Here is a 230,686-nt window from a genome sequence, read left to right as displayed (position 1 = left end):
CTGCACTGGCCGCACGCGCGCGACGGCGAGGGCGCCGACGCGGTCGCCAACTATCGCTACATGGCCCGGAAGTACGACACGCCGATCACGCGACTGCTGGACATCGTCCCGACCATCAACTTCTTCGTCATCAACGATGTCATCCGGGGCCGGAAGCTGACCCACTGACCGGACCGCGGCTGGTACGTGGCCCCACGGACCACATACCAGCGCGGCGCGCCTCGCGCGCCGGCCGCCGTCGATACGACTCAGGCCGGCGCGCTGCGCGTGGTCAACGACTCCGCGCGGTCTGATCTCGCAGCGCTGCTGCGAATACCGCGCGTCGATGGTGTCGCCCTGACACCGAGCATCGTCTCCCCGCGCCACGCTCACCGACGAGCGGCTCGCCGGCCAGATCCCGGACGACCCACCGTCGTCGGGCGGCCGCCGCGGCGCCTCGTACCGCACGGCGCCTGCGCGCCGACGACCGCGGCCACTGGCACGGCGACCATGCCGCGACAGCCAATCACTGGATGCCCACTCGAAGACGGAGTCCTGTCGCCCAGACCCGTCTATCGATGGCTGACGCCTGTCTCGAGCAATGCCCGACCCGACCGAACGCAACCCGGGTGGGTCACATTGCACCGACGACTCTCGTTGAGCTCACCTCAGTAGTAAATCCCCGTTCTGATGAGCAGTTCCACAGAATGTATTGAGTAATCGAGAGAACGCTAGTGCGGTACCGCCACGGGAGTACGTTGCTGCTACGAATATAAAGGAACTGCGGAAGGACGGGATTGCATTCAACCTATCGGGAGAGCGGACACGAATTGTGCGCTCTCCCGTCGCTGGTTCCAACAAGTCGAGCAGCAGGCGCGTAAGAGATGGTCCGAGGCCCACCAGGGGCTGGCACCGGCAATCGGCCAACAGAAGGTCGACCCCTTGGCCGCAGGACTTTCCATAGGAAGGTCTGGCGCACCGAAAGGAGCTCGGGCGCAGCCGGCACGCGGCCCGGTCGCGGGTACGGGCCGGCGGACGGTAAGAAGTCTGGTCGAAATGAGGCGGTCATGGGACAAAAGTCGGTTACCTCCATGATATTGGACGATGCTCGGTCGCATCGGTCGTTCGAGAAGGACTACTCACCCACCTCTATAGAGGATGGGTCAACTGGGGAGACTCCTCGGGTGTCGTACGACTTGGCGGTGATTGGTCTTGGCTATGTTGGTCTACCTCTGCTGAAAGAGGCGGCCGCTGCCGGACTGCGTGTCATCGGCGTGGATATCGACGCCGGTCGCGTCGATATGCTGAACAGCGGAAAATCCTATGTCGACGACATTTCCAAAGATGATCTCGGCGAGATGCTTGCCGCCGGCTTCCGCGCCACGACCGACCCGGCGTCGCTTGCCGAAAGCGCGGTCATCACCGTCTGCGTGCCGACGCCCCTCAGCGACGATCACGGACCGGACCTGTCGGCCGTGCGAAGTGCGGCACGCATGATCGCCGCCTACCTGACGCCGGGCACACTGGTCGTCCTGGAGTCCACGACGTATCCCGGAACAACCGAGGAAGTCGTCCGGCCGATCCTGGAGGAATCGGGCCTCACGGCGGGACGCGACTTCAGCCTGGCGTACTCGCCTGAGCGCATCGATCCGGGGAACGGCCAGTTCGGACTGCGGAACACCCCGAAGGTCGTCGGTGGCTTGACCGAGAACTGTCGTGACCACGCAGCCACCTTCTACGGCAAGCTGGTGTCCCGGGTGGTGCCCACCTCGGGCCTACGGGAAGCCGAGATGGCGAAGCTGTTGGAGAACACGTATCGCAACGTGAACATCGCCCTGGTCAACGAAATGGCGATCTTCTGCGAAGAGCTGGGCATCGACCTGTGGGAGACCATCGAGGCCGCCGCCACCAAGCCTTTCGGCTTCCACAAGTTCCTCCCCGGCCCCGGAGTAGGCGGGCACTGCATCCCCATCGACCCCTCCTACCTGTCGCACACCGTCCGCAAGCTCGGTTACGCCTTCCGGCTGGCCGAGACAGCGGACGAGATCAACGGGCGGATGCCGAAGTACGTCGCCAGCCGCCTACAGCGGGCGCTCAACCGGGAGCGGAAGTCCGTCAACGGCGCGCGCGTGATGTTGCTGGGTGTGACGTACAAGCCGGATATCGCCGACGACCGCGAGACCCCGGCACTGCCACTGGCCCGCGAGCTGCTCAGCCTCGGCGCCGAGTTGTGCTTCGCCGATCCCTACATCCGGAATTGGGCCGTCGACGGGGTGAGCATCACCGCGGTGGAGGCACCCCTTTACGCGGTCCACGACTGCGACGCCGTCGTACTGCTCCAGGCGCACTCGGCGTTTGACCTCGGGGCCATCGCCCGGCGCTCCCGGCTGGTGCTCGACACAAGCGGCCTCATGGGGCGCCACGAGAACGTCGAGCGCCTCTGAGCCGCGCTTTCAGGAGACTTTCGGACGACTCACGGAAACGGACATCCACCATGACCTTCACCTGGGCGCAACAGCGCATTCTCATCCTCTCGCCGCACCCCGACGACGAGACCCTCGGCTGCGGCGGACTGATCCACAAAGCGAAGTCCGCCGGCGCCGAGGTCTTCGTCCAGTTCCTCACCGTCGGCAACACCACCGACCAGTCCTCGTCCGTCTTCTCCAGCCCCGAGGAGCGTAACGACGAAATCAAGCGCGTCGCCGACCACCAACAATGGGACGGCTGGCATATGGCTTTTCCGGGCGACGAGTACCACCTCCGGCTCGACCAGATTCCCCGGCTCGAACTCGCCAACATGGTGGAGCAGGAAAGCCCGCTGGCCATCGCCAGGCTGCGGCCCACGGTGTTGATCGCTCCGCACCGTTCCAGCTACAACCAGGACCACCAGGCCGTGGCTGAGGCGGCCCACACCGCGACGCGGCCATCCAACACCCGGCTCCGCCATCACCCCGATCTCGTTCTGGCCTTCGAAGAGGCAGCGGACCAGTGGCGCACCGATGCGGTCCCCATGCCCAACCTTCTGGTCGAGCTCGCCGAGGAAGACCTCGACAGCAAACTCGAAGCCATGCGGCAGTACGCCACCCAGATACACGAGCACCCACATACGCGCTCCGAACAAACCCTCCGCAGCCTCGCGGTACTGCGTGGCATGCAGGCCGGCGTACCGCTGGCCGAGGCGTACTACATCATGCGATGCCTGGCCTGACGGACCACGTTCGACCGTCCCGCCTGCACCCCACCTGCTGCCGAAAGGAAGCGAGCTATGCGAGTTCTTGTCACCGGGGGCGCCGGATTCATCGGCTCCCACCTCTGTGAATTCCTGGTTGAGCAACACCATGACGTCACCGTGCTCGACGAGCTGTCCACTGGTTCGGTGGCAAACCTCACCAGTTGCCTGGACGCCGGCACCGTACGCCTGGTGGAGGGGTCGATCCTGGACGGTGACCTGGTCAACGAGTGCGTCCGCGGCAAGGACGCGGTCTTTCATCTCGCCGCCGCCGTCGGCGTACGAACGATCGTCGACAATCCCCTCCACTCGCTGCGCGTCAACCTGTACGGAACGGAGAACGTCGTCGAGGCGGCGGTGACGCACGGCGTGCCGTTCGGCATCGCGTCGACCAGCGAGGTGTACGGCAAGAACGATGCCGACGGGCTCCGCGAGGACGCCGACCGCATTCTCGGTTCCCCGTTGCTCAGCCGATGGTCGTACGCGGCGGCCAAGGGTCTCGACGAGTTGGTGGCACACACCCGCGCCGCCGAGACCGGCACCCCCTGCGTGAGTTACCGACTGTTCAACGTCGTCGGGCCGCGGCAGACAGGTCGGTACGGCATGGTCCTGCCACGGTTTGTCGCGCAGGCGCTCAGTCAGGAGCCGATCACGGTGTATGGCGACGGCACGCAGCGCCGGTGCTTCGGGTCGGTCTACGACGTGGTACCCGCAATGGTCGAGCTGCTGCAGACCCCTGCGGCGCACGGTAGGGCGGTGAACCTCGGTGGGCGCGAGGAGATCTCCATCCGCGGGCTCGCCGAGAAGATCAAGGACCTCACCGGCTCGACCAGTGACATCCACACGGTGCCCTACGACGTCGCCTACGGGAGCGGCTTCGAAGACATGACGCGCCGTATGCCGGATCTGTCGCTGGCCCACGAACTCATCGGGTACACCGTCCGCTACGGCCTTGACGACATCGTGCGATCAGTCGTCGACGCCGCAGACCGCGCAGGCGAACGTCACCCGCTGCTGACCGCCCCATAATCAACGACGGGCGCAGCGTGGATCTCGGCGGTTCGGGCGGGTAGAGGCTCTTGTCGCGGAGGCGGGCCGCCGCGTCCCGGGCGCTCGCGGTCGCCGACTGACCGCCCGCGCGGCGGCCCGGTCAGTGTCCCCTCAGGGACGCTGCACGATCGGGTCGAAGCATGCGTTGGTGCAGGCGCGCCGCCTCCTCCTGGTCCGTGAGCTGACGTAGGGCGAGCCAGGCGGCCCCGATCGCCGGGTCCCGGGCGGTCGCGGCCGGGCCGGCGAGGGTGGCCAGGACTGCCGTTCGCACGGGCGTGGTGTTGGTCAGGAGGCTGCCGGCGAGCACGACGGGGCCGTCCGATGGGCCCAACTCGCCGAGGGTGGCGACCAGTCGAGTGGCGGCCTCGGCGGTCAGCCGCCTGGCGAGGGCGTCGCCGGCCGTGGCGTGCGCGCACACCAGGGGTGCCAGCGCGGCGAACACCGCCGGCTGTTGCCGGCCGGCCCACTGCACGAGTTCGTCGCAGCTGGTCACTGCGGCCCGCGCGGTGATGGCAGCGGCCAGCTCGCCGTCCGCGGTGGATCCGGACCAGGCCCGGGCGATCGAGCGGACCGCCTGCAGGCCCAACCACAGGCCCGAGCCCTCGTCGCCGAGCAGCCAGCCGAGGCCGTCGGCGGTGCGGCTGACCCGCCAGTCGTCGATGCGGGCGGCGACCGCGCCGGTGCCGGCGATGAGCACCGCCCCCGAGGGCGCCGAGGCACCAGCCGCGAAGGCCGCCACCGCGTCGCCGACCATGGTGACCGGGCAGGTCAGACCTTGCCGGGCCCACTCGTAGCTGAAGGCCGCCGTGATCTCCGGGTCCGCCATGATGCCCGCACCGGCGATGCCTGCGACGCCGCTGAGCACCGATGCCGGGTCGTGCTCGCCCAAGGCGTCGCGCACCGCCGCCCCGATGGACCGGGCGGCGGCCGGCCCCGCCGCCGTCGGGTTGCCGGGGCCTGCTGAGCCACGGCCCACCACGGTGCCGTCCCGGGTCGCCACGACCGCCCGAGACGCCGTGCCACCGGCGTCAACACCCAGTACCAGCATCATGCCGAAAATCGAAGCATAGAAAGTTGTTGTTGACTAGGCGGAGAGATGGTCGTAATTTTCATCACCATAGCTACCCGATGAAAAGGATGATCACTAGTGACGGGTGAGAGTGGCGGGCTGCTGGTGCGGCTCCGCATGGAGGGACCCACCATGCCGGAGGCCCTGGCGAAGATCGCCGAGGCCATCCTCGACGATCCAGAGACGGCGGCGCACGCCAGCATCGTCGACCTGGCCGAACGATCCGGGACCTCCACCGCAACAGTCACCCGCTTCAGCCGGGCACTCGGATTCAAGGGCTACGCCAACCTGCGCGTGGCCGTCGCGACCGAGACCGGGCGCGCCGAGCAGGCCCGCTGGGAGACCGACATCTCCGGGGACATCGCGCCCGAGGACCCGATCGGCAGCGTCCTCGACGTGATCACCGCCGCGGACACCCGGGCCATCCAGGCGACCGCGTCCGGCCTGGACACGGCCGCGGTCGAACGGGTGGCGGCCGCGATCGCCGTCGCCGGCCGAGTGGAGATCTTCGGGCTGGGAAGTAGCGGCACCGCCGGCAGTGAGATGGCGTTCCGGCTCGAACGCATCCGCGTCCCGGTGCGGTACCGCGCCGACACGCACACCGCCCTCACCAACGCCGCACTGCTCGGGCCGGGCGACGTCGCGATCAGCCTGTCGCACTCCGGTCGGACCCGAGAGGCGATCGAGATGCTGGCCGAGGCCGCCGATCATGGCGCGCTGACCGTGGCGGTCACCTCGTACGCCCGCTCACCACTGGCCGAGGTCGCCGACGTCGTCTTCACCACCTCGGTGCACGAGACCACGTTCCGGCTCGCAGCCCTCTCCGCGCTGCACTCGCAGTTGCTGATCCTCGACCTCATCTACGTCGCCGTCGCACAGCGCACCTACGAGCGCACCGCCGAAGCCCTCGAACTCACCGTGCGGGCCGTCGACGCACACCGGATGCCGGACACCAATGCGAACCGCAAGCGAGCACGGAAGGAAAGGCCGCTGTGACGATCACAAGCGCGGACTATGTCGAGGTCATCACCAGGACCATCGAACGTGTCGGCACCACCCAGGGCGACCGGGTGGCGCGGGCCGCCGATCTGCTGACCGCGACGCTTCAGGCCGGCGGGGTGATCCAGGCGTTCGGCTGCGGACACTCCGAGGCACTCGCCATGGAGATCGCCGGTCGGGCCGGCGGCCTCGTGCCCACCAACAAGATCGCCCTACGCGACATCGTCCTGTACGGCGGCGAGCCGACGAACGTACTCGGCGACCCGCAGCTCGAGCGCACGCCCGACGTCGCGCACCGCCTCTACGCACTCGCCCCGATCAAGCCGGACGACGCGTTCGTCATCGCCTCGAACTCCGGCGTCAACGGCGCGGTCGTGGAGATGGCACACCTGGTGAAACAGCGCGGACACGCGCTGATCGCGATCACCTCGGTCGAGCACTCCGCCCGGGTCGAGTCGCGGCACGACAGCGGGCTCAAGCTCGCCGATCTCGCCGACGTCGTGCTCGACAACGGCGCACCGTACGGCGACGCGTCCCTCGACTACGGCGATGGGGCGGTCGGGGCCGTCTCATCGATCACCGCGGCACTGCTGGCCCAGCAGATCGTCACCGAGGTGGTGGCACGGCTGCTGGCGCTCAACGTCACCCCGCCGGTCTATCTGTCCGACAACGTGCCGGGCGGGCGGGAGCACAACAAACTCATCGAAGCGCGGTACGCCGGGCGCATCCGGCGTACCGCATAGGGAAAAGGCCCAGCTGATGAACCGTTCACCCCTGTCCGGACCGTACCCCACGAGACGAACCGTGCTGCGCGCGGCGGTGACCGCCGGTGTCACGCTGCCCCTGCTCAGCGCCTGCGTGACCAGTGGCAACGAGAACCAGGATCGAGCCGCCGGAAACACCGGCGCCAAGAGCGCCGACAACCCGCTGGGCGTCAAGGCCGACGCGCCGCTCGAGGTCGTGATCTTCAAGGGTGGGTACGGCGACGAGTACGCCAAGCGCGCCGAGACGCTCTACAGCCAGAAGTACGCGGGCGCGAAGATCGACCATCAGGGCATCCAGAAGATCGGTGAGGCGTTGCAGCCTCGATTCGTCGCGAACACCCCGCCGGACGTCGTGGACAACACCGGTGCCAGCCGCCTCGACATCGCGACGCTGGTCTCCGCCGAGCAGGTCAGTGATCTCAGCGAGCTGCTCGACGCTCCCGCCTTCGACGACCCGGGCAGGACGGTGCGCGACACGTTGCTGCCCGGTGTGGTCGACGACGGCACGTTCGACACGGTGCCGCTGACGCTCAACTTCACCTACACCGTCTGGGGTCTCTGGTATTCCAAGCCGCTCTTCGCGGCGAAGGGCTGGACCTTCCCGACGACCTGGGACGACATGCTCACGCTCTGCGCGACCATCAAGGCGGCCGGCATCGCGCCCTGGACCTACCAGGGCAAGTACCCGGAGTACATCAACGACCCGCTGCTCAGCATGGCCGCCAAGACCGGCGGACCGGCGCTGGTCAAGGCCGTGGACAACCTGGAGCCGAACGCGTGGAAGGCGCCGGGGCTGATCGGCGCGGCCGAGGCCTTCGCCGAGTTGGCCGGCAAGGGCTACCTCATGTCCGGCTCCGAGGCGCTGTCCCACACCGAGGCGCAGGCGGCCTGGTCGCAGGGCAAGGCCGCGTTCATCCCCTGCGGTTCCTGGCTGGAGAGCGAGCAGAAGGGCATCACGCCGGCGAACTTCGACATGGTGATGGGCCCGGTGCCGTCGCGGACGACGGCGGACGCCCTGAAGCAGACGGCGGTGCAGGCGGCCAGCAGCGAATCGTTCCTGGTGCCGGCGAAAGCCAAGAATCCCGCCGGCGGTATGGAGTACCTACGGATCCTGTTCTCCAAGCAGTCGGCGAAGGCGTTCGCCGAGACCGCCGGGACCCTGCCCGCCGTGGCCGGAGCCACCGACGGTCTCACGCTGAGCAGCGGCCTCGGCTCGGTGCGCGACGTGGTCCGGGCGGCCGGCACCGAGACCTTCACCTACCGCTTCCGGACCTGGTACGCCCCGCTGGCCAAGGCTGTCGACGACGCCACCGGCGAGCTGGTGAACAGGCGGATCACCGCCACCCAGTGGTCGGACCGGATCCAGAAGGCGGCCGACGGGTTGGCCAAGGACTCCACGGTGAAGAAGTACACCCGCTGATGAGACACGGTCGGTGGCGGTTTCTGGCCGGCGCGCTGGTGCCCGCGCTGGTGCTGCACGCCGTGTTCGTGCTGTCGCCGTACGCGCAGGCCTTCTACCTGTCGCTGACCGACTGGACCGGCGTCGCCGGCGAGGCCCGTTTCGTCGGGGCGGGCAACTACGCCCGCCTCGGCGGCGACTCCCTCTTCCTGCACGCAGTGCGGAACAACGCGGTGATGCTGGTCGTGGTGCCACTGGTGACCATCGGCATCGGGTTGTTCCTGGCAAGCATGATGCAGCTCGGTGGTCGCGGTGGACGACGGGGGATCGCGGGCTCCGGCGCGTACCAGATCGTTTATTTCTTTCCGCAGTTGTTGTCTCTGGTGGTCATCGCGGTGTTGTGGGGGTTCGTCTACAACCCGAACAACGGGCTGCTGAACGGGGCGCTGCGGTCGGCCGGCCTGGACGGCTTGACCCGGAGTTGGCTCGCGTCGCCGTCCCTGGCGCTGATCGCGGTGATGGCGGTCCTGGTCTGGTCGTCGGTGGGCTTCTACGTGGTGCTGTTCAGCGCGGCGATCGACAGCATTCCGCGGGAACTGTTCGAAGCGGCGTTGCTCGACGGCGCGGGCGGCTGGGCGACCTTCCGCACGGTGACGTTTCCGCTGGTACGAGAGAACGTGCACGTCGCGTTCGTGTATCTCGGCATAGCGGCACTGGACGCCTTCGCCGTCGTCCAGGTGATGACCGTCGGGCCCGGCGGACCGGACGGCGCGACCGAGGTGATCGGGCTGTCGCTCTACCGCAACGCCTTCCAGTACGGGAAGTTCGGCTACGCCTCAGCCATGGGAGTCGCCCTGTTCTTCGCCACGCTGACCCTCGCCGTGCTGGCGCTGCGGTCGGGCCGCAGGGAGAGGCTGGAGCTGGCATGACCGTGACACGTGAGCGAGCGACGGCGGCCCCTGCCCGGCCCGAGCCGGTACGTCGCGTCCGGCGCCCCGGAGCCGCCTTCCCGGTGCACCTCGCCATGCTGGCCTGGGCCGTCGTCACCGCGCTTCCGCTGCTCTGGGCGGTGGTCAGTTCCTTCAAGACCGACGACGAGATCCTCAACGAACCGTGGTCGTTGCCCGCCGCACCACAGTTCGACAACTGGTCCCGGGCGTGGACCGAGGCCAGCATCGGCCGCTACTTCCTCAACAGCGTCCTCGTCGTGGGTGGCGCACTCATGCTGACCATGCTGTTGGGCTCACTGGTCGCCTATGCCCTGGCGCGCTACGAGTTCCGCGGCAACCGGTTCATCTACTACACCTTCGTCGCGGCGATGTTCTTCCCGGTGTTCCTGGCGCTGGTGCCGTTGTTCTTCGTCGTGCAGCAGTTGGGCCTGCTGGGCACGTACCGCGGTCTGATCCTGGTCTACGCGGCGTACGCCGTACCCTTCACGGTCTTCTTCCTGCACGCGTTCTTCCGCACGCTGCCGAGCGAGGTGGCGGAGGCGGCATTCATCGACGGTTGCTCGCACGGCGGGGTGTTCTTCCGCGTGATGCTGCCGATGGCCCGACCGGGCCTGGTGGCGGTCGGCATCTTCAATTTCCTCGGGCTCTGGAACCAGTACCTGCTGCCACTGGTTCTCAATCCCGACCCGGACCGGTACGTCCTGGCGCAGGGTCTGGCCGCCCTGTCGGTCAGCCAGGGGTATCGCAGCGACTGGAGCGGCCTGTTCGCCGGTTTGACCATCGCCATGCTGCCGGTGCTCGTCGCCTACGTCGCGTTCCAACGGCACATCCGCGCCGGTATGACCGCTGGCGCGGTCAAGTAGGTCCCCTTTCCACCCCCACCCATCGGAGGACCCGACTCATGTCCATCGACAAACGTAGATCGATAGGGTTCGCGGGAGTAGCGGCCCTGCTCGGCACGCTGGCAGTCTTCAGCAGCGCGCCGAGCGCCTCCGCCGCCGAATGCGGCTACCTGTTCGACGACTTCTCCTACACATCGTCGAGCGACAGCTCCCTGACCGCGCACGGCTGGACCCCGCGCAGCTACTCCGGCGGTCCAGGCGTGCCCGGGGCGACCTGGTCGCCGACCAGCATCACCTTCCCCACCGTCAGCGGCCAGAAGGTCATGCAGCTCACCGCCTCGACCGACGGCACCGGCGCCGGCACCAACCAGGCGGAGCTCTACAGCACCCAGAAGCGCTACCTCGAGGGCACCTACGCCAGCCGGGTGCGCTTCACCGACACCCCCACCAGTGGGAACGACGGCGACCACATCAACCAGACGTTCTTCACGATCAGCCCGTTGAACGGCGACCTCGACCCGACCTACAGCGAGCTGGACATCTCCGAGTACCTGCCCAACGGCGGGTGGGGCGAGACCGGCCCGATCAACTACCAGACCACCTGGTACACCTACCGCAACGACCCCTGGTACGCGGACAACATGCACTCGGAACAGCGCAGCAGTCTCAACGGCTGGCACGACCTGGTGGCGACGGTCGCGAACGGACACGTCATCTACTACATCGACGGCGTCCAGGTGGGCGACCACTCGGGCAAGTTCTACCCGCGGCAGACCATGACGATCAACTGGAACCTCTGGTTCATCGACACGGCCGCCCACACCGGTGGGCTGAGCACCTACATCCAGCAGGTCGACTGGGTGTTGTTCGCGAAGAACCAGGTCCTGACCCCGGCGCAGGTGACGTCGAAGACGGCGGCGTACCGGACGGCGGGCAGCACGTTCGCGGACACGGTCGCCACGACGGGCGCCTGCTCCAACCCGACGAACCCACCGACCACGCCGCCGACGACCCCGCCCACCACGCCGCCGCCAGCCGGCAACTGTTCGACCGCGCCGGAGTGGGCCTTCGGCACGGCCTACACCGGTGGCCAAACGGTGAAGCACGAGAAGAGCAGGCACGGCGACCCGAGCGGTCCGCCGTCGGGCGACGGCAAGCACCTGTGGCGGGCACGGTACTGGACGCAGGGCTCCGAGCCGGGCTGGACCCAACAGTGGGAAGATCTCGGCCGCTGCTGAGCGGCAACTGAAACGAAGGTACCGGCGGCCCCTCGCCAAGCACGGCGAGGGGCCGTCGGGCCGTTCGGCACACCCGGCTGACGGTGCCGACCTCTCACCCCTCACGCCCCGGGGGCGAAACCCCAACCAGCGTCCTCAGGTGAGATCGGGCATCAGCCGGCGGCGGCCTCCCGCTGGATCTGCTCGAACTGGGCGGCCATCGCGGCGGCCAGGGCCTGCGCGGCGGACAGCGGGCGAACCATGACCGTGAACTCATCGATCAGGCCGTTCTCGTCCAGGTGCAGGAAGTCGCAACCTTCGACGGCGACGTCACCCACCCGCGCCTCGAACACCAGCGCGTGATCGCGGCCGCCGTCACCGCTCAGCTCACGGACGTACCGGAAGTCCTCGAACACCCGCAGCACGCCGCGCAGGATCGCCGCGGTGATCGCCTTGCCCGGATACGGCTTGAACGCCACCGGGCTGCGAAAAACCACATCGTCGGCCAGGGCCGCCGTGATGGCATCGGGATCGCGTGCCTCCACCGCCGCGCGAAAGTCGATCACCAGGCCAGCGTACGGGGTTTTCCTGGTCGCCGGTCACCCCGTACTCGTCGGGCCGGCATCGCGCACCCGCGGCGGCTTCGGCACCCCTGAGACCAGTTGGGTACTCAGGCCGGCAGCGGGACGGCCCGGCGATCGATGACCCTCCGCGGAGGGTTGATCGCCGGGCCGCCCCGGTGCTGGGCCGCCCCGGGGCAGCCCGCAGATCAGCCGGTCAGAGGCCGGCGGCGTGCGCGGCGGCGGTGCCGCCGACCACGGGCAGGACGATGTTGCTGCTCTTCAACGCGACCCGCAGGTTCGCGGCGGTGGTGTCCGCCTGGCTGGAGTACTGCGGGTAGCTGGCCACGATGATCACGCCGATCCGGTGGCCGGGCTTGAAGACATAGTCCTCCGGCAGCAGCGGGAAGCTGAAGTTGTACGACTCCCCCGCCACCAGCGGCACGGCGACGCGGATCGACTGCCGGTTCTGGGCGTCCATGATGCCCTTGGTGACCAGCTCGTAGTCTGCCGTGGCGACCCGCTTCGTCGTCTGCTTGTAGCAGCCGTCGTCGGTCGGGCTGCTCTGGCCCCAGCAGTCCTCCGTGGTCAGGGTGATGATTCCCTCGCCGGAGGCCCGGTGCGCGACCCGCTCGTCGGTGCCGTAGTCGACCAGGATCGCCCCGAGATTGGTGTCGGTCTGGTCGGCCGAGGCCCGCAGTTGCACGGTGGGGGTGCCGGAGATGTGCAGCGGCGCGGAGAGTGGCGCGGAGAGGAAGGCCAGCCGGTTGGGCTGCACCACGTCCGGGTTGAGGATCATGGTGTTCTGACTCTGCGTACGGCTGTCCTGCAACGCCCCGGTCGCCGGCTTCGCGGTGGGCACCAGCCCGAGACCGCCCGCGCCGGTGGTGCCGGGCTGGAGGAACACCTCCGTGTCGGCCTTGCCGGGGATCGGCCAGTCGGCGTGGGTCTCCCACACGTCGGCGGACCGCTCCAGGTCCACCCGCGGCTCATCCATGATGCCGTTGGCGACGTCCTGCAACCAGAAGTCGAACCACCGGTGCAGCGTCGACACCCACACCGCGCGGCGCGAGTCGAACGGGTCGACGTGGCCCTCCTGCGACAGCCACAGCTTGCGCGGCACGTTGTTCTCCGCCAGGGCGTACCAGAACTTGCTGAAGTGGTCCGGCCGGACGTTGTCGTCGTTGAGGCCGTGGTAGAGCAGCACGCTGGCGGTGACGTTGGGGACCTTCTTGACGTAGCTGCGCTCGTTCCAGAAGGCCGTGTAGTCGCCGTGCTCGTCGCCGTCGGCGGCGCCTATCGCGTCGCGCACCGGCTTGCAGTACTCCCGGCGCTCGGGGTTGGTGACCGTGTTGGCCAGCGACGCCACGTAGCTGTTGCCGCGGGTGACCACGCCGTTGCTGCGCACGTAGTCGTAGTACTCGGTCGGTCCGCTGATGGGCACGACCGTGGTCAGGCCCTTCACGCCGGTCACCGCCGTGGCCATGGCCAGCGAGCCGTCGTACGACTTTCCGATCATCCCCGTCTTGCCGTTGTGCCAGTCGGCCGTGACGACCTCACCGGCGGCGTTACGGGCGGTGGCCCGGCCGTTGAGCCAGTTGATGGCCTGCTTGGCGCTCAGGTTGTCCTGGTTGGCGTTGGTGGTCGGGCAACCGGTGGAGTTGTTGGTGCCGACCATGTCCAGCAGGATGACCGCGTAGCCGCGCGGCACGAAGTAGTTGTCGTAGAACAGCGGCCACTTGTCCAGCAGCCCGTCGCCGTCGAGGTCCGCCTTGCACTCGGACTCGTTGCCCCGGCAGACCGTCGAGTAGTAGGGGCTGGCGTCCATCACCACGGGGGCCTTGAGCCCCTGCGCGGTGGCCGCCGGCCGCATCAGGTCGAACGCGATGATGTCGCGCAGACCGTCGTTGTCGCTGTCGAAGGTGGAGTCGATGAAGAGGCGCTCCCGGATGGCGTCGGCGTAGCCGAACACCGGCTGGGTGACGCCGTCCTGGACGACGATCGACGGCGGGCCGTCCGCCGCCTGCGCCTGCGGCGCCGCGCCGAGGGCGGCGAGCACAGTCGCGGACAGTACGGCCACCCCTGTGCGCCAGCGCGTTCCCACTGTAGGCATGCAGTCTCCTTGATGTGTCCGAGGCTGCGTACGCTACGAGCCGGTGGCCGCTGTCACCACCTGCACGTGTAGGAACTTCGCCGGGTGTGGTTCGACGGGGTGCGGGCGACGGGACTACGGCTGGCCGGCCAGCACCAGCTCCCGCAGCCGCTGGTCGAGTGTCGGGGCGTCCAGGCCACCCGGCCAGCCGCGGAGCAGGGCACCACCCTTGGCCACCAGCACGACGGTCGGCGGCTCCCGCACCGCGTACGAACGCCAGATCGTCTGCTGGTCGTCCAGGACGACCGGGTACTCCACACGGTGAGCGCGGAGGTAATCCTGGACCTCGTCGGCCTGGTCCGCGCCGGCCACGCCGACGAAGACCACCCGATCCCGGTAGGCGCGGGCGAGCTCACTGAGGGCGGCCTGCTGGCTGGCGCAGGTGGTGCACCAGGAGCTGAAGAAGGTGAACACGACGGGACGCTGCGCCCACACCTCGGCGGCGGCGAACGGGGTGCCGTCGGTCAGCGCGCCGGTGAACGCCGGGGCGGCCGGGGCGGTGCCGGGCGCCGGGCGCAACGCCAGGTCGGCGGGGACCGGCCCGGGCAGCGCCGCCGCACCTCCGGCGGGCGCCAGCGCGGGCTCGGGCTCGGGCGTGCTGCATCCGCCCAGCAGCGCCGCCGCCAGCAACAGCGGCAGGAGTGCCCGCCTCATGACGGGACCACCGCCACCAGCGCCGGGCCCTCGCTGCTGTCCGGCGTCAGGTCGAGCGCCGGCCGGCCGTCCACCTCCAACCGGTAGGAGGCCCGCTGCGGCACGTGCACTCCGACGGCGAACTCGCAGTAGGTGGGCAGGCGCTCGACGCCCAGATCCTCGGCGAAGGCGGCCACCGCGGTCCCCGCCGGCAGCTGCCCGCTGGCCAGCGCCGCCCCGTCCGGGTCGAGCACGCGGAACGGCGCCCGGTTGTGGAAGTGCTGGTAGGGGCCGGTGCCGGCGCAGTCCACGCCCGCGGCCCGGATGTTGATGTCGCGAACCAGGACCCGGACGGTCGTCGGGGAAACCGCCTCCTGGGCGGCGCCGACGGCGCCGCAGCCGGTCGCGCCGGCCAGCAGTAGGGGCAGCACAGTCATGATGCTTCGCCGCACGTCATCCTCCTTCCGCCCGCCTGCTCGGTCCGCGGCGGCCTGCCGCCGCGGACCGAGCAGGAACGGGGTCATCCTCGGGCGTCGGTCAGGACTTCTCGACCCGGCATTGCTTGGTCACCGTCTTCGTCGGGTCGCTCTCCGAGGTCGCGGTGAGCTTCACGAAACCGGTGTCCGCGGCCGCGGCGGTGGCACCCACCGACACCTTGACCGTGGTGGCCCTGCCGAACTGCGCGGTGGCGAGCTGGTTGGGCAGCCAGGTCCGCCAGCCCTTGCCGGCCACCTCCGCCGACAGGCGGTAGACGTCCGACTTCAGGTACGCGCTGACGTTCTCCGGGTGCTGCTGCCCGCCGGCCGAGTACGAACCGGTGTTGGTCAGCTCGAACGAGCAGGTCACGCCGCGGTTGGTCGGCTTGCCGCCGCCGGTCACCTCGCCCTTGCCCAGCAGCACGTCGTGGCTGCTCGGCCCGCCGGTGCCGTCGAGCGACCGCACCGCCACGGTGTAGGAGAGCGAACCGGCCGAGTCCCGCTTGAGGTCGATGATGTAGAAGTGCAGCCGGTTGGCCTCGTCGACGTACTCGTACTGGCTGCCGGTGTCCGCGCCGGCGTGGAACAGCGCGTCGGAGAGCTGCCGGTAGTCACCCATGGTGATCTTCTGCGGGGTGCCGTCGGGCCGGTAGAAGTCGATCATGTCGATGTCCTGCGGGTTGGCGTCCACCACCCACTGGAACGGCGCGCTGTCGGCGTTCTTCGTCTTGCTCAGCAGCACCCCGCTGTCCGGGGTGAAGGAGTCCGCGCCCATCCGGTCGACGACCTCGACGGTGTAGTTGTTGAAGCTGCCACCGTCGCACAACGGGTCGGTGCTGACACCACACGCCGGCGACAGGTCCTTGTTCAGTGCGATGTTCACGCCACTCAGACCCTTCGGGCCGGCGTCGACCGCCCGAGCCGTGACCTGCGCGACCACCAGGCCCGAGGAGGCCAGCGACTCCCGCGACAGCCGCAGCACGTGCTCCTCACCGAGCAGGCCGATCTTGAGCTTGTCCCGCACGGTGTGCAGCGAGCCCATCGAGCCGCCGTTGGTCGGCGGGATCTGCCAACGGGTGTGCGGACCGCCCGGGCCGTTGAACGACCCGCGCGACATCATGCTCCAGATTCCGGTGTACGCCCTGCGCAGCGGCTCGCCGTACGGGTTGTTGTAGTTGTCGCCGATGCCCAGCAGATGGGTCAACTCGTGGGCGTAGACGCCCATGCCGGAACTCTCCCCCTGCGTCGAGGAACCGCCGCCGGCGTTCGGCCACAGTGTCGCCGCGGCCTTCCACGAGGTCCAGTCCACGTAGCGGGTTTTCGCCCAGTTCGGCAGGTTGGGGTCCGGCGGGCCCCAGGCGTCCGGCACGTCCTCCTTGTTCTGGAAGATCATCTGCCCGAACTCCTGCCAGGTCGACGACTCGTCCTGGCCGGCACTGAGGATGAACACCAACTCGTACTGGTTGGCGACCTCCTCGCCGACGGCCGCCCGCCAGGCGCCCAGGCCGTCGGTACGGATGTTCTTGCCGCACACGTCCCCGCTCGGGCAGGCGCCCGGGTTGAACCCGTTGTCCAGCCCGTACTGGTAGGACTTGGCCGGCATCTGGTACGGCCCGAATCCGGTGAGGTCAACGCCGTAGCGGCCGTTGGAGTCCTGCATCCAGTACTCGTGCAGGGTGTGGCCCTTGTTGAGGGTGTTCGGGGTGTTCAGGAAATCCTGGTAGAACGTCGGCACGTCCGCCCGGGGGATGTTGGCCGCGACGGACTGGGGGTTGCCGAAGACCGTCGAGCGGGCCCGCTGGGAGACCGCGAACGTCTCGTCGGGATAGTCCAGCGCCACCAGGGCGATCTTGAAGTTGCGGACCGAGCCGGACACGCTCGGGTCCGCCCAGTTCTTGCCAGGCACGGCCTGGTAGTCGTTCCAGGTCATCGTGTCCGGGTTCTGCCAGGCCTGCGGGTCGAGGACCTGGAACGGCGCGGTGCCGCCGGCCGGGTTGGCCGGGGCCGCGGCGGCCTGCGCCGCCCCGGTCGCCACGAGCGTGGTCACCACGGCTGCGGCCAGCACGGCCCGCCTCAGCCGGGTTCGATGGGGGGTAGCACGGTGCACGGAACCACCTCTCGTCGGAGGAAACGCGGCGCCGGCGTCCCGGTGGGGGTGTCGCGGAACGTTTGTCAGCAGGCCGCGCAGCGAATCTAGGAGGGCGGGCCGGTGCCGGTCACCGTGCAGATGTCGGCCAGGTGGGCCGGCGACTTCCGACACCTGAAGGACCGGCGCCCACCGGCGGATCAGCCAGGGCCGGCCCCGGAAGCCGGTTCGGCCGTCGCGGTGAGGGCGCGCAGCACGTCCCGGCGCACCCGGTTGGCGGCAGTCCCGGACAGGGGTCCACGCGGTGGGCGGCACCGCCCGCCGAACCGCCCGGCGCACTCCATGGCGAGCTTGACAGCCTGCACGGCTTCCGGCCGCGAGGCCCAGCCGAGGATCGGGTGCAGCTCGGCGTAGAGCGGCAGCGCCCGGCCCAGGTCACGGTCGACGCACAACTCGTACAGGCGCACGGCCTGGCGGGGCAGCGCGTTGGCCACGGTGGCGACCCATCCCGTGGCGCCGCACATCACCAGTTCGAGCACCACGTCGTCGGCGCCGACCAGCACGTCGACGTGCGGGCAGAGGTCCCGCAGGCGATGCAACCTGCGTACGTCGCCGGTGACCTCCTTGACCGCGACGATCCCGTCGATCTCGGCGACGGTCGCCAGCAGGTCCGGCGTGAGGTCCAGCCGGGTGTCGTACGGGTCGTTGTGGGCGACCACCGGCAGGCCGACCGCCGCCACCTCCCGGTAGTGGGCGACCACGTCGGCGGCGCGGGCGGTGGGCCCGTCGGGTGGCCGCGCGAGCACGCCGTGGGCGCCGGCCTCGGCGGCCTGCTCCGCCCAGCGGCGGGCCTGCCTGCTGCCGTAGCCGCCGACGCCGGGCACCACCGCGCAGCCGGACGGCGCGGCCTGCACCGTCGCCCTCACCACGGCGGCCCGCTCGTCGTCGGAGAGGGCCCGGTACTCTCCCATCGACGCGCACGGAGCCACCCCGTGGCACCCCTCGGCGGCGAGCCACCGGACGTGTTCCTGGAGCTGATCGAAGTCGACCGACAGGTCGGCGCGAAACGGCGTGGTGATGGCGACCAGCACGCCCCGCCAGGGCCTACCAGTTCCCACTCGGCAATCCCCTCCCCGCCGGCACCGCCTGACATCCCCACCCGCGCCGTGCGCGGCGCCGCTGGTGCGGTCCGTACCGGAACCCTAGGAACGGCTGTCGGCCCCGGTCTTCGGACAGATGCCGGAACAGTCGCGCTGCCGCCCGTCTTTTTGTCGTGACTTCGACAGTGGACCTTGCGTGATGACCCACCCGCACCGGAGGGTAAGGACTGGCGGTCGCGCGATCCCTGTCACGCAGCGCAACCATGGGAGTTATATGCACGGTGAGCTCCAGCGAATCGTCGACGCCGTCGCCGCCCGGGTGGGGCGACCCGCCCTCATCGAGGACCGCCGACAGCGGGTGGTCGCCTACAGCGAGCACGACGGCCCGATGGACGACGTCCGCCGGACGTCGATCCTGCGCCGGCAGACGACGCCGGAGGTGATCGCCTGGTTCCGAGACAGGGGCGTGCTCACGGCGTACACGCCGGTCCGTACCCCCGCGTGCGCCGAGCTGGACCTGCTGGCGAGGGTTTGCGTGCCGATCCGGCACGACGATCTGCTGCTCGGGTTCGTCTGGTTCATCGACGCGGACGGTTCGATGACCGACGCCGACATCGCCACCGCGACCGGCCCCTTCACCGACCTGTCGCTGGCCCTGTACCGGGAGAACCTGCTCGGTGAGCTCGTCTCGCAGCGGGAGACCGAGGCCACCCGTACCCTGCTGGTGGAGAGCCGGCAGGCGCGCGAGCACGCGGCGCGGGCGCTGCTGGAGGAGGGTGTGGTGGCCGCCGACGGGTCGACCGTGGCGCTCGTCGCCCAGCTCGTGCCCGCCGGTGGGCGGCAGCCCGACGAGGTGGCCCGGATCGCGCTGGAGCAGGCCCTGGTCACCACCCGCCGGTGGATCGGGGTACGGGAGACGCTGCACCTCGTCTGGCACGACCACGGGGTGCTGCTGGTCTGCGGCGACCGGGTCGCCGGCCGCCCCTCGCCGGAAGTCTCCGCCGGGCACCTCGACGAGGCGTTGGGCACCGCGACGCGGGGTCTGGCCTCGGTGGCCCGGACCGTCACCGGGATCGGCCAGCCCCGCGCCGGATTGTCCAGCGCGGTCGAGTCCTACCAGGAGGCCGCGCAGGCGGCCCGGGTCGGTACGCAACTGCCCGCGCTGGGCCGGGTGGTCTCCTGGGCCGGCCTGGGCATCTACCGGGTGCTGTCGCAACTGGACAGTCAGCACCTCGACGTCGCCGGTGTCCATCCCGGGTTGGAGCGGCTGCTGCGCGACGATGCCCACCAGGTGCTGCTGGAGACCCTGGAGGCCTACCTCGACCTGGCGGGTAACGCGCACGCCACCGCCGAGAAGCTCCGGCTGCACCGGACCACCCTCTACTACCGGCTGCAACGGGTGGAACAGCTCGCCGGGACCGACCTCAAGGACGGCAACGAACGGCTGTGCCTGCACCTGGCCATGAAGCTCGGTCGGCTCACCGGCCACTACCGCGCGGCGTGACGTCGCCGGCCAGGCCGCTGGTCGGCCTCGCCGAGAACCCGGCGCTGGTGGCCGGGCTGGTCGACCAGCCCGCGTGGCGTTCTGAGCGGAATCTGGCCGACCAACGCCCGTCGAGATTCCCGGGATCTGTAAACAACCCTTGATATTAAACTTCACGAACGTCAATATGTGGAGGTCGCGGGTCGCCGAACCCTGGGGAGTGAGCCATGAGAAGCCGTCGGATTTTCGCGGTGCTGGCCGGGGCGGCCATGACCGTCACGGCCGCCGTCGCCTTCGTCCCCAGCAGCATGGCCGCGGTGTCCTCGGCCAACGCCGTCCCGATGGTCGCCTGCACCGCCCCGGCCTGGGCCGAGGGACCCACCTACCAGGCGGGCGCTCAGGTCACCTACGGCGGCCGGCTCTACCAGGCACTGGTCACCCACACCGCGCACCCCGGCGCCGGCTGGAACCCCGCCGCGACCCCGTCGCTCTGGCGTGACCTGGGCGCGTGCACGGGAACCACGCCGCCGCCCACCACGCCACCACCGACGACCCCGCCGCCGACCACGCCACCACCCACCACACCTCCCCCCACCACGCCGCCGCCGACCGGTGGGACCTGCGCGGTGAAGTCGCGGCCCACCGGCAAGGTGCTGCAGGGCTACTGGGAGAACTGGGACGGCGCCTCCAACGGCGTACACCCCGGCCTCGGCTGGATCCCGATCACCGACAGCCGGCTCAACCAGCACGGCTACAACGTGATCAACGCGGCGTTCCCGGTGATCCGCTCGGACGGCACGGTCCTCTGGGAGAACGGCATGGACGTCGGCGTGAAGGTGGCCACCCCGGCCGAGATGTGCCAGGCCAAGGCAGCCGGTGCCACCATCCTGATGTCGATCGGCGGGGCCGCCGCGGGCATCGACCTGAGCTCCGCCGCGGTCGCCGACCGGTTCATCGCGACGATCGTGCCGATCCTGACGGCCTACCACTTCGACGGCATCGACATCGACATCGAGACCGGCCTGACCGGCAGCGGCAACATCAACACCCTGTCCACGTCGCAGGCCAACCTGATCCGGATCATCGACGGCGTGCTGGCCCGGATGCCGTCGAACTTCGGCCTGACGATGGCACCGGAGACGGCCTACGTCACCGGCGGCAGCGTGGTCTACGGCTCGATCTGGGGCTCGTACCTGCCGATCATCAAGAAGTACGTGGACAACGGCCGACTCTGGTGGCTGAACATGCAGTACTACAACGGCAGCATGTACGGCTGCGCCGGCGACTCGTACCCGGCGGGCACCGTGCAGGGCTTCACGGTGCAGACGCAGTGCCTGAACAACGGCCTCACCATCCAGGGCACCACCATCCGGGTGCCGTACGACAAGCAGGTCCCGGGCCTGCCCGCGCAGATCGGGGCCGGCGGCGGCTACCTGTCGACGTCGCTGGTCACGCAGGCCTGGAACTCCGTACCCGGCCTCAAGGGCCTGATGACCTGGTCGGCGAACTGGGACGGGTCGAAGGGGTGGACCTTCGGCGACAACGTGAAGCGCCTGCAGGGCCGCTGACGGGTGACGGCGGTTATCAACTCACACGGGAGGTGCCGTCGTGGGCATGGCACCCTCGGCGAGCTTGAGTCGCGTCCAGATGTTCATGTTGATCACGACGGCCACAATCTCGAGGATCTCCTCCGCCGTGAAGTGCGTGGTCATCCGGTCGTGTGCCTCCTGGACCCGGTTGTTGACAGTCGCGTCGGCAGTTCGGGTCAACGCCTCGGCGTAGGCCAGCGCGGCTCGCTCCTCCTCGGTGAACAGGTGCGTCTCCCACCACGCGGTGAGGGTCTCGACCTTGGACGGCGGGATGTCGGCGGTACGGGCAGCGGCGTGGTGCACCAGAAGGCAGTAGCTGCAATTGTTGATCTGTGCGACGCGTAGCCGCAGAAGCTGGGCCAGGGCCTGGTCCACCTGGAGTCTGGCGGTATGGCCGAAAGCTGCGGCCCCGGCGTTTGCCAAAGCCATGAGTTGCTCGTTCGACGTGGCGTTCAGTCGGACGTTCTGGATCCTGGTATCCAAGAGATGACCTCCTCTAGGCCACAACGACAAGGCCACTGGGCGGGAAGCCGACGTCGGATTGGACAGCCATGAACCTGCTGGTCGTGTTGACGGTCAGTAGGTTCACCTGGCCAACGTCGGATGCCGGCGGGGGACGTCCGACGAGCAGGTGTCCGGTCTGACCCGGCGGGTCCACCTGCCTCAGGAAGCGTATAGCTCGGGCGAGATCATTCGTGGAATGCGCGCGGTTTGCCCCACTCGACCAACCCTCGCCTCCGCAGGAACCGCTCGTCCGAAGTGAAATCACCCGCTACGACGCGATAGGCGTGACGAAGCCATCCTGGTTGCCAGCGGCGCCTGCCGGGTTTAGTGCTGAACCCGCATCCGGCGGATGTTGGGCGAACAAGATTGGTCCATGAGGCACATATTCCGAGCCGGGCCGCCCGTGCAGACCGAGGAGACCCATCGGACCACGCCGTTCGAGGTGTTCTTCGACCTGGTGTTCGTGTTCGCCTTCATCCGGGTGGCGACGTTCACGGCACAGTCGCTGACGCCACTCGGGCTGGCCCATAGCCTTGTGCTCCTGCTACTGCTGTGGTGGCCGTTTACCAACTACGCTTGGCTGGCCAACCAGGTCCGTGCCGACGTGGGACTGATCCGCGCCGGAAACTCCGCTGTGATGGCCGCGATGTTCGTGGCCGCGCTGGTCCTTCCCGAGGCGTGGCGGCACGGCAACCAGTCACTGGCCGCGCCCATGACTTTGGCCGTCGTCTACATCGTCATCCGGGCGGTATATCTAGCCCTTGTCTGGCACATATCGGCCGGTAACGCGCGGCTACGCGCTTCGCTGCGCCTCCGGGTCATTCCGCTCTCGGTGGGCTTACCTGCGCTGCTGCTCGGCGCGGTGTTCGGCGGCGCCACGCAGACACTGTTGTGGGCCGCGGCGTTCCTCATCGACTGCGTCGGCGGCCTCTACATCGCGGTGTCTGCCGGACGCGCCCCGTTGCCCAGCCCCAGCCATTTCGCCGAGCGGCACGGCCTGATCGTAATCATTGCTCTGGGCGAGTCGCTGATCTCGGTGGGCGTCGGCGCCGGCTCGGCGGTCACTCGTTGGCCGGTACTGATCGCCGCCCTGCTCGCCCTGACCACGGCCCTGGCCCTGTGGTGGCTGTACTTCGAAAACGCCGCCGCACCTGCCGGACAAGCCCTGTCGCGGATTCCCAATCCGGACCGGACTCAGACCGGCAGCATCGCCTACAGCTTGGTGCACTTCGTGCTCATCGCCGGGATCATCTACCTGGCCCTCGGCATCGAGGTGGTCCTCGCCCACATGACCCGCGACCCACTCGAGCAGCCCGCTGGGACCCCGCTGGACTGGACTTCAACCACGGTTCTGCTCGGCGGCCCGGCCCTCTACCTCATTGGTCGGGCCCTGTTTCTTCAACTCACCGTGCGGCACACCCCACTCGCCCCGATCCTCGCGACAGGCACCATCCTCGCGCTGCTGCCCGTCGCCCGACACCTTCCCGCCCTCGCCGCCCTTGCTCTAGTCGCCATCATCTTGGTCACCCTGGTCGGCTACGAGCGGATCAGTTGGCAGCCAACCGTCTCGGCGAGATGACTACGTATCCAGGCCTGCGGACGATCTTCGGGCAGCCCGTTGACCAGAAGCCCTGCTACTCCGGCGAACACAAGCGGCACGGCATGAACGTGCGGGGACATGATCGCCGCCCTGACCGCCGGACAGCTTGTGTTCCGAGACGGTGCAACTCAATCATTCACTGCGGGTGGTCCAACGACGTACGTCGACAGGGGCACACCGTCAGCTCGTCCGCGTCAACGCCTGGGCAGTCGAGCCGCCGCGTCCGCGAGGACCGCATCGACCGGTTGGCCATCGACAACGTCCTCACCGGAAGAAACCGGATCCATCGAACTCTCCGGACATCGGGCAAGGCACTCGCCGCCGGCACCTCACAGTGGGGACGACACGTCGAACGCCATCGGAACACTCTCCCGCCGCACGTTCCGGACGCTATAGTCCATTAAACGCCCACCGCGGCGGCATGCACCAGACCAGATGCGCCATCGCAACCGTCACACGCTGCTGTTGCCCCGACCTGCCAATTGGCCAGCGGCTTGCAGACCGACGCCATGCCAGCCTAGTCTGGACGTAATGGTCCATTTAATTTATCCCGGACTGAGGACCACCACGTCCCCAGCGCGGAGAATCTCATCATCGGGGCACTCGCTGACGTTGACGTCGTGGTCGGGCACCACATCGACATCCACCGGACGAGTGCAAGCACGGATGGCAGCGGGATCGTGGCTGCTCGGCCACTTGGGGAGGGGCTCATGGCAGTGATCACACGCGGCTTCGGCGGCCGCAGACGCGACGACGCCGATCTCCCGCCCGGCCAGTACCGCACCGACGACTTCCCGGTACTTTCGGCAGGACCGACACCGCGCATCGGCCTCGACAAGTGGGAACTCGCCGTCATCACCGAGACCGGCGAGCGGAGCACGTGGTCATGGGCAGAGTTCACCGCCCTTCCTGCCGACGAGCCAACCGTGGACATCCACTGCGTCACGCGCTGGTCGAAGTTCGGCACGAGCTGGCGAGGTGTCTCTCTGGACACGTTGCTGGCCGATGTTGAGACTGCGGCCGAGTACGTCGTCGCCCACTCCTACGGCGGCTACACCACGAACATGCCGCTCGAGGACCTCCTCGACGGCCAGGCCTGGGTGGCGTACGAGTTTGACGGCGAGCCGTTGGTTCCGGTGCACGGCGGGCCAGCTCGCCTCCTCGTTCCTCACCTGTATTTCTGGAAGAGCGCGAAATGGCTGCGCGCTCTGGAACTGCGTCTCGATGACGAGCCCGGATTCTGGGAGACGGCCGGCTACCACAACGACGGTGACCCATGGCGCGAGCAGCGGTACCTGACAGACTGACCTGGCAGCCGGCGACCGTCACCGCCACCCGCGCGGAGACTGCGACGGCGCGCACCCTGGTCCTCGACGTTGACGACTGGACAGGTCACGTGCCGGGCCAGCACGTCGACGTCCGGTTGACGGCTCCTGACGGCTACATGGCGCACCGCAGCTACTCGATCTCGTCCGCCCCGGGGCCCGACCGACTGGAGGTGACCGTCCAGGCGGTGACCGACGGTGAGGTCTCGCCGTACCTCGTCGACCTTGCGGAGCCAGGTGACCAACTCGAGATCCGTGGGCCGCTCGGCGGCTGGTTCGTACGTCGGCCAGCCGATCCGCGCCCGGCGTTGCTGATCGGCGGCGGGTCCGGCGTGGCGCCCCTGATGTCGATGGCGCGTGCGGCGACGAATCCCACCAGGCTGCTCTACTCGACCCGATCCCCGTCCGATGCGTTGTTCTCTGCGGATCTTGCGACTGCGGAAGCCGCAGGCGGTGGTCGTGTCGCCGTCACAAAGGTCTACACCAGGGTCGTGCCTCCCGGCTGGCCGGCTCCACCCCGACGACTGGACGCGGATGTTCTTGGCCGCGTTGCCTGGCCACGTGAGACCGACGCTGTGGCGTTCGTCTGTGGGCCTACCGGGTTCGTCGAGACCGTGGCCGACCTCCTCGTTGGCATCGGCCACGACCCCACAAACATCCGCACCGAACGCTTCGGACCCACCGGAGGATGACCATGTTGACCACCAATGTCGAAGCAGACGACGCACCCTGGGTCGACGGCAACGCCCTCGCCGGACCACTCGGCGAGATCATGGGAACCGACCTCACCGTTGCCGACTTCACCTGCGCCGGCTGCCGGACGACTCGTCCGCTAGCCGCGATGCGCGTGTTCGACCGGGCGCCCGGCCTCGTCGCCCGATGTCCCGGCTGCGAGGACGTTGTCATGCGCGTGGTGCGCATGACCGGGGGCCGAGTCCTGGTCGACGTGCCTGGATCGCTCATCGTCAGGCTGCCGGTGCCGACGGCCTGAGCGCCCGAGAATCTGATCAATCGGAGCGAATCCGGATGAAGCGAAATTCAGGGGATAACATGGCGAGCAACGCCACGGAGATGATCACGTTGACCAGCGTCGAGCACGATGTGGGTGGCTCGAACCTGTCGGGAGCCATCGCGCCCGGCTCGGAAGACCTCGTCATCACCAACAACAGTGCGCTCGGCGTCTACGAGGCCACGATAGGAGGCCGGACAGCCGCTGGGCTCGTCTATAGCAAGGTCGGAAGCCGCCTCATCCTGTTGGCGACATCCGTGCTCCGCGAGTTCCGGGGGAAGGGGATAGCCGCCAGACTCATCGGCGGCGTCCTCGACGATCTGCGCATGCGAGGAGAGACCGCCACCGTCACGTGTCCGTTCGCGGCAGCATTCGTCAATGCTCATCCGGAATATGCCGACGTCCTCAAGGACGTCTCGTAACTGGGTGAGGGTATCGCCCCGTCCCCGCTGGTGGTTCAGCCGGTTGCTGGCCAGGACGTGTCCACCGGTGCTCGGATGACGTGGCGCCCTGGCCACGCGGTTGACGGTGGCCCCACCGCCAGGGCAGGACCATTCGTTGCCCCCGAGTCCTCACGGACGAACGCGAATGATCGTCTTCCCCGTGATCCGCTCGGTCGGGTTGAGGGCGGCGACGGCGTCGTCGAGGGTCGCGACGTTGCCGACGTTCGTCCGCAGTCGTCCGTCCCGCACCCGCCGAACAATCTCACCCAGTTGGGCGCGATCGGACACGACGACGAAATCGACCGTCAGGCCGTCCGCGGGCCGCACCTCGGGCGGCCCGACGACAGACACCAGCGTTCCCCCGGCTCGAATCAGGCCTGCGGACCGCTTCCCGATGTCACCGCCGATGACATCGAAGACCAGGTCGACTCCGCCGACGTCTTCCAGGGCCTCGTTGCCGAGGTCGACGAACTCCTGCGCGCCGAAGTCGAGCGCGTTCTGACGGTCGGCAGCGCGTCCGGTGCCGATGACGTAGGCGCCGAACTCACGTGCGAGCTGCGCCACCATCGAACCGACCGCGCCGGCCGCGCCGTGCACGAGGACGCTCTGCCCCGACTGAAGGCGGCCGTGCTCGAACAGTCCCTGCCAGGCGGTCAGGCCCGAGATCGGCAGGCTCGCGCCCACTGTGAAGTCGACGTCGGCGGGCAGCGGCGCGAGGTTGCGTGCCTCGACGGCCACATACTCGGCCAGGGTGCCGTCGCGAGTCCAGTCCGTGAGGCCGAACACCCGTTGTCCCACCGACAGTCCCGTCGTGCCATAGCCAAGAGCGGTGATCGCTCCGGCCACCTCGTGTCCAGGGATCGACGGCGTCCGGTCACGGCCGAGGCGATCGGTCCAGGTCGAGGGCCACGTCATCTCGGTGGGGACGAATCCCGAGGCATGAACCTGAACGACGACGTCATTCAGCGCCGGTTCTGGCTCGGGCCGCTCCACCAGCGTCATCCCGGCGGTTCCCGCAGCCTCGTCTGTTACCACAATCGCCTTCATCCGGTACCTCACTTCATCCAGTCCTCGTGCGCACGGTCACGAGGAGCAAACTTCGTCTACAGCCTTAGCGGCGCAAAGCCTCGGGGTCTCACCACGCTGATCGAGTGCGGCTGTGGCGCGAGGTGTTAGAACTCGGCGCCGGTGGGCAAGCCGGACCGTTCGTCACGAGCGGAGGCACGCAGCCGGACACCCTGAACCTAGCCGCAGCACAACTGGTCGGTCAAGTCCACTCTAGGAGTCTGGCCGGCACCGCGGTGACGTCTAGATATCCCAGTTCAGCTAGCATGTCATCGCAGTCAGACGGTCACCTCCGGGTCATATTTTTGGGACTGTACGGTCCAAGCAAGAGGGCGGTTTCGGGAATATAGCCGGCGCGCAAGGTGTCTGTATTCGCGGGTCCAGATGGGTTCACCTGGTTCCCCAGCCGCAAGCTGAAGGTCGGGAAGGAAGAGCTGTGTCCCAGCAGACCCAGTACCACAAGAACCCGGAGGCCGTTTCGCGGCTCGACCCGGAGCAGCACCGCGTGACCCAGCAGGACGGCACCGAGCGCCCGTTCGCCAACGCCTACTGGGACAACCACGAGCCCGGCATCTACGTCGACGTCGTGTCCGGCGAGCCGCTGTTCGCATCGGTCGACAAGTACGACAGCAACTCCGGCTGGCCGAGCTTCACGAAGCCGATCGCCGAGACGAACGTCGTCGATCGCGAAGACTCCAGCCACGGGATGATCCGGACTGAGGCCCGCTCGCTGCACGGGGACAGCCACCTCGGCCACATCTTCAACGACGGTCCCCCCGACAAGGGCGGACTGCGCTACTGCATCAACTCCGCGTCGTTGCGGTTCATCCACCTCGACGACCTGGAGCACGCAGGGTACGGCGAATACCGCACCGTGTTCACCGGTGACGCCAACACTGACACCGACGACAAGTAAGGAAACGACGTGACCACCGAAAAGACGATCCTCGCCGGCGGCTGCTTCTGGGGCATGGAGGAGCTGTTCTCCAACCAGCCGGGCGTCGTGTCCACGCGCGTCGGCTACAGCGGCGGCGACGTCCCGAACGCCACCTACCGCAACCACGGCACCCACGCGGAGTCCATCGAGGTCGTCTACGACCCCGAGAAAACCGACTTCCGCGCGCTGCTTGAGTTCTTCTTCCAGATTCACGACCCCTCGACGAAGAACCGCCAGGGCAACGACATCGGCACCAGCTACCGCTCGGCGATCTTCTACACGAGCGACGAGCAGAAGCGGGTCGCCGAGGACACGATCGCCGACGTCGACGCCTCGGGCCTGTGGCCCGGCAGGGTCGTCACCGAGGTAACCCCGGCAGGCGACTTCTGGGAGGCTGAGCCGGAGCACCAGAACTACCTGAAGACCTACCCCGACGGCTACACCTGCCACTTTCCCCGCCCTGGGTGGAAGCTTCCGAAGCGGGCGAAGGCCTGACACCTCCGGCGCGCGGACCTCGGGTCCGCGCGCCGGCTCACGCCGACGTGGTCGGCTTGGACGAGGAGTCCGCCGGATGGGTGCAGCCACTCACGGGCGCCGCGCGAGACGTGGCACTCAATCGGCCTCTGGCGCGGCCGCTGGCGACACATCGCCGAACAACCCGTTGTGAGGAGTCCACGAAAAGAGGACCAGATAGTCCAGATGCAGGCACGCCGCCTCGACGATCGCGTGATCATTTCATCATTCGGTCAAGCCGGAAGTGCAGGCAATCGCCCTTCACCATCACGAATGCGACATGACGTCGAATGGACTTAAAGGTCCCATTCGCCATGGCTTATCTGGCGCGCTGGATACACTTGACCGATGAGCGACGACCGGGTGGCTGCGCCGACGAACCAGCGGAGGATCAGTCAACGGGGCATCGCTACGCGAGAGCGAATCCTCGAGGCGGCCAACCGGCTGATGTTCGTGCGCGGAGTGAACGCGACAACCCTTGACGACGTCCGCGAGGCAAGCCAGACGAGCAAGTCCCAGCTTTACCACCACTTCGCCGACAAGCAGGAACTCGTACGGGCGTTGGTCAAATATCGAGGTGAGCTTGTGCTTCAGCGCGAGCGTGGAGGGCTCGAGCGACTGCGATCGTTCTCAGGGCTGGTCCGGTGGCGTAACGCGCTGGTCCAGGCCAACTCGCTGAACAACGGCAAGTACGGATGCGGCCTCGGGTCGATGGCTGTCGAGCTGTCCGACCAAGATGAGCAGGCTCGATCGATGCTGTCGGAGACGTTCGCGGCATGGGAAAAGCTGATCAGTAATGGTCTGCACCGGATGCGCGACAGCGGCGCACTGCGCCAGGACGCCGACCCGGAGAAGTTGGCCACGGGATTGATGGCAGCTCTGCAAGGCGGCTACCTGCTGGCGAACGCCGCACACAACGTCGCACCCATGGAAGTTGCTCTAGATATGGCGCTTGCACACATCAAGTCATTCCTCGTGCAGCCCTCCGGTGAGCCAACCCGTTAATTGAGCCCAGCTCTGAGCCTGGATGGCTGATCATCCCCTTCGCTCTTATCCTCCTGTGGCGGTTGGCTGGCACGATGGCCCGATGGCGACAGAGCCCGATGGAGCACCGACGGATAACGCCAGCTATGGCGCGGCGCGGCTCCTCCGAATCCCTACGGCGCCTACCAGGTTGCTGACGGGCTGGGCGGGATAGCGGCGCCGCTGCTGGCGGCGGCAGCGGTCACGCTGCTCGGCTTGGTGCTGCAGATCGAGAGTGCCCTGAGGTGGCCGAGCCTGTCCCTGCTGCTGTTCGGGGCGGCGATGATCCTGCTGTTGCGGGCGGTCCAGTCGCACGCGCTCGTGGCTATTCGGTGACACTGAGCGAAGCTCTCGCTGGTATCCGGACGCCGCGGACCTGCAGCGGCGTCGTGTCGTCCAGTGGGAGTTGCGACGTCACCAGGCCGCGTGGCGGTTCTGGATCGGCCGTGCCCGCCGCCACTACAACCTGGGGTCCTGTTTCTGCTGATCGGCGCGGCAGTCCTCCTGGTGCCTTATCGCCGAGCTTCATCCGGCCGATGCCGCCGTCATCCGCCGAGTGCTCGAGACGATTCGGTGGCGGGACAAGGTGCCGGGGTGCCCGCAGGAGGATCTGCTGCCCCTTACCGAAGCGGACTACCACGCTGCGGTGGACGCTGACGATCACGTACGGGCCGGTCTGCGGGCGGTGGAGCTCAGCGGCCTGCTACGCGTCCGCACGCAATTCACCGAGGCGCTGCCGTACGCCGAACAGGCCATCGCGCATCACCGACGGGCGGGATTCGGACTGTGGAGTCAGCGATTCGACCTCGGGCGGCGCTTGCAACTCCTCAACGACCTGTGCCGCTGGAAGGAGGTCCTCGGGGAGCTGACACCTCTGCGGAACCATTTGCGCGGCGAGCCGGACCTACCCAGCCGCACCGACCCGGTCAACCCGTCAGCGGTGCGAGACCAGTTGCTGGCCTTCGGCTTGCTGGCCGCAGTTGCCCTGCGGGACTGGGAGTTGGCCCTCGAATTCCACGACGACTTCGCGGCGAACATGCAGCTGCGCGGCGCGAGTCGCGTCGAGCTCGCCCTGCACAGGCTGGACCGGGTCACGCTGCTGATTCCCCTCCGACGCATCGCCGAGATCGCAGAGGTGTACGACGGGGTACGAGCGGTGCTCTCGGAGAACCTGGACGTGGAGACCCGGGCGCGGTTTGACGTGGCGTTGGACCGGGCCGCGAGAACGTTGGCGCCAGAGGCGCCCTGGCGTCGGCAGGCGCTGGCCGACGCGTACGAAGGGACGGACAGCGGGGAGGTCAGCCTTCCACTGATCGCGCTGGAGCACTACTACTTCGCGATCGGTGACGGACCGGCCAGGACGCCGACGGCCAAGGCGTCGCATCTGCTCGCCTCGGCGATCGTCTGCAGGCTGGACGGTCAGGACGCCTCGGCCGACTTGACGATCCGGTACGTGGCACCGCACCTGTACCAGCCGGACGGTGCCCGGGTCATTCCCACCCTGGACAGCATCGTCGCCGTGGTGGAGGAGGTGCCCGGCGTACGGTTCAGGGAACTTGTCACCCAGGTAATCGGCACCCCGCGCCGGGCGGTGGCGGCGGTCGCCGATGCGGTGCAAGCCGCATACCGCATCCCGGTAGTGGAGTTGTTCGGCCTGGACCAGGTGGTCGTGGACCATGAGACGGCGATCGCCGCGGTGGCGACCGCTCACACCGGCGGGCTGAGGGAGCGAACGGCCTGCGAACCGATCCTGGTCGAATTGGCGACGAAGCCGGACGGGGCGCCACTCGCCGCGGCATTACGTCGGGCGGCGGCTGGGAACCTGCTGTCGGTGGACGAGCAGGGGGCGATGCACCCGGTCCATGCGGCGATTATCGGCGCGCTGCGCAGCAGGATCGGAAGCATCGGCCGTCAGCGGTGACCCATCGGCCAGTCCGCACAAATGTCACCGACTGGGGGGTTGATACCTGACGCTTGTGGTGAAGCACGATCTTCCCGGCTCAATCGTCGATATCGTGTTGGAGTGCCGACCTCGCCTCCCGAGAAGGGGGTTATTTGGGAAGAGCTCTTCTTCGACCTGGCCTTCGTGTTCGCGCTCACCCAGTTCTCCCACATGCTGCACGGCGACCACAGTTGGGCGGGAATAGGCCGGGTACTGCTGCTGTTCGTGACCGTCTATTGGGCCTGGGCTGGCACCACGATCTATACCGACCAACGCGATGTCGGCAACGCGCTGGACCGGGCTGGGGTCTTTGCCCTCGGGCTCGGCAGTCTGCTGCTGGCCCTGACGGTCCCCGGCGCCTTTGATGATCGGGGCCTGCTGTTCGTCGGTGTCTACCTGACGATGCGGGTACTGCTGGCGGCGCTGGCCTTGCGCACCCCGGGTGGCTGGCGGTCCCCGGTCTTTCGCCCCTACGGGTCGGGCCTGGTGGCCGGTCCGCTGCAGCTGGCGGGTGGCCTGCTGCACGGTACGACGCGAATCGTGCTCTGGTCGATCGCGGTCCTCGTCGATCTGGTCGGCACTACGCTCACCCGACGGACGCTGGACAAGGTCCGAGTTCGGCCGCTGCACTACACACACCGCTACGGGCTGCTGATCATCCTCGTGCTCGGCGAGTCGGTCATTCAGGTCGGAATGGTAGCCGTGGACGAGCCGCTGACCCCCGCCCGGTTGGCCGCCATCTGCCTCTCCTACTCCCTGGTCTGCGCACTCTGGTGGGCGTACTTCATCTACGGCGTCCGGGCCTTCCGGCAAGCGGTGGCCCGGAGCGCGCAGCAGGCAGACATCCGGCGCTCCGTCATGGTCTACGGGCACCTGCTGTTCAGTTTCGCGATCATCACGGTCGCCGTCGGCCTGTCCGAGGTAGTGACAGAGCCCTTCAAGCCGCTTCGAGCCGGCGAGGAAACCGTGCTCTTCGGCGGCGCCGCGCTCTTCCTCGGCACCTTCGCCTACACCCACTGGCGGATCCATCGAGAGATCGCGCGGCGACGGATCAGCGCAAGCGTGCTCTGCCTGGTCCTGCTGCCACTAGCACCCCTAGTGCCGGCCCTGGCCGCCCTGGCGGCCCTGTTCGCGGTGGTTGCCGGAGTGAGCGTGCTGGAAGAGATCATCCTGCACCGCCAGCCGGTGAGCGGGGAACTCGCGACGGAGGGCGAAATACGTGGCGATCCGGGTCACGCGGACGAGGGCCCCGTGGTGCGCGAATGACGCCATCCGACTCGAGCAGCGCCGCAACCGAGACGTCAGGCAGGTGCCGAAGATGCCTGACGAGGAGCGTTCGCTGGACTGCCGATGGACCGTAAAGCCGCCAGTCGGTCATTGTCTGCCCGAATGCGCTGCGGGGCAGACCTGAGGCTCACGCGAATCCAGGCGCAGTAGAGGCGAAGGTCAACGGGGGGTTATCAGTGGTGCGAAATCGGTGCGAGTGAGGGGCTGCTCGGACAGTGAACCGTCTGCGCGAGGCACCCCGAGAGGTCGGCCATCACGGGAAAAGGTGACGGTGGTGACATCCTCACGGCTGGTAAGGGTGCACACGATCTGCCCGAAGGCGAGGACCTCGTCGCTGCGACCGGCGTCCTCGCCGGGTTTGTCGACCTCAACGCGGGCCTGGGTGCCGGTCACGGTGACACCAGCGGCGTTCACCGCTCCGGGCAGCGCGCTGGTCAAGTCGTTGGCGCGTTCAGCCACAGTGGGTCCGACCAGCAGATGCCGCAGTTGATCCTCGATCGTTGGTGGCCGGTCGACGCGCCGGACAACAGAGATGATGCGGTTGTCGCGGACAAAGCAAAGGGTTTCGACGGCAGGGCCGACCGGGGCGCTGGTGTCGGCGGGCGCGGCGCTATGGAACGGCCCTTGCGGTGCCTGCACTACCCGGGGCGCTTCATCGGTGGGGATGCTGCAGCCGGTCAGTAGCGCGGCAAGCGCCAGCACGACGAGATGACGGCGGCTCATGGCAGGCTCTCCGGCAGGGTGACACGGAAGCAGGCGCCTCCACCGGACCGGTCACCGACGATGACCTGTCCGGCGTGTGCTGTGGCGTGCTGCGCGACCAGCGCGAGTCCGAGCCCCGTGCCGTCGCCAGTGCCGCGGGTGTGCGCTGCTCTTCCCCGCACGAAACGGTCGAAGATCGCCTCGCGGTCCTCGACGGGCACACCGGGTCCGTCGTCCTCCACCTCGATGATGCCGGCGCTACCGTCGCGGCAAAGCCGGACGCCTGCAGGACCGCCCCCGTAGGTCACCGCGTTGTCGAGCAGGTTCGCCAGGACCTGCGCGACACGGCGCCGCTCGACCAGCCACGTCGCCGGCACGTCGGGGGCGAGATGGACGAGCGTCGTGGGCAGATTGAGGGCGCGGCAGGCGTCACGGGCCAGCGCCACCACGTCCACGGGGCCCCGGTGGGCGGGCTGGTCACTGCGGGCCAGGTCGATCAGGTCGTTGACGAGCCGCTGGAAACGGTCGATCTCGTCGGCGACGAGCCCGGCCGCGATAGCGGTTCGTTCGTCCTGGTGTTCCCGACGGCGGGCCAGAACGCTGGCCGCCGCGGCGAGGGTCTGCAACGGCGAGCGCAGCTCGTGGCTGACATCGGCGGCGAACCGGCGGTCCCGCTCGATACGGTGCGCGAGGCGGTCGACCATCTGGTTGAACGAGGAGGACAGCCGGGTCAGGTCAGGGTCGCTGGCTGTGTCGAGGCGGGCGGTGAAATCACCGGCGGCGATCTTCTCAGCCGCGTCGGCGACCGCCGTCAGCGGACGCAGCCCGTGCCGGGTGGCGTACCAGCCGAGGGCCGCGCCGGACCCGGCGACCATGATCGCGACAGTGGTCAGCGCGAGCGCCAACACCTGGAACGTTTGCTCCAGCTCGCGCAGCGAGTTGACCTCGAAGTACGTCGCGGACGCGGACAGCGGCACCCCGACCACCAGGACAGATTGGCCGTCGACGCGTACCCGCTGCACCGCGGGCTCGCCGGCCGCGACGACCCGACGCAGCTCAACGGGAATGGCTGCGGTGGTGGTGGGGTCGGCGGTACGGGCGTACCACTCGCCGTCCAGGTGCAGCACCGGCCGCCGACTCCCGCCCGTGTCCAGCGACCGAAGCACCTCCACCACATCGGGAGTGTCCGTGTCGAGCCCGGCACGAACGACGGTAGCGTCGAAGTAGGCGGCGCGCAGGGCGGTGCGTTCCCGCTCGTCGAGCAGGGATCGGCGGGTCAGCTCGTAGGAGATCAGGGCCATCGACGCTGAGAGCAGGAACGCGCCGACGGCGAACGCGGCGGTGACCCGGGTACGCAGTCCGAGGCGTCTCATCGTTGCAGCTTGTAGCCCAGGCCCCGCAAGGTGACCAGGTGCTGGGGGTGCGTCGGGTCTGACTCGATCTTCTGCCGCAGCCTGCCCACGTGCACGTCGACGAGCCGTTCGTCTCCGCTGTCGTACCCCCAGACCCGTTCGAGCAGTTGCTGGCGGGACAGCACCCGGCCGGCGTGTTCGGCCAGCTCGCACAGCAGCCGGAACTCGGTGCGGGTGACCGGTACGGGTTGTCCGGCTCGGCGAACCTCTCCCCCGTCGGGGCTGATCTCCAACTCGCCGATCACGAGCACCGGCACGGGCTCCGGCGTGTGCCCGGTGACACCGGTGCGGGCGCGGCGGCGCAGAGCGCGCAGCCGCGCGGTCAGTTCCTTGATCGCCACCGGCTTGACGACATAGTCGTCGGCGCCGGCTTCGAGAGCGGCGACGATGTCGTGCGTGTCGTCGCGGGCGCTGACCACCACGATCGGCACGTCGTCGTCACGGCGCAGCTGGCGAATGCACTCGAAACCGTCGAGGCCGGGCAGCATCAGGTCGACCAGCACGTAGTCGGCCGGGTCGCGGCGCTGCACGCGCAGGCCCTCCTCGGCCGTGGCCGCGCCGAGAGTCTCGTAGCCTTCGTCCTCGAGCGCGAGCAACAACGCCAGACGGATTCGGTCGTCGTCCTCGATCACCAGTACGGCCGTCATACCGGGCATCATCCCCAGACGACCGGCTCGGCGGCCAACCGTGGCGGCCGGTTGGCTTATTTGTCACGGAACTGTCACAGATCCGCGTAGTGACCGCCAAGCCGGCACGGCAGGGTCCTAGACGACCGCGTCCGTGAAGGAGAGGGGTGTGCCCGTGACAGGACCGCTGGCAACCACGACGTGCACGCTGCCGCTGGTCGAGGTGTGCATCACCGAGTTCGACCTGGGCTGCCTGCCGGCGACCGGAGCAGTGTTCGACCGACTGCTGGCCTTACATCCGGCACAGGTGGTGGTCGACCTGTCTGGCTGCCGGCACATCGACGCCGCTGCCATCGGCCTCCTGCTCGATGTGCACCGGCGGCTGGCCCGTGCCGACGGGGTCCTCACCGTGCGCAACCCGAACCCGCGCATCCGGCGCATCCTGCACACCGCCCGTCTGGACCAGATCCTGCCGGTCGTCGACACTGCCTCATCGTCGCCGCCCTGCACCCCGACGACGGGACAGAAAGCCACCTCCACGCCGCCGGCGTTGGTCGCTCATGGCCGCGCCTCGGTAAGAGCCGCTCACTGACGATCGCCGGTGGTCCCACCTCTCCCATCATCGGCCTCGACCGCCACCGGGCCGGACGCTCCGGCTCGGGAGTGAGTTCGCTTCGGCACTGCACGAATGCCGTGTCCACCGCACGGATGGACACGGCCCCAGGAAGGACCAGAAGATGACTGTTGTCCCGGATGACCACCTGATGACCCTGATCTGCGACACCTGCGGCGACACCGTCAAGGCCACCGCGTGCGTGCTCCCCGACGCGGAGGTCGTCTGGACCCTGGTGTCCGAGCAGGGCTGGAGCGGGTCCCCGTTCGCCACCGGCCCGCACCGCTGCCCGCACTGCAGTCTGCTGCCGCTCCCTGGTGGCGGTCACGCGTCATGCGGCGACCACGGTCCTGGCGGCATCCTCGGCATCGACCACCTCGACGACGTGACCGTCGTCGCCGCCGACGGTGACGTCGACCTCGACACCGGGGACACCCTGCGCACCGCCCTGCGCCACGCGGCCGACATGGGCGGACACGTCGTGGTCGACCTGAGCCAGGTACACCTCATCGACTCCACCGGTCTCGGGCACCTCGTCCGTGCCCACCGCGAAGCCCGAGATCGTGGGGCCACCCTCTGCCTGGCCGCGCCGTCGCGGTTCATCCGTACCGTCCTGCACACGATGCGCCTGGACGGAGCCTTCCCCATCTTCGACAGCCGCGAGGACGCCCTCGCCCAACTGTCCAAGGGATCGCTGTCGGAGCGGCCAATCGCCACCGCCGCCCCGCGTTACTGATCGCACTCCACTCGTACTCGAAGGAGATCCGAGGGAGCCCATGAGCATCGCTGGTCTCGTCACCGCGCTCCTCGTCGGCATCGCTATCGGCCTGCTCGGCAGGCTCGTCCTCCCAGGACGCCAGGAGGCCCCGATCTGGCTGACCGTGTCCGTCGGGGTAGGCGCCGCGCTGGCGGGCAGCATCGTCGCCCGTCTCGCGGGCGTCGACACCGGCACCCTCAGCCTCCTGACCCTGGTCATTCAGGTCGGTCTCGCTGGCATCGGTGTGGTGCTCGTCGTGGCCACCGCCAGGCCCGACCCATCCGGCTCCCCCTGAACCGGAGACGACGCAGCGGCGGCGGAAGGCCAGCCCGAACACCGTCAGGCCGACCGCCATCCCGCTCGGCCTCGTCACAATCAAGGAGCTGACCGCGTACATACCATGGCCACTACCCGATGAGAACTGGTTCGCGGACGCCTCGCACCAGCCCGAGCCGGACCACGAGGATCTGAGACTCGAGGCGTTGGTCGCGCAGCGGTTGAGCATCGACTGGACCACGCGGCGCCAGCAGATCACCGTCTCCGTGCAGAACCGGGTCGTCATCCTCGCCGGCGTGGTGAGTGACGCGAACGCCAGGCAGGTCGCGGCGGACCTCGCCTACGACGTGCCGGGCGTCTTCGACATCTGCAACACACTGCGGCTCAGCGGCCCGCGGCGTAGTCACTGGTGACCGACGATCATCGGTGACAGGCTGATGGTCGTCGTTTGGCTACCGTAGTAGCCGGTGTGCCGGGAAGACTGGTCGGCGACTTCGTCACCAACCGACCGGAGGACCACGATGGCCCGCCCACCGGCGAACCGCACGCCACTCCTGCTCAGCCGCAGAAGTTGGCCTGAGGTACGCCGGATCGGCGACATTCTCCGGACCGAGACGGTCGGTGGGGTGCTGCTGCTGGTCGCCGCTGTGCTTGCTCTGGGTTGGGCGAACTCGCCCTGGTCCGACGCGTACCGCTCGCTCGCCGACATCACCGTTGGCCCCGGGGCGTTGCATCTGGACCTCTCATTGGCGCAGTGGGCCGCCGATGGCCTGCTGGCGATCTTCTTCTTCGTCGCCGGGCTGGAGCTCAAGCGCGAGTTCGTCGCCGGTGACCTGCGCGAGCCCCGCCGGGCGATGCTTCCCGTCGCCGCCGCCCTCGGCGGCATGACGCTACCGGCGCTGATCTACGTGGCGTTCAACGTGGGGGCCGGCGAGGGAGCGTTGACCGGATGGGCGATCCCGACCGCCACGGACATCGCGTTCGCCCTCGCCGTGCTCGGGGTGATCAACACAAGTCTGCCCTCGGCGATGCGCACGTTTCTGCTCACCCTCGCGGTGGTCGACGACCTGCTGGCCATTGTGATCATCGCGGTCTTCTACACCAGTTCACTGCACTTCGGGCCGCTGCTGCTCGCGCTGTCCCCGATGGCGCTGTTCGGTCTGCTGGTTCAGCGCCGGGTGCGGTCCTGGTGGCTGCTGCTGCCGCTGGCCGTCACGACGTGGGCGCTGGTGCACGCCTCCGGAGTGCATGCCACCGTCGCCGGGGTCGCGCTGGCCTTCACCGTTCCGGTGCTACGCCGTAAGCCGGGACCTGGCCCTGGTCTGGCGGAGCACTTCGAACACCGCATCCGGCCCCTGTCAGCCGGGGTCGCGGTCCCGGTTTTCGCGTTCTTCGCCGCCGGAGTCTCGGTTGCCGGCGCGGGTGGCCTCGGGGCGACCCTGACCGACTCGGTCGCCCTGGGCGTGATGGTGGGGTTGGTGGTGGGCAAGGCGGCTGGCGTCCTCGGTGCCACCTGGCTCGTGCAGCGGTTCACCCGGGCCCGGCTCGCGGAAGGGCTCGCCTGGTGGGACATGGTGGGGTTGGCGCTGCTGGCCGGCGTCGGGTTCACGGTGTCGCTGTTGATCGGCGAGCTGGCGTTCGGCGCCGGCACCGAACGCGACGACCATTCCAAGATCGGTGTTCTGCTCGGATCGCTGTTGTCGGCGGTGCTGGCAACCGTCGTTCTACGCGCTCGTAATCGGCATTACCAGGGGGTCTGCGCGCTGGAGGAGCGCGACAGCGACGCCGACGGGGTGCCAGACGTTTACGAGGAACAGCCGACCACGACAAGGCCGTCCTGAGCTCGGCTACGGTGGCCAGCCGAGCAGCCGAGCGCCGAGTACGGCTGTTTGCAGGGTGAACCGTTGGGTGGCTTCGCCGGGGTGGTAGCCGGTCAGGTCGCGGATGCGGTCGAGGCGGTAGGTGACAGCGCGGACAGACAGGTGCATCTGCCGAGCGGTGGCCGTGTGGTTGCCCTGGTTGTCGAAGAGCACGGTCAGGGTTTCCAGGTACGGCGCGGCACCGCCGCGAGCCGTGGTCAGTGGCCCGAGGACCGTGGTCACCAGGTCGGTGATGGCGTCGCGGTCACGCAGGAGCACGGGAAAGACCAGCAGGTCGGCAGCATTGAGTACGGGCGTGGTGAAGCCAAGCCTGACGGCGTAGTCGAGGGTTTGGCGGGCCTCGTCGAGGGACGTGGCCAGGCCGTGCACACCAGGTTGGGTGCGGCCGACGGCGATCTGCCAGTTGCCCGCACCGAGTTCGGTCAGAAGCAGGTGGGCGAGTTCGGCCGCGATGCCGCGCAGACCGCCGGCACTGATGCAGACCAGATCGCCGTTGCGCAGGGTGGTGAGGGTGTTGCCTTCGCCGAATCTGGAGGCAAGTACGGCATCGATGCGGTGTGTGATGCCGGAAGTCAGGCCGGCCGCACGGGCGATCAGGACGGTGTGGGTGGCCGACAGGCGGATGCCGTATCGGTGTGCGCGCTCGGCCAGACCGCCCGGGTCGGCCCTACCGGTGAGTAGGTCGTTGACGAACACGGCACGTTCGTTGTCGTGGCGATCCAGCTCGGCGCGGTTTTGCCGGGTGTACCCGTCCACGGCGGCGGTGAGCAGGACACGGGCGGTGTTCAGCAGTGTCTCGGCGCGGGAATGCACGGCGACGGCGGTGTCGGTCGGCGCGACCGGGGTGGCGCTCCAGCGGGCGGTGGTGGCATTCAGCAGCCCGGTAACAAGCTCGCTCAGCGTCAGCCCTTCATCCGCTGCGCGGGCGCCCAGGTTGACCGCTGCCTGAGGCCGGGCACTGGCCGGGAGGCACAGCAGATCCTGGCAGTCGTCCGCCAGCCAATTGTCGTCGTTCATGGGCTGTTCCTTGTCGGCGTGCTGGTGGCCGCCGGTGAACGGCGGCCACCAGCCTCAGGTTTACACACCGATGTCGCGGCGGTCGAACACGAGGACTCCGGCGGTCGTGGTTGCCGCACCGAGGAGCACGAGGGTGAGCAGCTCGGCCGGGTGCCAGCCGGTGTGCAGCGGGTCGGTGCCGATGAAGTAGTGAAACGGTGAGAGCCAGCGCACCCAGCGCCACCCGTCGAGCATGCCGCCGATGGCGTTGGCCATGTAGGCGGCCACGGCAAGGCCGCCGGTGGTCGCGAGGACAGCAGCGCGTTTTCCGGTGGCGGCGCCGACGAGGAAGGCGATCCCGGCGAAGCACCACACCAGGGCGACCAGGCCGGCGGACGCGGCGGCGACGTTGGACAGGGGGATGTCCATGCCGATCCAGGGAACAATGATCATCAGCAGTATCCCGGGGATGGCGGCGATCCCGGTGAGCGCGCTGCCGGCGGCGGCCACCCGGTGCCAGGCGAAAGCGGCTCGCGAGACCGGGTTGGCCAGCATCAGCTCCATGCCACCGTCCTCCTCCGGCCGAGCGATCGTGCGGGCAGCCAGCGTGATGGCGCACATCAGGACCAGCAGTGGGCCGACCAGGCTGAAGATGGTCGCCTGCAGATAGCCGGCGGGCGACAGCATGTCGGCGATGCCGAGGAAGTCCAGCATGCCCTGGGGCAGCGCATCCTGCTTCAGCTCCGCGGCTCCCTGGAACTGGCTGTAGAACGAGGTGTAGATGGTGGTGAAAGCGGCGACGCCACCGGCCCAACCGATCAATGCCAGACGGTCGTCACGCCAGGTCTTACGCACCAGCGCGGGAAGCATCGCCGGCTCCTTCCCCGTGGTAGTAGAACGACAGGAACGTCTCTTCCAGGTCGGGTTCGGCCGACAACATGTCCACGACCTCATGACGTGCCGCTGCCTTGATCAGCGGGTCGATGCGGCCGTCGACCGTGCATTTCAGCACCGGCCCGGACACCACCACGTCGCTCACTCCGGGCAGGACAGCGAACTCTGCCGGATCCACCGGATCATCGAAATGAATCTCGACGGCGCGGACCGCTCGCTTCCCCAGTGACTCAACCCGCTCGACCGCGGCCAACTGGCCGTCGCGGACGATGGCGACCCGGTCAGCCACCTGCTGCACCTCGGCCAGGACATGAGAGGACATGAAGACGGTCTGCCCAGCACCACTGGCGTCGCGGACCATGGCCAGGAACTCCTGCTGCATGAGTGGATCCAGCCCACTGGTCGGCTCATCCAGGACCAGCACCGCCGGCCGGTGCATGAACGCCTGCACCAACCCGACCTTCTGCTTATTGCCCTTACTCATCGTCCGTACCGAGCGCGAGAGGTCCAGGTCGAGCCGCTCCGCGAACTCGGTCACCTGCGACCAGGCCACGCCGCCGCGTGCTGCGGCGAAGAAGCGCAGCAGATCTTCCGCCTTGTCCCGCCCGGGAAACACGAGCTCGCCGGGCAGATAGCCGATCTGACGGTGCAGTGCGGCCTTGTCCCTGCGCGGGTCGAGCCCGAGCACAGTCGCGTGTCCACGAGTGGGGCGCAGGAAGTCCAACAGCAGTCGGATGGTGGTGGTCTTCCCCGCTCCGTTCGGTCCCAGGAATCCCACCACCTCCCCGGCGCGAACCTCCAGGCTGAGACCCTCGATGCCGCGATGCTGACCATAGAACTTGGTCAGGTCCTCGGTGTGTAGGGCGATGTCGCTTGTCATGCCCACATCGTCGTCGGCTTTCCGGCCGGGCATCCAGGTCGGCATCCGGCCGACAACTCGCTGATGCCGTTGCCGGACATCGGAAACCACAACCTGAACGCCGCCAGTGCGGTCCCGGACCATCCTTGACGATGTTCCCTGCGGCGCGAAGGCCGTTTGTACCGTGCAGCCGGGCGATCCCCGAGCCTTGGCTGCCGGGAGTACTCTCACGTCAGGTGCGCCGGGAAGTCTGGTCGGCAGGTCATGTCGTGCTGCGGCTCCTGGAGGCTCCGATGGGCGTTTCTGCCCTGCGCACCGAGAATCTGTCCAAGCGGTACGGACGGTTACTCGCCCTCGATGACCTCTCCATCGACGTCGCGGCGGGCGAGGTGTTCGGGTTTCTCGGCCCCAACGGCGCCGGAAAATCAACCACGATCCGGCTGCTGCTCGGCCTTGCCCGACCCACCTCCGGACAGGCGTGGATCTTTGACACCGACGCCGCCGACGTCGCCGCCGCCCATCGCAGGCTCGCCTACGTGCCGGCGGATGTGGCGCTGTGGCCACGGATGACCGGCGCCGAGGTGCTGGACCTGCTCGCCCGCATCGGCCCTGGCACAGACACCGCCTACCGCGACGAGCTCGTTCAACGATTCGCACTCGATGTGTCCAGACCGGCCGGCACCTACTCGACCGGCAATCGGCAGAAGGTCGCTCTGATCGCGGCGTTCGCCACCCGGGCGCCCCTGCTGGTGCTGGACGAGCCGACCAGCGGCTTGGATCCGCTCATGGAATTGCAGTTCCGGCAGGCTGTCGGGCTTGCCCGCGACAACGGGCAGACGGTGTTCCTCAGCTCCCACCAGCTCGCCGAGGTCGAGGCCGTCTGCGACCGCGTCGGCATTCTGCGCGCTGGCGAACTGGTGGAGGTGGCGTCCGTCGCGCAGCTGCGTCGACTGCACCACACCGAGGTGGCCGCGACGTTCACCGGCGCGCCACCGGACCTCACCGGCGTCCTCGGCGTCGACGGCCTGCGCAGCGATGGCGCCGCGACCGTGCGGTTCACCCTGAACGGCTCCCCCGCCGCGGCGCTGCGCGCCCTGGCCGACGCTGATGTGGCGACGATCGTCGTCCGCGAGCAGAGCCTGGAGGAGATTTTCCTCGCCTACTACGGGCAGAACGCCCGATGATCGTGACCGCGACGACAGCAGCCCGCCCGGAGCCTGTACTGAGAGGGCTCGCAGTGCGCCAGGTACGCCGTGGCGCCCTGGCCGTGACCACCGTGTGTGCGGGCATGTCCGCCCTGGTGGTGGCTGGCTACCGCACGGACGCGCTGGATCCGGCCGCCTTGGCGGCGCTGGCCCGCAACCCCGCGATCCGCACCCTGTTCGGCGAGCCGGTCGCGCTCGACCAGGCAGGTGGGTTCACGGTGTGGCGCACGGGCACCGTCCTGGCCGTCCTGCTCGGGGTGTGGGCGATGCTCGCCGCCACCCGGATCACCCGTGGGGAGGAGGACGCTGGGCGGTGGAGTCTGCTGCTGTCCGGCCGCACCACCCTCGCCGAGGCTGTCCGCCAGCACCTCGGTGTCCTGGCCATCGTTCCGGTCCTCGTCGGAGCGGCGACCGCGGCGGCGTTGATCGCTGCGGGAGTGGACGCCCCGGGTTCCTTGTTGCACGGAACCGGGCTCGCTGCCGTCGGGGTCTTCTTCGTCGCCGTCGGGGGCGCCTCGGCGCAGATGTTCGCCAGCCGGTCGGCGGCCAACGGTGCCGCGGCCGCCGTCCTGGTCGTCGGGCTCCTCATGCGGATGGTCGGCGACGGTGTGCCCACGCTGGCCTGGCTGCGGTGGCTGTCCCCGATCGGGCTCTTGGCGCTCACCCGCCCGTTCGACACCAATCGAGGGCTACCGGTGTCGGTGCTGACGTGCGCCGCAGTGCTGCTGCTAGCCCTCGCCAGTCGGCTCGCGGCGCGGCGTGACGTCGGCGCGGGGATTCTTGCGACGGTCGGCAGCCGGCCGGCGCGTACCGCGTTTCTCGGTTCGGTGCCCGGCTTCTCCGTACGGCGCACCATGCGGCCACTGGCCGCCTGGTCGGCCGGTATCGGCGCGTACTTTTTGCTCCTGGGCCTGATCGCCCGGTCCATGACCGAATTCCTGACCGGCAATCCCCAGTTCGCGACCATGGCGGCCCAGGCCGGCTTTCCTGCGCTCGGCACGGTCGAGGGTTATGCGGCCACCATGTTCGCGCTGCTGGCTGTTCCGGTCGGGGTGTTCGTCGCCGTGCGGCTCGCCGCCGTCGCCGCTGACGAGAATGCCCGGCGTCTCACCCTGCTGCTGGCCGCACCGGTGACCCGGTCACGGCTGTTGGGCGCCGAGGCGGCCGTCGCCGGCTGCGCCGCGCTGGTCCTGATCACGGTCGCGGGCGTCGCCATGTGGGTCGGCACGGCCACTGTTCAGGCCGGCCTTGGGGCCGGCGACGCGCTCGCCGGTGCCTGGAACGTCGTGCCGGTTGTGCTGCTGTGTCTGGGAGCTGCCGTCCTGGCGCTCGGATGGACACCGCGCGTCATCGCGGCGATCGGCGCCCTGCCGGCCGCTGGCGGCTTCATCTGGCAGGTCATCGCCGACAGCATCAACGCGCCCTCCTGGATCGGCGTGCTGTCCCCGTTCGCGCACCTGGCCGCGGTACCGACCACCGAACCGGCCTGGCTCGCAGCGTTGGTGATGGCCGGCACCGCCGCAGCAGGAGCGGTCGCCGGCACGATCGGCTACCGCCGACGTGACCTGGATGTCTGACCAGCCCATCACCCGGCGGCGGCACAGCCGAGGGCGGTACGTACCCTCTCGGCTGCGGCATTCGATCCGACCCGTTCCGGAGCCAGCAGCGCGACGGCGACGCCTCTACGTCATGGGCGACCCAACCACCCAGTCGCCCAAGTCCAAGCCCGAATTCAGCCAACAGCAGCCAGGGCCGGGTCTGGAGCAGCAGATGGGGCCGCGGCCGGACGCCGGTGAGCACAGCTACCGGGGCACCGGCCGGCTGACCGGTCGTAAGGCCGTGGTCACTGGCGCCGACAGCGGCATCGGCCGGGCCGTGGCCATCGCCTTCGCCCGCGAGGGCGCGGACGTAGCGATCTTCACGATCGCGTCAGTGGGGTCCTGGATCTTCCGCTCGGGGACGTCGGAGAACCGGATGTCCCCGACACCGTGCCACGTGACGGCCTTCATCGGATCGTCCCTTCGTCGGTTACCGCGGTGACGTACCCAGTCCCGCCCGCCGAAACAGTGCGCACTCTATCCGGACGTCTTCTCCGGCGCGCCGCCGTCGACTGATCCCACCACGAACCGCATGACGTTGAGGTGATCCACGACCAGCAGGACGTGCGGACGGACCCCTCCGACAGCAATCAGCTCGACCTCGTAGAACCGGTATGCTCGTCTCCTAGCCAGGCCGCTGAAGGCGGCCGAGTCCGACGACGCAGAGCGTGACGGGAATGACGACAGACATCGTCGGCAGAAGCGACGCTCTTGCGGTAATCGATGACTTCTGCGAGCGCTCACGCACATCCGGGAGATCTTTGATCATTGTCGCCGATCCCGGTTTGGGTAAGACCACGCTGCTGCGATACGCCGCCCGCCGTTGGGCGGCAGAGGGCGGCCGCGTCCTGGAGGTAACGGCGGTCGAGTTCGAAGCGGATATCAGTTTCGCGGCACTGAAACAGATTGTGAGCCCGATCGTCGATTCGGTCGCCGGCGCCGAGGTTACGCACGCCGCCATCCTGGAAGCCCTGTTCCATCCGAACACTCCTACGACGCTGGACCGGATGGCGGTCACCGAGGCTCTCCGGAACCTGCTCCGGGCCGCAGCTCACGATTCGCCGATCCTCGTCCTCGTCGACGACGTCCAATGGCTCGACAGGTCAAGCGCCGCGGTGCTCACGCTCCTGGCCCGGCGACTGACCGGAACGCGCGTCGGCCTTCTCGGGTCGACGCGCCCGGCGGCCGAAGGTTTCTTCGAGCGAGCACGGCTCGACGAGTACGTGCTGGCCCCTCTCGACAAGCAGGCGGCGGCAGAGCTTCTGACGGCCCGTCATCCCGAGTTGCCGCCCACGATCCGACGAAGGGTGTTGGCCAGCGCGGCCGGCAACCCATTGGCCCTCGTTGAACTGCCGCTGGTCCTCGCCGGCCCGGGTCACGACAGTCCGAGGGCCGACCTCTCTGTCCTCCCGCTCAACCGCCGGCTCGAGGTGGCATTCTCGTCTCGAATCGCTGGTCTGCCCGATGCCACGCGACAGTCGCTGCTGCTCGCCGCTCTCGAGGCGACCGGAAGCCTCCGCGTCCTTGAGGTCGCGGCGGGTGAGCGGCTCCTGGAGACACTGGCACCCGCGGAACGGGCTCGACTCGTCCACATAACTCACCATGGCACGCGACTGGAGTTCTCCAATCCGCTGACGCGATCGGCCGTCGTCAACGCCTCCACGGCCGCGCAGCGGCGTTCGGCCCACCGCCGGTTGGCGGAGGGCACGCGTGACGACCCGGACCGGAGGGTGTGGCATCTCGCGCAGAGCAGCCACGGACCTGATGAGCAGGCAGCCTCCTCGCTGGAAGAAGCGGGATATCGGCTGGTCCGGCGCGGTGACATCGTCGGCGCGGTGACCGCGCTCACCCACGCCTCGATGCTCAGCCCCGCCGACACGCAGCGGGCTCGCCGCCTGGCTGTCGCGACCTACCTCGGTGCTCGGCTGGCGGGCGGGATCGCGGGAGCTGGTGACCCGCTGCGCGAGGTGCGTCAGCTCGACGCTGGGCATCAACCCTCCCTGGACATGGCGGTGGCCACGTCATTCGTCATCCTCAACGCCGACGGTGACGTCGACACGGCCCACCGCATCCTCGCTGGCGCGTTGGAAGCCGTGGGTGAGGAGTCGCATTCGACGTTCCAGGTCAGGGAAGCCCTACTCACCCTGCTGTACGTCTGTTTCTTCGGTGGGCGCAGCCATCTCTGGTCGGTCTTCGACGTGGTCTTGTCACACCTGAACCACACGGGCCTCGACACCGTCGTTCTGATGCGGCACACGCACTCGGATCCAGCGAACGCCGGCGACGCCGCGTACCGACAGCTCGACCGGCTCGTCGAGAGCCTGGATCAGGTCAACGACCCCGGCGAGATCGTCCTGGTCGGCCTCGCCGGGTCGTGGGTGGACCGGCTTGCTGGCTGCCGTGCCGCCCTGCACCGCGCGCTGGAGCGGGGACGTGCGGCGGACGACACGACTGTCATGACGCAGGCGTTGACCCTGCTGGCACTCGACTCCTACTTCCTGGGCCAGTGGCAGGACAGCGAGCGGTACCTGGCCGAGGCGCTGTCCCTGACCAAGGAACAGGGGCTGCGGCTCTTCCGCTGGGCCATCGATCACTGGATCGCCACACTCGCCGCTGTCCGCGGCGACGAGGAGACTGCGCGACGGATCACCGACGAACTCAGCTACTGGGCCGTACCTCGAGGTGTGGCCGTCGTGAGCCATCTCTGCCACTACACCCGGACCCTGCTCGCACTGGGCTCTCAGAACTATGAGGAGGCATACCGGGAGGCGACGTCGATCAGCCCTGCCGGCACGATCCCGCCTTTCCGCCCGGTGGCGATCTGGGTGGTGCTCGACGTGGTCGAGGCCGCCGTCCGGACCAACCGCCACGGGGAAGCCCGGGCGCACGTCGCCGCGGCTCGTACGGCGCGACTGGAGACGCTCTCCGGGCGGCTCGACATGCTGGTGACGGCCGCCGAGGCGCTCGTCTGCGCCGAGGATCAGGCGACAAGCCTGTTCGATCGGGCGCTCGCGACACCGGATGCCGAACGGTGGCCGTTCGACCAGGCCCGCGTCGAGCTCCTGTTCGGCCAGCACCTCAGACGGATCAGGTCGGGGCGTGCCGCGCGGGAACACCTCGGACGGGCCCGCAGGACGTTCGAACGCCTCGGAGCCAACGGGTGGGCGCGAAGCGCTCGCCGGGAGCTCAGAGCAGCAGGCCAACGAACGGGAACGACCCGCCAGCCAGGCGACGCGACCCTGACCGGCCGGGAACACCTCATCGCCCAGCTGGCCGCGACCGGCATGACCAACAAGGAGATCGGCGAAGAGCTGTTCCTCTCGGCGCGGACCGTCGGCGCGCACCTCTACCGCATCTTCCCCAAACTCGGCATCACCTCACGGGCGGGTCTGCGAGACGCCCTCACGATCATGGGCGAGACCAGCACAGACCAGCACGAGTAGGGCGGCTGATGACGCGGCACAGCACCTCGACAGACGGGGCGCCGCGTGCGGCGCGGGCGCCTACCGGCGCCCGCGCCGCCGCTTGGAGGACTCGTCACGCGGAGGCGAGTTCGTCCCTGATGAGCCGTGCGAGCGCCGCCGGCTGCGACAGGAACGGGGAGTGGGACGTGGTCATCCGGGCCACCCGGTCAGCCCGTGTGGCGAAATACTCCTGCGCGGCCGGCGGGAGGGCGCTGTCGGACTCGCAGATGACGTACGTGCTGGGAATGGTGTGCCACGCGGCCCGGGTCTGCTCCTGGGTCTTCGAGCTGTACGACTGGTATCCCAGCTGCGTCACGGCCTGTCGGGCGAGGTCGGGATCGACGTCGCCGTAGAACACGGTGATGGGATCCACCGGCTCGACATAGTCACCCGCGCCGGCACCGTCATGGATCTTCCACCACGGTGCCGGGGCGCCTCCGGCGCTGGACAGCAGCGATTCGCCGGTCTCGATCTGAAACGCGGCGAGGTAGATGATCCTCCGGACGTTGTCGGCGCCGACCAGGCCCTCGCTGGTGGGGATGCCGCCGTACGAGTGGGCCACGACGACGACGGGACCGCCGATCTCGGCAACGGCCTTCTCGATGAGTGCCGCGTCCTGGTGCATGTCACCCAGGTCCCCCGGGTCGTCACCGCTGCTGGACAGAGCGACGACGTGGACGTCGACATCCCGTAGTTCGTCCTTCAGGCGTGCCAGGTGCTCAGGCTTGTGCCAGGCGCCCGGAACCAGGACGAGTGATGGCAGGGACAACGGAACCTCCGAGTACGGGTGATGTGGCCAGCCGGCTCTGGACTGATCCGCCAGGGCGTGCCGCGATCGGTGCACGGCCGCGTCGAACCGGCGGGGCGACCTCGCCGTCACGCCGCCGATCGCCGGTACGCGGGTCGCAGAGCAGGAGCCAGCACAGCATTTCCTGGGCGCTTCCTGCGCCCGTCACCAGAGTCTTGCGCTGCCCGGTCCGGGCGGCATCAGTCATCTGACTGCACCTCCGGCGAAGGCCAGTGTCGTTGCTACCCCTGCTTGCGGCGAAGGATCGCGTCAAGGCACATCGTGGCGACGCCACCGGCGAGGCCGCCCGCCACGCCTGACCAGAAGAGGTAACGCTGACCGGTGTTCTCGGCGACCGGGTCGACGAAGATCCCGATCGCGTCGATCCTCTGCTGATCCTCCCAATAGATGTTCAGGCCGTCCCGGAACAGGCCGATGCGCAGAGAGGGCGTTCCGAACGCCGACTCGAGCCGCAATCCGGAAGCCTCGCGTGGTGTGACAGTGACGGTCTGTCGGTACCGGGCGTCGTCCTCCGGCAGTGCGAGCGTCGGATCGGCGGCCTGGCAGTCGTACCACCCCGGCACGATCAGGGCGGAGCGCTCCTCGTCCGTGGTCGGGTCTGTCCCGTCCAGGGCGGCACACGGAAAGGTCTGGGTCAGCGTGGGGCTGTCCACGACGACCTTGCCCATGGCCTCCACGGCCACCGGCTCGTAGAGCAGCAACGAGATCGACGACGTCCCGGTGTAATGGCCGTCCACGACCTCGTCGCGGACCTTGCTCGGGTCGATGGACACCAGTATCTCGTCGCCGTCATGGTCGAATTGGTTGAAGACGGCAAGGACCGCCAGTTCCGGGCTTTCCGCCACGTATTCTGTCGACCGGGCCTCCTCTTCGAAATGGAGGATGAGGTGGAACTTCTCCCGGGTCTTGGTCAGCCACTGGAGTTCGAGGGTGGCTCTCGGCGAATCACCGATGTCGGCGGCGGTGGGGGACGCGAGGTGGAGCGCCACGTTGGCGGTCGTCGGCGAGCTCGCTTTGATGTAGCCGTCGTTCGACAACAGCTCGGGATAACTCATGGCGCTCTGCTGGTAGGCCAGGTACGAGAGGGCGCCGAGGATCAGTGCCACGCCGGCGAGCATTCTCGCCGACCGTCGTCGACGAACTGCTGACACCTCCGCCGCGATCCGCTCGGACCGCGCTGACCGCAGCGCCATCCGTCGGGTGATCAGTCGTCGCGTGGCCGATGAGGGCTGGCGCGGTGAGGTCACCCTGCAAGAGCATCAGACTCATGCAACCAGCCTCGATTGGGCAGGAGGCAGGCCACACCGACCAGCGCGACGGCCGAAGCCGTACCCGGCGACCTCGGCGATCACCCCGCCGTCGGAGCGGTCATCCCTCAGCAGTGGGTCGGCTGTGCACCACCAGCTCGTCGATCTCCAACCGGCCGACGCGCAGCTCCCGCACGACCGCCCGGCGGATCGCCAGCCGCCCGATGACCAGCGCGCCGACGGCGACGGCCCCGACGGCCAGCGCTCCCACGGCGAGGGCGCCGAGCGAGGCCGCCCCCGCAGCCCGCGCGCCGGTGGCCGCCGCGCCCGTCGCCACCGCGCCGTTGGCGCGCGTCCCGGTCAACCGCATCAGGCGTACGTCTCGCTTCATCCCCCCATTGTCCGCGTACCGCCGCCCGCCCGCTCCCCCCATATCCCGGATGCCACCCCACCGTCATGCCCACCCCGGGGGTCCAACGCCGCTGTCCGCGCGCCGGGGCCCGCCGAGGTGGTGCGAGCCACAAGAGCACCTTCCACTGAATCCGCTACACCGATCGGGGTGGTCTTTTAGGCTGCGTGGGCGGGGCGCCCGGTTCGACGGAGCCTCCTCGGAAAGGATCGCCGGGGAGGCTCTGACCACGACTATCGAGATCACCGTCCATACAGCTCGAATTCGTGGAGCGAGAACCCGTACGGGGTGGCCCGCTGTACCCCGTACACCCGCACGTAGCGGGCGGTGACCGGGGCGAAGGTGGCGTTGTCGACGCCGCCGTTGCCGGTGGTGGTGGCGAACACCGGCGTCCAGGAGCTGCCGTCGCCGGAGACCTCGATCCGGTACGAGCTGCCGTACGCGGCTTCCCAGCGCAGCACGACCCGGCTGACGCTGCGGGCCGCGCCGAGGTCGACCCGCAGCCACTGGTTGTCGTTGTAACTGCTGGCCCACCGGCTGCCGAGGCTGCCGTCGACCGCCTTGGCCGGGGTGTGGCTGGTCAGGAACTGGGTGCTCGACGCGGTCGCCGGGCGGCCCTGTGCCAGGTTGGTGACGTCGTCGCCCCGACGCGCCGGGAACGAGACGACCTGCTGGTAGGTGGGGCGGTTCTGCCAGGCGATCAGCGGGTGGGTGATGCCGCCGAGCCCGGACTGGGCGATCGAGTCGGCGCACCACTGGTCGCCGGCCCCGCAGGACTTGTCGCCGGGGTAGACCGTGGTGGCCGGCACCGCGGCGGCCTGGCCGAGGGTGTCGAGCAGGGCCTGCCGGCACGCGCCGAGGTTGCCGTTGCCGCAGTACGCGCGGCCCAGCCCACCGGCCACCGGGTCGCCAAGCACGGTGCGCAGGTCCTTGTCGACGTAGCCCCACCAGCCGTACTGGAACGACGAGCCCTTGTGCGCCTGTCCCTGCAACGCCCAGCTCGTGGCGCCGTCGCGTCCCCCGTTCTGGCCGCCCGACGGTGCCTCGTTCACCTCGATGGCGTCGACCAGCGCGGCGTAGAGCTCCGGCCCGAGGCCGGGCCGGAACTGCGCCGAGGCCAGCAGCGGCCACCAGGCGTCGAAGGTCCGAATGGCGTCGGCGTGCTGGTAGACCTTGGAGCCGGGCGACGTCTCCACGCGGCGGGCCCCGGCCTGCTGCCAGGCCCGCAGCCTGCCCACCGCGTCGGCCAGCGCCGGGTCCGTGATCGGGGTGCTGTCCAACACCCGCAGCAGGTCGCCGAGAACCTGCTGGCCGCGCAGGTCGGTCACCGCCGCATCCGCCACGATCGTGACCACGTCGGCGCGGCCGAGCTTGCGCTGGGCGATCGCGGCGCGCACCGGGCCGTCGAGCAGCTGAGCCCGGTGTACGGAGCCGAAGCTGAAGTTGCCGTCCGCCGCCCCGAAGTCGCGCGCCTGCTTGTTGTTCCAGCTGACGTAGTAGTCCTGGTCGACCGACTGCGGATGCGCCGACGCCGGGGTGTAGGTGGCGTCGTTGGTGTCCGGGTTCCAACCGGCCCACTCGTACGCTGGTTCGGCCTTGGTGGGCAGGTTCGGGTCGACGGTGGCCGGACGGACGGGGTTCGAGCCGGAGTTGAAGTACGCCGCCTCGGTCGAGTTGACGTAGAACCAGTTGAACGCGTACCCGACGTTGGCCGCGGAGGCATGGAAGGCCGCCGCGCTGCCCATCGCCGACGGGTCGTTGTATGCCTGGAAGCCGATCGCCGAGTCGGCCTCGTGCCGGTAGGTCGAGCGCAGTTTGGTGAACGCGGTCGGCTGCCCGTTCACCAGGCCCCGGTGGGTCACCAGCCCGTACCTGGTGCGCAGGGCCCGCAGGGTGTACGAGCCGGCCGGGGTGGAGTCGGCCAGCGTCGGGGACCAGGAGTTGCGCTGCTCCAGCGCCTCCATGGCGAGGCACTGCCCGTGGTAGAGGTAGCGGTTGGTGCGCAGCGTCGGGGCGCTCCCGTCGGTGGTGCACAGCGGCACCGCGTACGTGTCGGTGAGGTCCTGTGCGGCGGAGGTCGCGCTCCACGCGTAGTCCTGACCCCGGCCGAGCAGCACGTAGAGGTTGAGTCCGGCGAACGCGGCGCCGCGAGCGCTGATGCCCGGGCCCTGTAGCTCCTGGAGCATCAGCAACTGCGGCGCGAAGTAGCCGGTCTGCGGCCCGAACACGGCGATCGGGTTGCCGGTGGTGGTGTGCCGTCCGGAGACCACGACCGCGTTGGACATGCCGTGCGCGCGCAGGTCGGCCAGGCCGCCGAGCAGCCCCGGGGTGGCGGTGCTGGCGCCGGTGCGGGCGGCGGCCCCGCCGGTGGCGTCGTAGGCGAGGGGCTCGGCGACCACCGAGCCGGCGTCGGGGAGCACCGCGCTGGTCGCGCCCGGCGGCGTCGCCCCGTACGGGAAGCTCTGCCCGTCGTGCAGGGTGAGCACGGTCTCCGGGTCGTTCTGCGAGCGGAACGCCGTCCACACCCGGTCGCCCTCGGTGGCGCCGTACTTGGCCCGGGCGGCCACCCGGACCAGCGCGGACTGGATCTCGCTGCCGCCGCCTCCGCCGAAGAGCCCGCCGACGACGCCGGCGGTGGCGATGAGGTCGGTCATGGTGAAGTGCGTCGGCTTGCCGGCGCCGGCGAGCACGTACTCGCCCGGGTAGTTGTCCTCGGCGATCGACCTGTCGATGTAGGCGTTGATGCCGGCGATGTAGTCGACGACGTCGGTGTAGAGCTGCTGGCCCCGGGCGCCCTTCTGTCGCAGCGCGTCCACCTGGGCCTGAAGGTCCGCCTCCGAGTAGGGCGAGTTGGCCCAGATGCTCTGCTCCAGCTCCCGGTTGCCCGGCGCGCCGCCGGCGAACGAGGTGAGCGTGCCGCGACCGGCGTGCCGCAGCAGATCCATCACCCAGAGCCGGTCCTGGGCCCCGGCGTAGCCGGCGCCGAACATGGTGCCGGCGCGGGTGGTGCCGGTGACGTGCGGGACGCCGGTGGCCTTGTCCCGCACGATGGTGACGTCCGCGCGCGGCGAGACGGTGCTCTCGACCTGCGCGGCCGGGACGCCGAACGAGGCGTCGTTGTAGAAGTGGGCGATCTGCTCGTCGGTCAGCCCGGCGTAGTTGTAGACCAGGTTCGCGTACTCGTCGAGCTGGTCGCTGGAGTGCGCCGGGCGGGTGCCGAGCGCCTGGTGCGCCAGGATGGCGACCAGCGTGGCGTTGCCGTTCTGCCCGGGGGGCAGGATGTCGGCGCATTGGCCGAGGCAGTAGTCGTTGGCGGCGAACGTGCTGGCGGCCAGCGCCGGTGACGGCGGGGTCACCGTCAGGACGCTCGCGGTCAGGACGGCGGCGGTGAACGCCGCGAGCCGATTACGGACAGCGGGACGAGGCATGGCGATCCTCCGGGGACGCGGAGTCGGGCCGTTCGGTCACGCCCGGCTTCCGGTGCCGATGTCTCGCCCTCCGCGCCCGGGCGTTCCACCAGGAGGTGAGAGTGACTCATATCTATCTCCGGGCAATGATCGACGCAGGATCCCCGTCCGGGATAGCCGTCGTTCACCACGCGCCAATGTCGACCTTTCGCCGCCTCAGGCGGACCGCTGCGCGGAGTCGCTGCTGCGAAGGCGGTCCAACTCGGCGACGTACATCGCCTGCATGCGGTCATAGTGCCCGACCAGCAGCGTGACCTCCTCGACGCTGTAGCCATCGATGAGCTGCTCCGCCCGCTCGGCGAACCGCTCGTACGGTCGCTTCAACTCGGCGATCCGCTCCGGCCGCAGGGTGACGATCACCCGCCGCCGGTCCGCCGGGTCGCGCTCGGCCGTCACGTAGCCGGCCTGCTGGAGCCGGCGGAGCATGCTGGTCACCGCCCCGGTGGTGAGGTTGGTCCGCTCGGCGACCTGCCCCGCGGCGGCGGATCCGACGTCCGCCAGGTAGTCCAGGCACTCCAGGTCGCTCACGGTCAGGCCCAGCCGCTCCGCGATGGCGTAGCGGAACACCATGGACAGCCGCGACGTCTCCCGCCCGGCGCGCATGAGGTCGGCGATCGCGGACACACGGGCCGGCTCGTCGGACATGCCCGCAATCATGCCTCCGGTACGGTGACCCGGTGCAGCCGAGGTAACACGCGGGTCAGCACCCAATGCGGTGCGGCCGCTCCCCCGGTGAGGCGGCGCATCAGCCCCGCGGCGGTGTCGACGGCGCGGAAGGCGTAGGACACCATCTCGTCCTGGTAGCCGGCGATCGCCTCCTCCACCGGAGCGCCGCTGGCCCGAGCCTCGACCAGCCTGCGGCCGAGCAGGGCGGCGTCGCGGAGCGCGGTGTTGCCGCCGTGAGCGCCGAACGGCGGCATGACGTGCACGGCGTCGCCCATCATCGTCGCCCGGGGCACCGCCCACCGACGCGGGCGCCGGCCGGCGGCGAAGAGGTTGAGCACCGTGGCGTCCAACTCGGCCGTGTCGACCAGCCGCCGGATGAGCGGGTGAAAGTCCGCACTCATTCCGGCGGCCAGTCTCCACAGCGCCCGCAGGTCCCCGCGGACGCCGATGGGCACCTCCTCCTGTCGGAGCAGCAGTCCCCACATGACGTAGTCGTCGCCGGTGGGCGCATAGCTGCCCGAGGCCAGGCGCGCGAACGCCTCGGGCGGGCTCTCGCCGAACCGCATGGAGGTGAAGAAGAAGGCGCGGCCCGGCCGGTCGGCGATGGCCAGGACCCCGCTGGTACGCAGCGCGTCCGGGATGACGCTCTCGCCGTTCCGGCGCAGGGGCGACCGCCCGTAGATGCCCGCCATCGGGGTGTTCGCCGGTTCCGCGTCCGGCATGAGCTGCGCGCGCAGCGCGGAGCCGACGCCGTCCGCGCCCACGACAACGGTTGCCGCGGCGGCCCCGCCGTCGGAGAACCGCAGCCGCAGCCTTGCCGGGCCGCCGCTGTCCACCGCGACGGCGTCCTTGCCGTAGTGGATGCGCCCGTCCAGCCCGGACTGCAGGATCGACCGCAGGGTCAGCCGGTCGACCTGGCGCGTCGCGTGCGGCTCGTCCTTGAAGGCGATGGTGAACGCGTCCCGCAGCCGGCGGTCGGTGAAGCGCAGGTGGCCTCCGGGCTCGTCGCCGGTGGTCAGCGCCAGGCTGTACAGCGCGCGGGGAAGGCTCTCGCGCAGCGCCTCCAGCCCGTACCGGTCGAGAATGATCCGGTAGCCCTGTCGCCGGACGAAGGGGCCCGGGTCGCGCTCGTAGACGTGCACGTCGATGCCGGCGCGCGTCAGGTACTGGGCGAGGCAGAGGCCGGAGAGGCCGGCGCCGGCGATTGCCACCGAGAAGTCCGTCGATATGCCCATGCGGTTATCTTAATGACTAAGATGATTTGGGCAAGGCCGCCGGCCGGGCGCTCGTCCGGGATCGGCGCCGGCTCGATCCTGGCGGCAGCGCGTCTGGACCATCCCGGCGCGCGATGCCGGCGATACTGTGGGCGTGGAGTACGTGTCCAGAGTGCCGCGACCGCCGCTGGACGGGCTGATCGACGATCTTTACTACCTGGAGGGTGCGCCGCCGTACGCCCGGTTGACGCTGCCGCCCGCGCCGTCGGCGCTGCTCATCGTCAACCTCGGGGCGCCGTTTCGCATTCGTGCCGGCACCGACGTCGAGACGGCCGAGTACGTCGACGGCTGCGTGGTCACCACGCCCACCCTCGCGTGGGAGTTCGGCTACCCACTCCGGACCCGGTCCGTCGGCGTGCACTTCACGCCGTGGGGGCTGGCGCCGTTCCTGCCGATGCCCGCGGCCGAGCTGTGTGACCGGCCGGTGACGGTAGAGCAGGTCTGGGGCCGACCGGCCACTGCTGAGCTGCGAGACCGGCTGGCTGCGGCCGATGGACCGCACGAGATGCTGACGCTGCTCGAAGAGGAGCTGATGCGGCGGCTAGGCGACCCGGCCGGCCTGGGACTGGTCCGCCGTACGAGCCGCATCATCGCGGCGACCAGCGGTGCGGTGGCTATCGACGACCTGAGGGTTTCAGCCGGTGTCAGCAGTACTCACCTGGCCCAGCGGTTCAAGAAGCTCATCGGTGTCACGCCGAAGCGGTTGGCCCGCACCTACCGCTTCACCGCCACCGTGTTCTCGATCAACCCCGCCGAACCGATCGACTGGGCCGACCTCGCCGGTAGCGCGGGCTACTTCGATCAGGCCCACTTCGGCCACGAGTTCCGGGCCTTCACCGGGCTCACACCGACACGATATGTCGAAGTCAGGCAGCGGTTCCTGCGCGAACATCCCGGCCACGCGATGGACGGCTGGCCACTGCCGACCGATTGATTCCTTACAAGAGCGACAGCCCACGAAACTCTAACCTGAGGGCATCCCCCAAGCAGAGGAGCGCCCATGAGCAAAGTAGTCATGTACAGCTCGGTGTCGGTAGACGGTTTCATCGCGGACGACAACGACCAGCCCGGACCGCTGTTCGACTGGTTGACCAGTGGTGACGTGCCGTTGGACGAGAGCGGCGTGTTGAAGGTGTCACAGACCTCCTACGACTACACCCGGCCGTACTGGGACCGGATCGGGGCGACAATCGCCGGCCGCCATGTCTTCGACATGACCGACGGCTGGGACGGGAAGCCTCCGAGCGGGATCGACCACGTCGTCGTCGTGACCCACCGGGGCAGGCCCGAGGGCTGGCATCCCGAGGCGCCGTTTCACTTCGTCGACGGCGTCAAGGCAGCCGTGGCCAAGGCGCAGGAGCTCGCGGGTGACCGCATAGTCGAGGTCGCCGCTGGAGACGTCGGTGGCCAGGTGCTTGCCGCGGGCCTGGTCGACGAGGTGCGCATGGACGTCGTACCCGTCGTGTTCGGGTCCGGCAAGCGCTACTTCGGGTCGGTCCACGCGCAGCACCTGTTGGAGGATCCTGACGTGGTGATTCAGGGCAACCGGGTGCTTCACCTGCGCTACCGGGTGCGCCGTTGACCGATCTGAGCGGGTACGCGATGAAGAACGGACGGGTCGCGCCTTCGCCCTGCTCCCAGCCCTCGCCTCACAGGCGGTGTGCACGTCTACTGGTCTGGGGTCCCTGAGATGGTCATGAGCGCGCGGGACGTTGTGGGCATGATCGAGTCAGACCCGGGAGCGATGAGAATCCTTCGGACTACGGCCGGCCTTGGATTACCGGACTGGTGGATCGGTGCCGGGTTCGTCCGCAACCGCGTCTGGGACGCGATCAGCGGCCTCCCGTTGTCGCCGGAGCGCGACGTGGACGTCGCCTACTTCGACCCGGAAAAGCTGGACCCACGCGAGGACGCACGCGCCGAAGCCCGGGCCATGGTGGCCCTGCCTGGGGTGCCGTGGGAGATTCGGAACCAAGCACGGATGCATCTGCGCAATGGTGACGAGCCCTACACGTCCGCCCTGGACGCGATATCACGCTGGCCCGAAACGGCGACGTGCGTCGCGGTGACCCTGCGAGGCGACTCAGTTCACCTGGTGTCCTGCCACGGTCTGACTGACCTGGTGGGAATGGTTGTCCGCCCGTCTCCAGCCATGAACAACACAGCGGGCCGCGCGAAGGTACAGCGCCGCGTGGAGGTCAAGGGATGGCTCGACCGATGGGCCGGACTGCGGCTGGAGATCTAGCGCTCACGCCAAGCGAAGGACGGGCAGCCCCGACAGTACGTCCTCATCGCGGGATGTGCGTGCGTCCCGTGCTGCCGAGGGCGGAGGCCACCAGATAGTGCGCCATGTCGGGCCGGCGGCCCGATATTCGGGCGTCTCGCCGGGGTGCGTCGGCTAGCGTCCCAGCTCATGGAGAACACCACCGTACGCACTGAACGCCTTGAGCTTCGTCCGGTGCGGGACGAGGACGTCGATCGGATCCTGGAGTACCGCAATCTGCCGCAGGTCACGCGTTGGCTGCTCCGCACGCAGGTCGATCCTGCATCCCTCCGCACGGCATGGCGACGCGCGGCCGCAGACCCCGATGACCACAGCATGGCGGCCACGCTGGACGGCGTGGTGATCGGAACCGTCTCGCTCGACGTCGCCGACGGCATGGGTCAACCGGGCATGCCACCGCGGACCGAGGCCGAGCTCGGCTACATCTTCGATCCGGCCTACGGTGGACATGGCTACGCGACCGAGGCGGTCACCGCAGTGGTGGCGCACGCATTCGACCGGCTGGGCATTCGGAGAATCACCGCCGGCTGCTTCGCGGACAACCTCGCCTCGGTGCGAATCCTCGAGAAGGTCGGCATGCGTCGTGAGCAGCACGGCGTCGGCGATTCCTGGCACGCCGAGCTGGGCTGGGTGGACGGCTACACCTACGCCCTCCTCGCCGAGAACTGGCATCGAGAGGCAGCACTGTAGGCGCAGCCGAAGGTTCTCAGACCGGCATGAAGCCCGGGCAAAAAGTTCTCAGTGATCTTGCACGTGTCGCACGGCGACAGGACCGGTCGGATTCGTCGATTAGGGTCGATGGCATGACGCCAGCCCTTGCCGCCAGTGCCTTCGACTCGCTGCGCCTCGACGCCGTGCCCGACCAGGAGGCGCTGCGCCGGGCCTACGAACTCCCCAGTGACGCGGCCGTACGGAAGCAGATGACCGAGCTCACCGAGCAGACCCAGCGGTTGATCGGCTGCTCGTCGCTGGTCCTGGTCGCCACCGTGGACGCCGAGGGCAACTGCGACGTCTCCCCGCGCGGCGGCCCCGCCGGCTTCGTCGCCGTCCTGGACGCACGGACCGTGGCAATACCGGACGCCACCGGCAACAAGCGCCTGGACACCCTCCAGAACGTCGTCGCCACCGGGCGGGCTGGGCTGCTGTTCATCATCCCGGGGCGCACCACGACACTCAGGGTGAACGGCCGGGCCTGCGTCTCCACTCGCCCCGAGTTGCTGTCGCAGCTGACCGCCGTGGGCAAGCCGCCGGCCAGTGCGCTGGTGCTGGGGATCGAGGAGGTCTACCCGCACTGCCCCAAGGCGTTGCTGCGCAGCGGGGCGTGGAAGCCTGAGCAGTGGCTGCCGGCGGACGCCCAGCCGACCTCGGCCGAGGTGACGCTGGCCCAGCTGCGAATGCCGGAGCTGACGATCGCGGACATCGAGAAGGCCGAAGCAGACTCGCTGAAGTATCGGTACGAGTAACGTAAGCGCGGCCGAGCGCTACGCGATGGCCGCGCAGCGTGTCAACGTGACCCACGTCGCTGACTGCGTCGTTGACCGCGCTCTGACCTTGCCGCTGCCGTTTCAGCACTAACCGGGTCGGCGTGCCATGACGAGGGGACGGAGCCTGGCCGTGAGCTCGTCGTCGAGCACCAGTTGGTAGTACGTCCCACTCGCCGCCCCGTAGACGACTGCTCGACAGGAGTTCACTCTGCCCGGCAACGAAAAGCGGCTGACTTGCTTACCGGTCTTGGCCTCGAACACCCGGTAGATGAAGCGTGCCGTTCGCAGCTCCGCGGTCTGCTTGCCGCCGGTGCTGGTGTTGTAGGTGCAGGTGTCGACTCTCTTGCTCGGATAATCGTCGTCGAAGTATTCGCAGACGGCAGACCTGCGTCCGGACCTCTGCGACCGCGTCGGCAAGGGCTTCCACTCCGTCGGTGATGGAGCGTTCGGTGAGGGTGGCGTAGCCGAAGATCAGCCCGCCGGGTCCGGCGGGGCTCAGTCGGTACCGGGAGACGCCCTGCACGACCAGTCCGCGCCGGGCGGCGGCAGCCACGACCGGGGCCTCGTCGAGGTCGTGCGGGAGCCAGGTCACGACGTGTTGGCCCGCCGCGACACCGACCGGTTCCAGTTCGGGCAGCCGTGCGCGCAGCGCGGCCAGGAGTGCGTCGCGGCGGCGGCGGTAGACCGGGCGCATGCGCCGTAGGTGCCGGTCGAATTCACCGCGGGTGAGGAAGTCGGCGAAGGTGAGTTGGTCGATGACGGGAGAGCCGCGGTCGGCCCGTACCTTGGCCGCCGTGATGTCGTCGACCAGATGTGACGGCGCAAGCAGCCACCCGAGGCGCAGCCCTGGCGCCAGGGTCTTGCTCGCTGTGCCGCAGTAGACGACGGTGTCGGGTGCCAGCCCCTGCATGGCGCCGACGGGCGAGCGGTCGTAGCGGTACTCCGCGTCGTAGTCGTCCTCGATCACCACGGCACCGCGACGCTGCGCCCAGCCGATGACCCGGGCCCGCGCGGTGGCCGACAGGACGCCGCCGGTGGGCCACTGGTGCGAGGGTGTCAGCACGACGGCGTCCGCGTCGGTCTGTTCGAGCTTCTCGACGAGAATGCCGTTCGGCCCGACCGGGACGCCGACCACGTCCAGGCCGAGGGCGGCCGCGACGAGGCGGGCGTCGTCGTCCGCGGATGGGTCCTCGACGGCCAGCCGGCGGGCGCCGCGCGCCGCGAGCACCTGGAGTATCAGCGCGACGCCTTGGCCGTAGCCACTGCAGATCACGACGTTCTCCGGGCGGGCCGATGTGCCGCGGACCCGGCTGAGGTAGTCGATCAGGGCTGCGTGCAGCTCGGGTACGCCACGCCCGTCGAGGTAGGCGAAGCGTTCGTTCGGCGTGGTGGTGAGGACCGTTCGCACCGAACGCAGCCAGGCGGCCCGTGGGAAGGACGACACGTCGGTGCGGCCGTACCCGAAGTCGATCCGGGTCGTCGGCCGATCCTCGCGGCGCGGACCCGCCGACGGCGGAGCCGGCTCGACCGCGACCTGGGTGTAGCCGCCCGCCCGACTGGTGAGGTAGCCCTCGGCGACGAGTTGCTGGTATGCCTCGACCACGACGCCGCGTGAGACTCCCAGATCGGCTGCGATGGTGCGGGTGGGCGGCAGGGACGTCCCGAGACGCAACCGGCCGGCCCGGATGCCGCCCCGGATCGAGGCGGCAATCTGCCGGTGCAGCGGTTCGGCCGCGGTCCGGTCGACATGGATGAGCAGGTCCTCCGCAGTGCTCGAATTGGTCCTGATTCGGCCCATGAAATCGGACCTTACCGGGTGTACCGATTTACGTCAGGCTCAGACGTATGACGACAACGACCAGTCCCCGCTTCGACGGCCGCCTGCTCACCCCGGGCAATCCGGGTTACGACGCGGCCCGCACCGTCTGGAACGCCATGGTCGACCGGAGCCCGCGGATGATCGTGCAGGCCGCGAGCGTCACCGACGTGGTGGCCGCGGTACGCCTGGCCCGCGAACGCGACCTGGAGATCGGGGTGCGCTGCGGCGGGCACAACGTGGCCGGCCTCGCCGTCCCCGCGGACGGCCTGATGATCGACCTGACCCCGTTGAACGGCGTTTGGGTCGACCCGATCCGCCGACGCGCCCGGGTCCAGGGTGGCGCGCTGCTCGGGGCACTCGACCGGGCCTCGCAGCCGTACGGCCTCGCCACGACCGCGGGTAACGTCTCGCACACCGGGGTCGGCGGCCTGACCCTGGGGGGCGGCATGGGATGGCTCGCCCGCCAACACGGGTTGGCCTGCGACAACGTCGTCTCCTACACGATGGTCACCGCGGACGGGGAGGTGGTGACCGCGAGCCGAACCGAGAACCCCGACCTCTACTGGGGCCTGCGCGGCGGGGGCGGCAACTTCGGCATCGTCACCGACTTCGATTTCCAACTGCACCACACCGGAACGCGGACCCTGGTCGCCGAGCTCGACGTCCGCGCCGAGGACGCCGTACCGGTGCTCGAAGGCTGGCGGGACCTGAACGCGGTCGCACCGCGGCAGGCGACCTTCACCGCCGATGTCCAAAGCACGGCCAGGGGCCCGATCGCCACCGTCGGCTTCGTTTGGGTCGGCGACCCGGCACAGGGTCACCGGTTGCTGCCGGCGATGCGCGCGCTCGGGCGCCCGGTCGCCGAGCGGGTCACCACCCCGTCATACCTGGAACTGCAGCAACGCGACGACACCGTCGGCGGCCACACCTACCGCCGGTACTCCAGTGCGCACTACCTGCGGCACTTCCCCACCGCAGCGATCGAGGCGTTCCTGCTGCGCGGCGCGTCGGACCTGCGCGCCGACACCCAACTGCCCAGCGTCGGCCTGCAGGCGCACGGCGGTGCCATCGCCGACGTCGCGGATGCCGACGCGGCGTTCAGCCACCGCGACACCATGTTCGAGTTCGGTGCCGGCTCCCGCTGGACCGACCCGTCCGAGGACGACAACCAGATGGCAGCGGCTCGCAGTGCCGGGGCCGCGCTCGACCCGTACGCCGACGGCGTCTACGTCAACTCGCTCGCCGCCGATGAGGGGCAACGCGGGGTACGCCGCGCGTACCCCGCCGCCAAGCTCGCCAGGCTCACCGCACTCAAGACGATCTGGGACCCGCACAACGTCTTCCACCTCAACCACAACATCCGGCCACACCGCCAGTAGCGCAGCCGGCTGCTGCTGCCCAGCCTGGTCAGAAGCGACCGCCGCCGGTGAACGCGTCAGACCGTCCGGCCACGAGCCGACCCCGGGCAATGCGGCTGCCGCCAGCGCGTCAGTCCTCGTCGCTCTTCTTCTTGTCGCGGTTCAAGGCCAGGTCGAGCGCGAGGACGCTGCCGATGATGAGCAGCGGGTCGACGCCGGCAGTGACCTGCACGGCGTAGGTGTCGCGGATCGTCAGCCACCGCTTGGAGACCGCGGCCACCTCGGTGCCGTCGCGTTCGATGACGTACTCGTGGTCGAGCAGGTCACCCTTCATCTCCAGGTCGTCGGGCCCCGGCACATCGATGGTGAACTTGTCGCGGAACGGCGTGAGCAGCTTCTTGCGGACCTCCGCGGCCTTCTCGCCGCCGATCCGGATCTCGTACGTGGGACGCAGCGCCACCAGGTGCCGGTGCAGCGTGGCGACCTCACGGCCGGCAGCGTCCTCGATGACGACCTTGTTGCGAACGCTGAGCACCTTGCCGTCGACGTGGAAGACCTTGGTGCCGTGCTCGTCGAGCACGTCGAAGTCGTCGCCGATCGAGAAGAACCGCTCCCTGATGACAAACATGGTTCGATTCTCCCCCACGGCGCACGGACGTGCCGGCCGAGCGCGGCCGACCCTTCCCGCCGTCCTCATCGGTCCGCTCCGCAGAAACGACACCGCTCCAGCGGTGCGCGCCGAACCACGAGACCCGACACCATGTCAACGTCGACCGGCGGGATCGACGAGGACGCCGGAATTGGAGATCCAGGACGGTTCGGGCGCGCTCGTGGCTGACCGTGGAGGCTTCCGACCAGCGTCGAATTGGGTCGTCATGCCGCTGCGAGTCCGCTCTGGCAAGCTGTCCCAGTGATGGTCGGTGATCTGTTGGACGACAGGTATCGGGTCGAGAGCCGTCTCGGTGCTGGTGGCATGTCAGCCGTCTGGCAGGCGTGGGACCGGGTCCTCGAACGCACGGTGGCCGTCAAGGTCCTGGCCGGCGCGCACGCTGCCGCCCGAGGCGCACGACAACGCATCCGGGCAGAGGCCAGGGCCGCAGCCGGCCTTTGGCACCCGCACGTGACGAGTGTGTACGACTATGGCGAACACACCGATGCTGCCGGCCGTCGGGTGTCGTACGTGGTGATGGAACTCCTGCCCGGCCAGACCCTGTATCAGCGACTTGCCGCCGGTCCGCTGCCGCCGGCCGCTGCCATTCGGACGTGCGCGCAGGTCGCCGAGGCGCTCGCCGCCGCGCATGAACGCAACGTGGTGCACCGGGACATCAAGCCGTCCAACGTGATGCTGACACCCGCCGGTGTGAAGGTGCTCGATTTCGGTATTGCCACCACTGTCGGTCGGCCGGAGCTGGAGGCGGACGGACGGCTGTTGGGCACGGCGGCCTACCTCGCGCCCGAGCGGCTCGCCGGCGGCACTGTCCTGCCTGCCTCCGACGTCTACGCGCTCGGACTGTTGCTGTACCGAACGCTGACCAATGAGCTGCCGTGGTCGGCGGAGACTCCGACGCAGATGTTGACTGCCCACGTATACGTCGATCCGGCACCGCTGCCTGATATCGAGGGAGTGTCACCCGAGGTTCACCGTCTCCTCGAAGGTTGCCTCGCCAGGGATCCCGCGGATCGGCCGGTCGCCGCGGAGGTGGCGACGGCCCTGCACGGTTTGGCCGATGATGCCGAGCGGCGGGTGGAACAGGCGGCGCTGCGGGTACCCGAGTCGGTGCCGACTACCGCCGGTTCCTCTGCCGGTCGGCGTCGGCGCATCCCACTCGCCGTGTTGATCTCCGTTCTCATGGCGACGGCAGGGACTATTTCGCTCTTGCTCTCCCAGTTCACACCTACCGATGGCAGGTCGGGCGGGGGCATCACACGTGACGGCACCGCCCCGCCCGACGCCGCCTTCGATGCGTCTGCCACCGAGCCACCTGCGCCCCGGCAGACTACTGGGGAGCCCGCACCATTCTCACGGCCAAGCCGCACGCTGGCCGCTCCGGCGGGGCCGGCTGAACCGACCGCCAGAACCGGTTCCTCGGCCGGCCCTGGCCCTGCAACGTCACCCAGTGCCGAGCAGCTGACAGGGCCGTCGAGTGCCGCGCCGGCGCCGACCTCGCCGGAGCCAGGTACACCCGTTCGAGCACTCGGTGGCGTGGTGACTGTGCGCTGCACCGGCGACCAGGCTCGCGTTGTCAACGTCGCCCCTGCCTCCGGGTACAGACTCACCGAATATTCCTCGGGGCCCGCCAAGGAGATCCGGGTGGTGCTGCTGTCCGCAGGCAACAAGAGCGAGATCAAGGCGCGGTGCGACGACGGTACGCCATTGCCGAAGATCAAGGAGAGCCGTCAGTGAGCGGACGACGCGCGGCCCGGCGCCGTCGTCGGCGGCCGGGCTCGCACGCCGACCTGGCCCCGGCGGAGTTCGGCGGCCACCCCGGGCCGCGCGTGCTCTGGTCCGGTGGACAGAGGCTGGGTGAGGCACCCTACGGCTTCAGCACGATTTTGCCTCGCGCATGGCGGGACTCACTCAACTCGTGGGCGGCGGCCGCCTCTTCCAGCGAGAACACGGCAGCGACCGGCACTGTGAAACGACTCCGCTCGGCGAGTTCGCCGACGGCGGCGATTCCTTCGAGAGCCGGTGTGTCCGCGCCGGGGCCAGAGCCGCGCGACAGGTGCACGCCGTAGGCCGAGGCGTTGATGTCGGCGATGCTCACCACCCTGTCCGGGCTCGCGACCAGGCCGACCAGGTCGGGTAGAGAACCAGAGCCGGCACAGTCGAGTACGACATCCACCCCGCCGGGCACCAGGGTGCGGACCCGCTCGGCCAGCCGGGGGCCGTAGGTGGTCGGGATCGCCCCGAGCGAGACGACGAACTCATGGTTGCGGTCGCTGGCCGTGCCGATGACGGCCGCGCCGCGAGCGACCGCGAGCTGGATCGCGGTCGTACCGACCCCGCCGGCCGCGCCCTCGATCAACAGCGTGGTGCCGTCCTTGACGCCCAGCCGGTCGAGCACTCGGGTGGCCGTCTCGATGTTGCCCGCCGCGCCGCCGGCCTGCTCCCAGGTCAGGGCGGCCGGCTTCGGTGCCCACGCGGCCAGGACGGCGTATTCGGCGTTCGCTCCGCCCATCTGGGCGTAGTCCGTGATCCCGAAAACCTCATCGCCTACCCGAGCCGTGGTCACCCCGTCGCCGACCTCATCCACCACGCCGGCAGCGTCGACACCGGGCACGTGCGGCAGGCGGAGCGGAATCCAGTCCTGGAATCGGCCGGCGCGAACGTACGTGTCGGCCGGATTGACACCCGAAGCCCGAACCGCCACCCGTATCTGGCCGGGTCCGGCGTGCGGTTCCGGGGCCTCCGAGACCTCAAGGACACTCGCGGGACCGTACTTCGAAAATTGCAAAGCCCTCATACAGACGGACGCTAACGCAGGCCGCTGTCCGCCTCGCTAAAGTGAGAGCCGTGACCGATCGTTTGCCTCACGCTCTTCGCTCCGACGCCCTGGACAACCGCGAGCGCATCCTCGAGGCCGCCCGCGCGGTCTTCGCCGTTGACGGTCTGGACGTGCCGATGCGGGAGGTTGCCCGGCGCGCCGGGGTTGCACCCGCCACCCTGTACCGCCGATTTCCGACCAAGGAGATACTGGTCACCGAGGCTTTCGAAGAACAGATGTACGCGTGTCGCGGCGTTGTCGACGAGGGCCTTGCCGATCTGGATCCATGGCACGGTTTCTGTTTCGTGATCGAGAAAATGTGTGAATTGCACGCACGCGACCGTGGCTTCACCGCAGCGCTCATTTCAACCTTTCCCAATGCAGTTGATTTCGACGCGCGCCGTGAGTACGCGCTGAGAGCGATCGACGAACTGGCCCACCGCGCCAAGGAAGCGGGCCGCCTGCGCCCCGACTTCGTCCTGGACGACGTCATCCTCGTGCTGATGGCCAACAGCGGTATCCGGACGACCTCGCCGACTACCCAGGTCACCGCCTCCCGGCGCTTCGCCGCGCTCGCCATCTCCGCATTCCAAGCCTCCCCGGATGTCTCGCCGCTCCCGCCCGTGGCGCGGTTGGCGCCCCCGGCAGCGGTATCCAGACGCAGGCACGTGAGCTAGTACGGGCTCGGTGGGTGCGGTCGGCCGAGTAGTGGCCGCGACGCGTTGGCGCACCAGGTCTGTTCGGGCAGGTAGAGACGCCGGTCCAGCAACGCCCGGTCGCCGGCACCGGTGCAGGCGAGGAACCCGGCGCCCGACTGACCTGAGTTGGCTCACGGTGCCGCGCTCGTGCGGCCCGCGCCCCGTTCACCTACGGTGATGCCTGCAGGTAAGGCTGTTTTCCCGCACTAACCGAATGAGTCAACTGGGTCTGACCCGCCAGCCGTCTGGCGGCCTCAGAGCCGCAGCAGCCCCGCGGCGAGCGACTCACGCAATCCGGCGGGCGGCTCCTGGTAGCCCTCGCCCCACAGCGCACCGGGAAAGCCGCCGGCCGCGAACGCAGTGTTGAGATCGTCGACGAACCAGATCGCGGGCCCCACCTTCCCGTCGATTCCGGGGCCGGGCAGGTCGATGCCGTAGGGCGCGTCGCCGCTGATGTTCGCCTTGTGGAGTTCGTCGGGCGCGTAGTCGAGCTGGAACGGGATGCCGACGTCCCGGCGAGCGGTGTCCCTGAGGTACGCGGCGTGTTCGGCCTCGTAGTAGGAGCGCGAGCCGCCTCGCTCGGCCCACTCGAGCTGCACCACCAAAGGGTCCGCGAGCACGCTGGCCGGCCAACCCGGCAATTCCCCGACGAGCCACACATCGCCCACCTGCCGGATCCACGCGCTGATCGTCATCGGGAACGGCGCGAACGTCACCTCCAGCCAGTCGGCCAGCGCGGGCGCGCCCGGCGACGGGGGAACGTGGGCGCGACACGGCGTCCCCTCGTCGTCGTTCTCCTCCGCACGGAAGCCCCGCGCCTGCAGCCGCTCAACGAGTGTCTCGACGTTCCTGCGGGCACGGTCGGCGAACTCGCGCGCCACCGCCTCGGCGTCCTCGCGGTACGGGGCGTCGAAGACCCGTAGGCCAAGACCGCGCAGGTCGCGCCATACGTCGTCGGGATCACCGGACACGTACCGCGCGTGGAAGCTCGCCACGGCCACCATCCTTGCAGAGAGCCACCAGCGTCGGCGGCGAGGTCCGCAACGTCATCAAGCAGCCGCGGCCGCTGGGCTCGGCGACCATCGTGATCAATGGCACGACACAGACCTTCGCCCCGCCATCCCCGCCGAGAAGCAGGCCATCTGAGCAGCTGGTTGTCGCCCCGCTGGCGACATTGGCCGCGGCTACGGCGTCAGTAGTCGAGCTGCAAGCGCTGCCAGGTCGTCCGCTCGCGGCAGCGACTTGGGGAGAGCGTAGGTGCCCCCCGGCGGCGGGTCGCTTACGGCTGGCGGTCACCGGCTTGGCTGGAGGGGCCGACCTCGGGTACGTCCAGCAGTTGTCGCAGGGCTTGGTCCAACGCCCGCCGGGTGCTCGGGGCAAGGTGCGCAAAGAGTTGTCGGCCCACGTCACTGGCGATCCGCTGCGCCTCTTCGATGCGCTGGCGGCCACGTTCGGTGAGATGGATGGTGTGGGCACGACGGTCGGTCGGCACCGCCCGGCGTTCGGCCAACCGCTGCCGCTCAAGATCGTCGACGATCCGGCCCAGTGCTGACTTGTCGAGATCAAGCAGGTCGGCAAGCTGGCGTTGGGTGAGCGGGCCACGGCCGTCGAGGACGGCCAGGACCGCGAAGTGGCGTTCCTCGAATCCCAGCGGCCGCAGCGCCTCATTGAAAATCTTCTGACTGCGCCGGTGAATGGTGCTGATCTGCATGGCCGTGATGACGTCGGCCGGAAGGAAGGTGAGCCGAGAGGCGTCGGCCAGGGATCGTGCAGCACTCATGCCTGGATCATAGGGCTGTCGCCAGATAGGCTCGATCGAGAATTTCTCGGTCGAGCCTATTGGAGGAGTCGTGGTACCAGATTCGACGAGTGGGGCTACTGCGATCGACCGGACAGCCGGTCCAGGCACGCGGTGTCCACCCGGGCGCGAGGGGCGATCGACCCGGTTACGGACGGCCATCGCGCTGATCTGGGTGCTGGTGGTCGAACACACGTACGCGCTGGTGACCCCGCCCTACGAGCTCGGGATTCCGCACGCGTTCCACCTCAGCTTCGGGATCGCGTACGCGTGGTTGGCGCTCCGGCTACGCGCTGGCCGACGTTGGCACCAGGTGTTGTTGACCGTGCTGCTCGGCGTCCAACTCGTCGGCAGGCTCTTCGTCTTCGCCGCGATCACCGATACCTGGGTCAGGGTCATCCTCGTACTGGGCGCGCTGCTCACCATCGCCCTTGTCGCCCTACTCTGGGCGGCCGGCGGCCACCGACTGCGCAGACGCTGACCAGCGGCAGGCCCGATGGCGTTACGACGCAGTCCGGTCAATAGCCCGGACTGCGTCGTCCGGCGCAGAGACCCCGGCGGACTCCGCCGACCGAGGGCCTGAAGGTGACCCACTGGCCCCAAGGGCTTCCGCTACCGGCAAGCCACTGAAGGTGGGCAGCAGGTCGCGGCCGGCGCACAGGATTTCGCCGTCGATGACGGTGGGCGGGCGCTGCCCGTAGCGGCCCCAGGTCTACAGGAAGCGCACATCCATCGATATAGGGTGGGCTGACAGTCACCTTTGTGGAGGGAGACCGATGACCACGCGACGAATGAGTGCTCGGCTGACAGGTATCGCGCTGCTCGCGGCGGCGGTGACCTACGTTGTGCCCGCGACACCGGCGTCGGCGGCTTGCGGGCAGGGCTGGTCGGACCGGAGCAGCCGTGCAGCCGTGGTGACGGCGGACGGTGTCCGCTACCGTACCGGGCCGCACACGTCCTGCACCGCCTATGGCCAGGTGAATCGCGGCGTGACGGCGTACTTGGACTGCGCCACGCGCGGCGACACGGTCAACGGCATCGCCGTCTGGTGGCACGTGCGCTTCAGCAACGGTAGGTCCGGCTTCATCAGCGGGGCGTACCTCAACCCGTGGGTTCAGTACACCACCGAGAACTGCTGATCGACCGATCGGCCGGGGCCAGGGCTCGCACTCGCGACGAACGACCTGGTCCCGGTCGATCGACGGTTCGACGTGGGTCCGATCTTCGCGGATCCGGGCCGGGGCGGCGTGACGTGACCTGGCCGGATTTCGGGTCACTCCTGCGGCGCGATCAGCCGGTCGTCGGTGGCGTCGTGGACCGTGATCGCCTCCACCGGGCACGAGTCGGCGGCGTCGAGGATGACCTCGGCCGGGGCGACGACGTCGGCCAGCGGCGCGGACAAGCCGCCGACCAGGTGGAAGTGCTCGGGCGCGGTACCGGCGCAGATGCTCGTGCCGATGCAGCGGCGCGAGTCCACCCCGATCCGCCACGCGGTACTCACCAGGCCACCGGCATGCCGAGCAGGCCCCGCACCAACATCCCCCGCTTCCACTCCAGCTCGGCTTCCGGTACGGCGAGCCGCAATCCGGGCAGGCGAGTCACGAGGGTGGCGACGGCGACCTGCAACTCCATGCGGGCCAGCTGCGCGCCGACGCAGTGGTGTACGCCGTGCCCGAAGCCCAGGTGCGGGTTCTGCTCGCGGTGGAAATCCAGCCGGTCCGGGTCGGCGAAGACGGTACCGTCCCGATTCGCCGACGACAGTGAGCCGAGAACCGGCTCACCTGCCCGGACCAGCACCCCGCCGACCTCGACGTCCTCCTTGGCGTACCGGGCGAAGGAGGAGCCGACGCCGAGCGGCACGTACCGCAACAGTTCCTCGACCGCAGCCGGCACCAGCGACGGGTCGGCCCGCAACCGAGCGAGCTGGTCCGGGTTGTGCAGCAGGACGTAGACGAAGTTGGGGATCTGGGTCACCGTGGTCTCGTGGCCGGCCGCGAGCAGCCCTCCGGCCAGCTCCACCAGCTCGGTCTCGCTGAGCCGATCCTGATTCTCGTCGCGGGCCCGCACCAACGCGCCCAGCAGGTCGTCGATCCCCGGCTCGCGGCGGCGCTCGGCGACCAGATCACCGATGTAGCCCAGGAGATTGTTCAGGTACTCCTGGATCGTTTCCATGGGCAGGGAGGTGGTCGAGACGATCGCCTCGGACCAGATGTGGAAGCGGTCGCGGTCGGCGTACGGGACCCCGAGCAGCTCGCAGATCACCTGGATCGGCAGCGGCGTGGCGAACTGCTCCACCAGGTCGGCCGGAGCGCCGTGCCGAACCATGTTGTCGACCAGTGCGTCGGCGATCTCCTGGGCTCGGGGTCGCAGCGCCTCTACCCGACGTGCCGTGAACGCCTTCGCCACCAGCCGGCGCAGCCGAGTGTGATCGGGCGGGTCCATGGTCAGCATGCCGCTGTACTGCTGGCGCGGGGTGAGCCTGGGCTCGTCGCGCTGGACGGCCGGGGCGCGGCCGAACCGCACGTCGCCGAGGACCGTCCGGACGTCCTCGTACCGGGTGGCGAGCCACGCCTCCTCGCCGTAGGGAAGCCTCACCCGGGTCATCGGCTCGTTCTCGCGCAGCTCGCCATAGGTCGGATCGACGACGAGGCGGTCGGGGACACTGAACGGGTACGGCCGCGCGGGCGGAACGGTTCGGCTCTCGGTGGTCTGCGCGCTCTCCGTCATCCGGATTCCCTTCGTCGAGACGGCGTGATCCTCAGGCCGGCACCACGTTCGTAGCGGCGCCGGATTGCCAGCGTCCAGGGCTTGCGGACAGCACACATCAACGCTCAGTAATCTTTCGAAATCGGATCGTAGCGGGAGACGTCGATGATCGCCATGGAGGCTGGTCCGCATCAGCGCGCGTCAGCGTTCTCGTGGCGAACCCCTGCGGGGCCTCGTCCTCGACGACCAGCCATTCCCCCGCGTCGGTCGTCGCGGCTTCGACCAGTCGGAGACCCCGCAAATCGCAACTTCTTCGACGCGCGAGTGACGAACATTGCTGAGCTTCGATGAATTTGCGTCTGTACCTGGCGGATTCCCGTGGGACTGCTCTACCGTCGACACATGGTCTCGCGTCGATCTGTTCTGCGGGCGGTACCGCTTGCGGCCGCCGCTCTCACCGCCGCCCCAGGTGATGCCCGTTGGCTCGGCCCGTCGTCCACCTCGACGGATGCGGACCGCATACCACCCTGCCCGACCACGATGCAGGCCGCCGCCACCGCCGTTCGCGGCTTCACGGCCGACCTCTACCGCACGCTGGCGTCGACCCGGGCAGGCGGCAACGTGGTGTGCGCGCCGTACTCGGTCGGGCTCGCGCTCGCGATGACCCGGGCGGGCGCCGGCTCGACCACGGCGGACGAGATGGACACGGTGCTCCACGCGCCGCATCCCCGCCCCCGCACGCTCGACAGCGGGCTCAACACCGTTGAGCAGACGCTCGCCGGCCGGTACGAGAACGGTGACGGGACCAAGCAGCCTCGGCTGACCACGGCCAACGCGCTGTGGACACGACTCGACCTGGTCCTGCGACCCGGGTTCCGGGACACCCTGGCCGGCTACTACGGTGCCGCGCCGCATCCGGTCGACTTCCGCGGCGCCCCGGAGGCGGCCCGCCAGGAAATCAACACCTGGGTGTCCGATCGGACCAACGCGAAAATCCCGGAGCTGTTGCAGTCCGACGCGGTGAGCCCCGACACCAGCCTGATCCTCACCAACACGATCTACCTCAGGGCGGCCTGGAAGTACCAGTTCACCGCGACGGCCACGGCGGTGGGACCGTTCACCAGGGACGACGGGACCGTCGTCGACGTCCCGGTCATGCGCGGGCCGTTCGACCGGATGGGCTACCTCGAGGGCGACGGGTGGCGCGCGGTCGACGTGCCGTACGCGGGCGACGGGCTAGCCATGGCCATCGTCATGCCGACCCGGGACAATCTCGCCGCGGTCGAGGCGAACCTCGATGCGACCTGGCTGGGCGCGTTGCTGACCGGGTTCCGGATCACCGACGTCGAACTGCGCCTGCCCCGGTGGACGTTCCGCCTGCCGGCCGAGCTGGGTGCCGCGCTGGGCAGCCTCGGCATGCCCACGGCATTCACGTCACAGGCCGATTTCACCGGCATGAGCACCGAACCGGCCCTGTGCATCGACGACGTGGTGCACGAGACGTTCATCGCGGTGGACGAGAAGGGTACCGAGGCCGCGGCCGCATCGGCCGTCATCGTCCGACCGCCGTCGATCCCGCAAGGACCGCAGTTCTTCGTCAACCGGCCATTCCTGTACGTCATCCACGACCGGCTCACCGGCGTACCGCTGTTTCTCGGTCGGGTCCACGACCCGCTGGTCAACGGCCCAGCCTGACCGGACCGGCACCAGGCAACGCTGAGCGTCCCATTTTCTGGCCGGCCCAACGTGTCGGCGGCCTCGGTCCTGGTTGCGAAGACCTGTTTCACAGGTCCATCGCGTAGACCCGGACCTGGCGGCCGGTGTCCGGCTGCACGGTCTCGCGTTCCAGCGACATGCCCAGCTTGACCATCACCCGCGCGGACGCCTCGTTGCCGACGACGTGGATGCTGACCAGCCGCCGCAGGCCGAGCTCGGCACGGGCGTGGGCGACAACGGCCTGGGCCGCCTCGGTGGCCAGGCCCCGACCCCAGTACGCGCGGCCGAGTCGCCAGCCGATCTCCACGGCCGGCATGATCTCGGGCAGAAAGGTCGGCACCGCCAGTCCGGTGAAACCGGCCAGCTCGCCGGTCTCCCCGATCTCCACCGCGTACAGGCCGAAGCCGTGCTCGTCCCAGTGCCGCTGATAGGTGGCCAGACGCTCCGCTGTCGCGGCCCGGTCCAGGGTGCGGCCGTCATGGATGTAGCGCATCACCTCGGGCTGCGCGTTGACCGCGGCGAACCCGTCCAGATCATCGCGTCGCCAGCGGCGCAACAGCAGCCGCGGAGTCTTGAGGGACGTGGAATCACGGAAGCTTGTCAGGTCGGGCACGTCCCCTTGTAGCATTTCGGCGCTCACGGGGCCACACGGCCGGGAAGCTGGTGCTTCGCCTCTCAGCCCGACCAGCCCGGTGACGCCGCCGCCGGGGTGCGGCAGCAAAGCCGCACCCCGGCAGGGACACCCATCGCGACTGACGTCACGACCGCATGTGTCGAGAGCCTCCGAGCCACCCGGGGCTTCAGATCAGCAGCCGAGCCGCTTACTCGAAAGGGCGATGTCGTCGATCCAGAGGTCAAACTCGCCCGGCGTCGTGCCGCCCTGGTACAGCTGCCAGCCGATCTTCACCGTGTCGACGGTCGGCAGGACGAAGGGAACATCGTTGCCACCGTGATCGCTCGTGGAGGCTGTCAGCTCCGGGTTCGCCACGCCATCGATCCACACCGCGACGCGGTTGTCCGCCGCGTCGATCTTCCACTCGAAGCACTGCCAGGTGTCCTCAGCGACCGGGGCGGACTCCCGCCAGTTGGTCCAGTCGCCGGTCGGACCGCCGTCGGCGCCGACCCCCCAGAAGGTTCCGGGGACCGTGGGCGCGTACTGGCCACCGACCGGACGGACGACCTCCGCGCTGCCGGTGCCGGTCGCCTCCACCAGCGTGAAGTGCGCCCAGTCCGGGGCCGTGGGGAAGGCATCGACGCGCAGACGCATCCGGCCGTAGAAACGGTTGCCCGGGGCGGCGAAGTCGTCGACGCGCAGGAAGGCGCGGCCGTTGTCCACCGTGTGGACGTGCAGCACCTGGTTGCCACGACGGGCACGTTCGACGGTGAGCGTGCCGTGGCGGGTGTCGACGCCCCAGTTCAACGTGCTGGGCCCTCCGAGAGGCAGTCGCTCGAAATCCTCACAGAAGAGCAGGCCACGGGGGCACGAGGGCGGGGAGGCCCCCGATGCGCCGGCCGGCGTGCTGCCGACTGCGGCGCCGAGGATCAGGGCGGCGCTGAACACCGCGAGAAATCTGCGCATCGTCATCCTCCAAGACAGCTGGTTCCCCACCAGGTCGACACGCTCCACGATGAGCCTTCCGGCATTGACTCAGAGCGAGGATAGCGCAAACCTGTGGAAGCGCTCCCATCGTCGGGCTTCTATTCGAAAGGAATACTCGTGCGTCCCACCACAGCTCTACTCCCGGTCGTGCTCGCCACGGCCCTCGGCGGTCTGGCCCTGCCGGAGCCCGCCCTGGCCGCGGCCGGCCCGGCGCTGGCCGTGGACACCACCGCCGCCCGGCACCAGATCAGCCCGTACGTCTACGGCATGAACTTCGCCGATCAGGCCCTCGCCCGCGACCTGCGGCTGCCGGTGCACCGCTACGGCGGCAACGCCACCACCCGCTACAACTTCCGTGCCGACACCACCAACCGCGCGGCGGACTGGTACTTCGAGAACATCCCCAACGACAACCCGAGTCCGGCCGATCTCCCGGAGGGCTCGGAGACCGACCGGTTCGTGCAGCAGAACAAGGCCACCGGCGCTGCCACGGTCATGACGATGCCGATGCTCGGCTGGATCGCCAAGGAACGCGCGCGTGCGTGTGGCTTCAGCGTCGCCAAGTACGGCCCGCAGCAGTCCACCGACCCCTGGGCACCGGACTGCGGCAACGGCACGAAGCCGGACGGGTCACCGGTCACCGGCAACGACCCGGAGGACACCAGCGCCGCCGTCGGTCCGGAGTACGCCACCGACTTCGTCAACCACCTCAAGGGGCAGTTTGGCGCCGCCGCCGACGGCGGGGTCCAGTTCTACAACCTGGACAACGAGCCGGACCTGTGGCACTCCACCCACCGCGACGTCCGCCCGACCGGGCTGGGCTACGACGAGCTACGCGATCGCACCTACGAGTACGCCGCCGCGATCAAGGCTGCCGACCCCGGCGCGAAGACGCTCGGTCCCGTCGGCTGGGGCCTGAACTCAATCTTCTATTCGGGCCTCGACCAGGACACCTGCTCGCGCACCGGCTGCTGGTCGAACCCGCCGGACAAGGCCGCGCACGGCGGCCAGGACCTCGGCCCGTGGTACCTGGACCGGATGCGCGAGTACGAGCAGCAGCACGGCACACGCATCCTCGACTACTTCGACGTCCACCTCTACCCGCAGCAGTCCGGCGTGCTCGGCGACGCAGCCGGCGACGCCGACACCCAGGCGCTGCGACTGCGCTCGACCCGCCAGCTCTGGGACCCGACCTACGTGGACGAGAGCTGGATCAACAGTCCGGTACGGTTCATTCCGCGCCTGCGCGAGCTGGTCGACCAGCACTACCCGGGCACGAAGATCGCGATGACCGAGTACAACTGGGGCGGCCACGGGTCGCTCAACGGGGCGCTCGCCCAGGCTGACGTACTCGGCATCTTCGGCCGCGAAGGGCTCGACCTGGCCACCCTCTGGACCGCACCGGAGGCCGACCAGCCGGTGGCCAACGCCTTCCGCGTCTACCGCAACTACGACGGCAAGGGCGGCGCGTTCGGCGAAACCTCCGTCCAGGCGACCAGCGCCGACCAGGGCAGGCTGGCCGTGTACGCCGCCGAGCGGAGCGCCGACAAGGCGCTCACCCTGGTCGTCATCAACAAGACCGGCAACGACCTGACCAGCTCGGTCGCCCTCACCGGCGCCTCCGCCAGCACCGCTCAGGTCTACCGTTACAGCGAGGCGGACCTCGCCGGCGTCGTCCGGGAGGCCGACCAGCCGGTGACCGCCGGCAGCCTCACGGCCACCTTCCCGGGCAACTCGATCACCCACCTGGTGCTGCCGCGCGGCACCACGCCCGGCGACACCCAGGCGCCGACCGCCCCGGGCAAGCCGACCGCCGGCACGATCACCGGCGACAGCGTCGCGCTGGCCTGGACGCCGTCCACCGACGACACCGCCGTCACCGGCTACGACGTGCACCGGGTCGACACCACCGGCACCGTGAAGGTGGGCAACGCCACCGGCACCACGTACACCGTGACCGGGCTGACGCCGGACACCCCGTACATCTTCGTGGTAACCGCCCGCGACGCGGCGGGCAACGTCTCGGCGGCCTCGCCCGGCCTGACCGTGCGGACCGCGCCCACCGCCCCGACCGTCGGCTGCACGGTCGGCTACACGGCGAACAGCTGGCCGGGCGGCTTCACCGCGACCGTGACGATCATGAACACCGGCACCACCGCGATCGACGGCTGGAAACTCGCCTTCGACTTTCCCACCACCGGTCAGAAGGTCGGCCAGGGCTGGTCGGCCACCTGGCAACAGAACGGAACGAGCGTCACCGCAGACAGCATGAGCTGGAACGGCAAACTCGCCCCCGGCGCGTCCACCAGCACTGGCTTCAACGGCACGTGGAGCGGCACCAATCCGGTGCCAACCGCCTTCAACCTCAACGGTCAACGCTGCGGGTGACCTGAATTAGTGACCTGGGTCCCGGCGGAGGAAGCACGACAGCAGTTGCCTGAACTCGTGCGGGTGCTCGATCGCCGGCACGTGCCCGCATCGGCCGAGCACGTGCAGACGGACATCGGCCAGGTGTCCGAGCAGGGGCTGGGCTGCCGTCGCGAGCGGGGTGACTCGGTCCTCGGCGCCGTGGACGAGCAGCACGGGCGCGCGCACCGCTGCCAGCGTTTGCGCCGAGAGGGTGAGCTCGTCGACCCATCGTGCCCTGGGTGGGGGGAACAGCGACGCGAATGCGGCCGCCCCCGCTCGCATCGCGGCGGCGCGGGCATCGACGGCCGAGTCGGTCACGAGCGCTTGGTCGAGGACGAGGCGACTCAGCATGTCTCGTGCCCCGAGCGGGCCGGCGGGGGCGGCCCAGACCGCGTCGAGCTCGGCGGACAGCGGCGCCCCGGGGGCGCCCATCGTCGAGACCGCCACGACACGGGTGACCTGCTGGGGGCGCGCGGCCGCCAACGCCAGCGCCACGGCACCGCCCATGGAGTGACCCACCACGGCGTAGTACTCGATACCGAGAGCATCCATCAGGCCCGCGGCCTGCTCCGTCCACAGCCGGAGCAGGCCACCCCTGGAGCCCGCCGGGACAGGTGTACGGCCGAATCCCGCCTGGTCAGGAGCCACCAGGTGCCAGGACGTACCCAGCGCCTGTGCCGTCGTCGCCCAGGCGCCGGCCCCGGTCGTGCCGGGTCCGGAGCCGTGCAGCATCAGCACCGCGGGCCCGGTGCCGCTCTCCATGACGTGGACGGGGGAACCGTCGACTGTGATCGTCCGAGGTGCCGTCACCGGAGCAGGCCAGCTGCGCTCACGCCGATGCGGGGTTGACGGACTTCGAGAAGACCTCCATCATCGCCCTGCCGAATTGCGGCATGTCGGGCCACCCGCGGCAGGAGACGAGGTTGCCGTCCACGACGTCGGGAGCGTCGATGACCGTCGCGCCCGCGTTCTCCATGTCACCGGTGATGGGCGGGAAGCACGCCGTCTTTCGACCCTTCAGTAGCCCGTACACCGCTGGTACCTGCGCGCCGTGGCACACCAGCGCGATGGGGAGGTTGCGCGCGAAGAAGTGCTCGGTGATGCGCCTGACATCGGCGTCGACCCGGATCCACTCGGGGGCACGTCCCCCGGGGATGATGAGGGCGTCATAGCGCTCGACGTCGACCTCGGCCCAGGGGACGTCGACCGGCAGCTTCCGACCGTTCTTCTCCACGTAGGCATCGGAGTTGGGGTCGAACTCGTGGATGACCAGTTGCACGTCGCGCATCGTCCGGGACGAGACGTCAACGTCCCAGCCGCCCTCCTGCACGCGGTAGTAGGGATACATGGTGTCGAGCTCCTCGGCGGCGTCGCCGGTCAGGAGCAGCGCTCTGGGCACCTGCTTCTCCTCGCATCTGGGGGCGGGTGAGGTGGATCCAATCCGATCCGATCAGGATTGAGTTAGCATTCCTGGGCCCAGCGCGCCCGTCAAGCCTCCACCGCCATTGCATCCGCGTCCTTGGCCTCGTCGAAAAACCGTCGGAAACGCTCGCCGGACCGCAGGATGTGCCGACGCATCGCGTAGGCGGCGGCGTCCGGGTCACGCGCGGCGATCGCGGCCACAATGTCCTCATGCTCGGCCATGGCCAGGTGAGTGACCTGGGTGTCGTGGTGAAGCCGGAAGAGGTGCACGTGGCTGTGCAGGCGAGCGAGCGTTTCACGGATGACCTGGTTCTCGGCGCTCAGAGCGACGAGATCGTGAAAAGCGGCGTCACGTAGCCCGAAGGCGCCATAGGCCATCGGCCCGTTGCCCCCCTCCAACTCCGCCATCTCCTCCAGCATGTGTCGCAGACCGGCCACCTGCTCCAAGGAGGCGCGTTCCGCGGATCTGCGCGCCGCCGCCGGCTCGAGGAGCAGGCGGACCTCGAGCATGTCCTCGAATCGGTCACGGGTGATCTGGGGAGGAATGCGGTAGCCGGCATGGGGCACACGCACGACCAGGCCCTCGGCCTCCATGCGGTTCAGAGCGTCGCGAATCGGCGTCTGCGAGACCCCCAGCTCTCGCGCCAGGACGTCGATCGTGACGCGGGAGCCAGGCTCGATCCGTAGCGACATCAGCTGTCCGAGCAGCGTGTCGTACACCTCGTCGGCAAGCCGGCCACCAGATCTTCCCGGCGGCGTTCCGCCCGTCACGGCCCTGCGGCCCCGCGCGATCATCGCTTCGTCGTCCATCGTGACGTGAGGTCCTTCCTTGCGCCTTCGGGAAGCTGTTGACATCGATCGCAACGCTGCGGGATGCTGACGCCCCCACTCGGATCGTATAGGAAAGGTGGAGGATGCCCGCCATCCTGCACCCATGGCGGAGCCGCCCGCCATCGCTCTACTTCGATCACCTGAAGCTCCCCTAAGCATGTTCGACGTCCTGCTCGGGCCGTCACCGGCCGTAGATGGGCCGAAGGACTTCTCGGCAGCACGAAGACCCAGTACATCGCGGCGCACTCGTGACGCCGGTCCGCGGGTCGGCCCCCGCGACAGCCCGGCGACACGCCTGAACAACCCAGCAACTGCTCGGCGAAGCACATAGCGAGGTTCTAGAAGTCCCCACCCAGAAAGCAGGCATAGAAATGCGCTATCCGAAGCAAATAGGAAGAATGTCCGCTCCCGGCCGAAAGGTGCAGCTGGCGACGGCGGCCATGCTGCTGGTGGCCACGACCATGACGGCTTGTGGCGAGGGCAAGGACGACGGCGAGAAGGCGAGCGCCCCCAAGGCGCCGGCGACCATCCCGGAGCTCACCAAGGACCCGCTGACCCTCAGCTTCATCTGGTTCGACTGGCCGCCCGCCAAGGCATTGGAAGCGTTCGCGAACGCCGAGTACAAGAAGGAGCGGCCGAACGCGACCATCAAGGTCAACACCGTGCCGAACGCGAACTGGCACGACGCGATGTTCACCCAGTTCGCGGCGCGCAAGACCGACTTCGACATCGCGATCCTGGACTCGCAACACATCGGCGAGGCCGTGACGAACGGCAACATCCTCGACCTCACCGACTTCGTCAAGGAGAACATCGACGTCACGGCCTACAACCCGTACCTCCTGGCGGCGTACGGCCAGTTCCCCCAGGCGGAGACCGGCAAGCGCGACGAGAACGCCAGCCTGTACGGACTGCCGCTGCTCGGCGACACCTGGACGATGATCTACCGCAAGGACCTGATCGGCGACAAGCCGCCGCAGACCTGGGACCAGATGATCGCAGCCGCCGAGAAGTGCCAGGCGGACAACCCGGGCGTCAGCGGGCTGGCTTTCCACCAGGCCAACGGCTCCGATGCCGCGGCCGTCACCTACAACACGGTCAACGGCGTCTACGGCGGCAACCTCTGGGATTCCAAGACGCGCAAGATCGATGGCGTCATCAACGACGCTGCGGGCCAGGAGGCGATGGACGTCCTGGTCAACAAGATGAAGCCGCTGACCGCCAAGGGCTCCGGCAACTGGTTCATCGACGAGGTGAACGCGGCCGTCGCCCAGGGCAAGGCATGCATCGCGTTCAACTGGATCGCCGCGAGCGGCGGCCTGCTCGATCCGAAGCAGTCGACGCTCGGCACCACCCGGGAGCAGATTCTCGACAAGTTGGGTTTTGCCACCCTGCCGAGCCAGAAGACGAACCTGGTTCCTCTCGGCGGTATGGGGATGCACGTGTCGGCCTACTCCGCCACGGCAAACCAGACCGAGGCCCTGAACTTCATGAAGTGGTTCGAGCGGGCTGACATCCAGAAGAAGTGGGCCGCGGCCGGTGGCGTGCCATCGCGTACGGACGCCCTGGAGTCCCCCGAGTTCCTCAACGCCGGGCCGTTCAACCAGGTGTACACCGACTCGGTTCCGCGGATGCGCGACATGTGGAACGTGCCCGAGTACGCGCGCCTCGTCGACATCGAGAACACCAACGTGAACGCGGCTCTCAACGGCGCGAAGAAGCCGAAGGATGCGCTCGACGACATCGCCAAGGAGCAGCAGAGCGTGCTCGACTCGAGCAGCCGCAAGGGCGGCGGCGGACTGTGAGTGAGCCCGTCCCTCTGACAACCGACGATCCCGGGCAGGTGGCCTCCGCGAGGCCACCTGCCCGGGGTCGGTCCCCTCGGCTGAGCGACCGCTGGCTCGCCGGGGCCTTCATCTCCCCCGCGATGCTGCTGTTGCTCGCCATGTCGGTGTTCCCGTTGCTGTGGGCGTTGTACCTGTCTTTCACCGACTACTCGGCCACCCGCGGGGGGCCCGCCAATTTCATCGGATTCGGGAACTACACCGCCATCCTGACGTCGGCGCAGGTCCACACGAGGGCCTTGACGACGTTGATCTACGTGGTCGGCGCGGTCGGCCTGCAGACCGTGCTCGGATTCGGCATCGCCTACCTGATCTCACGGCGCACGCATGGGCGAGGAGTGCTGACCACTCTGTTCCTGGTTCCGATGATGCTGTCGCCGGTCGTGGTCGGGCTGTTCTGGCGATTCATGCTCGACGCGCAATTCGGCGTGGTCAACAGCATGCTCGGCTCGCTCGGCCTGGGGCAGGTGGAGTGGCTCACCCGACAGCGAACGGCATTGCTTTCCCTGATCGTGGTCGACACCTGGCAATGGACGCCGTTCATCATGCTCATCGCACTCGCGGGTCTTACCGCGGTTCCCAAGTACCTCTACGAGGCCGCCTCGATCGACCGGGCGTCCGAGTGGTTCCGGTTCCGCACCATCACTCTTCCGCTGGTGTGGCCACTGCTTCTCATTGCCGTGATGTTCAGGGCCATCGAGGCGTTCCGGCTGTTCGACCTCGTCTACATCCTCACCAACGGAGGTCCGGGTGTCTCCACCGAGACGTTGTCGTTCCACATCTACAAGGTCGCGTTCCTGGGCTTCAACACCGGAACCGCTTCGGCGTACGGGATCCTCATGGTCCTCGTCGTCATCGTCCTCACGCAGTTCTACCTGCGCTACCTGAACAAGCTCAAGGAGGGCTGATGGCCGTCTCCGTCGACGAGGCCGTGTCCACAGGTCCTGCCCGGGATCACACGCCCCCCGCGCGCCGCCTTGGCGGCCGAGGCCGCTCCGTGCTGGAGGTCGCGCTGCTGACCGTGCTGGCCGTCGTGATGCTCTTCCCGGTGCTGTGGATGATCGAGACGTCCATCAAGGAGAACCGGGACGTCTACGCCATCCCAGCCAAGTTCTTCGACTTCAAGATTACGTTCGATCACTACAAGGACGTGTTCGTCGACCCCGACGGTGGTCGCTCGGCCTTGTCCGTCGCGTTCCTCAACTCCGTCGTGGTCGCCGGGGTCTCCACGGTGTTGGCCACCGTGCTGGGGGTCCCGGCGGCCTGGGCCTACTCACGCTTTGGCGTGAAGGCCAAGAAGGACCAACTGTTCTTCATCCTGTCCACGCGCTTCATGCCGCCCGTGGTGGTCGTGGTCCCGATCTTCCTCATGTACCGCCAAGTCGGCCTCATCGACAACAAGGTCGGCTTGATCCTCATCTACACCGCGTTCAACGTTCCGTTCACGATCTGGATGATGAAGGGGTTCGTCGACGAGGTGCCCGCGGAGTACGAGGATGCCGCCATGCTCGACGGGTACACCCGTTTGCAGGCGTTCCGGCGATTCACCCTTCCCCTGCTCGTGCCCGGCATCGCCGCGACGGCGGTCTTCGCACTCATCTTCTCGTGGAACGAGTTCGTGTTCGCCACCTTCCTCACCTCCAGCGACGACGTCCGGACGGCCCCACCCGCCATCGCCGGCCTCATCGGCGGCACCACCACAGACTGGGGCCTCGTGGCCGCCGCCTCCGTGGTGTTCGCCCTACCGGTGCTCGTCTTCGCGTACCTGGTGCGCAAGCACCTCATCGCCGGCGTGACGCTCGGGGCGGTGCGACGCTGATGGCGGGCATCGAGGTGACCGCCCTGCACAAGCGCTACCCGGACGGGACGGTCGCAGTTGAGCACGTGGACCTGTCCATCGGCCACGGCGAGCTGTTCGTGATGCTCGGCCCCTCGGGTTGCGGCAAGACGACCACGCTGCGGGCCATCGCCGGCCTGGAGAGGCAGACGACGGGCGACATCCGCATCGGCGACACGCTGGTCAACGACCTGCCGCCCGCCGAGCGCGACATCGCCATGGTGTTCCAGTTCTACGCCCTCTACCCGCATCTGAAGACCCGCGACAACCTGGCGTTCCCGCTGCGAGCCGAGGGACTGCCCAAGCCGGAGGTGCACGAGCGGGTCAACGAGGCCGCCCGGCTGATGCGGCTCGGTCCGCTCCTGGACCGGCGACCGCGCCAGCTCTCCGGCGGGGAGCAGCAGCGCGTCGCGCTCGCTCGCGCCCTGGTGCGACGACCGCGCGCCTTCCTCATGGACGAACCTCTCACCAATCTGGACGCGGAGCTGAGGGCGGACATGCGCACGGAGATCAAGCACCTGCAGGGGGAGCTGGGGGCGACGATGGTCTACGTCACCCACGACCAGGTCGAGGCGATGTCGCTCGGTCACCGAATCGCCATCCTCAACAAGGGCCGCGTCGAGCAGATCGGCACGCCGCTGGAGGTCTACGACCGTCCGGCGAGCCTTTTCTGCGCCGCATTCATCGGCTCCCCGCCGATGAACCTCATCGAGGTGGAGGTGACCGACGGGAAGCTACACGGGCAGGGCGGACTGGTCCTCACCCCACCGCCGGGCCTGCCGCGCGACCGCCGCCTGGTCGCAGGCGTCCGGCCGGAGGCGCTGGAAGTCACCGAACCGGGGGCGGAACGTTCGGTCCCGGCCCGCGTGGTCTCGGCGGAGTGGCTGGGCGACGAAATCATCTACGTGGTCGACCACGGCGGCCAGCGCGACGTACGGGTTCGGATGCCCCCGACTGTCCGTTTCGCCGCTGACGCAACGGTCGGGCTGCGGCACACCGGCGGAACCCCGGCGGTCTACGACGTGAGCACGGAAGAGCTGGTGGCCTGATGGGAACCGTGGCAGCGCACGGGCTGCGCAAGTCCTTCGGCAAAGTCCAGGCCCTGGACGGGGTGACGCTGGACGTGCCGGACGGCTCGTTCTTCGTCGTACTCGGGCCCTCCGGAGCAGGCAAGACGACGACCCTGCGAGCGATCGCGGGCCTTGAGAAGCTTGACGCCGGGTCGGTGCATCTGGACGGCAGGGACGCGACCGGTGACACCCCGGCCGCGCGCGACCTGGCCATGGTCTTCCAGAGCTACGCCCTCTACCCGCGACACACCGTGTACGAGAACATCGCGTCGCCGCTGCGGGCACGCCGCTGCTCTTCGGGCGAGATCGCCGCTGCCGTCGAGCAGATGTCGAGCCTGCTGCACATCGAACGTCTGCTGCAGCGTCGTCCCGCGCAGTTGTCGGGCGGTGAGATGCAGCGTGTCGCCCTGGCCCGGGCGCTGGTCCGTCGCCCGCGCGCGTTTCTCATGGACGAGCCGCTGACGAACCTCGACCTCAAGCTCCGCGTCGAGATGCGCACCGAGCTAACCCGCATCCACCGGAGCCTCGGAGCGACCTTCGTCTACGTGACCAACGACCAGGTCGAGGCCCTGTCCATGGCCGACCAGGTCGCGGTCCTCAAGGAGGGGAAGGTGCAACAGGTCGGAACGCCGACCGAGGTGTACGAACGGCCAGCCAACCAGTGGGTCGCCGGATTCGTCGGGAGCCCGCCGATCAGCCTGCTCGCCTGCCACGCCGAGGGAGATCGTCTGGTCGGTGCGGAAGGCTGGACGCTGCCGCGGCCCCGCTGGACCACGGCCGAGGACGGTCGTGCGCTGCTGCTGGGCCTGCGCGCGGAGGACCTGTCCGTCGAGCAGCGTGGGAATGCGTCGTTGTCGGGGGAGCTCTACGGGCTTGAGCCGCTCGGTGACCGAACGGTGGTCGACGTCCGAGTGGGGACGGAGATCGTCAAGGTCAAGGCACGACCCACTGTCACCGGCACGCCGGGCGAACGGCTGCGTGTCACGGTCGACCTGGACCGTGCGCACCTGTTCGATGCGGACACCGGGCTGTCGCTGTCCGAGGCCGGGCGATAACCGCGTCGGGCGGCGACGGCACATGCTCCCGCACCTGGCAATCGAGCCTCGGCGGACCGTCACCAGTGAGCACGGCCTGACGACGCGGAGACGGCCGTGGCCCGGGAAGGCGATCGGTGGCGCGGGACGTCGCCCCGCAGACCGGGCCACGGCCACCTTCGATCCGCTCGGCAACCTCGCCCCCGACGAGGGCGTGTGACCCGTCCGTCTCCGCGCACAGCGCGATCGCTGAGGTACGCCGGACATCACGAAGAAGATCACAGGAGGCGACGCGATGAGTGACCCGATGGACGTCCTGGCCCCCGAGCACCGGCGGCTCCGGATCGGCGACGCCTGGCGCGACGCCGCAAGCGGAGCCACCTTTGCCGTCGAGGACCCGGCCACCGGCAAGACCATCGCCGAGGTGGCGGACGCCGACGTCGTTGACGGGCTCGCCGCTCTGGACGTGGCGAGCAAGGCAATGGCGGAGTGGGCGGCGACCCCGCCACGGAAGCGGTCGGAGTTGTTGACAGCGACGTACCGGGCACTGACCGAGCGATCCGAGGAAATCGCCCGGCTGATAACGCTCGAGATGGGCAAGCCGCTCGCCGAGGCTCGGGGCGAGGTGGCCTACGGCGCCGAGTTCTTCCGTTGGTTCGCCGAGGAGGCGGTGCGCGTCGAGGGGCGCTACAGCACCGCTCCCGCAGGTGGCTATCGCGTCCTCACGGTACCGAAGCCCGTCGGGCCGTGCGTCTTCGTGACGCCCTGGAACTTTCCGTTGGCCATGGGTGCCCGCAAGATCGCTCCTGCGCTGGCCGCGGGCTGCACGACGATCACCAAGCCTGCGGCCCAGACGCCACTCACCTTGCTGCTCCTGGCCCGCATCATGGAGGAGGTCGGCGTTCCTCCGGGCGTTGTCAACGTGGTGACCACCAAGCGTTCCGGCGAGGTGATCTCCGCGCTGCTGGCCGACCGTCGGACCCGCAAGCTGTCGTTCACCGGGTCGACCGAGGTCGGGCGCGTGCTGCTCCGACAGGCCGCGGACAACGTGCTGCGTACCTCCATGGAACTAGGCGGCAACGCGGCCTTGATCGTGTGTGCGGACGCTGACCTGGACGTCGCGCTCGACGGCGCCATGGTGGCCAAGATGCGCAACATCGGGGAGTCCTGCATCGCGGCCAACCGGATCTACGTCGAGGAGCCGGTGCGCGAGGAGTTCACGGCGCGCTTCGCCGAGCGGATGGGTGCGCTTTCGGTGGGCCACGGTCTCGACGACGGCGTGGACGTCGGGGCGTTGATCGACGATGCCTCGGTCACCAAGATCGACGAGCTCGTCGCCGACGCGGTCGATCGCGGCGCCCGGGTCCTGGTGGGCGGCGAGCGGCCGGATGGGCCGGGCCACTTCTACCCGCCCACAGTCCTCGTCGACGTGCCCGAAGACGCGCGGATGCTCAAGGCGGAGATCTTCGGCCCGGTGGCGCCGATCATCTCGTTCACGTCCGACGACGAGGTGCTGGCGAAGGCCAACGACACCGAGCACGGCCTGGTCGGATACATCTTCACCCGTGACCTCCAGCGGGCGCTCCGGTTCACCGAGGGGCTGGATACGGGGATGGTCGGCATCAACCGTGGTCTGATCTCGGACCCGTCAGCTCCGTTCGGCGGCGTGAAGCAGTCCGGGATCGGCAAGGAGGGGTCGCACGAGGGCATCCTTGAATACCTCGACCTCACCTACGCGGCGATCGACCTACCGTGACCGGCCCGCTGCTCCGGGCACCCGCCGAGGATCACCGCGCCCTGTGCACACACGACCTGACCGGCCTCCACCCGGCGGACGGGACCCGGGCCATGGCCGGCACGAAGTCGCTGGCACCCGGGACGCCGGCCACTCCCCCGGTGTGCGCACCACCGCCGCGGCCGCGGCGGTGGTGCGGGCGATCAGCCCCTTCGGCGGTCCCAACGGCGAAGCCCTCGGGCTCATGACCGAGGCGCTGGTCGCGACCCGGACTCGTACCGCCCTTGACGACGAAGTCCGCGGGGCCCTCGACCCGACCCACCCGTCCAGCAAGGGCGACGTCTTCATCGCGATGGAGCCGACCTGGACGTCCGCCCAGCAAATCGCCGCCGACGTTCCGGAGAGGCACTGACATGCTTGAGACCGTCCGCGGACCACGCCAGCTGATAGTGGGCGAAGGGGTCGCGCAGAACATCCCACGAGTGGTGGCCGAGAGTGGCTCGCGAGTCCTCATCGTCACCGACCAGGTTCTTCTGGGGCAGCCGGGCGTGGCCGAGATCGTGGCCGCCGTGCGGGAGAAGGTCGAGGCCGTCGAGGTGTTTTCCGACGCGACTCCCGACGTGCCACTCGCCGATGTCGCCCTGGCCGTCTCGGTCGCCGCCGAGGTGGACGCCGACGTGATCCTCGCCATCGGGGGTGGCACGGTGATCGACCTCGCCAAAATCGTCGGCGTCATCCGGCGCCACGGTGGGACGCCGCGCGACTTCTACGGCGAGTCGAAGGTGCCGGGGCCGACGTTTCCTCTCGTCGCGGTCCCGACGACGTCAGGCACCGGCTCCGAGCTCACACCCGTCTCGGTGTTGACCGACCCGGACCGTGAGCTGAAGGTGGGGGTTTCCAGCGTCCACATCGTGCCCGACTTCGCCATCGTCGACCCCGAACTCACCTACACCTGCCCGGCGACCGTCACCGCCCACTCCGGCATCGACGCGTTGTGTCACGCGGTGGAGAGCTACACCGCGCGGCCCCGGGCCCACGGACCGCGCGACCCGGTGGAGCAGGTCTTCCTCGGCCGCAACCCGATCACCGACCACTACGCGCTCCTGGCCGCGGAGCGGATCGCCCGTAGCTTGCGCCGTGCTGTCAGGGACGGAGGCGACACGGACGCGCGCGCGGACATGTCCTATGGGTCCATGCTCGCCGGGCTCGCCTTCTCCCACGCGGGCAACGCGGCCCCGCACGCTCTCCAGTACCCCATCGGCGCAGCCACGCACACACCGCACGGCCTGGGCGTCGGGCTGCTGCTGCCCTACGCGCTGGACGCGGCCAGGGATGCCATCGGCGACCGGTTGGCCATCCTCGCCCGGGTGTGCGGGCTCGACGTGACCGACGCCTCGGATGCCGAGGCCGCAGACACGTTCCTCACCTGGCTCGACGGGCTCCTTGCCGACATCGGCATCCCTCCCACCCTGGCGGACATCGGCGTGGCACGCGCCGACCTCCCGCGCTTCGCGGAGATGGCCAGTGGCGTCACCCGCTTGATACAGAACCATCCAGGCCCGACCGACACCGCCAGCCTGACCGCGATCCTCGAAGCGGCCTGGACCGGGGACCGGACCCGACACGTCCTGACCTCGTGCAGGGACAGTGACCGGCCTTTCACATGACGACGGGTTCCCTGCCCCACCCTCGGTGTCGGAATGCTCCGCTAGGCCATCGCCCCCGACGTCGCAGCCCTCCTCGGGTCACTCACCCCGACCGGTCGGCCATCTGAAGCGGGCATTCCAGTGGTCCTCGACCGCCTCAGCACTACCCGCGTGAATTATCGGAGGCTTGCGCCCAGGCCATCACTGAACGGTCGTTGCCTCCGGTGACGATGCGGTGCCGTCCATCTAGGCCGGGTAGCACCGCCACCGCCCGCACCGCCCCGACGTGGCCGGTGAGTTCGTCGACTTGGGCACCGCTGTCCGCGTCCCACATCCGAACGGACCCGTCGTAGCTAGCGGAGACGATGCGGTGGCGGCCGTCCGGGCCAGGTAGCACCGCCAGCGCCGATACCAGGTCGGTGTGGCCGGTCAGCTTCACCACCTGCGTGTCGCGGTCCGGGTTCCACACCCGTACCCGCAACGATCCGTCGTCGCTGCCCGAGACGATGCGGTGCCGGCCACCCGGGTCGGGCAGCACGACCACCGCCCGCACCGCTCTCGGGTGGCCGGGCAGCTTCGCGACTTGGATGCCAGCGTCTGGGTCCCACACCCGCACCGACTTGTCGTCGCTACCCGTGACAATGCGACGCTGGCCATCCGGGTCGGATAGCACCGCCACCGCGCGTACCCCTCTGTGGTGGCCGGTAAGCATTGCGGTTTGCCGGCCAGTGTCAGGGTCCCATACCCGGACGGACCCGTCATGGCCGGCAGAGACAATTCGGTGTCGGCCGTTCGGGTATGGGAGCACCGTCACCGCCCATACCGCTCCGCTGTGTCCGGTCAGTTCGCCAGCCTGCGTGCCGGTGTCCGGGTTCCACACTCGCACGGCTCCGTCGTTGCCGGCTGAAACGATGAGATGGCGGCCGTCCGGGTCAGGCAGCACTGTCAGCGCCCACACCGCTCCGATATGCGCGGCCAGGTCAACAGCCTGCGTGCCGGTGTCCGGATCCCACACTCGCACCGACCCGTCGTTGCAACCGGAGACAATGCGGTGCCGGCCACGTTGACCGGGCAGCACCGCCACTGCCCGCAAAGCGCCTGTGTGGCCGGTCAGCGCGACAGCCCGCCTGCTGCTGTCCGGGTCCCACACTCGCACTGACCCGTCGTTGCAGCCGGAGACAATGCGGCGGCGGCTGTCTTGAGTGGGTAGCACCGCCACTGCCCTCACGGCTCCCGTGTGGCCACTCAGCTCGACGACCTGTGCGCCGCTGGCCGCGTCCCACGCTCGTACCGACCTGTCGCCGCCGGAGACGATGCGTTGCCGTCCGTCCGCGTCGGGCCACACCGCTAAGGCCCACGCCGCCCCGGCATGGCCGGTCAGCTTTGTGACCTGGGTTCCGCTGTCGGGGTCCCACACTCGCAGTGACCGATCGTCGCTGCCCGAGATGATGCGGTGCCGGCCATCCTGGGTGGGCAGCACCGTCACCGCCCGCACCCCCCTGGTATGGCCGGTAAGTTTTGTCACCTGGGCGCCGCTGTCCGGGTCCCACACCCGTACCGGCCCCCTGTTGTAACCGGCGACGATGCGGTGCTGCCCATCCCGAGTTGGCAGCACGGCCACCGCCCACACCTCCCCGACGCGCCGGGTCAGCTCGATTACCTGGGTAGCCGTATCCGGGTCCCACACCCGCACCGACCTGTCGCCGCCGGAAACAATGTGATGCCGGCCATCTGGGCGGGGCAGCACCGTCACCGCCCGCACCCCGCTGGTGTGGCCGGTAAGCATTGCGACCTGGCTGCCGCTGTCCGGATCCCACACCCGCACCGACCCGTCATCGCCGCCGGAAACAATGTGATGCCGGCCATCTGGGCGGGGCAGCACCGTCACCGCCCGCACCCCGCTGGTGTGGCCGGTAAGCATTGCGACCTGGCTGCCGCTGTCCGGATCCCACACCCGCACCGACCCGTCATCGCCGCCGGAGACGATGCGGTGGCCACCATCCGCACTGGGCAGTACCGCGACGGCCGAGACCTCCCTGGTGTGGCCAATGAAGGTCCGGTGGGTGATGCCGGACCAGAAGGCGGCTTGGGCGGTCCAAGGCCATGCGGGCTCCTGAGCCGCTAGGGCGTCGGCGAGAGCGACAGCCCGGGTCTTACGTGCCGAAACGTGGAGCCACCAAGACCGGTCAGTCTCGGGCCGGGCGGCCCATTCGTTAGCGGCCGCCTCTAGTGCCGCCGCGACCGCCAACCCTTCGCGTGTTACCAGGGCATGCCGGTGGCGCAGAATCTGTCCGGCTGGGCAGGTCAACAGAAAGTCCGGGTCGCTCATGAGCGGGTCGAGGGTGGCGCCGGCGGCGGCGTGGGCGGGGAGTTGCAATCGCGTGTAGTCGTCGATGCGGGTCCAGTCGCGCCGGCCGCTGGCCTCCGGTTGGGGGGTCAGCCAGCGGGTGATCGCCTGGTGGGCAGCCGTCCAGACGGTGTAGAGCTGATCGCTGAGGCCGGCTTCGACGGGGTCTTCGTCTTCGGGGTCGATGTGTGGGTGGGCGGTGAACAGGTCGCGCAGGCTTTGGTGCCGGACCCGGTAGGTACGCTGCCGGTCCACGCCGGTAATGACGTCGAGAAACGCGCGGGCGGGCCCGTCGAGCCAGGGTGCGAGCTGCTGGGCGCCAGTTGACCGACCGATGCCGAGGATGTCGGCAAGGTCGCCGCTGGTGGCTGGGCGTTGCAGCGCGGCCAGCACACCCAGGGCTGGTAGATGCAGGTGCGCCCAATCTGGGTGAATCGCCCACCGTCGGATCTGTAGTTCGTAGTAGCCGCGCAGACGGTCGGGCAGGCACGCGACGTCGTCCGGGGGACGCAGTCCTGCGCGGATCTCATCGAGCACATACCGCAGGTAGATCCAGACTCCGCGGCAGCGATCCATCAGTGTCTTGTTGAACGCCTCTGCTGGCACACCGTGGCCGGCTAGGACATCGACCAGGACTAGGTCGGGGGTGGGTCCCGTAGTAGCCGCGTTCAGGTAGGCGGCCATGTCGGCGAGATTGTCCTCACCTTCCACGGTGATCTGGGACCAGCCAACCCTCTGGGGATCGCGTAGCGCGGCCAGCGGTAGCCCGTATCGGCTGGTTGCCACGATGTACACCCCGACCGGCAACGCGTCCGGGGTAGGCAAGCCGAGCGGGATGCCGGTACCCATATCGGGTGCATCAGGCTCGGCCTCGTCTAAACCGTCAACGACCAGCACCAACGGCTGTCGCTGCGGATCGCGCCGGTCGCGCTCGGCCGCCGCCGCACGAATGACCTTGGCTAGCCAGTCCGGCCGGTCCGCGGCAGCCGGAAACATGTCGCCCGGTGCAAAGCGACCGCCCAGATCCCACCCGCCGATCAGCTGCGCAGCCAGACTCTTGCGGGCCTCTATCGGACTGCGCGCACCACCGTCGAGGCGGGTGAAGTGGTACGCACACGGACGAGTCCACGCCAGATGCGCGGCCAGGGCGCTCTTACCGACTCCGGCCTCACCGCGGATGACCACGTAGCCGCGGCCCTGGGCGACAATCCGCTCATCGATGCGGGCGATCAGATCGTTGCGGCCCTGAAACCGAGCCAGATCCAGCTGCTCAGCCAGCGGTGCCGGGTCGAAAATCGCGTCGTTGAGCCGGTCGAACCGACCCGCCGCCACCTGCACATACACGGGGCCCGTGATCACCGTGCCATTGATGTCCCGTCCGGCAGCTACCGCCTTGGGGGCCAATTGCCAGGAATGGCCCACCGCTATCGGCCAAGATCCGAGGTGGTGCCGCTGTCGCGGCCACCAGTGGTGTCGATGTCCGCAGTCTTGGTTATGTTCCCACCGGCGGCCACAGCGCCGCGCCCGATCCGCCACCAGGCCCCCGCCCGCGAGGCGGGGCGTGAGACTGGATCGTGTCGAGTACGTATCCGCCCAGCGATGTTTCGGCCCGCGTACACACCGCCGTCCTGCACCTCCACCGAGCCTTCACCATCCGCGGAGCCATGCGCCATCCGGGCCGCCAGCACCGTCCCAACCAGGGTCACCGTGCCTGCAGCAACCCACCACGGCCAACCACCGTGCAACTCATTGATCACCGCACTGTTCGCCGCGCCCAGCGCTACCGCGGTACCCGCACCCCAAGCAACCTGTCGGCTCGACAACCCCCACGCCCCTTGATCACATTCGGCATCGATGGAAATGCTGCGAGTGCAAGAGTAGTTGTAGAGCACAACAGCCATCCACAGGCGACGGACACGCACACACCCACGCCGGGTCAGCCGCCAGACGGTACGTCAAATCGAAGCGCGTACAAGCGTTCCCGGACATCAGACTGACTCGAATCTGTTGAGGCTGCGCCGCGATCGAAGTAGTGCGTGGCTCGCGGGCCTCACCGCGTGCTGCGCATCCCTTGGGACGCGCCCCGCCGCTACCGGCCACCTAGTCGTTGTAGGTAAGACGGCACAGTTCAACTGCGACCACCGGCCGTAGCCGGAGTGGCGTTCCACCGACCCGGCCCCGAAATCCGGCGACCACGGCGCGAACTCATCGCCGGTATCCTGCGTCGATGACGGGCAATCCGCTGCGCGAGTTCGACGACGGTGCCAGGTTTTGGAAAACTCGGTGTGGCTGGCCGGTGGACCTGCACGACGCTTTCCACCGTGAGCGATGGGCGATCACCGACGGCACGTTCACCGACGAGTGATGGACCACCACCCTGTCGTGGCCACACGGTCGGAAAGCCACCGGCAGCGCAACCTCCCTAGCCCTCATTCAACACTTTCGGCAGCGCCGCGACGAACTACGCGACATCTCGGCCACCCTTTGTCGTCCCGCGGCTCGATGAAGATGTCACCACCGTCCTGTGGACTGATGTTCGCGCGTTACCGGACCTTGCAGCGAAAGTCGAGCCGACCCGAAACGGGTCAGCGGTGTTTCCGTCGAAGCTTGCCCACTTCCTCAGCCCGTGCATATTCCCGGTCCTTGACCAGACCGCTCTAGCCAGGAGCAAGCACAACTACAGCAGCTACTTCCGCCTCGTCCAGCAGACGTGGGCCGACACCAACCCGGAAGATCAAATGCTGCTGAAGCAACGGTTGACCGAAATCATCATCTCGGCAGCGTGGTGGCAGCCCTTCGAACGGTTCCCGATTGTGAACAAAATCGTCGACCTACGCCTGGCCGGTCGACATCACTCCACCCACCGCTGAGCCCAGCGGACCATCGAGACCCACTGGAGAGTTGCTGCCGCCGCCGTCCGCGCGTCTATTCCCACGCCTGAGAGAGAGACTCAAAGGTCTCCGGATCGAGGTGACACGGAATGACGCAGAGGAGGTGGCCGCCCGGAGCCCGTAAGGTGATGCACTCCAGCCAGCGGCCGACCTCGACGGCGCCGAGGGCGATCAGCCGGCGGGCTTCCGCCTCAACGTCGTCGGTCTCGATGTCGACGTGGTATCGAGCTTGGTCATCCACGGCTTGTACCGCCAGAACCAGCCCGGGTAGCGCGCCGCGCAGGGAGGTGAACTGCTGTTCATCGGGAACTGCACGTGCAGGCACGCCGAGGGCTTTCGACCAGAAGGCGGCAGCCGCAGGCGCCTCACCACGTGGTACGTCAATCAGGATCGTCGAAAGTCTGCTGCGATGCGCCACGATCGACCATTATCCACATCCACTCGGAAGTTCGCCGGCCACTCCGGTCACACACTAAATGGGACAAAGGCGAGCGCTCACGGCCATCCCGGCCAGATCACCCAGCAAGCGAGCCACCTCGATCCCCCGGTGTGAGACAACTTTCACTGGCGACTATTCGTTGATCTTGCCTCTCGGGCTGAGATGGCCCTTGGTCTCGCCCTCTCGCTTGCCACCTGGCGCGAGCCACCTGGAAGGCGGCGCGGGCGCGGCGGTCGGGGGGATCCGATGCCCAAAGTGGACTGGACTCGCGCTGCGGATCCGGCGTAGCATCCTGCTCCAGAGAGATCGTCAAGCGATCGCCGCTGGTGAATGCAGACAGCGGAACGGGGGGACTAATGATCCATGCGCTGCCACCGCAATGCCATTTTTCCTGCACTGCTATAGCGCCGCATCGCTGGACTTCTGCCTTGGATCCCGAGGAATGCTGCGGAACAAGCTGCGGAACAGGACGACAAGGCTAGCGCCGATCTGCACGAGCCTATTTTCCTGATGTTGGCCAGTGTTTGGCAACCATGGACCGGATTGCAGACCGCGGTCGCCCGGATCGCACCCGAACTCCAGAATGGTCAGACGACGATGCCAGCAGAACGCCGGCATCGCACCCGGCGGCGTCTCCAAGGCCGGGAGCCGCGTCGGTGCCGCCGCTCGTCGGACGGTACGGCCGGGCCAGGCGCATCAAATAGCACCTCCGGCCGTCTTCCACGACCAAGCCGCCACCACTCTGCCCGGGACGAGGAACGCCCTCGCGCTGCGGCTCACCGTCGAGCCGCGGCGTCCTGTGCTGGCTCAGCCTACGAGCTGGCGGCACCAGCGATGGGAGAGACGACCGCCCACCTCCCACCGCACGACGGCTACGTGCTGGCCGATCTCGATCGCCGGCGCGCCACTGTCTAGAGCGATTTTGCCGACTACTGGAGCAGCAGGTCCGCTAAACGGCCCGATGCACACGGGGCACCAGATGAGAGGGGTTTCGCGAACCGTGGTGACAGTGGATATCTTCGGTCGCTGCCAGTCATACACCGAGAGCCAGGAAGCTCGCGCAGCCGGGCTTTACCCGTACTTCATTCCCTTCGAGGGGCAGGACGCGACCGTCGCGCAGACAATCGACGGCGACATCCTCATGTGCGGCTCGAACAACTACCTCGGGCTGACCTCTGACCCGCGCGTGAAAGCGGCGGCGCAGGCGGCGATCGAAGAGTACGGCACGTCGCGCACGGGCTCGCGGCTGCTCAACGGCAATACGCCACTGCACGATGAACTGGAGCAGGATCTGGCCGACTTCCTCGGCATGCCGGCGGCACTGGTGTTTCCGACCGGCTACCAGGCAAACGTCGGGGTGATCGCATCGCTGCTGTCGCGTCACGACGTGGTCATCCTCGACCGCGAAGCGCACGCCTCGGTCTACGACGGCTGCGGCATGAGCCGGGCCAAGACCCGACGGTTCGCCCACAACGACATGGACGACCTGGAGCGACAGTTGGCAGCCAGCCCCTCGGACGCCGGCCGGTTGGTCGTCGTGGACGGGGTGTACTCGATGGCCGGCGACCTGTGCCCGCTGACCGAGGTGGTACGGCTGTGCCGCCAGTACGGCGCCCGCCTGCTCGTCGATGACGCACACGGCATCGGCGTGCTGGCCGATGGCCGGGGCACCAGCGCGCACTTCGGCGTCACCGATGAGGTCGACCTCGTCACGGTCACCTTCAGCAAGTCGCTGGCGTCGATCGGCGGTGCTGTGCTCGGCCCGAAGAACGTCATCGAGTACCTGCGCCACCACGCACGCAGCCTCATCTTCAGCGCATCCGCCCCACCGGCCAGCCTAGCCGCCGCGTACGCCGCGTTGCGCATCCTGCGGGCGGAGCCGTGGCTGTGCCGGCAGGCGGTAGAGAACGCGTCGTACGTGCGTCGCGAGCTTACGGCCCTGGGCTACGACCCGATCCTGAGCGAAACGCCGATCGTGTCGGTACGGCTCGACGGCGTGCAGCAGACCCTGCTCGCGTGGCGCAACCTGCTGGACCGCGGCGTGTATGTCAACGCGGTCATCCCCCCGGCGGCTTCGCCCCGGTTGCGGGCGAGCTTCTCCACCACGCACACACCGGAGCAGCTCAAGCGCGTCGTCGCCGCGTTCGCCGAGGTCGGCGACCTGATGTCCCTGGAGGACCAATGACCGTCAACCAGCTCGAACCCGCAGTCAGGACCCGGGATCTGGTCGTTGCCTGGGCGCGGATGTGGCGCTTCCACTTCGTGCCCTTCTCACTGTCGGCAGGTCTGGTCGGCATGACAGCGCCGCAGGCCGGGGCCAGCGCCGCGAGTATCGTGATCGGGCTGCTGTTCTGCACGCTGGGATACGGCGTCGGCGTGGTCATCAACGACTGGTTCGACCGCGAGGCCGACGCGGTCAATGCTCCGGACCGCCCGTTCGTCACGGGGCTGATTAACCCCCACATCGGCTTGGCGTTGACGCTCACGCTGTCCGCAGCCCTGATGGTGGTGGCCGTCGTGGTCGCACCGACGCTGGCGCTCTGGAGTGTCATCGCGATCGGTGGGCACCTGGTCTACTCCTGGACCAAACGCATCCCCATGCTGGGCAATCTCGTCAATGGCGTCGACATGGCGCTGTTCACGGTGCTCGGCGCCGTGGCCGTCCGACCCGACGCAGGGTGGCTCGACATCCCGGCGGTGACCTGGTTCCAGACCGCGCTCGTCGCGGTCGTGTTCAGCGGGTTCTGCCTCGTCGGGTACTTCAAGGACATCGAGGGCGACCGGGTCGCGGGCTATCGCACGCTGCCGGTGGCCATCGGCACCAGGGCCTCCAGCCGGATTGCCGTCATATTCCCGGTTGTGGCGGTGATAGCGGCGGGCATATTCGCCGTGGCGGACGCCGATCGCGCGGGTGCCTACGCCGAGATCGCCTTCTGGGTGCTGCTCGTCGCGTCTGCGCTCGGGTTCACGCAGAGCCTCGTGACACTCAACCGGGCGCCAGAGACCCGGGCGTACGAGGCGCTGGTCTGGTTCATCCGGGCGACCACACTGTTCTTCCTGTCGCTCGGCGCGCTGCACCAACCGACGCTCTTCCTCGTCGCCACCGTTCCGATGATGGCCTTCCTGGAGCTGACGCTGCGTGCGACCCAGTCCTCCCGGCAGGCGTGACATGACCTCTACCGCCGGGGACCGGCTGTTCCTGAACGGGGCCGAGGGCAGCCTGATCAACGCGATGCGCGAGTGCATGACCCGGTCGCCTCGGCAACTCAACAACGCCTTCGAGGCCGATGCCGAACTACTCGATCTGGGTACCGCCGGGCTCCTGGCGGTCACGGTCGACACGTTGAACGACGGCGCCGAACTGGCTACCGCCGCCACGCCGTACGCGAAGGGATGGTTGACCACCACCGTCAGCGTCAGCGACCTCGCCGCGGTGGCCGCCGACCCGGTCGCCGTGCTGGTCTCCTGCTCGCTGCGCCCAGACAGTTGGACCCTCGAGGATGCCCGCGAGTTCGGGCGCGGCGCATCCGAGGCCGCCGAGCGGTACGGCTGCCACATCGTGGGCGGCGACACCAACTGGGCCAACGAGGAAAGCTTCACCTCGTGCGCCCTGGGAACCGTCCCACGCGGATCCGTCCTGAGCCGGATGGGTGCTCGACCCGGCGACGCGCTGTATGTGACCGGCCCGATCGGAGCCGGCAACGCGGTCGGATTCCGTGCCTTGGCACTGGACGGTACGGGGGCAGGTCAGCCGTGGCTGCCTGAGGCACGGGTGGCCGCGCGCGAGCCACTGCGCCGCTACGCCCGGGCGTGCATCGATACCAGCGACGGTCTGTTGAGCGCGGCGGTCAGCCTCGCCGACCTCAACGGCCTGGGTGCCGAGGTGGTGCTGCGCGACGAGGTGTACGCGCCGATCGTCTCCGCCGTCGCCGACTCGGCGCGCCTGCCTCGGTGGTGTTCGGCTGCCGCCGAGTGGGGCGAATTCGAGCTGCTGTACGCGGTCGATCCAGCCGACGCGGAGGCGTGCTCCCGGGCGCTGTCGCAACGCGGGCTGTATCCCCTCCGCGTTGGACACCTCGTCGCCGGTCCGGAACTGCTGCTCTTCGATGAGTCAGGCAGGCGCCAGGAACTGCGGAACCTGCTGATGCACATGCGGACACTCGACCCGGCCGGGTCGTTGCTCGCCGACCTGCGTGCCCTGCTGTCGGGGGGTTCGTGATGGGGTCTGGTCTCGCGCTGGTGACCGGTGTCACCGGCTGCGTCGGCCGCGCGGTCGCCGCCGCCCTGCGGGAAGAGGGCTGGTCGGTACGCGGGCTGGTGCGGGCACCTGCGCCGGACCACGCGACGTACACGGCGCACCGCGGTGACCTGACCGACCCGGAGTCGCTGCGCGGCTCCTGCGCGGACGTCGAACTCGTGGTGCACGCGGCCGCCGATCTGACCGACTGGCGACCTGGCCCTCGCATCTGGCAGGTGAACCGGGACGGCACCCGGGCGGTGCTGGACGAGGCGCGGCGCTGCGGCGTCTCCCGATTCGTCTATCTGAGCACCGTCGACGTCTTCGGTTTCAACGCCGCAAAAATCATCGACGAGGCGTCGACGCGGCGCGTGCCGCGATACCCCTACCCACTGTCGAAAGCTGCCGGCGAGGACCTGGCGTGGTCGTACCACGGCAACGGTCTTGAGGTAACTGTGGTGTACCCCGCCTGGGTCTTCGGCCCCGGCGACCGCAACTTCCTGCCCGAGCTCGTGCGCGGGCTGCGCGCCAACAAGCTCGTCCAGTTCGACCGCGGCGTACCCCCGATCGAGTTGACGTACAGCGCGAACCTGGCCGACGCGATCGTGCTCGCCGGCACCACTCCCCGCTGCGCCGGTGGCCGGTTCATCGTCGGTGACTCGTACGGCCTGACCCTGGGGCAGCTGTTCGCCTCGGTGGCCGAACGGATCGGGGCAAGGCCGCCGACCTCCTCGATCCCCTTCAGCGCGGCCCTGGCCGCGGGAGCCCTGTCCGAACTCGCCGGGATGGCCGGCATCGGCATCCGATCCGGCCGACCGCTACTCACCCGCTACGCGGTTCGGTCCGTCGCCGGGGGAATGCGGTACGACGTCGGCCGGATCCGGTCGGTCGGCTATTCACCCCGGTACGGCTTCGCGGAGGCGCTGAGCCACGCCATGGCGGACCTGGAGATGGAGCAGGCGCATGGCAGCCGATGAGATCGACCCGGTCGTCTGCATCATCAACCCCACGTCCGGGGTCCAGCGCAGGGGCACGATCGTGCAGCGGATCGCCGCGGAACTACCCGGGGCGGAGTGCTGGTCCACCCGCTATCCCGGGCACGGCATCGCCCTCGGGCGGCAGGCAGTCGAGGACGGGTACGGCACCGTGGTGGCGATCGGCGGCGACGGCACGCTGTCCGAGGTTGCCAACGGGGTGCTGGAGGGCGGCGGGGAGAAGGTACGGCTGGCGTACGTGCCGGCCGGTACCTGCAACGACTTCGCTCGCGGCCGGCAGCCGGTCACCGACCTCGGTGGCCTGCTCGACCGCACCCGCGACCGGGAGACCGACGTCGGTACGGTGACCTTCACCCGACCCGACGGCACGCGAGGCCACCGGTACTTTCTCGCCAGTTGCACGGTCGGGCTGATCAGCGTGATCGGACAGCGGTTCACCGAGAAAACACCGGTCAACCGGGTGCTCAAGCGGCTCAACCTCCAACTCGCCGAGACGGCGTCGAGCATCCGGACGCTGGCCCGCTGGCGGCCCGTCGCGGTGCGGTTGGAACTCGACGGCGAACCGTTCAACCAGAGCATCACCAATCTCGCCGTGCTCAAGGTGCCGTACTTCGCCGGTGGGCTGACCTTCGGCCGTACCCAGCCCCCGCCGGCGGGATACCTGGACGCGGTGCGGGTGGCGGGTGTCGGCCGCATCGGCGTGGCCGGGTTGATGTGGCAGGTGTTCCGCGGTGCCGCTGCGGGGCATCCGGCGATCCACCGGCAGGAGGTCCGCACCGTGAGCGTCGACGCGGACAGCCCGCTGCCGGTAGAGGTCGACGGCGAGATCGTCGGATACACCCCGGCCGAGTTTTCGATACATCCGTCGTGCCTGACGACGGTGGTATGAACCCAGCAAGGGAGCGACACGTGCCTGCCCCGACCATGCTCCACATCGGACTCGTGGTTCCCGACTACACCGGCCAGCTCAGTCCGATGGCCACGCTCGGCAGAGAACTACTTCGGCGGGGCCACCGGGTCACCCTGGTTTCCCTGCCGGACGCCGGAACGAAGTCGTTCACGGCCGGGTTCGACTTCGCACCGATCGGCGAGCGCGAGTTTCCGGTTGGCTCACTGGCGCGCTTCTCCGAGGAGCAGGGCCGGCTGACCGGCCTGGCCGCGATACGTTTCATCGTCCGCGGGTACGTGCGCGAGGTCGAGGTTCTCCTGCGGGATCTGCCGGTCCTGGTGAAGAGGCACGGCATGGACGCGCTGCTGGTGGACCAGGTCTACGGCGCTGGCAACTCCGTCGCGGAACACCTCGACATTCCGGTCGTGAACGTGTGCAACGCGTTGGCGCTGAACACCGAGCCCGGTGTGCCGCCGTTCATGACGGCGTGGCCGTACCATCCTTCGCTGCTCGCGCGGGTGCGCAACATCCTGGGTGACCAGGTGATCGCCTGGGTCATCCGGCCGGTGCTGCAACGGATCAACGAAAGTCGCGCCGCGTGGGGCCTGCCGCCCGTCAACGGTGTGAACGACGGCTCGGATCTTGCCCAGATCACTCAGCAGCCGCCGTTCTTCGACTTCCCACGCACCCGACTGCCGGACTCGTTCCACTACACCGGGCCGTTCCACGACGAGGACAGCACCGAGCCGGTCTCATTCCCGTGGGAGCAGCTCGACGACCGTCCGTTGATCTACGCGTCGATGGGTACCCTCCAGAACCGCCTGCCGCACATATTCCAGGCGATCGCCACGGCTTGCGCCGGACTCGACGCACAACTGGTCATCTCCCTCGGCAGCACGGACGTCGAGCCGCCGACAAACCTTGCCGGAAACCCGATCGTGGTCCGGTACGCGCCACAGCTCGACCTGCTGGCACGGGCGTCTCTCGTCATCACGCACGCCGGAATCAACACCGCACTGGAAGCGCTCGCCCATGGCGTGCCGATGGTCGCGCTGCCCGTGGGAAACGACCAGCCGGGCGTGGCCGCCCGGCTCAAGTACCTCGGCGCGGGCGAGTTCATCCCGGTGCACAAGGTGACTCCGGCGCGGCTGCGGGCGGCCATCGACAAGGTGACCGGCGACCCTGCCTACCGCGCGAAGGCGCAGCACTACAAACGCCAGATCGCGGAGTTGGACGGCGTACGGCGCGCGGCCGACATCGCGGAGGAGGCGTTCCGGACGCGCCGGCCGGTACGCAGACAGGAAGTGTCCGAAACGACGGAGGGTGGCCGCCGATGACACAGCAGGCGGGACGTATGGCCCGGCAGCTGCCGACGCTCAACGGTTTGCGGGGGATCGCCGCGGTCACGGTGTTCTTCTCCCACACGACGCTGTTCGGCTTCTTCGCCGACGAGCGGGTCGACGACTGGTGGTACACGGCTCTCAGCCGTACCGGATCCGCCGCGCTCGGCTTCTTCTTCATCCTCAGCGGTTTCGTCCTGACCTGGTCGGCTCCCGACCACGAGCCGAATCGCCGGTTCTGGCGCCGCCGGGCCGCCCGGATCCTGCCGAACCACCTGGTCGTCTGTGCCGTGTTCATCGTTCTTCTGATCCTGGTACGAGGGGGCGCGCCGCTGTGGCCGACGCTGGCGAACGTCACGTTGGTGCAGAGCTGGATTCCGAACGAGTTCATCTTCAACGGAGTCAATCCGCCGAGCTGGTCGCTGAGCTGTGAGATCTTCTTCTACGCATCGTTCCCATGGTTGCTCGCCGGCATCCGAAAGCTCTCCGCTACCTGGCTCTGGTCGATGGCGGGTGGCATCGTCGCCGCGATGCTTGTCGCACCCGCCTTCTCCACGGCGTTCCTTCCGGCCGAGCCGACGTACACCTACGCGGACGCGGCATTTCCGCAGTTCTGGTTCGTCCAACAGTTTCCGTTGATCCGGATGCTGGACTTCGTCCTCGGGATCGTCATCGCCCAGCTCGTCATGCGAGGGCTGTGGATCAGGCTGAGCCTGCCCGCCGTCGCACTTGTCACGCTGGCCTTCTACGGCATCTCCGAGGTCGTGCCGCTGCTCTACTCGGTGGTCGCGGCCATGGTCATCCCGCTCGCGCTGCTGGTGGCCGCCGCGGCGCGGGCGGACGTCGAGGGGCACCGCTCACCGCTGCGCGGACGGGTCGCCGGCTGGCTGGGCGACACGTCCTTCGCCTTCTACCTCATCCACATCCTGGTGTTGTATGGCGCCGGCAACATGTCTCCGAGCGGCTTCGGTGTCCCCGCTGCGCTGGCCGTGATGGTCGGCGCCTACCTGGTGACGCTCGGCCTCGCATCGTTGCTTCACATCGGCGTGGAACGGCCGATGATGCGCCGGTTCGCCAGATCCCGGAAACCTGCCGCCGAACCTCAGCCCGCCGTAGTGGCTGCCGCTTCGCCTGCCATTGAGCCGACGCCCGTCGCGACGGGTGACGGGACGCGAGTCACGTAGCGACCGCCGGACGCCCGAACCGAACCGGTGCCCTGGCTGATCCTGTCCGGATCAGCCAGGGCATCAGTTCACCGGACGGTCAGCGTGGCCCGGACCGCGCCAGCCGGACGCAGAGTGACCATGGGTACGACCTCCAGCCGCTCGTCGGGCGCCTCGACGCGGTAACGGGCGAGCAACGCGCTCAGCAGTACCGTCATCTCCAACAGCGCGAAGTGTTCCCCGATGCAACTGCGCGGCCCGCCACCGAAGGGAAAGTAGGCGTAGCGCGGCCGATCCTGCTGCCCGAGGAACCGGTCGGGCTCGAAGCGCTCGGGGTCGGGCCAGAATTCCGGATGCCGGTGCGTGACCCAGGGAGCAACTACCACCTTGGTATTGGCCGGAATGCGGTGTCCGGAGACGACGACGTCGGTCTCGGTCATCCGCTCCATGCTGTACACGGGCGGGTACAGCCGCATGCCTTCCATGGCCGCAGCTCGCACCAGTTCCTGGTCGCCCGCGCCGATCCCGGCCGCGACCCGTTCCTGCACCTCGGGATGCCGACCCAGCAGGTGCATGGTGAAGGCCAGCCCGGCCGAGGTCGTCTCATGCCCGGCCAGCAGGAACACCAGGATCTGATCCCGGATCTCCTCCATGGACAGCGTCTGCCCGGTCTCCGGATCCTTGGCCGTGAACAACCGGCCGAGCATGTCCTCGTTCTCCTCGCCGCCGGTTCGCTGTCGGGCGGCAATGATGCGGTCGACGATCTCGTACTGGGCCGCGCGTACCTGTGTGATCCGGCGGGACCGCGGAGTCGGCCAGCTCAGCGGCAGCTTGACAACCTGAAGGGCACGCGCCAGCGCGAGGTCGCCCAGAATGGGCATGAGCTCCTGCAGACGGGGGACGACCTCGTCGATGTCGTCGCCGAACAGCGCCCGGCCGACCACCCGCATCGTGTAGCGCTGCATGACTTGGTACAGGTCCACGACGGATCCCGTGGTGACCGCCATATCGTCGACGACACGGGCCGCCTCCTCGGCCATCAGCTCGGTATAGCGGGCCACCCGGCGCGGCGTGAACAGCGGTTGCAGCGTCCGCCGCTGATGCAGCCAACGGTCGCCGTCGCTGGTCAGCAGGCCCTCACCGATGAACTCCCGAAGGATTTCGTACGCGCTCGCGCGGCGGCTGAAGACCTGGGGCGTGGTGAGGATCTGATGGATGCCGTCGGGGTGGTGCACGTTCACCACGTCGACGCTGACGGCACGTGGCCCCCGAGGCAGCCCGACGTGGTAAGCCACCACGTCGCCGTAGGTGTGGAAGCCGTCCAGGATCGATCCCAGCAGGTCGTCGCGGAGCGCCGGCAACATGCCGAGGAGCGGATGCCCGGCCGGACCCGGTACTGCGGTGGCCTTGGACAACTGTGTCGTCACGGTGATCCCCCGTTCAGTTGATCGACGTACGTCGACTATATGTCCACGCGCCGCACCCCTTCTCAGTCCCTGGCCCCCCGCAGTACCAACGATGGTCATCATCATCGCTCTCGCCAGGGGCCAAGAGTTCAGCACCAGCTCGGTCTCACCGGTCGGCGTGGGCTGCACGACCGCACCGCGTCCGCGACCGGCGGGATCACGATCCGGCCGGCGCCGACCCCGACCGGACCCGCCGGTCAGGCCGCGACTCCGACGTCACCGGCACCCCGCCGATCGACCGAGAAACGGCAGCCGGGCGTGGCACCGCTGGACGGCGCGCACGCCCGGCTACGCGGGCAGACGCGGCTACTGCACGCGCCGGCGGCTGCTCACCAGTGGCGGTACGAGGCCCAGTCGAAGTCCGCGTATCCGCCCTCGGCGCCCAGGTCCTGAACCCACAGGCCCACGAACGCGCCGGTGAAGCCCCAGCCCTCAGGCTCACCATCCACGAGGGTCGCGGCGTACTCGTCGGACAAGATGGTGGCGTCGAGCTCCGCCGGCAGGTCGACCCAGCGCGCCGCGCCGGCCAGTTGATAGGCGAACGTGACACGCGGACCGTCGAAGGTGACCCGCAGCGTGATGTCGTCCGCGCCCGGCAGATCGACGCGGCAGGCGTCGTGCATGACACGCCGACCGTTCTCGGACGACATCACCTCAAGCACCCGCTGGCCGTCGTCGTCGGCGGTCACATAGGCGTAGTGCCAGTTGCGGGTGTTGTAGTAGGCGGTGACGCCGGCAAGCTGGCGGAAGTTGGCCGGCTCGAAGTGCATGTCGGCGGTCAGCTCGCACTGCTTCGAGGTCACGCGACGCGCGACCAGGCTCGGACTCCGCCGGCCGACCGGCGACTGGCCGCCGTGAATCCGCAGGAACGAGGGCCGCGAGGTCAGATCCACCCAGTCCGCACTGGCGGGACGGCGCAGCGTCGACCACTCGGGGCCGAGCACCGACTCGGTGAAGTCGTCCCGCTCCTCCGCCAGATCCTCTGCCGGCTCAGCTCCGCCCGGCACGGGTACGATCACCGCCGGTATCCCGTCCTCGACGCGCGGCCACTCCCCCTCCGGCCATTGCACCGCCTGGATGGCGGTCTCCCGGCCGAGCACGCACCGGCCGAGGGGCGTGTACGGCCGGGCCGTCAGATGCGCCAGGTACCAACGCCCGTCCGGCGTGGACACGAGGCTGCCGTGACCGGCCTTCTGCAGCTCCAGCTCGGGACGGCCGGACGAGGTGAGCATCGGGCCGGCCGGATGGGCCTCGTACGGCCCGAAGAGGCTACGGGAGCGGGCAATTGTCACCTGATGCGTCCAGGAGGTGCCGCCCTCCGCGGTCAGCAGGTAGTACCAGCCGTCCTTTTGGTACACATGCGGAGCCTCGGTGACGCCGGCAGTGGTTCCGTGGAAAATTGTCCGCTCGGTGCCGACGAGGCGACGGGCCTCGCGGTCGTACTGCTGGATCTCAATGCCCGCGAACCGATTACGGCCCGGCCGCCAGTCGGCAGCCATCGACAGCATCCAGGATGTGCCGTCCTCGTCGTGGAACAGCGCCGGGTCGAACCCGCGCCCATGCAGTACCACCGGGTCCGACCAGGGCCCGGCAAGGTCGCGCGCGGTCACCAGATAGTTCTGCGGATCCCAGTACCCGCTGGCGAAGCTTGCCACGTCCGCGTACAGGAGATGGAACTCACCGTCCACATAGGACAGATTGGGCGCCCACACGCCGTTCGAGTCACCTGCTCCGGTGAGGTCGAGGAGCCGCCGCTCGGTGAGGACGCCACCGAGCGGGCGCCAGTGCACCAGGTCGGTCGAGTGGTGCAGCCGGACGCCGGGGTACCACTCGAAGGTCGACGTCGCGATGTAGTAATCGGTGCCGACGCGCAAGATCGACGGGTCGGGGTTGAAGCCGGGAAGAACCGGGTTCCGGATCAGCCGGCCGGGCACTTCGCCGCCGTGGGGCCCGGCCGCTGACGGGCTCTTTGTTGCGGTCGTCATTTCGCTTCTCCGTAACGGTAGCCTCGTCGAAAGTTTCGGCGAAGTTCGATCGCCGGATCGGCCCAGACTAGCCGTTAGAACGCCCTAGTGACAATGTCGACGGCCTGTACAGCTGTGCCTTTTCAGCGCTCCTTGTCTCCGGAAGTTCTCCGATATTTCGCCCTCGCAACCCTCTTCGTGGCCCCGCAATGAGGGCCTGACCTCCGGGTCCGGTACGGCTGCTCCCGAGCGCCCGCGCGTGGTGCACGCGCGCCGGTCTCACGCTCGACGGCAGCGTCGACCGGTTGTTTGCTTTCGGCCGCGGGCCTGCCAGGCAGGAGTACCGCCCACCGATGTCATCGCGCTGACCAGCACCGGCAACGGGATGCACTGGGCTTGCACGTTGGTACGAGTCTGAACAACCAACATGACCGCATGGGATCACTGTGGACACGCCACATCTACTCGTTCGAGCCCCGTCGAAGAGGCCACCGAAAAGAGAGCCCTGGTCAACGCAACGCCGACGGGGTTGATATCCCATTTGTTAAGACAAGCGCCGCCGCCTGAACGGCAACGCGCAGATACAGCCCCTTCCAACACTGATCCGTTCCGACGGCCGGTGCCCCGTTCCGTCCGCCAGTGGCGGTACCCGCGGCCGGGATCATCGCCCAGCACCTCCGGAGCCAGGTGCCGGCCGTGTCCAGCCATGTCCAGTCGCGTCCAACATCCCACTCGCGGCCCCCTCCCGATTGCGAGGATTGCCGCCTGGTCCGGGCCGTCCGGCTCCTGACCTGGCCGACCAGTCCCCTCGTGATGGGAGCGGTGAATGTCAGAACGTGTTGTCAGCCACCCGCGTACGAAAAGACCAAGCCGCAGGTCCCTGCTCGCAATGGCACTCGCCGTCGTGGCGTCGGTGGCCTTCGTCCCGACGGCCGCAGCGGCTGGGCCGGTCGAGCGACCGGCCCAGCCCGGGGGCGCGGCGGATCCGGCCCGCACCGATGGCCGGGCAGCCCTGGCTTCCGCCGGCGGCGTCGCCGACGGGGCCCGGGCGGACCGGGCGGCGGACATGGCCGAGGCGATCGCCGAGCAGCGGGGCATCAGCCGGGATGCCGCCGAGAAGCTGCTCAGTGCCGAGAACGCCAATGTGCGACTCGCCAACCAGTTGACCACCCAGCTGGGTGCCAGCTCGGGCGGCGCGTACCTGTCCGACGGCGACCTCGTCGTCACGGTCACCGACGCCGCGGCTGCCGCGAAGGTGACCGCCGCTGGCGCGAAGGCGCGCCTCGTCGCTCGTGGCGAACGGCAACTCCAGACCATCCAGCGGACGCTGGAGGCCGCGGCGAGTGAACCGAACACGACCTGGGGGGTGGACCCGGAGACCAACCAGGTGGTGGTGAGCCTGCCGGCGTCGGGGGCGAAGAACGCCGCGCAACGCTCGGTGGCGCGCAAGTTCGGCGCGGCGGTCCGGTTCGAGACCAGCGCCGGCCAGATCCAGCCGAACGTCGGGATCTCCAGCGGGGACGCGTTGGGCGGCTGCTCGGTCGGCTTCACCGCCACCGACTTCACCTTCAATTACATCATCACGGCCGGCCACTGCACCCAGGGCTTCCCGCACTGGACACTGCCCAATGGGCAGGACGTCGGGCCGTCTCTGGAGAGCAACTATCCGGAGAACGACTACGGCCTCATCTGGATGAACGGTTCGTCGGTCTGGGCGACCGGCGTCATCAACCTGTGGAACAACACAAGCCGCAGCATCCACGGTTGGGCGACGGCCGTGAGCGGGCTGTCGGTCTGCAACTCGGGCAAGACCACCGGATTCCGGTGCGGCACCGTGCTGAGAACCAACGTGACGGTCAACGGCGCGGGCGGCACCGTACGCCAGATGGTCGAGACCAACATCTGCACCCTCGGCGGCGACAGCGGTGGGCCGCTCTTCGCCACCAACACCGCGTACGGGCTGAACTCGCACGCCAACCGGAACGGCAGCCAATGCAACTCCACGCCGCGAACCTGGCATCAGCCGGTGGGAGAGGCGATCAACACGTACCAGGTCGTCATCTACGGCGCGCCGTGACGAGCGGCGACGAGCGAAGGAGACAGGGATGAGAACCGCATTCACCAGAGCCGCACGCCTCACCGCCGCGGCCGTCATGGCGACGACGGTGGCCCTGAGCGTGGCCGTCGGCCCCGCCCAGGCGGACCTCTGGCAGCACACCGACGGGTTCGAGGGGGATCCGGCAGCGGTGTGGGAGTTCCACCGCTCCGGCGTCGGGAGCGGAGCCTTCGAGCTGGGTGCGGGAACAGCCCGGTCCGGTTCGAACAACGCCATCCTCACGACCTCGACCGGCGGCTGGTCCGGGGTGGGCAAGCTGCTCACCGTGCGGCCGCGTACCGCCGGGCACTCCACCACCTGCGGCGGCGGGTTCTTCGTCCGGGCGGTCAGCGGGCCGGCGGTGCTCAACGTCGAGGTGATCGATCCGGCGGGCTGGACCTACCTCGCGCTGCGCACCGTCCGGATCACCGACACCGTCTGGCGGCGGCATGACGTGGCCAGCTACGCGAACGGTCCGACCCAGGTCTTCATCCGGGTCTCCCTGCTCGGTGGCAGCGGTGCCGTCCGGGTGGACGACATGGCCTTCCAGTGCACCTTCTTCCGCGCCTGAGCAGGTCGACCACAGTGGGGCCGGCGCTCTTGGCGCCGGCCCCGCAAGGTCCGCCCGCCCTGTCCCGGCCCAAGCAGGTGGCGTTCTCCCGCGAAAACGGGCACCTACCGCGATGATTCACAATCCGTACCCGGGGTCAGGCCCGTACTGCGGACACGCATTCGCTGCCCGACGGCAACCCTGTCGGGGGAAGTGGATGTCAAGACCCTCCGGTACTCAACCGTTGTCAGATTATGGCTGGCTTATGGGAATTAAAGAGCCTTGCGAGCATTTGCGGCGTCACCGTAGCGTCACTGAAGGGCATCGATTTTCCAGCGTCCGGTGTCAGGTCCGTGGAACGAAGTCCCGGGCACGGCCGCCGCCGATGCCGACTTCGGAAGGACAAGCATGGCAACGAAACGTCCACGTACCCATCGCACTGCCATCGGCGCGGCGCTGACGGTGGCGCTGTCCGTCCTCCTCACCGCCCTCTCTGCTGGTCCAGCCGTGGCGGCCACCGTCTTCGCCGACGGTTTCGAGAGCCCCGCCATCACCAACGACTTCGTCGAGTTCGCCGCCGGCCAGCAGCTCGGCCCGTGGACCGTCACGACCGGCACCGTCGGCCTGACACGCGACTGGGAGGCCGCAGAAGGCAACCAGTCACTCGACCTCAACGGGTTCAGCGCCGGTGCGGTCGCCCGCACCTTGCCCACGAAGCTGCTCACCACCTATCGAGTGAGCTACGCCCTCGCCGGCAACCCCGACAACGGCCCGCTCGTCGTGACGGGCAAGGTCACGGCCAACGGCCATACCGTCGACAGCTTCTCCTTCGACACCGCCGGCCACACGCCATCCGACATGGGATACGTGTACCGGACGTTCTATTTCACCAACGTCCTCTCCACTTCCACGATTCTGCAGTTCGCCAGCACCACGGTGGACGCCTTCGGCCCCGTCATCGACGACGTACGGGTCGAGAGCTGCCTGCTCGTCATCTGCCCCGCCGGAACGCCCACGGCCGTGCGAGTCGCCTAGGTGCCGCCCTGGCCGGTTGGCCGAGGTTGTGTGACGAATAACCGGCTCCCGGGGGCGCATCCGGCCGTCGTAGGTGAATCCCCTGCGACCGGCCGACGAGGTCGAGGTCGTACGCATGTCACTCCGAGCAGATCCTGTCGCACGCCCAGCGCTTCAGCCGCGAACCCCTGGGCGATCTATTCGCCGCCTGGCTCGCCAGCCCGACGCTGCCCCCGCTGCCTCACTGACCGCCAGCGTGGAGAGTCGGGATCGCCGAGAAGGTGGCCGCACGTTGCGCGTGTATTCCCCTGTGGCTAGTTCGAATTCACCGCGTCGCTCTACCGTGCCATCGGATCTCGACCGAGAACGTCCTGCTCCTACGTGAAGAGATGAGGATTGATGGCAGTAAGCAAGCGGGTTGGCCTGGGTGCCGCGGTGGTCGCCCTGACCCTGACGCTGCCGGGCGCCGCGTCTGCGGCCGAGCGGAGCACGTGGGACCGGGCCGAGTTGGTGACGTTCGCCGCGCTGCCGGCAACGACCTTCGTGCCCGGCAGCGAACCGTCCGGCTCATCGCTCGGCATTGCTCCCATCAATGGGATCATTCCGCCGTTCGCCGACCAACCGATCCAGGGGTTCAGCGGCGTTCTCCGCAACACCGACGGTACCTTCGACGTGCTGTCCGACAACGGCTTCGGCAACAAGGCCAACAGTGCCGACTTCGTGTTGCGTGTTCAGCGGATCGCGCCCGATTTCGCCACCGGCGCCGTGGACGTGGTTGGTGGCATCAACCTGACCGACCCGTACGGCAAGGTGCCGTTCCCCCTCACTCGTGCCGACCGCGTTCTCACCGGCGCCGACTTCGACGTCGAGTCGATCACCCGGACGACGGACGGCACGTACTGGCTCGGGGATGAATTCGGCCCGTACCTGTTGCACTTCGACCGGGCGGGCCGCCTGCTACAGGCACCGGTGCCGCTGCCGGGCGTGTTCGCCCCCGAAAACCCGGACCGCGGCGCGACCTTGGCCAATCTCGCCAGCAGCAAGGGCTTCGAGGGTATGGCCCAATCCCCAGACGGTCGCACGCTCTACCCGTTGCTTGAGGGCACGGTCACGGGCGACCCTGTGGGCACTCTGCGGCTCAACGAGTTCGACACCAGGACCAACGCCTACACCGGCCGACGCTGGGCCTACGCGCTCGACTCTCCTGCTCACGCGATCGGTGATGCCATCATGGTTGACGGCGACCGTTTCCTGATCATCGAGCGAGACAACGGCCAGGGCGAGACGGCAAAGGTCAAGAAGATCTATATTGCCGACAAGCGCGATCGGAATCGCGACGGCCTGATCGACAAGAGGCTTGTCGCCGACCTGATGAACATCGCCAACCCCCGGCACGTCGGCGGGTTCGGTGACACGTTCACGTTCCCCTTCCAGACGATCGAGGACGTGGTGATCCTCGACGACCGCACGCTTGCCGTCCTCAACGACAACAACTTCCCGTCCTCGGCGGGCCGAACGGCGGGCCAAGCGGACAACAACGAGTTCATCGTGATCAAACTCGACCACCGCTTGGACGCGGACAAGCGCATCCTGCGTCGCTACTGACCCGATGCCAGGGGTGGGCAGCCCGACTCGCTGTCCACCCCTGAGCACTCAATCGATTCGAGCACAGCCCGGCACCCGTCGTGCTGGCGCACCTGCGGAGTGCGGGACGTACCGTGCCAGAGCTACTCAGTCGTGGCCGGTGCCGACGTGGCGCAGGCGGTGGGCGGGTACGCCCGCCGTCGCCAACTGATCCGCAATGGCACTCGAGGGGTGATCCAGGAAGACGGCCACACCTTGGTCGTCGCCGAGGTCGCACGCAGCGGCGCAGGTGCCGACGTTGATGGGATCGAGTCCCTGAACCTCGCGCAGGTCGAGGACCAGCCGCAGCGGCCGGTCATGCCGGATGGCCCGCACGACGGTGCGGCGCAGGTCGACCGCGTCGTCGGCGTCGAGCAGGCCGCGTGGTCGTATGACAAGGGTGCCGTCTGAGCTGGTGTCGACGGCGACCGTGGCGCCGGCCATCGCACTACCTTCCGTTACCTGATGTATTCCGAGTCGTCAGGTTAAGGGCTAACAGACAGACGGTCGATCCGTCGGTGCGAATGTTCACCACGTCACGGATACATCACGAGCACGGTCGTGATCAGCGCGACAACGTCCGACGGTGAACATTGCGCGAACGACTGAATGTCGAGTCGATGTTCGGGGCACTACTCAGCGAGACACACGACGACATGCGAGGTGTGCGATGACTGAACCCGCCGCCAGTGGCGGTCTCGTTGACCCGGAAATCGCCCTGCAACGCCAGGTCGAGACGCTCGGACAACGCTTCCCGGATGTGGACCGCGTCGAGCTGTCGACGCGTGTCCACGACACGTACGAGCGCCTCAAGGCCGAGGCGACCGTCGATGTGCACTTGGTCGCCATGACCGAGAAGCAGGTCACCGAGGATCTCCGCGGCGGCGGCGAGGCCGTCCACGTCCGCAGCGACGACACGGCCTGAACGGACACGGGGAGTAGGCGGACTGGCTCTGGCAGTTCGGCCTGACGCTCTGATTCGATCGCAGGGTCCCCGCCGGAATGTACGACGGAACGTGTCCGGACGAGGCTGCGGGGAAGCAGTCACCCACGATCGCGTGGTGCCGGCGCAAGCAGCCGCAAGGGCGCAACGTCGGCCAGGGGCTCAGCGTCAGGGCTGGGTACGGTGCGGGGCAGCAGCGCGGCGAGACCGGCGCGTGTGGCCAGCACGATCAGCCGGTCGGTGCGGACCAGTGGCCGACGTTCCGGCAATGACCAGATGGTCTGCCCCGCCCGGCCGGTCCGCACCGCGATCACCCACACCCCGGCGGGCTGGTTGACCTCGTGGCAGTACCGGCCCTCGAGTGCGGACCCGGCGCCAACGGGAAGGTCGGCCACCAGCAGTACCCGGCGGCCGACCGATATGGTGCCGATCACCTGCCGGCCCATCATGGCGGCCGCGAACGCCGGCGCCGCCAAGGATGAAACGCTACGCGACTCGTTGATGCCCAGGATGCGCTGGGTACGCTCCGCGAAGCCATCGTCGAACAGCCGTAACACCACCCGCAATGGGGGCCGGGTTCCTGCCGACCGTGCTCGGTCCGCCTCGTGCGAGGACCGCCCGGACAGGGCGGTCTCCAAGTTGGTGACATCGTCACCGGTCAACACCACCAGCGCCCGGCAGGTGTGTACGGAGGCAGCTCGCAGCGTCTCGGGACGGGTCGCATCACCGACGACCACCGGCAGGCCCAACTCTCGGGCGACACCGATGCCGCGCGCCGACTCGGTGCGGTCGACGGCGACCACGGAAATGCCGACGGAATGCAGTTCTTCCAGCACCCTGGTGCCGATGTTGCCAAGCCCCACCAGTACGACATGGTCGTTGATCGGCTCGATCATGCCGCCGGCGGCGACCGCCAGCCGGGCGCGCACCAGCGAGTCCACCACCAGGGCCGTCACGGTGGGAAGTAGCGCCACCCCGGTGGTCACCAGTACCACCGCGGTCACTTTCTCGGTGAGCGGTGCGGCTGAGTCGGCCTCGGCGCCTCCCATCGCAGTCAGCAGCGTCAGGTAGGCGGCCTCTCCGAGGTGCACGCCGCGGGTATACGCCAGCAGGACGCTGGCTGCGGCGAATAACGTGGCCGTGCCGGCCAACGCCAGTCGCAGATTGCGGCTGAACACCAATCCGAGGGCCCGAACCAGGCGTGGCCTTCGACGCGGCGGCTCCAGTCGGGGCCGCCGGTAAGCGCGGACAAGCACCAGGTCTGCCGAATCCTGATTCGCTGGAAGGACGACCGGCTCCGAGCCGGTCGTGTCGGCCAGACCGCAGACCACATCCACACCGGCCGAGTCAACGGTGCTACGCAGCGCGGTACGGAGAAGCTCGCCGTCGGGCAGCCGCAGGTACGTCGGCGTGGCGTCCCCAAGCGTGGCGGCGACGAACGCCGGTGCGGCAATCTCGGATCCGGAGAGCACGGCGCAGTCCCCGAGCATCGCCGCCACGCCCTCGCCGAGTACGGGGTTGAATAGCCGGACCACGAGCCGGACATCCGGGGCCAGCTCCCTGGTGATCATGGCGGCATCCACATTGGTCACGTCGTCGACACCGACCAACGCTACGGCTGCAGCCTCCCGGACCCCAGCCTGATCGAGCACCTCGGCGGTCAGGCGCCGCGCAGTGATGATCTCCGGCGGTCTCTCCGCCATCCTGGGTTCCGCAGTGAGATCGGCGATGTCGGGTACGTGGTGACCGCTCGACATCGGTAGGACCACGGTGACCGCGACACCGTAGCGGTCGGCCAGTTCAGTGATCAGACGGCGAGCCACCGCACCGTCTCCGCAGACCACAAACCGCTGCCGGGCCGGCTCCGCGGTAGAACCCTGTCTGGTGTCTTCGGACACAATCGAATGGTAGACAGGCCCTGCACGTCGGGCGACGGCCGCTGCATTCCGCGCTGCGCGCCCGCGAGGAGGCACTGCCCGCGCTGGTCGCCCCGCTGGCGTCGAGCAACGCGGCCAGCTGGCCGCACGCCAGGACTCAGGCATCGCCTCCAGTCTCTGGATGCCGTGCCACATTGACCACATCCCGATGACCGTCGGTGAAGGTTGCCTGCTGTCGGCTTTCCGAGCCGAGAAGGCTGACGAGGCCGCCGGGGGCCACGTGGATCTGCGCCGTTGAGGCTGCGTTTTCCGCTCGCTCGCGCCACCGCCGATCGTGGGTGACGGTGAGGACGGCGCCGGGGTAGATGAGCAGCGCCTGCTCGAGTTGCTCAAGCAGTTCGGGAGCCAGGTGGTTCGTGGGCTCGTCCAGCAGCAGAAGATCGCTGGGTCGAGTGACGGCGAGAGCGACTTCGAGGCGCCGACGCTGCCCGACCGACAGGTGCGCCACCGGCCGGCCCAGGTCGTCAGGGTGGAACAGCCCGAGGCGCAGCAGCGTGTCCGCAGCGTCCTCCTGGTAGGCGGCGGTAGCAGCGGCGAAGACCTCGAGCAGTGTCGCGGGCGAACCGGTCGTGATGTCCTGCCGCAACCGTGCAACACGAATACCGGGCCGGTGCCAGACGGTCCCGCGCTGGGGTGCGAGTTCGCCCGCCAAAACGCGCAGCAGCGTGGTCTTGCCCGACCCGTTGGGTCCCGAGATCAGCAGCCGGTCACCGACCGACACCTCGAGCGACTCCAGCGAAAGCCTCGGCGCCGACCCGTCTGCTCCGAGGCGGACACCGTCCGCGCGGATCAGGGAACCCCCATCGGTGGACGCGGGCCCGGTGAAGGCCGGCGTGAACCGCAGCGGATCGGCGGGCCGCGGGGCGGGGGCCGCGCGCAGCCGAGCTACTCGCTCCTTCGCCATCCGGATGCGTCCCATCGCACCGTGATCTCGGCCGCGTGCCCGGAAGGCGGCGTGGCCGAACAGCGATCTATCCAGCTTCCGCGGGATCGCGTCGAGCCGAAAGGCGTTGGCGGCGACGAGAGCCTCCTGGCGTGCAAGGTCGTGCCGCCACGCCTCGTACTCGGTCAGCAGCCGCCGCCGTTCACTCTCACGTGCGGTGAGGTACCCGGCGTAACCGTCGCCGTATCGGCGCAACGCGCCCCCCTCGACATGCACGATGTCGGTCGCGAAACGGTCCAGCAGCGCACGATCATGGGTGACCACAATCAGCGCCCCACGGTGCGCGGCCAGGCGCTCCTCCAGCCATGCGATACCGGCGCCATCGAGATCGTTGGTCGGCTCGTCGAGCAGCAGCAAGTCCGCCTCGGACGCCAGCGCCGCCGCGAGCGCCAGCCTCGCCTTCTCGCCGCCGGACAGCGTGCTCACCAGCCGGGATCGATCGAGACCGCCCAATCCCAGCCTTTCGAGCCCCACGTCCACCTTCTGATCAAGCTGATACCCGTCACGGGCTTCGAACCGGTCAATCGCCGTGCTTAAACCCGCGAGCAGCACAGCCTGCTCGTCGGAGCCGACGTGCCCCAGCCGCTCCGCGGTCCGCTGGATCTCGTCCTGCAGCCCGCGAATGTCGGCAAGCAGGTCGTCAAGCGCGGCCGCAACGGTGGCGCTGGGCGTGAATCGCGGTTGTTGTTCGGCGATCGCTATGCCACCGGGCAGTTCGACTTCACGGTCGCCGGCTGTCAGCCGTACCGTTCCCGCGAGCACTCGCAGAAGCGTGGACTTGCCGGCGCCGTTGTCGCCGACCACCGCGATCCGCTCGGTGGGGCCGACGATGAGGTCGACCCCGGCCAGCACGGTGCGTTCGGCGAACCTCACGGCTCCGCCACGAATGGCGCACACCCGATGCGGGCGCGACGCGGGCACCTGGGACGGGGGTGCGGGGTATGGGTCACGGGGGTTCCTCCCCACGGCGCACATAGGCGCCGCAGAATCCGCGCTCCTGTGAGCGCGTGAACGTACGGGAACCTCGCGCGGCCGGCGACATGCCTGCACAACGCGCATAGGACCCACCGCGGAGAACCCTCGACGCGGTGTCCCGTACTAAAGAATCAGCGTGCCCACGGAGGCAACGTTAGCAGAGGATCAACGCGGCGCGCCGCCTGATTCCGGCCCCGCGGCCAGACCGCGCCTGGTAGGCGAACAGGCAAGTGCCCGCTGGCGCCCGCCCTACTTGACCAGCGGCGACGCCGTCGCCGAGGTCAAGCGGCGAGGATGCCGATGGGCCGCCAAGGCGCAGAGCGCGCATCGGCGGCCCACCCGTATCAGCCGTTGTCGATCAGGCTGGCGATCTCGTTGTAGATCAGGTGCGCCTTCGCGCCCTGGTTCGACGGACAACCGCCGAGGTGGTGCAGGGCGACGACACGGTGGCTCGCGTTCAGCACGGGTGAACCCGAGTTGCCGCCGGAGGTGTCACAGCTGTAACTGATGTTCCAGGTGTTGTAGTTCGCGTTCCGGACGGCGCAGGTCGCGCCGTTCTGGCTGTCCTCGTAGATCGACAGCCGCTTCGCGCTGCCGTCGCCGTGCCCGGGGATATAGATCCGGGTGCCGTTGCTGGTGGCGGTAGTTGCCAGGTACAGCGTGCCGAATCCCTGGATGGCGGCGAAGTTGTTGACCGAGAACAGGGTGTAGTCCAGCTGGCTGGAGCCGCCGCTGCTCACCCTGTAGAGGGTGGCACCGCTGACCTTGGTGCCGGCGCCGGGATTCGCGCCGCCGCAGGTGGCGCACTGGTAGTTGAACTGCATCTCGCTGCCGCTCACGGCGGACTGCGTCGAGAAGCAGTGCTTGTTCGTCAGCATCCGGTTGGTGTTGCCGACCCGCCAGGTGGTGCACAGTCCACCGCCGCTGATCAGCAGCCGCGCCACCGCCCGGCCGCGGGCGTACTCGGTGGGGTGGCTGTTCTGGTAGCAGACCACGTCCCGGCGGGCGTCGGTGCTGCACACGGACTGGGTGGAGAAGTTGCGCGCGGCGATCTCCGTGCGGTCGTATCCGCGCCAGAACCGGTCAATGGTGGCGGCGCTGCCACGTGAGGGTCGGGTGCTGTGCAGTGTCACCACGGCGGTGTCGCCCTCCACCGACATCGCCCAGAAACCCGGCTGTCCGTCGGTGGTGTAGTCCGAACCGGTCGCCCGGTTCAGGTGGCGGTCGTACCGGTAGCTCTCCTTGCCGTCGCGGCTCGACACGGTGACGTAGTCGCCTTGGGCCAGTCGCAGAGAGCTGAAGTGCACCTTGACGTAGGTGGCACCGGGGTGCTGAATGATCTGCGTCCCGCCGTTGGGGGCGTAGGACAGGGAACTGTCGACGGTACGGAGTTCACCGACCGTGGTCACACCCTCTGCCGAGAACTGGTTCGATTCCGGTGCCCGCTCGGATTGTGGCGCGAGAGGGGCAACCGAGTACGCCTCGGCGGCGGGTACCGACAGGAGGCTCAGCCCAAGTGTGCAGGCAGCAAGCGCGACTGCCCCCGTTCGTAGGCGGCGCAGGCCATGTTTCATCTGTCGCTCCTTCTCAGGAATCAGCACCGAGACGTGCCTTCGGCCTTCATACCTGAGATCACGCGAGACATGTAATCCCATCTATGTCATAGCTGCCTGCCGCGCCGCTTCATCCGCCTCATTTCCGTGGATGCGCCCCGATATGCGGCACATGACCTGCCTGCTCGCCGGACGCGGTGAGCGGGTTGGTCTCGGCCGTGGGTGCAGGCGGGCCGGCGGTGGCGGGTCCGATGATCAGGTTGGAGCTGTCGGCGACCAGGCGGGTGGTGCTGGCTGATGCCGCCGGTTGGGGAGAATGCTTCGGGGACCGGCGTGGACCAGCGTGGTGACCGGCCGTCCGACTCCGCTGTGCTGGGCACCTGTGGCCCGCATGGCCACGTCATGCTCGGCAGAAGCGGCCGCCTGGTGTTGGGCTCAGCGCACCGGCGAACGATCGGAGCTTGGTGCTGAGTCTCGATGACGACTCTCCTGGAGTCACCGGGTGCGGTGACGGCCATGATGAGGCAATGACCGGTGTGCAGAGGACCGTGGTGTGGGCAGCGGTGCTGAGCGTCGGTGTCGTCCTGGTCGGGTTGGGCGTATTCGTCGGTGTGACCCGGCTCGATGACGCGGACAAGTGGGGCAGTGTTGTCGGCGCGTTGGTCGCTGTGCTCGGGCTGCCGCTGACCGTATACGGGGTCGTACTGGCCCGCCGGCCCAGCAGCACCACGAGAGGGCAATCTGTCACCAGCTCGGTGATCGGCGGCGGTGTCACCCAGGTGCGTGAGGTGCGCGGCAACGTGCGGATCGGCGGCACCGCCTGGCCCTTGCCCACCGCTGCTGGTCCGCCTGCTGCGGTGCCCGCGTCCGGCACGGCCGGCCCTAACGAACCCGCAAGCCAGGCGGTTACGGCGGCGTGGACAGCTGGCCCGGTCCAGCAAGTCAACGACGTCGGTGGCGACGCGGACATCGACCGGTGACCTGGCGATCGCCGGCCAACACCGGGCAGCACGTCACCGACAGCATCGTGTTCGGTCCGGTGATCCAAATTCGAGATATCGCCGGCACCGTCACCGTGGTAGCCGACCTGCCCCCGTACCAGGTTGAGGCTTTCGAGCCGGGTGCCGTGCCGCTCCCGGCGGGCGTCGCCCGCCGCCAGCCGAGCCGGCTGCTGCTGGCTCGTCACCAGATGGTGCCCTTCGTCGGCCGCGACACCGAACTGGACGTGCTCGACCGATGGATGGGCGGCGACGAGCCGGTGTCCGTGCGGTTGATCCACGCAGCCGGTGGGCAGGGTAAGACCCGTCTGGCCCGGCACGTCGCCGCCCAGGCCAACACCGCCGGCTGGGTGACATGGAGGGTCCTGCACGCGCTGGGCCAGCAACCCGCCGGCAGCCCTCAGGAGATGCCACCCAGCGCTGGGGCGCTAGTGGTGGTGGACTACGCCGACCGGTGGCCCGCCTCAGACCTGAACCGGCTGATCACCGATTTGAACGCGCTGTCGCTGCGCATCGGCCTGGTGCTTCGGGTGCTGCTTCTGGCCCGGTCGGCCGGGTTCTGGTGGTCCGCGCTGCGCGACCGGCTCGACAGTGATCACGGTATTCCCGCTGAGGCCCAAGCCCTGCCGCCGTTGGACGAGCACACTGACCGTCGTGTGCTGTTCGAGCAGGCCCGTGAACGTTTCCGCGCCGCACTGGATGTGCCCGACACCGCCGGCATCGCCGTGCCGGACCTGACCGACGCAGGATTCCGACAGATCCTCGCGGTACACATGGCCGCCCTGGTCGCCGTCGACTCTCACCACCACGGCCGCACGCCCCCAACGCAACCGCACGCCCTGTCGGCATACCTGCTCAACCGCGAACGCGCCCACTGGCACCACCTGCACGCCCGGACCGAGGACCGCCGGGCCACCAGCCCAGAGATGATGGGCCGCGCGGTGTACCTGGCCACCCTCACCGGTGGTGTCACCCGCGATGACGCCATCACCGTGCTGACCCGTACCCGGGTCACCGAACCTGGTGTGACCACGATCATCGACGACCACCAGTTCTGTTACCCCGCCAGCGACCCGCACATTGACACCGTCTTGCGGCCGTTGCGGCCGGACCGACTCGGCGAGGACCTCATCGCCCTGTCCACCCCCGGACACTCGCACGTGGGCGCAGACGACTGGCCACCCGACGATTGGGCAGCAACCGCTGCGCACACTCTGCTCACTGGTGACCTCGGCGCCTGGACACCGACGGCGATCACCGTCCTCGTCGAAACCGCACACCGCTGGCCCCACATCGCCACAACGGTGCTCTACCCACTGATCCGGCAACACCCCGACCTCGCACTGGCCGCTGGCGGCACCACCATCACTCGCCTGGCCGACCTTCGCCACGTCGACATCACCGTCCTGCAGGCCATCGAAGTGCTGCTGCCTGAGCGACACATCGACCTCGACACCGCCTCCGCCGCCATCAGTACCAGACTCACCCGCTACCGCCTCGGCCTCACCGCCGACCCCGCCGAGCAAGCCGAGATCCTCGCCACTCACGCGGCGCGTCTCAGCAGCGCCGGGCGCTACAACGATGCCCTGGCCTCCGCCGAGGAGGCCGCCGGCATTTACCGGCGGCTAGCCGAGACGAACCCCACCGTGTACCTGCCCGACCTCGCCACGTCACTGAACAACGTCGGCGCGTTCCTGTCCGGGGTGGGTCGCCGCGAGGAGGCGGTGGTCGCGACCGTGGAGGCCGTGACCGCTCGACGGCGGCTAGCCGAGACGAACCCCACTGCGCACCTGCCCGACCTCGCCATGTCGTTGAACAATCTCGGCGCGTTCCTGTCCACGGTGGGTCGCCGCGAGGAGGCGCTGGCCGCGACCGAGGAAGCCGCGACGATTCGGCAGCGGCTAGCCGAGACGAACCCCACCGTGCACCTGCCCGACCTCGCCAACTCGCTGAACAACCTCGGCATTGGTCTGTCTCGGACGGGTCGCCACGACGAGGCGCTGGCCCCGACCGAGGAAGCCGCAGGCATCTACCGGTGGCTAGCCGAGACGAACCCCACCGCGTACCTGCCCGACCTCGCCAAGTCACTGAACAACCTCGGTCTTCGCCTGGGCGCCGTAGGTCGCCGCGACGAGGCGCTGGCCGCGCTCGAGCAAGCTGTGACCATTCGACGGCGGCTGGCCGAGACAAACCCCACCGCGTACCTGCCCTACCTCGCCAAGTCACTGAACAACCTCGGCGTTCGCTTGGGCGCCGTAGGTCACCGGGACAAGGCGCTGACCGCGATTGAGGAAGCCGCCGACATCTACCGGCGGTTAGCCGAGACAAACCCCACCGCGCACCTGCCCGACCTGGCCATGTCGCTGCACAACGTCGGCGTTGGTCTGTCTGAGGTGGGTCGCCACGACGAGGCGCTGGCCCCGACTGAGCAGGCCGTGACCATTCGACGGCGGCTAGCCGAGACGAACCCCACCGCGTACCTGCCCGACCTGGCCAACTCGCTGAACAGCCTCGGTGGTGGTTTGTGTGAGGTGGGTCGCCACGACGAGGCGCTGGCCCCAACTGAGCAGGCCGTGACCATTCGACGGCGGCTAGCCGAGACGAACCCCACCGCGTACCTGCCCGACCTCGCCGACTCGTTGCAGGCTCACGCGTGGGTGTGCCTGAAGGTCAACGACAATCTCGCGGCAGCGTTTGACTCAGTCAATGAGGCGATCCGTCTCTACGAGTCGTTAACCGAGCGGCTGCCGCGCATGTCCTCGGACCGACTGTTCGCGGCGTACCAGACACTCGCCGCAGTGCGCGACATGCTGGGCCGCGTCGGCGAAGCAGCCGATCTGCGCCATCTCGATCAGGATGCGGACGAGCGACAGGACTGATTTGCCTGGTGACCCTGAGGAAGGGTTCCTGCTGTGAAGGCCGCTTGATTCTCAGTCGGGTCTGCCTGCGGTCGGGGCGTAGACGCGTCGCCCGACCCGTCCACCGTCACGAATGAACTGTCCCGCCATCATCCTCTAGTTAGTGGAACCAGGTGCCCAGCGATCGACGCGGCGAGCGGCGCGCTCGAGGCCGCCGAGCAGCTCGGGCGTAGCCCGGCGCTGGCCGGCATCGCGCAGGGCTCGCTCAGCATCTCGGTGATCCGGCTGAAGGAGCTGCGCGTGACCGGCCTCGAGAGCCGGATGACGCTCGAGCTCGAACGCGGCAACCACGGCGAGAGTCGGCACGCAGGAGGTCACCCACGGGGCGAGCATGCGACGCGCTACTCGACGACCACCCGTGGCCGAGCCATGGGCGTCGACCAGTGACCTGGAACGGAGAACCAGGGTACGACACGGGCTCGCCAGGCCCCTGCGGTCGGGAAGCCTGAGAGGACGTCAGTCCGCGGGAGATTCAGGAGAACGCAATGTCCGTGATTCACCTCATTGAGAAAACCACCGCGACGCCGGAGCAGGTTCTTGCCGCACTCACCGACTTCGGGCCGGGCCGCTCGGTGGTGTTTGGCAACAGCGCCGACGAGTATTTGACGGTGCATAGCCGGGGCCCTGGCTGGGCTGACGTCACGGAAGGCTCGGGCGGTATCTGGGAACGTCTGCGCTATGACTGGTCGAACCCCCGCCGTGTCACCATGACGACGACCGATTCCAACATCTGGGGCGGCCAGTCGGGTCACACCTATACGTTGCGGCCGGAGCGGGACGGGACGACGGTCCTGGACGTCATCGTGGTCCGCGAGGGCAAGAACCTCAAGGGCCGATTGACAGGCATTGTGCTGGGCTCGGTCGGCAAGGGCGTGCTGGGTAAGGCGTTGAAGAAAACGGTCGAAGCCATCGAAGCCCGCAGCATGGCCATCGGTGGTTGACCGGACGTCGCAAGGTGCGGGCGGGGCACGGCCGCACCCTCGGGCCAACCGACGGTGCACGCCTGATTGGTCGCACCACGAATGAGCTGCCCTTCCCCCTATCGATCAACTATCTCGGTCGCTTTCAAAGGTCGGTAGCCGATTCCGGATCCTTCGCAGATCACGCCCTGCAGACACAGTGCTCAACTACTCACCAACGCCTTGGTGGACCGGGTCGGGAAGCAGCCCAGCCCCGGAAACTCGGCCATCCCGCAGGCCGTCACAGAGCGCGGGAATGCCCGGGTCCTCGGCCAGGGTGCACACCAGTGCCTCACCCTGGGGTCAGGTCGTCCCGGTTAGGCGAGGGTTTGGGTATGAAGCGACGCTTGATGATTCTGATGGCCGCGGCAGTACCACTAGCGGCCTCCCTCACGCCCATGGCTGTCAACGCCGCTACCCGCGACGGCGGCACGACCGCCGCTACCACCTGCTCCGCCGTTCCCGTTTCCGCGCCGCTTGGCACGTCAGTGGTTTCGGTCAAGGCTGTCTCCAAGGCCGGCGGCGACTTCACGTTCCCCGCCACCCCCGGGCTCCCGCAGAATCCGCCGATCAACGCCGTGCCGGCCTGGTGCGACATCAATGTCGTCGTGACCCACCCGGGCGCGAACGACACCGTCACCATCAAGGTTTCACTCCCCCAGGATGCGAAGAACTGGAACGGACGTTTCCAGGCCACCGGCGGCAGCGCTTACTCCGCCGGCGACCTCAGCGATCTGAGCGTGCCGCTGATCAGCGCGGTCAAGGGCGGATACGTCGGCGCGGCCACCGACGCTGGCGTCAAGACCGGCCTCGACGCCAGTTGGGGGCTCACCGACGGAAAGGTCAACGCCGGCCTGCTCACCAACTTCGCCTCGCGCTCGGTGCACGACATGGCGGTCATCGGCAAGGACGTGGCCAACAAGTTCTACCAGCGCACGGTGAAGTACTCGTACTTCACCGGCTGCTCGACCGGTGGCCGCCAAGGTTACTCGGAGGCACAGAACTACCCGACGGACTTCCAGGGCATCCTCGCGAACGCGCCAGCGATCGAGTGGAACCGGTTCGAGATCGCCACGCTGTGGTCGCAGGCCGTCTACAACGAAGAGAAGGTCGCCCCGTCGCAGTGCGAACTGGCCGCCTTCAACACCGCTGCAGTCACGGCCTGCGACCCCCTGGACGGCGTCAAGGACGGCGTTATCCACAACCCGCAGGACTGCAAGTGGGACGCCCGTCGCCTGGTCGGCAAGAAGGTCGTCTGTGAAGGCGAGGAAATCACCATCACCAAGGCGGTCGCCGACGCGGTCAACAAGATCTGGGCCGGCCCAATCTCACCGTCGGGCAAAAAGCTCTGGTACGGCCAGAACAAGGGCTCCGCGTTCAACTTCATCGCCAACCCGGGCGCGCCCTTCCCGGTTCCCGACCAGTGGGCCAAGTACTTCGTCACGAAGAACCCCTCGTTCGACAGCACCAAGCTCACCTACACGACGTTCACGCAGCTCTTCACCTCGGCGACCAAGCAGTACGACGACATCATCGCCAACAACAACCCGAACCTGTCGACCTTCGCCAAGGTTGGCGGCAAGCTGCTCACCTGGCACGGCCAATCAGACCAGCTGATCCCGACCCAGGGCACGGTCGACTACCGCAAGCACGTCAACGCCGCCCTCGGCGGTAACAAGCGCGTCGACGACTTCTACCGGGTCTTCCTGCTGTCCGGCGTCGACCACTGCGGAACGCCGCTCTTCAGCACCGGTCCGCTGGTCAACCCGGGCGCCGACCTCGACGCCCTGGTCAACTGGGTGGAGAAGGGCCAAGCCCCGGAGACCCTCCCAGCCACGTCCGCAGACGGCAAGACCACCAGCAACATCCACCACTACCCGCGGTAACCCGCCATAACGGCCGCGACAACACCACGGCGGCGAAATGCCACCGCGTCGCGGCCTGAACTGAACCGAGTCAACACGGCGGGCCCGGATTGGCATCCGGGGCCGCCGCCACTCGAAAGCCTCTATTGAGGCGCGGGAGTCCCGGTTCAGCCGACGGCCATGGCCATCGACGCCATCGCGCTCATGCATGACCTCAACACCCCCGGTGACCGCCCGGGAGGTCGTGGTCGCCACGGGCCACGCCGCAGACCACGGGTCTCGGCCTGGAGACCGTGGGCGTACCCGAACGGCGCTGACCTGACGGTGAACGAGCGGATGCGGGTGCCCGCGCGATTCCCGCGTTCCCCACCCGGAGCGGAATCTGGCTGCACCTGTTCAACGCGCTGGGCCGCTGAGGCCAGGGCACCTGCCAGGGCACCTGCCAGGGGTTCTCCCTGGGGCGACACCCGAGTCCGGTGCGCGACGGTGAGGACCGGACGTCGAACGGCATCCTGCGCAGCGGAGGAGTGAAGATCGTGGATTTCAAGCTCGAGGTCATCGTCCTGCCGGTCTCGGACGTGGACCGGGCCAGGGACTTCTACCAGAAGGTCGGCTTCCGGCAGGACGTGGACTATGCCGCCCCGGACGGCTTCCGCGTTGTGCACTTCACCCCGCCCGGCTCGGCTTCCTCGTTGATCATCGGAGACGGAGTGTCCGACGCCGCGCCGGGATCGGTGCAGGGCGTACACCTCGTGGTGGATGATGTCGTCGCCGCCCGGGCGGAGCTGGTCGCCCGTGGTATCGAGGTGAGCGAGGTCTTCCACGACGCCGGTGGTGTGTTCCACCACGCCGGCACCCAGGACCGGGTGACCGGCCCTCAGCCTGATCGACGGTCGTACAGCTCGTTCGCGTCGTTCAGCGACCCGGACGGCAACGGCTTCTTACTCCAGGAGGTCACCGCGCGGCATCCGGGACGTGTCACCCACGTCGTCTACGGCTCGGTGCCCGAGGTGGAACAGGCTCTGCGCGACGCCGCTGTGGCGCACGGCCGGCACGAGGCGGAGCTCGGTCACGAGGACCCGAACTGGCCGAGCTGGTACGCCGACTACATGGCGCGGGCCGCGGGTCTCGACTCCTGACTCCGGCACGGTCCCTCGCGCTGTCGACGCGTGAGGGACCGCAGCCCTGAGCAGGCCGTACGCGGGGACGGGTGATCTCACTCGGTGTACCCTCCGCCCGGGGAGGGTGACGTGCCGAGTAACACCTACAGTGCCGTATTGCGGGGGCGGCGGCGCGAGCGGGAGACGCTCGACCGGCTGCTGCGCGACGTTCGTGCCGGACACAGCCGGGTGCTGGTGCTCCGCGGCGAGGCGGGTGCCGGTAAGAGCGCACTACTGGACTACCTGAGCCAGAACGCTTCGGCCGGTCGGGTGACCCGGGCCGCCGGGGTGGAGCCAGAGTCCGAGATCGCCTACTCGGCGCTGCAGCAACTCTGCGCACCGCTGCTCGGTCACCTCGACGCGTTGCCGGAGCCGCAACGAGTCGCCCTCGCCACCGCGTTCGGGCTGAGCCCCGGCGACCCGCCGGAAGGGCTGCTCATCGGCCTCGCTGTACTCGGTCTGCTCGCGGAGGCCGCGTCGGAACGCCCGCTGGTCTGCATCGTGGACGACGTGCAGTGGATGGACCGGATGTCGGAGGTCATCCTCACCTTCGTCGCCCGCCGGTTGGACGAGGAGTCGGTCGCGCTGGTTTTCGCCTCCCGCAGCCCGGGGGACGAACAGATCCTCGGCAGCCTGCCGGAATTGCGCGTCGACGGGTTGCCGGCCGCGGAGGCGCGGGCGCTGTTGGACTCGGTCCTGTCCGGGCCAGTCGACAATCGGGTCCGCGAGCGGATCGTCGCCGAGACGCGCGGCAACCCACTCGCACTGCTCGAACTGCCGCGCGGCCTGACACCGGCGCAGCTGGCGTTCGGCTTCGGCGGACAGGCCGCGACGCCCTTGGTGAACCGGATGGAAGAGAGCTTTCAACGGCGCATTGCCGCGCTTCCGGCGAACACGCGTCGGCTCCTGCTCGCCGCAGCGGTCGAGCCGGTGGGTGACGTGACCTTGCTGTGGCGCGCCCTCGATCGGTTGCGGGTCGGGCCCGACGCTGCCGCGCCGGCCGAGGCCGCCGGGCTCGTCGAGTTCGGGGCCCGGGTGCGGTTTCGTCACCCGCTGGTTCGTTCGGCCGCCTGGCGGTCGGCCGAGGCCGCGGAGTTGCGTGAGGTGCACCGTGCGCTCGCCGAGGCGACCGACCCGGAGCACGACCCCGACCGCCGCGCCTGGCACCGGGCCCATGCCGCCCTCGGGCCGGACGAGGAGGTCGCGGGGGAACTGGAGCGTTCGGCCGGACGGGCGCTCGCCCGAGGCGGCCGGTCCGCCGCTGCGTCCTTCCTGGAGCGCGCCGCCGAGCTGACCCCGGACCCGAGGTCCCGTGGCGCACGCGCGTTGGGCGCGGCGCGCGCTCGGCTGGAGGCCGGGGAGCTGAATCAGGTGCCGGATCTGCTGGCGGCGGCCGAGTCGGGTCCGCTCGAACCGTTACAGCAGGCCGGGGTGGAACGTCTGCGGGCGCAAGTCGCCTTCGCGTTCAACCCCGGCAGGGCAGCCGGCCCGCCACTGCTCGCGGCTGCTCGCCGCCTTGAAGAACTCGATCTCCGTACGGCCCGGATGACGTACCTGTCGGCGGTGGGTGCCGCCGTGCACGCCGGCCGCCTTGGTGGCGGTGACCTGCGCCGGGCGGCCGAAGCCGCCCGCGGCGTGCCGGCCGGCGACGAGCCCGCTGGCCTGTTCCTGACCGGCCTCACGGCGTGGACCCTGGACGGGTATGCGCCCGCCGTACCGCATCTCCGCCGTGCCCTCGACACGATGACGGCGGACGAGAATCTGCACCTGCTCTGGCTGGCCGGGCCGGTCGCGCACGAGGTGTGGGACGACGCGGCCTGGTATCGACTCACCGAACAGGCGGCCCGCTTCGCCCGTACCACCGGGGCGCTGTCGCTGCTCCCCACGGCCTTGACCTTCCGCGCGGGGGCCCTGGTGTTCGCCGGGCGCTTCGCCGACGCGTCCGACTTACTCGACGAGGCCGATGCCCTCGGCCAGGCCACCGGGATGGCGCCGCATCCGTCCGCGTCGCTCACCCTGGCCGCGCACCGGGGCCGGGAGTTGCCCGCGATGGACCTGATCGACGCGACCATCAGGGACGCCGAGGCGCGCGGTGAGGGTCGCCTGCTCGGTCTGGCCGGCTATGCCAGGGCGGTGCTGTGCAACGGACTCGGCCAGTATCCGGCCGCGCTGGACGCCGCGCGTCAGGCTATTGAGTACGAAGACCTCGCCGTCTTCAACTGGACGCTCGGCGAGTTGGTCGAGGCCGCCGTCCGAGCCGGGGACGTCGACGTAGCTGCCGAGGCCCGCGAGCGCCTTGCGCAGCGGGTCGGCGCAGCCGGCACGGACTGGGCTCTCGGCGTCGGGGCCCTCGCCGACGCCCTGGCAGGACCGTCCGGGCAGGCCGAGGTCCGGTACCGCGAGGCGATCGAGCGACTGACCCTGGGTCAGCTCGGTCTGCAACTGGCCCGGGCCCGACTGCTGTACGGCGAGTGGCTGCGCCGGGAGAACCGCCGCGCCGACGCCCGCACCCAGTTGCGCGCCGCTCACGAGGCGTTCGCCACGATGGGCGCGGAGGCATTCGCCGAGCGGGCGAGCCGAGAACTTCTCGCCACCGGCGAGACCGTCCGCAAGCGGACGATCGGCGTGTCTGTCGAGCTCACTCCACAGGAGGCGCAGATCGCGCGACTCGCCATGGTGGGGCAGACCAACCCGGAGATCGGCGCCGCGCTGTTCCTCAGCCCGCGTACGGTCGAGTGGCACCTGCGTAAGATCTTCACGAAGCTGGGCATCGGGTCACGCAGGGAGTTGGCGGCGGCCCTGCGCGACCGCTGACCGCGGGCCGGGCACCGCGGGACGCGCGCAACATTCGGCTGGCGAGGCACAGGGGGCGAGTGCGGCTTCACATGCGGTCTCGCCGCCGACGTCACTCTGCCGTTCGCCCCATGCGCGTCAGTCTTCGGTGGGCAACCACCGCGCCGTCGGCGCCCGTCGGCGAACTGCTCGCCCTCCACGGGACATCGGCAATTGACGGCCGACCGTCTCCCACCTGCCCGAGCGACATCTTGGATCTCCCAAGTGCCGTACCCGATTCATCGGATTCCATCGCCGGCACGCCGGTTGCCGCCGTGCGTGAGATAACCCCCTTGGTCGTGGTGAACGCCCGCCTCGAAGCTCCACCACGCTGACAAACACCGATGTCTGAAGGAATCGGACATCGCGTCCTGGTCACCAAAATAAACACGCCCGGTACCACCCGGACGGGTTGACGGCCTGGGTCAGATGGGCCAAGATTTCTTCTGTCGAAGGCAACGACGAAACGGTCCTGTAATCGCTCGCCATTCGGGAGTCGGTTTAATCACCCCTGGTGGATGCGACCCAAAGATTGTGTCGCATGCGGTGCCGCACGCACGGTCGACAACCTGCGCCGACCTGGCACCGAACCGACGACGGCGTCGGTCTGAAGACCTCCACCAGGCGCTTTCGCTCGATTCTGTTGCTCCTCATTGCCTTTGCGACGGCCGCAGATCTACTCGCTGCGGGCCTCGATTCCGCATACGCATAATCGAGTCCGCCGGGATGGCGTGCGCCGGGACCATTTACGGGGAAGGACCGTCCAGATTGGACATGTTCAGCGGGGAAGAAATACTGTTGATGCAGGAGCACGTGACCGAGCGAGCCCAAGGCTGGCATCGCTCCGCATTCGATGATCTTAGCTTTCGGCTCAACGATCCCGACTTTCCGTGCGTTTTCTCCCGGAACGCGTTCAGGAAGGGGATCATCAATTTCATCTTCGTCGAAAGCGCCGACGAAAAGGGCATCGGACGCCTTGCCGAAGGGCTCAAGCGCTATGTCGATCTCGCCAACCGCTGGGATGGCCGCCTCGACACCGCAAGCCCTCTGGTGGTGGCGTTCGCGGCGAATGCGGTGCGGGCGCGGACCGTCGAGGACTACCACGCCTTCGGCTGGCGGATCCTCAACGGCCTCCACGACCTCGACATCGCTCCCTGGCCTGACGAGGTGGCGACGGAACCCGACTCACCCGGGTGGTCGATGTGCTTCAACGGCATGCCCCTCTTCTGCAACATGAGCAGCCCGGCAAACCAGAAACGGCGCAGCCGCAATCTCGGCGCCCACTTCGCCATCGTCATCAATCCGCGTGCGCGCTTCGACGTCTTTGCCGGTGACACGCCCAGCGGCCGCAGGGTACGCGCCAACATCCGCGACCGCATCGACCGCTACGACGGCACTCCCCACTCCCCGCACCTGAGTTCCTACGGCAGCGGTGCCCTCGAGTGGCTTCAGTACGGCCTCGCCGAGGCTGACGACGAGCGGACAGATCGATGCCCGTTCGCGTCGGGCCAGCACGACACCGCCTCGTTCTCCGGCGGTCACGACCATGATCCATCCAGAAAGGATGCTTCTTGATGATAGACCTCATCGTCTCCCAGGGACGGGTGGCGGACCGAGCGGCGCGGATGATCGAGGGCGCTGCTCGTACCGCGCAGGCCCTGGCGGAGCGCTACGGGCTCTCCGCGCAGTACATTGGGACACCCGCCCCAGCGGTGAACGACGACTGGACTCAGAGCCTGCCCCAGGCCCGCCAGACGCTGGACTCTATGGCGAGAGCGGTCACCACGAGCCTCGACGGCGGGAACCTTCCGGTTCTGCTGAACAACACGTGCTCCGTCAGTCTCGCCACGCTGCCAGTCGTCGCCCGGCGGTTTCCTGACGCCGTCGTGCTCTACATCGACGCACACGGCGATTTCAACACTCCGGACACGACGGGAAGCGGCTATCTCGGCGGCATGGTGTTGTCCGGCGCATGTGGCCTGTGGGACAGCGGCCACGGTGCCGGGCTGAAGCCCGAGCAGGCGATCCTGGTCGGTACCCGCGACGTCGACCCAGGCGAGCGGAAGCTCATCGAAACCGCTGGAGTGCGCGTCATTCCCCCAAGCCAGACGACGGCGGAGAACGTCCTGGCCGCCATCGGTGACGCACGGGTATGGGTGCACATCGACTGGGACGTCATGGACCCGGGCGCGGTCCCTGCGGACTACACGGTGGACGACGGCCTGCTGCCCGCGCAGATCCGGGCGATCTTCGACGCCATTCCGGCTGAACGTCTGATCGGCGTCGAGCTGGCCGAGTTCAACGCCCCGGCGGACGAGGAGCAGATCGAGCAGGCTCTCGCCGTGATCCTTGACATGGTCTCCCCCGCGTTCGTCGCGGCCTGACGTCGAAGGACGGTTCGCACAATGCCCCTCTATGACAGCATCCTCGACACGATCGGCCGCACCCCGATCGTCCGGCTCCACCGGATGGCCCCGGCGCACACCGCGGTCTATGTGAAGGTCGAGTCGTTCAACCCCGGTGGTTCGGTCAAAGACCGCCTCGCCCTGGGCGTGATCCTGCACGCCGAGGCCAAGGGGTTGCTCAAACCCGGCGACACCATCGTGGAGTGCACCTCGGGCAACGTCGGCATCGCCTTCGCGATGGTGGCTGCCGCCCGCGGCTACCGGTTCGTGGCGATAATGGGCGACACCTACTCCAAAGAGCGGCGCAAGCTCATCCGCGCGTACGGCGGGAAGGTGATCCTCTTCCCCGGCGCCCTCGGCAGCAGCGGCGGCAATCAGATCGCCGACGACCTGGCCGAGAAACATGGCTGGTTCCGGGCCCGGCAGTTCGACAACCCGGCCAATCCGGCGTACCACCGGGAGACCACCGCTGCCGAGATCCTCGGCGATTTCGCGGGTAAACGCCTGGACTACTTCGTCACGGGCTTCGGCACCACTGGCACGCTGACCGGCGTCGGCCAGATGCTGAAGTTGGCGCGCCCCGACGTACGCGTCGTAGTTCTGGAGCCCGAGAATGCCGCCGTCCTGGCCGGCAAGGAATGGAACGTACACCAGATCCAGGGTCTCGCCCCCAACTTCGTGCCCAGCGTCCTCGATCAGACCGTCATCGACGAGCTCGTGACGGTGGACGAGGTCGTGGCGCGCGACACCGCACGCCGTCTCGCTGCCGAGGAGGGCATCTTCGTCGGCATATCGGCCGGCGCGGCCCTGGCCACGGCGCTGCGGACCGCCGAGACGGCGCCCGAGGGCTCGGTGCTGCTCGCGATGCTTCCCGACACCGGTGAGCGCTACCTGTCCACTTTCCTGTTCGACGGCATGAACGAGGAGTCGGATGACGAGTGGCTCGCCGCCCAGGACGCCGGCAGCGGCAGCGCCTGATCGGGACCGCGGATGAGGGAGTTCATTCCGGCGGCCACCCGTTTCGTCACACTGCCCGACGGCTTCGCGATGAAGCGCGGCGGGGTGCTCGACGGAGCGCGGGTCGCGTACGAAGCCGTCGGGCGGTTGAACGAGGCGCGCGACAACGTCGTGCTGGTCCTCACCGGCATGTCCCCTGACGCGCACGTCGCCGCGCACGACGAAGACCTCACTCCCGGCTGGTGGGAGCACATGGTGGGGCCGGGCCGGCCGATCGACACAGACAGGTGGTACGTGATCTGCGTGAACGCCCTGGGCAGCTGCAAGGGTTCCACCGGGCCGGCCTCGGTCGACCCCGCCACCGGCGAGCCCTACGGGATGACGTTCCCGCAATTGTCCATCGAGGACATCGCCGACGCAGCCGCGGTACTGGTCCGCGCTCTGGAGTTCGACACGCTCAGCTGCGTCGTTGGGGCGTCCATGGGCGGGATGAGCGCCCTCTCCCTCCTGGTTCGTCATCCCGGTCTGGCGCGCAACCTCATCAACATTTCCGGGGCGGTGCACTCACTGCCCTACGCTATCGCCGTCCGCTCACTGCAGCGCGAGGCGATTCGGTCCGACCCCCGGTGGTCGCACGGGCGCTATCGCGATGACGTCCTGCACTACCCGCGGTCCGGGATGCGCCTCGCGCGCAAGCTCGGCATGATGACCTACCGCTCGGCCCGGGAATGGGATCAGCGCTTCGGCCGTGCCCGGCTCACCGGGAAACGCCGGACGGAGAACCGTCCCTTCGACCCCGAATTCCGAGTCGAAGGCTATCTGCAGGCACACGCGGACCGCTTCGCACACCGCTTCGATCCCAACAGCTACCTCTACCTCAGCAGGTGCATCGACCTGTTCGATCTCGGCGAATCATGCGGTGGCACCTCGGACACGGCGCTGGCAGGGCTGAGCCTGGACGCGGCGCTGGTGATCGGGGTGGAGACCGACACGCTGTTCCCGCTGCACCAGCAACGCCAGATCGCGGACGGTCTCCGCAAGGGCGGAACGGAGGTGCAGTTCAAGGCGCTGGAGTCGGACGAGGGGCACGACGCTTTCCTGGTGGATGTCGCCCGCTTCGGCCCACCGATCGCCAAGTTCTTGTCACTGATCTGGTAGTGAGGAGTAAGCCTTGTCCCTGACCCCCTCGAAGTTGGCGCTCGTCACCGGCGCCAACCGCGGCATCGGCCGTGAGATCGCTCGGCAGCTCGCGGAGAACGGCGTTCACACCCTGGTCGCCGGTCGCCGCCGGGAGGCGGTGACGGAGGCCACGGCGAGCCTGCGAAGCATGGGCCTCGACGTCGCGCCGCTCGTCCTGGACGTCACCGCGCCGGACAGCATCGCCGAGGCCGCCGACAACGTCGGTGAGAAGTATGGCCGGCTGGACATCCTGGTCAACAACGCGGGCATCCGCGTCGAGGAGTACGGCAAGCGGCCCTCCGAGCAGCCCATGGATCAGTGGCGCCAGACCTTCGATACCAACCTGTTCGGCGTCGTCGAGGTGACGGCGGCCTTCCTGCCTCTCCTCCGTCGATCCACAGCTGGCCGCATCGTCAACGTTTCCAGCCTGTTGGGGTCGCTGACCAAACAGAGCGACCCGACCTCATACGTTTACAGCGATGCCTTCAAGTCGCTGCCCGCCTACAGCGCCTCCAAGAGCGCGGTGAACTCCTGGACGGTGCACCTGGCGTACGAGCTGCGAGACACGCCCATCAAGGTCAACTCGGTGCATCCGGGCTACACCAAGACGGACCTGAATGACGGCGCGGGCGACCTGGAGGTCGCCGTCGGCGCGAAGACGAGCGTCGACATGGCCCTGCTCGGCTCGGACGGGCCGACCGGCAGCTATCTCCACCTCGGCGAATCGCTCCCATGGTGAAGGGGTTCCGACAATGAGCAGACTCGCTCTGGTCACCGATGAGGTCAGCCTTCCGATCGATTACGACATGGCCCTGCTGCTTGACGCCTGCCGTGCCGCCGAGCTCGTTGCCGAGGTGTGTGACTGGGAGGATCCGACCGTCGACTGGTCCGGGTTCGACGCGGTGCTGCTCCGTTCCCCGTGGTCATACGTGGATCGTCTGCCGGCCTTCCTCGCCTGGTGCGAGCGTGTCGCCGCGGTGACGGATCTCCACAACCCGCTGCCGGTGGTGCGCTGGAGCCTCGACAAGCGGTACATGGCCGATCTCGCCGCTCGCGGCGTGCCGGTGGTACCGAGCACGTTCGTCCGGCCCGGTAGTGACCCGTCCGCGGCGGTACGGCAGTTCCTCGACGGCCATCCCGAGGCCGCGGAGTTCGTCGTCAAGCCCACGGTGGGTGCCTACTCGAAGGACGTCCAGCGTTTCTCCCGCTCCCACGCGCCCAACGCAACCGCCCACGTCGCACGGCTGCACTCTGAGGGCCTAGTCGCGCTGCTCCAGCCGTACCTGGAATCGGTCGACCATGACGGTGAGACGGACCTGATCTATTTCGGCGGCGTCTACAGCCACGCCATCCGCAAAAGCCCGATGCTCATGCCGGACGGCACGGTCAACGTGCCCACTTTCGAGAGCCGCACGCCCCGGATGGCAGAGGACGATGAACGCGCAGTGGCCTCGGCGGCGCTGGCGGCGGCCGGCGCGCGGCTCGGGTTGGACCGTCCGCTGGTCTACGCCCGGGTCGATGTGATCCGCGGATTCGACGGCGCGCCTATCGTACTGGAACTGGAGTTGTGCGAGCCGTCGCTGAACCTGCCGTTCACCGACCACGGTCCGACGCGTTTCGCGGAGGCCATCGCCGGGCGGCTGGGGATCAGTGCTCGATGAGCAGCGGCGCGAGCCGGCGGATGGCGTCGTCGACGTCGGAGGCCGACGGTGCCGCAACATAGCTGAGCCGGACATGCCGGAGGCTGTTGCCGGTGGCGGAGAAGTTTGTGCCGGGTGTGATGGCGACGCCCTTGGCGAGAGCGGCGGGGACCAGTTGATGCTCGTCGAGGTGCGCTGGAAGCGACACCCACAGGTGGTAACCGCCGCGGGGGCGACGGGCGAGAGAGTGGTCGCCGAAGGTCGCCAGAACGGCCTCGGTGGCCACCTCGCGCCGGTGCGCCAGGGCGACGCTGAGCGCTTTGAGGGCCCGCCTCCAGCCGGGGGCGGTCACCATCTCCAGTGCGGTCAGCTGCAGCGGAGCGGGCACGAACAGCATGTCGATGACGTGGGCGGATCGCAGTCGGGCCAGGACGGGGCCTCGGGCCGCGATCGCGGCGACGCGCAGGTTCGGCGAGCTCACCTTGGTCAGCGATCTGATGTGGACGATGGTGCCGTCCGGGTCGTCGGCGACCATCGGCGGCGGCGCGGTGAGGGCGTCGGCATGCGCCATGTGCCGGGCGAAGTCATCCTCGATGACGAAGGCGGCGTGCCGGCGGGCGATGGCCCGGATCTCCTCCTGCCGGACCGTCGAGACGCTCGCCCCGGTGGGGTTCTGGAACAGCGGCTGGACGATGATGACGCGCGCACGGGTACGAGCGAGGGCCCGGTCGAGATGATCCGAGTGCAGACCGTGGGCATCCATAGGGACCGGAACCGGCCGCAGGCCCGCAGCATGGGCGGCCGCAATGGCACCCGGGTAGGTCGGCGACTCCAGGAGGACCGGATCTCCCGGCTGGGCGAGCGCGCGCAGCGCGATGGCCAGCGCGCTCTGCCCCGCCGCGCAGACCAGGATGTCATGACGACCGAGGCCGCCGCCGATATCGGCGGCGAACCAGTCGCGCAGCTCGGGCAGCCCGCCGGCGGGCGGGCGATCCCACGCCTCGGTGCGTCTGGCCGCGCGCGACATCGCCGTGGCCAGGGTGCCCAGCGGTTGTAGCCCGGGATGAAGGTAGCCACCGTTGAGGTCGACGATGTCCGGACCGGACGTCGACAGTGTCTGCAGCAGCGCGGGTGCCTGGAAGTCACGCAGGGTACCGATCGAGGCTCCGTCGGCCCCCACCGGGTCGAGGGCCGCCTCCTGCCAGGACGTGTCCCCGGTGCGGGTTGCCGGCCGGGCCGCCGTGCGGTACGTCCCGGCGCCAGGGCGAGGTGCGATGAGGCCGCGCTGGGCGAGCAACGCCAGCGCCGCGGAGACGGTGGTGCCGCTCGCGGCGAAGCGCCGTACCAGCTCGCGATGGGTGGCGATGCGGGTGCCTTCCGGCAGTAGCGCTATTTCCTCTGCGATGGACTCCGCCAGAAGACGGGAACTGCTACTGTTTGACATGAGTACGGAGAATAGCGCTATCACTCTGGTCCGGATATCACCACTCGCGAGCGGGACGGTGTTCGCCGCGCTCGGTGTGCTGAGCTTCTCGTTCAGCTTCCCGGCGACCCACTGGGCGCTCGACGGGTTCGGGCCGTGGAGTGCCACCGGGGTTCGCGGTGTCCTCGCCGCGGTCATCGCGCTCACCGCTCTCCTCGCCACCCGCACGCCGTTGCCGGCCGCCGGCGACTGGCCGGCCCTCGCCGTGGTGGCAGCCGGCTGCGTGATCGGCTTTCCGCTGCTCACCACCTTCGCTCTGCAGACCTCGACCACGGCCCACTCGGCGGTCGTCATCGGTGCGCTACCCATGGCCACCGCAACGATCTCCGCGCTGCGCACCGGGCGTCGCCCGTCGAAACTGTTCTGGGCGGCCGCTTCGATAGGTGCGGCCACGGTCATCGCGTTCACCATCTCGCAGAACCACGGCCGGCCAACGATCGCCGACCTCTACCTGTTCGGCGCGCTGCTGGTCTGCGCCGCCGGCTATGCGGAAGGCGGACGGCTCTCCGCGCACATGCCCGGCTGGCAGGTCATCGCCTGGGGGGTCGTTCTCGCGGCACCGGTCAGCCTCGCCGTGTGCGCGGTCGCGCTCCCGCAGGAGCCGGTGCGCCTGACGGCCGAGGCAATCGGGGGCATGGCGTACATCGCGGCCATCTCGCAATTCGGCGGGTTCGTGGTCTGGTATCGCGGCATGGGCCTCATCGGGGTGACCCGGGCCAGCCAGCTACAACTCGCCCAGCCGCTGCTGACCCTGGTGTGGGCGGTCCTCCTGCTGGGTGAGCACCTCAGCGCCATGGTGCCGCTGACCGCGACCGTCGTCCTCTGCTGCATTGTCGTCACACAACGGGCCAGGACGGCATGAATTCGCTCAAGCAGACCGGGCCGGAGCTCGTCCACCACCTGGTGCCGGATGCACTGTGGGAGTTGTTCCGGCAGGTAGTGCCGGTCACGGTCGTACGCCGGCCGCAGGGTGGCGGCCGGCGCCGCGCCGACGACCGGCACGTGCTGGCGGCCATCGTCTACGTCGCCGGCACCGACCGCGCGTGGCGGCAGATCCCCGCGAGCTTCGGGGTTTCCTGGCCGACCGTCTATCGGAGGTTCGCGGAATGGCGTCAGGCCCAGGTGTGGACCCGCCTCCTGCAGTTGGTCGCGGAGCTCCACCACGAGAACGACGAGCTGAACTGGTCCCGGCGGGTGATCGGGGCGGTGTATTCGCGAGCGGCACGGGATGGCGGTTGTTGACACTTCGCGTCTTCGACAGTTGAAGACTTCATGCCCCGTCGCTTGAACAGAAGCTGGACCGTCAGGCAGAGCAGAGCACCGCCTGGCCGTCCTGCGTCGTGCCGAGGAATTCACGCGCCACTTCTACCTACACCAGTACCGCTTCGAAGAGGTCCTCCGCACCGCACCTGCCGTCCGGCGACCGGCGACCGGCGACCGGCGACCGGCGACCGGCGACCGGCGACCGGCGACCGGCGACCGGCGACCAGAGCGTGCGCAAACCAGTCTCAGTCGTTGCCCTGGCGGTTCGCTCCGGCCCCGATCGCGCGCAGGTGCGCCAGCCCCTGTGACCAGGACTGGATCAGAGTGGTTTCGTGGTAGGCGATGCCATGTTCGGTGCAGAACTGGCGGATCAGTGGCTGGGCGTGGCGCAGGTTCGGTCGGGGCATGCTGGGGAAGAGGTGGTGTTCGATCTGGTAGTTGAGCCCGCCGAGGAGTGCGTCGAGGAGCCAACCGCCGCGCACGTTGCGGGAGGTGAGGACCTGTCGGCGTAGGTAGTCGAGGTCGTCGGCCTCGGTCAGGATGGGCATCCCCTTGTGGTTCGGGGCGAAGGAGCTGCCGAGGTAGAGGCCGAAGAGTGCCTGGTTGACCAGGATGAACACGATCGCCTGCGGAACGCTCAGGACCAGCAATACGGCTGCGAGGTAGCCGGCGAAGTGCAGGACGAGCAGTCCGGCTTCCGCCGGTCGGTGCCTGAGGCCTCCGCGGCTGACGACCGCCCGGACGCTGGCGGCGTGCAGATGCAGACCCTCCAGCATCAGCAGGGGGAAGAACAGCGCCGCTTGGTGCCGGACGAACAGCGCCCGCAGGCCGCGCTGCGTCGCGGCCTGGCCCGGGGTGAAGGACAGTGGGGCCACGACGATGTCGGGGTCGCGGCCTTCGGTGTTCGGATGGGCGTGGTGGCGGTTGTGCTTGTCGACCCACCACCCGTAGCTGATTCCGGTCATCAGGTTTGCACAGATCATGCCGAGCACGTCGTTCGCCCGACGGGATCGGAAGATCTGTCGATGCCCGGCGTCGTGACCGAGAAACGCCAGCTGTGCGAGCAGCACCGCGACCCCGACCGCGGTGGCCGTCTGCCACCACGACGACCCGAGCCGAACGAACGCCACGCCCATCAGCACGAGAAAACCCAGCAGAACCGTCACCCGGGCCGCGTAGCGGCGCGGGTGACGGTCGAGGAGACCCGCGCTTCGGATCAGGCGACACAGCTCGGCGTACGCACTGCCACGGTCACTACGGGCACCAAGATCCGCATTACTCACGCTCGCCACTCCCTGTACGACCGCCCAGCTCAGGTTAGGGGTCCGCCAGCAGCCACTAGCGGGCAGGCACGCAACCCATCGAGTGCTGCAGACATCGAACAAGCGAAGCACCGCTTGATGGTTCCAGTCTTCCTCACAGCCGCCTCTCGCAGGAGGAAACGGCAGCTCACGGCAACCACGGCGCAAGCACCGTTCACCTTCATGCAAGTCCGCCGATTAAACGCCTAATCTCGCCGGTCGAGTCCGACAATCAGGACTATGAGGTCACGTCGGATTCAGGAGGTTGTCATGGCGCGAAAGAAGAAGTCCATCGCACGGCAAACGCTCATCGTTGCCTTCGCGGCCGGAGCGGTGACCGGAGCGGCGAGCATGCTCACGCTCCGAGGTCGCCGCCAGGATGGTGGTTTCCCGGCAGCTGACGTCGCGGGCCAGCTCGACGACGGCCTCGCGCCGATGACCGGCAGGCGTATCGATGCCCCGCCGCACGGGCCCGAAAGCTTGCCCGCCGCGCAGCACCACTGACCCCCGGGCAGCGCCTCGGACCACTCCGTGCCTGACAGAGATGAGAACACTGATGCCAGAACGATCTAGCGCCAACCCCGGCACCGCGTCTGCTGACACGCCGGTTGCCGAGTTGGTGCAGCGTGCCACCGATCAGATCACCAGGCTGGTGCGCGACGAGCTGACGATGGCGCGTGCGGAAATGACTGCCAAGGGCAAACGCGCGGGCGCCGGCGCCGGGCTGCTCGGCGGCGGCGCGATGCTCGGGATCTTCGCCGGCGCGACCGCCGTCGCCACGATCGTGCTGACCCTGGCCGCGATCATGCCCGACGCCGTGGCCGCCCTGATCGTCACGGTGATCCTTGCCGCCGCCGCCGCGATCGCGGCCCAACGCGGTAAGAAGCAGGTCAGCACGGCAATGCCCGTCACACCCACCGCAACCAGAGACAGCGTGCGAGCCGACGCCGAGACGATACGTGGCGCCGCGAACCGGAGACAGCCATGAGCACGCCACCCGGAAGCAGCAACCCGGACCAGACCCGACACGATATCCAGCAGACACGCGCCGAACTCGGCGAAACCATAGCCGCACTGACCGCGAAGACCGACGTCAAGACCCGCGCGCGCACCAAAACGACCTCCGCCGTCGGCGGACTCCGACAGCGGGTCACCCAGGCCGGTCAATCGGCGAAGACCAGAGCGACGCAGCTAGCCCACACAGTCAGCCAGAATGCCTCCCAGCGCACCACGTCGGTGAAGCAGAATTCACAGCACACGATCGGCACGGTACGAGGCTCGCTGAAGGCCGGCGCTCAGACCACCGGCAAGGCCGAGTCCACCCTGATCACCTCCGCACGCGCCGCCACCACCAAGATCGGCAGTTTGGTACGCGCGAACTCCGTGCCAGTCCTCGCAGCCACCGGCACTGCGGCAGCCCTCGCGATCGTTGCCTACCGGCGCCGGTTCCGGTAGGCAGTTCGGCTGACTGCCGCAACCCGCCTGGTCGGGCTCAACCTCCTCGGATTGGCTGGTGAGGGCGGCCAGCGCGGTGGCGACGGCGGGCTGGCCCGGCCACCCTGCCGCCGGAAAGAGCGCCGCCTCGTTGCCCTGCAAGAAGCCCAGTTCCTCAGCGACCAGCCTGCAGACCACGGCCGCGCCGAGCGGCGAACCGTCCGGTGGGACATCCGGGGACAACCACGGCCGCGCCTCGATGGCGTACCGCCGTTCGGCCCGCTCGTTACGCAGGGTGCTCAACTCGCTTCGACCCAGCCGCACGCGCCGACACGATCATCGCCGGCCCCGCCTTGCTGCGGTTCTCCATGTCCGACGCACAGTGCTGGCCGACGCCGACGTACGTCCGTCGCGATCCGGGACACCCGGTCGGCGGTGTGCGCCATGCCCGGCGGCCCGCGCTGACCTTCCCCGGCCGCGGCGTCCGCCGCGGGCGTGACCACGCTGTGCCGCAGGCAAAGGACGTCACGGCGCGCGAGCACGTCGGTGAGAGTGCCACCCTCCAGCACCGTGGTCGCGTTGGTGCGATTGATCCGCCGGATCAACGACTCCAGCTCACCGAGTACCTCACCCACCTCTGTCAGGAGAGCTGCTGCATCCTCAGCCGGCGCCTCGCCCTCCTGGTACCGAGCGCTGGCGGCGATTCAGGAACGAGTTGGTCGGCTCGGCGCAGGCGGCAGGTGGTCGAGGTTCACGGGGAGTTCGGCCGGCGTTGTCGGTCGCCATGATCAACGTTCGTGGTCGGGGGGCGTACTGGGCCTGGAGCATCACCCGATCTGAGGAGCAGTCCATGCAAGAAGGCCCGAGTCGGCGCCGATTCCTTCAGAGCGCCGGCCTGGTCGGTGCCGGTCTGGTCGCCGCTGGCACCGTCGGGGCCCAGGACCCCGCGTCGGCCAGTGCGCAGGGCGGTGGGCGGCCCGACCCCGATCTGTCTCGTTTCACGCTCGCCGTCATCCCGGACACGCAGTACCTCTTCGACACCGACCGCGGTGACCCGGCGCCGTTGGCGGCGAGTCTGCGTTGGATCATTGACAACCAGGCGGAGCGGAACATCGTGTTCACCGCCCACCTCGGCGACATCGTGGAGAACGCACGCGCCGACGAACTTGCCGCCGCCGGCAAGGTGTTCGAGGCGTTCGACCGTCGACGGGTGCCGTACAGCGTGCTCGCCGGCAATCACGACATCAACTCGTCCACGACCGACCAGCGGGGGCCGAGCCCGTACCTCGACGTGTTCGGGCCGCAGCGGTTCCGGAAGCTGCCGACGTACGGCGGTGCGACCAAGGACGGGTACAACACGTACCACGTCTTCACCGCCGCGGGGCGGCAGTGGCTGCTGCTGGCGCTCGACTGGCGTCCGTCGGACGCCGGTCTCGCCTGGGCGAAGTCGGTCCTGGCCGCGCATCCGCGCACTCCGGTCATCCTTACCACCCACGACATGGTGTACGCGGACGACAGCGGAGCGGCGACGCTCTCCGGGCACGGTCAGCGGCTCTGGGATGAACTCGTCGCGGAGAGCGACCAAATTTTCCTCACCCTCAACGGGCACTACTGGCCGCCCGGCCGGACCGTGCTGCGCAACGCCGCCGAGCACGACGTGCACCTGCACATCACCAACTACCAGGACCGCTACTACGGCGGCAGCGCGATGATCCGGCTCTACCAGTTCGATCTGGCGCGCAACACGATCGACGTGGAGACCCTTTCTCCGTGGATCCAGGGGCAACGGCCCGAGCAGCGCAACGTCCTTGAGCAGCGCGAGATGGAGCTGACCGACGCCACCAACCGATTCAGCATCGGGGTCGACTTCGCGGCGCGGTTCGCCGGCTTCGACCCGGTGCCGCCTCGTGCGCCCCGCAACCCCGCCACCATGCTGGTCCCCGGCACGATCGCCTACTGGCGGTTCGACAAGGGGCGCGGCGACGGTGTCGCGGTGCCGGACGGCGACCGGATCGAGGATCTCTCCGGTCGGAGGAACCATCTCACCCGGGTCACCCTTGCCGGCAGTGGGCCGGAGGCGCTGCGCTGGTCCGGCGAGCACCACCCCGACCAGCCGGCTCACGCCAGCCTCCGCTTCGACGGTGCCAAGAAGCCGGCGCGCGGCGCGTACCTGCGAACCGTCGACGACGCCCCGCTCAACGCCGAGACCCTGCGCAACGGCTACACCATCGAAGCGTTCGTCAAGCTGCCCGCCGACGTCAGGGCGAGCAACCACGCGTGGATGAGCATCCTGAGCCGCTTCGGCGCGGGTCGGGACGCGGGCAAGACCGGCGGTGACCCGTCGGAGCCGATCGCCACGCTGAGCCTGTCGGACGGCATGGCGTTGCAGTGGGCCGTCTTCCCGCTCAACCAGAACGACATCTCCAGCAACTGGGGCCACGAGATGCCCGCTGACGAGTGGTTCCACGTCGCGGTGGTCAACAACGGGAAGACCACCACCCTGTACGTCGACGGTGCCGAACTGCTGCGCAACCCCGCCACCCCGGCGGTCGGTCTGGCCACGTCGAACGAGCCGTGGCTGATCGGGGCGTACCACTACGACCGGATCGTGGAGCAGGGCTTCTATGGCTGGATCGGTGACATGCGGGTGGTGAACCGGCCGCTGCCGGTGAGCCAGTTCATGCGGGCCTGACGGTGCAGGTGGCGTGGAGTGGGCTCGACGGTTCGGCCCGCCCCACGCCACCTCCGTGCGTTGGTCTCTGTCGCTAGCGCTGTCATCCGCGTGCGAGGAGCTGACGGGACGCGCCACCGCTCGGCACGCCCTCTAGGGCCTGTGTCGAAGTCGGCGGTGGTGCCTGAGCTGGTGTGCCGTTCGGCGTGTCGGAGATCGGGATATGGCGAGGTCTCCGGTAGATGGTTCAGCGACCAAGCAGAACCTGAAACCGGAGACCTCGTGGGCACCCTAGCGGTGACGAGGCGGTTTGACCTGACTGACGTGCAGTGGGCGGTGTTGGAGCCGTTGCTGCCGGCGCCGAAGCGGCCGGGTCGACCGTCGTTGTGGAGTAGGCGGCAGTTGATCGATGGGATGCGGTGGCGGATCCGGGTGGGTGCGCCGTGGCGGGATGTGCCACCGCAGTACGGGTCCTGGTCAGCGGTGTATGCGTTGTTCCGGCGGTGGCAGCGCGACGGGACCTGGAAGCGGCTGCTCACCGCGTTGCAGGCCCTTGCCGACGCGGCCGGGCGGATCACCTGGGACGTGTCGGTTGACTCGACCAGCGCCCGCGCCCACCAGCACGCGGCCGGGGCGAGGAAAAGGGGGATCTGCAGGCCGAACCACCCGGCGGCGTCAGCGTCGAGCCGGCCGACCATGCGCTTGGCCGGTCCCGCGGTGGGTTGACCACAAAGCTGCACCTGGGCTGCGAGCAAGGACAGAAACCCCTCGCCATCGTGCTGACTGCCGGCCACCGCGGCGACAGCCCGCAGTTCATCCCGGTCTTGACCGCCATCCGCGTCCCCCGCCTGACCACCGGCCGCCCGAGAACCCGCCCAGACCGCGTCCTGGCCGACAAGGCTTACACGTCGAAAGCCAACCGCGCCTACCTGCGCCGGCGCGGAATCGCCGCGACGATCCCGAGCAAGGCCGACCAGGACGCCCACCGACGGGCCAGGGATCCAAGGGAGGCCGGCCGCCCGCCTTCGACCCGCACATCTACCAGCAGCGTCACGCCGTGGAGTGCGGAATCAATCGACTCAAGCGCAATCGGGCCGTGGCCACCCGGTTCGACAAGCTGGCCGTGCGCTATGAGGCCACCATCCACCTCGCCGCCATCAACGAGTGGCTGTGACCGACTCGACATAGGCCCTAACCGAGTTTGATCTAGACCCACCAGGTAGCGGTCCGGCTTGTGTCGTGTTGACTGATCGCATGGTCGATTGGTCCGAGCGAGACCTCCAGCAACTTCCGGACGACGAGATTATGGCGTTGCTGGATCGGCTGGAGCGAGAGCCGAGCGCTGACTTGTGGAAGGAACTAGACAATCGCCTGATCACGGAGGGCGAGTGTTGGTACTCGGCAGGCTACGCGGCCCTGCCGCGCCTGAGTGCCTTAGCCCAGATGGGCGCAGAGGAACACCGTCAGGCAGCCATCCAGCTTGCGTCGATGATCGCCATGACCTTGCACCGGCATCACACCGATGACGATCTGGTGCGCGCCGATCCGTCTGCCCTGGCCACCCTGCACCGCCTCACCTTGTCACACCTTCCAGGCATGAACGGCGACCAATTCCGTTGGTACTTCCAGGCAGCTGCCGCTTTTGCCGGCTACACGTTCTGGGCAACGATCAGCCTTGACTTCTCCGACGAGCACTACCGCATCGAATGCCCCCACTGCGCCACACTGCTGATGATCGTGATTGGCGATTACGGTCGCTACTCGACGATCCGCGACGAATGGGAAGGCGATATTCACCGAATCCCACTACGTCCGGCCAACCCCGCGATCCTCGACAGGTTCCGCCAGCGGATGCACTATACCGCCGCCGCGTGCGGCGAGTCAGTCCTGGCGGATGGACTGACCTACCTGTTCGGCAACGCGACCTGCTGCAACTGTGACATCACCTTCAACATCGCCGATTGGTACGAAGCCCAAAACAGTCCCACCCAACCCATTGATCCGGTCATACCCCGCGTCGACCGCTCCTAGTAAACCGCGCCCACACATCGGCGCCGCCAAAGGCAGACTTTGATACATGCCCTAGTTGCGCTCGTCCGGAACCTGCTCTTTCGTCAAGCGGAGCAGCCACCTTCGGGGGCAGCGCATCCCAGAAGATGCCGACGTACAAATCGCCGCGGATGAGCGGCTCAGGCGTCGGGCCCGCGCTGATGTTCGGCCGGGCCAGCTGCGGGGTGTTCTCGCCAGTTTGGCCGGACATGAAGGAATTCGCTGCCCTCAAGGAACTACCGAAGTACGTCGTCTCGACCACCCTCAGCCAGGATGCCCTCGTCGACAACTGGGCTACCACCTGCTGGTCTATCCGCTGCTGCTCGGAGCCGGCAAGCGGATGTTCAGCGACACCGACAAGGACAAGCAAATACTGAAGGTGGTCGAGTCTGAGACGTACGCCAACGGGATCACCAAGCTCGTCTACGACGTCGTCCGCTGAGGTGGCCGCCATGACCCGCGGACCGATTGCCACAGTCATGCACTTTGGTGCTGGCGCGACGACGCTTTCGTCGAACCGTCGTTCATGCTGAGCTCGGCAGGATAGCTGCCGAAGCGCTTCAGGTTGAATTTGCGGACAGCCGTGGCCCACGGGTTGTGGGTCGCCATGTGGACAAGGTGCTCGAAGTGGGACAGGTACGTCTCGCCGCGCTGTGCACGCTCGGCGAGAATGTAGGGCTCTAGGACGCGCCAAGCTTGCCGGGAGCGGTAGCTGACCGTGCCCACAAGGAGCCTCGGATCGACCGCCGCAAAAGCGAGCATCTGGCCCAGACCGTTGTAGTACAGGGACAGCCGCGCCACATGGTGGCGGGCCTCAGCTGGCAGGTCACTGACGCTGACATCGGGTGGCGGGTGGCGGATGGTCAGCTCATTGAGGACGAAGTCCTCAGCGCGTAGAAACTCGTCGCTGGACCGGTCTCGGGTCAGCAGCTCGATCGCGACGAGGGTCTGGTTGGCGGTCTGCGCCGAGCGCAGCTGGCGTAAGGCGATTACGACCGTCACGACAACCGCGACCGCAGAGCCGCACGCCGCCACGACATTCGCCAGATCGGATATCACAAGTCCGAGGGTAGAAGGTCCAGGCGAGCGTCGTTGCCTGCATCCCCCGCGCTTCGGACTGGCGCGACCATGGACGCGCTAACCAACACTGGCAGCCCTGACATCGCGGCACCCGGGACAACCGACACGGCGCCCACCACACCGCCGGCACCACCAGCCAGCGCCATACCGGCCCCCGACACCCCGACAGCGAGTACGCCGAGGCCGCGCACCCCCGCACCGAGCACACCGGGCGTCCCTGCCGGCGGGGCGAGCGTTCGCCTCCGAATCGCCCTCCGATCAGCCAGGGGACGAGGCGGGGGTCGCACTGCCCACGCAGGGCTGGATCAGTCTCGGTTTCGCCGCCGCCATCGCCGCGGTGGCCACTCTGCTTCGTCTCCATCGACGCCGCCGCGCCCGGCTGCTCTTCCCGGCACCGGTCAGCCCGGGTCCGCAGCCCACTCCGATGCCACCGTCTCTTACTCCTCGGCGGTGCCACCGGTGGCCTCCACAGAGCCTCGGGGCCGGTATATTCGCCGGCGTGACCGCGCCCTTACCCAGCACCGCCAACCAGGTTCCCCCGTACGCTTCACGCTCCGTCGTGATCGGTGATCGGCCGCACGTTTTGCGCCCAGTCTGGCTGCTGATCGGGCCGACACTCTCTGCGTCACTAGGTGCCTTCTTGCTCGCCGTCACCATCGGGCCGCAATGGGTTGCAATCCAGCAGGCCATGGATCTGCCGACCTCGGCAGTCCTCTGGATCTTCGTCGCTTACCTGCTGCCGGCGGTACTGGCGGTTGCGGTCGGCGCTCTCGTCGGTCGGCGGTGGCCGACTGCCGTCGCGTTGTCCGCGATCGCGCTGCTGGTTCCCGGGTCGCTGCTGACCGCGCTGGCCTCGGGGGAGGCTCTGCTGCTACTCGGCCGCGCGGTGACGGGGTTCGGGGCCGGTTTGGCGTGGGGCGTCACGGCGATGCTGGTGGCGCAGATGGGAGCACGACGCGTGTGGGTGATGCCCCTCGTCGCCGCCGTGGTGGTACTGGCCCTGGGTCTCGGGCCCGTGGCGGGGGTGCTTGTGGGGCGGGCGGTCGGTTGGCGGTGGCCTTTCATGCTGGCCGTGCCCTTTGGGGCGGTGGCGTTGCTGGCCACCGTGGTGAGCGGGATCGCCGTGCTGATACAGCGCGCGTCCCTGCCGGCTCAGCCTCAGGCCACGTCCGGTCAGACCGTGAGCGCGTCGACAGGCGGGCCAAGTGATCCCCGGATAGCGCATGAACGTGGCAAGACGGCCGAGCTGCTGCTGGTGACCGTCGGCGGCGTCCAGCAGGTGACGACACCCTTCTTCGGGATGGATCTCGTGCAGGAGGTGGCCCGACTGCTCGGCTCGGAGAACATCCGATCCACCAGGCTCGGCACCAGCCTGACCTTGTGGCACGCCGAGGACAGCCCCGGCCGGGCCCAACCAGGGCAGCCCAACCCCGCAGCGAGCCTGCTCGCCGCCGAGCACGGCTCGCCGCCGGTCACCGGCCCCGCCGTTATCACCGGCCCAATCTTGCACGGCAGCCCTTACCCCCTGGACGCCGGTGAGGCCGACCGGATCGCCACCCGCCTGCGCGGATAGCGGTGCGTTGTCGGCGAGCTGTCGATAGCAGACACCTTAGGCTCCCCGCAGTGACACATCCCAAGCGCAAACGGCGACGCTCCACCCCTCGAACAGAGCGCTCGGCTACCGCACGTCGGCGTCCGCCCGCGGGCTGCGCGGGCAGACCTACACCATCGGCGTGATGCTGCCCAATCTCCGCAACCCGTTCTTCGCCGACGTCCTCGACGTCATCAACGCTCAGCGGCCTCATCCTCCTCGCCCCGCTGGCCTCCCGGCAGCGCCTGGAACGCATCGCCCGCACCGTACCGACCGTCGTCGGCCGGCACGGACGCTCGGCCGTCTACGACACCGTCGCAGACGACGACTTCATCGGCGCCGGCCCTCCACCACCTACACGCAGCTGGGCGGCTATCTCGGCGCGCAGCAGTTGCTCGCCCGGCCGCAGCGACCGACGGCCATCTTCGCCGGTGTCGATATCGTCGCCATGGGAGTCCTGGACGCCCTCGCCGATGCCGGTCTGTCGGCGCCCGCCTACATCTCCGTCGCCGGCTACGACAACACCACCTTCGCCGCCTTCGGTCCGATCTCACTGACCACCGTCGACCAGGCCGGCCACCAGATCGGCACCAACGCCGCCCGGCTACTGCTCGACCGCATCACCGACAGCAACCGGCCCACCACCCAGGTGAAGTTCTCCCCCACCCTTGCCGCCCGGCGGACGACAGCTCCCCTGTAGTCCCCTGCGGCAACGCCAGCGGATCCGATTCGAGGGTCCGTTCATATTCATCGTCATGAACGTCTTCACTTGACCATCGCGAGGGCGTAACCTTCCTGCAACGAACACTGAAACGATTCATCTCTTCCATCGCCCCTCCCGGCCCGGGCCGTCCACCGCCCACGTCCGTGCCGGGAGACCGCCGCTCAGAAGGATGAGGACCTGGAATGATGCGCAGAACGCGCCGTTGTGCCGCACCCTCCGCGCTTCTCGTACTGCTGCTCGGCCTAACGCCGGTGGTGGCGCCCGTCCCAGCCACCGCAGCACCGGCAGCCGCGACGCCGACCGTGACCGACCTGACCACCGAACGCGCCACCAACCCGATCGGCCTGGACGTGGCGCGGCCCCGACTCGGCTGGCAGATCCAGGCCACCGCCCGCGGCGTGCTTCAGGAGTCGTACCAGGTGCGCGTCGCCACCAGCACGGACCGCCTCAACGCCCCCGACGTCTGGGACAGCGGCCGGGTCCGGTCGCGGCAGAGCACCCTCGTCCCGTACGCCGGCCCGCAACTGCGACCCCGCACTCGGTACGCCTGGCAGGCCCAGGTCTGGGACACCGCCGGCAACGCCTCCGGCTGGAGCGCGCCCGCGTTCTGGGAGACCGGCGTACACGGCGGCGCGGGCTGGCAGGCCGACTGGATCGGCATGCCGTCGGTGACCGAAGCCTGGACCGACTACACGGTGCAGACGACGGTACGGCTGGAACGCGACGCGGCCGGAATCTACCTCCGTGCCCGGGGCGCGGCGAACGCGTACATGTGGCAGTTCTCCATCACCGACGGCAGTGCGAAACTGCGCCCGCACGCCCGGGTCAACGGCGCCTGGACGGTGCTCAAGGAGGTGCCGCTCGGCGCAGTCGTTCCGGCTGACCGGCTGACCACGCCGCACACCCTGCGCATCACCGCCGCCGGAAACACCATCACGACCTGGGTCGACGGCACCCAGGTCGACGTCACCACCAGCACGGCGCACCCGTCCGGCTCGGTCGGCCTGCGGACCAACGGGTTGGAGTCCGGCGTCTTCTCCAACTTCTCGGTGACCAGCGGCGGCCAGACGCTCTTCGCGGCCCCGCTCACCGACGGTGTGAACCCGTTCGGGGCAGGCACGACAACCGCGGCCGGCCTGCGGGTCAGCGGCGACACCGAAGCCATGCTCACCGCGCTGGACGCGAACCCGCTGCTGCGCCGTAGCTTCCGTGTCGACGGTACGGTCGCCCGGGCCCGGATCTACGCCACCGCGCTCGGTGTCTACCAGCTCTCCCTCAACGGCCAGCGGGTCGGCGACCACGAGCTGGCACCCGGCTGGACCGACTACCACAAGCGGGTGCAGTACCAGACCTACGACGTGACCGGCCAGCTCCGCCCGGGCGACAACGCCCTCGGCGCCCTGCTCGGCGATGGTTGGTACGCGGGCAGCATCGCCTGGTTCGGCACCGACAACTACGGCTCCCGGCCGCACCTGAGCGCGCAACTGCGCATCGACTACACCGACGGTCGCAGCGCGACGGTCAACACCGACGGTTCGTGGCGCGCCACGGCCGGGCCGTTCCTGCAGAGCGACCTGATCCACGGTGAGACCTACGACGCACGGCGGGTGCCGGCCGGCTGGAACCAGCCCGGGTTCAACGACTCCGGCTGGAAGCCCGCCACCGTCGACGCCGTCGACGCCACCGACAAGATCGTCGCCCAGGTCGACCCGCCGGTGCGGGTCACCCAGGAGTTGCCAGCCCGGGTGCTGACCCAGCCCGCCCCCGGCACCTGGATCTTCGACCTCGGCCAGAACATGGTGGGCAAGGTGCGGCTGAAGGTCAACGGCCCGGCCGGTACGACGGTACGCATCCGGCACGCCGAGGTGCTCAACCCGAACGGCACCGCGTACACCGCCAACCTGCGTACGGCGCGGGCCACCGACCAGTACACGCTGCGCGGCGGCGGTGCCGAGGTCTACGAGCCGACCTTCACCTTCCACGGCTTCCGGTACGTCGAGCTGACCGGCTATCCGGGCACCCCCGACCTGTCCTCGGTCACCGGTCTGGTCATGCACACCGACGGGGAGCTGACCAGCGAGTTCCAGACCTCCAACGCCATGGTGAACCGGCTGCACAGCAACATCACCTGGGGACAGCGCGGCAACTTCCTGTCCATCCCGACCGACACCCCGGCGCGCGACGAGCGGCTCGGCTGGACCGGCGACATCAACGTCTTCGCCAACACCGCGACGTTCAACATGGACAGCCTGACGTTCCTCACCAAGTGGTTGCAGGACCTACGCGACGCGCAGTCGGCCAACGGCGCGTACCCCGACGTCGCGCCGCGCGCCTGCTGCGGGGACGGCGCGACCGGCTGGGCCGACGCCGGGATCACCGTGCCGTACGCGTTGTGGCAGCGCTACGGCGACACCCGGGTGGTCGAGGAGCACTACGCGTCGATGGTGCGGTACGCGTCCTGGTTGCAGAGCACCAGCTCCGGCAACCTGCGGACCAACGCCGGCCCGTACCTCGACTGGCTCAACCTGGAGGACCCGACGCCGGCCGGGGTGGTCGGCACCGCGTACTACGCGTACAGCATCCGCCTGCTGGGAGAGTTGGCCGCGGCCATCGGGCGCGACGCCGACGCGACCCGCTACGCGGCGCTATCCAGGGCCATCACCCAGGCGTTCGTCAACACCTACGTCGCGGCCGACGGCACCGTGCAGGGCGACAGCCAGACCGGCTACGTGCTGGCCATCGGCATGGGCCTGCTGACCGATCCGCTGCGGGCCAGGGCCGCCGACCGGCTGGTCGCCAATGTGCAACGGCACGACTGGCACCTCTCCACCGGCTTCCTCGGCACCCCGGACCTGCTGCCGGCGCTGACCGCCACCGGGCACCTGGACGTCGCCTACCGGTTGCTGCTCAACGACACCTACCCGTCGTGGGGCTATGAGATCGGCAAGGGCGCGACCACGATCTGGGAGCGCTGGGACTCGATCAGACCCGACGGCAGCTTCGGCGACGTGGGGATGAACTCCTTCAACCACTACGCGTACGGCGCGGTGGGCGACTGGATGTACCGGACGGTTGCCGGCATCCAGCCCGACGCCGCCAACCCCGGGTACGCGCACGTCACGTTCGCCCCCCAGCCAGGAGGTGGCCTCACCTCGGCCAAGGCGTCGTACCGCTCGGCGTACGGGACGATCGGCAGTGACTGGGACCTCGACGCGCGCGGCGACATGCGGCTGCGTCTCACCCTGCCGCCCAACACCACGGCGACGGTGCGCTTCCCGGCACCCGGACGTGAGGCGGTCACCGAGGGCGGCCGGCCGGCGGAGCAGGCTGCCGGAGTGCGGTTCGTCCGGATGGACGGCGCGGTCGCCGTGTACGAGATCGGGTCCGGTTCCTACTCCTTCGCGGTCGTCCCACCGACGAGGGCGTACGACCACGTCGACCTCGGCGTCGCGGCGGCCGAGCAGGCGCACGGCCTGACGGCCTCCACCTACTCGGGCACCAGTACGGAGGCCGGGTTGACCCGCCGGTACACCGACGTGACCCGTCCCGGCGGTTGGTTCGAGTTCGACCTCGCGGTCCGGGCGGGTGAACCGTTCGCACTGCGCTCGGTGGAGACGTACGACGGGCCTCAGCTCAAGGACTACCAGGTGGTCGTGGACGGGGCGGTGGCGCACACCCGCTCGTGGCAGCGCACGGCGGGCGGGCCCGGCACGGTCAGCTACCAGTTCGTCGTCAACCTGCCGGACGCGACCCGCGACGGGGTCGTGCGGGTGCGGTACCAGGACACCGGCACCGGCTACGACCCGTCGATCGCCGACGTCTGGGCGATGCCCGTTCCGGCGGCCTGACCAGGCTGGGTGTTGCCGAGAAGCCGGGCGGGCGTCCGCCCGGCTCCTCGGTTGTCAATGAGCGGCGGTCAGCGCCGGGTGCGCCGGGGTTGGTCGCTGGAGCGGCGCACGACCAGTTCGGGCTGGAACACCACGTGTCGGTGCCGGTGGGTGTCGCCGGACTCGGCCTCTTCGAGCAACAGCTCCGCGGCGGCGCGGCCGAGCTGGTCGCGGGGCTGGCGCACCGACGACAGTGGCACCGCCGCGGCGCCGGCGAACTCGATGTCGTCGTAGCCGACGATGGCCACGTCGTTCGGCACCCGCACGCCGCGCGCGGTCAGCTCCTGGAGCACACCGAGCGCGATCAGGTCGTTGGCGCAGAACACAGCGGTGGGGCGCTTACGGACCGGTAACGCGAGCAGCTCGTCGGCGGCGCGTCGGCCAGCGGCGACGGTCAGGCTGGTGGTCACCGCCACCCGCAGGTCAGCGGTGCTGCCGCGGTCCTGCAGAGCTGCGGCGGCCCCGGCATGCCGGTCGGCAACCTGGGCGATGGTGAGCGGGCCACCGAGGTAGGCGATGCGTTGGTGGCCCTGGTCCAGCAGGTGGTCCATGGCGAGTCGGCCGCCGAGCACGTCGTCGACAGCCACCGAGCAACGGTTCGCCCGGCCCGTGCCCCGGTCCACCAGCACCACCGGGATGCCTCGCTCGATGAGCTTGTCCAGAATGGGCTGCGGGCCGTGGTCGACCGGGGTGATGAGCACGCCACGGACCCGCTGTTCCTCCAGCAGCTCCAGGTGGCGGCGTTCGCGGGCGCTGTCCTCGCCGCTGTTGCAGACGACGAGCATGGCGCCCGCTGCCTCGATCACCTGTTCGGCCCCGCGCACCACGTCGGTGAAGAACGGGTTGGCCACGTCCAGGACGACGATGGCAACGGTGCGACTGTGCCCGGCGCGCAGTTGGCGAGCGGAGTCGTTGCGGACGTAGCCGAGGGTGGTGATGGCGTCGAGCACCCGCTGACGGGTGGCGGGAGCGACCGTGTCGGGTCGGTTGAGTACGTTGCTCACGGTGCCGAGGGATACGCCGGCATGCCGGGCGACCTCCTTGATGTTCGCCGTTGCCATGGCTCCCCAGATGCTCCGTGCGGTGGTCGTGACCCGTGTCGACCGGGTCGCTCGGCAGTGTATAGCGCTTAAAACGTTTCATGCAGCTCACCTGCAGCGCTGCGCGCTGGCCCTAGGGCCCGCGTCAGCAACAAGGAAGAAATAGCACCGAAACCCTTGACGCTCTCGAAGGCCGACCCCTACCGTCCATGCAACAGCTAATGAAACGATTCAGGAGGAGTTCGGATGACCGCCGACGCACCGGGCGCGCACGCTCCGCTGCTGGTCCTCGACGGCGTGACGAAGTCCTTCGGGGCCGTGGCCGCACTGCGCGGGGTGCACCTGGCGCTGCACTCCGGTGAAGCCCACGCCCTGGTCGGCGAGAACGGGGCGGGCAAGTCCACGTTGGTGAAGGTTCTGGCCGGCGCACACGCACCGGACTCCGGCTCGATGACCCTGGACGGGCAACCGCTGCGGCTGCGCGGTCCCGCTGACGCCCGGACCGCCGGCATCGCGGTCATCTACCAGGAGCCGACACTCTTCCCGGACCTCTCCGTGGCGGAGAACATCTTCATGGGTCGGCAACCGCTGCGCGGTCTGCGTCGCATCGACACCGCCGCGATGAACCGCGACACCGAGCGGCTGTTCCAACGGTTGGGTGTGCGCATCGACCCGACCCGACCCGCGCGCGGTCTGTCCATCGCCGACCAGCAGCTCGTCGAGATCGCCAAGGCGATCTCGTTCGACGCCCGCGTCCTGGTCATGGATGAGCCCACCGCCGCGCTCTCCGGGGTGGAGGTCGAACGGCTCTTCGCGGTCGCCCGGTCGCTCTGCGAGGGTGGTGCGGCCGTGCTGTTCATCTCGCACCGGTTCAACGAGGTGTTCGACCTGTGCCATCGCGTCACGGTGCTGCGCGACGGCGCCTGGGTCTCCAGCGACCGCGCCGCCGACCTGACCGTCGACGAGGTGGTGCGGCGCATGGTCGGCCGGGACGTCTCCTCGCTCTACCCGAAGCAGGACGCCGAGCTGCGGGACACGCTGCTGGAGGTTCGCGGGCTGACCCGGGCCGGCGTCTTCGCCGACGTGTCGTTCTCCGTCCGGGGCGGGGAGATCGTCGCGCTCGCCGGGCTGGTCGGCGCCGGCCGCAGCGAGGTCGCCCGCGCCGTCTTCGGTGTCGACCGCTACGACGCGGGTGAGGTGCTGGTGGCTGGCCGGGCCGTCCCGGCGGGGAACCCGGGCCGGGCGATCGCCGCCGGCATGGCGCTGGTCCCCGAGGACCGACGGCAGCAGGGCCTGGTGATGGAGTTGTCGGTGGAGCGCAACGCCACGCTGGCCCGCCGCCGGGCGCTGAGCCGGATGGGCCTTTTGCTCGGCGGCGGGGAGCGCGCCGAGGCCCGCCGCTGGACGCGGCGGTTACAGGTGAAGGCCTCCCGGCTCGGCGCGCCCGTGGCGACTCTCTCCGGCGGCAATCAGCAGAAGGTCGTGCTCGCCAAGTGGCTGGCCACCGAGCCACGGGTCCTGATCATCGATGAACCCACCCGCGGTATTGACGTCGGCACCAAGTCCGAGGTGCACCGACTGCTCTCCGAGCTGGCCGGCGAGGGCCTGGCCATCCTCATGATCAGCAGCGAGCTGCCCGAGGTGCTCGGCATGGCCGACCGAGTTCTCGTCATGCACGAGGGGCGACTGGTTCGCGAGCTGCCCCGGGCCGAGGCGGACGAGACCTCCATCATGTTCGCCGCCACCGGTCAAGGAGCGACCGCATGAGCCTCACCGACGCCGGCGCGCCCGAACGGGCCGCCGGGAACGCCCCGACCGACACCGGTCGGCAGCGCCGCAGCCTCACCGAACGGCTGCTCGCCGTACGCGAGCTGAGCCTGTTGATCGCGCTCGGTCTGCTGGTCCTGGTGACCACCCTGCGCAACGACCGGTTCCTGAGCGGCCAGAGCATCAAGGACCTCCTGCTGGGCTGCGCGATCCTGGTGATCCTGGCGGTCGGCCAGACCCTGGTCATCGTCACCCGCAACGTCGACCTGTCCGTCGGATCCATCCTGGGTCTGGTTGCCTTCGCCACCGGCTCGCTGTTCCTCTCCGCACCCGGTACGCCGTGGCCCGTGGCGCTCGCCGCGGGTGTCGCGCTGGGCGCGCTGTGCGGCGCGGTCAACGGCGGCCTGATCGCGGTGGCCCGGGTGCCCGCCCTGGTCATCACCCTCGGCACCCTCTACGCCTTCCGCGGCGTCGACTACTACTGGGCTTCCGGGCGGCAGATCAACGCCGCCGACATGCCCCCGTCGTTCCTGCGCCTGGGCAACCAGACGGTGCTCGGCGTACCCGTGCTGTTCCTCGTCGCGCTGGTCGTCGTCGCCGCCGTCGGTTTCTACCTGCGTTCCTACCGCAGCGGCCGGGAGCTGTACGCGATCGGCTCCGAACCGGCCGCCGCCCGGCTCTCCGGCATTCCGGTAGGCCGGCGGGTGTTCGCCGTCTTCGTCGCCAGCGGTGCGCTCGCCGGGCTCGCCGGCGTGCTGTACGCGGCCCGGTTCGGCACCCTCGACGCGGCCGCCGGCACCGGCCTGGAACTCCAGGTCGTCGCCGCCGCCGTGGTCGGCGGGGTGGCGATCTTCGGAGGCAGCGGCAGCGCCTACGGCGCGGCACTCGGCGCCGTGCTGCTGACCACGATCGGCAGCTCACTCGCCGTCCTGCGCATCGACCCGTTCTGGCAGCAGGCCGTGGTCGGCGCACTCATCCTCGCCGCCATCGGGCTGGACCGGCTCCTGGCCCTCCGGGTGGCGGCCCGGCTCCGAGGGAGAAGCGCGCATGGCGCATGACAGCCTGTACGCCGCACCGACCACCGCCGAGGCCGAGCCCGGCGCGGGCCGCCTCGCCGGCCTACGCGGGCTGGTCGGCTCCTGGGACGCGGTGATCGTCGCCGCCCTCGTGGTGGCCGTGCTGGTCGCCAGCCTGACCGTGGAGAATTTCGCCACCGGCCGCAACGCCCAGTTCCTACTGCTCGACCTGATGCCGCTGGCGCTCATCGCGCTGCCGATGACCCTGATCGTGATCACCGGTGAGATCGACCTCTCGGTGGCCAGCATGGTCGGGCTGTCCAGCACGCTGATGGGGCAGCTGTGGCTCTCCAGCGGACTGTCCCTGGAGTTGATCTGCGTCCTCGTGGTGCTGCTGGGCGCCGCGCTCGGCGCGGTGAACGGCCTCTTCGTCACCGGCTTCGGTCTGCCGTCGCTGGCGGTGACCATCGGCACGCTCGCCCTCTACCGGGGGTTGTCCTTCGTGGTGCTCGGCGATCAGGCGGTCGCCGACTTCCCGGCTGACTGGACCGCCGCCGTGGTGCGCACCATCCCCGGCACGTCGATCCCGGTCGTGGTGGTCCCGCTGCTGCTGCTCGCCGTGGCCTTCGGGGTCGTGCTGCACGCCACCGCCGCCGGTCGCGCGCTCTACGCCATGGGAAACAACGACCAGGCCGCCACGTTCACCGGCGTCTCGGTGGCCCGGGCGAAGTTCTGGCTCTTCGTGGTCTCCGGCGCGGTGTGCGGGCTGGTCGGCATCTTCTGGACGCTGCGGTACGCCAGCGCCCGCGGCGACAACGCCACCGGGCTGGAGTTGACCGTGGTGACCGCTGTGCTGCTCGGCGGTGTGTCGATCTTCGGCGGCCGGGGTGCCCTGCTCGGTGTGGTGGCCGGCGTGCTGCTCCTCGGCGTCCTGCGCAACGCGCTGCAACTCGCCGACGTCGACGCCAACGCGCTGACGATCGTCACCGGCAGCCTGCTCATCGCATCCGTCGTGCTGCCCAACGCCGTCGCGGACATCCGCGCCCGGCTGCACCGTCGACGACAGCGGCACGCCGTCGCTTCGTGACGCTCCCCCGCACACCCACCACCCCCGGAAGGATGACGATGTCCGCATACCGCAGAGGCCTCCGGGTCGGGGCCACCAGCCTCGCCCTCGCCGCACTGCTGCTCAGCGTCGCCTGTGGCGGCACCACCCGCGACAACTCCACCGACGACGCCGGCGCCGGCAACCAGGCGAGCGGTGCCGCCAATCCCGACGCCGCCATCAAGGAAGGGTTGAAGATCGCCTTTCTGCCGAAGGCCCTGAACAACCCCTACTTCACCGTCTCGGACAACGGCGGCAAGGACGCGGTCACCGAGTTCAAGGGCGAGTTCAAAGAGGTCGGCCCCTCCGAGGCCAGCGCCTCCTCCCAGGTCAGCTACATCAACACGCTGTCCCAGCAGGGCATGGACGTGATCGTCACCTCGGCCAACGACCCGAACGCGATCTGCGGGGCCCTCAACCAGGCCAAGGCGGCCGGCGCGAAGATCGTCACCTTCGACTCCGACACCAAGCCCGAGTGCCGGCAGATCTTCGTCAACCAGGTGACCGCCGAGGGCATCGCCGAGAACCAGGTCAAGCTCATCTCGCAGCAGATCGGCGGCGAGGGCGAGATCGCCATCCTCTCCGCCACCGCCAACGCGACCAACCAGAACGCCTGGATCGCGCTGATGAAGACCGAGCTGACGAAGCCCGAATACAGCAAGATCAAGCTGGTCACCGTGGCGTACGGCAACGACGACGACCAGAAGTCCTTCCAGGAGACCCAGGGTCTGCTGCAGTCGTACCCGAACCTCAAGGGCATCATCTCCCCGACCACGGTCGGTGTCGCGGCGGCCGGCCGTTACCTCAGTGGGTCGCAGTACAAGGGCAAGGTCAAGCTGACCGGGCTGGGCACCCCGAACCAGATGCGCCAGTACGTCAAGGACGGCACCGTCGACGCGTTCGCCCTGTGGAGTCCGGCCGACCTCGGCTACCTGGCCGCGTACGCCGGCGCGGCGCTGGCCTCCGGTCAGATCACCGGCGCCGAGGGCGACACGTTCAAGGCCGGCAAGCTCGGCGAGTTCACCGTCGGGAAGGACGGGGTGGTCATCCTCGGCCCACCCACCGTGTTCGACAAGAACAACATCGACCAGTTCCAGTTCTGATCGCCCTCCCGGTCGGTGCCGGCGCACGCCGTGCACCGACCGGGGAGCCGACGGGAGAACCGTGCCCCGCGTCTGCTTCACCCTTCAGGTAGACCCCGAACGTCTGGACGAATACCGCGCCCGCCACGAGCGGGTCTGGCCGGAGATGCTCGCCGCACTGGCCGAGAGCGGCTGGCGGGACTATTCGCTCTTCCTCCGCGAGGACGGCCTGCTCGTGGGCTATCTGGTCACCGACGACTTCGCGGCGGCCCAGGCCGCCATGCAGGCCAGTGACGTCAACGCCCGCTGGCAGGCGGGGATGGCGTCGTACTTCGTCGACCTCGACCAGGGCGCACCCGACCGCGCCATCCGGCCACTGGACGAGGTCTTCAACCTTGAGGCGCAGCTTGCCGCAGATCCTGCGGCGCGGTCCGCCGTAGAGACGGGAGAAACATCATGACGCAGCCCGACGCGCGGACCCTCGAACGGGTCAAGCTGACTCTGCGGTCCCAGCGCATCGAGACGCCTTCCTGGGCGTACGCCAACTCCGGGACCCGCTTCAAGGTCTTCCCGCAGGAAGGGGTGCCGCGTAACCCGTACGAGAAGGTCGCCGACGCGGCGGTCGTCCACCGGCTCACCGGCATCGCACCCACGGTGGCGCTGCACATCCCGTGGGACCGGGTCGACGACTACGCCGACCTGGCCGCGTTCGCCGGGGATCACGGCGTCGGTCTGGGCGCGATCAACGCCAATGTCTTCCAGGACAACGACTACAAGTTGGGCAGCGTCACCAACCCCGACCCGGGAGTGCGCCGCAAGGCCATCGACCACCTGCTCGAGTGTGTGGACATCATGGACCGCACCGGCTCCCGTGACCTGAAGCTCTGGTTTTCCGACGGCACCAACTACCCCGGCCAGGACGACATCCGCGCCCGGCAGGACCGGCTCGCGGCGGCGCTGCGCGAGACGTACGACCGGCTCGGCGACGACCAACGGCTGCTGCTGGAGTACAAGCTTTTCGAGCCGGCCTTCTACACCACCGACGTGCCGGACTGGGGCACCGCCTACGCGCACTGCCTGGAGCTGGGCCCGAAGGCCCAGGTGGTCATCGACACCGGGCACCACGCCCCGGGCACGAACATCGAGTTCATCGTGGCGTTCCTGCTGCGCGTCGGGAAGCTCGGCGCGTTCGACTTCAACTCGCGCTTCTACGCCGACGACGACCTGATGGTCGGTTCCGCGGACCCGTTCCAGCTGTTCCGGATCATGTACGAGATCGTCCGGGGCGAAGCGTTGGCGCCGGAGGCCGGCATCGCGTTCATGCTCGACCAGTGCCACAACATCGAGGCGAAGATCCCGGCCATCATCCGCTCGGTGCTCAACGTGCAGGAGGCCACCGCGAAGGCGCTGCTCGTCGACGCGGAAGCCCTGGCCGCCGCTCAGCTCAGCGGTGACGTGCTCGCCGCCAACGCCGTGCTGATGGACGCGTACAACACCGACGTCCGACCGCTGCTCGCCGAGCTTCGTACGGACCTGGGCCTGGATCCGGACCCGATGGCCGCGTACGCCCGCTCCGGCTACTTCGACACCATCCGCGCCGAACGCGCCGGCGGCCAGCAGGCCGGCTGGGGCGCCTGACCACCACTGAGAAACGCAGACTGGGGACGTGAGGACATGCAATCCGAGGTTCAGGCGCTGATCGCGCGTAGCAACCGGCTCGGCGCCGACCCGACCACGACGAACTACGCCGGGGGCAACACCTCCGCCAAGGGTGCGGCCACCGACCCGGTCACCGGTGGCCCGGTCGAGCTGCTCTGGGTGAAGGGCTCCGGCGGTGACCTCGGCACCCTCACCCCGTCCGGGTTGGCCGCGCTGCGGTTGGACCGGCTCCGCGCCCTCGTCGACGTCTACCCCGGCGTCGAGCGGGAGGATGAGATGGTCGCGGCGTTCGACTACTGCCTGCACGGCCGGGGCGGCGCCGCGCCGTCCATCGACACCGCCATGCACGGACTGGTCGACGCGACGCACGTCGACCACCTGCACCCCGATGCCGGTATCGCGATCGCCGCCGCCGCCGACGGGCCGGAGCTGACCAAGGAGATCTTCGGCGACCGGGTGCTGTGGGTTCCGTGGCGGCGGCCCGGCTTCCAGCTCGGCCTGGACATCGCCGCGGTGGCACGGGCCAACCCGCAGGCGATCGGCGTGATCCTCGGCGGTCACGGCATCACCGCGTGGGGCGCGACCAGCGACGAGTGCGAGCGCAACTCGTTGGACATCATCCGGTCCGCGCAGGCGTATCTGGACGAGCGGGGCCGGGCCGAGCCCTTCGGGCCGGTCATCGCCGGCTACGAGCCGCTGCCGACCGACGAGCGACGGCGGCGGGCGGCGGCGTTGTTCCCGGTGCTGCGGGGTCTGACGTCCACCGACCGGCCGCAGGTCGGCCACTTCACCGACAGCGACGTGGTACTCGACTTCGTGGCGCGGGCGAAGCACCCCGCGCTCGCCGCGCTTGGCACGTCCTGCCCGGACCACTTCCTACGCACCAAGGTCCGCCCGATGGTGCTCGACCTGCCGCCCACCGCGCCGCTCGAAGATGTGATCGCCCGACTCCGGGAACTGCACGCCGCCTACCGCGACGACTACCGCGCCTACTACGAGCGGCACGCCACCTCGGACAGCCCGCCGATGCGCGGCGCCGACCCGGCCGTGGTGTTGGTGCCCGGGGTGGGCATGTTCAGCTTCGGCGCCAACAAGCAGACCGCCCGTGTCGCCGGGGAGTTCTACGTCAACGCCGTCAACGTGATGCGCGGCGCGGAGGCCGTGTCGCGCTACGCGCCGATCGACGAGGCCGAGAAGTTCCGGATCGAGTACTGGACCCTGGAGGAGGCGAAGCTCCAGCGGATGCCGAAGCCGAAGGCCCTCGCCACTCGGGTCGCGTTCGTCACCGGAGGTGGCTCCGGGATCGGCCGGGCGATCGCCCGCCGACTCGCCGCGGAGGGCGCGTGTGTCGTGGTCGCCGACCGTGACGCGCCGGCGGCCGCTGCCGTCGCCGCCGAGATCGGCACCACCGACGTGGCGGTTGCCGTTGCGGCCGACGTCAGCGACGGTGACGCCGTGGCTGCCGCCCTACGCGAGGCGGTGCTGGCCTTCGGCGGGGTGGACCTGGTGGTCAACAACGCCGGGCTGTCGCTGTCCAAGTCGCTGCTGGAGACGACCGAGGCGGACTGGGACGTCCAGCACGACGTGATGGCCAAGGGCTCCTTCCTGGTCTCCCGGGAGGCCGCGCGGGTGCTGCTGGCGCAGGGAATGGGCGGGGACATCGTCTACATCTCCAGCAAGAACTCCCTGTTCGCCGGTCCGAACAACGTGGCGTACGGGGCGGCCAAGGCCGACCAGGCCCACCAGGTCCGACTGCTTGCCGCCGAGCTCGGCGGCCACGGCATCCGGGTCAACGGTGTCAACCCGGACGGGGTGGTCCGCGGCTCCGGCATCTTCGCCGGAGGCTGGGGTGCCCAACGGGCCGCCGTCTACGGCGTGCCGGAGGAGAAGCTGGGCGAGTTCTACGCCCAGCGCACCCTGCTCAAGCGGGAGGTGCTGCCCGAGCACGTCGCCAACGCGGTCTTCGTGCTCACCGGCGGCGAACTGTCGCACACCACAGGCCTGCACGTCCCGGTGGACGCCGGTGTCGCCGCGGCCTTCCTCCGCTGATGACCGCCGTGCGACTGGCCGCTGTGGACGTGGGCGCGTCCAGCGGTCGGGTCATGCTCGCGCGCGTCGGACCGGGGATGGTGGAGCTCACGGAGGCGCACCGGTTCCGCAACGAACCCGTGCGGGTGGCAGGCACCCTGCACTGGGATGTCCTGGCTCTCTACCGGGGCGTGCTGGAAGGGCTGAGCGCTGCCGGCCCGGTCGCTGGAATCGGCATCGACACCTGGGCGGTGGACTACGGGCTGCTCGACGCCACCGGGGCTCTGCTCGGCAACCCGGTGCACTACCGCGACGGGCGTACCGAGGGCGTCAGCGACCGGGTGGCGAAGCAGCTCGGACCGGAGCGGCTCTATGCCACGACTGGGCTGCAACACCTGCCGTTCAACACCCTCTACCAGCTCGCCGCCGCCGCTGGCACACCCCAGTTGGAGGCCGCGCACCGGTTGCTGCTGATTCCGGATCTCCTCGCGTACTGGCTCACCGGTGAGGTCGGCGCCGAAGTCACCAACGCCTCCACCACCCAGCTGTACGACCTGCGTCGCCGCGCCTGGGCGACCGACCTGATGACCGACGCCGGGATCCGCAGCGAGCTGTTCCCGCCGCTGCGCGAGCCGGGCACCCGGATTGGTCCGGTCCTGCCCGCGCTCGACCTACCCGGATCGCCTGACGTGGTGGCGGTGGGATCGCACGACACGGCCTCGGCGGTGGTCGGTGTGCCGGCGGTCGGTGAGCACTTCGCCTACATCTCCTGCGGCACCTGGTCTCTGATCGGCGTCGAGCTGGACGCCCCGGTGCTCAGCGAGCCGAGCCGGAGGGCCAATTTCACCAACGAACTCGGCGTCGACGGCACGGTCCGCTACCTGCGTAACGTGATGGGCCTCTGGCCACTGCAGGAGTCACTGCGAACCTGGGGCACCACGGACCTGCCCGCCCTGCTGCGGCAGGCGGCTGACGAGCCAGCCTTCCGCTGCGTGGTGGACCCGGACGACCCCACCTTCCTGCCCCCCGGCGACATGCCCGCACGCATCGCCGTGGCGTGCCGGCGCACCGGGGAGCCGGTGCCGGCCAACCCGGCGGCCACCGTCCGGTGCATCCTGGACAGCCTCGCCCTGGCGCACCGGCGGGCCGTCCAGCAGGCGCAACGCCTCTCGGGCCGACACGTCGACGCCGTGCACGTCGTCGGCGGCGGCGCCCGCAACGACCTGCTGTGTCAGCTCACCGCCGACGCCTGCGAACTGCCGGTGCTCGCCGGGCCGGTCGAGGCCACCGCCCTGGGCAACGCGCTGGTGCAAGCCCGCGCCCTCGGCGTGATCGGCGGTGACCTGGCGTCGCTGCGGTCCGTGCTACGGCAGAGCCAACAGATCGTGCGGTACGAGCCACGCGGCGACACTGCAGCGTGGCGGGCAGCTGCCCGACGCCTCGGATGGGACGACTGACCATGCGAATAGCTTTGTTCGTCACGTGCCTGGCCGACACCCTGTTCCCAGCGGCGGCCACGGCAACGGTACGGCTGCTGGAACGGCTCGGTCACGAGGTCGTCTTTCCGCAGGACCAGACCTGCTGCGGGCAGATGCACATCAACACCGGCTATCCGGACGACGCGCTGCGTCTGGTACGTCGGCATGTGCGGACCTTCGCCCCGTACGACGTGGTGGTGGCCCCGTCCGGCTCGTGCGTCGGCTCGGTGCGCCACCAGCACGCGATGGTCGCCCGGAGGGCCGGCGACGAGCGGTTAGCCAGCCAGGCCGAGGAGGTTGCCCGCCGCACGTACGAGCTGTCGGAACTGCTCGTCGACGTCCTCGGGGTGACCGACCTCGGCGCCTACTATCCGCACCGGGTGACGTACCACCCGACCTGCCACTCGTTGCGGATGATCCGGGTGGCGGACAAGCCGCTGCGGTTGTTGCGTGCGGTCCGCGGCCTGGACCTGGTGGAGCTGCCGCAGGCCGAGCAGTGCTGCGGCTTCGGCGGCACGTTCGCGGTGAAGAACGCGGACACCTCGACGGCGATGCTGGCCGACAAGATGCGCCACGTGCTGGCCACCCGGGCCGACGTCTGCACCGCCGGGGACGCCTCCTGCCTGATGCACATCGGTGGTGGCCTGGCCCGGCTGCGCACCGGCGTACGCACCGTGCACCTCGCGGAGATCCTGGCCAGCACCGAGCGCACCACGGACCCGATCGAGCAGCCGCAGCCGCGGACGGGCGGGGTGCCGGTATGACCCGGACCTTCCTCGGCATGCCGGCCACCGCGCCGCGCGGTGTCGGGCACCTGCGCGGCGACGAGCCCTTCCCGGTCGCGGCCCGGCGCGGCCTCACCGACGCCCAACTACGCCGCAACCTCGGGCACGCCACCACCACCATCCGGGCCAAGTCCGCCGCCGTCATCAGCGAGGTCCCCGACTGGGAGGAACTGCGCGACGCCGGCCAGGCCATCAAGGCCGACGCCATGGCCCGCCTGCCGGAGCTGCTGCGACAACTGGAGACGGCGGTCACCGCCGCGGGTGGCACCGTGCACTGGGCGGCCGACGCCGTCGAGGCCAACCGGATCGTCACCGACCTGGTCACCGCGACCGGCACTGACCGGGTCATGAAGGTCAAGTCGATGGCCACCCAGGAGATCGGCCTCAACGAGGCGCTGGAGGCCGCCGGCATCGAACCGGTCGAGACCGACCTCGCCGAGCTGATCGTCCAACTCGGCCGGGACAAGCCCAGCCACATCCTGGTCCCCGCGATCCACCGCAACCGGGCGGAGATCCGCGAGATCTTCCTGCGCGAGATGCCCGGGGTGGACCCGGCGCTGAGCGATGAACCCGCGATCCTGGCCGCGGCGGCCCGTCGCCACCTACGTCGTACGTTCCTCAGCACCCGTGTCGCGATCTCCGGGGCGAACTTCGCAGTCGCCGAGACCGGCACCCTGGCGGTGGTCGAATCCGAGGGCAACGGCCGGATGTGCCTGACCCTGCCGGACACCCTGATCACCGTGATGGGCATCGAGAAGGTCATCCCCACCTGGGCGGACCTGGAGGTGTTCCTGCAACTGCTGCCCCGGGCCTCCACCGGTGAGCGGATGAACCCGTACACGTCGATGTGGACCGGCGTCACTCCCGGCGACGGACCGCAGGACTTCCACCTCGTGCTGCTGGACAACGGTCGAAGCGCAGTGCTCGCCGACGAGGTCGGCCGTCAGGCGCTGCACTGCATCCGTTGCTCGGCCTGCCTCAACGTCTGCCCCGTCTACGAGCGCACCGGTGGCCACGCGTACGGGTCCGTCTATCCCGGACCGATCGGCGCTGTGCTCTCACCACAGCTGACCGGCGTCGAGGACAATGCCTCCCTGCCGTACGCCTCATCGCTGTGCGGCGCGTGTTTCGACGCCTGCCCGGTGAAGATCGACATCCCGTCGATCCTGGTGCACCTGCGCGCGGAGCACGTGACGGCATACCGCAGCGAGCATCGCCTGCCGAACGCCGAGGCGATCACCATGGCCGCCGCCGCGTACACCATGGATCACCTGCCGTTGTACGAGGCCGCCCAGCGCGGATCGCGGCTCGCCCGCTTCGCCGGCCGGCGTGGCCGGGGCGTTCCTCCGCCATTGTCCGGCTGGACCGTAAGCCGCGATCTGCCGCAGCCGCCTCCGCAGACCTTCCGCGAATGGTGGGTGCAACGATGACCTCCCGCGAGTTGATCCTCGGTCGACTGCGTGCGGCTCTCGGCCCGCCACCCAGCTCCCCCGGCGCGGTCGCGCGGAACTATCGGCCGCCTGGCAGCGCCGTGCACCTGGACGTCCTGGTGCACCGGCTCATCGACTACCGGGCGACGGTGCACCAGTGCTCCGACGGCGAGGTGGCGCAGGTCGTCGACGGGATCCTCGGCGGACGGCGGGTCGTCATCCCGCTGGGGCTGCCCCGCCACTGGCTGCCCGACACCGTCGAGGCGCTCGCCGACGACGATCTCCCGACCGACGAGATCGCCACCGCCGACGGGGTGGTCACCGCAGCGGCGGTGGCGGTCGCCGAGACCGGGACGGTGATCCTCGACGCGGCCGCCGACCAGGGACGGCGGGTCATCACGCTTCTGCCCGACGTGCACATCTGCGTACTGCGTGCCGACCAGGTCGTGGCGGGGGTGCCGGACGCCCTCACGCGCCTCGACCCCCGCCGCCCCCTCACCTGGATCAGTGGTCCCTCGGCCACCAGTGACATCGAACTCAACCGGGTCGAGGGCGTCCACGGCCCCCGCAGTCTGCACGTGGTGATCGTCCGCGCGGAGCACACCCCTCCGACCCACGGATGAGCGCCCACCACCGTCTCGGCAGGTCTCGCGCCTGAGATCAGCAGCGGTCTAGTGGTCAGCGGGCGCCGTGGTGCCGACCTGTCGCGGCGACGCCGCGGTCGCCCTTCCCATCGCACTGGAAGGTTGACCGCTTCCTCATGTGACCTCGCTAGGGCATAGCAGATGCAGCATGTGCAAGAACCTCTTCAAGGGGCACGGCCTGCTGAGGCTCGGAGACGTCTGTGCCCTCTAGTTGAAACCGGCCGTCGCGGGTGCGCAGGATCTTGATCATGGGTTTCGAACGGTCTTCCGGGTTGGACTCAAGGAAGAGGACTGTGCGGTGACTGATCGACGGGGACAGCTGACGCAGCCGTGGGTGAGCATGAGCCGCCTCTAGAAGAGGTCGAATCACCGCCAGATCCTCGTCGTGCAGGAGGAGTTCCCATTTGACGGCTAGCGGATAACCGCCTCCGTAGGAGGCCCTGACGCTAACTGAAATGCGGGACGCTTGGGCACGGCAGGATTTACCCAGGGCCGCGAGACGGGCAAGCTGCGCCTCATTGGAGAGCGTCTGCACGACGAGGCGCTCCGCGATCGCGGGCATACGGAGACCGGCGTTGCAAAGGATCGTCACGCCGATGATCTCAGGCGACGGCTAGTCGTCTGCCGATCTGGCGTCAGCTCAGAGGTTCGACCTTGCGATTACCCAGGGCGGACGTGAGTCGCACCGGGACCACCGACTCCTTGGCGATTGCTGGGCACTCCTTGCCGGCCGCTTCGGATAGCAGTCCGACGCGGATCCGGAGGCGCACCGCGGTTTCACTTTCTGTCACTTCCGGTTCGGCGCCGTAACAGTCGGCGGGTCCGGCCGTCACGGTGACCTCGAGGGTGCGATCGTCGACACTGCGCCAATCGCGCCACTGAACAACCTGCGCGTCGATTAGGTCGCTCCGGGTCGGCAACGCTTCCGGCCGCGTCGGTCCGGTCGGCGCTCGGACGCCTGACGTGTCGCTGCCGGGCTCGGCTGCGGAGCCGCAGGCGCTCAATGCGGCCACCACAGCCAGCAGCCAAGCAGCCAGTGGAAGTGGTGGCCGCATTATTCTCATGAGTTCAACTTACCAATCAGCGTTGGCGGCGTTCATCGCGTCGACGACAGCCTGGTCGAAGTATGGCCCCTTGTTGACGCCTTCGCTGTTCACCGTGGACATGACCGAGCGGACCGAGCCGAGTCCGCTGGCGTTGTCGTAGTTCCAGGTCCACGGTCCGCCCGAGGAGCCACCTCCGAAGTTGCAGGTGATCTTGGATTTGTTGTCCAGGATGCTGTTGTCGGTGGCCGTGCCCCAGCAGGCCCACATGACGTTGCCGCCGTCACGGTTGCTCGGATATCCGAAGATCGACGTGTCGAACTCGGTGCCACCGTTGTAGACCAGGCCGTGCCCGCCGATGGTGTTGACGACTGTCGTGTTCCAGTCGCCGCCGGAGTAGGTGGTCACGAAGCCGACGTCCCGGTTGAGGTTACTGTTGTTGATCCACTCATTGAAGGTCCGCAGCCAGTACGCCTGGAAGCGGCCGACTGGGTCGTGGTCGGTGTTCAAGGCGTTGTATCCCGGCACGAAGACGAGGTTCTGCAGCCAGGTGCCGCCCTGTCCGTCATGGACACAGTGACCGGCGGTGATCAGCACGCGCTTGGACGAGGTGTTGATCGCTGACGCCGAGCACCACGAGCCACTTTCGTACCCACCGATGAACAACTTGCCATTGGTGATCGAGAAGTTCGTCACCGGTGGCGGGGCGTTGGTCCCGCTCTGCGAGATCTGGGCGGCCACCGGCTTCGCCGCGACGGCGGCCGCCTTGCTGGCCACGGCGCGGGCCTTGTTCTCGACCCATTCCGCATCTCCGGGGGCATCCAGCGGCTTGGCTGCCTTCATCCGTTCTGGCGTCCAGTACGCCAGCACCTCGGGGTCTCCGCCGGTGCGCTCGAACGACTTCAACTGTGTGGGCGTGTAGTTGCGCACCGCTTTGTCGCCCGGCAGCCGCACCGGGGCAGGTGCGCTGCTGGTGCTCAGATCGGAGCCGCTGATCCAAGCCGGCGAGGGGTTCGCCCCGGCGCGAGCGCCCGCGGGAGCGGTGAGTAAGGCGATTGTTGCGACGGCCGCAGTCAGTGCGGCGGCCCCCAGGCGTCTCAGGCTTCTCGGACAACGGATTTTGCTTGACAAATCCATCCGGCTGACTCCCCCTGTTCAGCAACCGTTTCCGGTGCTCTCGAAGCCGTCTCCATGCCGCTCGGCGACGGCTGCCATCGAGAGGTGAAGCTACCGAAGGAATCGTTCTGTATCTATGTCATTCCATGGACCGCAAGTGCGCGAGGAGCTATCGAGAGAGATCGAATCAGTGCGACCTGCGCATGCAGGCGCCAATGTGTTTTTGGACACATCCTTGCGTCGTTCGTCTTGTACGCCAACGGCGGATGATGTGCTCGCCAACCGCACCCGCAGCCAGGCCGGTGGGCCGGCATGGGAAAGGGATCTTCAGAATTAAGCGGATTCGCATAGATTCGTGATACTCAATGCATTCAACCGGCATCGCCGTCGACGCGCTCGGGTTGATCCTCGCGGTGGTGGTGACCGCCGTGAGCGTCACCGACGCGGTGATGGGCTGCTGGCTGGCGGTCGGTGGCGTACTCGCTCGGGCTGGGCTTCGCTCTGCTGCTGCTGGGCAGCGTCGTCCCCGCCGGGGACGCCGGCTATGCGGGGATCACGCTGCTCGCCCCGGTGGGCTACCTGGCCAGGTGACCGCCGCAGTCGAGACGGCGACCCCGCCCACGCCTTGATAGGCGTTGTCGGGGAGCGCGGTGGGCGGGACGCTCGGCCCGCGCCCACCGCGTCCGACCGTTCAGCGCACCGGTGCGCCCTGTGGCCGCGGTTCGTCGGCCGAGGTCGGCCCCGCCGGCGGAACTGACCGGACGGCGTCGCCATGCCCCGGCCACCAGGCGGCGTGGCCGAGGAGAGCGGTGACCCCGGGGACGAGGAACAGGGACATGATGAACGCGGACAGCACGATTCCCACCGAGACCGCGAAGCCCATCTCGGTCAGGAACGACACCCCGGCGAACAGCATCGACGTGAACGTGCCGGCGAGGATCAGACCGGCGGCGGCCACCGACGGCCCAGCGTGGTGGATCGCCAATGAGGCGGCGGTGCGCGGATCGTTGCCGGCTCGTGCCTCTTCGCGGAGCCGGGCGATCATGAGGATGTTGTAGTCGGTGCCGATCGCGACCACGAACAGGTACAGGATGATCGGCAGAGAGAATGACAGGCCCGACCGGCCGCCGATGCCCTGGAAGGCCAGGACGGTCGCGCCGAGCGTCGCCATGAAGCCGAGGCCGACTGCGATCATGAGGTATACCGGGGCGACGATGCTGCGCAGGAGCAGCCCCAGGATCACGGCGATCAGCACCCCGGCCACTGGGAAGATCACCCACAGGTCGCGGTTGTTCGCGTCGCGGATGTCGGCGAAGACCGAGCTGACGCCTCCGACCAGCGCGGTCGTCCCGGCCGGGGCCTGATCGTGGGCCACCTGCCGAAGGTCGTCACCGGCCAGGTCGAGGGCCGCCGTCGAGTACGGGCTCGTGTTCAGCAGCAGGTTGATCTGGGCGACCGTGCCGTCCGAGCTGACGGCGGCAGGACTGCCGTCAGCGGCGGGCATCAGGCTGCCGACCCCCGGTACCTGAGCCAATGACTGCGCGTACCCGGTGAGTGTCGCCGGGTCGAGTCGTTGGCCGTTGTCGGCGCGGACGTAGACGGTGGTCGGATTGAGGGCTCCAGCGGGGAAGCCGGTCTTCAGGTCGTCGAGGGCGCGCGCCGACTCGGTGTTGGCGGGCAGCTGCGCGACCTGGTCGTAGTCGACCTTCAGGCCGAACACGCCCAGCGCCAACGCGACCATGACGCCGCCCGAGGCGAGGGCGACCACCGCCGGCCGACGCCCGGTGAACCGACCCAGGCGTTGGAAGATGCTGCCCTGAGGGGTGCGCTGCCAGGATTTCGACGGCCAGAACACCTTGGTGCCGATGAGCGAGACGATGGCCGGCACCAGCGTGACCGCGGCGATCGCCATGACGACCACCCCGATGGCAAGGCCCGGGCCAAGACTCCGGAAGCCGCCGAACACCGCGAGTAGAAGTGCGCCGAACGCGATCACGATCGCCGCGGCAGCCGACGCGATGACCTCACCGACCCGGCTGACCGCCGTGGCGAGCGCGTTCTTCGGGGCGTCACCGGCGCGTAGCCGCTCCCGGTAGCGGAACAGCAGGAAGACGATGTAGTCGGTGCCGACACCGTAGAGCACCACGGTGAGGATGGTCAGCAGTGACTGGTCCACCTGCATGCCGAACGCCTTGACGAACAGGGTGATGACCGCACTCGACACCGCGGAGACCACGCCGACGACCACGACCGGCAGGAAGGCCGCGACCGGGCTGCGGTAGATGATGAGCAGGAGGCCGACGACCAGGGCGAGGGTCACGATGCTGACGACCAGCAGCGCGGTGTCGAAGGCGTCCTGGTTGTCGACGAGCAGGGCGACATCTCCGGTCACCGCGTACGACAGGCCCGAACCTTCCAGGGTGGAATTTGCTTTGTCGCGGATCGACACGACCGCGTCGCCGAGCACCGGGTCGGCGGGTGGGCCGGTGAGCGAGATGTTGACGAGCTGCACCAGCTTGTTCGGCGAAACGGCCTGCGGCCCGGTGACCGCGGCACCGACCCGGTCGATGCCGGCGCCTTGGATCGTCTGGGCGAGTTGATTGACCCGGTCGGTGTCGGCGGCGCCGAGTGGCTGGCCGTCGCCGCGCTTGACGACGATGGTGGCGCTCGCTCCGTCGCCCTGGCCGAACGCGCGTTCCGCAACCTCCTGCGCCTGCACCGACTCGTAGCGGGACGGCAGGAAGCTGGCCTGGTCGGTGCTGACCTGATCAGCGAGGGACGGCGCGAAGAAGGAGCCGACGAGCAGCACGAGCCATACCGCGATCACTTTCCATGGATTGAGGACGATGGCGCGTCCGAATCTGGCGAACATGCGGGAGAACTCCTGTCATCGATGATGAGTAGCCGCGACGGTCACCCGTGACGGACCGCCAACCAGGCGGCGGAGAACAACGGGACTGGGTTGTCATTTACGGAGGCAGTGCCTGTTCAACGACGTCGTCGCCCGTAGGCCGTGACGAAATGCCTCCACCGCGTCGTCTGATCGAAGCCTCGATGCGCGGCTCTCGCCGCACACCTCAACCTCCCGTGGTGCCATTGTGGCACCGCTTGGCTCAGCGTGCAACCACCATGGCTCAGGATGGTGCCATCCATCACGCGCCCTCGAATACTGCCCTGACCACAGCCGCGGACGAAGCCCGCCAACCGCCTAGGACAGAGAGCGCCGGCCCGCATCGTTCACCCGAGTGACAGCCGTCCCCGCCCACCGCTCCTGCTTCGCCAACCCCACAACGTCGAACGGGCGGCACCCTGTGCGAAGTCCTGTACGGGACCTTGTCCGGGACGGCCGCACCGCCGCTGGCGACCCGTCGCGCGTCTGGCCCGGACAGGAAGACGCGATCGCCGGTCAGCACCCTCGGATATCTGATGGGCGTCAGCGAGGCAGTCACAAGGATCGCCTCAATTCACCGATGACGAGGTGAACAGCATGAACGAGAAGACGATGGGCTACGAGGCCCCCGCGCTGGTCGAGGTCGGCGCCTTCACCGGATCAGACCAGGCGGGTCAGCTGGCGACCTCAAGATCGTCGCCGGCCGGGTCGGCTGGATGCTCAGCCGGAGCCTGCGCTCGACCTACTCGACAACGGCAGCGTGGCTCAGCTGTCTCGGATCCATGCGGCGACGTCGACGTCACGTGGGTGTACGGGTTCGGAGAGGACGACGCTGGTGGTGGTGTCGCCCAGTTCCATGAGGCGCTCGATGACCTGCTCCAGGTGCTCCGCGTCCCGCACGGCGATGGCCAGCTCATAGCAGTTGTGCCCGGTGACATGGACGCAGGAGAGCACGTGCCCCACGGCGAGCAGCTGCTCACGCACGCCTTGGGCGTTGCGGACGGAACGGTGCCGGGGACGCAGGGACACATGGGCGCGTAGGCCCAGCCCGAGCCGGGCGAGGTCAAGGTGGACCCCGTAGCCCTTGATGACGCCGGAGTCCTCGAGCCGCCGCATCCGCTCGGCGACCGCCGGGCGGCTCAGCGACACACGGCGGCCCAGCTCGGCAACGCTGATCCGGCCGTCACGGCTGAGCTCGCGGATGATCGCGACATCCGCAGCATCCCAAGATGACGATTCGCCGGTCGTCACGAAGAATCAACTCCTTATCGACGGTCAGCACCCCCGATCCCAATCGAAATGGCATGGGCGAAGGGTCTGCTGCAGCCTACTGTTATCCGCCATGAAGGCGACGGTGCTGTACGAGGCTGGCCGGGTGGACGCAATCGACGTCCCCGACCCGATCATCGAGCAGCGTGGTGACGCCGTGGTGAGGGTGTCCCTGGCCGCCGTGTGCGGTTCCGATTTGTGGCCCTACCGGGGCCAGGAGTCGTTCACGCCCGGCGATCGCATGGGACACGAGTGGGTCGGGGTCGTCGAGGAGGTCGGCGCGGACATCGCTCGTGTCAGGCCCGGCGACCTCGTCCTGGCCCCGTTCGCCTTCGCGGACGGAACCTGCCGCGCGTGCCGCGATGGCCTGTTCACCTCCTGCCCTGCCGGCGGATTCTGGGGCGGTGGCAACGGCGGGGGTCAGGCCGAGGCGGTCCGCGTGCCGTTCGCCGACGCGACGCTCGTCACGGTGCGTACGGATTCTGACGCGGAGCTGTTGCGCCGACTGCTGCCGCTGACCGATGTGATGGCGACCGGCGCCCACGCCATCACGCTGGCCGGAGTCCGGCCGGGTGCTACCGCCGTCGTTGTGGGCGACGGTGCCGTCGGGCTCTGCGCAACGCTCGCCGCACGTCGTGCAGGAGCAGCACGGATCATCCTCGTCGGCCGTCACGCCGACCGGAGCGCGCTCGCCACACGGATGGGGGCGACGGACGTTCTCTCCGCGGACGACCCGGCGACTGTCGGCCTCATCCGGGAAGCGACCGAGGGTGGTGTGCCGGGTGTGGCCGAATGCGCAGGAACCCAGTCCGCCCTCGACCTCGCGATCGACCTGGTCCGGGCCGGCGGCACGATCGGCTCTGTCGGTGTGCCACATGGAGTGGATCATGTCGACCTCTACCGGCTGTTTCGCCACAACATCACCCTGCGGGCGGGGGTCGCCCCTGCCCGCCGTTACCTAGAGCCCCTCCTTGCCGACGTCCTCGCCGAGCGGCTGGACCCGTCGCCTGTCTTCTCGGCCGAGATCCCCCTCGATGCCGTTGCGACCGCCTACCAAGCCATGGACAAACGACAGGCAGTCAAGATCGCGATCCGGCCTTGACCCGAACACGACCAGAGGAGTCGCACGATGCACGACGCGTTCCGGCCCGACTACCCGATCCTCACTCCACGGCTGGCGCTGCGGCCACACCGCGCTGACGACCTCGACGACCTGTTCGAGTTCCACGGCGATCCCGAGGTCGTGCGATTCCTTCCGTGGCCCGTCCGCGACCGGGAAGCGACGAACGCTGCGCTCGTCAGGAAGCTAGACCAGGCGACCCTCACCGAACCGGGCCAGTGGCTGGTGCTCGCCGTGGAGTTGCGCGAGACGAAAACCGTGATCGGAGAGGTCCTCCTGAAGTGGGCCAGCGCCGAGCACAGGCAAGGGGAACTCGGCTTCGCATTCGGGCGCGCCCATCAGGGGAGGGGGTACGCCGCCGAAGCCGCCGCCGAGATGCTGCGCCTAGGCTTCGAGGACCTGGGCCTCCACCGCATCACCGCGGTGTGCGTCGACGACAATGAGCCCTCGGCCCGACTCCTGCGACGCCTGGGCTTCACCCAGGAAGCGCGGCTGGTCGACAACATCCGGTTCAACGACGGCTGGGCAACGCAGCTTCTTTTCGCGTTGACCGAAGACGACTGGCGAACGTCGGCAACGGCCAGCAGCGACCAGGAGGAGATCCTCGCACTCGTCCACTGCTACTTCGGCGCCTTCGCCTCCGGCTTCGGAGTCGACGAACGCATGGCGGCACTGCGCGAGGCGATGCTGCCGGGAGCCATCATCGTCCGAACGTGCGGGATGGATCCCGCGGTGTACGACGTCGACGCGTTCATCGCGCCCCGGCAAGCCATGCTCACCGACGGCACGCTCACCGACTTCCAGGAACAAGCCCGGTCGGGCCGACTGGACCTGTTCGGCGACATCGCGCAGTGGTTCGGGAGGTACTCCAAGCAGGGCCGCCTGAACGGTGCCCCCCACGCCGGCGGCGGGATGAAGTCGATCCAGTTCGTGCGCACCGGCGCTGGCTGGCGCATCAGCGCGGCCGTCTGGGACGACGACCGCCCGCAGCGATAGGAAACCCATGGTCGACAACAGTTCATCCAGACCGCAGGCCGCGCCGGAGCCAACCCCCCGTGATCCCCGAAACTGGTCCATCGTTGTCACATCCGGCTGCCCGGAGTGCGGCTTCGAGGCGGGCACGATCGCTCCGGGCGAGGCAGCACGAAGCCTTCACACCGCCATGATCGGCTGGGAAACGGTGCTCGCCGGCCCCGCTGCCCGCCAACGGCCAGCACCCCAGACCTGGTCACCGACGGAGTACGCCTGCCACGTCCGCGATCTCTGCCGGCTGCTGCCGGCCCGACTGGCCATGATGGTCTCGTTCGAGGACCCGCGGTTCGAGAACTGGGACCAGGACGACGCGGCGGTGCGTCACGCGTACTGGGCAGTTGAGGCCGCGGAGGCGTGTGCCGACCTGCGTCGGTGGGCAGCCGCCGCAGCGAGCACTCTCCAAGCCGTCACTGAGGGCCAGATGCCCAGGACAGGCCGCCGAAGCGACGGCACGCGCATGACCATCGGTGAGCTGTGCGCCAACTTCGTCCACGAGGTCGAACACCACCTCCAGGATGCCGGCTGGCCGCCGCGCTCCTGAGCGGGGCGGCTCTGCTCATTGAGACCAGCCATCGTGCGGGCTGAACGCGCGGCTCACGCATCGTTGAGTTCGGTACGTCCAGCTTCGTAGACGGAGACCCCCGGAGAGATCCGGGGGGTCTCCGTCTCCATCACCGTTCAGTGGCTGCGATGTTCGCGCAACGGCGCTGCAAGAACTGCCGCACTAATGAGTTACAGACTTCCAGCCGGAACAGGTGTCATCGCCCCAATCGTCCTCGCAGACCTGGATCTTTGCGACATAACCAGAGAGGTTTCCGCTCCTGCACCCGCCAGCCGACCCATCACTGTCCCAGTATTTGGCGTCAAATCCGCCAATGTAGTTCCCGTAACTGTCGCGGAATTGGGCATAGACGCCGTTGCCGTCCTTCTCCACGTCGCACACCTCGAACCAGTTGCTCCAGGCCGGGTTGGTTGCGGCGTAGTCGCTACCTTCAAAAGCGTATGTGTTGGCGGCCATGGCTGGATTTGCGGCGGACAGTGCGAGCCCAAGCGCGGCGAGCGCCGTAAAACCTACTCGCGCCCGTGTCCTGCGTGTGGTCATTCCGTGAACCTCCCATGGGATGTTGATAGCGGCGGGATCAGAATCAGCGGGCGCGCACGTCGATGAACAATGCCTACACTCCCCGCGTTGCGAGCATTCTCCCGGTTATAGCCGTCGGGGCGCCAAGCGTTTGCCGGAGAAGGAAAAGCTGCTGGTCACGCGCCTTGAGGCTCGCCCCCCGGGGGTTACGCGTAGTGTCCGATAGCGCAGGCCATTAGCAGAGCAACCAGGAACACCGTCGCGTTCCGCCCACTGCTGAACAGCGCACATCACCACCACGACTCCGGCGGATCTTCGCCGAGTTCCTCGCCGGCATCGGCCTCTTCGCCATCGCCGAGGGACTTACCGCCAACGCTCTCGCCGGCCCCGTGGAGGTGCGGCATCGCACTCAGGCTGAATGATCTATCTCCAAACCTGATCAGCACCGTGAATCGCCGGCCGACGCCACCCGTCGGTGGGATTGACGGCTTGCCGCAGGTCACGCCCGAGGTAAGCATCGACCCGGTGATCAGCCATGCTCAGTAGTTGACACCCCCGACCTGGCAGTTCTCCGTCCGCCCGGCGGTGCCCGAATACTGCGCTGCACCCCGGCCGACCGGCTGCCCTTGTCAGGAACCCGGTGTCGTCGACGATCAGCACACCGGCCGTATCGCCGAGGTGCTCAACGACGTAGTCCCGCAACTCGTCACGGACCGCGTCGATGTCCCAGTCCGCCCACCGCAACAACCTCTGCATCCCGTCCGGCGACACATCCCCGGCGTGCTCAGCCAGGGTCCAGCCGTTCTTGCGCCCCAGGCCCAAGCCCAGCCCGCACAGGTACTGACGCACCCGCAGCCGTGGTTCCGACCGGCGAGACCGAGGCCCGATCCGGGCGTGCGGCCGGTCCAACTCCCCATGCCACCGATCAACATCAACGTCCGTCACAGGCAGACCAACCAACACGAGCTGAACTCGATTCGCCTACTGCCTTCGCAGTATTAATCCTGCCCTCAGGTTGATCGGGGAGGATGAGCGCAAAAGCATCAACTGGAGGGAGCGGAGCGGCGTGCGGATCATGATCGCCGATGACGAGGCGGCCATCCGTGAGTCGCTGGAGCGGGTGCTTCAGGTCGAGGGTTACGGCACTAGCACCGCCGCCAACGGTCTCGCCGTGCTCGACGGTATCGGTGACGCGGCGCCGGATCTGCTGATCCTCGACGTGATGATGCCCCGCCTCGGCGGGTTGGAGACCTGCCGGCGGTTGCGGGCGGCGGGTCGGGATCTGCCGGTGCTGATGCTGACCGCCCGGGATCAGGTTTCGGACCGGGTCGCGGGGCTCGACGCGGGCGCCGATGACTACCTGCCCAAGCCGTTCGCCACCGAGGAGTTGCTGGCCCGGGTCCGGGCTCTGCTGCGCCGCCGCGCGCCGGGCGACGACGAGTCGCAGATCCTGTCGTTCGCCGACGTCCGGCTCGATCCCGACAGGTTCGAGGCGTGGCGGGGTGGGCGGCCGCTGTATCTGACCCGGACCGAGTTCTCCCTGCTACAGGTTCTCGTGCGCAATGCGACCCGGGTGTTGACCCGCGACGCGCTGTTCGAGGCGATCTGGGGCTTCGACATGAGCACCACCGCCAACAACCTTCAGGTGTACGTGAGCTATCTGCGCCGCAAGATGGAGGCCGAGGGTGAGCCGCGATTGATTTACACGCTGCGCGGCTTTGGGTACACGCTGCGGGAGACTCCTCCGTGAGCAGGCCCGCCGGCCGGGAACCGCGTCGGCTGACCCGATGGTGGCGCCGGCGGTCCCTGCGGACCAGGCTGACGGTGATCGCGGCGACGGCCATCGCGGTCAGCGTGTTCGTGGCCTTTCAGGTGGCCAGCGAGCTGCTGGACTCGGAGCTGCAGGACAACGCCGAGAATCAGCTACGCGCGGACTCCCGCGTCCTGGCGACGACCGTGGAGCACACCGGTCTGGCGCAGGTCCAGCTACCGCCGTATCCCGGATCCGGTCGGCTGGTGCGGGTCATCCTGCCCGACGGTTCGACCCGGACGCCGGCCGGCCAACCCGCGCTGCCCCCCGTCAGCGGGCCCGCCGGGCGCGTGGCGCAGGGCGCGTCGGCCGACCTGATGGAGTCGAACGACAGCGACGACGACGGCTACCTCATCTACACGCTGCGGGTGGGCGACGGCGCGGTCCAGGTGGCCCGCAACAGCGACGACAGCCCGATCAACCGATTCGGGTTGGGCATGCTGCTGATCGGACTGCTCTGCGTGGCCGGGGGCGCCCTTGTCGGGCGGACCGTGGCGCGGACCGGGCTGGCACCGATCGACCGGCTGACTGCCGCCGCGGTTCGTGTCGCGCAGACCCGGGACCTCGACGCCGACATCCCGGACGAGGGCGGCGGGGAGATCCGGCGGCTGATCCAGTCAATCAACGACATGCTCGCCGCGCTCCGGGACTCCCGGCGGGCGCAGCGGCTGCTCGCTGAGGATGCCGCCCACGAACTCAACACCCCGCTCACCAGCCTGCGCCTCAACGTTGAGCTGCTGATCCGGCTCGATCGGCGCGGCACCCTGGACAGCGCACTGCCGGCGGAGAGCCGGACCCGGCTGCTCAACGATCTCGGCGCCCAGGTGGCCGAGTTGAGCACCCTTGCCGCCGAGCTGACCGACCTGGCGCGCGGCGACGTCAGTGACGAGAGCACCGAGCTGCTCAATTTCGCCGACGTGGTGGTGGCCGCCGCGACCCGGGCGCGTTCCCGCGTGCCCGACATCGAGGTCGCGCTCGACGTGACCTCCGTGTGGGTGAGCGGGCGTCCCGCTGCGCTCCAGCGGGCGGTGCTCAACCTCATCGACAACGCCGGCAAGTGGTCCCCCGCTGACCAGCCGGTCCAGATCCGGCTCCGTGCCGAGGGCGCGTCGGCGGTCCTTGAGGTCGACGACGCCGGGCCGGGCATCGACGCCGCCGACGTACCGCGGGTGTTCGACCGGTTCTACCGTGCCGGCAGCGCCCGGGCGCTGCCGGGATCAGGTCTGGGCTTGTCGATCGTGCAGCGGGTCGTCGACGCCCACGCCGGCCGGGTCACCGTCGCTCGGTCCGCACGCGGTGGCGCGCTGCTGCGGATCATCCTTCCGGCCGCCGCCCCGCCCGCTCGGATCACGCGGCTCACCGCGGGGGTGGACACGGTGGCGCGCTGACCCGCTGCGGCACGGCGCCGGGACCGCCACGGCGCGCGGTGCCAGGACCCGGGCAGCGGGCGGCGCAGGACAAGGGCGGCGGACACGGTGACGGCCGCCGGGCCATGACAAAAATCCGGAACGGGCAAGAGCCCGTCCCGGATCTCAACTGTGCCGCCGGGCTCACCGTTGCGGCGCGGGCCCCTCCACGAGCGGCCGTTGATCGTCCGGCAACTCCACCGGTCGGGACAACCGGCTCGGCCACCACATCCGCCGGCCGATCAGCAGGGTGAGGGCGGGCACCAGGACCGACCGCACCAGCAAGGCGTCGAGCAGCACGCCGAAGGCGACCAGGAACCCGACCTCGATCAGCATCACCAGCGGAAGTGAGGCGAGGACCGCGAACGTGGCCGCTAGGACCACGCCTGCCGAGGTGATGACGCCACCGGTGGCGGAGAGGGCTTTGAGCATGCCCTCTCTGGTGCCGAGGCGCACGGTCTCCTCCCGGGCCCGGCTGGCCAGGAAAATGTTGTAGTCGATGCCGAGCGCCACCAGGAACAGGAATGCCAGCAGCGGCACCGAATAGTCGACGCCCTTGAACCCGAGGATCGTGTCGAAGACGAACACGCTACCGCCGAAGGCTGCGGCGAATGAGACGATCACGGTCGCCATCAGGACCAGCGGGGCCACGATCGCTCGCAGCAGTAGCCCGAGGACGATCAGGACGACGGTGAGCACCAGCGGGATCACCAGCTTCTCATCGCGGGTGGTGGTGACCTCGGTGTCGAGGTTCTCCGCGCTCGGCCCGCCGACGATCGCCTCCGCCCCGTTCACCGCGTGCACGGCGGCACGCACCCGCTTGATCGTGTCGTACTCCGCGGCGGTGTCCGGCGCGTCGGTCGGGAACACGGAGATGTCGGCCCAGCCTCCGCTGGTCTGCCCCGGGACGGCCAGGGCCACACCGCGAATGCCCTGGACGATGTCGAGCACCCGCTCCTGGTGCGCCGGCCGCGTGAAGATCGTCATCGGCTGACCGCCGAGCTCCGGGAAGTGCTGGCGGAGGACGGTGAAGCCGGTGACCGACTCCGGCGCGGACAGGAACTGGTCCTGCTCCCGCAGGGCGCCGGTGTTGCCCACCAGCCCGATGGCGAGCACGCCGAGGACTCCGAGCGAGCCGAGCGTCGCCACCCACCGGCGGCGACTGATGGCGGTGCCGAGCCGTCCCCACAGTCCCGGCTTCTCCTGGACGGCCGTGTTGAACCGCGGGATGGCCGGCCAGAAGATCCGCCTGCCGAGCACCACGAGCACCGCCGGGAACAGCGTCAGCATGGCCACCAGCGCGCACAGGATGCCGGCCGCGCCGATCGGGCCCAACCCGCTGGTGCTGTTCAGGTCGGCGACGAGCAGGCAGAGCAGGCCAGCGATCACGGTGGCCGCGGACGCGACGATGGCCGGCGCCGCGCCGCGTAGCGCGTGGACCATCGCGACCCGGACGTTCTCGTGGTGGTGCAGTGTCTCCCGGTACCGGGCGATGAGCAACAGCGCGTAGTCCGTGCCGACGCCGAATACCAGGATCGTCAGCAGCGCCGAGTTCTGGTCGTTGATCACGATGCCGAAGCCCTTGACGAGCAGATAGACGGTCGCCATCGCAGTCAGTGCGGCCGCGCCCACAGCCATGAGCGGGATGAACCACAACACCGGGCTGCGGTAGGTGAGGATCAGCAGGAGCGTGACGACGACGACGGTGGTGAGGAAGACCTGCAGGTCGATGCCGTCGAAGACGGCGTCCATGTCGCCGTCGACCGCGGCGGGTCCGGTCACGTCGAGTTCCAGGCCGGCGGGGCGGTCCTTCGCAGCCTCACGCAATGGGCCGACGATGGTCTCCGGTGCGCCGTAGGTCGTGCTCACGTCGAGGGTGAACATCATCGCCTTGCCGTCGGTGGAGGGTCTCGTCTGTGGGCCCTCCTCGTCCTCGCCGCCCGCCGCCGTCGCCTTCGGCGGGTACCGCTTGGCAAGGGCGTTGTGGTGGCGCTCGACCGACGCGCGGTCGGCGTCGGTCATGCCGCCGGCGCGGTGGTACACGAAGACGAACGTGTTGTCCTCACCGCCGGGGAGGCTGTCCTCCAGCACCGCCACCCTGGTGGACTCGGCGCTGGCCGGCAGGGTGTCCACGGCTCTGTCGGTGGTTACCGAGCTCAACTTCCCGCTCAGCGGCACCATGACCGCCGCCAGCGCCACCCACAACCCGATCACCAACCATGGCACCCACCGGCCTGCCAAGCGACCGGCCGGCGCTTCCCCGGGCGGCGCTGCCTTGACTGCCATCACTAGCTTCCTCCATACGGTTAGTTCGCTCATCTGATGCCGACTTCGTACCGAGCGAATCTGAGACGACCGTTAATGCGCCGCTCAGGCCGGATGGCCGAACCAGGTGCCGAGCGCACGCCCCAGCGCGGCGGTGTCGAAATCCAGATCCTGCGCGGTGGGCACGGCCCAGGCGACGCAGCCGTCGGGCCGAATCAGCTACGCGTCGACGTCCACCCGGTCCGTGCGGGCGGTGACGGTGTTGACCCGTCCGGTCCACGCGGCCGCGGCGTCGCGGACCTCCGCGCGGTCGGCGAGGCCCAGCAGAAGCACACGACCCTCACGCAGCAGGTCCGCGGATCGGATCACCAGGTGGCGACGTGCGGACCGGGCCGCTCCAGCGCTTCGTATCTGGCAAGGCCCGGCCGAACACGATGAGAGCGCGGGGCGGATTTCCGGCACCACGCCCGAGCCGGCAAGGCAGCGATGATCAAGTCGTCGGCGCGGCCCGGCCCATCGTGGTGGTGATCATGTCCTTTGCGGCCGGTCGCGACACGCAACCCGCATCCCGATGTTCCCACCAGACTCACCGTCCGCCGGCAGTGCCGGAGTACTGACGCTGCACCTCCGCTGATCGGGTGTCCTTCTTGGGGAAGCCGGTGTCGTCGACGATCAACACACCAGCTGGGTCGCTGAGATGCTCGACGACGTCGTCACGGACCGCGTTGGCGTCCCGGTCCGCCCACCGCAACAACCGCTGCATACCGTCCGGCGACACATGCCCGGCCTGCTCCGCGAGGGTCCAGCCATTCTTCCGGCCCAGGCCCGACACCAGACCGCACAGGTACTGACGCGCCCGCCGCCGCGGCTCCGACCGGCGAAACCGGGGCCCGATCCGAGCATGCAGGCGGTCCAGCTCCCCTGCCACCGGTCAACATCTACGTCCGTCACAGGCAGACCAACGAACACGAACCGATTCGCCTACCGCCGTTGCAGGATTAAGCGTCGCGACGGCGGAAAGTGACAGCGGCAAACGTTAGTACGGAGAGTGTCCATGTGACCGTGGCGGCGGCACCGCGGGTCGGGTCGAGGGCAGCCGTGTCCGGCAGATAGGCGGCGTTGGTGCAGCTCCGAGCCCGCAGCAGCGGGCCTGCGATGAAATACAGACCGAGCAGCAGAACCACGGCGGGCACTGCACGGCGAACGACGCTGGCGACTGCGGCCCCCAGCAGCGTGGTGAGCGTCAGGTAGGCCGTCGCGGCCGGCATCCAGGTGCCCGCACCGCCCGCAAGGGTGCTGGTGGCCGCTGTCACGGCGGCCACCGGAAGCGCCACCACAGTCAGCGCGACGGCCTTCACCGCCTGCAGTGGCAGGCGCCGGGGCATCGCGAGCAGCGTGGTGCTGATTTGGCCGGACTCCTGGTACTCGGACGCGGCCGCGAGCACGCCGAGCACCAGGAAGCCGGCCTGGGTGTAGCCGAGTGGGGCCAAGGCGGCGACCTCGCCGAGCGACTCACCGTGGAACTCGGCAGATGCGTACACGTACGTCAGCAGCAGGTTGGCGGTCCAGGTCAGTAGTGCGGTCAGGCGCAGCGACGGCAGGGTCAGCAGTTTGCGCAGTTCAGCGCGGGCGGTGTTCATACGTCCCGCCGCTGAAACAGGACCGCGCCGACCGCGAGTAACGCGATGACCCAGGCCGTCATCACCAGGCCGGCGGTCACCGGGGCGATCTCGACGGGGAAGCGCGCGCTGCCGATGAACATCTGCGCTCCGACGATGTCCGGCAGATAGGAGGCAAGGTCGGTGACCTTCGTCAGCAGGTACGACACTGACACGACGGAGCTGTTGATGATCAGCAGCGTCAACGGCACGATGCCGTTGCGAGTAATCAGCGCGATCGCATACGCCAGTAGTGCGGTCAACGTCCAATAGAGGATCGCGGCGACGACTCGGGCCGGTGCGGGTGCCGGCGCGTGTTCGCCGTACAGCACCTGGGTGAGGGTGAGTGTGGCGGCTGTGGTGACCGCCGCCTGGGCCGCGACGACCAGCACGAGCGCGGTGGCTTTCGCCACGAGCAGACGCAGCCGGTCGGGAACTGCGGTGAGCGTCGCGGTGAGCTGGCGGGCGCCGGGGGCGTCCCGACCGGTGGACGTGTATTCGCTGCTCACCACGATCACGCCGAGGACTATCGGACCGATCAGGCCGATACCTAGGTCGCGTAGGCCCAGGTCGGACGTGTCAGTGAGAGTGCCGGCGGCGATCGCGCGGCGGGTGTAGGGCGCGTTCAGCAGGATGACCACGGGTGCTATCAACGTACCGAGAACCAAGCCGACCCAGGCGGTGGGCAGGCCGAGCAGCTTACGGAGTTCGGCGCGGACCGGGCTCACCACGGGCCACCGGCCTCGGTAGCGGTCAGCTCGAAGAAAGCGTCCTCGAGCGTTCGATGATCGCCGATGACGTCGGCCAGTCCGCCCTGGATCACGATCCGGCCCTTGTCGATCACGATGACGTCGTCGGCGATCTCGGCCAACTCGCCCATCAGGTGGCTGGAGAGTAGGACCGTGCGGCCTTGCGCGGCGCTGTCCCGGAGGAATTCCCGCATCCAGCGAATCCCGGCCGGGTCGAGACCGTTGACCGGTTCGTCGAGGACCAGCACCGCAGGATCGCCGAGCAGCGCGGTAGCGAGCCCGAGCCGGCGGCTCATGCCCAGGGAGAAGCGGCCGGCGCGTTTCCGCGCGTCGCCGGTCAGGCCCACGACCTCAAGGACCTCGTCGGCACGGGAGTCGGGCAGACCGTTGCTGGCGGCTACCCAGCGCAGGTGCGCGCGGGCCGTGCGGGCCCGGTGCGCACCGCTGCCGTCGAGCAGCGCGCCGACAGTCAGGAGCGGACGGTCCAGTTTCTGGTAGCGGCGCCCACAGATCAGCGCGGTCCCGCTCTGGGGGCGGTCCAGGCCGAGCAGGATACGTAACGTCGACGTCTTCCCGGCACCGTTCGGCCCGAGAAAGCCGGTGACCCGGCCGGGTTGGGCCTCAAAGGTGACCTCGTGCAGGATCTGGGTCCTGCTCTTGGTCTTACTGACGCGATCGATCGTGATCATAAGCCCAGTCAACGCAGGTTCCGGCCCTCGCGCATCGGACCGTTCTCGGATCCCGACGGCCGGGTCGGCCCACAGACCGTCAGACCCTGGTCTGAGAACTACAGTCGGGGTGGTGAACGCCCATCCGCGCCCCTCCCGGCGGTCCACGGCCGTGCCGGCGGCTGCCGCGGTGATCAGCGTTCTGGTGATGTCCATGTGCACGGTCGGCGCGCAGGGCCCGTTCGCGCTCGTACTGCCACCGCTGATAGTCGGTGGCGCTGTCGCGGCTGCGCTATGGGCTGTGCGGCGGTCACGCGCCGACCGAACCGCCTACGAATCACGGCTGACCGCCTGGGCGGCATCCGAGGCGGTGCTCGCCGAGCGGTTGCGGATTGCCCGCGACCTGCACGACATCGTCTCGCATGGCTTGGGTCTGATCACGGTCCGCGCGGCGGCCACCCGACATCTACCCAAGCCTGCGGAGGTCGAGGCGGCGCTCACCGACATCGAGGAGGCGAGCCGGCACGCCACAGCCGAGCTACGCCGCATGCTCACGGTCCTGCGCGAGCCGTCGGCCGCCAGCCGCCGTGCGCCCGTGGACAACCTCGACGACTTGCCCGGCATCGTGCACGCGGCGTCGCTCGCCGGGCTTCGGCCACGGCTGACGATCGAGCCGCTCGGCCCGGTATCGCAGGGTGTGCAAGTCGCCGTCTGCAAGACCGTGCGGGAGGCGCTCAGCAACGCGGCGCGGTACGCGGGACCGACGGACGTAGGGGTGCGGGTGTATCGGGACGGAACATCCGTGGTGGTCACGGCGGCGGACACCGGCCCAGTCGACGAATGGCGGGCATCGCCGGGCGCTGGACACGGGCTGGCCGGGTTACGGGAGCGGGTAGGCAGTCTCGGCGGAACGCTGTCGACGGAGCGGGTCGACGCGGGCTTCCGCGTCACCGCGAGGATCCCGGACGAGGCGGTGTGAACGACATCCGCGTACTGCTGGTGGACGACCAGCCGCTGCTCCGACACAGCCTCGCCATGATCATCAACAACGAGCCGGGCCTGACTGTCGTCGGCGAGGCCGGCGACGGCGCACATGCCGTGTCGTGCGCCCGCACCACCCGCCCCGACGTCATCCTGATGGACGTACGGATGCCGCACCTCGACGGCCTCAAGGCCACCCGCCGCATCTGCACGGACCCGGCACTGTCCACCGCCCGCGTCCTAGTCCTGAGCATGTTCGAGCTCGACGAGTACGTCTACGAGGCACTGCACGCGGGCGCGTCCGGTTTCCTGCTCAAGGACGCCCATCCCGAGGAACTGATCGAGGCGATCCGCCGCACTCACCGCGGTGAATCGCTGTTCGCGCCGTCGATCCTCACCCGGCTCGTGGCGCATTACGTCGCAGCACCACGGCCGGATAGGCCGTCGCCGAAACTGCGGCGGCTGACTGGCCGCGAGGTGGAAGTGCTGACACTGATCGGCGGCGGCTTGTCGAACGACGAGATCGCAACTGCCCTGGCTATATCGGTGAAGACGGTGAAAACGCACATCACGCACCTGATGGCGAAGCTGACCGTTCGTGATCGAGCACAGCTGGTGATCGCGGCGTTCGACGCGGGGCTGGTGCGGCCACGCCCCTAACCGGAACACGGTGGTCTCTCTGCTCGATTGTCTGGCTCCGACACAAGCAAATCTGCCCGCTTCGCACTGTTTCAGTGTCGGTGCTCGCCTTCCCCTCTTGGCGGCCTGCCACGACCACCCGCGTTCGTGAAGGATCCGCCAGGTGGTCTAGACGCTGATCGCCGTGACGTACCGGCCCGACCAGGTATTCGCGCAGCCTCGACAGTGAATCTATCGGAGGTCTACGGTCATCTCCCCAACAACGATGGCACGTTCAACGACCGACCGCTCGACCGGTTTCTCGCCGGCGTCGACCCGCAGCGCCACGTCTGGTTGATCACTGCGGCCAGCCGGACAGCGGGCTTTGTGATGACAACCCCGACCGCAGCGTTACAACCCCGGCGTCGAAGCGTTCTGGTCGAAGGTTGCGACCCAAGTCCGTGGGAGCACATGGGAGATCCACGACGGGCCCACTCCCGAGACACGGCCCCCGATACCTTCATCAGCTTCACCACCTCCGGGTAGTCCAGGTCGCCTCGAGTCAAGGGCTGCGCCCGGCCGCACAGGGGCCCGGTCGCCCTCCTCAGGCAGCAATTCTCATGGACCGCGCCGAGGCACCTGACGGCTGCCCCGATGGTGGTCCGCACGTCGAGGGGGTCGTTTCGTCACAGCCAGCAGGAGCGGCGGAAGAGGCGGTACAGGGCGAGGGCGGCGGCGGCCATGAGAGCAAGGGCATAGAAGTAGCCGTATCTCCAGGTCAGCTCGGTCATCTTGGCGAAGTTCATGCCATGGATTCCGGCGATCGCGGTCCGCACGGCGGCGATCGCGGCCCAGGAGGCGATCTTGCGCATGCGCGCCGCCACTCATCCCCTCCCCGAAGGAATCGTCTGCGACCAGGTCTCCTACCTTGTCTCGCGGATCACCCTGCGCCGCACCCGCAGCCCAGCATGCCCACCTGGCGTAAACGGCTGTTCATCGCTCTGGCTGACAACGCCGCCAACCACACCGAATTCCTGCACCTGCCGGAGGACCTCACCATCGTCCTCAGCGCCGAAGCGCCCGTCTAGACGCCGCCCCGGGACGCCTTACAGATGACACTCAACCGGCAGGTCATTGCCTCGACGCCATGGTCACGAAACCGCGACACCGCTCCAGCGCGCGCTGAACCACGAGGTTCGGCACCATGTCAACGTCGAACGGCGGGATCGATGAGGACGCCGGGGTTGAGGATCCAGGACGGGTCGAGCGCGCTCTTGGCGGCGCGCAGTGCGAGCGCGATCGGGTCTGGACGCTGTCGGTCGTACCACGGTCGGTGGTCGCGGCCGACGGCGTGGTGGTGGGTGATGGTGCCGCCGGCGGCGAGCAGCGCGTCGGAGACGGCATGCTTGATCTGGTCCCACTGGGTGAGGGTGGAGCCCCAGCGGCCGGTGGCGTACACGCCGAAGTAGGGGACGGGGCCGTCCGGGTAGACATGGGTGAAGCGACAGGTGATCACACCGGTCGCGGCGACGGTGCGGAGCGCCTCGCCGGCCGCGTCAAACACAGCGGCGCGCAGGGCGGGGAATTGGCTCCAGGTGCAGGCGGTTTCGAACGTCTCCACGATCATCGACCGGGCGGCAAGCGCGTCGCGCTGGTACGGCATCCGCAGGAACGCTGACCGCCAGGCGGCGGCGGTCCCCTGCCGTGGGCCGGACCGGTCGTCGCTGCGGGATGACTCCGGCAGCGTTGCGCCGTGATCGCGGCACAGCTCGACGGCGCGGTCCAACCACGGGGCGACCGGATGGTCGGCGGACTCGAATCCCAGGACAAGCACACCGCCGGTGGTGGCGGTGCCGGTGTTGAGGAGCGCCTCCGCCGGGTCGAGCAGTCGACAGTTGCTCGGGTGCAGACCGGACTGGGCGACGACCCGGGTGGCGGCCACCGCTGCGTCGTAATCAGAAAAGTGCACCGCGACGCCCGCCCGCCAGCGGGGCCGGTCCTGCAGCCGCATCCATGCCTCGGTGATGACGCCGAGGACGCCCTCGGAGCCGAGGAACAGCCGGTCCGGAGACGGCCCGGCGCCGGAGCCCGGCACCCGACGCGACTGGCTGATGCCCGCCGGGGTGACCACCCGCAAAGATTCCACCAGGTCGTCGATGTGGGTGAGGACGGTGGCGTAGTGACCGCCAGCGCGGGTGGCCAACCAGCCGCCCAGCGTAGAGAATTCGAACGACTGCGGGAAGTGCCGCAGCGTGAGGTCATGCCGCCGGAGCTCGCCTTCCAGCGCCGGACCGAACACGCCCGCCTGGATGCGAGCGGCCCGGCTGGTCGAGTCCACCTCCAGCACCCGGTCGAGGCGCCCAAGGTCGAGACTGACCACCGCCGGGTACGCGTCACCCAGCCGCGGCTCCACACCGCCGACCACGGACGAGCCGCCGCCGTAGGGGATCACCGCGACGTCCTGGCTCCCGCACCAATCCAACACGTCGAGGACGTCCTGCTCGGTCACCGGCCGGACCACCAGGTCCGGCGGGTCGCGGACATCCCCATGCAGGTTGCGGACGACATCCCGGAACGCCTTGCCGTGGGTGTGCGCCGCCCGGTCGACCGGATCCGCCGAACACAGCCGTACGAGTGACGTCGGCGCATCGATCCGTGGCGGACGCAGACTGAGTTCGGCCACCGGCGGCGCAACGTGTTCGGTCAGGTCAGCGTCGGGCAATAGCGTACGCACCCGGTTCTGCAGCGCCGTGGCCTCCGCGCCGATTACCGCGTCCTCGACGTTTCCCCAGCCCCACCACGAACGGTGTTTCCCGGCCACGCGGCCTCCCGCCGTCCACCATCGGCTGATCGACTCTCGCGGACAACGTACTCAACGACCAGACCCGTGTCGATGCGGTCGCGTGAGCAGCGGGATTGCTTGCGACTGCGAAGCCGCCCTTCAGGTCGGCGCGCGTGCAGTCGCCATCCGGCAGGACCCTGTCGCCATGTCTATTGCCGTCCGTCGATTCGTGGTAGAAATCTTTCGGGCTGTCCGCTCCTCGGCTAGATTTCCTTCCTCAGGAGGTGGCGACGATGAGAACCGTTGCCGGCTGGTTGGTGGGTCTCGCCATTGCCGCCGAAGTCGTGGTGCTGGCCGCCCCGACTGCTGCGGCCGCGACGCTCGCGCAGGCACCGACCGCTGCGACGCTGCCGGCCGCCGGTCCGCAACCCGGCACCTTCACCGGCCGGGGATTCGACACCTGCGCCGCCCCGTCACAGTCCGCAATGAACGCGTGGCGAGCCAGCTCGCCCTACGGCGCGATCGGCATCTACATCAGCGGGGACAGCCGCTCCTGCTCCCAACCCAACCTCACCGCGACCTGGGTTGCCAACCAGATCACCAGCGGATGGCGGCTACTTCCCATCGAGCTGGGATACCAGGCGCCGTGCGGCACCCGCACGCCAAAGATGTCCGCCGATCCCACAACCGCCCGGTCACAAGGCGTCGCCGCGGCGAACAGCGCCGCAGCTGCCGCCCAGGCACTGGGCATCGGCAGTACGAGCACCATCTACAACGACATCGAGCAGTACCCGTCGAACACGTCGTGCCGAGCCGCCGTGCTGTCGTTTCTGTCCGGCTGGATCGAGCAACTGCACGTGCGCGGGTACCTCGCCGGCATGTACTCCAGCGGCACCTCCGGCATCAAGGACGTCTGCGACGCGTACGACAACCCGAACTACATGCGACTCGACCAGATCTGGATCGCCTGGTGGAACGGGGTGGCTGACACGGACGCCGGAAGCTACTGCGCCGACGCTCACTACGCGAACCACCAACGCCTGCACCAGTACGTCGGCAACGTCACCGAGACGTGGGGCGGCGTGACGATGAACATCGACCGCAACTACCTCGACGTGAAAGTCACCCAGACCCCGCCGCAGCAGTGGACCACAACCATCGACAACAGCACCACGGGCGGGTTCACGGCGAGCAGCGGCTGGGGCACGTCGGCCTACTCTGCCCAACGGTTCGGTACCGACTACCGGTTCGCCAGTCCGGTGACGTCCAGTGACGTCGCCTGGTACCGGTCGACCATCCCAGCGACCGGAAGCTACGAGATCTCGGTCTGGTACCCGGCCGACGCCGGCTACAACAACGAGACGCCCTACCTCGTGGCGACCACCACCGGGAGCAGATCCGTGTCCGTCGACCAGCGGGTCAACGGCGGTCGGTGGGTCTCGATCGGCGTATTCACCCTGGCGGCCGGCACGGGCAACAAGGTCGGTGTGAGCCGCTGGACCAGCGGCACCGGATACGTCGTCGCCGACGCGGTGCGAATCAGCCGCGTCTGAGCTCGCTCACTGGTCGGTAGCCCCTAGATTCCGGTTCGGCTCGTCACTGGACTGGCGCGGCAGTCGGCACGGGCCGCACCTCTGCGCCAGGCCGGGCACCGACCCCGCACGGTCAAGGTCCGATGCCACACGAGGCCAAGACCACTGATTGGTCTTCGCTGGAGCGGCCCTGGTCCTGGTCCTGGTCCTGGTCCTGGTGTAGCTTGTCGCGACGACCGCCCGGCTTGCCACGACGACGCCGACCGGCCGGCCAGGTGCGCGCCCTGATCGCACACGAACCGCCGATCCCGAAACTCCTGGTTGACAGTGAGCAGTGGCGGGCGAGGTTCCAGGAGGTACCCGACACCTGCCACAGCCTGGGCACCGGGCCGCGACGCAGAGGTCCATCGTCACGGACCGGCGAGGGCGGCTGGGGTACACCGGCGGCCCCCCACCCGCTCAGGGGCGAACAGCGCGAGGAGCTCGGCAGGATGCTGTCGCCCCCGCGGGCGGCGCAACGCCACAGTGCTGCACCCCTGGCCGGAGCCGCTGCCCACATCCTGGTCCGGCCAGCTGGAGCGGCCGGAGCCGCTGCGGTAGGTGCAGGTGAAGCCGAACGTGGTCGTGGAGATCGAAGCTGACGTGGCGTTCGAGCACCAGCGATGGCACCACCGCGTCCGCTCGGTGCTCTGCTGTTCGACCGTTCGACCCGTACCGTCCGGCTCACCCCGCTCGGCCAACCGCTGCGCGACGACCTACGACCCGTCTACGCCGGCCTGCTGGACAGCGTCGAGCGGGCCCGGCAGGTCGCTCACGGCATCACCGGCACCCTCCGCGTCGGCATGATCCCTTTCAACACCTACGACATGCGCCCGTTCTGGGACACGTTCCGCCGTCAGCACCCGCAGTGGACGTTGCAGATTCGCCGCGCCTCGTTCGTGAACCCGTTCGCCGCACTGCGGTCCGGAGACCACGACATCCTCGTCGCCTGGCTGCCCGTCGACGAACCGGACCTCACGGTGGGGCCGGTCCTCTTCGGCGACCGGCGGATCCTGGCAGTGTCAGACGATCACGAGCTGGCCCGTCGACCATCCGTGTCGCTGGAGATGCTCGCCGACTTCCCGAACGGAATGGGGCAACGCCTGCCGAACTACTGGGAAGACGCGTACCTGCCGTTCCAAAGCCCACGCGGCCACACGATCGAGTGCGGCGCATTCGTCGCCAACAGCGACGAACTCATCCACCTCGTCGCCCTCGGCGACACGGTCCAGGTCTTCCCCGTCCACGTCACCGACCACTGGGCCCTGCCGGACGTACGGTGGCTACCCATCACCGACCTGCCCCGCCTGGACTACGCCCTGATCTGGCGCACCGAGACCGAAACCGAGATCATCCGAGCGATGGCTCAGATCGTCGGCGACCTGGGTCCGCTGTTGCGCTAGGTGTACGGGGCCACTGTCATCCAGTGGCCGTGGACCGGCGCGGCCAACCAGCAGTGGCGGCTGCTGCCCAACAGCGATGGCTCGTTCCGGCTGTCCGGTGTCAAAAGCGGGAAGGTCCTGGACAGCCCAGGTGGCTCGGGCCAGGGCGCGGCACTCGTTCAATGGGCCGACAACGGCGGACGTAACCAGTGGTGGAATCTCGTACCGGCGACGACCAGCGGATACCACCGGTTCGTCAATGTGAGCAATGGCTGGTGTGTCGGGGTCGAAGGCGGCTCCACCGCGGACGGCGCCAGGGTGGTCCAGCAACCGGTCAGCGGCGAAATCAGCCAGGAATGGCAGATCCTCGATGCCTGAGACAGGAGGTCAGAGGCACCGGTCGCAGCGGCTTCGGCAATGGGCCCGCCAGACTTCCGGTTGGCGCCCGCCAGTCTTCGACCTCGGCTGCGGGGACCGGCCCGGCCAAGAGGGTACGTCTGACCTTGAGGGGAGCACCCGTCAGTCGATCGCCTCTTGCGCGCCGACTCCGCAGGGGCGATGGCGCGAACGGGACGAGAGCGGCCTCCGATCTTCTCGGCGGTGCCCAAGTACTGCCGTTGCACCCCGACGGTTTGCACGCCCTTCTTCAGATCACCGGTCTCGTCGATCAGCAGCACCCCGTCCGGGTGCCCGAGGTGTACCGCGACGAAATCCCGCACATCGACGCGGACTCCGGCGTCGTCCCACCTGGCCGCCTGCCTCATTGAAACGAGCTTCGCCAGGGTGCTGGCGGTTCTCGAGCCGTTGCTGCCTGCGGGAACGGACCGTGATCGGCCACGCAGATGGACCGTCAGAGTGATCATCGACGGGATCCGGTGGCGGGTGCGGACCGGGTCATCCTGGCGGGGTGTGCCCGCGGTGTGTCGGCGTGGCAGACCCTGTATCTCAAGTCCCTCTTCGTGCTGAGATCTTCCCGCCGCACGCGTGCACATCCAGGCCCATCCCGTACGAGTCCCTGGTTCGCCGGCAGCCAGGGAGATCTCGCGGCGGTCAGCGCGCCGGCCAGGCGGCCATGGCCAGTTCCGCAGTATCGGTGAGTTCCGCCGCCGTGGCGCCATCCCGGGCGCGCTGGGACATGCCGTGCATGACGGCCGTGAAATACGCGGCAAGCTTGCGGGGGTCGGCTGTCGCCGGTAGTTCGCCCTCTTGCCGGGCGGTTGTCAGGCGCTTCTCGAAGGTGCCGACGCTGGCGTTGCGCAGGTCGCGCATGTAGGTGGCGACATCGGTGTCGGCTGCGGCCGCGCTGCAGAGCAGGTTTCCGGCCGGCGTCTCGGGGTCGGTGTACATCGCCGCCGCGTCGAGCAGGATGCGGCGGAAAGCATCGAAGGCCGTCGGCTCCCTGGCCATGGCGGCCCAGATGAACTCGCCGGCCGGGGAGCGACCGTACGCCTCGATGACTTCGTTGAACAGGGACCTCTTGTCGCCGAACGCCGCATAGAGGCTGCCGGGCCGGATGCCCATCTCCCGGGTCAGGTCGTTGATCGAGGTCCCCTCGTACCCGTTCTCCCAGAACAGGCGGGTGGCGGCCGCCAGTGCCGCCGCCCGGTTGAAGGTCGGCGGCCGGCCTCGCCGTACCCCTGGTGTGTCCATGACCCCCATTCTAGAGCGATCGTTCACAAGGGGTCGGAGGCTTGTTGGCTGATCGCTCAAGAACGAGCTACGGTTCCACTTGAGCGATCATCCAACAAAGGAGCGGTCATGTCAGGAGCACTGCAGAACAAAGTGGCCGTCGTCACCGGCGGCAGTCACGGGATCGGCCGGGCGACCGTCGAGCGGTTCGCCCGTGACGGGGCGACGGTCGCCGTCGGCTACGGCCACGACGAGGCGGCGGCCCGCGACACGGTGGAGCGCATCCGCAAGGACGGCGGACGTGCCTTCGCCGTGCACACCGAGCTGGGCACACCCGGCGACGCGGCTCGCTTCTGGGAGACCTTCGACCAGGCGGGCCGGGAGTTCGTGCCCGACGGGGAGATCGACATCCTCGTCCACAACGCCGGCAAGGGAAGCTTCGCCCGGCTGGCCGACCTCCCTGAGGACGAGTTCGACCAGGTGATGGCCGTGAACGTGAAGGCGCCGTTCTTCATCACGAAGCTCGCGCTGCCGCGACTGCGCGACGGCGGTCGGATCATCAACGTCTCCAGCACCGCGGCCAGAGTCGGAAGCCCGGATCTGCTGGCCTACGGCGTCAGCAAGGCGGCGCTGAACTGGTTCAGCTACGACATGGCGCTGGATTTGGGCCCGCGCGGGATCACCGTCAACTCGGTGTCACCCGGCATCGTCATGACCCGGAACAGCCAATACCTGGTCGACAATCCGGAACTCGCGGCGCAGCAGACGGCGCGTGTCGCCCTCGGCCGGCTCGGCGAGACCGACGACGTGGCCAGCATCATCGCCTTCCTCGCCTCCGACGAGGGGCGCTGGGTTACCGGTCAGGTCATCGACGCTTCGGGCGGCACCGCGCTCTGAGGACGGCCCGGCTAGGTCGTTTTCGTAGGTGGCGTTGATGTTGCGGCGTGGCGGGAGACCTCTACGACTGCCCGCACTGCCGGTTATCCGGGCAGCGTGACCTGGTCGCGGCTGCCACCCTCGCCACCCGTAGCCCGGGCGGCGGACACACCACCCCGACAGGTGTTGCGTTGTCGGAGGTGCTCACGCACCGTCGCGGCCGGCCGGCACCTTCCCGGTGCCGGCCGGCCGCGACGTGATCCCCGCCGCCCATCCGCGGCGCGAGGATCAGGTGGCCCGCGGAGGCCCGCCCCATCACTCGGAGGGGAGCTCGCCCACAAGGCGAGGATCCACTACGACCACCGCACAACCGGCGAACGTTCGTGGACACCGCACTAACGGACGCGAAGCCCGGCGACGAGGAGGTCGACCAGGCGGCGTGCGTCGTAACGGGGATCGTTGCCCGCGCCGATGCAGAGATTGCCGACGCCGCGCAGCAGCCCGTAGGCGTCGATGTCGGGGTGGATCTCGTCGGCGGCGACGGCGGCGTTGAGGAGCTGCTCGCAGACCGGGACGAGCCGGTCGAGGAAGTAGGCGTGCAGGGTCTGGAAGGCGGCGTCGTCGGACTGTAGCGCCGCGGCGAGACCGTGCTTGGTGACCAGGAAGTCGACGAACAGGTCGATCCACTGGGCCAGGGCGGCGTGCGGTGTATCGCTGTCGGCCAGTAGGGCCGGTCCCGCGTCGGCGCACGCCTCGATCTGGTGCCGGTAGACGGCGACGATGAGGTCGGCCCGGGTGGGGAAGTGGCGGTAGATCGTGCCCACGCCGACGCCCGCCCGTACGGCGATGTCCCGCACGGGGACGTCGACGCCGGAGGTGACGAACGCCGCAGCGGCAGCGTCGAGCAGGGCCCTCTCGTTGCGCCGGGCGTCGGCCCGCTTGCGCGGGACCGGTCGCTCCGAGCGGCTGTCGATGTCAGCCACGTCGCGTTACCTCCGTCACTCCACTTGGCATCCGGAACACCGTTCCGTATGGTGTTTACCGGAACAGTGCTCCGCTTGCTCAGCATAATGAACCGGGCGGGCTGCCACCAAACCGTGGACCGCCGGACGTCCAAAAGGAGAAACAGTCATGCAGTACCGCACCCTGGGTCGCACTGGTGTGCAGGTCAGCACCCTCGTACTCGGCGCGATGAACTTCGGCAAGATCGGCAACACCACCCAGGAGGACGCCACCGCCATCGTCGACGCGGCGCTCGACGCGGGGATCAATCTCATCGACACCGCCGACGCCTACAGCGGCGGCCAGTCCGAGGAGATGGTCGGCAAGGCCATCGCCGGCCGCCGCGACGACGTCGTTCTGGCCACCAAGGCGACCCTGCCGATGGGCGACGAACGCAACCAGCGGGGCGGCTCGCGCCGCTGGCTGGTCACCGCGCTGGAGAACAGCCTGCGCCGCCTCGGCGTCGACCACGTCGACCTCTACCAGATGCACCGGTGGGATCCGACGACCAGCGACGACGAGACGCTGTCGGCGCTGACGGACCTGCAGCGCGCGGGCAAGATCCGCTACTTCGGCTCCTCGACCTTTCCCGCCTACCGCATCGTGCAGGCGCAGTGGGCCGCCCGCGAGGGACGTCTGAGCCGTTACGTGACCGAGCAGCCGAACTACTCGATCCTGCAGCGTGGCATCGAGGCCCACGTGCTGCCCGCGACCCAGGAGTACGGCATGGGCGTGCTGGCCTGGAGCCCGCTGGCGTCGGGCTGGCTGTCCGGGGCGATCCGCGCCGGACAGGAAATCAGTACGAACCGCTCGGGCTTCATGCAGCATCGCTTTGACGTCAGCATCCCCGCCAACCGCGCCAAGCTCGACGCCGTCGAGCAGCTCGCCACAGTCGCCGACGAGGCTGGCCTCAGCATGATCCAGCTCGCGCTCGGCTTCGTCACCGCGCACCCGGGCGTGACCAGCGCGATCATCGGCCCCCGCACGACAGAGCACCTCCGCTCACAGCTCGCCGCCGCGGACACGGTGCTCTCGGCCGACGTGCTGGACGCGATCGACGCGATCGTGGCTCCCGGCGTCGACCTCGCCGCCCACGAAAAGAACGACACCCCGCCCGCTCTGCTCGAGCCGGCGCTGCGCCGCCGCTGATCACTCGGCACGTGTCAGTGACCAGGCGGCAGGCGGACGTCCGCCTGCCGCCTGACCCGCCAGACCTTCCAGGCTCGGCACCGAAAGGACGAACGGACCCATGCCAAGCAAGCCCTCGCCCAGCTTCGGGCTCATGACCGCCCCGATGCACGTCGACTACCACGACATCCTGCGGGTATGGCAGGAAGCGGACGCCATCGCCGAGATCGAGCACGCGTGGCTGTTCGACCACCTCATGCCCATCGGTGGCGACCCGGGCGGACCGGCGTACGAGGGCTGGACCCTGCTCTCCGCCCTCGCCGCGCAGACCGAGCGGCTGCGACTGGGCGTGATGGTGACCAGCAACCGCTTCCGGCCTCCCGCGATGCTCGCCAAGATCGCCACGGTCGTCGACATTGTCTCCGGCGGGCGCCTCGACTTCGGCATCGGCGTCGGGTCACGGCCTGGTCACCCCCTGGCCCGGCGGGAGTACGCCGCGCACGGCCTGCCCTTCGCCGACACCGCCGACGCCGTGGGCAGCCTCGCCGAGGCGCTCACGGTCATCCGGCGACTCTGGACCGACAACGAGCCGTTCGACTTCCACGGAACGTACGTCGACCTCACCGGAGCGTTCGCCAGCCCCAAGCCCGTGCAGCGCCCGCACCCGCCGATCGTTATCGGTGGCCGCTCCGCCGGCACATTGCGGGTGGTCGCCGAGCACGCGGACATCTGGAACATCGCCAGCGGGGACGTCGACGACGCCGTCAGCCGCAGCGCCCTGCTGGAACGCTACTGCGCCGAAATCGGCCGCGACCCAGCGTCGATCACCCGCTCGATCAACCTGCCCGTCTCCTACGACCAGCCCGGGCTCACCCGGGACGCCATCGGCAGGACGATCGGCGCCGGCTTCGGGCACATCGTGCTCATACTGCCGGCGCCCTACCCCGCTGGCGTCGCGCGTTGGGTCGCCGATGAGCTCATCACCCCGTCGACCGCATAGCGGCCCCGGCCACGCTGGAGAAAGCACCGGGATGACGTGCCGGATCCCCCGATGCCGCCTGGCGCGGCAGGTGCAGTCGTGGCGTCGCGTGACGAGGCCGCCGGCGATGCGACGCCGGATCGGATGCAGCGGCTCTCCACTCTGACGGCGAGGCGGGCTCGCCCACAGCTCAGGGTTGGTTTCTCCTTCGGGGGTACGCCACTCCGTCACGCGGGCACCGCCGGATCAGCCGAGGGGGTCGTGTGCGCCGCGGACGCGCCGGGGGCCGGTACGGGATGGATCAGCGAGAGGTGGGCGGGCGCGCCGGGGACATCGGTGTGGTGGAACTACGGGTGCACGGGGTGTCCGCCACCGGCCCGGCTGAGCTGCTGGATCGGCCGCACGTGCGGCAGGTGGCGGGTGACCACCGGGGTGGCTTCTACCAGCCCGGGCCGGAATTCGTAACTGTGCAACTCGGCCGGTTGCTCAAGTGCTCGGTCTGCCAAACCGCCGTCGAGGTCCTTGGCCAGCTCGCGAAGGATTTCGAGTTCGAACAGACTTTGTCATGGGCAAACAGAGCGCCAAAGCGGCCACGACGATCGCCAAGACGGCGCAGGCGAGCCAGACCGTCACGTAGCCGGCCTTACCCGTCACCGGCGTTGCGACCCCGGGCACGTGGCTCGACAGGGCCGCCATGACGGCCGCGAAGGTGGCACCGGACACAGCGCCTCCGACCGCCCGCGCGGTGTTGAACAAGCCGGAGCTGATGCCAACCGCGTCCGCAGGCGCCCGAGTCACCACATACGTCGAGAGCGTGGCCAGCACCACGCCGTTGCCGGCCCCGATCAGGACCTGCCAGACGACGAAAGTGGCTACGGCGTCGTGAACCAGTGCCGTCAGCACGTACCCCGCAGCAGTCAGTACCGCCCCGAGGGCCACAGCGGTCCGGCTCCCGGCCCGTTCGGTCAGCCGAGGCGCCAGCCAGGTGCCGGCGAACGCGGCGAGACCGAACGCGAGCAGCACGAGTCCCAGTTGCAGCGAGGTGAGGCCTAACCCGATTCCGGTGCTTGCGGGCAGCCCGAGGTACAAGGCGCTGGCCGCCTGGCTGCCGAACAACTCGGCCCCGGCGAAGAACCCGGCGAGCACCGGCAGTCCCAGTGCGCCGCGCATCATGAGCGATACGTCGACGAAGGGATGCGTGACACGCTGCTCGACCCAGACCCAGATGGCGAGCAAGGCCATGCCTGCGGCGATCCCCCCGACCGTGCGGGCGTCCGTCCAGCCCCAGCCGCTGCCGTTGCCGACGGCGGCGAGCAGCAGCACCAACCCGACGCTCAACAGCACCGCTCCGGTCCAGTCGATGCGGCCCGTCGTGCGCAGCGTCGTCTCAGGCACAAGCCACGCCACCACCGGAACCACCAGGGTCATGAGGGCGGCGGGTATCCACAACGTCGCCGACAGACTGAAGTACTGGCGTATCACCCCCGACAGCAGCAGGCCGGCGCTCCCGCCCAGGGCGACCGCGCCGACGAGGAGCCCGATCGCCCGTCCGGTCGAATGCCCGGCCCGCTCACGGATGATCGCGAACTCCAGCGACAGCAACGCCGCCAACGGCCCTTGAACAGCCCGCCCCAGCAGCAGGATCTCGAAGGTTGGCGCGACGGCCACGAGCACCGACCCGACCGCGACCGAGACGGCCGCCACGACCAGGAACCGGCGGTGACCGTAGCGGTCACCGAGCTTGGACAGCAGCGGCACACACACCGCCGATGACAGCAGATAGACCGCGTCGAGCCAGTTCAGGCTGGCCGCGGTCGTGTCGTAGCGCTGCAGGATGCTGGGCACCAGGGGTGCGAGCCAGCTCTGGGTGAGCCCGGAGGCGAACTCGAGGATCAGGAGGAAACCGACGACCGAGGCCACGCCGGAAAGGGCCGCGGTCGAGCGCAGCGGCACCGGCTGTGTTCCGGACGACTGCGTGCCTCGAGTTGTCGGCATGGTCGTCGCCCTTCGCCGCGGTGTGCCTTCACCGGATCACCCGTGGACCGCGCCACGGCCGGCGACGTGGCGCTCGCGGCCGGCACGAAGGCTCCGGGCGAGACGCCGGACGGTGCGCGTCAGTTGCACCAGCACCATCAGGATCGCGTAGTCGGCCAGTCGTCGACCTGGGAATTCTCGCTCATCGAGACCTCCTCCGACCGCAAAGAACCCGCTCAGTGCACCTTCGCCCGGACGATGCTCGCGCGATCGGCGTCGAGCCGTCGTCAGCATCAGCCGCTTGGGCGTAGTGGTACGGATGCTCATGCTCCAGAACGCCGGAATGAACCAGCAGGTCGGTCCCAACCGGTGCACGGGTGAGCAGAATGGTCGCGATGTCGGTCCGGGCCTTGCTCAACCGCTCGATCTCCGAGGCAAGGCCGGCGTCGACCTGCCTCAGGACGTCCGGCGCGGCCGCGCCGTCCAGGCAGATCTCGCGGATCTGGGAGAGCGGCACGCCGAGTTCGGACAAGCACCGGATGCGCTGCAGAAGCATGAGGTCGGACACCCCGTACTGCTTGTATCCGTTGTATCGGCGCGTGGGCTCATCGAGCAGGCCGATCCGATGGTAATGCCGGATCGCGTTGACCGTCGTGCCGGCGAGCTCCGCCAGCTCCCGGGTGCTCCAGGCCACGTCAGCTCCTCCCCCCTTGGTACGGCTGAGCTTCACGCTCGCATCGGCGGGGCGGCGTTCGCGTCGGTGAAAAACCCTTACGTAGCGATGGCCAGTAGAACCTGGGTACCAACGGCGGGCCGGAAATGCCGACCGCGGTACCACGATGGGGGCTGTGCCCGGACCTAGCGTCGTGAGCATGATTCAGGTACGCGAAGTAACCAAGCGATACGGTGCGAAGACGGTCGTCGACCGCCTGTCGTTCACCGCGAAGCCCGGACAGGTCACCGGCTTCCTCGGCCCCAATGGCGCCGGCAAGTCGACGACCATGCGGATGATCGTCGGCCTCGACGCGCCGACCTCCGGCGACGTGCTGGTCAACGACAAGCCGTACGCGTCGTCGCAGGCACCGCTGCGCGACATCGGCGTTCTGCTCGAGGCCAAGGCCGCACACCCCGGCCGGACGGCGGTCAGCCACCTTCTGGCATTGGCTCGCACGAACGGCATCCCGCGCTCGCGCGTGGACGAGGTGCTCGACCTGGCCGGCCTCTCGGCCGTCGCCCACAAGCGGGTCGGTGCGTTCTCCCTTGGCATGGGGCAGCGGCTCGGCATCGCCGCCGCGTTGCTCGGCGACCCGGCCGTGGTGATGCTCGACGAGCCGGTCAACGGCCTCGACCCCGAGGGTGTCCTCTGGGTGCGCAACCTGCTCACCGGCCTGGCCGCCGAGGGCCGCACCGTGATGCTGTCCTCGCACCTGATGAGCGAGGTCTCGCTGATCGCGGACCACCTGGTCATCATCGGCCGGGGCAGACTGCTGGCCGACACCACCGTGGCCGACTTCGTGACCGCCGAGGGCGTCCGGGTCGTCACTCCCGCGCCCGACGCGCTGCGCACGACGATCGCCGGTCCGGGCATCACGGTCACCTCGACCGGCGCCGAGGAACTGCTCGTCGCCGGCACCTCCGCCCGCAAGATCGGGCTGGCCGCGGCCGCCCGTGGCATCCCGCTGTTCGAACTCACCCCGCAGAACGCCTCCCTCGAAGAGGCGTTCATGGACCTGACCCGCGACGCTGTCGAATACGAGGCATCCCGATGAAGATCACCCCTGGTGGCGTCGTCGCCGCCGAATGGACCAAGTTCTCCTCCCTGCGCTCCACCTGGATCACGACCGGCATCTCCGTCTTCCTCCTGATCGCCTTCGGCATGATCGCCTCGGCGTCCTTCTCGGGTGAGGGCCCGACCTCGGTCGATCTGGCCCTGTCGGGCAGCGTCCTGGCCGCCCTGTCCGTCGGTGTGCTCGGCGCGTTGCTGGGGGCGAGCGAATACACCACCGGCATGATCCGGGCGACTTTGGCCGCGGTGCCGCGCCGGTTGCCGGTGCTGTGGTCAAAGGGCCTCGTGGCCGGGGCGGCCGCCTTCGTGACGATGACCATCGGCGCCTTCGCCGCTTTCGCCGCGGGGTCGGCCGTGCTCAACGAGAAGGTCGACGGTCTGGGCCTCGGTGACGAGGGCGTCGTGCGGGCCCTGTTCGGCGCCGGCCTCTATCTGGGGCTGGTCGCGGTGCTCGGCGTCGCGCTCGGCATGCTCGTCCGGTCCAGCGCCGGCGCCATCGCGATCCTGTCCGGCGCGCTGCTGGTCGTGCCCGTTCTGGCCCCGCTGCTGCCGGACTCGATCGCCGATGCCGTCACCCCCTACCTGCCCAGCAACGCGGGCAGCGCCGTGATGGCACTGGCTCCCACGGACGGCACGCTGGGTCCGTGGGCCGGTCTCGCAGTCTTCGCCGGGTACGTGGCCGTGACGCTCGCCGCCACCGCCTATCGGCTCAAGAAGACCGACGCGTAAGGGAGACTCGGGCGATGAGCACGCAGGGATGGCTCGTGGACCGGCAGGCACGGCTGCGGGCGTTCGACCGGCGCCACCCGTGGGTCATGGACACCCTGGTAGCCGTCCCGATCGTGCTCTTCAGCATCCCGAACATCATCGAGAAACCCCTGTCGGCGACCATCGCGACCCTGGTGCTGCTGCCACCGCTCTACTGGCGGCGGCGGTACCCGTTCCCGGCGTTCCTGGCCACCGCGACCATCGAGTTGATCGAGGGACTGCTGGACGTCGGCGTCGGCGCCGGAGTGATCCTGCTCGTGATGCTGTTCGGGGTGGCCTCCCGCGGTTCGTGGCGGGCGCTGGCCTGGGCCGCCGGGATCGCCCTCGCGCTGCTGGTCGCCGAGATCTACCTGATCAACCCGGTGACGGAGAACCGCGTCACCACCCTGCTCCTGGCGATCGGCACAGAGGCAGCCGCGGTCGCGTCCGGCGTCGCGGTGCGCACCCGCCGGGCGTACCTCATCGCCCTGGAGGACCGGGCCGCCCGCCTCGAGATCGAACGGGATCAGCAGGCCCGCCTGGCGGTCGCTGAGGAGCGGGCCCGGGTGGCCCGCGAGATGCACGACATCGTCGGCCATCACGTGTCGGTGATCGTCGGCCTTGCCGACGGCAGCGCCGCCCTCGCCAGATCGCGGCAGGAGCAGACCGCCGAACCGCTCCGGCTGATCGGCGAGACCGGCCGCCAGGCGCTCGCGGAGCTGCGCCGGGTGCTGGGCGTGCTGCGCGAGGGTGACCCTGGTCCGCAGCTGAGGCCGCAGCCCGGCATCGACGATCTCGACCGGCTGCTGCCGAGCGTGCGGGCAGCCGGGCTGCCAGTCACCTACTCCACCTCGGGCGAGCTGCACACCCTCGGCAAGGGGCTGCAGCTCGCGGTCTACCGCATCGTCCAGGAAGCGCTCACCAACACCCTCAAACACGCGGGGCGCAGCGCGTCCGCGACAGTCACTCTCGCTGCCTGCCGCGGAGAGGTACGGGTACGCGTTCTCGACAACGGCCGTGCCATACCGGCCCCTCCAAGCCACGGCCTGCTCGGCATACGCGAACGCGCCGCCATGTACAGCGGGATAGTGACCGCCGGCCCGGTCGAGAACGGCTGGCTCGTTGACGTAGTCCTCAAGGAGCCCTCATGACCACCGTCCTGATCGTCGACGACCAGCAGTTGCAACGAATGGGCTTCAAGATGCTGCTCGACGGCACCCCGGGCATCACCGTGGTAGGCGAGGCCGCCACCGGCGCCGAGGCAGTGCGGAAAGTCGATCAGACCCGGCCCGATGTGGTGCTGATGGACGTGCGCATGCCCGGCATGGACGGCATCGAGGCCACCCGCCGCATAACCGCGGCCGGCTCCCGCACCCACGTGCTGATCCTGACCACATTCGATCTGGACGAATACGTCTACGCCGGACTTCGAGCCGGAGCGAGCGGCTTTCTCCTCAAAGACGCGCGCCCCGAGGAACTGATCGCCGGTATCCGCGCCGTCGCGAGCGGAGACTCAGTGGTAGCCCCCAGCCTGACCCGCAAGCTGATGGACGCCTACCTGCAGGAACCAGCGCCGGCCACATCCGAGAATCCCCGCCTGAGCACGCTGAGCGAGCGGGAGCGCGAGGTCCTCGAGGCGATCGGCCAGGGCGCCACCAACACCGAGATCGCCGAACGCTTCACGCTGACCGAGTCGACCGTGAAGAAGCACGTCGGACGGGTCCTGTTCAAGATCGGCGCACGCGACCGGATCCAGGCGGTGATCTTCGCGTACGACAACGGCCTGGTCCAGCCTCGCTGACGGGCGGAAGGGCAGGAATGTTCCTGGTAAAAAGTCTTCCTTGTTACGCTATCGCCATCAAATATCGGAATCTACCTAAATCGACCACCTGCTAGACGGAGGTGCGGAATTCATGGAGCTGCTGGGCCGCCGCACCGAAAGCGCAGCGGTAGAACAGCTGCTGGCCCGGGCGCAGTCCGGACGCAGCGGGGCCCTGGTGGCGCGCGGGGAAGCCGGCATCGGCAAGACCGCGCTGCTGGAACATGCCCGCGACATCGCGAGCGGATCAGGGTTCCGCACGGCGATCTCGGTCGGGGTGGAATCCGAGATCAGCTTCGCTTTCTCGGGTCTGTACCAGCTGGCCGGGTCGCTGCTGGATCGCGCCGGAGCGCTGCCCGAGCCGCAACAGGCCGCTCTCGGAGTCGCGTTCGGGCAGCAGGGCGGGGTGACGCCGGACTGCTTCCTCGTCGGGCTGGCGACTCTCAGCCTGCTGGCCGAGGTGGCCGAGGAACGGCCACTGCTGTGCCTGGTCGACGACGCGCAATGGCTCGATCAGGCGTCCGCTCAGGTCCTGGCCTTCGTGGCGCGTCGGGTGGCGGCCGAGCGGCTCGCCCTGATCTTCGCGCTGCGTGACCCGGGGGAAAGTGACGTCCGGGTGTTCGACGGGCTGCCCGAGCTGCGCCTGGACGGACTCGGCGAGGCCGACGCGCGAGCGCTGCTGACCGGCGCGGTCCCGGCCCCCCTCGACGACGAAGTGCGTGAACGCATCGTCGCCGAAGCCCGGGGCAACCCCTTGGCGCTGCTCGAACTGCCCCGAAGCGCACAACCCGGCCGGCTGGCCGGGGGGTTCGAGCTGCCCGACGCGCTGAATGTTCCGCGCCGCATCGAAGACAGCTTTCAGCGCCGCTCGGGCAGCCTGCCGGCCGAGAGTCAACTGCAGTTGCTGATCGCGGCGGCCGAGCCGACCGGCGATGTGGCCCTGCTGTGGCGGGCGGGCGAGAAACTGGGCATCGCCAAGGAGGCGGCCGTGCCCGCCGAAGCCGCAGGCATGCTGGAGATCGGCGCAAGGGTGCGGTTCCGCCATCCGCTGGCGCGGTCGGCGGTCTATCGAGCAGCCTCACCACCGGATCGCCGCCGCGCGCACGGCGCGCTCGCCGCCGCCATCGATCCTCTCGTCGATCCAGACCGGCGCGTGTGGCACCTGGCGCAGGCCCTGCAGGGCCCCGACGAGGAGGTCGCGGCGGGCCTGGAGCGCTCGGCCGGCCGGGCACGGGCGCGAGGCGGGTCGGCGGCCGCCGCGGCGTTCCTGCAGCAGGCGGCCGAGCTGACGCCCGACCCCGCCGACCGGGCCAGGCGTGCGCTGGAGGCCGCGGACGCCAAACAGGAGGCCGGTGCGCCCGAGGCGGCCCTGGAACTGCTGGCGGTGGCGGCGGCCGGGCCCTTGGACGCCCGGCAACGCGGGCGGCTGCAACTGTCCCGCGCTCGCATCGCCTTCCATCTGACCCGCAGCAGCGACGTGCCGGGAATGCTGCTGGACGCGGCCAGGACGCTCGGCCCGCTGGACCCCGCGCTGGCCCGCGAAACGTACCTGGACGCCTTCGACACGGCGATCATCACCGGCGAGGTCGGACACGAACGCGGCGTGCGGGAGGTCGCCGAGAGCGCCCAGGACGCGCCCGCCCCGCCCGGGCCGCCGAGGCCGGCCGACATGCTGCTCGACGCGCTGGTGACCGCGTTCATTCACGGGTACGAGGCTGGCGTGCCCGAACTGCGCCGCGCGGTGCATGCCTTCCGCGACCAGCCGGCCGAGGAGGTCGCCGGCAACCAGCGGTGGCTCTGGCTGGCCAGCCGCATCGCCCTGGCCCTGTTCGACGACGACTCGGTCCTCGCGCTGGCCGACCGCAACGTCCGGCTCGCCCGCGAAGCGGGCGCGCTCGCCGTGCTGCCGGCCGCGCTCCTCTTCCAATCCGTCGTGCTGGTGTTCGCCGGCGAGGTCGAGCACGCCAGCGAGCTGGCCGCCGAAGAAGTCGGCATCACGCAGGCGACCGGCGGCGTGCCCCTGCTGCACGCCCAGCTCGTACTGGCCGCCTGGCGCGGCCTCGAGGGCGAAGCCACCCGACTGCACGCGGCAAGCGTCGAACAGGCCACCGCCCGAGGCGAGGGCACCGCGGTGACCATGGCGCAGTACGCCCTGACGGTGCTGTACAACGGTCTGGGCAATTATCCAGCCGCGCTGGACGCGGCGAGAAGCGCGGCCAGAACCGACGAGACGCTGTACAGCAACCTGAACCTGCCCGAGCTCATCGAGGCGGCGTCCCGCACGGGTGAGCCGAAGCGCGCGGCCACCGCGGTAGAGCTGCTCGACGAACGGGCCCGGGCCAGCGGCAGCCCCTGGGCGCTCGGCCTGGCGGCGCGCTCCCAGGCGTTGACCAGCACCGGGCCGGACGCCGACAAGCACTACCGCGAGGCGATCGAGTGGCTGCAAGCCTGCCGGATGACCGGCCATCTCGCCCGTACGCATCTGGTCTACGGCGAGTGGCTGCGCCGCGAGGGCCGCCGCCTAGACGCCCGCGAACAGCTCCGCACCGCCCACGAGCTGCTGTCGAACATGGGCCTGGAAGGATTCGCGGCCCGCGCCGCCCGCGAGCTGCGAGCCACCGGCGAGCATCCCCGCAAACGGATCGCCCCGACGGCCGACAGCCTCACCGCCCACGAGCTGCACATCGCACGGCTGGTAGCCACCGGGGCGACGTCGCGGGAGGTCGGGGCGCAGCTGTTCCTGAGCCCACGCACGATCGAAGCTCACCTGCGCAACATCTTCCGCAAGCTCGGTATCACCTCCCGCCGCCAGCTCAAGGAGCTGAATCTGCCCGGCATGCCCAATCCTTGACGAAGCGCGGATCGGATGGCGGCTCGCCCTGCGACCCAACGCGCCGGTGACCGCCGTCATCAGGCTCGCCAACGCGGCCCCCTCGCAGACCGGTCTAAGGAACTTTCACCGACGCGAAGGCGCTGTCACCGGTGCGAGCCTGATGACACGTCCGACGTCAGATCAGGAGACCCACGCCATGAGTCCTGCCACAGCGAGCATGGGGCCGATCGCTCCCACCGCGCCTGGTCACTGGAGCGGTGACCAGCGCAAGCTCCCCTCGCAGTTCATCTTCCGCGGCACTTGTGCCCTCCCCCACGAAGGCTGGGACGTATGAAGGACCGGTTGAGGGTGTTCATCATCGGGATCAGCGGAGCGGTCGGGAGACTGCTGGCCCGGGAGCTGACCGACCGCGGCGACACGGTGTGCGGTCTCGTGCGCCGCGACGATCAGCGGGCCGAGCTCGCCGCACAAGGCATCGACGCGTACGTCGGCGAGCTCGCGGACCTGACCGCCGAGTCCCTGGCCGCCATGATCAGTGGATTCGACGCGGTCGTGTACACGGCCGGGTCGAACGGCGGCGCCCGCGAGGTCACCGCGGCCATCGACGGGGACGGTGTGATGCGAACCCTTCAGGCGATGAGCCTGGCCGGGGTGGATCGCTTCACGCTGGTGTCCGTCCTCCCCGAGGCTGGGCGTGGGCAGCGCCTCGACGATGACGTGGAGTTCTACTTCGCCGTGAAGAAGCTGGTCGACGTCACCGTCAGTGAGTCCGACCTCGACTGGTTGATCCTCCGGCCGTCCATGCTCGTCGATCGGGCCGGAACCGGTGCGATCTCGCTCGGTCCGGCACAACCGCACGACGAGATCGCCCGCGAGGACGTCGCGGCGACTCTCCTGGAGCTACTGCACGAGCCCCGCTTGAGGCGGCAGATTCTCGAGCTCACTCAAGGCTCGACACCGATCTTCGCAGCCGTCCAGGCGAACGTCCGCTAGACCGCCAAGCCCCTTCCGGCCGCCGATGCCGGGATCGGTCGACCTCGTTGCCCGCCGCGCACGGCGGGCAACGAGGCTACCGATCAGCCGCGCTTGGCCGCCGAGAAGGCATGGATCGCCCCGTACGGGACCGCGTTGCTGGCACCGTCCTCGCACGCTGCGGCGGGCGCCACGCCGCCGGAGATCTGCAGGCGGCTGATGTACGTGACGCCGGCCAGCACGCCACGGCCGGAGTGGCTGTCGACCGTAAGCAGAAGCTCGGGAATGGTCCCCGGCCGTGCGCTCTCGGCGGTCTTCTTCTCGGTGATGAGCGAGCCGTCGCGGGTGGACTGCCCGCTCGGTCCCTTGAAGTGGTGGATCCGTCCGGTGGTGCCGACCAGCTGGGCGTCCGGCCGCATCGTTGCCTCCGATTCTGCGCACGTCTGCGCGCACCAGCCCGGACGACGGAGCCGGACACGGCGGTGTTCGAAGCGCGGCCGCGACTCAAGGAAGTTTTCAAGATCCGAGTTATCGGCGCATTGACTCTGTGGTGGGAACACGGTGTCGACTGCGAGCCAGCACTTGACCGCCGACCGCCGGGTCAGACCCAGGAAGGAACCGACGTGGCCTGGAGCACCCGTGAGCTCGCGGAACTCGCCGGCACCACGGTGAACACGATTCGGCACTACCATCGGCTCGGACTGCTCGACGAGCCCGAGCGCCGGCCGAACGGATACAAGCAGTACGGGGTACAGCATCTCGTCGTCCTCCTGCGCATCCGGCGGCTCGTAGAGCTGGGCGTGCCCCTGTCCCGGATCGGCGCGATCACCTCGGGCGGCGCCCCCGCCCCGGAAGTGCTGCGTCAGGTCGACGCCGACCTGGCGGCCGAGGTCGAGCGTCTGCGCCGAGCCCGCTCCGACATCGCGATCATTCTGCGCGACGGGGCGCCAGCCGACGCGCCCGCCGGCTTCGAGTCGGTCGCGCCGCGGCTGACGGTGTCCGACACCTCGCTCATCCACGTCTTCACCCAGCTCTACGACGAGAACGTGATGAAGGACCTGCGGCGCATGGCGGACGCCGACACGGATCCCATCAGCCACGACATCGACACCCTGCCACCCGACGCCGACGAAGCGACCCGCCAGAACCTCGCCGAGAAGCTCGCCGCGCTCCTGGCGCAGCATCTGGTCGACTATCCCTGGCTGCGCGACCCCGCCCGGCATCTGTCGAAGAGTGAGCACGTCACACGCCAGACGTTCATCGACGCCGTCGTCGGTCTCTACAACCCCGCCCAGGTCGATGTGCTGGGCCGGGCCAGCATCCTCGCTCAGGAGCAACTGCGCCGCGAACAGGGGCTCGACCCTCCGGCCTGAGCTCGTGCGTAGCATCCCGAATCGAAAGGAAGGCACCATGGCTCAGCTCGGGCCCGCCACCCTGGGCGAAGACCTCCTGTTGCTTCTGTTCCAGCCGAACGCGGGGAAGCGGGGCACCGGTGTCATCGCCGGCGAGAACACGCTCTTCTACGTTCTCGGGGGTGCGGTGCTCGCCGATCTCGGCCTCGGCGGACATGTGCGAACCATCCCCGGCTGGGGCGGATCAACCCGGGTGGAGGCCGTCGCGCACCGTCCCCCCGCGGACGACATCCTGCGATCGGCGTGGGACCACGTTGCCGTGAAGCCTCGCGGTGTGCAGGCCACACTCGCCACGATCGGGCCGACCCTGCGGAGCCCGTTGCTCGACCGGCTCATCATCCGCGGCGACATCCGCGAGTCCATCCCCAAGGCGCTCGGTTTGTTCGACATGAAGGTCCTCGAGGACGGCGGATCCGGCCGGCGGGCCGGTCTGCTCTCCGACGTGCGGAGGGTGCTGGTCGACGGTGTGGAGCTACAACCCCGGGTCGTCGCGCTCGCGGCGTTGCTGTCGGGAAGCCGCACGCTCCCGCAGTTCGATCCCGAGATCCCCTGGACCCCTTCGGTCATCGCCCGCGCCCAGAAGCTCGAGCAGGGCAATTGGGGAGCCGAGGCTGCCGCCGAAGCGGTCGCCCGCACCATCACCGCGACCATCGTCAGCAACGTGATCGTCGCTGCGGCTGTTCTTCCGCCGCAGAACCAGTAACGACTGAAGCCGCTCTCCGGCGCCGACCCCGCCCGCTTCGGCTGACCAGCGAAGCACGTCCCCTTCTTCCCTCCCGGCGCCCGAGTGCCTGGAGCGTTCCGCTACGAGATGCGAGGGGGAAGCGCAACAGTTTCCCCCGCCACATCGATCGCGACCTTGCCGCGCAGTTCATACGACCCCCTGTTCTCCAGGAGCTCGTGAGCGTCGCCCACCCGAGCCAGCGGAAGGGTCGCGCCGATGACCGGCTTCACGAGACCGCGCTCGACCAGCGTGGTGAGCGCGTCCAGCTTTCCTCGGTTCTGCCGGGTGAAGACGAAGTGATAGGCGGCGTTCTTACCCCACGCCTCGATGAGGTTCTGCGGCTGCGCGATGTCGACGATGCTGACGACGCGTCCGGCGTCGGCGAGCGTCAGCGGACTTCGGGTGAGCGTGTCGCCACCGATCGTGTCGAAGACGACATCAACCCCCTTTCCTCCAGTCAGCTCGGCCACAGCATCGACGTAGTCGGAGGTTGCAGAGTCGATCGCCGCATCCGCGCCCAGAGCGCGCACGAACTCATGGTTGCCGGCCCTCGCAGTGGTGATCACGCGCGCGCCGATCGCCTTCGCGACCTGAATCGCAATCGTGCCGACACCACCCGTACCCCCATGAATGAGGATCGTCTCCCCCACCGTGAGCTGAGCTCGCGTCACCAGCGCCTCCCAGACCGTGCCGCCGACCAGAGTCAGGCTCGCCGCCTCCAGATGACTGACGTTCTCCGGCTTACGGCCGACAAGGTCGACATCGGCGACATGCTGCTCGGCGTAGGAGCCAGGGCCGCCGAAGATCCGCGGCGTGTAATACACCGCATCGCCGGCACGGAACTCAGTCACGTGAGAACCGACCTCCTCGATCACCCCGGAGATGTCGTGGCCGATGATCGCCGGAAGCGGCACATGATCCACGTAATCTCCGCGCCGAATCTGAAAGTCGAGCGGGTTGACGGCGGTCGCATGGACACGCACCCGCACCTGGCGGGGTTCGACTTGTGGCACGGAAACGTCGCGCAACTCGAAAGCATCAGCCCCTCCGAAACGGGCGAGCACAACAGCCTTCATCGAATCAGTCATATCGGTGCTCCTCATCGTGTTTTGGTGCGTGACACAACGGCAAGGTCAGCGTCCCTCCAGTGAAAACGGTGTGGTTACCGCACAGTCCAGCCGTCGGCCGGTCAACGGGGTCACGGTGCCGGGCCCGCCCATCGATGGCCGATGGCCGCTGGCCCGGGCATTTTCCAAGCGGACCCGGCAGGGAACACATCCGATCCTCGGGAGGGCCAGAAACAGGGCGTTTGACTCTGTGCTGAGCACACAGTCGCTACTGGGAAGGAGAACGCATCTCCCCGCTCGAGGAGCCGCCGTGACTCCCGTCGAAACGATCGTTCAGAACTTCCGCGACCTCGTGGCCGAGGTGCCCGAACTGGTCCAGCCGTTCGTCGTCATGCTGGCCGGCGCGATCCCGTTCATCGAAGGCGAGGGCGCATCGCCGATCGGAGTGGTCGGTGGGATCCATCCCGTGGTGGCCGGGGTCGCCGCGGCCGCGGGGAACTTCCTCTGCGTACTCGTCGTCGTGCTGGTCAGCTCGCGGGCCCGCGCCGCCGCGGTCGCTCACGGACGCCGACCGAGCGGCCGCGAGGAGCGCCCCGAGTCCAAGGGGCGCCGGCGTCTCCGCCGTTACCTCGTGCGCTTCGGCGTGCCCGGAGCGAGCCTGCTCGGACCGCTGGCCGTCCCGACCCAGTTCACCGCGGCCATGCCACCACCTTCGCCTGGGGTGTCGTCTCGTCCCTGGTGGCTTGACCTCCGGCTTCAACCGCCCCTGTCGACTGCGTCGCGCTTCCCGGGACTCGCGTCGCATTCCCCATCGAAAATATCAGCCAAAGCGGCTCGGCCCGCCAAACCTGGCCGAAGACCTCCTGCTACTTCTGTTCCAGCCGTCCTCCGGGCGCCGGAAGCGGAACGCTGCCGCAGTTCTATCCCGAGTTCCCACGGACCGCCGCGAGCATCGTCAACGACGTGATACTCGCGGCGGCTGTCCGGGCCAAGCAATGAACGAGCTACACCCCTCGCTCCGGACCGGTGCGACGCGACCGTTCGCGAAGCCAGACGAACGTGAGCACTGCCAGGTTGACGACGGCCAGGATGATCAGGGCGGGACCGCCGCCTGCGCCCTCGGTGCGGTCGACGACGATGGCGTCGCCTCCGGCCATGAGGGCATTGATGGTTGTTGCGACTATGTTGTTCGCGACGTGAAATGCCATCGCGGCCTCGAGTCCGCGGCTGACCAAGCCCATAAGGGCGGTGCAGGCCGACAGGAACAGGTAATAGCCGTTCAGCCAAGGGTCACCGGCCGCGTGCGTGAGGGCGAACGCGAGGCTGGAGACCACGAGTCCGGTGATGAACGCCAGCCGTACGGCGCGGAACCACGATGCTGCCGCCGGGAGCATCGCGCCCCGGAACATGATCTCCTCGCCGGCCGACTGGATCGGTGTGGAGACGACCACGACGACCAGCAGCGCCACGGTGGTGCCGGTGAAACCGAAGCCCACCCAGTTCATGGCGTCGGGCGTAAAGGTCGCCCCGACGGCGAGGCCGGCCCCGACGAGCACGACGGAACCGCCGAAATAGAGCGCCAGGCGCCGCTTGTCGAAGTGCCGTGGCGAGCTGAAAATCGTGCGCCACGGCACTTTCCCGAACCGGGAAACGAGTACCACGGCGAGCAGCGCGGTCAGGCCGGTGCTGAGATTGGCCGCCAGCAGCTTGAGCGGAGTGAGCGTCGGCTCGGAAGGGTCGCTCCCCTCGATCGAACTGGCCAGCTGGTAAAGCACGATCTGAAGCAGGAGCAACGTCAGGGGTATCGCGGCGATGACGATCACCGACTTCCACCAGGCCATCCGGATGTGTGTACCGAAGGGACGGGTGCTGTCGGGGGGAGCGATGGGTGGCGTCGAGTTCACGAAGCGTCGGTCCTTTGCATTGCTTATCTCTGGCGTACGTGACGGAAGCTGGCACGCACCTCCGCGGCCAGCAGCTCGGGTTGTTCCCAGGCGGCGAAGTGCCCGCCCTTGGGCAGCTCGTTGTAGTGCACGAGGTTCGGGTAACGCTGCTCCACCCAGCGGCGGCTGGCGAGATAGATGTCGCGGGGAAAGAGGCTGACGCCGACCGGCACCTCGACCTTCGGGTCGCGGTAGGTGCGGAAGCTCTCCCAGTAGATGCGAGCCGAGGAGGCGGCGGTGCCGGTCAGCCAGTACAACGTGATGTTGTGCAGCATCTCGTCACGACTGAGCAGGTTCTCCGGATCGCCGTCGTAGTCGGTCCACTGCTCGTACTTCTCGTAGAGCCAGGCCGCCTGCCCCACCGGCGAGTCGGTGAGCGCGTACCCGATCGTCTGGGGGCTCTGGATCTGCTCGTGCTGGTAGCCCGACTCGTTGGCCTGGAAGTCGCGCCATCGTTGCAGCGCGCGCTCCTCCTGCTCGTCGGTGACTTCCTCGGTACCGTACGTGGGGAACATGTTGGAGTGGATGGCTCGCACAGTGGGCTCGCCGATGGCGCCCAGCGCGGTCGTGACCGCGTGCCCCCAGTCACCGCCCTGCGCGCCGAAGCTGTCGTAGCCCAGCCGCCGCATCAGCTCGACCCAAGCCTGCGCGATTCGATCGGGTCCCCACCCGGTCTCGGTCGGCTTGCCGGACAGTCCGAAGCCGGGCATCGTGGGCAGGACGACGTGGAACGCGTCCCGGGGGTCGCCGCCGTGGGCCCGCGGGTCGGCCAGCATCGGCGCCACCTTCAGGAACTCGATGACCGAACCGGGCCAGCCGTGGGTCATCACGAGCGGCATCGCCTCCGGTTCGGGCGACCGCAGGTGCAGGAAGTGGATGTCGAGTCCGTCAACGCGCGTCGTCGACGGACTGAGCGCGTTCAGCCGGGCCTCGCAGGCCCGCCAGTCGTAGCCGTCCCGCCAGTAGTCGCACAGCGCTCGCAGCCTGTGCAGCGGCACGCCCTGGCTCCAGTCCTCCACCGGTTCGGGATCGGGCCATCGCGTACGCAGAAGCCGCTCGCGCAGATCGTCGAGCGCGGCCTCGGGGAAGGCAAAGGGGGATGGTCGTACGGCTTCGCTCTCGGCCTCGGCCAGATACGCCGCGAGATCGTCGTAGCCGTAGCGGACCGCAAGCTGCCGGGGTGTGTGACCGGTGTGCGAGGTCAGGTCGAGGCGGGCGCCCGCCTCGACCAGGGCCTGTGCTGCCTCCCGGTGCCCGTGCCACACCGCGTCGTGCAAGGCGGTGAAGCCGTTGTAGGCGCCCTGCGCGTCGATCTCGAGCGTCGTCGTACCGCTGGGGCCGCGCGTCGTCAGAGTCCGGACGACGTCGGCGTGCCCGGCGAAGGCGGCCTCATGGCCCGGCGTCGCGCCCATCAGCCCGTTGAGCCGGCGCGGATCCGCACCGGCCTCACGCAGCACGCGGACGATGCCGATGTGCCCGTCGCGAGCGGCGATCCCGAGCGGCGTGTAGTCGTCATCGTGATCGCCGACGGCCGGCATTCGTTCGTCGAGGTCCGCACCGGCCCCGATGAGCCGTTTCACTGCGGCGAGGTCGCCGGCCTTGACCGCCGCCGTCAGCTGCAGCGACCGGATCCGGTCGGCGTCGGCCGCGGTCCGCGCGTGCAGGAGAGCGGCGATTGCCTCCGAGCCGTCGCGCACCGCCAGGTCGAGCGCCGTCTCCTGCCAGTGGTTCCGCACCGAGGTACGGGCTCCGCGGGCCAGTAGCAGCCGGACCGCCACCTCGCGCTTGTACTGCACCGCGTCCATCAGCGGCGTGTGACCGAGCCGGGGCGACTGCTGGTCGACGAAGGCGCCATGGTCGAGGAGCAGGCCGATGACGCCGTCGGCACCGGCCTGCGCCGCCTTGTGCAACGCCGTGGCGCCCATGCGCGGCTCGACCATCAATACGTCCGCGCCGGCCTCCAGCAACAGCTCCACCAGGCGTTGCCGACCGAGACCGGAGGCGACCATCAGGGGTGTGAGGCCACCGGCGTCGCGGCGGTGCGGGTCTGCGCCCGACTCGAGCAATTCCGCCACCGCCGCCGCGTCGTCGGAACGGATCGCAGCTTCCAGTGTCATGCCGGCTCCTTTCATGAATGTCTTCCCGTATGCGACACCCTGTTCCAGGAACCGGGTCAAGCGGTCGGCCCGCCGCGCCCGTTCGGCGCTATCGCCTTGACTGTGTTCGTGGAACACGGTTTGCGCTGGGAGCAGTCTCCAGCCCGACCGAGGAAGATCACATGAGCGTGGATTTTCTGTACCCGGACGGATTGCTAGAGGACGGTCTGCCCGCTCCGACTCCACCCATTTCCATCATCAGAGTCCCGGCTCTCTTCACGTCCGAGTTCGTCGTGGAGATCGAAGCGACAGCCCTCCTCGCCTGAGCCGTTTCGGCGAGGGGAAGGACCCAGGTCGTCGTGAATCGGCGTGGCGGTTCTCGGGTGGACCCCCGGGCGGTGTTCAGTCGGTGCTCGCCGCCGTGGCCGCTGCCCTCTTCAGGGACTCGTGCGTCGGGGCGTCCGGCACGTGCGCCGGTTTGCGGGCGGCGAACTCCTTGCGCAGCACCGGCACGACCTGTTCGCCGAGCAGATCGAGCTGCTCCAGCACCGTCTTCAACGGCAGACCGGCATGGTCGAGGTTGAACAGTTGGCGCTGATAGTCGCCGGCGTAGTCGCGGAACCCGAGGGTGCGGTCGATTACCTGTTGCGGGCTGCCCACCGTGAGTGGTGTGTCCCGGGTGAACTCCTCCAGCGAGGGCCCATGCCCGTAGACCGGCGCGTTGTCGAAGTACGGTCGGAACTCGTTCACCGCGTCCTGGCTGTTCTTGCGCATGAACACCTGACCGCCCAGACCGACGATGGCCCGGTCGGGGTCGCCGTGGCCGTAGTGAGCGAAACGTTCGCGGTAGAGCCCGACCATGCGCTGGGTATGCGAGGTGGGCCAGAGGGTGTTGTTGGCGAAGAAGCCGTCACCGTAGAAGGCGGCCTGCTCGGCGATCTCCGGGCTGCGGATGGAGCCGTGCCAGACGAACGGCGGAGTGCCGTCAAGGGGGCGCGGCGTCGAGGTGAACGACTGCAGCGACGTACGGAATTTACCCGACCAGTCGACGGTGTCCTCCCGCCACAGCCGGCGTAACAGCGCGTAGTTCTCGACGGCCAGAGGGATGCCGGCCCGGATGTCCCTACCGAACCACGGGTAGACCGGACCGGTGTTGCCGCGGCCCATCATCAGGTCGACCCGCCCATTCGACAGGTGCTGCAGCATCGCGTAGTCCTCGGCGATCTTCACTGGGTCGTTTGTGGTGATCAGCGTCGTGGCCGTGCTCAACAGCAGCTTCTCGGTCCGGGCGGCGATCCAGCCGAGCATCGTGGTCGGCGAGGACGGCACGAAGGGCACGTTGTGGTGCTCGCCGGTGGCGAACACATCGAGGCCCACCTCCTCGGCCTTCAGCGCGATGGTCACCATGGCCTCGATGCGCTCGTGCTCGGTCGGGGTCCGGCCCGTCGTGGGGTCCCGGGTGACGTCACCCACTGTGAAAACGCCGAACTGCATCACAAGACTCCTTCGAACTGGACCGCCGGCTGGAACCGGTGGGATTCGGCGCGACGACTCCGGCCAGCAGGACTACGCCGATGCCGGTGGTGTCCCCCATCAGAAACCGTGTGCTGGCCACACAGTCAACGGGCGACAGTGACGGAGAACGCTCAGGCGGGCCGGCGGCGAGCTGTTAACCTCGAGCTTTCTTGAGTACCACCCGGTACTTGTCGCCTGCGGCCGAGGTCCGCACCCGATGGGCCGGGAAGGGGATCGACGTGGCGTGGAGCACGAGCGAACTCGCGACACTCGCGGGCACCACGGTGAACACGATCCGGCATTACCATCGTCTGGGCCTGCTCGAGGAGCCCGATCGCCGCCACAACGGTTACAAACAGTACGAAGTGCTGCATCTCGTACGCTTGCTGCACATCCGCCGGCTGGTCGAGCTGGGCGTGCCGCTGTCCCGGATCAAAGAGCCGAGCGCGGGCTCCCCCGAGACGCTGCAGCAGATCGACGTCGACCACGCGGCCGCCATCGAACGGCTGGAGAAGGCCCGGCAGAGCATCGCGGCCATCCTGAGCGAGAACGCGCCGCCTGACACGCCACCGGGCTTCGAGCCCGTCGCTGCCCGCCTGTCCGAGGCCGATCGCTCGCTTATCCACATATACACGCAATTCTTCGACGACCAGGCCCTCGCCGACGTGCGGAACGCGGTGGAGAACAACAACGACGACGCCGTCAGCGCCGACTTCGACGCGCTGCCCGCTGACGCCGACGAGGCGACGCGGCAGAACCTCGCCGAGAAGTACGCGCCGTCCCTGGTCCGCACCCTTCGTGACTATCCGTGGATGGACAACGACGCGATGGCGCACGTGTCGTCGGGGGAATCCGTGACGCGGCAGACGTTCGTCGACGCGTTGCGGGAACTCCACAACGAGGCCCAGCTCGACGTCATCCACCGCGCCAAAGAGCTGGCCCGCCAGCAGTTGCGGACGGAAGGCCGATCCGCCGTCAGTCCGCCACCGCGTCCAGCCATCGGTTGTACCGCAGGCGCAGAGCACGCTCGGTGCTGCCCACCGTCGCGCTGACCACGAGCGCGATGTTGAGCCAGGCCGACGCGTCGATCGGCGACTCGAGAACACCGAACCGCTCGGCCAGCGGCGGGAACCGGGAGATCGACTCGACGGTCTGCGGAAGGCCGAGGACCAGCGGCACGAGGATCATGACGAGGGAGATCACGCCGATCCAGCGGCTGAGCAACGGACGCTCACGGTCGAGCCGGGCGCGGCGCCCCTCGGCCGAGCGCGGATCCGGCACAAGCTGCTGCTCGGTCCCGTCGTCGGCGACGAAGTGACACCGCCGGAGGCCGAAGGCCGACATCTTCACCTCGATCGCGCCGCCCTCGATCGGGAAGACCGCAGGGAGCCTCGCCCGCTCGAAGCGCCGGCCGTCGCGATACAGGTGGGCTTCGGTGTCGAGGTTCTCGTTGCTCTTCATGTGGTTCACGTCGACCGCGTATTCCACCGGCCGGCCCGCGCCGGCGTCCGCGGGAAGATAGAACAGGGACCGGGACAGCGACTGCCACCAACGGAATCGCTTCAGCGCGCGCCCGTCCCCGGCCTTGATGCGCTGGATGGCTCGGCGCCGCCGCCATTCGTCGAACACCCGGTCATTCAAAACCGTGTCCTCGGGACACAGTCAATCGGAGTGGACGGACCTTGATCGCCATGAACCTCGAAGAACACCGCCTCTGAAGACCCGCCCGCGTACCGACCGGTGGTGCTTGACCGTGTTCCAACCACACGGTGTTGGCTGACACGATGAACGACAACGTCGACGTGCGCGACAATCCCGCACAGCATCGCTACGAGATCGCGATGGACGGCGATCTCGCGGGCTTCGCCGTCTACTACCTCGAGAAGGAGCGGATCGTCTTCATCCACACCGAGGTGGCGATCGCCTACGAGGGACGAGGGTTGGGCAGCCGGCTCGCGCGTCAGGCCCTCGACGACGTACGCGGAAGGGGCCTGCGGGTGGTGCCGGCGTGCCCGTTCTTCGCGAGGTTCATCAAGATCCACCCGGAGTATCAGGATCTGACCCGTCGCGGCCAGAGCTCCCGCGCGGTCCTGGGCGAGCACGATGAGTGAGCCGAATGTGAAGTCGTACCCGGGATCCGACATCACGGTCACGTTCGACGGCGGCCGGTGCCTGCACTTCGCCGAGTGCGTGCGAGGGCTCCCGGAGGTGTTCGATGTCTCCGCACGGCCCTGGATCGCCCCGGACAACGCCGGCGCCGCCGCGCTGGCCGCCGTCGTGGAACGCTGCCCCAGCGGCGCGCTGCAATACACCCGGCACGACGGGGGCGCCGATGAGACACCGCCCGACCCCACCGTCGTGACCACGAACGAGCGCGGGCAGATCCTGCTGCACGGCAACCTGACGCTGACCGGCGCCGGCCCGCGACCTCACCCGAAACACCGGATGACGCTGTGCGCTTGCGGCCGATCATTGAAGCGACCGTTCTGCGACAACGCGTGCCGCAGCACCTGACGGCCGTCGAGCGCACGCACTCGTCATCGCCCCGGCGACGCGATACTGGCCCGGTACGCATGCCACCGCGAGAGCACAGCTCGGACGTCGTCCGGGCCGTCGTCGATCAACGCCCTGCGATGGGCGAAGTTCCATACCGGGTTCAGGTAGTGATACCCGCCGTCACCGTCCGCCTCGATCAGATGGGCGTCGGCCAGCGCCTCCAGCAGGTCCTCGGCATGGGTCTCGAGCACTACGAGTAGTGCGGCCGCGACAGGCACGGTGATCTCCCAGTCCCGCGACACCGCGAGCAGCCGGAGCGTACGCGCCGCATCGGGCGCGAGCAGGCTCATGGCCTCCGCGTAGGGCGAGTCGATCTCCTCGCACTCCGCAGCACGCAGCCAGGCGACGGGCATCTCGACGAGAATGCGCGTACTCGCCTTGGCCAGGCTCCACTGCGGACGGGCGACGAGCCGCAGACCTACCGCGCGTACGGCCTGCCCGAGTCCGGCCGTACCCTGCGCTATCCGCCGGGCCGCCTCGGGCTCGCCCCGGAGCCGACTCTCACCGATGATCGCTCCAAGCAGGCGCTCGGTCTCGTCGGGGCTGAGCGGGCCCAGGGTGAGCCACCGCGCCCCGGCCGCCTCCACCAGCTTCTGCCGCGAGGTCAGCAGCACCGCCGCACCGCCCGCGCCCGGCATCACGTGCCGGATCAGGGAGCCGTCCCGGACTCCGTCCAGGACAAGCAGGATGCGCCGCCCGGCCGTCAACGAGCGCCACGCCGCCGTACGCTCCGCCAGAGAATCCGGCGCGGCCGCCCCGGTCAGCGCGCGGATCATGCCGCCAAGCGCGTCGAACGCGGTGCCCACAACGTCGCCCTCGACCACGATCTGCCCGTCCGGGAACCGCCGGGCGATCCGGTGCGCGGCGTGGACGGCGAGCGCGGTCTTCCCCACGCCTCCGATGCCGTCGATACCGACCATCGGGACGGAGGAACCGGTGCGCCGCAGCGCGTCAGTGAGCGTGCGGAGCTCGTTCACCCGGCCCACGAAGTCGGGCAGGTCGGCCGGCAGTTGCGCGGGGGTGACGCGCGCGGCCGGAGGCAGGCTGGCCGGCAGATCCGAATCCCCGGCGAGAACCCGGGCATGCATCCTCTGCAGGGCCGGGCCCGGGTCCATCCCGAGTTGGTCGCGCAGGGTCGACCGGGCTGCCCGGTACGCCTCGAGCGCGTCGGCTCGCCGGCCGGAACGGTAGAGCGCCAACATCAGCAGCTCACGCGGGCGTTCGCGAAGCGGGTGCCCGGCGACCAGTGAGACCAGGCTGTCTACCGTCTCGGCGGGCCGGCCCAACTCGATCTCGTCACCGGCGAGATCCTCGGCCGCGGCCGTTCGCAGCTGCTCCAGCCGGGTGCGCTGCAACTGGGCGAAGGCGCCCGGCACGCCGGCCAGCGGGACGCCCTGCCACAGGGCGAACGCTCGGCCCAGATGCGCGGCCGCGTCCGCCACTTGCCCCGCCCGTCGCCTCTCGCGGGCGGCGGACAGCCCGGTCAGGAAATCGCGCAGATCGAAGCTGACATCGCTCACCCGCACGGAGTAGCCGCCGGTGGTGGAACGGATCGGATCGAAGGCGCCGACATCGGCGATGGAGCGGCGTAGGCGGGAAATGTACGAACGGACCATCCCGGCGGCCGTCCGTGGGAGATCGTCCGGCCAGATCGCCGCCATTAGCTCGTCGATCGACGCCGGCGCACCGTTGCGCAGCAGCAGTGACGCCAGCAGCGCCCGTTGCTGCGGCGGGCCGAGGTCGAGCTCCGTCCCGCCATGAAAACTCCGTACCGGGCCGAGCACCAGAAAGCGCAGTCCGAGCGGACCCTGGGGCTCCGGTGCCATAGTCGGTCTCAGCGGCTCCAAGAGCCCCCGCCCTGTCCGGCCTCCGCGAGGACCCTGGCCAGCTCCGCCGGGCGGGACAGGAAGGCGGAGTGGGAGCTGTCCAGCGTGACCACCGCCGTCGCCCTGACGGAAACGGCGTCGATATCCCGGACCAGGCGGCGCTGCAGCGGCTCCGGGATCGCGTTGTCCTTGGCGCAGACGATGTACGAGTGCGGGACCGCGCCGAAGCGGTCCAGGGTCACCGTCACCTTCTCGGCGGCGAACTGCGCGGGCGCGTCGTTGCTGAGCATGGCGATGGCCGCCTCGGCCTCCGACACGTCGACGTCGCCGTAGAACAGCGCGCGGATCTCATCCCGGAGGGCAGGGTTCGCCGGGTCGAGACGCAGCGCACCGACCACCGCAGGGTCGGCGACCAGCACCCGGTCGAAGGTGTGGTAGCTGGCGGCGAGTTCACCCACGGACGCGGCGACGGGGACGTACGCGCTGAGATAGACGAGGTGGGCGAACAACTCGGGGGCGAGCTCGGCGGCGGCGGTCGCGATCACGCCCCCGAGGCTGTGCGCGACGACGACACCGGGCTCGCCGTTCCCGGCCAGCCGGATCCAGTCGACGAGCGCCTCGGCGGCATCGCGCACGCTCACGCCGGCAACCGGCGAGAGCTCGGTGGCCAGCGCCGCCGGATCGAAGGGCCGCGCCGATCGTGCGGCCGGCGGCCGGCCGTTCAGGCCGTGCCCCGCGAGATCCACCGCGATCGACGGTATGCCACGAGCGGCCAGGTGGGGCGTGACCGGCGCCCAACACCAACTGCCGTGCCACGCGCCATGCACGAGAATCATCGGTCGCATGCCGCACACCCTGAGTTCGTCATCGACACGACACCGCTTTCCGCCGGCTCAGACCGAGCATTCGGGCATCGGCTCCGGCAGCTTGAGATCGATCAGATAGTCCGCGGCGATCTTGTCGACACACGTGTTGGCCCCGCTGGAGACAACCGTGTGCCCCTCACCCTTTACGGTCAGCAACGCGCTGCCGAGAGTCTCGGCGAGTTCGACGCCGCCGGCGTGCGGGGTGGTGGGGTCACCGGTGATCGAGATAACGAGCGTCTTCGGAAGGCCTTGAATGTTCTGGGCGTACGGAATGCCGAGAGTCGGCGGCGCCGGCCAGAACTCGCATCCGTCTCGGGCGCCTCGGCCGACGTCGCCGCCCGGGCTCATGAAGGGAGCGACCTCGAACGCCCGGACGCGCAACTGAGTGACGTCCTGCGGGGTGAGGCGCCGCTCGTCCATGCAGTTGATCGCGAACAGGGCCTCGGTCACGTTGCCATTCACCGCGTTGTCGCCCTCACCGCCGCCGATGTCCTGCACCAGACGCATCAGACTGTCGCCGCGACCCTGCCGCACCTCGTTCAGGCCGCGCACGACGGTGGGCCACAGCGTCGGGCTGTACAGCCCCGCCATCACACCGCCGACGGCTGCGTCGAAGTCGAGTCCCTGACCCAGCGCGGGCACCGGCTTGTCCCGCAACGGCTGCACGAGCGCCTGGAACCTCGAGGTCAAGGCATTCGGGTCGGTCCCCAGCGGACACGAGGCATCCTTGGCGCAGGCGGCCGCCATCACCTCGAACGCTCGCTGAAACCCGCCGTACGCGGCGAGTCGCCGGTCGATCGTGCCCAGCCCCGGATCGAACGCGCCGTCGAGGATCATCGCCCGCACCCGCTGCGGGAACTGCTCGGCGTAGACCGAACCGAGCCGGGTGCCGTAGCTCTGGCCGAGCAGGGTCAGCTTCTCGTCTCCCAGAGCGGCTCGCAGAACGTCCATGTCGCGAGCGGTCGTGCGGGTGCCCATCGAAGCGAGCCCCTTCGCGCCCCCGGATCCCTCGGCGCAGCGGTCGAATACCGCGCGGGTGTCCTCCTCCGTCAGATCGCCGGTCAAGGTCAACTTGGGGAACACCTTGTCCCCCCGCGTCGTGCCCTTCTCCGAATAGCAGTCGGCGGCCGGCTTGGTGGCACCGACACCGCGCGGGTCGAAGCCGACGATGTCGAAGGCCTCGGAGATGCGGCTCTTGGCCAGCCCACGGCTCACGGCCAGCCCGCCCAGCACGCCGGAACCGCCGGGACCGCCGGGGTTGAAGACCACCGAACCCTTCGACTCTCCCCGCGCCTTGACGCGCAGGACCGCGACGGACGCGGAGGCGCCCTGCGGGTCGTCGTAGTCCAGCGGAACCGACAACCGTGCGCACTGGGCCTTGGGGTCCGCGAGAATCTCCGCTTCCCGTTTGCTGGTCGCGAACTCGGCGCAGCCCGACCAATTCAGCTTCTGAGAATAGAATTTCGTCAGGTCAGCCGCTGACGAACTGGCGGCCGGGGCGGGTTGCTCATTCTCGGCCGACGTGCAGCCCATGGCCGAAGTCGCGCAGACCAGAAGTACGAGACCAGAGAGGCCGGAGCGGCGGAACAGCCGGGCTCGCCGTGCGAAGAGCTGGTCAATCTTCGTTCTGGGCACAGTGCGGACTCCTTGTCGTCCCCGCAAGCCAAAACCATGTTCCCGCCACCGGGTCAAGCCGGACACTCCGCTGCCGTCCCTGTGCAGATTTCGTCAACATCTTGTCAATGCCGACAGTGGCTCAATGGAGCCATGAGCTTCTCCTTGCCGGGCATCGACCCCGACGATCCGCGTTACCACCGGCGCGGGGTGATGTACGTACCCGCCGACCAGGGCATCACCAAATGGGTGTCGGGCGACGTGTACACGGTGAAAGCCACCGCGGGGAACACCGGCGGGGCCCTCGGCTTCATCGAGGCGACTGTTCCACCAGGGCGCGGCTCTTCTCCCCACGCGCACAGCAGCGAGACCGAGGCGTTCTACCTTCTCTCCGGCGAACTCGAGTTCCTGGACGGCGACCAGCGATTCACCGCACGACAGGGTGACTTCGTCCTCGTTCCCCCGGGTATCCGGCACTCCTTCACCAACCGCGCCGTGCACACCGCGCGGATGGTCTTCATGTACTCACCGGGCGGCCCCGAAGGCATGTTCCTGGACATGGGAGACGATCCCCGCGCCGGCGAGCAGCCGCCGGCCTGGGGCCCGGAGAAGGTGGCCGAAGTACTGCCCACGTTGGCTCGCTATAAGACCGACGTGCTGCCGGACCCCGACTGAGCCGGGATGGGCTGAAGTGCCTTCAACAGAGACCGCCGCCCTGCGAGCCAGGTACGTCTGACCGTTCGCGACGACGGCGCCGGCTTCGACCTGCCCCCCGACCTCTCCCACCTGTCCGCCCAGGGCCGGTTCGGGGTGGTGGGCATCCGTGACGGCCTCCACCACATCCGCACGGCCAAGGCCGGCGCCGGCGGCGAACCGTCCTGCATGGGCATCATTCGTCGACAACGGCGGCGCTCCGGCCCAGCCCGGCAGCTGACGGCGGCGGGCAAGGTTCGGCGGCCGGCGTCGCGTCCCCTGAACCCCCGTCCAGGGGACGCGACGGTCACGCCTCCACGGCCGAGCGGTCCCAGGCGGCCAGGTCGGCGGCGGCACCGTAGGTTGCGCGGAGGAACTCGAGGAGTGTCGCGTCGGGATCGGCCGACTCGGCCACCTTCTCGTACGGAAGCACACACTCCTGCAGGGTCATGTCGTAGTACGCCTTCGTGCGCTCCCGGTAGCCCGGTGGTTCCGGATACGCGTACGCATAGAAGGCGCCCTCCTCACCACCGCCCGGCCAGAAACCGAAGCTGGCGAGCTCGTGCGAGTAGCCCTCGTGCATGACCGACGGCGGGCAGTTGGGCACGCCGCCCGGGTGTTGCGGGGCGACCCGACCGGAGAAGCGGGTGTAAGCCAGATCCATCGCACCCCAGAAAAAGTGCACCGGGCTGGCCTTGCCCACGAACTCGGAACGGAAGCGGCTCATCACCCGCTCGGCCTGCAACAGCTGCCGCCAGAAGAGACGCGCGGCTTCCCCGTCGTACGAGCAGTTCCGCTCGTTCTCGGCGAAGGGGATCGCCAGCTCGACCTCGTTGGGCACGGGGTGGATGCCGGGCTTCAGGCCGAGCGCGGCCAAAGCCTCGAGCGTCTCGCGGTAGAACGTCGCGACGGGCTTCGGCTCGAGAACCACATCGCGGGAGCCGCCGTCGCTGGTGCGCACGCGCAGCCGTTCGTCGACGAAGTCGAACTCGATGTCGAAGACGCCCCTGTCGTACGGCACGGCCGAGGTGGTCAGGCCGCGGGCCGTGGGATAGAGCGTGACGTGCCACCAGTGGTTGACCGACGGCATGTACGCCATCCGGATCTTGCCGACGATCTGGGTCCACATGTGCAGGGTGTCGCGGGTCTCGGTCCAGTCGGCCACTCGCAGCCGGGGCCACCACAAGTTGTTGATCGTTGTCTCCACGGTTCAGCCGATCGATCGGGTGGCATCGAGGATGATCTCGGCGACCGCAACCGGCTCCGACGCGGGAATCGCGTGCGACGCGCCGGCGAGTTCGACGGCGGCACGAGCGCCGGCCCGCTTGGCCATGAAGCGGTGAGCCTCGAGCGGGATGTTGTGGTCCAGCTCCGGGTAGATGAACCAGGACGGCACACTCGTCCACGCCGGGTTCCCGGATCCCTCGTTGAGAGCGGTGGTGTTCAGCGGACGTTGAGTGGCCGCGTCGATGGCGGACCGCTCGGCCGGGACGTCGGCGCTGAACTGCTGATGGAACTTCTCCTGCCGGATGTAGAGATCCACCGTTCCGTCGGCCAGGGGAACCTCCCGCAAAGTCTCGCCCAGGGTGCCGCCGGGGAACTTGCCGGACAACGCGCCGATGCTCTCGCCGGCTTCGGGGGCGAAGGCAGCGACGAAAACGAGCGCCTTGACATGGTCGTGTCCGACGGCGGCGTTGGCGATGACCGCCCCGCCGTACGAGTGGCCGACGAGCACGACCGGCCCGTCGATCGTGCTCAGGATGCTGGAGACGACGGCGGCGTCCCCGGACAGGCTGCGCAACGGATTGGGCGCGGCGATGACCGGGTGGCCGTTGTCGAGTAGGCGCTGGATGACGCCGCCCCAGCTGGCGGACTCGGCGAACGCGCCGTGCACCAGGACGATGGTGGGTTTCACTTCAGTTCCTTTCATCGGGCCGGCAGGACAGGTCGCGGCTCCGGCCCAGCAGAAACCATGTTCTTCGAACAGGGTCAAGACCTTGACTGTGTTCCCGCGACATGGTGTCGCATGACACCGAGTGCCGACGGACGACGCAGGAGGTTGTACATGTACCGAAGACATGGCGCTGTGCTGATCGGGATGATCGCCTTGCTCGGCACATTTGTCGTGGCCGGGCCGGCGGCTGTGGCCCGGCAAGTCGCGCCCGAGCTGACGTGGGAGGCGTGCCCGGCCGAAGTCGTGATGCCGGCGCCGTTCGCGGTGCAGTGCGCGAAGATCCCCGTACCCCTGGACTACCGCGACCCGGACGGCGAGCAGATCGAGATCATGATCTCGAAGATCGCCAGCACCAATCCGGCCAAGCGGCGCGGCATCCTGCTGCTCAATCCGGGCGGGCCGGGCGGCATCGGGATCGACCAGGGTGCCTTCCTGGTCAGCCGGGGCCTGCCAACCACTATCTCGGACGCGTACGACCTGATCGGCATGGACACCCGGGGGGTCGGGCATTCGACGAAGATCAGCTGCGGCTTCACGCTCGAGGATCCGTACTGGGCCAACGTTCCGCCGTACGCGGCCGACGACGCCGCGGTGACCCGGCAGGCCGCGATCGCGAAGCAGGTGGCCGACAAGTGCGCCGCCACCGACAAGGATGGCCGGCTGCGGCACATCACCACGGCGAACACGGCTCGCGACCTGGATCGGGTCCGGGCGGCGCTCGGTGAGAAGAAGGCCAATTACTACGGAGCGTCCTACGGCACGGCCCTCGGCGCGACCTACATCTCCTTGTTCCCGAAGACCACCGACCGGATCGTCTTCGACAGCAACGTCGGCGACACCCACCTCGATCCGGCGGGCATGCGCCGGTTCGGGCTCGGCTTCGAGCAGACGTTCCCCGACTTCGCCCGTTGGGTGGCGACCCGGCACGACTCGTACGGCCTGGGTCGTACGCCGCAGCAGGTCCGTCAGACCTTCCTGGGGATCGTCCAGCGGCTCGACAAGACCCCTGCGCCGGACGGTGTTGACGGCGCCGTCCTCCGGTACCTCACCTTCTCCGGCCTCTACAGCGAATTGTCGTACGGGCGGACAGCGCGCACCTTGCAGACGTACCTCAACCCGGTCCAAGCCCCGGCGACGAGGCAAGCGGCGCCGCCGAACCCCAGCGACAACGCCTTCACGGCGTTCCTCGCGACCACCTGCAACGACGTCAACTGGCCCGAGGACGTGGCGACCTACCGCCGGGCCGTCGCCGAGGACCGCGAGCGGTACCCGCTGTTCGGTGCCGCGACTGCCAACATCACGCCCTGTGCCTATTGGAAGCACGAGCCGTACGAGCCTCCGGTGAAGGTCGACGCCAAAGGCCCGGCCAACATCCTGATCCTGCAGAACCGCCACGACCCGGTCACCCCGTGGGCGGGCGGAAAGCTGCTGCGTGACAAGTTCGCCTCACGCGCAAAGCTGGTGACCGCCGAGGACAGCGGCCACGGCGTCTTCCTCGTCCACACCAACGCCTGCGCGCTCCACATCACCACGGACTGGCTGGTCGAGGGCAAGATGCCGGCCCGGGACACCACCTGCCAGCCCAGCTGAACAACCTGCGGTGACGGGCCGGGCGGATCCACCGCCCGGCCCGCCGGCTGCCGGCGGTGGGCAGCCGGATCTCACTAATCTTGACTGTGTCGCAAGCACACGGTGTCGCATAGTCCACTCAATCCGAGAGGGGACATCACATGGGGAACGTCGCATACCACCGCGTCCTCGCGGGGGGCGTCGCCGCGTCGGTCGCGGCATCCTCGCGATCGTGCTCCTGTTCGGCGGCCTGCTGGCTTTCAGCGTCGTATTGTCCGAGGGCGCTGCCGCTCTGGACGACCGTGGCAGCGACGACTCCTACACCCCGCTGACGCACGCGGTCGCGATGTTCTCGTTGGCGCTGCTCCTCCCGTGGAGCATGGTCATTCAGCGCTGGCTCTACGGCGTACCGGGGGCGTCGCTCCACTCAGTGTTCTCGCGCTTCCGCTTCGACGTGTTCGGCCGCGCATTGCTGCTCATCCTTCCGGTCTGGGTCGCGGCCCTGGTCGTGAGCGACTACCTGGCGCCCGAGCCGCGCAGCGTGTGGTCGGACACCGATGTGCTGTGGCTGCTGGCCGCCACCCTGCTGCTCACTCCGTTGCAGGCCGCGGGCGAGGAGTACGGGTTCCGCGGTCTCGTCTTCCGGGTCGCCGGAAGCTGGACCCGGGGCAGCCGATCGGGTCTCGTCCTCGGCCTGATCGTGATGGCGGTGGTCTTCACGGTGAGCCACGCGGCGACCGACGCCTGGCTGAATATCTGGTACGTCGTACTCGCCATCGGTACGGGGCTCGTCACCTGGCGTACCGGCGGTCTTGAGATCGCGGTTGCCCTGCACGCGCTGTGGAACACGCTGGGCTTCGTCTTTTCCGTCGCCATGCGGTCCGACTTGAACAGCGTCGTGACCGACCGCGATGCCGGACCCGCGACCGCCGCCACGCTCATCCCGAGCGCCGTCGTCCTGGCCACCGTGGTGATCGTCTGGTTCACCACCGGACCACTGACCGCTGAGGCCGGTTCGAGCCGGACATGACGAGCGAAACCGCCTGCGTCATCGGTGCGAGCTTCGCCGGGCTGCTGGCGGCGCGAACACTGGCTGACCACGCGCGACGGGGCGTGCTTCTCGAGCGGGATGGCTCGCCCCGGGGGACGCGATCGAGGGAGACTTCTGGCAGGTGTCGGGGTGGCTTATGGCCGTGACCGTAAGGAGAGGTCTCGATCTGGCTGATTCTCTCGCCGGGCGAAGCGGAGACTTCCTGCGCCTGCGTGCAGCCGTCGTGGATGAGGCGTGGGCCGCGGGAGCCGGGCGATGAGAGGTCACCCCGGCCCCTTGCGACGACGGCGGTTGACCCTGTTCTGGCAACAGGGTCTCTACTGGGGACCCGACGAGTCGACCTAGGTGAGCCCAAATGAATGCACCCACGTCTCGCTACCGGCTCGTGCCGATGTGGCCACGCGACCCGGACGAGGCCGGCCGGACCGCGTCGTCGCTGGAACTGTTCTTCGACCTGGTCTTCGTCGTCGCGGTCAGCATCGCTTCCGTCCAGCTGCACCACCAGCTCACCGAAGCGCATGTGCTGGACGGCATCCTCAACTACGCCGTCGTGTTCTTCGGGATCTGGTGGGCCTGGATGAACTTCACCTGGTTCGCCACCTCGTTCGACACCGACGACTGGCTCTACCGACTGCTGACCATCGTTCAGATGGGCGGCGTGCTCGTACTCGCCTCCGGCATACAGGCGGCGTTCGAGGACCAGGACTATGTCGTGCTGATCCTGGCGTACGTCGTGATGCGCATCGCGCTCGTCGCGCAGTGGATGCGCGCGTCACGCTCGGCCGGGGACACCCGCCGGTCCACCACCACCTACGCCATCGGGATCGCCGTCGTTCAGGTGCTCTGGCTGACCTCCCTGCTCCTGCCGGCCTCCGCGTTCTGGGCCGCCGTGATCGTTCTGATCGGGGCCGAGCTCGCTGTGCCGGTCGCCGCGGAACGACGGGCGAAGACCCCGTGGCATCCGCACCACCTGTCCGAACGGTTCGGCCTGTTCACCCTGATCCTGCTGGGCGAGAGTCTGCTGGCCTCGGCCAACGCGATCATCGAGGCGCTTCATGAGGGCGACACGCTCGGACCGCTGATCAGGGTGGCCGTGCTCACGCTCGTCGTCACGGCCGCCTTGTGGTGGGTGTACTTCTGGGCACCGCACCACACCGCCATCAACGGTCTGGGTCTCTCGCTCGGTTACGGCTACGGTCACTACTTCATCTTCGCCGCGGCCGGCGCGCTCTCGGCCGGAATCGAAGCCGAGGTCGATGTCATCACCGGCCACAGTAAGCTCGACCCGGTGGTCGCGTCGTTCGCCTACACCATTCCGATCGCCGTCTTCATCCTCGGGATCTGGCTGCTCGTGATGCGTCGCAGCGCCGGGCGCCACATCAACATCATCGTCCCGGCCGGAGCGGTCCTCGTCCTCATCGACCCGCTCATCCCGATCCCGTTCGCGCTCACCGCCGTCATCCTCACGGGTGTGGTGGCCGCCCTGATCTGGCAGAACCCCCTGAACGCGGGCCACAAGCTCACCCCGCGGCTCGGATGACATCGACCCCGAAGTAGACAGATGGAGGACATATGCCAGTCGAAGTGAAAGACGTTCCCGAGGCCAAACGGTACGAGGCCCGGCAAGAAGGAGAGTCCGAGCTGGCGGGCATCGCGGAGTACATTC

At 68.8% G+C, this 230,686-nt stretch carries 201 protein-coding genes and 9 pseudogenes (2 of these 210 cut by a window edge); 133 read left to right on the top strand and 77 right to left on the bottom strand.

Features of this window, described 5'->3' with window-relative positions:
- The 4 genes from AC5L30_RS11380 to AC5L30_RS11365 form a co-directional block, all read left to right on the top strand.
- A protein-coding gene (locus AC5L30_RS11380; protein ID WP_494867009.1) for a glycosyltransferase crosses the window boundary here: on the top strand, positions 1-168 show its end. 696 nt of this gene lie to the left of the window's left edge; 168 of the gene's 864 nt are visible here — the last part of the coding sequence; its start codon lies beyond the left edge, outside the window; it ends in the stop codon at positions 166-168.
- Between the two features lie 995 nt (positions 169-1,163).
- Positions 1,164-2,423 (top strand): nucleotide sugar dehydrogenase, encoded by a 1,260-nt coding sequence (locus tag AC5L30_RS11375; protein WP_494867008.1) that lies wholly within the window; start codon positions 1,164-1,166, stop codon positions 2,421-2,423.
- Positions 2,424-2,473: 50 nt separating this feature from the next.
- A complete protein-coding gene (locus AC5L30_RS11370) occupies positions 2,474-3,187 on the top strand; it encodes a PIG-L deacetylase family protein (protein WP_494867007.1) in 714 nt (237 codons plus the stop codon).
- Between the two features lie 57 nt (positions 3,188-3,244).
- On the top strand, positions 3,245-4,237 hold the full coding sequence (locus AC5L30_RS11365) for an NAD-dependent epimerase/dehydratase family protein (protein ID WP_494867006.1): 993 nt from the start codon (positions 3,245-3,247) through the stop codon (positions 4,235-4,237).
- A gap of 121 nt (positions 4,238-4,358) precedes the next feature.
- Here AC5L30_RS11365 and AC5L30_RS11360 read toward each other — a convergent pair whose 3' ends face one another.
- A complete protein-coding gene (locus AC5L30_RS11360; RefSeq protein WP_494867005.1) occupies positions 4,359-5,309 on the bottom strand; it encodes an N-acetylglucosamine kinase in 951 nt (316 codons plus the stop codon).
- A 96-nt stretch (positions 5,310-5,405) separates the two neighbouring features.
- On the opposite strand from AC5L30_RS11360, the gene AC5L30_RS11355 reads away from it, so the two are divergent.
- Genes AC5L30_RS11355 through AC5L30_RS11330 form a run of 6 tightly spaced genes read left to right on the top strand, consistent with a single transcriptional unit; the run spans position 5,406 to position 11,519 of the window.
- A complete protein-coding gene (locus AC5L30_RS11355; RefSeq protein WP_494867003.1) occupies positions 5,406-6,323 on the top strand; it encodes a MurR/RpiR family transcriptional regulator in 918 nt (305 codons plus the stop codon).
- On the top strand, positions 6,320-7,069 hold the full coding sequence (locus tag AC5L30_RS11350) for a sugar isomerase domain-containing protein (protein WP_494867001.1): 750 nt from the start codon (positions 6,320-6,322) through the stop codon (positions 7,067-7,069). The genes AC5L30_RS11355 and AC5L30_RS11350 overlap by 4 nt, the downstream gene beginning before the upstream one ends.
- A 16-nt stretch (positions 7,070-7,085) precedes the next feature.
- Complete coding sequence (ngcE, locus tag AC5L30_RS11345) at positions 7,086-8,510, top strand: N-acetylglucosamine/diacetylchitobiose ABC transporter substrate-binding protein (protein WP_494867000.1); 1,425 nt, start codon at positions 7,086-7,088, stop codon at positions 8,508-8,510.
- Positions 8,510-9,418, top strand: coding sequence for a carbohydrate ABC transporter permease (locus AC5L30_RS11340; protein WP_494866999.1), 909 nt, complete (start codon positions 8,510-8,512; stop codon positions 9,416-9,418). Before ngcE ends, AC5L30_RS11340 begins: the two co-directional genes overlap by 1 nt.
- Complete coding sequence (locus AC5L30_RS11335) at positions 9,415-10,302, top strand: carbohydrate ABC transporter permease (protein WP_494866998.1); 888 nt, start codon at positions 9,415-9,417, stop codon at positions 10,300-10,302. Before AC5L30_RS11340 ends, AC5L30_RS11335 begins: the two co-directional genes overlap by 4 nt.
- Before the next feature lie 38 nt (positions 10,303-10,340).
- Complete coding sequence (locus tag AC5L30_RS11330; RefSeq protein ID WP_494866996.1) at positions 10,341-11,519, top strand: glycosyl hydrolase; 1,179 nt, start codon at positions 10,341-10,343, stop codon at positions 11,517-11,519.
- A 152-nt stretch (positions 11,520-11,671) separates the two neighbouring features.
- Here AC5L30_RS11330 and AC5L30_RS11325 read toward each other — a convergent pair whose 3' ends face one another.
- The 6 genes from AC5L30_RS11325 to AC5L30_RS11300 all read right to left on the bottom strand — a co-directional run bounded on the left by AC5L30_RS11325 (position 11,672) and on the right by AC5L30_RS11300 (position 18,523).
- Positions 11,672-12,064 (bottom strand): nuclear transport factor 2 family protein, encoded by a 393-nt coding sequence (locus AC5L30_RS11325; RefSeq protein ID WP_494866994.1) that lies wholly within the window; start codon positions 12,062-12,064, stop codon positions 11,672-11,674.
- A 211-nt stretch (positions 12,065-12,275) separates the two neighbouring features.
- Positions 12,276-14,171, bottom strand: a complete 1,896-nt coding sequence (locus AC5L30_RS11320) for a CocE/NonD family hydrolase (protein WP_494866992.1) — start codon at positions 14,169-14,171, stop codon at positions 12,276-12,278.
- A 114-nt stretch (positions 14,172-14,285) separates the two neighbouring features.
- The gene (locus AC5L30_RS11315) at positions 14,286-14,864 is read right to left on the bottom strand and encodes a TlpA family protein disulfide reductase (RefSeq protein WP_494866990.1); all 579 of its coding nucleotides are present in this window, start codon (positions 14,862-14,864) and stop codon (positions 14,286-14,288) included.
- Entirely contained in the window at positions 14,861-15,295 is a 435-nt protein-coding gene (locus AC5L30_RS11310; RefSeq protein WP_494866989.1) for a hypothetical protein, read from the bottom strand. Before AC5L30_RS11310 ends, AC5L30_RS11315 begins: the two co-directional genes overlap by 4 nt.
- 85 nt (positions 15,296-15,380) lie before the next feature.
- On the bottom strand, positions 15,381-17,426 hold the full coding sequence (locus tag AC5L30_RS11305; RefSeq protein WP_494866988.1) for a M6 family metalloprotease domain-containing protein: 2,046 nt from the start codon (positions 17,424-17,426) through the stop codon (positions 15,381-15,383).
- 179 nt (positions 17,427-17,605) lie between these two features.
- Positions 17,606-18,523, bottom strand: a complete 918-nt coding sequence (locus AC5L30_RS11300; RefSeq protein WP_494866986.1) for a dihydrodipicolinate synthase family protein — start codon at positions 18,521-18,523, stop codon at positions 17,606-17,608.
- A 256-nt stretch (positions 18,524-18,779) separates the two neighbouring features.
- Between AC5L30_RS11300 and AC5L30_RS11295 the strand changes: the two genes are divergently transcribed.
- Together AC5L30_RS11295 and AC5L30_RS11290 are read left to right on the top strand one after the other, a co-directional pair.
- Entirely contained in the window at positions 18,780-20,009 is a 1,230-nt protein-coding gene (locus tag AC5L30_RS11295) for a PucR family transcriptional regulator (RefSeq protein WP_494866984.1), read from the top strand.
- Between the two features lie 206 nt (positions 20,010-20,215).
- Positions 20,216-21,556 carry a carbohydrate-binding protein gene (locus AC5L30_RS11290; RefSeq protein ID WP_494866982.1) on the top strand — a complete coding sequence of 447 codons (1,341 nt, stop codon included), beginning with the start codon at positions 20,216-20,218 and terminating at the stop codon, positions 21,554-21,556.
- Between the two features lie 21 nt (positions 21,557-21,577).
- Here the strand turns inward: AC5L30_RS11290 and AC5L30_RS11285 are convergent, their stop codons facing one another.
- A complete protein-coding gene (locus AC5L30_RS11285) occupies positions 21,578-22,006 on the bottom strand; it encodes a carboxymuconolactone decarboxylase family protein (RefSeq protein WP_494866980.1) in 429 nt (142 codons plus the stop codon).
- A gap of 478 nt (positions 22,007-22,484) precedes the next feature.
- Here AC5L30_RS11285 and AC5L30_RS11280 point away from each other — a divergent pair, with 478 nt between their 5' ends.
- The 5 genes from AC5L30_RS11280 (at position 22,485) to AC5L30_RS11260 (ending at position 26,437) form a co-directional block, all read left to right on the top strand.
- Positions 22,485-23,660 (top strand): low temperature requirement protein A, encoded by a 1,176-nt coding sequence (locus AC5L30_RS11280; RefSeq protein WP_494866978.1) that lies wholly within the window; start codon positions 22,485-22,487, stop codon positions 23,658-23,660.
- Positions 23,661-24,391: 731 nt separating this feature from the next.
- Positions 24,392-24,988, top strand: coding sequence for a molybdopterin-dependent oxidoreductase (locus AC5L30_RS11275; RefSeq protein ID WP_494866976.1), 597 nt, complete (start codon positions 24,392-24,394; stop codon positions 24,986-24,988).
- Positions 24,958-25,698, top strand: a complete 741-nt coding sequence (locus tag AC5L30_RS11270) for an FAD-binding oxidoreductase (RefSeq protein ID WP_494866974.1) — start codon at positions 24,958-24,960, stop codon at positions 25,696-25,698. Before AC5L30_RS11275 ends, AC5L30_RS11270 begins: the two co-directional genes overlap by 31 nt.
- On the top strand, positions 25,695-25,997 hold the full coding sequence (locus AC5L30_RS11265) for a DUF6510 family protein (protein WP_494866972.1): 303 nt from the start codon (positions 25,695-25,697) through the stop codon (positions 25,995-25,997). The genes AC5L30_RS11270 and AC5L30_RS11265 overlap by 4 nt, the downstream gene beginning before the upstream one ends.
- Before the next feature lie 59 nt (positions 25,998-26,056).
- Positions 26,057-26,437 carry a GNAT family N-acetyltransferase gene (locus AC5L30_RS11260; protein ID WP_494866971.1) on the top strand — a complete coding sequence of 127 codons (381 nt, stop codon included), beginning with the start codon at positions 26,057-26,059 and terminating at the stop codon, positions 26,435-26,437.
- A 150-nt stretch (positions 26,438-26,587) separates the two neighbouring features.
- Here the strand turns inward: AC5L30_RS11260 and AC5L30_RS11255 are convergent, their stop codons facing one another.
- Positions 26,588-27,505: an NADP-dependent oxidoreductase gene (locus tag AC5L30_RS11255; protein WP_494866970.1), complete on the bottom strand. Its 918-nt coding sequence runs from the start codon at positions 27,503-27,505 to the stop codon at positions 26,588-26,590.
- 454 nt (positions 27,506-27,959) lie between these two features.
- Between AC5L30_RS11255 and msrB the strand changes: the two genes are divergently transcribed.
- From msrB to AC5L30_RS11230, 5 genes are all read left to right on the top strand, one after another.
- A complete protein-coding gene (gene msrB, locus AC5L30_RS11250) occupies positions 27,960-28,439 on the top strand; it encodes a peptide-methionine (R)-S-oxide reductase MsrB (protein ID WP_494866969.1) in 480 nt (159 codons plus the stop codon).
- 9 nt (positions 28,440-28,448) lie between these two features.
- The gene (msrA, locus tag AC5L30_RS11245; protein WP_494866967.1) at positions 28,449-28,955 is read left to right on the top strand and encodes a peptide-methionine (S)-S-oxide reductase MsrA; all 507 of its coding nucleotides are present in this window, start codon (positions 28,449-28,451) and stop codon (positions 28,953-28,955) included.
- A gap of 366 nt (positions 28,956-29,321) precedes the next feature.
- The gene (locus AC5L30_RS11240; protein WP_494866966.1) at positions 29,322-29,978 is read left to right on the top strand and encodes a TetR/AcrR family transcriptional regulator; all 657 of its coding nucleotides are present in this window, start codon (positions 29,322-29,324) and stop codon (positions 29,976-29,978) included.
- A gap of 574 nt (positions 29,979-30,552) precedes the next feature.
- Positions 30,553-31,917, top strand: a complete 1,365-nt coding sequence (locus AC5L30_RS11235) for a hypothetical protein (protein ID WP_494866964.1) — start codon at positions 30,553-30,555, stop codon at positions 31,915-31,917.
- A 102-nt stretch (positions 31,918-32,019) separates the two neighbouring features.
- On the top strand, positions 32,020-33,204 hold the full coding sequence (locus AC5L30_RS11230; RefSeq protein ID WP_494866963.1) for a low temperature requirement protein A: 1,185 nt from the start codon (positions 32,020-32,022) through the stop codon (positions 33,202-33,204).
- Positions 33,205-33,384: 180 nt separating this feature from the next.
- On the opposite strand, the gene AC5L30_RS11225 is transcribed toward AC5L30_RS11230, so the two are convergent.
- From AC5L30_RS11225 to AC5L30_RS11215, 3 genes are read right to left on the bottom strand one after another with little or no spacing between them, the layout of a single operon-like run.
- Positions 33,385-33,948 (bottom strand): GerMN domain-containing protein, encoded by a 564-nt coding sequence (locus tag AC5L30_RS11225; protein WP_494866962.1) that lies wholly within the window; start codon positions 33,946-33,948, stop codon positions 33,385-33,387.
- Entirely contained in the window at positions 33,945-35,300 is a 1,356-nt protein-coding gene (locus tag AC5L30_RS11220) for a sensor histidine kinase (protein ID WP_494866961.1), read from the bottom strand. Before AC5L30_RS11220 ends, AC5L30_RS11225 begins: the two co-directional genes overlap by 4 nt.
- On the bottom strand, positions 35,297-35,986 hold the full coding sequence (locus tag AC5L30_RS11215; RefSeq protein ID WP_494866960.1) for a response regulator transcription factor: 690 nt from the start codon (positions 35,984-35,986) through the stop codon (positions 35,297-35,299). The genes AC5L30_RS11220 and AC5L30_RS11215 overlap by 4 nt, the downstream gene beginning before the upstream one ends.
- Positions 35,987-36,140: 154 nt before the next feature.
- Here AC5L30_RS11215 and AC5L30_RS11210 point away from each other — a divergent pair, with 154 nt between their 5' ends.
- The 5 genes from AC5L30_RS11210 (at position 36,141) to nhaA (ending at position 39,452) form a co-directional block, all read left to right on the top strand.
- Positions 36,141-36,557 (top strand): STAS domain-containing protein, encoded by a 417-nt coding sequence (locus AC5L30_RS11210; RefSeq protein WP_494866959.1) that lies wholly within the window; start codon positions 36,141-36,143, stop codon positions 36,555-36,557.
- Between the two features lie 145 nt (positions 36,558-36,702).
- Positions 36,703-37,314, top strand: coding sequence for an STAS domain-containing protein (locus tag AC5L30_RS11205; protein ID WP_494866958.1), 612 nt, complete (start codon positions 36,703-36,705; stop codon positions 37,312-37,314).
- A 40-nt stretch (positions 37,315-37,354) separates the two neighbouring features.
- Positions 37,355-37,630 (top strand): GlsB/YeaQ/YmgE family stress response membrane protein, encoded by a 276-nt coding sequence (locus tag AC5L30_RS11200; protein WP_494866957.1) that lies wholly within the window; start codon positions 37,355-37,357, stop codon positions 37,628-37,630.
- A 100-nt stretch (positions 37,631-37,730) separates the two neighbouring features.
- Entirely contained in the window at positions 37,731-38,024 is a 294-nt protein-coding gene (locus AC5L30_RS11195) for a BON domain-containing protein (protein WP_494867203.1), read from the top strand.
- Positions 38,025-38,132: 108 nt separating this feature from the next.
- Positions 38,133-39,452: a Na+/H+ antiporter NhaA gene (gene nhaA, locus AC5L30_RS11190; RefSeq protein WP_494866956.1), complete on the top strand. Its 1,320-nt coding sequence runs from the start codon at positions 38,133-38,135 to the stop codon at positions 39,450-39,452.
- A 6-nt stretch (positions 39,453-39,458) separates the two neighbouring features.
- Here the strand turns inward: nhaA and AC5L30_RS11185 are convergent, their stop codons facing one another.
- Genes AC5L30_RS11185 through AC5L30_RS11175 form a run of 3 tightly spaced genes read right to left on the bottom strand, consistent with a single transcriptional unit; the run spans position 39,459 to position 42,261 of the window.
- Positions 39,459-40,508 (bottom strand): PucR family transcriptional regulator, encoded by a 1,050-nt coding sequence (locus AC5L30_RS11185; protein WP_494866955.1) that lies wholly within the window; start codon positions 40,506-40,508, stop codon positions 39,459-39,461.
- 60 nt (positions 40,509-40,568) lie between these two features.
- On the bottom strand, positions 40,569-41,357 hold the full coding sequence (locus tag AC5L30_RS11180; protein ID WP_494866953.1) for an efflux permease Rv1217c-related protein: 789 nt from the start codon (positions 41,355-41,357) through the stop codon (positions 40,569-40,571).
- Positions 41,335-42,261, bottom strand: coding sequence for an ABC transporter ATP-binding protein (locus AC5L30_RS11175; RefSeq protein ID WP_494867202.1), 927 nt, complete (start codon positions 42,259-42,261; stop codon positions 41,335-41,337). Before AC5L30_RS11175 ends, AC5L30_RS11180 begins: the two co-directional genes overlap by 23 nt.
- 272 nt (positions 42,262-42,533) lie before the next feature.
- Between AC5L30_RS11175 and AC5L30_RS11170 the strand changes: the two genes are divergently transcribed.
- The 4 genes and pseudogenes from AC5L30_RS11170 (at position 42,534) to AC5L30_RS11155 (ending at position 48,486) form a co-directional block, all read left to right on the top strand.
- On the top strand, positions 42,534-43,424 hold the full coding sequence (locus AC5L30_RS11170) for an ABC transporter ATP-binding protein (RefSeq protein ID WP_494866952.1): 891 nt from the start codon (positions 42,534-42,536) through the stop codon (positions 43,422-43,424).
- Positions 43,421-45,022: an efflux permease Rv1217c-related protein gene (locus tag AC5L30_RS11165; protein ID WP_494866951.1), complete on the top strand. Its 1,602-nt coding sequence runs from the start codon at positions 43,421-43,423 to the stop codon at positions 45,020-45,022. Before AC5L30_RS11170 ends, AC5L30_RS11165 begins: the two co-directional genes overlap by 4 nt.
- A gap of 112 nt (positions 45,023-45,134) precedes the next feature.
- Positions 45,135-45,362 (top strand): annotated as a pseudogene (locus AC5L30_RS11160) (NAD(P)-dependent dehydrogenase); the annotation flags it as partial.
- Between the two features lie 358 nt (positions 45,363-45,720).
- Positions 45,721-48,486 carry an ATP-binding protein gene (locus AC5L30_RS11155; protein ID WP_494866950.1) on the top strand — a complete coding sequence of 922 codons (2,766 nt, stop codon included), beginning with the start codon at positions 45,721-45,723 and terminating at the stop codon, positions 48,484-48,486.
- Positions 48,487-48,580: 94 nt separating this feature from the next.
- Here the strand turns inward: AC5L30_RS11155 and AC5L30_RS11150 are convergent, their stop codons facing one another.
- The 6 genes from AC5L30_RS11150 to AC5L30_RS11125 all read right to left on the bottom strand — a co-directional run bounded on the left by AC5L30_RS11150 (position 48,581) and on the right by AC5L30_RS11125 (position 56,339).
- Positions 48,581-49,276, bottom strand: coding sequence for an alpha/beta hydrolase (locus tag AC5L30_RS11150; protein WP_494866948.1), 696 nt, complete (start codon positions 49,274-49,276; stop codon positions 48,581-48,583).
- 260 nt (positions 49,277-49,536) lie between these two features.
- A complete protein-coding gene (locus AC5L30_RS11145) occupies positions 49,537-50,421 on the bottom strand; it encodes a hypothetical protein (RefSeq protein ID WP_494866947.1) in 885 nt (294 codons plus the stop codon).
- 262 nt (positions 50,422-50,683) lie between these two features.
- On the bottom strand, positions 50,684-50,953 hold the full coding sequence (locus AC5L30_RS11140; RefSeq protein WP_355422360.1) for a hypothetical protein: 270 nt from the start codon (positions 50,951-50,953) through the stop codon (positions 50,684-50,686).
- 260 nt (positions 50,954-51,213) lie between these two features.
- Positions 51,214-54,399 carry a penicillin acylase family protein gene (locus AC5L30_RS11135; protein WP_494866946.1) on the bottom strand — a complete coding sequence of 1,062 codons (3,186 nt, stop codon included), beginning with the start codon at positions 54,397-54,399 and terminating at the stop codon, positions 51,214-51,216.
- Between the two features lie 195 nt (positions 54,400-54,594).
- Positions 54,595-55,083: a MarR family transcriptional regulator gene (locus AC5L30_RS11130; protein WP_494866944.1), complete on the bottom strand. Its 489-nt coding sequence runs from the start codon at positions 55,081-55,083 to the stop codon at positions 54,595-54,597.
- A gap of 8 nt (positions 55,084-55,091) precedes the next feature.
- Positions 55,092-56,339 (bottom strand): FAD-dependent oxidoreductase, encoded by a 1,248-nt coding sequence (locus AC5L30_RS11125; protein ID WP_494866943.1) that lies wholly within the window; start codon positions 56,337-56,339, stop codon positions 55,092-55,094.
- A 133-nt stretch (positions 56,340-56,472) separates the two neighbouring features.
- Here AC5L30_RS11125 and AC5L30_RS11120 point away from each other — a divergent pair, with 133 nt between their 5' ends.
- From AC5L30_RS11120 to AC5L30_RS11100, 5 genes are all read left to right on the top strand, one after another.
- Positions 56,473-57,312 carry a helix-turn-helix domain-containing protein gene (locus tag AC5L30_RS11120; protein ID WP_494866942.1) on the top strand — a complete coding sequence of 280 codons (840 nt, stop codon included), beginning with the start codon at positions 56,473-56,475 and terminating at the stop codon, positions 57,310-57,312.
- 66 nt (positions 57,313-57,378) lie between these two features.
- The gene (locus AC5L30_RS11115) at positions 57,379-57,960 is read left to right on the top strand and encodes a dihydrofolate reductase family protein (RefSeq protein ID WP_494866941.1); all 582 of its coding nucleotides are present in this window, start codon (positions 57,379-57,381) and stop codon (positions 57,958-57,960) included.
- A gap of 108 nt (positions 57,961-58,068) precedes the next feature.
- Positions 58,069-58,623, top strand: coding sequence for a nucleotidyltransferase family protein (locus tag AC5L30_RS11110; RefSeq protein WP_494866940.1), 555 nt, complete (start codon positions 58,069-58,071; stop codon positions 58,621-58,623).
- 168 nt (positions 58,624-58,791) lie between these two features.
- Complete coding sequence (locus tag AC5L30_RS11105; RefSeq protein WP_494866938.1) at positions 58,792-59,352, top strand: GNAT family N-acetyltransferase; 561 nt, start codon at positions 58,792-58,794, stop codon at positions 59,350-59,352.
- A 113-nt stretch (positions 59,353-59,465) separates the two neighbouring features.
- Positions 59,466-60,125, top strand: coding sequence for an MSMEG_1061 family FMN-dependent PPOX-type flavoprotein (locus AC5L30_RS11100; RefSeq protein WP_494866937.1), 660 nt, complete (start codon positions 59,466-59,468; stop codon positions 60,123-60,125).
- A 259-nt stretch (positions 60,126-60,384) separates the two neighbouring features.
- On the opposite strand, the gene pdxR is transcribed toward AC5L30_RS11100, so the two are convergent.
- A complete protein-coding gene (gene pdxR / locus AC5L30_RS11095) occupies positions 60,385-61,944 on the bottom strand; it encodes a MocR-like pyridoxine biosynthesis transcription factor PdxR (RefSeq protein ID WP_494866936.1) in 1,560 nt (519 codons plus the stop codon).
- Positions 61,945-61,991: 47 nt separating this feature from the next.
- Between pdxR and AC5L30_RS11090 the strand changes: the two genes are divergently transcribed.
- Complete coding sequence (locus AC5L30_RS11090; protein ID WP_494866935.1) at positions 61,992-63,344, top strand: FAD-dependent oxidoreductase; 1,353 nt, start codon at positions 61,992-61,994, stop codon at positions 63,342-63,344.
- 109 nt (positions 63,345-63,453) lie between these two features.
- Here AC5L30_RS11090 and AC5L30_RS11085 read toward each other — a convergent pair whose 3' ends face one another.
- Complete coding sequence (locus AC5L30_RS11085) at positions 63,454-63,951, bottom strand: LURP-one-related/scramblase family protein (RefSeq protein WP_494866933.1); 498 nt, start codon at positions 63,949-63,951, stop codon at positions 63,454-63,456.
- Between the two features lie 285 nt (positions 63,952-64,236).
- On the opposite strand from AC5L30_RS11085, the gene AC5L30_RS11080 reads away from it, so the two are divergent.
- Complete coding sequence (locus AC5L30_RS11080; protein WP_494866931.1) at positions 64,237-65,727, top strand: serine/threonine-protein kinase; 1,491 nt, start codon at positions 64,237-64,239, stop codon at positions 65,725-65,727.
- A gap of 130 nt (positions 65,728-65,857) precedes the next feature.
- On the opposite strand, the gene AC5L30_RS11075 is transcribed toward AC5L30_RS11080, so the two are convergent.
- On the bottom strand, positions 65,858-66,787 hold the full coding sequence (locus tag AC5L30_RS11075) for an NADP-dependent oxidoreductase (RefSeq protein WP_494866930.1): 930 nt from the start codon (positions 66,785-66,787) through the stop codon (positions 65,858-65,860).
- A gap of 50 nt (positions 66,788-66,837) precedes the next feature.
- On the opposite strand from AC5L30_RS11075, the gene AC5L30_RS11070 reads away from it, so the two are divergent.
- Positions 66,838-67,485, top strand: a complete 648-nt coding sequence (locus AC5L30_RS11070; RefSeq protein WP_494866929.1) for a TetR/AcrR family transcriptional regulator — start codon at positions 66,838-66,840, stop codon at positions 67,483-67,485.
- Positions 67,486-67,760: 275 nt separating this feature from the next.
- On the opposite strand, the gene AC5L30_RS11065 is transcribed toward AC5L30_RS11070, so the two are convergent.
- Entirely contained in the window at positions 67,761-68,510 is a 750-nt protein-coding gene (locus tag AC5L30_RS11065) for a hypothetical protein (protein WP_494866928.1), read from the bottom strand.
- 275 nt (positions 68,511-68,785) lie between these two features.
- Positions 68,786-69,286 (bottom strand): MarR family winged helix-turn-helix transcriptional regulator, encoded by a 501-nt coding sequence (locus AC5L30_RS11060; protein ID WP_494866927.1) that lies wholly within the window; start codon positions 69,284-69,286, stop codon positions 68,786-68,788.
- Between the two features lie 193 nt (positions 69,287-69,479).
- Between AC5L30_RS11060 and AC5L30_RS11055 the strand changes: the two genes are divergently transcribed.
- Positions 69,480-69,785, top strand: coding sequence for a hypothetical protein (locus tag AC5L30_RS11055; RefSeq protein WP_494866925.1), 306 nt, complete (start codon positions 69,480-69,482; stop codon positions 69,783-69,785).
- Positions 69,786-70,095: 310 nt separating this feature from the next.
- Positions 70,096-70,443 carry an SH3 domain-containing protein gene (locus tag AC5L30_RS11050; protein ID WP_494866924.1) on the top strand — a complete coding sequence of 116 codons (348 nt, stop codon included), beginning with the start codon at positions 70,096-70,098 and terminating at the stop codon, positions 70,441-70,443.
- Positions 70,444-70,577: 134 nt separating this feature from the next.
- Here the strand turns inward: AC5L30_RS11050 and AC5L30_RS11045 are convergent, their stop codons facing one another.
- Both AC5L30_RS11045 and AC5L30_RS11040 read right to left on the bottom strand, forming a co-directional pair.
- Complete coding sequence (locus tag AC5L30_RS11045) at positions 70,578-70,805, bottom strand: ferredoxin (RefSeq protein WP_238660286.1); 228 nt, start codon at positions 70,803-70,805, stop codon at positions 70,578-70,580.
- Positions 70,802-72,031, bottom strand: coding sequence for a cytochrome P450 (locus tag AC5L30_RS11040; RefSeq protein ID WP_494866923.1), 1,230 nt, complete (start codon positions 72,029-72,031; stop codon positions 70,802-70,804). Before AC5L30_RS11040 ends, AC5L30_RS11045 begins: the two co-directional genes overlap by 4 nt.
- 381 nt (positions 72,032-72,412) lie before the next feature.
- On the opposite strand from AC5L30_RS11040, the gene AC5L30_RS11035 reads away from it, so the two are divergent.
- Positions 72,413-73,705, top strand: a complete 1,293-nt coding sequence (locus tag AC5L30_RS11035; protein ID WP_494866922.1) for a serpin family protein — start codon at positions 72,413-72,415, stop codon at positions 73,703-73,705.
- Positions 73,706-73,793: 88 nt separating this feature from the next.
- On the opposite strand, the gene AC5L30_RS11030 is transcribed toward AC5L30_RS11035, so the two are convergent.
- On the bottom strand, positions 73,794-74,339 hold the full coding sequence (locus tag AC5L30_RS11030; RefSeq protein ID WP_494866921.1) for a GNAT family N-acetyltransferase: 546 nt from the start codon (positions 74,337-74,339) through the stop codon (positions 73,794-73,796).
- A 192-nt stretch (positions 74,340-74,531) separates the two neighbouring features.
- Complete coding sequence (locus AC5L30_RS11025; RefSeq protein WP_494866919.1) at positions 74,532-75,305, bottom strand: hypothetical protein; 774 nt, start codon at positions 75,303-75,305, stop codon at positions 74,532-74,534.
- A 138-nt stretch (positions 75,306-75,443) separates the two neighbouring features.
- On the opposite strand from AC5L30_RS11025, the gene AC5L30_RS11020 reads away from it, so the two are divergent.
- Positions 75,444-77,714, top strand: a complete 2,271-nt coding sequence (locus tag AC5L30_RS11020) for a glycoside hydrolase family 44 protein (RefSeq protein ID WP_494866918.1) — start codon at positions 75,444-75,446, stop codon at positions 77,712-77,714.
- A gap of 6 nt (positions 77,715-77,720) precedes the next feature.
- Here the strand turns inward: AC5L30_RS11020 and AC5L30_RS11015 are convergent, their stop codons facing one another.
- The 3 genes from AC5L30_RS11015 to AC5L30_RS11005 all read right to left on the bottom strand — a co-directional run bounded on the left by AC5L30_RS11015 (position 77,721) and on the right by AC5L30_RS11005 (position 79,967).
- Positions 77,721-78,497 carry an alpha/beta fold hydrolase gene (locus AC5L30_RS11015; RefSeq protein ID WP_494866917.1) on the bottom strand — a complete coding sequence of 259 codons (777 nt, stop codon included), beginning with the start codon at positions 78,495-78,497 and terminating at the stop codon, positions 77,721-77,723.
- A 67-nt stretch (positions 78,498-78,564) separates the two neighbouring features.
- On the bottom strand, positions 78,565-79,134 hold the full coding sequence (locus AC5L30_RS11010) for a DJ-1/PfpI family protein (RefSeq protein WP_354970464.1): 570 nt from the start codon (positions 79,132-79,134) through the stop codon (positions 78,565-78,567).
- 89 nt (positions 79,135-79,223) lie between these two features.
- The gene (locus AC5L30_RS11005) at positions 79,224-79,967 is read right to left on the bottom strand and encodes a GntR family transcriptional regulator (RefSeq protein ID WP_494866916.1); all 744 of its coding nucleotides are present in this window, start codon (positions 79,965-79,967) and stop codon (positions 79,224-79,226) included.
- A 419-nt stretch (positions 79,968-80,386) separates the two neighbouring features.
- On the opposite strand from AC5L30_RS11005, the gene AC5L30_RS11000 reads away from it, so the two are divergent.
- The 8 genes from AC5L30_RS11000 to AC5L30_RS10965 all read left to right on the top strand — a co-directional run bounded on the left by AC5L30_RS11000 (position 80,387) and on the right by AC5L30_RS10965 (position 89,175).
- Positions 80,387-81,793: an extracellular solute-binding protein gene (locus AC5L30_RS11000; protein ID WP_494866915.1), complete on the top strand. Its 1,407-nt coding sequence runs from the start codon at positions 80,387-80,389 to the stop codon at positions 81,791-81,793.
- A 122-nt stretch (positions 81,794-81,915) separates the two neighbouring features.
- Complete coding sequence (locus AC5L30_RS10995) at positions 81,916-82,740, top strand: carbohydrate ABC transporter permease (protein WP_258399431.1); 825 nt, start codon at positions 81,916-81,918, stop codon at positions 82,738-82,740.
- Complete coding sequence (locus tag AC5L30_RS10990; protein ID WP_494866914.1) at positions 82,740-83,651, top strand: carbohydrate ABC transporter permease; 912 nt, start codon at positions 82,740-82,742, stop codon at positions 83,649-83,651. Before AC5L30_RS10995 ends, AC5L30_RS10990 begins: the two co-directional genes overlap by 1 nt.
- Positions 83,651-84,718 (top strand): ABC transporter ATP-binding protein, encoded by a 1,068-nt coding sequence (locus AC5L30_RS10985; RefSeq protein WP_494866912.1) that lies wholly within the window; start codon positions 83,651-83,653, stop codon positions 84,716-84,718. Before AC5L30_RS10990 ends, AC5L30_RS10985 begins: the two co-directional genes overlap by 1 nt.
- Positions 84,718-85,794 (top strand): ABC transporter ATP-binding protein, encoded by a 1,077-nt coding sequence (locus tag AC5L30_RS10980; RefSeq protein WP_494866911.1) that lies wholly within the window; start codon positions 84,718-84,720, stop codon positions 85,792-85,794. The genes AC5L30_RS10985 and AC5L30_RS10980 overlap by 1 nt, the downstream gene beginning before the upstream one ends.
- A gap of 274 nt (positions 85,795-86,068) precedes the next feature.
- Positions 86,069-87,529 (top strand): NAD-dependent succinate-semialdehyde dehydrogenase, encoded by a 1,461-nt coding sequence (locus AC5L30_RS10975; RefSeq protein WP_494866910.1) that lies wholly within the window; start codon positions 86,069-86,071, stop codon positions 87,527-87,529.
- 142 nt (positions 87,530-87,671) lie between these two features.
- The gene (locus tag AC5L30_RS10970) at positions 87,672-87,920 is read left to right on the top strand and encodes a hypothetical protein (protein ID WP_494866909.1); all 249 of its coding nucleotides are present in this window, start codon (positions 87,672-87,674) and stop codon (positions 87,918-87,920) included.
- 1 nt (position 87,921) lies between these two features.
- The gene (locus tag AC5L30_RS10965; protein ID WP_494866908.1) at positions 87,922-89,175 is read left to right on the top strand and encodes an iron-containing alcohol dehydrogenase; all 1,254 of its coding nucleotides are present in this window, start codon (positions 87,922-87,924) and stop codon (positions 89,173-89,175) included.
- Positions 89,176-89,317: 142 nt separating this feature from the next.
- Here AC5L30_RS10965 and AC5L30_RS10960 read toward each other — a convergent pair whose 3' ends face one another.
- Positions 89,318-92,845, bottom strand: coding sequence for a hypothetical protein (locus AC5L30_RS10960; RefSeq protein WP_494866906.1), 3,528 nt, complete (start codon positions 92,843-92,845; stop codon positions 89,318-89,320).
- Positions 92,846-93,728: 883 nt separating this feature from the next.
- Between AC5L30_RS10960 and AC5L30_RS10955 the strand changes: the two genes are divergently transcribed.
- Both AC5L30_RS10955 and AC5L30_RS10950 read left to right on the top strand, forming a co-directional pair.
- Positions 93,729-93,866: a hypothetical protein gene (locus AC5L30_RS10955; protein ID WP_494866904.1), complete on the top strand. Its 138-nt coding sequence runs from the start codon at positions 93,729-93,731 to the stop codon at positions 93,864-93,866.
- A 226-nt stretch (positions 93,867-94,092) separates the two neighbouring features.
- On the top strand, positions 94,093-94,371 hold the full coding sequence (locus tag AC5L30_RS10950) for a hypothetical protein (protein WP_494866902.1): 279 nt from the start codon (positions 94,093-94,095) through the stop codon (positions 94,369-94,371).
- Between the two features lie 55 nt (positions 94,372-94,426).
- On the opposite strand, the gene AC5L30_RS10945 is transcribed toward AC5L30_RS10950, so the two are convergent.
- Positions 94,427-94,810, bottom strand: coding sequence for a VOC family protein (locus AC5L30_RS10945; protein WP_494866901.1), 384 nt, complete (start codon positions 94,808-94,810; stop codon positions 94,427-94,429).
- Between the two features lie 1,030 nt (positions 94,811-95,840).
- Between AC5L30_RS10945 and AC5L30_RS10940 the strand changes: the two genes are divergently transcribed.
- From AC5L30_RS10940 to AC5L30_RS10910, 7 genes are read left to right on the top strand one after another with little or no spacing between them, the layout of a single operon-like run.
- A complete protein-coding gene (locus AC5L30_RS10940) occupies positions 95,841-97,016 on the top strand; it encodes an aminotransferase class I/II-fold pyridoxal phosphate-dependent enzyme (RefSeq protein ID WP_494866899.1) in 1,176 nt (391 codons plus the stop codon).
- Positions 97,013-97,999 (top strand): UbiA prenyltransferase family protein, encoded by a 987-nt coding sequence (locus AC5L30_RS10935; protein ID WP_494866897.1) that lies wholly within the window; start codon positions 97,013-97,015, stop codon positions 97,997-97,999. Before AC5L30_RS10940 ends, AC5L30_RS10935 begins: the two co-directional genes overlap by 4 nt.
- A 1-nt stretch (position 98,000) precedes the next feature.
- Positions 98,001-99,050, top strand: a complete 1,050-nt coding sequence (locus tag AC5L30_RS10930; RefSeq protein WP_494866895.1) for a thiamine-phosphate kinase — start codon at positions 98,001-98,003, stop codon at positions 99,048-99,050.
- On the top strand, positions 99,050-100,045 hold the full coding sequence (locus tag AC5L30_RS10925; protein WP_494866893.1) for an NAD-dependent epimerase/dehydratase family protein: 996 nt from the start codon (positions 99,050-99,052) through the stop codon (positions 100,043-100,045). The genes AC5L30_RS10930 and AC5L30_RS10925 overlap by 1 nt, the downstream gene beginning before the upstream one ends.
- Positions 100,032-100,952 carry a diacylglycerol/lipid kinase family protein gene (locus AC5L30_RS10920; protein WP_494866892.1) on the top strand — a complete coding sequence of 307 codons (921 nt, stop codon included), beginning with the start codon at positions 100,032-100,034 and terminating at the stop codon, positions 100,950-100,952. Before AC5L30_RS10925 ends, AC5L30_RS10920 begins: the two co-directional genes overlap by 14 nt.
- A gap of 20 nt (positions 100,953-100,972) precedes the next feature.
- Entirely contained in the window at positions 100,973-102,289 is a 1,317-nt protein-coding gene (locus tag AC5L30_RS10915; protein ID WP_494866890.1) for a glycosyltransferase, read from the top strand.
- Complete coding sequence (locus tag AC5L30_RS10910; protein WP_494866889.1) at positions 102,286-103,476, top strand: acyltransferase family protein; 1,191 nt, start codon at positions 102,286-102,288, stop codon at positions 103,474-103,476. The genes AC5L30_RS10915 and AC5L30_RS10910 overlap by 4 nt, the downstream gene beginning before the upstream one ends.
- A 68-nt stretch (positions 103,477-103,544) precedes the next feature.
- Here the strand turns inward: AC5L30_RS10910 and AC5L30_RS10905 are convergent, their stop codons facing one another.
- Both AC5L30_RS10905 and AC5L30_RS10900 read right to left on the bottom strand, forming a co-directional pair.
- Positions 103,545-105,050 carry a cytochrome P450 gene (locus AC5L30_RS10905; RefSeq protein WP_494866887.1) on the bottom strand — a complete coding sequence of 502 codons (1,506 nt, stop codon included), beginning with the start codon at positions 105,048-105,050 and terminating at the stop codon, positions 103,545-103,547.
- A gap of 200 nt (positions 105,051-105,250) precedes the next feature.
- Positions 105,251-106,906 carry a glycoside hydrolase family 43 protein gene (locus AC5L30_RS10900; RefSeq protein WP_494866886.1) on the bottom strand — a complete coding sequence of 552 codons (1,656 nt, stop codon included), beginning with the start codon at positions 106,904-106,906 and terminating at the stop codon, positions 105,251-105,253.
- Positions 106,907-107,774: 868 nt separating this feature from the next.
- On the opposite strand from AC5L30_RS10900, the gene AC5L30_RS10895 reads away from it, so the two are divergent.
- The 4 genes from AC5L30_RS10895 (at position 107,775) to AC5L30_RS10880 (ending at position 112,149) form a co-directional block, all read left to right on the top strand.
- Complete coding sequence (locus AC5L30_RS10895; RefSeq protein WP_494866885.1) at positions 107,775-108,962, top strand: S1 family peptidase; 1,188 nt, start codon at positions 107,775-107,777, stop codon at positions 108,960-108,962.
- A gap of 28 nt (positions 108,963-108,990) precedes the next feature.
- Positions 108,991-109,551 (top strand): hypothetical protein, encoded by a 561-nt coding sequence (locus tag AC5L30_RS10890; RefSeq protein ID WP_494866884.1) that lies wholly within the window; start codon positions 108,991-108,993, stop codon positions 109,549-109,551.
- Positions 109,552-109,938: 387 nt separating this feature from the next.
- Positions 109,939-110,565 (top strand): DUF642 domain-containing protein, encoded by a 627-nt coding sequence (locus AC5L30_RS10885; protein WP_494866883.1) that lies wholly within the window; start codon positions 109,939-109,941, stop codon positions 110,563-110,565.
- Between the two features lie 378 nt (positions 110,566-110,943).
- Positions 110,944-112,149 (top strand): esterase-like activity of phytase family protein, encoded by a 1,206-nt coding sequence (locus AC5L30_RS10880; protein ID WP_494866882.1) that lies wholly within the window; start codon positions 110,944-110,946, stop codon positions 112,147-112,149.
- 126 nt (positions 112,150-112,275) lie between these two features.
- On the opposite strand, the gene AC5L30_RS10875 is transcribed toward AC5L30_RS10880, so the two are convergent.
- Positions 112,276-112,611: an STAS domain-containing protein gene (locus AC5L30_RS10875; RefSeq protein WP_494866881.1), complete on the bottom strand. Its 336-nt coding sequence runs from the start codon at positions 112,609-112,611 to the stop codon at positions 112,276-112,278.
- Positions 112,612-112,837: 226 nt separating this feature from the next.
- On the opposite strand from AC5L30_RS10875, the gene AC5L30_RS10870 reads away from it, so the two are divergent.
- Positions 112,838-113,092 (top strand): three-helix bundle dimerization domain-containing protein, encoded by a 255-nt coding sequence (locus AC5L30_RS10870; RefSeq protein ID WP_494866879.1) that lies wholly within the window; start codon positions 112,838-112,840, stop codon positions 113,090-113,092.
- A gap of 119 nt (positions 113,093-113,211) precedes the next feature.
- Here the strand turns inward: AC5L30_RS10870 and AC5L30_RS10865 are convergent, their stop codons facing one another.
- The 3 genes and pseudogenes from AC5L30_RS10865 to AC5L30_RS10855 all read right to left on the bottom strand — a co-directional run bounded on the left by AC5L30_RS10865 (position 113,212) and on the right by AC5L30_RS10855 (position 118,374).
- A complete protein-coding gene (locus AC5L30_RS10865; protein ID WP_494866878.1) occupies positions 113,212-115,083 on the bottom strand; it encodes an NAD-binding protein in 1,872 nt (623 codons plus the stop codon).
- A 196-nt stretch (positions 115,084-115,279) separates the two neighbouring features.
- Positions 115,280-116,863: pseudogene (gene abc-f, locus AC5L30_RS10860) on the bottom strand (ribosomal protection-like ABC-F family protein); the annotation flags it as partial.
- A 446-nt stretch (positions 116,864-117,309) separates the two neighbouring features.
- The gene (locus AC5L30_RS10855) at positions 117,310-118,374 is read right to left on the bottom strand and encodes a trypsin-like serine peptidase (RefSeq protein WP_494866877.1); all 1,065 of its coding nucleotides are present in this window, start codon (positions 118,372-118,374) and stop codon (positions 117,310-117,312) included.
- 671 nt (positions 118,375-119,045) lie between these two features.
- Here AC5L30_RS10855 and AC5L30_RS10850 point away from each other — a divergent pair.
- From AC5L30_RS10850 to dcsG, 13 genes are all read left to right on the top strand, one after another.
- On the top strand, positions 119,046-119,498 hold the full coding sequence (locus AC5L30_RS10850) for a hypothetical protein (protein WP_494866876.1): 453 nt from the start codon (positions 119,046-119,048) through the stop codon (positions 119,496-119,498).
- The gene (locus AC5L30_RS10845; protein WP_494866875.1) at positions 119,495-122,395 is read left to right on the top strand and encodes a tetratricopeptide repeat protein; all 2,901 of its coding nucleotides are present in this window, start codon (positions 119,495-119,497) and stop codon (positions 122,393-122,395) included. The genes AC5L30_RS10850 and AC5L30_RS10845 overlap by 4 nt, the downstream gene beginning before the upstream one ends.
- A gap of 279 nt (positions 122,396-122,674) precedes the next feature.
- The gene (locus AC5L30_RS10840) at positions 122,675-122,821 is read left to right on the top strand and encodes a hypothetical protein (protein ID WP_494866874.1); all 147 of its coding nucleotides are present in this window, start codon (positions 122,675-122,677) and stop codon (positions 122,819-122,821) included.
- A 98-nt stretch (positions 122,822-122,919) separates the two neighbouring features.
- Positions 122,920-123,375: an SRPBCC family protein gene (locus AC5L30_RS10835; protein ID WP_494866873.1), complete on the top strand. Its 456-nt coding sequence runs from the start codon at positions 122,920-122,922 to the stop codon at positions 123,373-123,375.
- Positions 123,376-123,791: 416 nt separating this feature from the next.
- Positions 123,792-125,279, top strand: coding sequence for a tannase/feruloyl esterase family alpha/beta hydrolase (locus AC5L30_RS10830; RefSeq protein WP_494866871.1), 1,488 nt, complete (start codon positions 123,792-123,794; stop codon positions 125,277-125,279).
- A 455-nt stretch (positions 125,280-125,734) separates the two neighbouring features.
- A complete protein-coding gene (locus AC5L30_RS10825; protein ID WP_494866870.1) occupies positions 125,735-126,397 on the top strand; it encodes a VOC family protein in 663 nt (220 codons plus the stop codon).
- A gap of 111 nt (positions 126,398-126,508) precedes the next feature.
- Positions 126,509-129,232 carry a helix-turn-helix transcriptional regulator gene (locus tag AC5L30_RS10820; RefSeq protein WP_494866868.1) on the top strand — a complete coding sequence of 908 codons (2,724 nt, stop codon included), beginning with the start codon at positions 126,509-126,511 and terminating at the stop codon, positions 129,230-129,232.
- Positions 129,233-130,024: 792 nt separating this feature from the next.
- The gene (locus AC5L30_RS10815) at positions 130,025-130,825 is read left to right on the top strand and encodes a YqcI/YcgG family protein (RefSeq protein WP_494866867.1); all 801 of its coding nucleotides are present in this window, start codon (positions 130,025-130,027) and stop codon (positions 130,823-130,825) included.
- Positions 130,825-131,634, top strand: coding sequence for an arginase family protein (locus AC5L30_RS10810; RefSeq protein WP_494866866.1), 810 nt, complete (start codon positions 130,825-130,827; stop codon positions 131,632-131,634). Before AC5L30_RS10815 ends, AC5L30_RS10810 begins: the two co-directional genes overlap by 1 nt.
- Positions 131,635-131,655: 21 nt before the next feature.
- The gene (cysK, locus tag AC5L30_RS10805; RefSeq protein WP_494866864.1) at positions 131,656-132,633 is read left to right on the top strand and encodes a cysteine synthase A; all 978 of its coding nucleotides are present in this window, start codon (positions 131,656-131,658) and stop codon (positions 132,631-132,633) included.
- Positions 132,634-132,645: 12 nt separating this feature from the next.
- Positions 132,646-133,770 (top strand): homoserine O-acetyltransferase MetX, encoded by a 1,125-nt coding sequence (gene metX, locus AC5L30_RS10800; RefSeq protein ID WP_494866862.1) that lies wholly within the window; start codon positions 132,646-132,648, stop codon positions 133,768-133,770.
- A gap of 34 nt (positions 133,771-133,804) precedes the next feature.
- Positions 133,805-134,530, top strand: coding sequence for an SDR family oxidoreductase (locus tag AC5L30_RS10795; RefSeq protein ID WP_494866861.1), 726 nt, complete (start codon positions 133,805-133,807; stop codon positions 134,528-134,530).
- 13 nt (positions 134,531-134,543) lie between these two features.
- Entirely contained in the window at positions 134,544-135,452 is a 909-nt protein-coding gene (gene dcsG, locus AC5L30_RS10790) for a D-cycloserine synthetase (protein ID WP_494866860.1), read from the top strand.
- Here dcsG and AC5L30_RS10785 read toward each other — a convergent pair.
- Positions 135,439-136,875, bottom strand: a complete 1,437-nt coding sequence (locus AC5L30_RS10785) for an aminotransferase-like domain-containing protein (RefSeq protein ID WP_494866859.1) — start codon at positions 136,873-136,875, stop codon at positions 135,439-135,441. The genes dcsG and AC5L30_RS10785 overlap by 14 nt on opposite strands.
- On the opposite strand from AC5L30_RS10785, the gene AC5L30_RS10780 reads away from it, so the two are divergent.
- Both AC5L30_RS10780 and AC5L30_RS10775 read left to right on the top strand, forming a co-directional pair.
- Positions 136,874-137,776, top strand: coding sequence for a DMT family transporter (locus AC5L30_RS10780; RefSeq protein WP_494866857.1), 903 nt, complete (start codon positions 136,874-136,876; stop codon positions 137,774-137,776). The genes AC5L30_RS10785 and AC5L30_RS10780 overlap by 2 nt on opposite strands.
- Entirely contained in the window at positions 137,773-138,156 is a 384-nt protein-coding gene (locus AC5L30_RS10775) for a transposase (RefSeq protein ID WP_494866855.1), read from the top strand. Before AC5L30_RS10780 ends, AC5L30_RS10775 begins: the two co-directional genes overlap by 4 nt.
- Positions 138,157-138,422: 266 nt before the next feature.
- On the opposite strand, the gene AC5L30_RS10770 is transcribed toward AC5L30_RS10775, so the two are convergent.
- Complete coding sequence (locus AC5L30_RS10770) at positions 138,423-139,343, bottom strand: fatty acid desaturase family protein (RefSeq protein ID WP_494866854.1); 921 nt, start codon at positions 139,341-139,343, stop codon at positions 138,423-138,425.
- A gap of 405 nt (positions 139,344-139,748) precedes the next feature.
- Between AC5L30_RS10770 and AC5L30_RS10765 the strand changes: the two genes are divergently transcribed.
- From AC5L30_RS10765 to AC5L30_RS10755, 3 genes are read left to right on the top strand one after another with little or no spacing between them, the layout of a single operon-like run.
- The gene (locus AC5L30_RS10765) at positions 139,749-139,982 is read left to right on the top strand and encodes a hypothetical protein (RefSeq protein WP_494866853.1); all 234 of its coding nucleotides are present in this window, start codon (positions 139,749-139,751) and stop codon (positions 139,980-139,982) included.
- A 52-nt stretch (positions 139,983-140,034) separates the two neighbouring features.
- On the top strand, positions 140,035-140,466 hold the full coding sequence (locus AC5L30_RS10760) for a phage holin family protein (RefSeq protein ID WP_494867201.1): 432 nt from the start codon (positions 140,035-140,037) through the stop codon (positions 140,464-140,466).
- The gene (locus AC5L30_RS10755; protein WP_494866852.1) at positions 140,463-140,933 is read left to right on the top strand and encodes a DUF3618 domain-containing protein; all 471 of its coding nucleotides are present in this window, start codon (positions 140,463-140,465) and stop codon (positions 140,931-140,933) included. The genes AC5L30_RS10760 and AC5L30_RS10755 overlap by 4 nt, the downstream gene beginning before the upstream one ends.
- Positions 140,934-141,211: 278 nt before the next feature.
- Here the strand turns inward: AC5L30_RS10755 and AC5L30_RS10750 are convergent, their stop codons facing one another.
- Complete coding sequence (locus AC5L30_RS10750) at positions 141,212-141,616, bottom strand: DIP1984 family protein (protein WP_494867200.1); 405 nt, start codon at positions 141,614-141,616, stop codon at positions 141,212-141,214.
- A gap of 146 nt (positions 141,617-141,762) precedes the next feature.
- Here AC5L30_RS10750 and AC5L30_RS10745 point away from each other — a divergent pair, with 146 nt between their 5' ends.
- From AC5L30_RS10745 to AC5L30_RS10730, 4 genes and pseudogenes are all read left to right on the top strand, one after another.
- Complete coding sequence (locus tag AC5L30_RS10745) at positions 141,763-143,604, top strand: LamG-like jellyroll fold domain-containing protein (RefSeq protein WP_494866851.1); 1,842 nt, start codon at positions 141,763-141,765, stop codon at positions 143,602-143,604.
- A 276-nt stretch (positions 143,605-143,880) separates the two neighbouring features.
- Positions 143,881-144,757, top strand: a pseudogene (locus AC5L30_RS10740) (IS5 family transposase).
- An 80-nt stretch (positions 144,758-144,837) separates the two neighbouring features.
- Positions 144,838-145,614 (top strand): hypothetical protein, encoded by a 777-nt coding sequence (locus AC5L30_RS10735; protein WP_494866850.1) that lies wholly within the window; start codon positions 144,838-144,840, stop codon positions 145,612-145,614.
- Positions 145,615-145,787: 173 nt separating this feature from the next.
- A pseudogene (locus tag AC5L30_RS10730) lies at positions 145,788-146,074 on the top strand (dihydrofolate reductase family protein); the annotation flags it as partial.
- A 35-nt stretch (positions 146,075-146,109) separates the two neighbouring features.
- On the opposite strand, the gene AC5L30_RS10725 reads toward AC5L30_RS10730, so the two are convergent.
- Positions 146,110-146,691 (bottom strand): DUF4760 domain-containing protein, encoded by a 582-nt coding sequence (locus AC5L30_RS10725; protein WP_494866849.1) that lies wholly within the window; start codon positions 146,689-146,691, stop codon positions 146,110-146,112.
- Between the two features lie 661 nt (positions 146,692-147,352).
- On the opposite strand from AC5L30_RS10725, the gene AC5L30_RS10720 reads away from it, so the two are divergent.
- The 3 genes from AC5L30_RS10720 to AC5L30_RS10710 all read left to right on the top strand — a co-directional run bounded on the left by AC5L30_RS10720 (position 147,353) and on the right by AC5L30_RS10710 (position 152,875).
- A complete protein-coding gene (locus AC5L30_RS10720; protein WP_494866848.1) occupies positions 147,353-148,285 on the top strand; it encodes an MFS transporter in 933 nt (310 codons plus the stop codon).
- Between the two features lie 163 nt (positions 148,286-148,448).
- Positions 148,449-149,003 (top strand): substrate-binding domain-containing protein, encoded by a 555-nt coding sequence (locus tag AC5L30_RS10715; RefSeq protein WP_494866846.1) that lies wholly within the window; start codon positions 148,449-148,451, stop codon positions 149,001-149,003.
- Positions 149,004-149,209: 206 nt separating this feature from the next.
- Complete coding sequence (locus AC5L30_RS10710) at positions 149,210-152,875, top strand: family 78 glycoside hydrolase catalytic domain (RefSeq protein ID WP_494866844.1); 3,666 nt, start codon at positions 149,210-149,212, stop codon at positions 152,873-152,875.
- Positions 152,876-152,943: 68 nt separating this feature from the next.
- Here AC5L30_RS10710 and AC5L30_RS10705 read toward each other — a convergent pair whose 3' ends face one another.
- On the bottom strand, positions 152,944-153,975 hold the full coding sequence (locus tag AC5L30_RS10705) for a LacI family DNA-binding transcriptional regulator (protein ID WP_494866843.1): 1,032 nt from the start codon (positions 153,973-153,975) through the stop codon (positions 152,944-152,946).
- Positions 153,976-154,200: 225 nt separating this feature from the next.
- Between AC5L30_RS10705 and AC5L30_RS10700 the strand changes: the two genes are divergently transcribed.
- The 11 genes from AC5L30_RS10700 (at position 154,201) to AC5L30_RS10650 (ending at position 166,927) form a co-directional block, all read left to right on the top strand.
- Complete coding sequence (locus AC5L30_RS10700; protein WP_494866841.1) at positions 154,201-155,721, top strand: sugar ABC transporter ATP-binding protein; 1,521 nt, start codon at positions 154,201-154,203, stop codon at positions 155,719-155,721.
- Positions 155,718-156,779 (top strand): ABC transporter permease, encoded by a 1,062-nt coding sequence (locus AC5L30_RS10695; protein ID WP_494866840.1) that lies wholly within the window; start codon positions 155,718-155,720, stop codon positions 156,777-156,779. The genes AC5L30_RS10700 and AC5L30_RS10695 overlap by 4 nt, the downstream gene beginning before the upstream one ends.
- A complete protein-coding gene (locus tag AC5L30_RS10690) occupies positions 156,769-157,824 on the top strand; it encodes an ABC transporter permease (RefSeq protein WP_494866839.1) in 1,056 nt (351 codons plus the stop codon). The genes AC5L30_RS10695 and AC5L30_RS10690 overlap by 11 nt, the downstream gene beginning before the upstream one ends.
- Before the next feature lie 38 nt (positions 157,825-157,862).
- A complete protein-coding gene (rhaS, locus tag AC5L30_RS10685; RefSeq protein WP_494866838.1) occupies positions 157,863-158,945 on the top strand; it encodes a rhamnose ABC transporter substrate-binding protein in 1,083 nt (360 codons plus the stop codon).
- A gap of 61 nt (positions 158,946-159,006) precedes the next feature.
- Positions 159,007-159,384 (top strand): L-rhamnose mutarotase, encoded by a 378-nt coding sequence (locus AC5L30_RS10680; RefSeq protein WP_494866836.1) that lies wholly within the window; start codon positions 159,007-159,009, stop codon positions 159,382-159,384.
- Positions 159,381-160,562, top strand: a complete 1,182-nt coding sequence (gene rhaI / locus AC5L30_RS10675; RefSeq protein ID WP_494866834.1) for an L-rhamnose isomerase — start codon at positions 159,381-159,383, stop codon at positions 160,560-160,562. The genes AC5L30_RS10680 and rhaI overlap by 4 nt, the downstream gene beginning before the upstream one ends.
- Positions 160,563-160,598: 36 nt before the next feature.
- Positions 160,599-162,632 carry a bifunctional aldolase/short-chain dehydrogenase gene (locus tag AC5L30_RS10670; protein ID WP_494866833.1) on the top strand — a complete coding sequence of 678 codons (2,034 nt, stop codon included), beginning with the start codon at positions 160,599-160,601 and terminating at the stop codon, positions 162,630-162,632.
- Positions 162,632-164,068: a rhamnulokinase gene (locus AC5L30_RS10665; RefSeq protein ID WP_494866832.1), complete on the top strand. Its 1,437-nt coding sequence runs from the start codon at positions 162,632-162,634 to the stop codon at positions 164,066-164,068. Before AC5L30_RS10670 ends, AC5L30_RS10665 begins: the two co-directional genes overlap by 1 nt.
- A 2-nt stretch (positions 164,069-164,070) precedes the next feature.
- Complete coding sequence (locus AC5L30_RS10660; RefSeq protein WP_494866831.1) at positions 164,071-164,853, top strand: (Fe-S)-binding protein; 783 nt, start codon at positions 164,071-164,073, stop codon at positions 164,851-164,853.
- A complete protein-coding gene (locus AC5L30_RS10655; protein ID WP_494866830.1) occupies positions 164,850-166,304 on the top strand; it encodes a LutB/LldF family L-lactate oxidation iron-sulfur protein in 1,455 nt (484 codons plus the stop codon). Before AC5L30_RS10660 ends, AC5L30_RS10655 begins: the two co-directional genes overlap by 4 nt.
- The gene (locus tag AC5L30_RS10650; RefSeq protein WP_494866828.1) at positions 166,301-166,927 is read left to right on the top strand and encodes a LutC/YkgG family protein; all 627 of its coding nucleotides are present in this window, start codon (positions 166,301-166,303) and stop codon (positions 166,925-166,927) included. The genes AC5L30_RS10655 and AC5L30_RS10650 overlap by 4 nt, the downstream gene beginning before the upstream one ends.
- 148 nt (positions 166,928-167,075) lie before the next feature.
- Here AC5L30_RS10650 and AC5L30_RS10645 read toward each other — a convergent pair whose 3' ends face one another.
- The 5 genes from AC5L30_RS10645 to AC5L30_RS10625 form a co-directional block, all read right to left on the bottom strand.
- Positions 167,076-167,510, bottom strand: a complete 435-nt coding sequence (locus AC5L30_RS10645) for a DUF6193 family natural product biosynthesis protein (RefSeq protein ID WP_494866826.1) — start codon at positions 167,508-167,510, stop codon at positions 167,076-167,078.
- 73 nt (positions 167,511-167,583) lie between these two features.
- On the bottom strand, positions 167,584-168,012 hold the full coding sequence (locus tag AC5L30_RS10640; RefSeq protein WP_494866825.1) for a hypothetical protein: 429 nt from the start codon (positions 168,010-168,012) through the stop codon (positions 167,584-167,586).
- Between the two features lie 9 nt (positions 168,013-168,021).
- Complete coding sequence (locus AC5L30_RS10635) at positions 168,022-169,128, bottom strand: trypsin-like serine peptidase (RefSeq protein WP_494866823.1); 1,107 nt, start codon at positions 169,126-169,128, stop codon at positions 168,022-168,024.
- A 670-nt stretch (positions 169,129-169,798) separates the two neighbouring features.
- The gene (locus AC5L30_RS10630; RefSeq protein ID WP_494866822.1) at positions 169,799-171,979 is read right to left on the bottom strand and encodes an MMPL family transporter; all 2,181 of its coding nucleotides are present in this window, start codon (positions 171,977-171,979) and stop codon (positions 169,799-169,801) included.
- 783 nt (positions 171,980-172,762) lie between these two features.
- Entirely contained in the window at positions 172,763-173,248 is a 486-nt protein-coding gene (locus AC5L30_RS10625) for an Lrp/AsnC family transcriptional regulator (RefSeq protein ID WP_494866821.1), read from the bottom strand.
- Between the two features lie 91 nt (positions 173,249-173,339).
- On the opposite strand from AC5L30_RS10625, the gene AC5L30_RS10620 reads away from it, so the two are divergent.
- From AC5L30_RS10620 to AC5L30_RS10610, 3 genes are all read left to right on the top strand, one after another.
- Positions 173,340-174,368, top strand: a complete 1,029-nt coding sequence (locus AC5L30_RS10620; RefSeq protein ID WP_494866819.1) for a zinc-binding dehydrogenase — start codon at positions 173,340-173,342, stop codon at positions 174,366-174,368.
- A 27-nt stretch (positions 174,369-174,395) separates the two neighbouring features.
- Positions 174,396-175,382 (top strand): GNAT family N-acetyltransferase, encoded by a 987-nt coding sequence (locus AC5L30_RS10615; protein WP_494866817.1) that lies wholly within the window; start codon positions 174,396-174,398, stop codon positions 175,380-175,382.
- Between the two features lie 166 nt (positions 175,383-175,548).
- Positions 175,549-175,959, top strand: a complete 411-nt coding sequence (locus AC5L30_RS10610) for a DinB family protein (protein ID WP_494866815.1) — start codon at positions 175,549-175,551, stop codon at positions 175,957-175,959.
- Between the two features lie 183 nt (positions 175,960-176,142).
- Here the strand turns inward: AC5L30_RS10610 and AC5L30_RS10605 are convergent, their stop codons facing one another.
- Together AC5L30_RS10605 and AC5L30_RS10600 are read right to left on the bottom strand one after the other, a co-directional pair.
- A complete protein-coding gene (locus tag AC5L30_RS10605; RefSeq protein WP_494866813.1) occupies positions 176,143-176,520 on the bottom strand; it encodes a hypothetical protein in 378 nt (125 codons plus the stop codon).
- 533 nt (positions 176,521-177,053) lie between these two features.
- Positions 177,054-177,444, bottom strand: a pseudogene (locus tag AC5L30_RS10600) (transposase); the annotation flags it as partial.
- A 130-nt stretch (positions 177,445-177,574) separates the two neighbouring features.
- Between AC5L30_RS10600 and AC5L30_RS10595 the strand changes: the two are divergent.
- Positions 177,575-178,249, top strand: coding sequence for a response regulator transcription factor (locus AC5L30_RS10595; protein WP_494867198.1), 675 nt, complete (start codon positions 177,575-177,577; stop codon positions 178,247-178,249).
- Positions 178,246-179,697, top strand: a complete 1,452-nt coding sequence (locus AC5L30_RS10590; protein ID WP_494866812.1) for a HAMP domain-containing sensor histidine kinase — start codon at positions 178,246-178,248, stop codon at positions 179,695-179,697. The genes AC5L30_RS10595 and AC5L30_RS10590 overlap by 4 nt, the downstream gene beginning before the upstream one ends.
- A gap of 162 nt (positions 179,698-179,859) precedes the next feature.
- On the opposite strand, the gene AC5L30_RS10585 is transcribed toward AC5L30_RS10590, so the two are convergent.
- The 6 genes and pseudogenes from AC5L30_RS10585 to AC5L30_RS10560 form a co-directional block, all read right to left on the bottom strand.
- Complete coding sequence (locus AC5L30_RS10585) at positions 179,860-181,929, bottom strand: MMPL family transporter (protein WP_494867197.1); 2,070 nt, start codon at positions 181,927-181,929, stop codon at positions 179,860-179,862.
- A gap of 156 nt (positions 181,930-182,085) precedes the next feature.
- Positions 182,086-182,349, bottom strand: a pseudogene (locus AC5L30_RS10580) (aromatic-ring hydroxylase C-terminal domain-containing protein).
- A gap of 226 nt (positions 182,350-182,575) precedes the next feature.
- A pseudogene (locus AC5L30_RS10575) lies at positions 182,576-182,908 on the bottom strand (transposase); the annotation flags it as partial.
- Positions 182,909-182,978: 70 nt separating this feature from the next.
- The gene (locus AC5L30_RS10570; RefSeq protein WP_494866811.1) at positions 182,979-183,620 is read right to left on the bottom strand and encodes a hypothetical protein; all 642 of its coding nucleotides are present in this window, start codon (positions 183,618-183,620) and stop codon (positions 182,979-182,981) included.
- Entirely contained in the window at positions 183,617-184,366 is a 750-nt protein-coding gene (locus AC5L30_RS10565; protein WP_494866809.1) for a hypothetical protein, read from the bottom strand. Before AC5L30_RS10565 ends, AC5L30_RS10570 begins: the two co-directional genes overlap by 4 nt.
- Positions 184,363-185,076, bottom strand: coding sequence for an ABC transporter ATP-binding protein (locus tag AC5L30_RS10560; RefSeq protein ID WP_494866807.1), 714 nt, complete (start codon positions 185,074-185,076; stop codon positions 184,363-184,365). Before AC5L30_RS10560 ends, AC5L30_RS10565 begins: the two co-directional genes overlap by 4 nt.
- A gap of 349 nt (positions 185,077-185,425) precedes the next feature.
- Here AC5L30_RS10560 and AC5L30_RS10555 point away from each other — a divergent pair, with 349 nt between their 5' ends.
- Both AC5L30_RS10555 and AC5L30_RS10550 read left to right on the top strand, forming a co-directional pair.
- Positions 185,426-186,034 (top strand): sensor histidine kinase, encoded by a 609-nt coding sequence (locus AC5L30_RS10555; protein WP_494866805.1) that lies wholly within the window; start codon positions 185,426-185,428, stop codon positions 186,032-186,034.
- Positions 186,031-186,696, top strand: coding sequence for a response regulator (locus AC5L30_RS10550; RefSeq protein ID WP_494866803.1), 666 nt, complete (start codon positions 186,031-186,033; stop codon positions 186,694-186,696). Before AC5L30_RS10555 ends, AC5L30_RS10550 begins: the two co-directional genes overlap by 4 nt.
- Positions 186,697-187,340: 644 nt before the next feature.
- On the opposite strand, the pseudogene AC5L30_RS10545 reads toward AC5L30_RS10550, so the two are convergent.
- Positions 187,341-187,526, bottom strand: a pseudogene (locus AC5L30_RS10545) (CorA family divalent cation transporter); the annotation flags it as partial.
- A gap of 335 nt (positions 187,527-187,861) precedes the next feature.
- Complete coding sequence (locus AC5L30_RS10540; protein WP_494866801.1) at positions 187,862-189,475, bottom strand: FAD-binding oxidoreductase; 1,614 nt, start codon at positions 189,473-189,475, stop codon at positions 187,862-187,864.
- Positions 189,476-189,729: 254 nt separating this feature from the next.
- On the opposite strand from AC5L30_RS10540, the gene AC5L30_RS10535 reads away from it, so the two are divergent.
- From AC5L30_RS10535 to AC5L30_RS10525, 3 genes are all read left to right on the top strand, one after another.
- Entirely contained in the window at positions 189,730-190,989 is a 1,260-nt protein-coding gene (locus AC5L30_RS10535; protein ID WP_494866799.1) for a glycoside hydrolase domain-containing protein, read from the top strand.
- A gap of 641 nt (positions 190,990-191,630) precedes the next feature.
- The gene (locus AC5L30_RS10530; protein ID WP_494866798.1) at positions 191,631-192,410 is read left to right on the top strand and encodes a LysR family transcriptional regulator; all 780 of its coding nucleotides are present in this window, start codon (positions 191,631-191,633) and stop codon (positions 192,408-192,410) included.
- Complete coding sequence (locus AC5L30_RS10525) at positions 192,411-192,767, top strand: RICIN domain-containing protein (protein WP_494866797.1); 357 nt, start codon at positions 192,411-192,413, stop codon at positions 192,765-192,767.
- Between the two features lie 209 nt (positions 192,768-192,976).
- Here the strand turns inward: AC5L30_RS10525 and AC5L30_RS10520 are convergent.
- Positions 192,977-193,144 (bottom strand): annotated as a pseudogene (locus AC5L30_RS10520) (transposase); the annotation flags it as partial.
- 28 nt (positions 193,145-193,172) lie between these two features.
- Here AC5L30_RS10520 and AC5L30_RS10515 point away from each other — a divergent pair.
- Positions 193,173-193,355 carry a transposase gene (locus AC5L30_RS10515; protein ID WP_494866796.1) on the top strand — a complete coding sequence of 61 codons (183 nt, stop codon included), beginning with the start codon at positions 193,173-193,175 and terminating at the stop codon, positions 193,353-193,355.
- 84 nt (positions 193,356-193,439) lie between these two features.
- On the opposite strand, the gene AC5L30_RS10510 is transcribed toward AC5L30_RS10515, so the two are convergent.
- On the bottom strand, positions 193,440-194,039 hold the full coding sequence (locus tag AC5L30_RS10510; protein ID WP_494866795.1) for a TetR/AcrR family transcriptional regulator: 600 nt from the start codon (positions 194,037-194,039) through the stop codon (positions 193,440-193,442).
- A 108-nt stretch (positions 194,040-194,147) separates the two neighbouring features.
- Between AC5L30_RS10510 and AC5L30_RS10505 the strand changes: the two genes are divergently transcribed.
- Positions 194,148-194,915 (top strand): SDR family NAD(P)-dependent oxidoreductase, encoded by a 768-nt coding sequence (locus AC5L30_RS10505; RefSeq protein WP_494866794.1) that lies wholly within the window; start codon positions 194,148-194,150, stop codon positions 194,913-194,915.
- 374 nt (positions 194,916-195,289) lie between these two features.
- On the opposite strand, the gene AC5L30_RS10500 is transcribed toward AC5L30_RS10505, so the two are convergent.
- On the bottom strand, positions 195,290-195,868 hold the full coding sequence (locus AC5L30_RS10500; RefSeq protein ID WP_494867196.1) for a TetR/AcrR family transcriptional regulator: 579 nt from the start codon (positions 195,866-195,868) through the stop codon (positions 195,290-195,292).
- A 157-nt stretch (positions 195,869-196,025) separates the two neighbouring features.
- On the opposite strand from AC5L30_RS10500, the gene AC5L30_RS10495 reads away from it, so the two are divergent.
- Complete coding sequence (locus AC5L30_RS10495; protein WP_494866793.1) at positions 196,026-197,045, top strand: aldo/keto reductase; 1,020 nt, start codon at positions 196,026-196,028, stop codon at positions 197,043-197,045.
- Positions 197,046-197,145: 100 nt separating this feature from the next.
- A complete protein-coding gene (locus tag AC5L30_RS10490) occupies positions 197,146-198,024 on the top strand; it encodes an LLM class flavin-dependent oxidoreductase (RefSeq protein ID WP_494866792.1) in 879 nt (292 codons plus the stop codon).
- Positions 198,025-198,489: 465 nt separating this feature from the next.
- On the opposite strand, the gene AC5L30_RS10485 is transcribed toward AC5L30_RS10490, so the two are convergent.
- Both AC5L30_RS10485 and AC5L30_RS10480 read right to left on the bottom strand, forming a co-directional pair.
- Positions 198,490-199,956, bottom strand: a complete 1,467-nt coding sequence (locus AC5L30_RS10485) for an MFS transporter (RefSeq protein WP_494866790.1) — start codon at positions 199,954-199,956, stop codon at positions 198,490-198,492.
- A gap of 223 nt (positions 199,957-200,179) precedes the next feature.
- A complete protein-coding gene (locus AC5L30_RS10480; RefSeq protein WP_494866788.1) occupies positions 200,180-200,671 on the bottom strand; it encodes a MerR family transcriptional regulator in 492 nt (163 codons plus the stop codon).
- Positions 200,672-200,849: 178 nt separating this feature from the next.
- Between AC5L30_RS10480 and AC5L30_RS10475 the strand changes: the two genes are divergently transcribed.
- From AC5L30_RS10475 to AC5L30_RS10450, 6 genes are all read left to right on the top strand, one after another.
- A complete protein-coding gene (locus AC5L30_RS10475; RefSeq protein WP_494866787.1) occupies positions 200,850-201,746 on the top strand; it encodes an ABC transporter ATP-binding protein in 897 nt (298 codons plus the stop codon).
- Entirely contained in the window at positions 201,743-202,492 is a 750-nt protein-coding gene (locus AC5L30_RS10470) for an ABC transporter permease (RefSeq protein WP_494866785.1), read from the top strand. Before AC5L30_RS10475 ends, AC5L30_RS10470 begins: the two co-directional genes overlap by 4 nt.
- Positions 202,493-202,506: 14 nt before the next feature.
- Positions 202,507-203,661, top strand: coding sequence for a sensor histidine kinase (locus tag AC5L30_RS10465; RefSeq protein WP_494866784.1), 1,155 nt, complete (start codon positions 202,507-202,509; stop codon positions 203,659-203,661).
- Positions 203,658-204,311, top strand: a complete 654-nt coding sequence (locus AC5L30_RS10460; RefSeq protein WP_266305384.1) for a response regulator — start codon at positions 203,658-203,660, stop codon at positions 204,309-204,311. Before AC5L30_RS10465 ends, AC5L30_RS10460 begins: the two co-directional genes overlap by 4 nt.
- 112 nt (positions 204,312-204,423) lie before the next feature.
- Positions 204,424-207,180, top strand: coding sequence for an AAA family ATPase (locus tag AC5L30_RS10455; RefSeq protein WP_494866782.1), 2,757 nt, complete (start codon positions 204,424-204,426; stop codon positions 207,178-207,180).
- Positions 207,181-207,492: 312 nt separating this feature from the next.
- A complete protein-coding gene (locus AC5L30_RS10450; RefSeq protein WP_494866781.1) occupies positions 207,493-208,155 on the top strand; it encodes an NAD(P)H-binding protein in 663 nt (220 codons plus the stop codon).
- Between the two features lie 83 nt (positions 208,156-208,238).
- Here the strand turns inward: AC5L30_RS10450 and AC5L30_RS10445 are convergent, their stop codons facing one another.
- The gene (locus AC5L30_RS10445) at positions 208,239-208,553 is read right to left on the bottom strand and encodes a DUF3455 domain-containing protein (protein ID WP_494866780.1); all 315 of its coding nucleotides are present in this window, start codon (positions 208,551-208,553) and stop codon (positions 208,239-208,241) included.
- Positions 208,554-208,757: 204 nt separating this feature from the next.
- On the opposite strand from AC5L30_RS10445, the gene AC5L30_RS10440 reads away from it, so the two are divergent.
- Positions 208,758-209,507 (top strand): helix-turn-helix domain-containing protein, encoded by a 750-nt coding sequence (locus AC5L30_RS10440; RefSeq protein WP_494866778.1) that lies wholly within the window; start codon positions 208,758-208,760, stop codon positions 209,505-209,507.
- Positions 209,508-209,544: 37 nt separating this feature from the next.
- Entirely contained in the window at positions 209,545-210,249 is a 705-nt protein-coding gene (locus AC5L30_RS10435) for a GOLPH3/VPS74 family protein (protein WP_494866776.1), read from the top strand.
- Positions 210,250-210,350: 101 nt separating this feature from the next.
- Here AC5L30_RS10435 and AC5L30_RS10430 read toward each other — a convergent pair whose 3' ends face one another.
- Complete coding sequence (locus AC5L30_RS10430) at positions 210,351-211,358, bottom strand: zinc-dependent alcohol dehydrogenase family protein (RefSeq protein ID WP_494866774.1); 1,008 nt, start codon at positions 211,356-211,358, stop codon at positions 210,351-210,353.
- A gap of 289 nt (positions 211,359-211,647) precedes the next feature.
- Between AC5L30_RS10430 and AC5L30_RS10425 the strand changes: the two genes are divergently transcribed.
- Complete coding sequence (locus AC5L30_RS10425; RefSeq protein ID WP_494866773.1) at positions 211,648-212,304, top strand: hypothetical protein; 657 nt, start codon at positions 211,648-211,650, stop codon at positions 212,302-212,304.
- A gap of 37 nt (positions 212,305-212,341) precedes the next feature.
- On the opposite strand, the gene AC5L30_RS10420 is transcribed toward AC5L30_RS10425, so the two are convergent.
- From AC5L30_RS10420 to AC5L30_RS10410, 3 genes are all read right to left on the bottom strand, one after another.
- Complete coding sequence (locus AC5L30_RS10420) at positions 212,342-213,178, bottom strand: CPBP family intramembrane glutamic endopeptidase (protein ID WP_494866772.1); 837 nt, start codon at positions 213,176-213,178, stop codon at positions 212,342-212,344.
- Positions 213,179-213,264: 86 nt separating this feature from the next.
- Entirely contained in the window at positions 213,265-215,397 is a 2,133-nt protein-coding gene (locus AC5L30_RS10415) for an alpha/beta fold hydrolase (protein WP_494866771.1), read from the bottom strand.
- Between the two features lie 381 nt (positions 215,398-215,778).
- Positions 215,779-216,870: an LLM class flavin-dependent oxidoreductase gene (locus AC5L30_RS10410; protein WP_494866770.1), complete on the bottom strand. Its 1,092-nt coding sequence runs from the start codon at positions 216,868-216,870 to the stop codon at positions 215,779-215,781.
- A gap of 260 nt (positions 216,871-217,130) precedes the next feature.
- On the opposite strand from AC5L30_RS10410, the gene AC5L30_RS10405 reads away from it, so the two are divergent.
- Positions 217,131-217,943 carry a helix-turn-helix domain-containing protein gene (locus AC5L30_RS10405; protein ID WP_494866769.1) on the top strand — a complete coding sequence of 271 codons (813 nt, stop codon included), beginning with the start codon at positions 217,131-217,133 and terminating at the stop codon, positions 217,941-217,943.
- Here AC5L30_RS10405 and AC5L30_RS10400 read toward each other — a convergent pair.
- Complete coding sequence (locus tag AC5L30_RS10400; RefSeq protein WP_494866768.1) at positions 217,867-218,520, bottom strand: hypothetical protein; 654 nt, start codon at positions 218,518-218,520, stop codon at positions 217,867-217,869. The genes AC5L30_RS10405 and AC5L30_RS10400 overlap by 77 nt on opposite strands.
- Positions 218,521-218,675: 155 nt before the next feature.
- On the opposite strand from AC5L30_RS10400, the gene AC5L30_RS10395 reads away from it, so the two are divergent.
- Positions 218,676-219,002 (top strand): GNAT family N-acetyltransferase, encoded by a 327-nt coding sequence (locus tag AC5L30_RS10395; protein WP_494866767.1) that lies wholly within the window; start codon positions 218,676-218,678, stop codon positions 219,000-219,002.
- Positions 218,995-219,405, top strand: a complete 411-nt coding sequence (locus tag AC5L30_RS10390; RefSeq protein ID WP_494866766.1) for a (4Fe-4S)-binding protein — start codon at positions 218,995-218,997, stop codon at positions 219,403-219,405. Before AC5L30_RS10395 ends, AC5L30_RS10390 begins: the two co-directional genes overlap by 8 nt.
- Before the next feature lie 23 nt (positions 219,406-219,428).
- Here AC5L30_RS10390 and AC5L30_RS10385 read toward each other — a convergent pair whose 3' ends face one another.
- The 3 genes from AC5L30_RS10385 to AC5L30_RS10375 are packed head-to-tail and all read right to left on the bottom strand — an operon-like array spanning position 219,429 to position 223,774.
- Positions 219,429-221,273, bottom strand: coding sequence for an AfsR/SARP family transcriptional regulator (locus AC5L30_RS10385; RefSeq protein WP_494866765.1), 1,845 nt, complete (start codon positions 221,271-221,273; stop codon positions 219,429-219,431).
- Between the two features lie 8 nt (positions 221,274-221,281).
- A complete protein-coding gene (locus AC5L30_RS10380) occupies positions 221,282-222,118 on the bottom strand; it encodes an alpha/beta fold hydrolase (RefSeq protein ID WP_494866764.1) in 837 nt (278 codons plus the stop codon).
- 48 nt (positions 222,119-222,166) lie between these two features.
- The gene (locus AC5L30_RS10375; RefSeq protein ID WP_494866763.1) at positions 222,167-223,774 is read right to left on the bottom strand and encodes an alpha/beta hydrolase; all 1,608 of its coding nucleotides are present in this window, start codon (positions 223,772-223,774) and stop codon (positions 222,167-222,169) included.
- Between the two features lie 132 nt (positions 223,775-223,906).
- On the opposite strand from AC5L30_RS10375, the gene AC5L30_RS10370 reads away from it, so the two are divergent.
- Positions 223,907-224,428: a cupin domain-containing protein gene (locus AC5L30_RS10370; protein ID WP_494866762.1), complete on the top strand. Its 522-nt coding sequence runs from the start codon at positions 223,907-223,909 to the stop codon at positions 224,426-224,428.
- A 325-nt stretch (positions 224,429-224,753) separates the two neighbouring features.
- On the opposite strand, the gene AC5L30_RS10365 is transcribed toward AC5L30_RS10370, so the two are convergent.
- Positions 224,754-225,653: a DUF5996 family protein gene (locus tag AC5L30_RS10365; RefSeq protein WP_494866760.1), complete on the bottom strand. Its 900-nt coding sequence runs from the start codon at positions 225,651-225,653 to the stop codon at positions 224,754-224,756.
- 3 nt (positions 225,654-225,656) lie between these two features.
- Complete coding sequence (locus tag AC5L30_RS10360) at positions 225,657-226,361, bottom strand: alpha/beta fold hydrolase (RefSeq protein WP_494866758.1); 705 nt, start codon at positions 226,359-226,361, stop codon at positions 225,657-225,659.
- 150 nt (positions 226,362-226,511) lie between these two features.
- Here AC5L30_RS10360 and AC5L30_RS10355 point away from each other — a divergent pair, with 150 nt between their 5' ends.
- The 5 genes from AC5L30_RS10355 to AC5L30_RS10335 all read left to right on the top strand — a co-directional run.
- Positions 226,512-227,990: an alpha/beta hydrolase gene (locus AC5L30_RS10355; protein ID WP_494866757.1), complete on the top strand. Its 1,479-nt coding sequence runs from the start codon at positions 226,512-226,514 to the stop codon at positions 227,988-227,990.
- Positions 227,991-228,201: 211 nt separating this feature from the next.
- On the top strand, positions 228,202-228,999 hold the full coding sequence (locus AC5L30_RS10350) for a CPBP family intramembrane glutamic endopeptidase (protein ID WP_494866756.1): 798 nt from the start codon (positions 228,202-228,204) through the stop codon (positions 228,997-228,999).
- Positions 228,996-229,166 (top strand): NAD(P)-binding protein, encoded by a 171-nt coding sequence (locus AC5L30_RS10345; RefSeq protein WP_494866755.1) that lies wholly within the window; start codon positions 228,996-228,998, stop codon positions 229,164-229,166. Before AC5L30_RS10350 ends, AC5L30_RS10345 begins: the two co-directional genes overlap by 4 nt.
- A gap of 209 nt (positions 229,167-229,375) precedes the next feature.
- Positions 229,376-230,560 (top strand): low temperature requirement protein A, encoded by a 1,185-nt coding sequence (locus AC5L30_RS10340; RefSeq protein ID WP_494866754.1) that lies wholly within the window; start codon positions 229,376-229,378, stop codon positions 230,558-230,560.
- Between the two features lie 32 nt (positions 230,561-230,592).
- On the top strand, positions 230,593-230,686 hold the 5' portion of the coding sequence (locus AC5L30_RS10335; protein WP_494866753.1) for a GNAT family N-acetyltransferase. 215 nt of this gene lie beyond the right edge of the window; the window shows 94 of its 309 coding nt (coding positions 1-94); its start codon is at positions 230,593-230,595; its stop codon lies off the right edge, out of view.

This window comes from Micromonospora sp. BQ32 (genome assembly GCF_059358895.1).
Note: the sequence above shows the minus strand (reverse complement) of the source record. Positions and strands in the feature narration are given on the sequence as shown.

Bases quoted from the DNA above. Each gene is read 5' to 3' on its own strand.
- AC5L30_RS11125 (WP_494866943.1), bottom strand. From the start codon at position 56,339: ATGGGCATATCGACGGACTTCTCGGTGGCAATCGCCGGCGCCGGCCTC.
- AC5L30_RS10995 (WP_258399431.1), top strand. From the start codon at position 81,916: ATGCTGCTGTTGCTCGCCATGTCGGTGTTCCCGTTGCTGTGGGCGTTG.
- dcsG (WP_494866860.1), top strand. From the start codon at position 134,544: ATGAGCAGACTCGCTCTGGTCACCGATGAGGTCAGCCTTCCGATCGAT.
- AC5L30_RS11050 (WP_494866924.1), top strand. From the start codon at position 70,096: ATGAGTGCTCGGCTGACAGGTATCGCGCTGCTCGCGGCGGCGGTGACC.
- AC5L30_RS10495 (WP_494866793.1), top strand. From the start codon at position 196,026: ATGCAGTACCGCACCCTGGGTCGCACTGGTGTGCAGGTCAGCACCCTC.
- pdxR (WP_494866936.1), bottom strand. From the start codon at position 61,944: ATGGGCCGAATCAGGACCAATTCGAGCACTGCGGAGGACCTGCTCATC.
- AC5L30_RS11185 (WP_494866955.1), bottom strand. From the start codon at position 40,508: ATGAACGACGACAATTGGCTGGCGGACGACTGCCAGGATCTGCTGTGC.
- AC5L30_RS11330 (WP_494866996.1), top strand. From the start codon at position 10,341: ATGTCCATCGACAAACGTAGATCGATAGGGTTCGCGGGAGTAGCGGCC.
- AC5L30_RS11205 (WP_494866958.1), top strand. From the start codon at position 36,703: ATGACTGTTGTCCCGGATGACCACCTGATGACCCTGATCTGCGACACC.
- AC5L30_RS10780 (WP_494866857.1), top strand. From the start codon at position 136,874: ATGAGTACGGAGAATAGCGCTATCACTCTGGTCCGGATATCACCACTC.
- AC5L30_RS10635 (WP_494866823.1), bottom strand. From the start codon at position 169,128: ATGGATTTGTCAAGCAAAATCCGTTGTCCGAGAAGCCTGAGACGCCTG.
- AC5L30_RS10505 (WP_494866794.1), top strand. From the start codon at position 194,148: ATGTCAGGAGCACTGCAGAACAAAGTGGCCGTCGTCACCGGCGGCAGT.
- AC5L30_RS10530 (WP_494866798.1), top strand. From the start codon at position 191,631: ATGGCACCACCGCGTCCGCTCGGTGCTCTGCTGTTCGACCGTTCGACC.
- AC5L30_RS11140 (WP_355422360.1), bottom strand. From the start codon at position 50,953: ATGAAGCGAGACGTACGCCTGATGCGGTTGACCGGGACGCGCGCCAAC.
- AC5L30_RS10895 (WP_494866885.1), top strand. From the start codon at position 107,775: ATGGCACTCGCCGTCGTGGCGTCGGTGGCCTTCGTCCCGACGGCCGCA.
- AC5L30_RS11015 (WP_494866917.1), bottom strand. From the start codon at position 78,497: ATGGAGAGCGGCACCGGGCCCGCGGTGCTGATGCTGCACGGCTCCGGA.
- AC5L30_RS10935 (WP_494866897.1), top strand. From the start codon at position 97,013: ATGACCGTCAACCAGCTCGAACCCGCAGTCAGGACCCGGGATCTGGTC.
- AC5L30_RS10470 (WP_494866785.1), top strand. From the start codon at position 201,743: ATGAAGATCACCCCTGGTGGCGTCGTCGCCGCCGAATGGACCAAGTTC.
- AC5L30_RS11085 (WP_494866933.1), bottom strand. From the start codon at position 63,951: ATGTTTGTCATCAGGGAGCGGTTCTTCTCGATCGGCGACGACTTCGAC.
- AC5L30_RS11335 (WP_494866998.1), top strand. From the start codon at position 9,415: ATGACCGTGACACGTGAGCGAGCGACGGCGGCCCCTGCCCGGCCCGAG.
- AC5L30_RS10705 (WP_494866843.1), bottom strand. From the start codon at position 153,975: ATGGCAACGGCGAACATCAAGGAGGTCGCCCGGCATGCCGGCGTATCC.
- AC5L30_RS11075 (WP_494866930.1), bottom strand. From the start codon at position 66,787: ATGAGGGCTTTGCAATTTTCGAAGTACGGTCCCGCGAGTGTCCTTGAG.
- AC5L30_RS10640 (WP_494866825.1), bottom strand. From the start codon at position 168,012: ATGAGAATAATGCGGCCACCACTTCCACTGGCTGCTTGGCTGCTGGCT.
- AC5L30_RS10785 (WP_494866859.1), bottom strand. From the start codon at position 136,875: ATGTCAAACAGTAGCAGTTCCCGTCTTCTGGCGGAGTCCATCGCAGAG.
- AC5L30_RS10595 (WP_494867198.1), top strand. From the start codon at position 177,575: ATGATCGCCGATGACGAGGCGGCCATCCGTGAGTCGCTGGAGCGGGTG.
- AC5L30_RS11155 (WP_494866950.1), top strand. From the start codon at position 45,721: ATGACGACAGACATCGTCGGCAGAAGCGACGCTCTTGCGGTAATCGAT.
- AC5L30_RS10420 (WP_494866772.1), bottom strand. From the start codon at position 213,178: ATGGCCTGGTGGAAGTCGGTGATCGTCATCGCCGCGATACCCCTGACG.
- AC5L30_RS10390 (WP_494866766.1), top strand. From the start codon at position 218,995: ATGAGTGAGCCGAATGTGAAGTCGTACCCGGGATCCGACATCACGGTC.
- AC5L30_RS10755 (WP_494866852.1), top strand. From the start codon at position 140,463: ATGAGCACGCCACCCGGAAGCAGCAACCCGGACCAGACCCGACACGAT.
- AC5L30_RS10410 (WP_494866770.1), bottom strand. From the start codon at position 216,870: ATGCAGTTCGGCGTTTTCACAGTGGGTGACGTCACCCGGGACCCCACG.
- AC5L30_RS11100 (WP_494866937.1), top strand. From the start codon at position 59,466: ATGACGCCAGCCCTTGCCGCCAGTGCCTTCGACTCGCTGCGCCTCGAC.
- AC5L30_RS10870 (WP_494866879.1), top strand. From the start codon at position 112,838: ATGACTGAACCCGCCGCCAGTGGCGGTCTCGTTGACCCGGAAATCGCC.
- AC5L30_RS10460 (WP_266305384.1), top strand. From the start codon at position 203,658: ATGACCACCGTCCTGATCGTCGACGACCAGCAGTTGCAACGAATGGGC.
- AC5L30_RS10925 (WP_494866893.1), top strand. From the start codon at position 99,050: ATGGGGTCTGGTCTCGCGCTGGTGACCGGTGTCACCGGCTGCGTCGGC.
- AC5L30_RS10975 (WP_494866910.1), top strand. From the start codon at position 86,069: ATGAGTGACCCGATGGACGTCCTGGCCCCCGAGCACCGGCGGCTCCGG.
- AC5L30_RS10735 (WP_494866850.1), top strand. From the start codon at position 144,838: ATGGTCGATTGGTCCGAGCGAGACCTCCAGCAACTTCCGGACGACGAG.
- AC5L30_RS10355 (WP_494866757.1), top strand. From the start codon at position 226,512: ATGTACCGAAGACATGGCGCTGTGCTGATCGGGATGATCGCCTTGCTC.
- AC5L30_RS10665 (WP_494866832.1), top strand. From the start codon at position 162,632: ATGACCGCCGTGCGACTGGCCGCTGTGGACGTGGGCGCGTCCAGCGGT.
- AC5L30_RS10850 (WP_494866876.1), top strand. From the start codon at position 119,046: ATGACCGGTGTGCAGAGGACCGTGGTGTGGGCAGCGGTGCTGAGCGTC.
- AC5L30_RS11360 (WP_494867005.1), bottom strand. From the start codon at position 5,309: ATGATGCTGGTACTGGGTGTTGACGCCGGTGGCACGGCGTCTCGGGCG.
- AC5L30_RS10605 (WP_494866813.1), bottom strand. From the start codon at position 176,520: ATGACCACACGCAGGACACGGGCGCGAGTAGGTTTTACGGCGCTCGCC.
- AC5L30_RS10900 (WP_494866886.1), bottom strand. From the start codon at position 106,906: ATGACGACCGCAACAAAGAGCCCGTCAGCGGCCGGGCCCCACGGCGGC.
- AC5L30_RS10560 (WP_494866807.1), bottom strand. From the start codon at position 185,076: ATGATCACGATCGATCGCGTCAGTAAGACCAAGAGCAGGACCCAGATC.
- AC5L30_RS10430 (WP_494866774.1), bottom strand. From the start codon at position 211,358: ATGACTGATTCGATGAAGGCTGTTGTGCTCGCCCGTTTCGGAGGGGCT.
- AC5L30_RS10890 (WP_494866884.1), top strand. From the start codon at position 108,991: ATGAGAACCGCATTCACCAGAGCCGCACGCCTCACCGCCGCGGCCGTC.
- AC5L30_RS11065 (WP_494866928.1), bottom strand. From the start codon at position 68,510: ATGGTGGCCGTGGCGAGCTTCCACGCGCGGTACGTGTCCGGTGATCCC.
- ngcE (WP_494867000.1), top strand. From the start codon at position 7,086: ATGAACCGTTCACCCCTGTCCGGACCGTACCCCACGAGACGAACCGTG.
- AC5L30_RS11315 (WP_494866990.1), bottom strand. From the start codon at position 14,864: ATGAGGCGGGCACTCCTGCCGCTGTTGCTGGCGGCGGCGCTGCTGGGC.
- AC5L30_RS10630 (WP_494866822.1), bottom strand. From the start codon at position 171,979: ATGTTCGCCAGATTCGGACGCGCCATCGTCCTCAATCCATGGAAAGTG.
- AC5L30_RS11170 (WP_494866952.1), top strand. From the start codon at position 42,534: ATGGGCGTTTCTGCCCTGCGCACCGAGAATCTGTCCAAGCGGTACGGA.
- AC5L30_RS11365 (WP_494867006.1), top strand. From the start codon at position 3,245: ATGCGAGTTCTTGTCACCGGGGGCGCCGGATTCATCGGCTCCCACCTC.
- AC5L30_RS10455 (WP_494866782.1), top strand. From the start codon at position 204,424: ATGGAGCTGCTGGGCCGCCGCACCGAAAGCGCAGCGGTAGAACAGCTG.
- AC5L30_RS10435 (WP_494866776.1), top strand. From the start codon at position 209,545: ATGGCTCAGCTCGGGCCCGCCACCCTGGGCGAAGACCTCCTGTTGCTT.
- AC5L30_RS10645 (WP_494866826.1), bottom strand. From the start codon at position 167,510: ATGCCCGCGATCGCGGAGCGCCTCGTCGTGCAGACGCTCTCCAATGAG.
- AC5L30_RS10445 (WP_494866780.1), bottom strand. From the start codon at position 208,553: ATGCGGCCGGACGCCCAGCTGGTCGGCACCACCGGACGGATCCACCAC.
- AC5L30_RS10655 (WP_494866830.1), top strand. From the start codon at position 164,850: ATGACCCGGACCTTCCTCGGCATGCCGGCCACCGCGCCGCGCGGTGTC.
- AC5L30_RS11025 (WP_494866919.1), bottom strand. From the start codon at position 75,305: ATGCGCAGATTTCTCGCGGTGTTCAGCGCCGCCCTGATCCTCGGCGCC.
- AC5L30_RS11110 (WP_494866940.1), top strand. From the start codon at position 58,069: ATGGTCATGAGCGCGCGGGACGTTGTGGGCATGATCGAGTCAGACCCG.
- AC5L30_RS11340 (WP_494866999.1), top strand. From the start codon at position 8,510: ATGAGACACGGTCGGTGGCGGTTTCTGGCCGGCGCGCTGGTGCCCGCG.
- cysK (WP_494866864.1), top strand. From the start codon at position 131,656: ATGCCCCTCTATGACAGCATCCTCGACACGATCGGCCGCACCCCGATC.
- AC5L30_RS11220 (WP_494866961.1), bottom strand. From the start codon at position 35,300: ATGAGACGCCTCGGACTGCGTACCCGGGTCACCGCCGCGTTCGCCGTC.
- AC5L30_RS10885 (WP_494866883.1), top strand. From the start codon at position 109,939: ATGGCAACGAAACGTCCACGTACCCATCGCACTGCCATCGGCGCGGCG.
- AC5L30_RS10620 (WP_494866819.1), top strand. From the start codon at position 173,340: ATGAAGGCGACGGTGCTGTACGAGGCTGGCCGGGTGGACGCAATCGAC.
- AC5L30_RS11080 (WP_494866931.1), top strand. From the start codon at position 64,237: ATGGTCGGTGATCTGTTGGACGACAGGTATCGGGTCGAGAGCCGTCTC.
- AC5L30_RS11255 (WP_494866970.1), bottom strand. From the start codon at position 27,505: ATGAAGGCGATTGTGGTAACAGACGAGGCTGCGGGAACCGCCGGGATG.
- AC5L30_RS10615 (WP_494866817.1), top strand. From the start codon at position 174,396: ATGCACGACGCGTTCCGGCCCGACTACCCGATCCTCACTCCACGGCTG.
- AC5L30_RS10650 (WP_494866828.1), top strand. From the start codon at position 166,301: ATGACCTCCCGCGAGTTGATCCTCGGTCGACTGCGTGCGGCTCTCGGC.
- AC5L30_RS11130 (WP_494866944.1), bottom strand. From the start codon at position 55,083: ATGTCCGACGAGCCGGCCCGTGTGTCCGCGATCGCCGACCTCATGCGC.
- AC5L30_RS10745 (WP_494866851.1), top strand. From the start codon at position 141,763: ATGCAAGAAGGCCCGAGTCGGCGCCGATTCCTTCAGAGCGCCGGCCTG.
- AC5L30_RS10985 (WP_494866912.1), top strand. From the start codon at position 83,651: ATGGCGGGCATCGAGGTGACCGCCCTGCACAAGCGCTACCCGGACGGG.
- AC5L30_RS10690 (WP_494866839.1), top strand. From the start codon at position 156,769: ATGGCGCATGACAGCCTGTACGCCGCACCGACCACCGCCGAGGCCGAG.
- AC5L30_RS10370 (WP_494866762.1), top strand. From the start codon at position 223,907: ATGAGCTTCTCCTTGCCGGGCATCGACCCCGACGATCCGCGTTACCAC.
- AC5L30_RS11105 (WP_494866938.1), top strand. From the start codon at position 58,792: ATGGAGAACACCACCGTACGCACTGAACGCCTTGAGCTTCGTCCGGTG.
- AC5L30_RS11215 (WP_494866960.1), bottom strand. From the start codon at position 35,986: ATGACGGCCGTACTGGTGATCGAGGACGACGACCGAATCCGTCTGGCG.
- AC5L30_RS11225 (WP_494866962.1), bottom strand. From the start codon at position 33,948: ATGAGCCGCCGTCATCTCGTCGTGCTGGCGCTTGCCGCGCTACTGACC.
- AC5L30_RS11135 (WP_494866946.1), bottom strand. From the start codon at position 54,399: ATGCCTCGTCCCGCTGTCCGTAATCGGCTCGCGGCGTTCACCGCCGCC.
- AC5L30_RS10910 (WP_494866889.1), top strand. From the start codon at position 102,286: ATGACACAGCAGGCGGGACGTATGGCCCGGCAGCTGCCGACGCTCAAC.
- AC5L30_RS11285 (WP_494866980.1), bottom strand. From the start codon at position 22,006: ATGGCTTTGGCAAACGCCGGGGCCGCAGCTTTCGGCCATACCGCCAGA.
- AC5L30_RS10340 (WP_494866754.1), top strand. From the start codon at position 229,376: ATGAATGCACCCACGTCTCGCTACCGGCTCGTGCCGATGTGGCCACGC.
- AC5L30_RS10880 (WP_494866882.1), top strand. From the start codon at position 110,944: ATGGCAGTAAGCAAGCGGGTTGGCCTGGGTGCCGCGGTGGTCGCCCTG.
- AC5L30_RS10385 (WP_494866765.1), bottom strand. From the start codon at position 221,273: ATGGCACCGGAGCCCCAGGGTCCGCTCGGACTGCGCTTTCTGGTGCTC.
- metX (WP_494866862.1), top strand. From the start codon at position 132,646: ATGAGGGAGTTCATTCCGGCGGCCACCCGTTTCGTCACACTGCCCGAC.
- AC5L30_RS10700 (WP_494866841.1), top strand. From the start codon at position 154,201: ATGACCGCCGACGCACCGGGCGCGCACGCTCCGCTGCTGGTCCTCGAC.
- AC5L30_RS11040 (WP_494866923.1), bottom strand. From the start codon at position 72,031: ATGACGGAGAGCGCGCAGACCACCGAGAGCCGAACCGTTCCGCCCGCG.
- AC5L30_RS10535 (WP_494866799.1), top strand. From the start codon at position 189,730: ATGAGAACCGTTGCCGGCTGGTTGGTGGGTCTCGCCATTGCCGCCGAA.
- AC5L30_RS10380 (WP_494866764.1), bottom strand. From the start codon at position 222,118: ATGCGACCGATGATTCTCGTGCATGGCGCGTGGCACGGCAGTTGGTGT.
- AC5L30_RS10715 (WP_494866846.1), top strand. From the start codon at position 148,449: ATGCTGCCCAATCTCCGCAACCCGTTCTTCGCCGACGTCCTCGACGTC.
- AC5L30_RS10930 (WP_494866895.1), top strand. From the start codon at position 98,001: ATGACCTCTACCGCCGGGGACCGGCTGTTCCTGAACGGGGCCGAGGGC.
- AC5L30_RS10610 (WP_494866815.1), top strand. From the start codon at position 175,549: ATGATCGGCTGGGAAACGGTGCTCGCCGGCCCCGCTGCCCGCCAACGG.
- AC5L30_RS11290 (WP_494866982.1), top strand. From the start codon at position 20,216: ATGAGAAGCCGTCGGATTTTCGCGGTGCTGGCCGGGGCGGCCATGACC.
- AC5L30_RS11175 (WP_494867202.1), bottom strand. From the start codon at position 42,261: ATGACAAGCGACATCGCCCTACACACCGAGGACCTGACCAAGTTCTAT.
- AC5L30_RS11200 (WP_494866957.1), top strand. From the start codon at position 37,355: ATGAGCATCGCTGGTCTCGTCACCGCGCTCCTCGTCGGCATCGCTATC.
- AC5L30_RS11165 (WP_494866951.1), top strand. From the start codon at position 43,421: ATGATCGTGACCGCGACGACAGCAGCCCGCCCGGAGCCTGTACTGAGA.
- AC5L30_RS10920 (WP_494866892.1), top strand. From the start codon at position 100,032: ATGGCAGCCGATGAGATCGACCCGGTCGTCTGCATCATCAACCCCACG.
- AC5L30_RS10830 (WP_494866871.1), top strand. From the start codon at position 123,792: ATGGCTGTCAACGCCGCTACCCGCGACGGCGGCACGACCGCCGCTACC.
- AC5L30_RS11000 (WP_494866915.1), top strand. From the start codon at position 80,387: ATGTCCGCTCCCGGCCGAAAGGTGCAGCTGGCGACGGCGGCCATGCTG.
- AC5L30_RS10775 (WP_494866855.1), top strand. From the start codon at position 137,773: ATGAATTCGCTCAAGCAGACCGGGCCGGAGCTCGTCCACCACCTGGTG.
- rhaI (WP_494866834.1), top strand. From the start codon at position 159,381: ATGACGCAGCCCGACGCGCGGACCCTCGAACGGGTCAAGCTGACTCTG.
- AC5L30_RS10395 (WP_494866767.1), top strand. From the start codon at position 218,676: ATGAACGACAACGTCGACGTGCGCGACAATCCCGCACAGCATCGCTAC.
- nhaA (WP_494866956.1), top strand. From the start codon at position 38,133: ATGGCCCGCCCACCGGCGAACCGCACGCCACTCCTGCTCAGCCGCAGA.
- AC5L30_RS10670 (WP_494866833.1), top strand. From the start codon at position 160,599: ATGCAATCCGAGGTTCAGGCGCTGATCGCGCGTAGCAACCGGCTCGGC.
- AC5L30_RS11060 (WP_494866927.1), bottom strand. From the start codon at position 69,286: ATGAGTGCTGCACGATCCCTGGCCGACGCCTCTCGGCTCACCTTCCTT.
- AC5L30_RS10450 (WP_494866781.1), top strand. From the start codon at position 207,493: ATGAAGGACCGGTTGAGGGTGTTCATCATCGGGATCAGCGGAGCGGTC.
- rhaS (WP_494866838.1), top strand. From the start codon at position 157,863: ATGTCCGCATACCGCAGAGGCCTCCGGGTCGGGGCCACCAGCCTCGCC.
- AC5L30_RS11115 (WP_494866941.1), top strand. From the start codon at position 57,379: ATGAGCAAAGTAGTCATGTACAGCTCGGTGTCGGTAGACGGTTTCATC.
- AC5L30_RS11295 (WP_494866984.1), top strand. From the start codon at position 18,780: ATGCACGGTGAGCTCCAGCGAATCGTCGACGCCGTCGCCGCCCGGGTG.
- AC5L30_RS10345 (WP_494866755.1), top strand. From the start codon at position 228,996: ATGACGAGCGAAACCGCCTGCGTCATCGGTGCGAGCTTCGCCGGGCTG.
- AC5L30_RS10415 (WP_494866771.1), bottom strand. From the start codon at position 215,397: ATGACACTGGAAGCTGCGATCCGTTCCGACGACGCGGCGGCGGTGGCG.
- AC5L30_RS10765 (WP_494866853.1), top strand. From the start codon at position 139,749: ATGGCGCGAAAGAAGAAGTCCATCGCACGGCAAACGCTCATCGTTGCC.
- AC5L30_RS11270 (WP_494866974.1), top strand. From the start codon at position 24,958: ATGGCGCGAGCAGCGGTACCTGACAGACTGACCTGGCAGCCGGCGACC.
- AC5L30_RS10990 (WP_494866914.1), top strand. From the start codon at position 82,740: ATGGCCGTCTCCGTCGACGAGGCCGTGTCCACAGGTCCTGCCCGGGAT.
- AC5L30_RS11240 (WP_494866966.1), top strand. From the start codon at position 29,322: ATGAGCGACGACCGGGTGGCTGCGCCGACGAACCAGCGGAGGATCAGT.
- AC5L30_RS10475 (WP_494866787.1), top strand. From the start codon at position 200,850: ATGATTCAGGTACGCGAAGTAACCAAGCGATACGGTGCGAAGACGGTC.
- AC5L30_RS10570 (WP_494866811.1), bottom strand. From the start codon at position 183,620: ATGAACACCGCCCGCGCTGAACTGCGCAAACTGCTGACCCTGCCGTCG.
- AC5L30_RS11320 (WP_494866992.1), bottom strand. From the start codon at position 14,171: ATGCCTACAGTGGGAACGCGCTGGCGCACAGGGGTGGCCGTACTGTCC.
- AC5L30_RS10955 (WP_494866904.1), top strand. From the start codon at position 93,729: ATGACGGGCAATCCGCTGCGCGAGTTCGACGACGGTGCCAGGTTTTGG.
- AC5L30_RS11260 (WP_494866971.1), top strand. From the start codon at position 26,057: ATGGCGAGCAACGCCACGGAGATGATCACGTTGACCAGCGTCGAGCAC.
- AC5L30_RS10810 (WP_494866866.1), top strand. From the start codon at position 130,825: ATGATAGACCTCATCGTCTCCCAGGGACGGGTGGCGGACCGAGCGGCG.
- AC5L30_RS10695 (WP_494866840.1), top strand. From the start codon at position 155,718: ATGAGCCTCACCGACGCCGGCGCGCCCGAACGGGCCGCCGGGAACGCC.
- AC5L30_RS11090 (WP_494866935.1), top strand. From the start codon at position 61,992: ATGACGACAACGACCAGTCCCCGCTTCGACGGCCGCCTGCTCACCCCG.
- AC5L30_RS10465 (WP_494866784.1), top strand. From the start codon at position 202,507: ATGAGCACGCAGGGATGGCTCGTGGACCGGCAGGCACGGCTGCGGGCG.
- AC5L30_RS10980 (WP_494866911.1), top strand. From the start codon at position 84,718: ATGGGAACCGTGGCAGCGCACGGGCTGCGCAAGTCCTTCGGCAAAGTC.
- AC5L30_RS11370 (WP_494867007.1), top strand. From the start codon at position 2,474: ATGACCTTCACCTGGGCGCAACAGCGCATTCTCATCCTCTCGCCGCAC.
- AC5L30_RS11275 (WP_494866976.1), top strand. From the start codon at position 24,392: ATGGCAGTGATCACACGCGGCTTCGGCGGCCGCAGACGCGACGACGCC.
- AC5L30_RS10965 (WP_494866908.1), top strand. From the start codon at position 87,922: ATGCTTGAGACCGTCCGCGGACCACGCCAGCTGATAGTGGGCGAAGGG.
- AC5L30_RS10660 (WP_494866831.1), top strand. From the start codon at position 164,071: ATGCGAATAGCTTTGTTCGTCACGTGCCTGGCCGACACCCTGTTCCCA.
- AC5L30_RS11035 (WP_494866922.1), top strand. From the start codon at position 72,413: ATGGTCTCGCGTCGATCTGTTCTGCGGGCGGTACCGCTTGCGGCCGCC.
- AC5L30_RS10835 (WP_494866873.1), top strand. From the start codon at position 122,920: ATGTCCGTGATTCACCTCATTGAGAAAACCACCGCGACGCCGGAGCAG.
- AC5L30_RS10710 (WP_494866844.1), top strand. From the start codon at position 149,210: ATGATGCGCAGAACGCGCCGTTGTGCCGCACCCTCCGCGCTTCTCGTA.
- AC5L30_RS11265 (WP_494866972.1), top strand. From the start codon at position 25,695: ATGACCATGTTGACCACCAATGTCGAAGCAGACGACGCACCCTGGGTC.
- AC5L30_RS10510 (WP_494866795.1), bottom strand. From the start codon at position 194,039: ATGGACACACCAGGGGTACGGCGAGGCCGGCCGCCGACCTTCAACCGG.
- AC5L30_RS11005 (WP_494866916.1), bottom strand. From the start codon at position 79,967: ATGGACGACGAAGCGATGATCGCGCGGGGCCGCAGGGCCGTGACGGGC.
- AC5L30_RS11180 (WP_494866953.1), bottom strand. From the start codon at position 41,357: ATGCTTCCCGCGCTGGTGCGTAAGACCTGGCGTGACGACCGTCTGGCA.
- AC5L30_RS10760 (WP_494867201.1), top strand. From the start codon at position 140,035: ATGCCAGAACGATCTAGCGCCAACCCCGGCACCGCGTCTGCTGACACG.
- AC5L30_RS10875 (WP_494866881.1), bottom strand. From the start codon at position 112,611: ATGGCCGGCGCCACGGTCGCCGTCGACACCAGCTCAGACGGCACCCTT.
- AC5L30_RS10815 (WP_494866867.1), top strand. From the start codon at position 130,025: ATGTTCAGCGGGGAAGAAATACTGTTGATGCAGGAGCACGTGACCGAG.
- AC5L30_RS10490 (WP_494866792.1), top strand. From the start codon at position 197,146: ATGCCAAGCAAGCCCTCGCCCAGCTTCGGGCTCATGACCGCCCCGATG.